This is a genomic window from Stenotrophomonas veracruzanensis, from assembly GCF_032911525.1.
GTDB classification, from domain to species: Bacteria; Pseudomonadota; Gammaproteobacteria; order Xanthomonadales; family Xanthomonadaceae; genus Stenotrophomonas; species Stenotrophomonas africana.
This window is the reverse complement of sequence record NZ_JAWJTI010000005.1, coordinates 1-178,842: the sequence shown is the minus strand read 5'-3', so window position 1 is coordinate 178,842 and position 178,842 is coordinate 1. Positions and strand designations below refer to the sequence as shown.

Below are 178,842 nucleotides of genomic sequence, written 5' to 3'. Positions count from 1 at the left end.
CCCCCCCCCCCCCCCCCCCCCCCCCCCCCCCCCGGCCCAATCACATGAACCGCATTCCGCGACCAAGCCACGAGGGGCTGCGCCGTTGGCTGGGAACTACGGCCACCAGCCACGCCCGAACCGGGCGAAATGATCGGCCGCCCGCTCGAACGGATTGCGCGCACTCACCCCGCCGCACAGCAGGTACACCGGCAGGTACAGCGGCCCCAGCACCATGTACTGGTACACGTGTGCGCGTTCGTGATCATCCAGCCGGATCAGCGGCTCCACGCCCCACCCGGCCTGGTGCGCATAGGTGCGGCAGGAGATGCCCAGGTCATGGCCGGTGTGCAGGATCACATTGCCCAGCGTGATCGCCCCACCCGGTCCCCACGGCCAGCGGTCGAACACCAGCGCACAGTCACGGCCGCTCCAGCGCACTGTTGCGCCGCTGAGCATGCCGGCCAGGCCGCCGATCACGCCGAGCAGGGAATTGGGTGACGTCCATGCCGCGCCCAGCATCTGCAGCGCACGCAGCCAGAGCGGCCATGGTCGAGCGGCGGTGTTCAATCCGCCTCGTTCGGCATCAGCAGCCACAGGATCAGGTAGACCAGGATGCCGGGGAAGGCCGCCGAACCGATCGAGACCAGCACGAACACGATCCGCACCAGCGTGGGGTTCCAGCCGAAGCGGTGGGCGATGCCGCCCATCACGCCGGCAATCATGCGGTCGTTCAATGAACGCGACAGCGTGCGCGGCGTGGTGTTCATGGCGGTTCTCCTGGCTACGGGAAAAAGCGGTCGAGCATGGTTCGACTCTACACCGCCCCCATGTCTACGGCGTGCGGTGACGCAGCGCCTGCAGGCGCGCACCAAACCAGGCGGCTGCGGTCTGTTCAGGCTGTCCCGGACACTGGATGCGATAGGGTTTGCCACTCATGCTGCTCTGGCTGGCGGCGCGCTCGATGAACTGCTCGGCGCTGTCCACCATGTCCTTCTTCAGCAGGTAGTCGTACTTGCGCTGCAGATGCGCGCGCGCATCACTGCCGTCGTACCAGCTGCCATTGCGCTGGAAGCGGCACTGGGAGCCGTCCAGGCTGGCGATCAGCTGGGCGATCTCGCGCTGCGCATCCGCACTGGGCGCGGCCTGGGCAAGTGGCGCTGCCAGCAGTGCCGCAAGAATCAACAAAGTCCGGTACATCATCACCCCCAAGTCAGTCGAGCATGGCTCGACTCTACAGGTCGCGCGCCTTCAGCCAGCCATCGATCGTGGCCGGCACTTCGCGCTGCGCGCGGCCGGACACGTAGATACCAATATGGCCACCGCGGAAACTGGACTCGGTGTAGTCGTCCGTGCCCAAACGCCCGCGCATCGCGCGCGAGGCATCCGGCGGCACAAGATGGTCCTGCTCGGCGTAGATGTTCAGCACCGGCAGGGTCACCTGCGACAGATCCACCGCCTCCTCGCCGATCCGCACCGTGCCGTTCATCAACCCGTTGCCCTGGTAGAACTGCTTGATGAAGTCGCGGAACGCCTCGCCCGCCAGATCCGGCGAATCAAAGATCCACTTCTCCATGCGCAGGAAATCCTCCAGCGCCGCCTTGTCATCAAGGATGTCGAGCAGGCCCACGTACTTCTGCACGTTCAGGCGGAACGGCTTGAGCATCAGGTAACTGGCATTCATCAGGTCAGCCGGGATGTTGCCCAGCGTGTCAACCAGCAGGTCGACGTCCACCTGCCGCGCCCAGTGCGAGAGCATGTTGTCGGCAGTCTGGAAATCGACAGGGGTGACCATGGTGATCAGCTTGCCCAGCTTCTGCCGGCGCAACGCGGCGTAGCACAGCGCGAACACGCCGCCCTGGCAGATGCCCAGCAGGTCGACCGGGCCGCCGCTGCGCGCGCGCAGCGCATCGACCGCGCCATCGATGTAGCGCAGCAGATAGTCCTCCAGGGTCTGGAAGCGCTCCGAGCGATCCGGGTAACCCCAGTCCAGCACGTAGACGTCCTGCCCCAGCGCCAGCAGCTTCTGCACCAGTGAGCGATCGGCCTGCAGGTCGACCATGTACGGCCGGTTGACCAGCGCGTAGACGATCAGCAACGGCGTGCGCCGGGTCGGTGCCTGTTCGCCGACGAAGCGGTACAGCACCACCTTGCCGTCGCGCCAGACTTCCTCGCGGGCGGTGACGCCATAGTCCACGTCTTCCACCTGCGGCAGCAGCTTCAGCCCTTCCATCAGCTTGCGCTGCATGGCCAGGGTTTCCTGCATCAGGTCATCGGCGTTGAAGCCCAGCGGTCCTTTCATCGGTCACGCGTCCGCGTGGAAGTACGGGGCGCTGCCTTTGGTGCAGCCCTTTTCGCAGGCGCCTTTTTCGCAACCGCCTTCTTTACCGGCGCGGCCTTCTTCGCGGCCTTGCGCGCGACCGGCTTCACCTTCGCCGGCGCCGGCTGTGCCACCGGATCGACGTTACCCGTACCGGCCATGGCCACCACCTGTGCCTGCAGGCGACGCAGGCTGCGCTCCAACTCGGCGATGCGGCGGTGCGCGGCATCCATCTCGCTGCGGGTCGGCAGGCCGATACGTTCACTCATCTGTTCCACCTCGCGCTGCAAGCCGGCGCGCAAGCGCATCTGTGCGTTGCCCAGCGCGGCATAGACCTGCTGGAACGGCTCGGACATGGCGACCTTGGCGTAGGCCTCCTCGGCCACTTCGATCCACAGGTCGAACATCGCGCGGGCGCTGGTCAACTGGCTACCGGGCTGCTCGTGCTCGGCGAGGCGCTGCTCGAACAGCGCGAAGGCCTCGTCCAGCGCCTGCTTGATCTGATCGACATAGGCGCGCGAATGCTGCTGGTACTCCTCCTGCGCCCGCAGCAGTGCCTGCCAGCGCGCCTGGTGCTCGCGGCCGGGGCCGAACGCCGGGCTCTGCAGCCACGGGCCGGCCTGCAGCTGGAACTGCTGCAGCCATGCAGCGAATTCGGGCACGGCCGCGCCGGCCTGGGTGCTGCCACGAGCGCCTTGCAGCATCCACTGCAGCATGCCGTCGCCCTGCCCCTGCACCGCCTCGCGCCAGGCCTGGGCCACATCGGCACTGCTGGCGTCGCGGCCGGCGAAACGCGCAGCGACCTCCTGCATGGTGCCGTACCAGCTACCCGCCTGTTCGCGGAAACGGCGCACCGCATCTTCCGGCGCGCCCTGCCCCTGTTCGGGCAGCAGTTGACCCCACCAATCGAACAGCCGCTTCCAGCTGCCGGGGTCGTCGCCAGCCGGCGCACCGGGCGTGGTCGCATGGCGCAGGGCATCGCCCCAGGCGCCGAAATACTGCCGGGCCAGTGTCTCGAAATCGCTGCTGCCGGCATCATGGGCCGAACTGGTCATCGCAGGCCTCCGCAGGGCTGGCTCATGGCTTGGGGATTCGCAGGGTCTTGCTGATCATCAGCGACCCGGACAGGGCGAACAACAGCACCATCGGATGCAGCTGCCACGGACCGATCTGCCACTGGCCGAACCAGATGTCCCGACCGATGGCGCCGGTGCCGGCAGCGATCGCCAGCACGATCACCAGCACCAGGCTGGTCGGGATTGGGGTGCCTTCGAAATACGTGACCTTGCCCTCGTCGCCGGCCAGTGCCTCGGCGGTGACGTTGTAGCGCGCCAGGCGGCTGACACCGCAGCAGACGAAGTAGCTCAGCACCAGCCAGTCCCAGCCGCCCTGCATGCCGCAGGCATACGCCAGCGCCGCCGGGGCCACGCCGAAGGAGATCACGTCTGACAGCGAATCCAGCTCGCGGCCCAGGGTGGAACTGGACTTGCGCCAGCGCGCGATGCGCCCGTCGAGGGCGTCGAAGATGAAGGCCAGCGGGATCAGTGCCATGCCGAACAGCAGGTAGCCACGCTCGCCGTCCTGCAGGAAGCGCATCGCGGCAAACACCGCACCGGTGCCGCAGAACGCATTGGCCAGGGTGAACCAGTCGGCCAGCTGGAATTCGCGCAGCATCGAGAAGTGACGTTTCATGGAGTCTCACGGAGCATCAAGGCCCACAGGTTACCGCGAGCGCCACCGCCGGCGACAGCGCCGACGGGACTGATTCTTCACCGCTCCCTCACCCACCCTCACCTGCGGTGAATTTTTCGCCACCCATCTTGACAGCCTAGGGGGGTGGCGCCTGTCGCGGCTTATCCACAAAGTTGCCCACGCGTAATCCACACCCCCTGTGGACAACCAGATCTCACCGACTGCGACGGTGGACATTTCCTCATCACCCTGGAGCGGGGTTTCCCTACTTCCCAAGCCACAAGGTCGGCGCTATGGTCACCGGCGGACCCGCCGCCGCCACGTCCGAAACTCTGCAACGGACGATGATGATGCTGGATGCTCCCACCCTGGCCGCACAGCTGCGACAGCCCCATGGCGAGGCCGCACTGGCGGTCGCCGACTCCATGAACCGCAGCAACGGCGCACTCAACCTGGCCGCGATCGGGCTGCTGGCCGTTGGCGCTGGCGAACGGATCCTGGAAGTCGGCCCGGGCAATGCGGCCTTCGCACCGCTGATGCTGCAGGCCGCCGGCAGCCACTATCTGGGCATCGAGCTGTCCACCGCCATGGTCGAGGCCGGCAACCAGCGGCTGGCAAGCGCCGGGTTGGCCGAGCGTGCGGCCATGCGACATGGCGACGCCCATGCGCTGCCGGTCGCCGATGCCGCGATGGATGCCGCGCTGGCGGTCAACACCCTGTACTTCTGGCCGAACCTGGCCCCGGTGCTGGACGAGCTGGCGCGGGTACTGCGCCGGGGTGGCCGCCTGTGCCTGGCCTTTGGTGATGCCAGCTTCATGCGCAGCCTGCCATTTGCCGCCGACTTCCAGCTGCATGAGCTGGACGCGGTGGAGCTTGCCCTGCGTGTGTCGGGCTTCCGCGTATCGGCCTGGCGCAGCCACCGGGAATCCACGGCCGGCAATGACGGCCAGACCCGCGAAAAGCACTTCCACCTGCTGCTGGCACATCGGCGCTGAAGTGGTAGAGCCGGCCGCTGGCCGGCTGCACCGGCCATTGCGGATTGCCGGCCAGCGGCCGGCACTACCCGGCCTGCACGCGGCGGCGCCAATGCGCGAAACAGAACACCTGCATCACCAGCATGGCCAGCAGCCCCAGCGGCCACGCCCACCACAGCCCGGCCAGACCGTGCCTGGATTGCAGCCACATCGCCAGCGGCAGCTCCAGCAGCAGTACCGCCGCCATGCCCAGCAGCGCTGGCAGCAATACCGTGCCACTGCCGCGCATCACTCCGACCAGTACCGCACTGCCTCCCATCGCCAGCACGCCCCACACCACCGTGCACAACTGCTGCGTGGCCAGTTCGCGCGCCTCTGCGGCCGCCAGGATCAGCCCGGTCAGCCAGGGCGCCAGCGCCACAACCAGCACCACCACCCCGCTCAATATCGCCAGTCCAAGCAGCACACCAGTGCGTGCGATGGCCGGCAGTCGTGCCCCACGCCCCGCACCCATCGCATGCGCCGCGAGGATGGTGGCGGTAATACCCAGCGACATCGCCGGCAGCTGCACCCAGCTCATCAACTGGTTGACCGCACCGTAGGCGGCCGTGGCGGTATATCCGTGGCGATTGATCCAGCCCAGCAACACGATTTCGGCAATGGCCAGGCTGAGCATCTGCAGCGAAGACGGTACGCCGATGCGCAGCATCGAACGGATGAGCGCTCCATCGAAGCGGATGGCTTGCAGCAACTCATGCCCCGGTGCCAGCGGGTGCCCCATCCGCTGCCACCGCCACATCAGCCAGGCCAGGGCCAGCAGCGAGGCGAGCGCCGCCGAGACTGCCGCACTGGCCGAGCCCAGCCGTGGCAGGCCGGCCCAGCCCAGGATCAGCAGCGGCGTGCACAGCAGGCCAACCACCGTGGCCAGCAGCAGCGCATGCAGCGGTGTCTTCGGGTCGCCCACCGCACGGCTCACCGCGGTGGCCAGCCACAGCAGGAAGAACGCCGGTGCCGCCAGCAGAAGAACACGGGCGTAGACGATGGATTCGCCGAGGATCTGCGCTGGCGTGCCCAGTGCCGCCAGCAGCTGTGGCGCGAAACCGCCGCCCACCGCCATCACCAGCACTGACAACAGCAGAATCAGTGCCACCGCACTGCCGGCCACCGCGCGAGCCTGTTGCGGCCGGCCCGCGCCCCAGGCCTGGCCTATCAGCACCATCGCGCCGGTCGCCAAGCCCATTACCAGGGCCAGCAGCAGGAAGAAGACAGGGAAGAACGCCGCGGCGGCGGCCACCGCCTGCGTACCCAGCAGATGGCCGAGGTAGATGTTGTCCAGCGTGCCTGCGGCCAACTGCAATGCGTTGGTCAGCAGCATCGGCAGCAGCAGAGTCAGATAGGTGCGCCAGAGGGGTGGCGCGACCGGGGGGATGGGATGTGCGGGGGTGTCCATGGGGTTCTCTGGGCAAGGCGCTGCCCTGCCCGGCGTTCCCGCCAGCAAAGCAAGCACAGGGGAGCGGGCGGTAGCCCGCGATCAGGTGGCGCCGCCGCTCAACGACGGCTCGATGGCTCAGCTGTCGGCGTGGCCCGAAGAATCATCGAAAGCCAGGCGCAGGGCGTGATCGCGCACATCCTCTGGCCAGCTGCGCAGCGCCATTTCCAGGCCCGCCCGGTCGTGCGCGAACAGGACACGGATCGCTTCCTCGAAACCCGGCAGGTCACCGGCGATGGTCTGCAGGAAGTGATAGGCACGCTCGCTGTGGCGGCGCTGCCGGTCCTTGTCCGCACCGGCACGGCTAGCCGCCTCCACCAGCCTGCGCAGAACCACGGAGGCTCCACCCGGCTGTTCTGCCAGCCATGCCCAGTGGCGCGGCAGCAACGTCACTTCGCGGGCGACCACGCCCAGCTTGGGGCGGCCGCGGCCGCGCGGGGCAACAGGTGCGTCTTCGCGAGCGATTCCGGCGTCCGCTTCCACGGCCGATGGAAACGCCTCCGCCACCCATGCCAGCAGTTCTGCGTCGCTGCCGCGCGTATCGAAATCACGGGTGCGGCCGGTAGCGTTGTCGAACACGAGCAGCGGACCGGCAGCGTTGCCGACGCGCAGCTGTTTCAGCGCCAGCGCAGCCACTTCCGGGGTACCGGAAGCGACCAGGCGATGGCCGTCGAAGCAACTGAAGGGAGGGAGTCGGGACGCAGGCATGGCACTGACATCAGAGGCGATGCGCAATATTGCCCGGGTAATTTAATCCCGTCAATATTGCCCGGGTATTAATCGACCAGAAGGGCGTGCCAACCAAGGTTGGCACCCACCCGAATAGTAGGCACCCACCAGATCCCCGGAGTCACAGCCGGCTGTAGGACCAGCTCACCATGCGGCCATCCTTGTACGGCATCACGCCGTGGAACGGGCGCGGATCGGCGTCGAACACCAGCGGCAGGAAGTTGCGGTCGCCCTCCCACATCGGCAGCGTGTCCAGCTTGTCCAGGTCCACCCACTCCAGCGTGCCTTCGTGGTTGCCACCATGTGGAGTGCCCTCGAATCCATCGATGACGAACACGAAGCCCAGCCAGTCTTCGCCGTGCTTGCCGAAACCCGGCCAGCTGATGGTGCCGCGCAGGCGCATGCTGGTGCAGTCGATGCCGGCTTCCTCGGCGATTTCGCGGCGCATGCCTGCCGCGACGTCTTCGGTCGGTTCGATCTTGCCGCCCAGCCCGTTGTACTTGCCCAGGTGGTGGTCACCGGGCCGGGTGTTGCGGTGGATCATCAGCACCTGGCGACGATCGGGCGACAGCACGTAGCCCAGGGTGGCGACGATCGGGGTATACGGCATGGGGCAGCATCCAGCGGCAGGTCAGCCGTGGATTATGGCCGATCAGCGCACCAGCGACAGGCGGCGCTCCGCAGCCGCACCGGCGCCATCGGGATCGCGGCGCAGGGTGGCCACACCGTGGCCGCGCTCGGCCAGATATTCCAGCCACTTGCCGAGGAAGGTATTCATCCGCATGCGGTGGCTGATCAGCTCCGCCGGCGGCGGGTACAGGCCCATGGTGTCCTGCCAGCGACGGCCCACGTAGCAGTGGGTGGTCTCGGCCTGGCGCGCGTCACGGTACAGGCGCACATAGGCTGACGGATCCGGCTCGCCGGTGACCGGGTCGGCCAGGTCGTAGGTCAGGCGCAGTTCCACCGTGTAGCGATGGCACTCGATCACGTCCAGGCGAACATCCAGGCCGTCGCCGATCGAGGAGATGTAGCTGCCCGCCACCAGTCCGGCCGGTTCGAACAGGCGCACCAGGTGGCGGTAGTTTTCCGCGTACAGGCCCATGAGCCAGCTCAACCGGCTCAGGCGGGGAATGCGTTCGGTGCGGGGCAAGGCTCGGGCCATGGGTCGATCCTACACGTTGGTGCTTCAACGTGGGGGCGGGATCACCCCGACCAAAGGGGCTCGGTATCGACCAACGGTCGATACCCACCGTGCAGGAGGGTCGATGCCCCCGCGCAGGAGGGTCATCGCCCCTGAGGTAGGCCACGACCGTTGGTCGTGGCGCACGGATCAATACAGCTCGCGCTGCAGCCCCAACGTGGCCAGCACCTTGCTGGAAATCTCCTCGATCGAGGTGTGGGTGGTGCTCAGGGTCGGAATCCGCTCCATCTGGAACATCACCTCGGCCGCGGCCACCTCCCGCTTGCAGGTGTCCAGGTTGGCGTAGCGCGAGTTCGGGCGGCGCTCCTGGCGGATCTGCTGCAGGCGGTCCGGGTCGATGGTCAGGCCGAACAGCTTGCGCCGGTAGGCACGCAGGCGCGGCGGCAGGCGGTCGCTTTCCAGATCCTCATCGGTCAGCGGGTAATTGGCCGCGCGCACCCCGTAATGCAGGGCCAGGTAGATGCAGGTGGGCGTTTTGCCGGCGCGCGAAACCGCTACCAGGATCACGTCGGCATCGTCGTAATTCACCGCGATGCCGTCGTCATGGGTCAGGGCGAAGTTCATCGCATTGATGCGGCGGTGGTAGGTGTCGAAGTCCACCATGCCGTGGGCCTGGCCAACCCGGGCAAGGCGCGGGCTGGCCAGTTCACGCTCCAGCGGCTCGATGAAAGGTGCGAACACGTCCAGCATCAGCGCCCCGCTGTCGGCCAGGATCAGGCTCAGGCTCTGGTCCACGCAGGAGTTCACCACGATCGGCCGGACCTGGTACCGCTCCCCCGCCGCCTGGATCCGAGCGCAGGCTTCACGCGCTTTTTCGGGGTCGTCGACAAACGACATGCGGTCGGTAATGAAGCTGAATCCGGAGAACTGGGTCAGCAGGCTATGCCCAATGGTTTCAGCGGTGATACCGGTTCCATCGGAAACGTAGAACACCGGACGGATGGTCGACATGCGCGCTTTTACCCCCTACGAAGCTTAAAAAGGCCGTCAGCACAAGCTTGTGCCGACGGTGCTCTGCCCGGCATCATATCGGCTTCTTCCTACGGACGCGGCCACTCAGCCCGCCTCGGGCGATGGCCAAACGGAGCATCGCGCTTGAACGAGAACATCCTGTGGTTGCACGAACTGCGTCTGGCCGATCTGGCCCGCGTAGGCGGCAAGAATTCGTCCCTGGGCGAGATGATCGGCAACTTGGCCGGTCTGGGCGTTTCGGTGCCGGGCGGTTATGCCACCACCGCTGAAGCCTTCAAGGACTTCATCGCGCACAACGAACTGTCCAAGCGCATCTTCGACAAGCTGGCCACGCTGGACGTCGAAGACGTCAACGCGCTGACCGCAGCGGGCAAGGAAATCCGCGGCTGGGTCATCGATGCTCCGCTGCAGCCGCAGTTGGACCAGGACATCCGCACTGCCTACGCAAAGCTGAGCGCCGAAAATGGTGGCGGCGACGTGGCCGTGGCCGTGCGTTCGTCGGCCACCGCCGAGGATCTGCCCGATGCCTCCTTCGCCGGCCAGCAGGAAACCTTCCTCAACGTCACCGGTGCCGACGATGTCGTGCACAAGGTCAAGGAAGTGTTCGCCTCGCTGTACAACGACCGCGCCATCGCCTACCGCGTGCACCACGGCTTCAAGCATGAGGACGTGTTCCTGTCCGCCGGCGTGCAGCTGATGGTGCGTTCGGGCGTCGGTTCCTCCGGCGTGCTGTTCACCCTGGACACCGAGTCCGGCTTCCGTGACGTGGTGTTCGTCACCTCGTCCTTCGGCCTGGGCGAAATGGTCGTGCAGGGCGCGGTCAACCCCGACGAGTACTACGTCTACAAGCCCACCCTGCAGGCCGGCAAGCCGGCGATCCTGCGCCGCTCGCTCGGCAGCAAAGCGATCCGCATGGTGTACTCGGATGTCCCGGGTGAGCGCGTCAGGATCGAAGATACCCCGGCCGAACTGCGCAACACCTTCTCGATCAGCGACGAGGACGTGCAGGAGCTGTCCAAGCAGGCGCTGGTCATCGAGAAGCACTACGGCCGCCCGATGGACATCGAGTGGGCCAAGGACGGTGTCAGCGGCAAGCTGTTCATCGTGCAGGCGCGCCCGGAAACGGTGAAGTCGCGCAGCCACGCCACCCAGATCGAGCGCTTCGCGCTGACCGAAAAGGGCGGCAACGTGCTGGCCGAAGGCCGTGCCGTCGGCGCCAAGATCGGCTCGGGTGTTGCCCGCGTGGTGAAGACGCTGGACGACATGAACCGCGTGCAGCCGGGCGACGTGCTGATCGCCGACATGACCGATCCCGATTGGGAGCCGGTGATGAAGCGCGCCTCGGCCATCGTCACCAACCGTGGCGGCCGTACCTGCCACGCCGCGATCATCGCGCGCGAGCTGGGCGTGCCGGCCGTGGTCGGTTCGGGCAACGCCACCAAGGTCATCGAAGATGGCCAGCTGGTCACCGTCAGCTGCGCGGAAGGCGATACCGGCTTCATCTACGAAGGCAAGCTCGGCTTCGAGCGCACCACCACTGATCTGGGCAACATGCCGCCGGCGCCGCTGAAGATCATGATGAACGTGGCCAACCCGGAACGTGCCTTCGACTTCGGCCAGCTGCCGAACGCCGGCATCGGCCTGGCCCGCCTGGAAATGATCATCGCCAGCCACATCGGCATCCACCCGAACGCGCTGCTGGAATACGACCGCCAGGACGCGGCGACCAGGAAGAAGATCGATGAGAAGATCGCCGGCTACGGTGATCCGGTCAGCTTCTACGTCGACCGACTGGCCGAAGGCATCGCCACCCTCACTGCTTCGGTCGCGCCGAATCCGGTGATCGTGCGCCTGTCGGATTTCAAGTCCAACGAGTACGCCAACCTGATCGGCGGCAGCAACTACGAGCCGCACGAAGAGAACCCGATGATCGGCTTCCGCGGCGCCAGCCGTTACGTCGACCCGAGCTTCTCGGCCGCCTTCGCGCTGGAGTGCAAGGCCGTGCTGCGCGTGCGCAACGAAATGGGCCTGGACAACCTGTGGGTCATGATTCCGTTCGTGCGCACCCTGGAAGAAGGCCGCAAGGTCGTCGAGGTGCTGGAACAGAATGGCCTGAAGCAGGGCGAGAACGGCCTGAAGATCATCATGATGTGCGAAGTGCCCTCCAACGCACTGCTCGCCGATGAGTTCCTGGAGATCTTCGACGGCTTCTCGATCGGCTCCAACGACCTGACCCAGCTGAGCCTGGGCCTGGACCGCGACTCGTCGATCGTCGCGCACCTGTTCGACGAGCGTAACCCGGCGGTGAAGAAGCTGCTGTCGATGGCGATCAAGGCAGCACGTGCCAAGGGCAAGTACGTTGGCATCTGCGGCCAGGGCCCGTCCGATCATCCGGATCTGGCCGAATGGCTGATGCAGGAAGGCATCGAGTCGGTGTCGCTGAACCCGGACACCGTGGTCGATACCTGGCTGCGCCTGGCCAAGCTGAAGGCCAACGGCTGATGCCATGATGGCCGCAGGCTGACGTCATGTTCATCGACGTCAGCTGATACTGCTGCTGCACGCAAGCCCCGCCTCTGCGGGGCTTGCTGTTTCTGGCGTCCGCACACGCCACGCGCACCTCGCGCCCGTCCCGCAGCAGCAAAGGAACTCCCGCATGATCGCCGCCGCAACGCCCGCCCCCGCCGCAACCCCTTGGCTCCATTCACTCGACTGGGAACGCCTGCTGGAAACCTATGGCGTACCGTTGCTGGCCGCGATCGTGGTGCTGCTTGTGGGCCTGTGGGTGGCACGACGCCTGTCCAACGCGATGCCGCGCGCTACGGCGCGCATGGGTGTGGACCCGATGCTCGGCAGCTTCCTGCGCAACGTGGTCTATGCCGCATCGCTGGTGATCGTGGTGGTGCTGGCCATTGGGACGCTGGGCGTGCAGATCACCCCGCTGCTGGCCGTGCTCGGCACCGCTGGCCTCGCTGTTGGCCTGGCATTGAAGGATTCGCTGTCCAACATCGCCTCGGGCGTGATGCTGGTGACGCTGCGACCGTTCCGCGTGGGCGATGTGGTCACCGTGGCCGGGCAGACCGGCACCGTGCGCGAAGTGCGCATCTTCCAGACCGTTCTGACCGGTGCCGACAACCAGCACACCACCATTCCGAACACGCTGATCACCGCCGCGCCGATCATCAACCTGACCGCCGAGCCGACGCGCCGCGTCGAACTGGTGATCGGCATCGGCTACGAGGACAACATCCAGCTGGCACGCGATACCGCGCTCGCACTGATGAAGGCCGACCCACGCGTGCTGCAGACGCCAGCACCGGACGTGGTGGTGTACGAGCTGGGTGCGCATGCAATCAACCTGGGCATCCGCTGCTACGTGAAGTCGGCCGACTGGTTCGGCACCAAGGTCACACTGCTGGAGCAGCTGAAGCTGGGCTATGACAAGGCGGGCATCAACATCCCGTACCCGCAGCAGGACATGCACCTGTACCTGCATGGCAAGGATGGTGGGGTGGTAGAAGCTGACGCGCTGGTACGCGACAAGCCCTGATCCATGCCGGTAGTGGCGACCAACGGTCGGCACCCACCCATCGGCGATACGACATTGAAATGCCGGCCAGCGGCCGGCACCCTGGTAGTGACGGCCGCTGGCCGGCAGCCTCCAGGATCAGGCCGCGACGCTCTCTTCCAGCGTCGGGTAATCGGTAAACCCAACCGCACCGCCGCCAAAGAACGTCGCCCGATCCGGCGGATTCAGTTCCGCCCCCTGGCGCAGGCGCTCCGGCAGGTCGGGGTTGGCGATGAAGGGGCGACCGAAGCCGATCAGGTCAGCCCAGCCTTCGGCCAGTGCCTGCTCGGCGCGCTCGGCGGTGTACTTGCCGGCGTAGATCAGCGTGCCCGGGTAGACCATGCGCAGCGCCTGCTTGAATGCCACCGGCATCGGTGGTGCATCGTCCCAGTCGGCCTCGGCGATGTGCAGGTAGCCCACCCCCATCTCACCGAGCAGGTGCGCTGCCGCCAGATAGGTCGCCTGCGGCGTATCGTCCACCGCACCCTGCAGCGTGGTCAGCGGCGCCAGGCGCACGCCCACGCGATCACCACCGGCTACCGCGACCACCGCCTGCACGACCTCGCGCAGGAAGCGCAGACGGTTCTGCAGCGAACCACCGTAACGATCGGTGCGCTGGTTGGCCTGTGAGTCGATGAACTGGTTGATCAGGTAGCCGTTGGCGCCGTGCAGTTCCACGCCATCAAATCCTGCGGCCAGCGCATTGCGCGCAGCCTGCGCGTAATCGGCGACGATGCCCGGAATCTCGTCCTCGCGCAGCGCGCGCGGCATCGAATGCTGGATCATCTCGCCCACACCGGCTTCGGGGCCCGCCCCAGTCGGGTCGACGAATACCTTCACGCCTTCGGCCAGCAATGCCGAGGCAGACACCGGGACCGCACCGCCCGGCTGCAATGCCACATGGGACACCCGGCCCACGTGCCAGAGCTGGGCATAGATGCGCCCACCGGCCGCGTGCACGGCATCGGTGACCCTACGCCAGCCCTGCACCTGCGCTTCGCTGTGGATGCCCGGGGTCCAGGCGTAGCCCTGCCCCTGCGGGCTGATCTGGGTGCCCTCACTGACGATCAGGCCGGCACCGGCGCGCTGGGCGTAGTACTCGGCCATCTGTGCAGTGGCGACATTGCCGGCAGCCGCACGCGAGCGGGTCATCGGCGGCATCACGATACGGTTGGGCAGCGTCAGCGCGCCCAGGCGGTGGGGGGTGAACAACATGGCGACAATCTCTTGCGGGGGGGAGTGTCGCAAAGGATGGGGATACCGGCCGCCACGCAACAGGCATGCACTGGCAAAACAATTGTTCCCCCAAGGCAAGGATCACCCGGTACAAGGGCTCATCCACGCGTGGCGTGGCGCTACTCCAGCCTTGGCTCGATCTTGGCCGCGCCATGCGCCACGCGGTCATAGCAGCTGCGCACCACGTCTTCCCCGTACTTGAGCTCCAGCCGACGCACGATGAAGTGGCCGCGCGCCATGTCCTGGTAGTAATCGGTGAACATGGTATTCAGTGTTGCACCCGCGGCCGCACCGACGATCGGCACCGCCTGCGCGGCGAATTTCTCGGTAACCACTACGCCGAAGCGCGCCGCTACCTTTTCCACCATCTTCGCCAGCAGCTTGCCAGCTTCCTTCGGCGCCACGCCCAGGGTCAGGTCGCGGCCGGTCACCACCCGCCCGGCCAGCTCGGCGGACAGGTGGCGCATCACGTCGGTGGTGAAGCCGCGGGCCAGGTAGTAGCCGGTCTCGCTGGCATCATCGCGCGGCGAGTTGCCGCCCAGCGCGAACACCTCCAGGCAGGCCTGGCGGGTGCTGAACTCGGACAGGTCGAAGCCCTCGCTGCGGGCCACGTCGGCCACCGCACGCATCATGATGGTGGTCGACACCGGCAGTTCGATGAACAAGGCTGCGAAACCAAACGCCCCGCCGACCGCGCCCGAGGTGGCCGCCGCCAGTTTGTGCCAGCGGGTGGACGCCCCCTTGCCGGGGGTGTTGTCCATGCTCCACAGCGCGGCCTGCGCCGATTTGCTCAGCGCTGCCTGCACCGCACCGTGGATGCGGTTGGAGACCGAGCTGGGCAGCGCCTTCACCGCGAACTCCAGCGGCGTGCCGACCAGATTAGCCATGCGCGCGGTCAGGGTCGGCGCTTCCAGCAGGGCCACCGCCCGCTGCAGGTCGGACCAGTCGCGGGCGTCGTGGGCAATGTCACGGGGGAGCAGGATGGGCTCATTCATGGCGCCGATCTTAGCGCCAGGGAGTTGAACGGTTCGTCGCGGGGCACGACAGAAGGGTCAGAGCCCTTGCCGCAGGAAAAGGATCCGACCCCGGCGCCTTGCCGGCCATCGGCCGGCACTACCGATCAAGGCGTCGAAAGCCCCGAAAGCGCGCCCATGAACTGGCGGTAATGGCGCAGCTCGGCGATCGAATCGTGCACATCGCTCAGTGCGGTGTGGTTGCTGTTCTTGCCGACGCCGGCAGCCACGGTCGGCGCCCAGCGCTTGGCCAGTTCCTTCACCGTGGACACGTCCAGGTTGCGGTAGTGGAAGTACTTCTCCAGACGCGGCATCTGGCGGTGCAGGAAGCGACGGTCCTGGCAGATCGAGTTGCCGCACATCGGCGACAGGCCAGCCGGGATCCACTGCGCCAGGAAGTTTACGGTCTGCGCCTCGGCCTGGGCCAGCGTGGTGGTGCTGTCCACCACGCGCTGCCACAGGCCCGAACGGCGGTGCTGGTTGCGGTTCCACTCGTCCATCGCTTCCAGCGTTTCCAGCGGGTGATGGATGGCGAATTCCGGGCCCTCGGCCAGCACATTGAGCTGGGCATCGGTCACCACCGTGGCGATCTCGATGATCGAATCGTTATCGGTATCCAACCCGGTCATTTCCAGATCGATCCAGATCAGTCGCTCGTTGGCCGCGCCGGTGTCCGCCATTGTGTCGCCTCGTTGCTGGGCAGGCGCGCGGCCTACCGGTAAGGGAAAGAGGCGCCCATCATACCCTTTCGCCCCTCAGCCCTCGCCGGCGTGGTCTTCCAGCAACAGCGGCGGCTTGCCACGCTTGGCGCGGAAATAATTGGTCAGGCGCGTACTGGCTTCCTTGGCCAGCACCCCGCCGTGAATCTCGACGCGGTGGTTGTGACGGGCGTCGCCAATGAGGTCGAACACGCTACCGCAGGCACCGGTCTTGGGGTCGCTGGCGCCGTAGACCAGGCGCGAGACACGTGCATGCACGATTGCCATTGCACACATCGCACATGGCTCCAGGGTCACATAGAGCGTGCTGCCAAGCAGGCGATGATTGGCCAGCAACTTTCCGCCGGCCCGCATGGCCACGATCTCGGCGTGTGCGCTGGGGTCGTGCGAGGCGATGTTGAGGTTCCAACCCTCGCCCAGCAGCTGCCCATCTGCCCCCACCAGCACGGCGCCCACCGGAATTTCGTCGAACTCGCGCTGCGCGCGCTCGGCCAGCGCCAGCGCGTGGCGCATCCAGCGTTCATCGGTGTCGTGCACCGGCACACCCAGGGCATCGGTCATGGCGGTTCTCGCGTGAGTACAGGGCCAGGATGGCCGCCGGGGCCGCATTGTACGCCCGCGGCCGTGCAGGCGCCGCTAGCGCGCGTCGAAGCGCTCGCGGGCGGCATCCAGCGCCGGGAAGTTGTGCTCGGCCCAACGATCCAGAGCGGACAGCGTGTCAACCAGTCCACGTGCGACATCGGTCAGCCGGTATTCCACATGCAATGGCTTGCTGCCCAGCTCACACCGCTCGACCAGGCCATTGCGCTCCAGCTGCCGCAGGGTCTGGGTCAACACCTTCTGCGAGATGCCTTCGATCTTCCGCAGCAGCGCACCGTTGCGTTGCGGGCCCTGCGCCAATGCCGGCAACAGCAGCATCACCCACTTGCCGGAGATCAGCGCCAGCGCATCGCGCGCCGAGCAGTCGGCGGCATAGACATCTCCGGGAAAGGCCATGGTTACCTCACGGTGCGTAATTGCCGGTGCACGCCGGCGCCGCGAGGATGGTCGCACACTCCTCGAACACCTCGCCCCATGCGCGCCCTGATCCTGCTTGCCCATCCCGAACCCCGCTCCTTCAACGCCCACTTGGCCGCGCAGGCCGCCGAGCAGCTGCGGCATGAGAACCTGCAGGTGGACGTGGCCGACCTGTATGCGGAAGGCTTCGATCCGCTGGAAGCGGTCTGGCACCATCCACGGCGCCTGCAGCCCGAACGCTTCGATGCCCAGCGCGAACAACGCTACAGCGCCGAACACGACCAGCTGCCCGCCGATGTGCAACGTCACCTGCACCTGCTGCGGGCTGCGGATCTGGTGATCCTGCAATTCCCACTGTGGTGGTTCACGGCGCCGGCCATCCTCAAGGGTTGGCTGGACCGCGTGATGGTCTATGGGCCGATGTACAACAGCCGTCAGCGCCACGAACATGGCGTGATGCAGGGCAAGCGTGCGTTGCTGAGCGTGACAACCGGTTCGTCGGCACGGGCGTGCGCGGTCGATGGCCGCGAAGGCGATACCCGGCTGTTGCTGTGGCCGTTGATGTACAGCCTGCGCTACGTCGGCTTCGAGGTGATGGAGCCGCATGTGGTGCACGGCGTGCGATCAGGGCTTGCGGCGGAACGCGTACAGGCCCACGACGAAGCGCTGGTTGCAGCCACCCTTTCCTACCGCGAGCGACTGACGCATTGGCGGCAGTGGCCGACCGTGCCCTTCAACGACAGCGGTGACTTCGAGGATGGCGTGGTCCTTCGCGCGCAAGCCACTGCCTACAGTCCCTTCATCCGCCATCGCAACGCGGGATGAACCCGCACCTGCAGGCGCGGCCGGAAATCTCCATACTGCGCATTCCTGTCAAGCACCTTGGTGAACATATGACCACCCTGCGCCCCTCGCGCGCCGACGACGGCGTCGCCCTTGTCGACCTCTGGCGCCGCGCCGTCGACGCCACCCACGACTTCCTCAGCACTGAGGACCGCCAGGCGATCGATGCCGAAGTCGCCGGTTTCCTGCCGCACGCGCCGTTGACCGTTGCTGTCGATGCGCAGGATCGGCCGCTGGGCTTCATGCTGATCGATGGCACGCACATGGAAGCACTGTTCATCGATCCGGACGTGCGTGGCACCGGGATTGGTCGCCAACTTCTGCAGCACGCACTGTCCCTGCATCCGCAGCTGAGCACCGACGTCAATGCACAGAACGCGCAGGCAGTGGGCTTCTACCTGCGCATGGGTTTCGTCGAAACCGGTCGCTCGCCGCTGGATTCGCAGGGACGTCCGTATCCGCTGATCCACCTCCGGTACAACGGCTGACATCCCTCGGTAGGAGCCACGTGCGGACGTGACGCCGTCAGTTCACTTGAACATATCGGCGGCTACCGCATTCCGAAGCCGCAACCCGAGCCCACCGTCTGGCGTGCGCCCTGATCTTCCGCATGCTCAGGCGGTGGCTTCGAAGGCCATGGAATAGCTCACCTCGCCCTGCGCCATCGGCGGCCGCAGGCACAGCGCCTGGAAGTACTCCGCCGGCACACCCGGCAGCACCAGGCCCGACTCGGCGCGGAAGCCGAAACGACCGTAATAGGCCGGCTCACCCAGCACCACGCAGCCATGCGCACCCTGCTGACGCAGTGCTTCGAGTGCGGCGCGCATCAGGACCGCACCGATGCCCTGCCCCTGCCACGCGGGCAATACCGAAATCGGACCCAGGCCGAACCAGCCCATGCTGCCATCGCTGATCGTCACCGGCGACACCGCCACATGGCCGATCACCTTGCCGTCCATCTCGGCCACCAGCGAAACGCTCAGCTCCCCACGGGCGCGCAGGGCGTCGACGATGAACTGCTCGGTATGGCTGCTGTGCGGGGCTTGGCGGAATGCAGCTTCTGTGAGCGCATGGATCGCGGCATGATCGGCAGCGGCTTCCGGGCGGATTGTGTAGCTCATGGTGGAAGACTTCAGCTGAGTGATGGTCGCGTGAATTGAGGATCAATGTCACAGAATGGCTGCAGAATATCGAACGCAGTGCGCAGTCGTTCCGATGCCGGCAGATCGGTTGTGCCGCAAGCGCTTCCGCGACATCGCCCAATCCTGAATGCGTCAAACTTTTGGCACTCATGCCCGCTATCGGGTGGCGCCGGGTTTCCTGAGCACTCCATAATCGGGAAACCTGTCACCAGGGAAGGATATATGGACATGGATGCACGATGCAGGAACACGCCTTGAGCACGACAACACCATTGCGCAGCGCACGATGCTGGCTGCCGGCGGCCCTGTTGTTGGCACTGGCGGCGTGCTCGCCTTACGCACAAGCAGAGCGCGATGTCGCCGCGGGTGGACGCGGCCTGGCCAAGCTCAATCACGCACCGAAGCAGGCCTATGAGCTGGTGCTGACACTGAGGGACGCGCCGGGGCCGTTCGCGATCGTTGAGGGCGTGGCCCAGTACGACGTCAGCAACTACGCAGATTGTGGTCGGATCCTGCCTGCGACGGGTACCGCGGGCCGCATCACCAGCCAGGAACCCGTCACGCTGCACCGGGTCGGCGAAAACGAATACCGCGGCACGTTCTACCTCGACCGCATGCAGGACGAGGACTACTACGGGCGTGGCGCCTGCCATTGGACGCTTACGGGTGTCGGTGCGATGTTGCGTGCTACGAACGGCGAGGCGGATACGCGATTCCTGACGTTCGTCGACAGGGAGCACATGGACGCGGGGAGCCCGTTGACGCGGTACTACCCACGCGCCGACTACCCCCGAATCGAAGAGATCACCGGATATGGTGCGAGCGGCGAGGAAGATCCTTCCAGCTATCGCGCCGATCTGCGCAATGCGCTGTTCTCAACCACCACCACTGTGCAGAAGCTTGTGCCATGAACTGCCAGTGTCACATTTACCTCTCCCCCCAAGGAGGCCGACATTGCGCCACAAGATGATCCCGTGCCTTGCTCTGCTTCTATTGACCGCCTGCCATCCGGAGACCGCCATGAACCAGGAACGTGCCGCTGCTGAAGCCGATGTCGCCCAGGGTGGGCGTGGCCTCGCCAAGCTCAACCCCAGCCCGCGCAAGGCGTATGAACTGGTGCTGCGCCTGAAGGACGCCCCCGGCGATTTCGCTGTGGTCGAAGGCGTGGCCCAGTACGACGTCACCAACGAAGACCAGTGCGGCCACATCGAGCCGGCCACCGGCACGGCTGCACGCATCACCAGCCAGGAGCCGGTGGAGCTGCGCAAGGTCGCTGATGGCGAGTACCGCGGCACGCTGTATGTGGATCGCATGCTGGATGAGGACTACTACGGTCGCGGTGTCTGCAAGTGGGAGTTCACCGGTGCAGGCGCGATGCTGAAGGCAACGGGCGCTGAAGAAGAGACCCGCTTCCTGACCTTCGTCAAGGCCGATCCACTGACCGACGGTAAGACCCACACGCTTTACTATCCGGACGCGGCCTATCCGCGCGCACCGCTTGCTGCCAACTACCCAGCCACCGGCAAGGCGGATCCGGCTGACTACGTTGCTGAACTTCAGGGCAAGTTGTTCACGATGAGTCTCAGCGCCAGCGAGGTCACCCAATGACCATCAGCACGCAGGATTATGCGGCGCTTTCCGACGATGCCTACAAGGATCGCGCTGTCGGTCGGAGGCGTCCGGGGGAAGAAGAGCTCGTCACGATCAATGGGCATGAATACAAGATTCTCGATCACGTCAATAATCGGCTCAATGGTTACCAAGGCACGGTTTATCAGCGAGCCGACACCAATGAGATCGTGGTCGCTCATCGCGGGACCGAGCAGATAGCTCGTGATGCCATTCTGACCGACGGCGGCATGGTCGTCGCCCGCACCAACGTGCAGGCCCCCGATGCCATCGCTTTGACCAAGAGCGCGCTGGACTACGCGAAGCAGGAAGCTGCATTTGGAGGCCGCGCACCCGAAGTCACCGTCACTGGCCATTCCCTCGGCGGCGCCCTGGCCCAGATCACCTCGCACCACTTCAACGTCAAGGGCGAGACCTTCAACGCCTATGGCGCGGTCAGCCTCAGCTACCGCATCCCGGAAGGCGGAAACACCATGATCAACCACGTCATGGCGTCCGATCCGGTCAGCGCTGCCTCGCCGCACTTTGGCCAGGTGCGCATCTACGCCAAGCCGGATGAGATCAAGACACTCGCCGCAAACGGCTTCAGCAATCACCCGATGCGCGTCCTTATCCCGGACAGCCCGCTCGTCGCAGCAGGCAGCTCCTTCGGCGCGCACAAGCTGGGCAATTTCCTCGGCGACGGCTCGGTGCTGCAACACCCGGAAACGCAGAAGCTGGCCAAAGACAACGCCAAGATGATCGAGGAGTACCGCGACGACGTAGAGTCACTGCGCCGTGGCGTTACCCGTGCAGCGCGCGGTATTCCCGGCGGCGCCATCGATCTGTACGACCACATCCGTGGCCCGCTGCAGCCCGGTGAGCCGGCACGCCGCGAGGCGGAGAAGAACGGCCATCACACCAGCATGCTGCGCATGGACGACGCCAACCATCTGGGCAACCCGCTGTTCAACGACGCGATCCGCGGCGTGCACGCACAGGACGTGCGGGTCGGTCGCGTGCCGGATGTGATGAGCACGCAGCTGGCGGGCAGCTTGGCGGCGGAGATGCACGCTGCAGGCGGCAAGCGCATCGACGACGTGGTCATGAATGCCGATGCCTCGCGCAGCTTCGCTGTGCAGGGCCAGGGTGGCGACCCCGCCCACCTTCGCGTGTCGGTGGATACGGCAGTGGCGATGAACACCCCACTGGAGCAGAGCAGCCAGCGCATCGACCAGCAGGCCGCCGGTCAGCGCGTTGCGCTGGAGCGCGACCAGCAACTGGAACAGCAACAGCATCAGACCCGCAGCATGCAGGCCTGATGACGGTGCGGGAGCCGGTCACCCCGGCTCCCGATTTACCTCGACACTCCAGCTCAGGGGCTGGAGGCTGCCATCGGCACGGATGTTCCGGCCGTCACGAACAGATCCGGTCCGGAATCCGGGAAGCCGCCACAAGCGCGATCCCCCGGCGCCACCGGGTCGCAGGGCCACTGGCTGCGCGATATCTTTTCGCGCAGCTCGAAGCGATTCCCGGTCCACACCACGAAGGCCAGGTGCTCACGGCTCCAATCACTGAACGCGCGTGGACCGCCCTTCTGGGCTGTCTCCGGATATTGCACGAACCAGCGCATGGCCGGGCCGTACTGCAGCTTGCTGTGATCCAGCGTGATCCTGCCTTCGCGAGCCAGCTGACGCGCACGATCGGCTTCCGTCAACGGTGGCATGGCCGGCATGACCTCGGCCGTTACCTCCCTCGGCGCGGCATCGCCGCGCACCTGGTATACGCGCTGAGCGATGTAAGCTTCGCGGCACTCACCGGCCGGCAGGCGCACCGGCTCCTGCACCTGCACTGTGGTCCCGGCCGCCGGATTGCTGCAGAGGAAAGGCGCCGAGACCAGATAGAACGTGCTTTCGGCGTCACGGCCCTCCAGCGAACGCACCCAGATATCCCCCATCCGCGCAATGAAGTCCGGACGCTGGCCAAAGCCCGGCACCGCCTTGAACCACACCTTCTGGCGCACCTCACGCTCGCGCCAGCTGCGCGGCAGGTGAATGTCCTGCTCGGGAAGTGCCACCAGCACGGCCGCCAGGTGCGCCGGCATCTGCCCCTCGCAGGCACCGATCAGCAGGTCGCCCTGGGCCGCCAGGCGACCGGCCAGATCCACCGGGCAGCGGGCGCCGAGCGCGCGCTCGGTGGCCTGTTCCGGCGGCAACGGCACGATGGCGAGTGCGGGAGGCGTCGGCGGATGGGGGGTGCCCACCACGGCGGGTGATTCGGGCGCCGCAGACGGCGCGGACGTGGGCGCTGCCGCTTGGGTCTGGGTTGGCTCGGATGCAGGGGCCGGTTCCTGCGCCGCAGCGGGTGCAGGAGAGCGCATCGCCGACGCCTGAGCCACCGGAGCCGGTGCATCCGGCACTCCGGCGGCATCAACCACCGTCGGTGCGGCCAACGCAGGCGCTGCTGCCAGCTCCTTCAACGGCGGAGCCTCCGGCAGCGGTGGTGGCGCGTCCTGGGCCTGCGCCAATAAGGCCGCCAGACTCAATGACAGGAGCCAGACCGGCGACGGGCTCGGCCGGACAGACGTGAAGCTGGCAACGGCGTGCCGGAACACTGGAAGTACGGTTCGCATGTGGTGTCCTTACGTTGGGTTTCCCTATCGGCGCCGATAAGCGCCACGCGTCGTGCGTCCAGCGCCTGCGGGCCTCCACCCCGCAAGCGCCCCCTTGAATCATATTGAGCGCGAGCGCTGCTCCTGCTCACGGGCAACCGAAGCTGCCTGATCCTGTTGCGAAACACTGGCCGCCACCTGCTGGCTGCTTTGCGCCAACGGCTGCTGGGCGGCCTGTTCCCTGTCTATGGACGCGCGCAGCATCGCCGGATCACCCAACGTGCCCTGCACTGCAAACAACGTGCGTCCGTCGTTGCCCGCCAGCAGATGGTCAATGCGCGACATCCCCGCCTTCTGTGCGCTCAGCGCCAGTGCGCCGGCCGCATTGTCCAGTTCCTGCGCACTGCGCAGCCCGCTCTGCGGCCCCATCTGCTGCAGGTGTTGGCGTGCGTCCTGGAACAGGACGTGTCCCGGCTCGCCCGGCTGCGACATGTCCCGTGCACCGGCCTGCTGCGCCGGCGCCCCGACTTCGCCCCTATCCAGCCGCGCCATCACGTCCGGCGTCAGCTTCTGCTGCCAGACCTCGAAGCGCTGCTGGCGGGCCTCGATGCCATTGAGTGCGCCATTGATCGCACGCGTGGCCTCGCGCACATCCTCGCGTGCCGCCTCCGGCACGCGTGTCTGCCATTGCCAGACCGCGATGCGGCCGGCGTGCTCGGGCTGCGCAGCCAGTTCCGGATGGTTCACAAGGTCCAGGTCCAGCGCCTTGCCGGCACGCTCGTAGTTCTCCTTGCCGACCAGCGGCAGATAGCCGCGGCCGTGATACTTCAGCGCGTCGCCCGGTGCGTCATTGCCCATCCGCCCGCCGTACATCAGCTCGGCCAGGTTCTCCGGGCGACCGCGCAACGCCTCTTGGCGGGCACTCTCCAGCGCACCATTGCCATTACGCCACGCGGCCTCGACCGGGATCTGCGAGATGCCCCGGGTGAAGTTGAAGCTCTCATTGAGCCGGCTCAGGCCACGCGACTCGTGCCCGGCCTGCGCCATGAAGTTGGCCAGTTCCCGGGACGAGGTGATGCCGGCCTCCGTGGCCTGTCGCAACAATTGCGACTCTCTATCCTGCGACACGGTCAAACTCCTGCTCGATCATCGTGGGGTCCTCCTGCCTCCTCACAGGCGCGGCACTCAAGGCAAGCTCACGTCGGCAACCACGGACGGGTCAAAGTCCTCAAACCGTACCCTGCCCAGCTCGGCCGCCGAGAAGTCACGGGTGTGGGTTGCCTCGGTCTCGGTGTCGACCACCCTGCGCTGCACGCCATGGACCCAACAGACCTGCTCGGACGGCGCGTAGCGGAACGTATAGGTGCTGCTCCATCGCTCGCGGCTGCCGCCGTTGGTGATCACGCTGAACGCGCCATCCTCGATCGTCACGTAGGCGAAGGGATCACCGGCAATGCCGCCGCGGGTAGAGCATGGCACCAGCTTGTCGTTGCGCGCCGCCAGCTGCCATCGGCCGGCAGCATCGCCCAGCAGCAACAACAGCACCCGGTTGGGACCGTGCTCGCCCGGCACCAGGCCATCGGGGGCGGGCTGATCGATCACCAGCAACTGGTCGTCGATGCCATTGCCGGTCAGATCACCGCGCACGGCTTCCAGCAGGTTCGCGCCGGACGGCACGAACGCCAACGCATTGTCCATGTTCGTGCCGCTCCCCTTCTGCATCCGCTGCCACTCCTTCAATCCCGTCTTGCCAGTACCCGTGCGCCGGCCGGGACACCGCACAATGCGCCGCAGGCCCTGGTGTCCGCCAGAGCGGATGATAGCCCCGGCCCTGCGGCGGTGGTGTTGTGGGTGTGCGTCACCCGCACCGCGGGTCGTCAGCGTCCTCATGGACGGAAAAGCTCCTGCGTTCGATGGCACCGATGCGCCGGAATTTTGACGCGCACGCAGCTTACTTCGAGGAGGCTTCAGTCGTCGAAGGGGGAACGGAGCGAAAAGCGGACTTGATCACATAAAAGCGGGATTGGCTCTGCTGACCTATCTGGAGCCTTATCAATACTTCCGGAAAACGGGCAAGGAGCATTCGGAATAGACGACGGCGCACTTTCCGCCTCCGGTATCCCGACAATGACCAATTGCATTTCCAGCGACGGTCTCTGCATCCACCGCCGTATCCAAGGAGCCCTGCCCCTTTCCTGAGGACGGCACAGCGAATGCAACGCATTGGTTGTAATAGGTGACCGAAGACTTGCAGTCCTTTGCACCCTCTGCCGCACACTTCTTGATCGCCACAGCCACCGCACGCAGCTCGCTGGACTCATTGGCTGCGGTGCCGACCAGATTTGACGTAGGCGACTCAGCCACGGCTCCCCATCTCGTCAACCACTCCCCCAACGGCTGAGCAGGAGCGGGAGCAGAGGGTGAAGCCGTTCCACCAACTGCACCGGGAATTGGTGCGCACCCGCTGACACCCTGCCCACCAATTGGGTAGAAACCAGACGGGCAGTTGCCTTCAGCCGCTAACGGCGAGGACCAGAACAAAACCACCATTGCCAGAATCCCAACAAAGTACCGCATCAGTCATCCAGGACGAGATTGAGAATGGTGGCAGCAGCTGTGTTCGCCCGGCTGCCGAGCAATTTACCTGAAGGTACTGACGGCGGCTTACCGACCTGCGCCAACATACGGCCCTCTAAAGCCACAGGCATCCGAGCGCTGCCTGGACACACCTTCAATACTTGCGGAAGACCGGCGCGGAACATTCCGAGTAAATAATCCTGCAATGCGCCCCGCCTGCTGCCTGACAGTCACGCATGGCCTGCTCCCCGGCGCTCTCCACCGTCCCCGAACTGGCGTACTGCGTACCGGTGGATGCCAGTTCCGAGGTGACAGCAGCCACACATTGATTCTGGTAGGTGAACTCGATTCTGCAACGTCCACCGTTCTTCTCGCAATTCGAAATCGCGGCCCTCTTCGCAGCACGCTCACTGGGTTCACCTACAGATGCGCCCCCCTCCGAACCGCTGGATGAGCCAGCGAGTGCGCCCCAGGTCTTAACCCACTCACCCAATGGTCTGGGCGGAGGAGTAGGAATCGTAGCGCTGCCCCCAGAACTGGCTCCTGGAATTGGCGCGCAGCCCTGTACTCCCTGCCCTCCAATCGGATACATACCGGGAGGGCAGTTCCCCTCCGCACTTGCGGATGAGAATGCTAGAGAGAACATTGCTGCGATGACCGCTTGCATCAACCGACCAGTCATGATCATACAGCCACGCCCGAACTCAATTTCCAGCCATCTGCGAACATGCATGAAGTCTCCCAGACGCCTCGGAACAACATCACAGCCATAGCAGATGCGGCCACAATTAACGCCACCTTCCGGTGCAGCATGAATAACTGCTGACAGCCCTCACGCAGAACTGGCGATCAGCGATACGCCCTGAACTCCGACATGCTGCAGGCCGAGTAGGCCACTTCACACGCTCCTCCATCATTCACAGAGGCGCATTCCTTCAACGCGAGCGATTGAGCTTCGTCAAGTGTTTCAGCGCTGGCAACGATTGAATTTCCGGCAGCCTTTCCGCCCGAGCGGGGCGACGGATCGGCGATTGCGGCGCATTGATCGTGATAGCTCAAACGAATCTCACACTTGCTCCCTCCTCGTCGGACACATCCGTCGATCGCCGCCGCTTCCGCAGCTCGCTTCGATTTCTGGGATACGGAAACACCGGTTGCCATCAAGCCACCAGTTGCTGGTTTTTTGTCCTCAGCGATGGCTCCCCAGCGCGTCTCCCATTTCCCGGCCGGAACCGGCGCAGAAGATCCAGTGGAGGGAGAGCTGCTTCCGCCAGGAATAGGCGCACACCCGCCGACGCCCTGCCCTCCAACAGGGTACTGCCCAGGGGGACATCTCCCCTCCGCCAGAGCGGAAAAAGGGGCTATCAGCAGCGCGGCCGCAAGAAAGAACTTGATCATAGTGTTTACTCCAATCCTTGAATCATGCGCTGAGCAAGCCTCAACTAACTTCCAGCAGCCTTGCCATGCGTACCAGGCCCAAGACTTCCGCTAGACCCGCCTTCACCTATAGACCTTCCACTGGTTGCATAGGTTACTGGTGGTGAAACATGCTTCTCCGCATTAGAAGTCTGAGGCGGCATGTAACTACCCGGCGGCTGGCCGTTTGAGCTGGGCGCCTGCGCTACCGGGCTACCACCTATCTGCGAATATGCCATGAAGGTCCCCAGGGTGCCCTGGAAGAACATCGCGGCCATTGGGGGCGCAGTCAGGATCAGCGTCGTCAGGATCAGGCCCATGCCGCCCTGCTGCAGCGCCATGCTGCTCATGCCCTCGGTCAGGTTCGACCCCAGCAGTGCACCCAGCGCGGACGCGCCCCAGAACGAAGCCGCCACGCGCGCCACCATTTCCATGGCAATGCCGGTCATCGCCGCCAGCACGGCCATCGAGAACATGGTGCCGATGCCATAGAACAACCATCGTTGGAACAGCGACTTTGTCTGCTCGAACAGCAGGCACAGGATAAACAGTGGTCCGAATCCGATGAACAGCGCCAGCGCAATCTGGTACAGCAGCAACATCGCGCCTGCGGTCACGGCGGGACCGCCCGTTCCCAGGCCGATGAACCACATCGCGCGGGTCTTGGCACTATCCAGAGCCACGTCGCCGGCCACATCCAGCACGCTTACCGACGTGAGTGCCAGCTGCATGTAGCCCAGGTTCTTGTCGATCAGCTCCGAGGCGGTCGACTTCTTGCCGGTCACGATGTAGGTGATCTGGTCCTGCACATCGCCGGTCAGGAAGTTCTGCAGCTTGGTTCCGAACATCGCCATCGACGTTGCGACGGTGACGATCAGGGCGGCGCGCGCCATGTTCGTCATCAGCGCAGCCATCGAGTCACGGCTCCGTCCGGTCACGATGCGGAAGCCCTGGATGAGCACCCACAGGGTCATCAGCACCAACGCCATCGTGCCGACCCAGGTCATCATCCGGCTCAGGATGCCGTTGCCGAAGTTGGTGATCTCGTCGCGCAGATAATCCAGGATCAGCCGGAAGAAGACGAAGTCGCCCACCGAGGCGAACAACGTGCCGTGCAACAGATCATTGAACACCATACCGTGCATCATTCCCTGACTCATCACATCACCCGCCCCGCATCGGGGCCCTGCTGGAGTGCGTTGCGCACGTGATTCACTTCGAAAGCGCGGCCTTCAGCGCGCCGGCCTTGATGACGCTGCCAATCGGATTGCGCTCGCCACGCAACGCACGCTCGGCCAGGTTCTTCTGCCGCCCCTGAAGGGCAAGAATCTGCTGATCGTAGACCTTGACGGTGGTTTCCCACTTCTTGAACGCCTTATCGAGTTCGACCGCGGTTGCCGTATTGTTGGAGATATCCTCCTGCAGCGCGCCTTCGTTCTTGAACGCGTTGCGGATCCGGCGCAGCTGCTGCAGCATCTGCTCCATCGCCGGCATGGACATCTGCACGACCTCGACGGTCTCGTTGTACTTCTTGTTCTCAAGCACCTGGATGTACGAGCAGATCGCTCGCTGCTGCGCGCCGATATCGCCGCCCGGGCTCATGTTCAGCACTGCCATCAGGCCGCTCATGCTGATCATGGAATCGCCACCGCACTTTTCTGCCACGTTCCAGTTTTCGGGAATCTTCGTCAGCGTGGGCGTCGGCGGCATCAGCGGCGAAGCAATGATCTGGGTCCAGTTCTGCAGCTTGGACAGCCAGTTGTCGATGGTCTTGGTGTACTGTTCGGCCGTCTGGCTCCAGCGCGCAGCCGTCTCGAAGTACTCCTTGCCGGCCTTCATCTCCTGCAGGAAGTTCATGACCCAGTTGAACGGGTCATAGACGGTCATCGCCTGCGCCGGGCTGGTGCCCGTGCTCACGGTCAGGCCCAGCGTCAGTACGGCTGCCATCAGGGGCGCCATGCGACGCCGGCGAATGGGCTTGCGTTGGGTTTCGGTCGTCATGGCAGTTTCCTTGTTCGTTTGAGTGGGCAGGTTCATGCCGTCTCCTCCTGATCCTGTTCGGCCCGCTTGCCCGAGCCCTTTCGATTCTTGTAGAACGCGTCCAGCCACTGATCCGGGGTCAACTCGTCCACCGTCACACGGTTGCGGACCGCTGCCGTCTGCAGCACGCGATGCATGATGTCGATGTTGTCGGTCGAGGCCGAGATCACCGACAGGATGTCGTCCATGCCGCGCAGGTTGAGCTGGCAGACGCTCGAGGCATGACCCTGCTTGACCAGGAAGCAGCGCGAGCGCTCGTCCAGCGCGGTAACCACCTTGAACTCGGCCTCGGTCAGCTTCAGGCCATCCATGTAGTCGCTCTTGCTGGCGTTCGGGTTCGGCAGCAGAATCAGCGTGGCGGTCTGTTCGATCAGCGCCGCGGAGATGTCGCTCTTCAGCGCATCTTCCGGGCTCTGCGTGGCGAAGATGCCCAGGCCGTTCTGCTTACGGATGGTCTTCTGCTTGTTCTTCGCGAACTCCTTCAGGCCACCCTCGCCGTCCAGGATCTTCCAGAACTCGTCCATCACGTAGATCAGCGGACGGCCGTCGATCAGCGACTCCAGGCGGTGCAGCAGGTAATTGATGACCGGCACGCGCACTTCAGGGTTGTCGATGATGTCGGTGTAATCGAACCCGATGATGTTGGCCTTGCTCAGGTCAACGGTATCGACCGGGTTGTCGAACACCCAGCCCAGCGAATTGCCCGAGGTCCAGCGGCGCATGCGCGCGTAGAGACCGTCATCGCCCATGTTGGGCAGGCTCTTCTGGAAGTTGGTCATGTTGCGCAGGTGCATCGGCGTATCGAGCATGCTCTCCACTGCGCGGTAGATGTCCTCTTCTTCACGGGCACTGTACTCGCGCTTGCCGGCCAGCACCTTGATCAGGTCGGCCAGGAACTGCACGTTCGACTCGTTGTTCTCGCACTGGAACGGGTTGAAGCCAGTCGGCGCACCGTTCTCCAGGGCCAGGTAGTTGCCGCCGCAGGCACGCACAAAGATCTCCGCACCACGATCCTTGTCGAAGAAGAAAATGGTCGGCGACGGCTCGTACTTCTGCACCTGGCTGAGCAGGAAGTTGATCAGCGCGGTCTTACCGGTACCGGACTTACCGATCACCATGGTGTTGGCGATCGCCTTCTCGCCCAGCGAATTCTCCGACGGATGGGTCGCGTGGAAGTTGAAGTAATACGGCTGGCCGTTGGTGGTCTGCAGCGTGGTGACGCAGTCGCCCCAGGGGTTGTTGTGCTGCTTGCCGGTAGCAAAGTTGTGCAGCGGTGACAGGCCCAGGAAATTCAGCGAGCTGACATTGGCCAGGCGCGTACGGTAGCGCCAGTTGCCCGGCAGCTGCGAATAGAAGGACGAGGTAACCGCCAGGTCTTCCTTGGTCGACACGAATCCGGCGTTGGACAGCTCGGCCCGGGTCGAGGCGACGTTCTGCGAGAGCTTGGCCTGCGTGTCGCCGTACACCGCCATGATGAAGTGGTACTCGCCCAGCACGAAGTTGCCGGACGACAACTGATCCATGGCCTGGTCCAGCTCGACGATCTGGCTGACCGCCTTGTCGCCGGAGGAGATCATCATGCCCTTGGTGCGGTCGAGCACCTTCAGCGCGTCCTGGCGCCCCATCGGGCTGAACGAATGGGTGATGACATACTCGTAGTCCAGGTACTTCAGGCCGTTGAGAATGCCCGGGTAGGTGCCCTCGGCATACTCCTTGATGTTGAGGATGGCACCGAAGTGGTTGGCGCCATTCGGGGTGTTGATGACAAAGTCGCCGGTCTTGGCCGAGAACATGTGCCGGCTGACCGGCAGGTAATCCTTGATCGGCGCCGGCAGCACCGGCACCGGCTCGTCGATGCGGTTGATCAGGTATCCGAACAACTCCAGCGTCTCGGAGAACACCACGCCATTCTTTGCCTCATACATGCCCAGGCGATACGGCGCGTAATCACGGATCACTGCCTCGACGTTGCCGGCCAGCTCCATCAGCTTCTCGATGGCCTGTTCCTGCTCGGCACGCAGGCGATCGACGTTCGCCGACTTCTCCACGAAGCGCTTACCCGATACCACCGGGCGATAGATCATGGTCAGGTACAGCTCGTTCTGCATGATGCGCTGCGAGGACAGCATGCCCATGTACTGATCGGAGACGTCCTGGTTGAAGCGCTGCCGGTAGGTGCTCTTGCCTTTCAACGTGCGACGGCGCCGAATATCGTGCACCCAGAAAGCCACGTTGACGAAGTCCGGAGCACGCAGCGTCTGCAGCAGGCGATTGAAGGTGTTGTGCCGATGTTCCAGTTCCCATTCCTCGCGGCCCACGAACGGCAACCCCTCCAGGTACCAGGTCAACAGGTAGTCACCGCCCGTGGTCTTGACCACGTTCGGGGCGACATGCGTCGACAGGGGAATGAACTCACTGATGGAGGTATCTGGGCTGAACATACGACTGCTTCCAAAGAGTTGCTGCCAGGGAACTTCGAGGTGGCCTGGCGGGCAGCACGCGCCCGCCAGGCCATTCCGGACCTCAATCCATTCGGGCCGGCTTGTTGCGGTAATGATTCGGGTTGAATACCCACATGCCGTCGTGCTGCTGCACGTTGCGCACCCGCAGCTTGAACATCAGGCGCAAGCCCATCAGACGAAAGATCATCTCGTCACGTTTGGCCATCTGCCGCATGATGAAGATTGCTACCGGAATGGTGAGCAGGAACCAGAAATTGGTGTAGACGCTCAGCAGCAGCAACCCACCTGCCACCATGAAGAATGGCAGGTAGGGAACGCCCAGGAACATTGCCGGGCGAGTGCAACCGCGGAAGACGACGTTCTTATGCACTGTAGTAGAGCACTGCCTGCTGGATCAGCATGCCGGTCTTGCCTTCGCAGGTGCCGTACTCGTCACCCAGCAGCATGCGGGCGATCTGGCCGGCGGCACCGATCAGGACGCCACCGATCAGGATCGGCGAGACCTCGCTGATGCGCTTGTGCGCGAAGGCAATCTGATAGCCGGCGAAGATGACCGCGATGGTGACGACGGCAATCGAGGCCATGTTCAGCAGGCCATTGATGTTGGAGAAGAAGCCGCAGACCTTGCCGTCGGTACCGCCGTAGTTGGTGGCGCCGTTGGTGGCGAACACCTGCGGGGCGAACAATGCGCCGACGAAGATCGTTGCCATCAGCAGGGTCTTCAGCGTGCGCTGGGCCTGGACGAGGTCGAGATTGGATCGCTTCATGGATTGATTTCCTTGTTGATGGACTAACACAACTGAATCGACCAGCCGGGGGACTGGCCGCACCACGACTTCGTCAGAACACGAAGGCCGCATCCCCTGCGGGAATCTGCTGCACCGGCGCGCCCTGCGCCGGCGCGTTGTACGAATCTGCGCTTTCCGCCACCGGTAGGTTGCGTTCGCTCCACGGACGCAGCATCACCGGGCCATTGTCGGTGCCGCCCGCGGCGCCAGGAAGCTGTTGCGGCATTGCCAAGTTGTTCTGGGACGGCAGGCGTTGGGCCATGCCCTGCGGGAACTGCGCCTGCTGCGGCTGTGCAGCCCCGCCCTGCTGACCTGCCTGCTGGGGCTGCATCATCCGGTCCACCGACCCCAGGACGACCTTGGACAGCGCCTGATCGGCAATATTCAGCAGACTGCCGCGCGCCATCGCACCGGTGGACGGGTACACCACGTACGCACGCGCTGGATCATCCGAAGGAACGTACACCGGTCCGTTCGACTGGGCGACAATGCGCGCCTGTGCCGGCGACGCCAGCTGCGGGTGATGCTCGACCTTTACCGCGCGCCGTTCGCCACGGCTGATCACGTCGATCGGCGTGACGCCGTTGCTGGCGACCTGCTGCCCACGGCGGATCGAGTCGTAGACCTTCTGCACATAGCCGTGACGGAAGCCGGTTTCGAAATTGCCCGAGTAGTAGCAGCTGAACGACTTTCCCCAATCGCCACCCGAGCGCTTGTAGCACTCGGCGAGGATGCGGGATCCGGCCTGCAGGTTCGGGCACTGCTGGAACGCTTTCTCGTACGAATCCAGCCCGTACTTGCCCAGGTTGTAGCGGTTGACCTGGGCCAGACCGATGGAGAAGTTGTAGCCCTTCTCTTCCAGCATGCGCACGGTGGCCAACGCCTCGTCCAGCGCCTTGGGCTGGCGCACCAGCGCTCCTCCCACCACGCCGATCGCGTAGGGATTGCGCGACGATTCGACATTGATGACGTGCTGCATCACGTCCATCGACACGGCCATCTCCGGGCACGCCATCATTTCCAGTCCTGGCAGCATCCTTCAGCCCTCCTGCCCCTGGGCGCGCCCAGGGTTGAAATCGATACCGGTGATGTAGCGGGAACCGGCATGTGCCTTGATGTGGACGACGATGTCGATGGTCATCATCAGCAGTCGCTTGATCACGTTGAACTCAAGCCCAGAGCCTTCGCTGGAGGCCTTGACCATCAGCGCCAGCTGGTCCCAGGTCTGCTCCGGGCTGCCGGCATGGCAACTCGTGATCGACCCCGGATGGCCCGATGCGCAGTTGCGGATGAAGTAGAACGCCTCGTCACCGCGCAGCTCGGCCAGGATGATGCGTTCGGGCTTCATGCGCAGGCACGCTTCCATGCAGCTCTTGGCGGTGACATTGCTTGCGCTCTGCCCACCCTTGGAGTACAGCAGATGCACCACGTTTGGTTGGGTCAGAAACAGTTCGCGCGCGTCCTCGATCGTGACCAGGCGTTCACTGTCCGGGATATGATTCACCAACGCTTTCATGAAGGTGGTCTTGCCGCTACCCGTCGCACCCGATACCACGATGTTCTTGCGGTACATCACCGCACGCCGGAAGAATTCGGCGTACTCACGCGAATGGCGCAGCTCCAGCAGCTCGCGATCGTGTTCGCTGATGCTGCCGTCGCTCTCCAGGATCTGGTTGAAGAATCCATCTTCGTGATACTGCGTGAGTGACTTGGTGTGCTTGGACGGCAGGCGGATGGTGATCGACACCTTGCCCGCGTCACACGCCGGTGGAATCACGAACTGGGCGCGCTGACCGGTGGGAAACGTGAGCGAGACCACCGGATCTGCATCGGTGATGCGCTGCCCGGTGTTGCTCTCGTTCACCACCGCGGTGCAGAACTGCCGGGCCCGCTCGAAAGTCAGGCCCGGCACGTCCACCCGCTGCCACCCTGCACGGGTTTCCAGGTACAGCTCGCCGGGACGGTTGATGCAGATTTCCGTCACTTCCGGCGAAGTCATGTACTCGGCGATGCCCAGCACTTCGTACTGATAGCGCAGGAAGTCGCTGGAGACGAGGGCGAGGGGTGACACTTCAGCGTCCATGGTCGTTCGTTGGGTTACCGGCGGGGATTCAACACGTTGGTGAAATCGACGTCCTTGGCAACGTAGACATTCACCACAGTGCCCTGGTTGATGGTGACGGTCGGCGGACGACGACTGCTGCCGAGTGCCTCATTGGCCAGGCGCTCCATGGTGCGCGCAGTAGCGCTTTCATACGGCGACTGGATGGTCATACCGTTGTTGGCCACGGTCGTGGTCTCCGGACCGTGCTCTGCAGCGGCATACTTGAACGCGTCGGCCAGCAGGCTGATCATCAAGGCAGAAGCGATACGGCTGCCCCAATGCGCGCTGTACTGACCGGGATGGCCCGCGCCGCCCAGACCATCGGTACCGGGGCTGGACATGGCCACGTCGATGCCATTCGGGGTGGTGATGCGATCCCAGATGACTTCCACACGCTTGCCCGTGGGACCACCGCCGTACGCGCCATAGATCTTGGAGCCCTTGGGCAGCAGCAGATTGCGGCCGTTGATCGAATACACCGGCTCCGTCAGCAGGCACGAGGTGTAACCGGCGATGTCGGTGATGATGCGGGTTTCCAGCACGCAGCGCAGGTAGGTGCCCCGCACCAGCAGTGCATCCGGACTGCGGATATAAGTGGCGCTGGAGACATCTTCCACATCCGGTCCACGGCGCACCTTCTGCGGCTGCGCTTGCGGATTGGCCGCCGCCTGCATGGCCGCGATCATCGCCTGGTTGTAGTCGGAGCCGCTCTGGCCGTTGGCGGCGCCGCCCGCCTCGCCCCCGCCCACGCCGGAGCCGCTGCCCATGCGACGGTCCATCAGCGTCGGTCCACGCTCATGATCCGCCTTGGCCTCGTTGCCCATCGGGAAGCCCGGCATTGGCACTTCCTGCTGCGGCGGAGGCGGCAGCATCGGGATCGGATCGGCAACCGCGATCGGCGGCGCCGGCTCGGGCGCCCCGACAACGCTCGGAAGCTGCGGCGTGGTGGCACGTGCTTCTTCCTGTGGTTTCTTCTGCTCGGCTGCGTCGTCCTGCCCCTTGCGGAAAAGCAGGAAACCCATTGCCATCAGCAGCAGGACGATCCCCCCCAGGAACAGCAAAGCTTTGCGGTTCAGGCGCTGCTCTTCTGCCGAGCGCAACTGCGGCGCGCCAGCATCCAGATCAGGCGCAGCCTGCTGGTCGTTGGCGTTGCCGAAGTACGGGTTGGACGGCGGCTCCTGGCCAGCGGCGCCCTGGGAATAGGGAGACGGGTTCGGGTCATTTCCCGGAGTGTTCTGCTGGCTCATTTCTTCACGTTCCTTCGCAGGCCGACGACGAAGTCGCCATGGCGGATGACCAGGTACGGGTACGTCCCGTGCACGATCAGCGTGTTGCCTTCAACCGTGGTGTTGACCACGAAGTCTTCACCGTATTCCGATTCACGCCCGAACACCGCCGGGAAGATGCCGGTCTTGTACTCGGGCGAGTTCGGCAGCCTCAGATAGGTGAAGCGACCATCGTCATAGGCGTTGACGGGAATCAACCACCCCATCTTCTTCGCCTTGCTGGTCGAATAGGAGTAGTTGAAGTTGTACTGGCGATCCTTGGCCAGTTCAGAGCTCAGCAGCGGTTTGGCTTCCTCTTCGACCGCTTCCTGGGCGACGCCGAACACGGTGTCGTTTGGATAGACGAAAGCGATCTTGTACTGCACGCCCGCGCGACGGGCCTGTTCCAGCTGACGCCAGTCGGTGGCCACCACCTTCAGTTCGAAGATGTAGGAATGGGTCTCCGTGCGCACCATCATGTTGGTGTCGACGTCAACATTCTTCGGCTTGAGATAGAACACGTTCTCGCGACGCGTCAGCTCCCAGCCATTGCTGAAGCCGGTGCTGTAGTCGAGGATCTTTTCGTTCGGACTCAGCTCGATCTGCGTGGTCAAGCCCAGGCCGGTGCGAACAGGATAAATGCGATCCTTTTCATACTCGTAATGGTCAACCGCCTGCGCCATCGCCGTTGCACAGAACAGCAACGACAACATCGACAGCAGCGCCAGCGCGCTTCCCCTGATATTTCGACTACTCATCGGTTGCTTGCTCCATCAGCAGTTCCGGTGGAATTGTTCTGCACCGGCCTCATGGCCGGCTGTCCGGGCATGGCCTGCCCCGGCATTGCTTGCCCCTGCACGGGCTGTCCCGGCACAGGCTGACCTGGCATCGGCTGGCCCGGGACCTGGCCGTTGGCCGGCACCGGTGCCGCGACTGGCTGGCCGGTGGCCGGGTCGATCATGGTGGCGGCGGCCGGATTGTTCGGGTCGTACACGCCCTGCGCCTGCTGCGCTGCCTGTTGTGCCGCCTGCTGGGCCTGCGCCTGCATGGCGCCGTCGTCGGGCACCGGAACGCCACGCGAGTAATCGTTGTCGACGCGGTACTCGGTGACCTGGAAGGCCAGCGGATTGAGGATACGGTCCTGCTCGGACAAGGCGAGATTCTGGTTGTACTCGAAGCGCATCGTCACCAGCTGGTTGTCCAGGTAGGTAGACGCACCGGTGCGCTTGTCCAGCAGGCTGCGCTGGATACGGACCGAAGCCCCCCGGAAGCTGCCGTTAGGCTCGGCCCCCAGCGGCGTGATGCTGAGGATCTTGACCCGGATCGCCTTCTCCCGGCCATACATCACGAATGGGTTCTGCGGGTTGTTGCCTGCATAGCGCTGACGCATCGACTGCGACACCGGGCCGTTGGACATCACGAACACCAGTTCCCAGTCGCGCAGGCCCATCACCGCCGAGTCGTACGATTCGCGCGCCAGCACGTACTGGGCGACATTGCTGCGATTGATCGCTTCATTGGTGGTGATCGTCTCGCCCTGGAAGGTGCCACTCAGGCGCGCGACGGTCGCGGTGCCGGTGTAGGCATCGGCCATCACCAGGAACGGCACCTTCTCCTTCAGCGGCAGCATGTAGTAATAGCCGCCCGCCAGGGCGAGCGACATCAGCAATGAGCCTGTAGCCACCCACCACGCACGACGCTCGCTGCGGCGTGCCATGTCGGCCACGGTGATCTCGTAGCTGACCGCCTTGGCGACCGACTGCTCGACCTTGGGACTATTGCCGGGATCCTTCTTGCGGAACATGGATTCTTCCGTACTGCTGAAACATCAATGGGCGTGGCACCCCTGCGACCGGCGCGGGGAGCGGCACGTTCGATGATTTCGATGTGGACTCAGGTGCCGCTGTTGGAATCAGCGCCCTGCGCCGACGCGGTGGGCGTCGAGCCAGCGCTCTGCACAACGATCTGGTTGCCAACAATGGAGACGGAGATGCCCTGTGCCGCATAGGCCGCCGTGAGATCGATCACGGCCTGCTGAGCGTTGGTGGTGTCGATGTTCGAGACCGCGCCGTACAGGGTGAAGTCCGAGCTGAGGCGGTAATCAAGCGTGCGTCCGGAATCCTTGGCCCAGCGCTCGAGCATGGCTTTGAGCGTGCCATCCATCGGCGAGGCTTGGTAGACGTAGCTGGAGTACAGCGGGATTTCGGTTGTCGCCGCCGCAAAGCGGTTGACCGGCTTCCAGCGGCCGCCGAAATCGGGAGCGGACTTGGTGGCACAACCTGCCACCATCAGCGCCGCGACTGCGGCGATGGACATTTTCGCGATAAACGCCTGATTCATACGGGCTTCACTTTGACGTACGAAAAAGCAGTCCCGAGCGTTGGCTCCCTGGTCGTCCGGCGCTGCATGGCGCACGCCGGAATCGGGGAGACGCGCTGGCATGCAGCACACCTGCCCCGGCTCCCCTGCAGCCCGAAAGCTGCCAACCAGGTCGCGGGGCCGCCAGACACTGTCGACGACACACCCGCACACCCTCACCAACGTCGAAACCATCCTTGTTTCCATGGCACAAACTCCTGGCCACCCTGCGCTACAACTTTTGCCATCCAACACACACTTCTGGATGACGAACACAGAGTTACACAACCACGCGTCAATTCCATGTCAGACAAGTCTGAAAATCTATGAACAGATGCCGAATTCTTGACTCAGCTCACGTTTTCACGTCGATGAATATGAATCTACGTCACAAATTTAGCGACGTGAATTAGACGTTAAGCATGGGGACGTCGACTTTTGGCAGCAGCCTCGAAGTGAAGTAGCGGTCCTTGTAATAGCGGATCTTGTCGCACTTCACTGGATGCGGTATGCCCTCGTACAGGAACACTTCCTTGTCCGGCCCCATTGCTTTCAGTTCCTGCGGCAGCATCAGCGCGCGCCGCTCTTCGGTGAAGCTGTGGGTCTTCTCGCGGGCGTGGGTGACGTTCTTCTTGCGGATGGTGGTGTAGCCCAGCATGTCCGAGTAGTCGTTGGCATCCTGCTGCTCCCGCGGCGCATACAGGATCTGCAGCGCGTGGTTGGTGATGATCGTGCGCGACACCTCCCGCCCGTAGGTGGCATCGAGCTGGGACATGCTCTGGATGATTGGCAGCAGGCGTATGTTGTAACCAGCCATGTAGGACACCGCCGAGGCAATGATCTCGACTTTGCCGATCGAGGTGAATTCGTCCATCAACAGCAGGCACTGGTACTTCAGGTCCGGGTTGGACTTGGGCAGTTCCTTGGTATTGAGGTTGATCAGCTGGCTGAAGAACAGGTTGATGATCAGCCGGCTCTCGGCCAGCTTGTTCGGCTGGATGCCGATGTAGATGGTCATCTTCTTCTTGCGGACGTCGGTCAGCAGGAAGTCGTTGCTGCTGGTGGCCTTGTCCAGCACCGGGTTGATCCAGGGATTGAGTGGTTCCTTGAAGGTGCCCAGGATCGAGGCGAAGGTCTCATCGGCCTGGGACAGCATGTTGGCGAACGCCGAACGCGCGTTGGCGCTGAGGAACGGCCGCTCCGACAAGGCCTTGAGGTACTTCTTCAACTCGGTGCCGTCACCCGATGACAACCGGTAGACAGCCCCCAGCGTGGGCGTGCCCGAGCCGCCCGGGAAACCGCTGCTGCGCTCGTCGTCCCAGTTCTCGAACAGATAGAGGGTGAAGGCCATGAACGCGTTGCGCGCCTGGCTGACCCAGAACTTCTGGTCCTCGGCACCATCCGGATACAGCATCGCGGCAATGCTCATCAGGTCCGAAACCCGGAACGCCGGGTCATCGGACACGTAACTGAGCGGGTTCCAGCGGTGCGTGCGCCGATCTTCTGCGAAGGGATTGAACAGGTAGATCTCCTGGCCCTGGCTGGCGCGCCAGCCGCTGGTCAGGTCGAAGTTCTCCTGCTTGATGTCCAGCACCACCAGTGACTCGCCGTACTCCAGCAGGTTCGGGATGACCACGCCCACGCCCTTGCCCGAGCGGGTAGGCGCGGCCAGGATCACGAACTGCTGGCCGTCCAGCCGCACCAGCTTGCCGCCATGGCTGCCGACCACGATGCTCTGGCCGGTCTTCTTGAACATACCGTGCTTGGACAGGTCGGCGCCGGTCGCAAAACGCGCGTCGCCATGCAGCGAGCGCTTGTCCTTCTTCAGCAGCAGCACCAGGCCGGTCACCACCAGTACCAGCAACGGCAGGCCGAAGCCCACGTAGCCGGCCCATTTGATCTTGCCCACGAAGGGCGCGACCTGTGGCTGGCCAATGGCGTGGTAGTACTGGTAGTACGTGTTCCAGGTGAACAGCTTGGTATCCAGGCCCAGGAACAACAGGGTCAGGTAGCCGGAAAACACGAAACCAAGCAGCAGGGTCGCCAGCGTGACGATGGCGATGAGCAGATACTTCTTACTGGGCAACACCCGAATCCTCCATGATGCGCACGAGGGCGCGACGGCCTAGCGGCGGCGCCAGCGCGACGCCTTCTTCCGCAGGTTGTTTTCGTTCTCCAGCCCAGGCTGTTCGCCCTCTTCACGCACCCGCTGCAACAGCAGTTGGCGCGCTTCGGCCAGTGATACCAGGTCGGTCAGACGATCCCCATCGTCGGCGACGACCGCATGGCCGACCACATCGCCCGGAGCGTACACCGGCTCGTAGGACACTGCTACCAGCTGATAGCGGCCGCGGGTTTCCAGCACATGCCTGAATTCCTGCATCGCATTCCTCCTTGTCGGGGCGACACTGCGTCCCCTGCCCCGCCATCATGCCCATCGCAGTGTCATCGGCGTATGCACAAGCGCTGCGGTTTTTGCGCGAAACTGTCCGCGGATATCCAAGGAGACTGCGATGGACTGGGTAGCACTTGCACGCACGCTGGCCACCGAGGCCCACACGGGCCAGATCGACAAGGCTGGCCAGCCTTACATCTGCCATGTGGCGCGGGTGGCGGCCGCAGTACGCGGCGACGATGACGCCGAAGTGGTGGCCTGGCTGCATGACGTAGCCGAAGACTGTCCGGCGTTTTCCGCACGGATCGAGGCATTTCCCGCACCGCTGCGCGAGGCGGTGCAACTGCTCAACCGCGACGCGGCCCCCGACGCGGACAGCTACTACGCGCGCATTGCCGCCCACCCGCTGGCACTGAAGGTGAAGCAGGCCGATCTGGATGACAACGCCGATCCGCAGCGCCTGGCGATGCTCGACGCGGCGACGGCCGGGCGCCTGCGCGGCAAGTATGCGCACGCCCGGGCGGCGCTGGGCATCTGAGCAGACCGCCCGATGGCGCGGTGGGCGAACGTGTCACCGATCAAACGCTGATTTACCCTGAGTGCTGCTGCCCTTGCTGCGGTGCAGCAGTACAATGGCCGGCTCCCCGCCCCCATCGCGCCCCGCATGAGCCCCAACTCTTCCCTGGCTGCGCGGCTGACGCCCCGTCAGCGCACCCTGATCATCCTTGCCCTGTCCCTGGGCGGCTTCGCCATCGGCACCAGCGAATTCGCCAGCATGGGCCTTATGCTGGAGATCAGCCGCGGCCTGTCGATCTCCGAAACCCAGGTCGGCCACCTGATCAGCGCCTACGCCATCGGCGTGGTGGTCGGCGCCCCGATCCTCGCCTTCGTCGGCGCCAGCTTCCCGCGCCGCAAGCTGCTGCTGGCACTGATGGGCTTTTATGCCGTCGGCAACCTGGCCAGCGCGCTGGCACCGAACTACGGCACGATGCTCATTGCGCGTTTCGTCGCCGGCCTGCCGCATGGCGCCTACTTCGGCGTGGCGATGCTGGTGGCCGCCGCGATCAGCCCGGCCGGCCAGCGCGGCCAGGCGATGTCGCGCGTGTTGCTGGGCCTGTCGATCGCGATCCTGGTCGGCAATCCGCTGACCACCTGGCTGGGCCAGCAGCTGAGCTGGCGTACCGCCTTCGCCCTGGTCAGCGTGCTGGCCATCGCCACCGTGGCGATGATCGCGCGCTTCCTGCTGCCGGATCCGGACGAAGTGCGCACCTCGCCGATGCGCGAACTGCGCGCCTTCAACACCACCCAGGTGTGGCTGGCGCTGGCGATCGGCGCCGTTGGCTTCGCCGGCATGTTCTGCGTGTTCACCTACCTGGCGCCGACCCTGGTGCAGGTCACCGGCGTGGCCGAATCCTGGATGCCGCTGGCAGTGGGCGTGTTCGGCATCGGCGCGATCATCGGCAACATCGCCGGTGGCTGGCTGGTCGACAAGTTCCACTTCAAGGCCGCTGCAGTGGTGCTGCTGTGGTCGATCGTGATGCTTCTGCTGTATCCGCTGGCCGCGCAATCGGTGTGGACCATCGGCCCGATGATCATCACCGTGGGCACGATGGGCGCGCTGGCGGCGGTACTGCAGACGCGCCTGATGGACGTGGCCGGCGAAGCGCAGACCCTGGCCGCCGCCTCCAACCATGCCGCCTTCAATACCGCCAATGCCCTCGGCCCGTGGCTGGGCGGCATGGCGATCAGTGCCGGCTTCAGCCCGGCCAGCACCGGCTATGTCGGTGCGGCCACCGCGATCGGCGGCCTGCTGCTGTGGTGCGTGGCGGTGATGCTGGACAAGAAGCGCAAGGCAGCCGGCGTGGGCAGCCACTGACCTTCGCGTCGGATCGTCAGCTGCCGCCCGCGCGGCGGCGGCGATCCGGCCGCAGCAACGCTGTGTCGCCGGCCGCCAGCGTCGGTCGCGCCAGCTCACCGCGCTTGACCCGCTCAAGCACCCGCCGCGAGTTGGCCGCGCAGTCGATGCCCTCCGGCCGTGCCTGGATGTCCTCGATCAGCGCCAGCAGGTGCTCCCGGCTCTGTGCCAGCCGCAACTGCAGCGCCTCGATGTCGGCCACCTTCTGCTGCAGCATCGTGATCAATGCGTCGTGCTGCCACTGGCCCATGTCCGGTGGCAGCAAGGCGCGTATCTCCTCCAGGCTGAAACCGGCACGCTGCGCACCGGTAATCAGTTCCAGCAGCAGCACCGCCTGCTCGGGGTAGTCACGGTAGCCGTTGGCCTGCCGCTGGGCCGCCAGCAACCCGGCCTCCTCGTAGAAGCGGATGCGCGACGCTGCCAGGCCCGTGCGGCTTGCCAGCTCACCGATCTTCATCTGCCTGAATCCTCGACATCGGAACCTGTTGACCTTCAATCAAACTTGAAGGTTAGCGTAGCGCCATTCCCCTGTCCTGGAGCTGTCCGATGTCGCTGTTCTCGCCCCTGGCACTGCCCTCCGGTGCCGTCATCCGCAACCGCATCGCCAAGGCGGCGATGGAAGAAAACATGGCCGACGCCGACCACGCCCCCTCCGAAGCGCTGCTTCAGTTGTACCAGCGCTGGGCCGATGGTGGCGCCGGACTGATCATCACCGGCAACGTGATGGTCGATGGGCGCGCCATGACCGGGCCGGGTGGCGTGGTACTGGAGGACGACCGCCACCTCGACCGCTTCACCGCCTGGGCGGACACTGCCCGCTCGCGGGGCGCGCAGATGTGGATGCAGATCAATCACCCGGGGCGGCAGATGCCGGCCGCACTCGGCCAGCCTGCGCTTGCGCCGTCAGCCGTCGCATTGCAGATGGGCGCGCTGTCCAAGCAGTTCGCACCGCCCAAGGCGATGACCGAGGACGACATCAACTCGGTGATCGCGCGCTTCATCCGCAGTGCCGAGCTGGCCGAGCGCGCGGGTTTCAGCGGGGTGGAGATCCATGCCGCGCACGGCTACCTGCTCAGCCAGTTCCTGTCGCCGCTGTCGAACCGCCGCGATGACCGCTGGGGTGGCAGCCTGCAGAACCGTGCGCGCCTGCTGCTGGAGATCGTGCAGGGTGTGCGCGCGGCCGTGGCGCCCACGTTCGTGGTGGCGGTGAAACTCAACTCCGCCGACTTCCAGCGCGGCGGTTTTTCGCCCGAGGACGCGCGCGCAGTGGTGCAGATGCTGGCGCCCCTCGGCGTGGATCTGGTCGAACTGTCCGGCGGCAGCTATGAAGCACCGGCCATGACCGGCGCCGCACGCGACGAACGCAGCGTGGCCCGCGAAGCGTACTTCCTCGAATTCGCACGCGAGATCGCTACGGTGGCAACGATGCCGCTGATGGTCACCGGTGGCATCCGCCGCCGCGAAGTGGCAGAGCAGGTGCTGGCCAGCGGCGTGGCCATGGTCGGCATCGCCACGGCGCTGGCGATCGAGCCGGATCTGCCGCAGCACTGGCAGCAGGGCCGTGACCCGGTGCCGACACTGCGCAACATCAACTGGCGCAGCAAGCCGCTGGCGGCCAGTGCGCACATGGCCGCAGTGAAGTATCAGCTGGGCCGGTTGAGCCGGCGCCGCCCCACCGCACCCACGGTCTCGCCGGTATGGGCACTGCTGCTGGCACAGGCGGCCGCGAAGTGTCGGACCCGCCGCTACCGACGCTGGATCGGCGCCCGCGCCATCGCACATTGAGCCGCGCGGTCTTCTCATCACCGCAGCGATGCTCCACCATCTGCAGGATCGGCGGCAGTTCCGCCGCCGGTCGCAGCATGGAGATGGAACCCACGTGGCAGCAGGATCGACCAGGAACCGCGAGAAGCTGCTCGATGACCTGCTCTCGCTTGGCCGCAACTGGGCACTGGCGATCGCCATCGCCGGTGCCGGGGCAGCGGTTCACTACAGCGAGTCGGTATACGAAGCAGGAATCTGGCGAGGTCTGCTGCCCACGCTCTGCTTTCTGGTCGCGATCATCTGGATCGTGCTCAGCATCATCCGCTTCGACCTGACCCTCCAGCAGCACTTCGAGCGCAAACGCACGCGCTGGCTCAGCCGCCTGCTCTATGTCGTGCTGCTCGGTACCGGCATCACCGCCGTGTTCTTCGTGACCGAACTGGCGTCCAGCAACCACATCGCAAGGATGTGCGACGCCGTGGCCAACGAACCGGCCAGCCGGATCCACCGGTCCGCCGAGTGCCAACGCCTGTACCAGCATCGGGCGGCCTACCGGCAACGGCTGGAATCGGCCGAGGGCGAGTTCGACTGAGGCCCGCACCGGCTGCGCATCGCGTGCGCGAAAAACACATGGCGTGGATATGCGGTCGGGCACAGTGGCTGCGCCTTCCTCGCAGCGAACGAACGCCGCCGACATGCACCACCCGCCCGCCCCTGCCCGTCACGATGCCATCGCCCTGCAGGCGGGCGTACTCGGCAGTGTGCTGGGCGTGACGCTGTTCAAGGCGATCGCACTGTCCGCACCGGCCAGTGGATCCTTGATCGTGATCGGGCTGTGGCTGCTGGCCTGCGCGCTGCTGGCTGCCTGGGCACTGGCCGCCTGCCTGGCCTGCCTGGCACTGAGCCGGCGCATATTCGTGCTGATGCTGGCGCTGAGCATGATCCTGTTGATCTGCGTCGCCTGAGGCAGCAGGCGCGGGACTATCGCGTATCTGTTATAGAATAACAAGTGCGATCGGACGGATTGTGCGTGCCCGGGTCACGGATTTGAATTCCATGGCCAGCCCGGCACCACCCGAGACCTCCCCATGACCCTGCAGCCCCTGCTTCGCGCCTCCCTCACCGCCGTTGCCCTGGCTTCGCTCAGCGCCTGTGCCACCTATGACGACAGCAACATGCACCAGGCCTGCCAGGAATCGCCGCACCTGAAGGACCTGCCGCGCGAAGTGGCTGCCCGCGAAAGCCGCTGCAACAAGAGCATGGAAGTGTGGTCGAGCGAGCGCAAGGGCAGCGACAGGCCGATCGACCTGAGCGGCAAGAAGAAGGATCTCTGAGCCGCCTGGCATCTTGATCGTTCCAATGCATGCGGATGACCCGTCCGTCACGATCGGGAAGGCAGGATAAGGTCTTCCCATCACGACGACTCTCCCGATGCCGGCCACTGGTCACCCTGTCATCCATGCCTTCGAAGCTGTGTTCGATCTGTCTGGCGGGGTCGAGCGCATTACGGCGCTCACTGTCATCTGCCGGCATTGCTCGGAAACCCGCTCGGCCAGCGAAGACAACCTGGTCCAGCTGCCGGGCGGTGCCTTGTTCCGCTGCGACGGATGCGGCAGTCATCAGGCGGTGAGCCATGCGCGGGTTGCCGATTGGCAGGTGAATTCGCTTCTGGGTGTCTGAGGCTGCAATACGACGGTGCCACGACGCAGGCCGTTGGCGCGGAGATGGCGATGCAGCCAGAGGACGCCGCGCGAGCACCTTCGTCCGCCGCGAAGGGCCGATCAAAGACAGGGCGCAGGACCTGTGCAGGGCGCAATGACATCACCTCGGCTAAGCTGCGTCACCTTTCTGCGCGCACGGCCATGCATCCCTTCCCCCTACCTGTCTCAGCACCTGATCAACTCGCCTACCGACTGCTGCAGGACAGCGACTGGGCCCGTTCGGCCGACGCCACCAACGCTCCGCCCGAACTTCGCGCTCTGCTGGCGATGATCCTGGATTCTCCGGAGCCGCTGTGGATCGCATGGGGCCGCGACAACAAGGCGTTCTTCTTCAACGACGCCTATCTTCCGATGCTGGGCGGCAAGCTGCACGGTGCCATGGGCAGCCGATTGGAAGACGTCTGGGCGGACGTCTGGGCCGACGTCGTGAATGCTGTCAACGATGTCTTCGGCGGCACAAGCCGCAGTTTCAAGAACATGCCGTTGATGATGGACCGTGATGGCACGTTGCGCGAGACATTCTGGACGTTCTCCTACTCGCCGCTGCGTGCCGGTTGCGGAGGCGTGGCCGGCATCATCTGCGTCGTCAGCGAGCAGACCGAACGGGTGATCGAGCGCGACCGGCATACTCGCCAGGTAGCAGCCATCACCGAGCAGGCACGCGAGGCCCACCTTGAACTGGTACGCGCCCGCGAACAGCTGCGGCAGTCGCAGAAGCTGGAGGCCATCGGCCAGCTGACCGGCGGCGTTGCCCACGACTTCAACAATCTGCTGCAGGTCATCACCGGTTCCGTGGACATGCTGCTGCATACCTGGCCGGCCGAAGATGCGCGCCTGCGCTATGTACAGGCCATCGAAACCGCCGCTGACCGCGCCACTCGCCTGACCGCCCAGCTTCTGGCGTTCTCGCGCCGACAAAGCCTGTCGCCGCAGGTGTTCGACCTCTGCGAGAGCGTACGCGCGCTTTCAGACATCATCACCACAGTGCTGGGAGCCCGCATCTCCGTTTCGGTGAACCTGCCTGACGCCCCGTTGCCGGTACTGCTGGACCGGACCCAACTCGACACCGCACTGATCAACATCGCAGTGAACGCGCGCGATGCCATCGACGGCCACGGCAAGGTGACGATCGATGTGGAACAGCTGACATCGGTGCCTTCCGTGCGGTTCGCGGCGCCGATGAAAGGCAATTTCGCTGCGATCAGCGTCAGCGACACCGGTGCCGGTATCGATCCGTCCATGGTGGACCGGATCTTTGAGCCCTTCTTCACCACCAAGGGAGTGGGCGCGGGCACCGGGCTTGGCCTCAGCCAGGTGTTCGGCTTCGTCAAGCAGTCCGAGGGCGAAGTGGACGTACAGAGTCAGGCCGGTGTCGGTACGCGCTTCACGCTGTATCTGCCGCTGGCACAGGCAAACGCCTCCATCGAGCTGCCGACCGCGCAACCGGGACTGCTGCATGGCCACGGATTGTGGGTGCTGGTCGTGGAAGACAACGTGGATGTGGCCGAGTTTGCAGTCGGGGCGCTGCGCGAGCTTGAATACAACGTCGTACTTGCGCGCAATGCCGACGAAGCACTGGCGGAGCTGGAGCGCGACGCTGCGCGTTTCCACGTGGTGTTCAGCGACGTGGTCATGCCTGGGACCAATGGGCTGGATCTGGCCCGCACCATCCGCAGCCGCCTGCCCGACCTCCCGATCATTCTCACCAGTGGCTACAGCGAATTGCTGGCCCGCGATCCAGGCCATGGTTTCACGCTGCTGCGCAAGCCCTATTCACTGAAGCAGCTGGCCTCTGTGATGACCGAGGCCAGCTGTCGCTCGCAGACGATGGTGACTGCGCTATAGCCGGCAGATCACCGCGTCGGACCGGTCCAGGAAGCAAGCGCTGAATCGAGGCCGGACATATCCCCTCCTATGCCGCAGGCCCAGGCCACGATGCCATCCGGGCGCACCAGCACCGCCCCCAGACCCGATGCCGCATCGCCAGTATCTGCGGCGCAGGCGATGGGAAGCTGCCAGCGTTGGCCATGCTGCGGCGACCAGGACGCCGGGGCGAAAACAAGCAGCGCCCCCTTCCCCGTTCTCAGCAGTTCGCCCAGGCGGCGACCATCGGCCACCCGGAAATCAGGCGCGCTCCTGCCGACCAGCGGGTGCTCTCCGCCAAGATCCAGCTGCTGCGAAACACCCCAGATCCGCTCGGCCAGATACGTGGCCCCATCGCGGGTGCCAGCCAGGTCGGCCATGATCGCTGCCAACGCGCGCGAACCGTCCCCGGGACGCATCAGCGCAACCTGTGCGCGCGACCAGTCCAGTACTTTGGTGGCCACTGGATGGCGCTCAGCCTGATAGCTGTCCAGCAGCGCCTCATCGGCCTTGCCCCGCGCCACGGCGGCCAGTTTCCAACCGAGGTTCATCGCATCGCCGATGCCGAGGTTCAGTCCCTGGCCGCCCAAAGGCGAATGCATGTGCGCGGCATCACCTGCCAACAGCACACGGCCGCTGCGATAGGCCGTCGCCTGGCGCGCAGCATCGGTCCATGTCGTGGCCAGGTGCAATGCAGTGATCGTTGCCTCGCGGCCAGACACCCGCCGCAGCAACGCTTGCGCGGTGTGCCGGTCCAGTGGCGTGCGATGGCCTGCGCCACCGTCGAAGTCGGCCAGCGCCAGCATGCCTGGCGGGTTGAAATTGCACATCCCGTGATCGGTGAACTGTCGGCCCGGTGTGAGTACACACCCATCTGCCAGTTCGACCAGCAGCGTGTAACCGGTGAACTCCGGCCCGGTTCCAGCAAAGAGGAAGCCCGATTGCTTGCGTACCGTGCTGCGGGCCCCATCACAACCGACCACCCAGCGGCCGTGGACCATGCCGGAGCCGGTGTGCACGGCAACCTGCGCCTCGTGCGCATCCACCGCCTTTACCGCACGCCCGCGTTCGACGCGCACGCCCAGCGCAATGGCACGTTCGACCAACACCGCTTCCAGGGCCTGCAGCTCCACCGCCATCTGGGTGCCCACCGGCGTCGGCAGGCGCCAGGTCCAGCGCGTCTGGTCCACATCGTCCAACGCAAATGGAATACCCGCAAAGTGCCCACCCAGCGCACGCGGCTGCGCCAGCCAATGGGCGGTGCCGGGCGGCGGCGCCCCCTTGTCAGGCTTGAGCACCTGTGTCGCGGCGACCGCGTCCAACAGGCCGCGCCGATCCAGCGCCTCCAGCGTGGGGGCGTTCAGGCCGCGCAGCCCGAATGGCAGGCGCTTCAACGGCGAACCGGCGGACTCGGCCTGTTCCAGCACCAGGACCGAGCACCCGGCCTGGGCCAGTTCGCAGGACAGGAACAAGCCAACCGGGCCGGCACCGGCAATGACGACGTCGTACAGCATGGGGATTCCTTGTGAGCGCCGGGTCGGCGCTCTGGCGGACCAAATGTTACACTCGGTGTACGTTTTCACATGTGAACCGCCCATGACCCCGCCACCAGGCCGTCGCGAACAACGCAAGGCCGAGACCCGACAAGCGATTTCGGACGTCGCCACCGAGCTGATCATCCGGCGTGGCTTCGAGGCCGTCTCCATGTCCGAGATCGCCGAAGCCGCAGGCGTCTCACGCAAGACGGTCTTCAACTACTTCGCCAGCAAGGAAGACCTGGTGTTCGACCGGGATGAGGAGGCGCGCACACTGCTTCGCGAGGGCATGATGGCGCGCAGCAGCCTGACCCCGCTGGCGGCCTTCCAGTCACTCGTGCGCGAGTTGCTGGAGGCTGGCCATCCGCTGCTGCGCATCAATGCCGGCGCTGCCGCCTTCTGGGGCACCGTGGCGGAGAGCCCGGTGCTGGTCGCGCACGCGCGACGGCTGCAGGCGCAGTTGACTGACGATCTGGCGGGATTGATGGCCCTCGCTGCCGGCCGGCCCGGACATGACGCCGAAGCGCGATTGGGCGCGGCCATGCTGCTGGCATCGATGGTGGCGGCCTATGAGAAAGGACTGGCGAGCCAGCTGCAGGGCGAGGACCCGCGCGAGGCCATGCTGCAGCTGATCGTGCGCGGTGCCACCGGGGTACTGGTGGCCCTGGCGGGCACCCCCTATACGGACCCCGGCGCGCGTCCATAGCGCATTCGGGGAATAGGCTTCGATGTATCGCAAATGCTAATCTTTCTCATTTGCAGAAACATACTCCCCTCCCAATGCCCCTCCCCACGCCCCTGCAACGCACCCTGTGCCTGGCACTGACCCTGCCCCTGGCAACCCTTGCCCATGCTGCCGAGCCCTCGGCTGCCGCACCCAAGGACCTGGACAAGGTCGAGGTCCGCGGACGTGCGCAAACCCTGTACCGGGTGGACGATGCCGCGGTCGGTACCCGCACGGATACACCGCTGGAGCTGGTCCCACAGTCGATCCAGGTCATCCCGCGCGAACTGATCGACGACCAGGCCGCGCGTCAGGTGACCGACCTCTATCGCAGCATCAGCGGTATCAGCTATTTCAGCTATGCCGGGGTGACCCTGCGCGGCTTCCGCCAGGAGAACGTGCTGTATGACGGTCTGCGTGGCGACCCGTATGCAGGATTTTCGGTGCCGCAGCTGTTCAACATCGAGCGCGTGGAAGTGCTGAAGGGGCCGGCCGGTGCGCTGTATGGCGGTGGTGATGCGGGCGGTGTCATCAACTACGTGACCCGCAAGCCGAAAGCCAGCGCCGAACGCCGCATCGAGGTCCAGCTGGGCAACAAGGACTTCCGTGCCGGATCGATCGAGGGTACCGGGCCGTTGAATGCCGCCGGCAGCGTACGCTATCGCGCCGGGCTCTATGCCGACAGTGAAAAGGGCGTGCGCTGGAACACCGACAGCGAAAGCGTGATCGGCGATGCCTCGCTGGCCTTTGACATTGGCCAGACCGGCGAACTGGTGCTGCAGTTCACCGACATCACCCAGAACCTTGGCGGCAACCGCCTGCGTGGCGTGCCGGTCAACGATGCAGGCACGTTCCTGACCGACCGCCGCTGGAACCACAACGAGGCCAGCGACTTCCTCGACATGCGCGCCAAAGTGGCGCTGGCGCAGTACCGTTTCGCGCCGAGCGACACTCTGGACCTGGACTTCGCCGCCCGCTGGTTCAGCAACAACGAACACCAGATGTACCACGAGCCGATGGGCCTGATCGATCGTGACCGCGATGGCGTGGCCGAGTGGATGACGCGCCAGCTGCGCAACCAGATACGCGACAACGAAGCATTCACTGCCAACGGCAATGCAGTCTGGCGGGTGACCACCGGCACGGTTGAGCACAAGGTGCTGTTCGGCGCCGATGTGTACCAGTTGGACGCGGATTTCACCGCACAGACCGCGAACAGCGCTGACCTTGCGCGTGGTGCCGGGCCGGTGCGCGGCATCGACCTGTTCAATCCCGTGTATGGCGCCAGTACCTGGCACGACTACAACCTGGCCGCCCTGCCCTGGCGCAGCACCTCAACCCGCAGCAGGCGCTATGGCGGTTACCTGCAGGACGAACTGGCACTGGGCACGCGCTGGCATGTGCTGGCCGGGCTGCGCTGGGATGGCTTCAAGGATGCGGATCGCATTAGTGGCAGCAGTGTGGATGGCAACGATCTCAGCTGGCGGCTGGGCAGCACGTTCACCGTACGCGAGGGCCTGAATGTCTACGCCAACGTCGCCAGTGGTTTCGTGCCGCAGAGCGCCGCCAACCAGAGCCCGGCCGCTGGCGGACCGTTCGATGCCGAGCGCAGCAAGCAGTGGGAAGTGGGCATGAAGTCGCTGCTGGCCGACCGTGTGACTTTGAACATGGCGGCCTACCGGATCGACCGAAGCAACATCGTGCAGGCCACCGGCGAGGTGATCGGTGGCGTGAACCAGCTGGCCGCGCTGGGCCTGGTGCGCAGCACCGGCATGGAGCTGGACCTTCTGGCCGATCTCACCGAGCGCTGGGTGCTGAACCTGACCTATGCCTACAACGATGCGCGGGTGAAGGACGCCGGCCCGAGTGGCATCACCAACGCCTCCGGCGACCGATTCGCCAACGCGCCGCGCAACACGCTGGGCGTGTGGACGCGTTATGACCTGCCGGCGATCAATTCCGCCATCGGCTTTGGCGCCGATCACGTCGGCGAGCGCGTCAGCCTGGATGGGCAGACGGTCAAGGCCTACACCGTATTCGACATGAGCTGGAAGACCACGTGGAGGCAATGGCAGTTCCAGGCCAACGTCAAGAACCTGTTCGACAAGGTGTACGCGGCCAGTGGCTTCATCGAACGCAACGGACATTTCCCGGGTGAGCCGCGGCGGGTGTATCTGCAGGCGGCGTACAGTTTCTGAGCCGTCGTTCCCTATCGCCAAGGGCGCGCTTGCAAGCCCGCTCTTGGCTGCACCCGGCATGATCAAATGACCCGTCCCATGGATGAGGCCTGATGCAATGACTCGGATCCGCACCCTACTGCAGCCCTCGTTGCCATGGGTGCTACTGCCCCTGCTCGCCGCCTGCCAGAACGAACAGGTCAGTGAGTTCCAGCCCGTGGACCGGCAAGCTGCACACACTTGCAGCAAGATGCCGTTGGGCCGCGGTCAGCGCCAGGCAGCAACCCGCAGCCGTCCGCTCCCACAGGCATTCGCCGGATTACCCTGGTGACACGCGCCCGTCCGGCGGCCGGTTTGAGCGCTGGCGATGCCAGATAGCAGGCCGCCCCAATTCAGGTATCCTTGCGCGCAGTCAGCCACGCCTTCATGCGACCGCTGAAGCACAGCATCGACGTTGCGGACGAAAACACGATTCACCATGGATGTTTCAACGTAATCACAGGGGAAAATGGATGAAGAAGTTCCTGTTCGCAGCGATCCTCGCTGCGTCGCTGGCGGGTTGCACCACCAATCCTCCGCTCAATTTCTCGGTTCCCAACGTCGGGGTCAGCAGCAAGAAGATCGACGGTGAGCTGAAGTCGCTGACCGTTACCCTGGCGCGCCCGGACGAGGCCAAGGGCAAGATTCCGGCGCAGGCCCAGCACGAAGTGCCGCAGATGTGGCAGAACGCACTGACCGAAGCGTTGAACAAGATGGCGGTCTTCCGTGACGACGCGCCGGTGAAGCTGAGCCTTTCGGTGAAGATCCTGGCCATCGACATTCCGAATTTCGGCGCCTCGATGACCACCAAGACGATCGCCCGGTATGAGCTGATCGATCGCGCCACCGGCAGCATCGTATACACCCAGGATGTCAGCGCCTCCGGCGAAGTACCGTTCAACTATGCCTTTGCCGGTGTCATCCGCGCTCGCGAGTCGATCAGCCGCTCGGCGCAGAACAACATCGCCCAGTTCCTGCAGGCGCTGGAGACCGTGGACATCACCAAGCCGATGTTCCCGAACAAGCAGGAAGCGCCGTGAAGCGCCTGCTGCTGGGCGCGTCAGTTGCCGCAATGCTGACGGCCTGCGCGCCCAACGTGCGAACCGACAGCTACTCCATCGGTTCGGTGGGACAGGTCAATCGGACTGTCGGCGGCACGGTCATCAGTGTTCGCCCGGTAAGTATCGACGGCAGCCAAGGTGGCGGTGCCGTCGCAGGCGCAGCTGCTGGCGGCGTCGCCGGCTCGACCATTGGCGGTAGCGATCAGGCGGCCGCCATTGGCGCCATCGGCGGCCTGGTTGTGGGCGCGATTGCCGGTGCCGCTTCCGAACGCGCACTTTCCAAGACCCAAGGTCTGGAGTACGTGGTGCAGACGGAGAACGGCAATCTGATGACGGTTGTGCAGGGTCCCGATCCGGTGTTCAGCACCGGCATGCGGGTCCTGGTGCTGTATGGATCGCCCTCGCGCATCATTGCAGATCCGCGCCAAGCGAAGACAACGCCGTAAGCCCCAACGATGCCCCTTCCGAGGGGCATCGTTGTATTGGACACCGAGGGGGAGATGGCAACTCCCCCCCTTGCCGGCATCGGTGCAAGCGGGACAGCAGCATCGAGCGGGGCCATCCAGGTGGAGGTGAAGCCGTTCCTGTTGCCCACCGCGATGGCGCTCCCTTCATCGCCATCCCTGCTGAAGACAACATGGTCACCCGGGCACATCTGCCCGGCCTTTCCGCAGCAGCCACTCCAGGAACTGGAGCCGCACCGGCAGGCTCTGAAGGCACGCCATGTTCACGCAATGTTCCTGTAATACGGTGCCGGCGCGTGCCGAACCACCCCGCCACGCCCCCTTCCTGCGCAAGCCCTGCCGATGCACATCCTGCTGATCGAAGACGAAGCCGAACTGGCCGCTACCCTGAAGTCCGCCCTGCAGCGCGAGCGCTACGTGGTGGACCTGGCCAATACCCTGGCCCTGGCCCGCGAAGCCGCCCTCTCCGGGTCGCATGATCTTGTGCTGCTGGACCGCACTCTGCCCGATGGTGACGGACTGGGACTGATTCCCGTGCTGCGAGGGCGCAACCCGGGTGTTCCGATCATCGTGCTCAGCGCGCTGGGACAGTTGCCGGACCGCATCACCGGCCTGGATGAGGGCGCCGACGACTACCTGGCCAAGCCCTTCGCACTGGAAGAGTTGTTCGCGCGGATCCGGGCGGCCGCGCGCCGGCCGAGTGGAATGCAGGTGGAGCCGATGAGCATCGGGCGGCTGCTGTTCGACCCCGCCTCGGGTGAAGCCAGCGTGGGTGGACAGCGGCTGGAACTTCCGCGCCGCGAGATCCGGGTGCTGGCCGCCCTCGCCCGCCGGCTGGGCCGCACGGTGCTGCGCGAGTCCATCGAAATGGCCGTGTATGGCTTCGATGACGGCATCCACTCCAACACGCTCGACTCGCATGTCTCACGCCTGAGGCGCAAGCTGGCTGACGCCGATGCCGGGGTGGAAATCCATGCCATCCGCGGCGTTGGCTATCTGATGCGGGAAACGAAGTAATGGTGCTTCGTCCCTCACTGAAGCGTCCGCTGATCGTCAAAACGCTGATCTACCAGCTGCTCGCGCTGCTGGTGGCATTCTTTGCCTTGCTGATGGTGCTGGTGCGTGTCGACAGCGGCGGCTACTTCACCATCCAGACCTTTGCCCCGGTGGCGGCAGAGGCCGTTCACCGCGACAGCAATGGCGAACTGTACGTGAAACGCACGCCGGAGCTGGCCGAGCTGCTGAAGATCGTCCCCGGCGCGTGGTTCATCGCCGAGGATGAAAGGGGTCACCATGTGACATTCGGCCATGTTCCACCCGCCTACGCATCGCTGATCGGTGCCCTCGACGGCATTCCCTATGGCGATCTGCGCGGACGCGGCCGCAGCGACGGCCTGGCCGTGGTTATACGCCAGCACAGCGGCCCGGCCGGCAAGTTGACCATCATGGCCCATGGCGAAACCGATTCGTTGACCTGGCAGATGGCGCTGGCCGCACACATCATCACTCTGCCGATCTTCCTGCTGCTGGGCCTGGCTACTCTCATCCTCACCCCGATCATCGTGCGTCGCGCCCTGGCCGGTGTGGAGCGCATCGCGCAGGAAGCCCGCAACATCTCCGCCAGCCGGCGCGGGATCCGCCTGACCGAGACCGCAGTACCGGTAGAGATCGCCCCCCTGGTGTCAGCGGTGAACGAAGCGCTTGACCGCCTGGACGAAGGGCACGAACGGCAGCGCCGCTTCATCGCCGCCGCCGCCCATGAGCTGCGTACGCCGATTGCGATCCTGCGGGTGAAGATCGATGCGGCCGGCGACGCCACATCGCGCAGCCTCGGCGTGGAGATCGCGCGACTGGCGACGCTGGCCGAGCAGCTTCTGGACCTGCATCGCATGGAAGCAGAGGGGCCGAAGGACTCTCTCAACCTGGCCCGCGTGGCCAAGCGGGTCGTCGCTGATCTCGCCCCCCTGTTGATCCAGTCCGACAAGACGGTTGCCGTGACGGTGGAACCAAACTTCCCGGTGCTGGGCGAGTCCGGCGCCATCGAACGGGTGCTCTCCAACCTGGTACTGAATGCCGCCGAGCATGGTGGACGCCACATCATCGTGCGCGTGCAGGGCAGTAGCCTTGAGGTGGAGGACGACGGGCCCGGCATTCCGGTCGACCAGCGCGAACGCGTGTTCGAACCCTTCCAGCGCCTGCGCCCCCGGCAGACAGGCGCCGGATTGGGTTTGAACCTGGTGCGGCAGGTGATAGACCGCCACGGCGGCCACGTCACGATACTGGATGCTCCCGGTGGTGGCGCCCTGATCCGCGTCGAGTTTCCCCAGCATCCAGGCGTCACCGGCGCGTCGACGCAGGAGCACTAAGCGCATCTCCTCTTCGTGGATGACTACCGGCTGTCCGCGCGCCGCGACCGCGGTTGAGGCGCAAGGTTGCGGCAATGTTCGCTGCCCAGCATGCAGATGAGTGGCACCCCTGCAGGTGCTGCGTCCGGATCTGACAGGAAGCCTGCATGTGACACAGGGAGCTTCTCCACCGCCCTCTTCCACACCTACCCCGCCTCCCCGGAGTGCGTCCAGCCTGACCGCCGCAGCATGGAACTGCCGCGCGCATGCGGGCCGCGGGCGTGGGCCGGCACACTGGCCGCACTGGCTGCGGATGATTCCCGAACGCGAACGAGCGGACGTCCTGATCCGCCTGTTCTCTGCGCTGTTCCTGCTGGTCCCAGGCATTGCGCTGGTGGCTTCAGCGTATCGACACGCGCACTCAACGGTCACCGCCGTGGTGCTGTTCGTCGTCGTGCATGCCGCGCTGCACATGCTGGCAGTGTGGCGGGGGGCTGCATTGCGCCCCGTTCCGCGGTGCCTGCGGACCCTGCATGTATATGCGGCCGCCGTGATGATTGCGACCACATTGCTGATCATCGCGATCAGTGCAGCTGCCGCGACACTGTCCGTTTCTGCATGTGCCGTGCTGCTGGCCGGCGCGATGTGCGAGCTTTCGAGCCTGCACACGGCGGCACAGCACCTGCGCCACATGCTGCTGGCGCTCGGCAGCATGCTCCAGTTCATCGCAATGGCGCTGCTCACGCCCGGCGTTGCCTACTGAAACACCTGCACCACCGCAAGGTTCACGCAATCCAGCGCACAGAGACTCGAAGGACATCCACGCCTGCCCTGCCGGCGTGCAATCCCATCTGTCGCGAGGACCCACGATGCCCTGTCTTTTCTGGATGCTGTGCCGATGAGCGCCGCACCGAGCCACCGCCGCCGCGTGCTGATCATTGCTGCCGCAGTCCTCTGCACAACGATGGCGCTCCTCGCGTGGCTCTGGCCCACACCAGCACCGCAACTGCAGGTGGCATCGGTCACCCGCGGCAACATTGAGCAGGTCGTGGAAGCCACCGGAACGCTGAAGCCCTCGCGGCTGGTAAGCGTGGGCGCGCAGGTCTCCGGCCGCATCGAGACTCTGTACGTGAAGTTGGGCGACAAGGTGAAGGCTGGCGATCCGATTGCCGATATCGATTCGCGCACCCAGCGCAACGCGTTGCTGAGTGCAGAGGCGGCACAGCGCACCGCGCGCGCGAACCGCGACGCGCTGGCCACCGACCTGCGCCAGTACCAGCTGACCCTTCAACGCCAACAGGCGCTGGTTTCGAGGCAACTGGTCGCACGCGCGGACTACGATGCGGCCAAGGCCAAGGTCGATACCACCCGTGAGCAGATCGCCGCACTCGATGGCGAGGTGGTGCAGCGGCAGACCGATGTTGATGTGGCACAGACCAACCTGGGCTACACCCGCATCACTGCGCCCACCGATGGCACCGTGCTGGCCGTGGTCGCTCGACAGGGACAGACGGTCAATGCGGTGCAGAGCGCACCGACCATCGTGATGCTCGGCAACCAGGACGTGATGACCGTCTACGCCGAGATCTCCGAGGCCGACGTGGTCCACACCGCACTGGGACAAGAAGCGTTCTTCACCATCCTCGGCGACAGCGACCGGCGCTACAGCAGCAGGTTGCGCGACATCGCACCGGCACCCGAGTCGATCACCAACGAGGATACCTCCAGCTTCGCACCCGCAGGCACTTCGGCAGGCGCCAACCGCACGGCCATGTACTACAACGGCCAGTTCGACGTGGACAACGCCGATGGCCGCCTGCGCAGCTACATGACCGCGCAGGTGCGCATCGTGCTGGGGCGTGCGAAGGACGTGATGATGATTCCCTCAGCCGCACTGGGCGCGCGTGCCGCCGATGGCAGCTACAGCGTGCAGGTCCGCGGCGCGGATGGCCAGCCTGCCCCGCGGCGCATCACCACCGGGCTGGACGACCAGATCAACGTTGAAGTGCGCAGTGGCCTGCAGCAGGGCGAGCAGGTGGTACTGGCCCAGACCGCCGATGCCGCCGCAGCAGCCGCACAACCATGACGGGCGCAGAGAAGGATGCACCACTGCTGCGTGTGCGCGGCATCCGCCGCGAATTTGCAGCCGGCGAACAGACCCTGGTCGTACTCGATGGCATCGATCTGGATATCCGTGCCGGTGAGCTGGTGGCCATCGTCGGCCAGTCCGGTTCGGGCAAGTCAACCCTGATGAACATTCTGGGCTGCCTGGATCGGCCCTCGGCCGGCGCGTATCAGATCGCCGGTCGCGAAACCGCACAGATGTCGCCCGATGAACTCGCCGAACTGCGCCGCGAGCACTTCGGCTTCATCTTCCAGCGCTACCACCTGCTGACCGATCTGACCGCACTGGGCAATGTGGAAGTGCCGGCAATCTATGCGGGAATGCCTGCCACCATGCGCCATGCCCGGGCGGGTGAGCTGTTGGCGCGGCTGGGCCTGGGCGAACGCATGCAACACCTGCCCGGCGAGCTGTCCGGCGGGCAGCAGCAACGCGTGTCGATCGCGCGCGCGCTGATGAACGGCGGGGCGGTGATCTTCGCAGATGAGCCCACCGGCGCATTGGACACCCAGTCCGGCAAGGAGGTGATGAAGATCCTGGGCGAACTACACGCCGAAGGCCATACGGTGGTGCTGGTCACCCATGACATGGCCGTGGCCGAGCATGCACAGCGCATCATCGAGATCCGCGATGGGCGTATCGTCGATGATCGCCCTACCGCTGCCGCGACAGCGGCCTCTGGCGTCACCGCAGCCACCCTGCAGGCGCGCAGCGAAGGCACCGGCTGGCAGGCTCTGCGCGACCGCTTCAGCGAAGCCTTCCGCATGGCCCTGCGCGCGATGAACGCGCACCGCATGCGCACCTTCCTGACCATGCTCGGCATCATCATCGGCATTGCCTCGGTGGTGTCGGTGGTAGCCCTGGGCACGGGCGCACGTCAGGCCATCCTGTCCAACATCGCTTCGCTGGGCACCACCACCATCGAGGTCTATCCGGGCTCCGGCTTTGGCGATGTGCACGCCGCACAGGTCGAGACCCTGACGCCCGGCGACAGCACCGCGCTGGCCGGGCAACCGTTCGTGGACAGCGCCACACCCGGCGTCGCCAGCAGCGGCACCGCGCAACGTGGCAACCGCTCGGCCAACGTGCAGATGCAGGGCGTGAGTGAGCAGTACTTCCGCGTGCACGGCCTGAAGCTGGGGCAAGGCCGCTTCTTTGGCCAGTCCGCCGTCGCCGGTTACCAGCAGGTGGTGGTGATCGACGCCAACACGCGCGCACGGTTCTTCGCCGCACAGGAAGACCCGATCGGCCAGACCCTGTTGCTTGGCAATGTCCCGGTGCGGGTGGTGGGCGTGGTGAAGAAGGAAGCCGGCGCCGTCGGCGATGCCTCGTTGCTGCAGGTCTGGGTGCCCTACACCACTGCCATGGCGCGCATGTTGGGGCAGAGCCATGTATCCAGCATCACCGTGCGCGTGTCCGACACCGTGGGCATGCAGGCCGCGGAAGCCTCCATCCGCCGGCTGCTGGAGCGCCGCCACGGGCGGCAGGACTTCTACATGAGCAACAACGCGCAGATCCGCACTTCAATCGAGCAGACCACCCGCATCCTCACGCTGATGATCAGCTCCATTGCCGCCATCGCGTTGGTGGTGGGCGGCATCGGGGTGATGAACATCATGCTGGTGTCGGTAACCGAGCGTACGCGTGAGATCGGCGTGCGCATGGCGGTGGGCGCGCGCCGCAGCGACATCCTGCAGCAGTTCCTGATCGAATCGGTCCTGGTCTGCCTGCTTGGTGGCGTGTTGGGAATCTGCGTGGCGCTTGCGCTGGGGGCAGTGCTGGCACTGGCCGACATCGGCTTTTCGCTGGTGTTCTCGACGACCTCGATTCTGGCAGCGTTCGCCTGCAGCAGCCTGATCGGCATTGGTTTCGGCTTCCTGCCAGCACGCCGTGCGGCTCAGCTGGACCCGGTGGAGGCGCTGGTGCGCTGAACGACGGCGTCCAGCGGAGAAGACTACAGGTTCGCGCAATGTCCGCGCGCTGTACTGGCACGAACAACACAGCCGCAAAGGAGCGGAGCGATGTTTCAGAAGACAGGACGTACAGCATTGCTGCTGGGTGCCGCACTGCAGCTGCTGGTACTGCTGCCCTATGCGGGCCAGGCGCACGCACAGAACCGGGATGGCTACCGCTCTGGCTGGGACCGAGGCTACCAGGACCGCCAGCGCGATGACTGGGAGCGCCGCGAGCGCGAGCGCGACCGGCGCGACGATGCCAAGGCCAAGCGCGTAGTAGTGGGCGTGGTGGGCGCGGCGGTGGTGGCCGGCGTGATCGCCGCCGCGGCCAAGCGCGAGCGTGAGATCCGCAAGCGCGCCGACTACTGCATGAACCGCTACGGCAACTACGACCGCCGCAGCGACACCTACCGAGGTTCGGATGGCTACAGCTATCCCTGCCGCTGACCTGCTCTGCATTCCGAAGGAACCGACCGCATGAACAAGACGCTACTCATCATCGCCCTGTGTACCGCACCGCTGATCGGCCACGCCGCCAGCAGCGACCCGAAGCTGGCCTATATCGACTCCAGCTTCGCCGTCATGGACAGCAACAGCGATGGTCACATCGACAAGTCCGAGTACGAGAGGTACCAGCAGGCACGCTTCAGCAGGCAGGCCGACTCCATCGACGCCGCGTTCAAGGAAATGGATGCCGACAAAGACGGAAAGATCAGCAGGAAGGAGGCCGCGGTGGTGCCGGAAATCGCGAAGTATTTCGCGGCGCTGGATACTGATGGCGATGGCTATCTGTCGCTGAAGGAAATGCAGCAAGCCATGGTGGCCGCGCAGACAGCAGACGCCCCGGCGAAGTAGCGTCCCGGTACCGGATGCGACGTCACATCGCTGTGGTAGGTGCCCACCTTGGTGGGCACGGTTCCATCACCACGCGCGAAGGCCAGAACGCCCAGCAAGGTGGGCATCTACCAGCTAGCGTGCGGCGCTCAGCGCACCTTGTACAACACTGCTGCACCTGGTCGTGGCTCAAACGAAGGAAACGTCTGCTGGGTAAGCACGGTGCCCTTCGCATCCCACACCAGCGTCTCCACCGGAACTCACCCTTACGCGTCATCCGGTCGATCTTCGCCACGACCACCGTCGCGGCAGCCGACACTTCCGGGTTCCAGCCAAACACGCCCAGGGGGCCGTGGAACACGGCGGGTGCAGAGCATCGAGGCGGCGGTCCGGGCACACGAGGCGGAGCTGCGGCAAGCCGGGACCCTAGCCCATGCGCATGGCCGCGGTGTCACGTGCCTGCACATCGATCTCCTGTTGCTGGCGCTGCGCGTGTGTCTGTTCACGATCCGCACCGACTGTCCGCATGGCCTGCAGTGACTGCTCGACCGGCGTCTGCACCGCCCTGTCCGTGGGCATGGATACCCGGAGATGCGCCGGATCATTCAACTCACCCCGCACCACAAACACGTTGCGGCCGGCCGGCTGATCGGCGGTCTGCGCGCTCAGCAGCACATGGTCGGCACGTTTGAGCTGGTTGTGGCGCGCCAATGCCATCACGCTCGCCACAAGGCGCTCGCTGTTCTCATCGTGGGTCCGTCCCGCGCCGGCATCGATCGCGGCCACGCCTTCGCGCACCTGCTGCATCAATGCGTACTCACGGTGGCCAGGACCAATGTCGGCCAGACGGGTCGGTGCCTGCGAGGGATCCGGCACTTCGTCCACGGCTGCGGTAAGCGGGCTGCGGGTAATGGTCCGGTACGGGTCGTCCGGGTGGAACTGGGTACGTTTTTCCTGCCGTTCCAGACGAACCTCGCGCGCGTCGTTGAGTTCGGCGATACGGGCCGGATCGGTGATCTCGCGCATCGACATGTGGCCGCCGCCCGCACTGATACTGGCCCACTTCCTGTCCGCTTCGAAGTACATCGCGTAGTAGCTGTTGCCACCGATGACATTCGGATCGACCGCCGAGCGGCCCTCCAGCGCCTGGGTGGCTTCCAGCACGCTCAACCGGGTCAGGTACTGGCCACCTTTCGTCCATCCCATCTGGCTGACGGCATCGACGCTGGTGTTGCCTACGCGTGGACCGCCCGCGTAGTCGTTGTTGAGCATGTTGGTCCAGATCTGTTCCAGCTTCGCGGGGCCGCTCTTCTGTTCAGCCGCCTGCAGCAACACGCGCGGCGTCCAGCAGTTGGGATCAAGTTCATGCCGTTCAAATGCCCGGTCGTGAGCCAGCATCACATCCTTGCCGGGAAGATTCAGTGCCAGGTCTGGACGGCGCTCGTTCATCCACTGCTGCCGCAACTCAAGATCTCTTTCGAGCAGGGTCTGCCCAAAGGACTCCCATTGCCGCTCCGTCAACTGTGCATTTGAAAACCGGGACCCCTCGTCCTGCTGGGTCTTCGCGTAGCGTTGTGCATACGCGTTCGCGACGCGTCCCGGCAGGCTGTCATTGCGTACAACACCCAGTGCCAGTGTCCCGTATCCATCGGCTCCCGGCAGTTGCGACAGGTAGTTCCAGTAAAGCTCGCGGTTGCCGTCTCTGGCATAGCTGCCAAGGACGCTCAGATCCCGTTCGGTCAATCCACTCATACCCTGCCCTTCTCTTCCTTGAATCACTGATCACTTGGACCGGGTGCGCGCGATGACGTCCCTGACGGCCTCTTCCATGCGCTTCCAGTCCTTCAGAAACGCTCTCTTGTAGTCCAGGCTGACGGACAGCTTGTTGTCGATGTCCACGAAGTAATGAACGCAGCCCGCTGCCACTTCCCCAGGCTCACTGATCACCTCGCGCCCCTCCAGCCGCACGCCGTCGCGTCGGAATTCCTCGCCGTCACATTTGATGAACGAGCTGATCCGGCCGTCGCCCTGACGTGCGATATACCAGTCTCTTTCGTAGGCGGGATTGCGCACAGGCGGCTTTCCGTACCGCGCCTCATACTTCTTCGCGTACACCACCATCTTCGCCTCATCGATTGCATAGGGCGTCAGGCCCAAGGTCTCCGGCTGTGCAACGCGTTGATCGAGACGGTCCCTGGGATCCTCCCTTTCCACAGAGCCCTCCTCCGTGATGGCTTCATTTGACGACAGCCTTGAAAGCAGTGTTTCAACGGGGACGCGATCGACGTAGTTGATCCGAATGGGAATCTCCTTCCGGAAATCATTCGTACGCGGATTCGCCCGGGCGCCCGGCGGCGTCGGCGTCATGTCCGGCCACTCGATGACCAGCGTCACGCCCTCGCCCGGCCACGGTGCGATCTGGCTGTCCAGGTAGTTGGCCGGGATGCGGAAAATGTTCGGCCCCAGCTTCACGTCCACGGGGGCATCGGTATAGGTGTGACCGTTGATCGTGCGACCCGTCTGCGTTGCGCCGGACATGGCGGGATTCCTTTCGAGTTCGGTGGACGGTGGCCGCGCACACGCGCTGGCACTCACTGCGATGGCAAGTGCAAGCGTCAGGCAACGGCTGGGGGACATCACGTGCATGGGCATTCCGTTGCAGGGTTCCGGCGCCACTATAGGGAACCGGGCGTCAACGGAACAGGAACCGCATCGCAACCCTTCATGGAACCAGGCGGCGCTCATGCGCTGCCTGCGGTGCTGCGGTTATTGCTTCGGCGCTCCACTCTAGGTCTCAGCCGTCGCTGTCCGTGCTCCCATGGCCGCGATAGGTTTCACCCCACTCGCGCATCGCCAGCAGCACCGGCACCAGCGTGCGGCCGAACTCGGAAAGCTCGTACTCCACCTTCGGCGGCACTTCCGGGTACACGTGGCGGATCACCACGCCATCGGCTTCCAGTTCACGCAGCTGGCTGGTGAGCATGGACTGGGTGGCATTGGGCACCCGCCGCGACAGTTCCATGAAACGCCGCTTGCCCGTCACCAGATGAAAGAGGATGACGGGCTTCCACACGCCCCCTATCACCGACAGCGTGACCTCCACGGCGCACCCGCTCTTGCCGTCCCAACGCTTGCTGCGCATGAATACTCCGGAAAACCATAGTACCTACGGAAAATCATCGTTCTTGTTGCGATAACGGTGCGAGCCTAGCATGGGCGCATCCACTGAACGTGAGCCCCCACCATGAGTTTCAAGGCACTGCTGACCCGCAAAACGAACGACGGCGTATCCACGGAACTGGTCGATTTCGATGATGCCAACCTGATGGACGGCGACGTGCTGGTGCAGGTCGAGTACTCCACACTCAACTACAAGGATGCGCTTGCCCTCACCGGCAAGAGTCCGGTCATCCGTAAGTTCCCGCTCATTCCCGGCATCGATCTGGCAGGCGTGGTGCTGGAATCCAGCACGCCCGACTTCAAGCCAGGCGACCGCGTTGTACTCAATGGCTGGGACCTGAGCATGGGCCACCATGGCGGCCTGGCACAGCGCGCCCGCGTGCGAGGCGAATGGCTCAACAGGATTCCCGGCAGCCTGACCACCCGCGATGCCATGGCCATCGGTACCGCCGGCTACACCGCCATGCTGTGCGTGCTGGCCCTGGAACATGCCGGTGTGACGCCCGACAACGGCGATGTGCTGGTGACCGGCGCCAACGGTGGCGTCGGTTCGATCGCGGTGGCAATCCTTTCAAAGCTGGGCTATCGCGTGGTGGCCGCTACCGGGCGCCTCGAACACGCCGAGTACCTGCACAGCCTGGGCGCGGCCGAGATCATCGATCGCGCACAGCTTTCAGAGCCGCGCGACCGGCCGGTGAGCGCCGAGCGCTGGGCCGGCGTGGTGGATGTGGCGGGTGGCCCTACCCTTGTCAACGCGATTGCCGAGACGAAATACCGCGGTGCCGTCGCTGCCTGTGGTCTGGCGCAGAGCGATGCACTGCACGGCTCGGTGCTGCCCTTCATCCTCCGCAATGTGACCCTTGCCGGCGTGGATTCGGTGAATGCGCCGCAGGACGTTCGCCAACGTGCGTGGGACCGGCTTGCCACCGACCTGGATGCGCAGAAGCTGGAAAGCACGGTGCAGTTGATCGGGCTTGCCGGCGTGCTGGACGTCTACGACCAGATCATTCCGGGCAAGGTGCGTGGGCGGATTGTTGTGGATGTGAATGCGTGACGACAGGCAGTCCCGCGGTGGCACGCTGGCGCCGCGGGGCCGATGCCGTGCTGTGCGTCAATGCAGCGCTATTCTGAAACTTCAATCGGCAGCTTGCATTCGCTGCGGAACTTCCCCGCTTTCCGGTCCAGTTCAGCACGTAGCTTCGGAATCTTCGCCAGCTTGCTGCGCATCGTCGCGATGGGCAGCACGCCCTTGGCGTAACTTTCCGTCACACCCAGAGCGTTAGGCGCACCGCGGATGTGCCACACCAGTTTTTCCAGGCCCGTACCGTAAGCCAGCAGCGTATCCAAAGACAGAAAAGCCCTTCCGCCGAGGTTTCCGTTTCGGAGGCGATTCCAGTCCATATTGCCTGTCAGGCTAGTGGAGTAGACCGAAAACTGCTTGTTCGGATCTTCCGACCGATACAGGTGTATCCAGGTGTGTCCGGGATCCTTCGGCTCCTGGCCGATTTCCTTGGCGTCAAAACGGAAACCCATGACCACTACGACCTCAGCCTCTGGAACAGCCTTCTGGCGCGTCGCGTCTTGTGGCCAGTAGTAATTCAGGGTCCAGCTGCTGGCCATGCCAGTGCCGAATGGCGTGCTGTTTGACGTCCATTCGTAGGTGTCGCGCGATGCCGTGGCACCCGTTGCTGCGTCCACCTCCCGGGACACACTCCATGTTCCGTCCGCTTCCTCAGTCCAGAAGCCACAGAACAGTGATGGGGTGGACGATTGCGCCGCCGCAGGCAGTGCTGCCAAAGACAGTACAACAGCCAGAAGGCAGTTGCGGCCAGATGTAGAGAACATTCCTGCAGGCATTGGATTCCTTCCCGGGGCGCCATCCACGGAGTAGTCGGAGCCATCCGCTACGGCATGGCGACAGCCTAACCCACTCCGACCACACGGCAACAGTCACGCGCCTGATCAAGCCCCCTTATCATGGGGCTGTAAGGGCACTTTACGCCCAGTGACGTACGCAAGGCAGTATCTGGATGTCTATGGAATGGCGCCCCTCGGGCTGGGGCCAGCGTGTGACCCGCTCGCCGGACTGGCGGCTGCGGCTGGATGGCGAGCATGTCGAGCTTCTGATTGAAGGCCGGCAGTACCGCCAACACATCGATGATGACCAGCGTGTGCGGATTCTTCCGGGCGTGTTCTGGGCCAGGGTTGCGCTGCAGAGCGAGGACGGCGAAACGCTGTCCGTGGACGGCCTGCCCAACGGCCAAGCTTCCCGCCTCGCGGCTGCTGTCCAGCAGGTGCTCTTCGCGCGCACCACACGCGGGCGCAAGGCGCTTTTCGAGGACATCCTGGAGCAGATCCAATCGTGGCTGGCCGAGGCCGACGCCCTCACTGACCGGGGCACCGCCGGCCGCCGCTGGATCACCCACGAACAGCAGCACATCCTGCTGGCCGGGCGCCCCACCCTGCCCTTGTCGCCCGCCGAGCTGGAACGGCTGTTCCTTGATGAGGATGTGCACGACGACCTGCACTCCCATAGCCATCGTGCCGCATTGGATGCCCTGCACGACTGGCAGCTGGATTGGCCCGCCGTATGGGGGGACGCCAATGCGACCATGGCGACGCGGGAGCTGGTGCTGGCCAAGGACTTCCTGGACCGGGTCGAGAGCAAGCCGCTGACCGAGGAACAGTCCCGCGCCGTCATCTGCTTCGACAACCGGGTCCAGGTCGTGGCCGCGGCCGGTTCCGGCAAGACCTCCACTATGGTCGCCAAGGCCGCTTATGCCATTGATCGGGGCTTTGTCGAACCCGAACGCATCGTGATGCTCGCCTTCAACAAGGACGCTGCCAAGGAGCTGGAGGAGCGCGCGCAGCGATCCTTCGATCGGCTCGGCATGGGCGACACCGTGGTTGAGTCGCGGACCTTCCACGCCCTGAGCCTGGCCATCATCGCCAAAGCCACGGGGCGCAAGCCCGATATCCCGGAATGGACCACTGACGCCACACTGGGCTTCAACAAGCTGGCCGAACTGGTGGACGACCTGAAGGACCGCTCGACCCACTTCCGCACCCAATGGGACATGTTCCGCCTGGTGTTCGGGCGCGACCTGCCGCCACTCGGTGCGGAAATGGAGGCCGACGGCTACGACCGCGATGGCACGCCCTACATCCGCGCCCTGCAGGGTGAGCGGGTGAAGAGCCTGGAAGAGTGCGTCATCGCTGACTGGCTGTTCTACAACGGCGTGGCGTACGACTACGAGCGGCGCTACGAATTCGATACGGCCACCGACACCCATCGCCAGTATCGCCCCGACTTCTATTACCCGGACGCCGGGCTGTATCACGAACACTTTGCGCTGGATGCCGATGGCCAGCCACCGGCGCACTTCGCCCATTACGCCGAAGGTATGCACTGGAAGCGCCAGCAGCACGCGGCACGCGGCACCGCCCTTGTCGAGACCACCTCGTTCGGTCTTCGCAGTGGACATGCCCTGCAGGATCTTGCGGAGAGGCTTGACGGGTCCGGTGTCGAACTCGACCCCAACCCCGACCGCGAGCTACCCGAGCAGGGCGCAAAGCCCATGCCGGACGCAGACCTGATCGGGCTGATGCGCACATTCATTGCCCACGCAAAGAGCAACTGCCTGACGCTGGATGACATGGCCGAGCGCCTGCGGCAGATGCCCGAAGATCAGTTCAAGGAACGGCATCGGCGCTTCCTGGAGATTGCCAGCCCTGTTTTCCAGGCTTGGGACAACGCACTGACTGACGAGCACGGCATCGATTTCGAAGACATGCTCAACATGGCGGCCGGACTGCTGGAACAGGGCCGCTATGAATCGCCCTACGAACTGGTGATGGCCGACGAGTTCCAGGACGCCTCGCGTGCCCGCGCCCGGCTCTGCCGCGCCTTGGTCAGTAAACCAGGGCGCTACCTGTTTGCGGTGGGCGATGACTGGCAGTCGATCAATCGCTTCGCCGGCGCCGACGTTTCAGTGATGACCGGATTCCGCGAATGGATGGGGCAAGGCCAGGTGCTGAAACTGGAGCAGACATTCCGCTGCCCGCAGGCACTCTGCGATGCGTCCAGCCGCTTCATCAGCCGGAATCCAGCGCAGATTGCCAAGACGGTTCGGTCTGCTGCACCGGCGATGGGCCCGGTGCTGCAGGCGTTCCAGATGCACCGGCGTGAGGAGGTGCAGGATGGCGTTCGCCAATACCTCGCCACATTGCATCAGCAGCTGCTGTCCGGTGCCGTTCCACAGGGCCGCAACGGGCGCGTGACGGTCTTTGTTCTGGGGCGTTACCGCGCGGATCGGGGTGCAGTGCCTTCGGATTGGAAGACGGCCTTCGGCAGCATGATGGACGTCGAGTTCCTCACGGTCCATCGGTCGAAGGGACGCGAGGCGGACTACGTTGTTCTGCCGGGCATGGTCAACCGCAGCTTTCCGAGCCTGCGCGCGGATGACCCGGTGCTTTCGCTGGCAATGCCGGACGGCGATACCTATCCGCTGAGCGAAGAACGGCGGTTGTTCTATGTCGCGCTGACGCGTGCGCGACGCTCGGTTGCGATGTTCACCCTGCAGGGCAAGCACTCGCCATTCCTGGATGAGCTGGTGGAGGAAGGTGTTGTGGAGGTGACCGGGATTTCAGGCGCGCCGATCCACGAAGAGCGCTGCCCGGTGTGCAAGGTGGGCGTGTTCGTGGACCGCAATGGGCCGCATGGGGCCTTCCGGTCGTGCTCCAGTTACCCGTCGTGCCATAACAAGCCGAAGGGTGGGCGTCGCGGGTAGCCGGGTCGGCGGCAGGCGGGTGTTGGGGTGCCGGTTGGATCGAAGCGCTATCGACGATCTTGGCAACGGCGCCACGCAGATGAAAGTCAGGATAGAACTTGGCCGCGCATCTGGGTTCGGCATAACGCTTGCCCTGCTCTTCAGCGGAACCCGGCTGCTAGACTTCGCACACTTTTGGATGGAACTCCCCATGGAACGGTGGTATCTGGCAACACTGCTAGCCTTGATCCTGCACCAGATCGACGCCGCCTTCTGGCATGAATGGGACATGTTCAGTGTCCCGGGCGGGATCCAAGGGTTCCTGGTCTTCAACCTGGCCGCTGTGGGCGCCCTGCTGCGCGGGTATCGCCAGGTCGCGCTGGCCAAGCCGTCCGCGCGAGCGTATGCCCGCCTATGCGGGTTAGTGGGTGCCGGCACTGCGGCAATCCACGTCGCATTTGCAATTGCTGGGCGTGAGGAATTCCATCTCCCTCTGTCCATCGCAGTCCTAGCAGCATGTCTCATCGCCGGCGCCGGCCTGCTGCTTAGCAGCCGGAAGCCGGCCACTGGTCAGTAGCCACGGCGGAGCTGGGCCTGCGCCGCCCCGACCCACGCCTTCATGGGATCCTTTGCCTTGGGCTTGGTCTCCCTCGGCGGTCGGCGCGGTTCCAGCGCCGCCTTGATCCGCTCGACCTCCTTCGCTCCGGCCTCGGCCAAGCGCCGAGCCTGTTGCTGCTGCTCGCGGGTCGGTGGCAGACCGGGCGGCGGCGGCGGCTGGATCGGGGTGCTGTCGGTCAGCCGGGCAACGGCCTCACGCAGAGGCAGCTCGGGATACAGCCTGGCGGCGCACCAGCGCCCGGCGTGACGCTTCGCCTGCCGGACGTTGGCAGCGCGCGCTTCCTTGGTGTGCCACATCTTCTGGCCTTCCATCCATAGCCGGATCCCAGGACCGCCATCAGGCGTGACGCTGGCCGTCTCGCGGCGTTGTGCTAGAGCGCCCAGCGCTCACCCGTCTGGACCCAGCCAGAGGAGGGAATCGGGGCGGTTCGGAAGCCTTGGTAGCCCTTCGAGGGAAGCATGGCCGGAAGGATACAGTTGGCCGCCTCAATCGCTGCGATTCGCTCAATAGTCGGCCTTAACTGCTCAGCCCCCCCCAAAAAATGCCCTTCCCAGCGGCCCTGTCGGCAATTCCCTACAGAGTCGTGAGCAATTTTCCTATTGCTAGCATCCAAGTCGGTTGAGACCTTCCGGTTGCCCTCCGGGCATTCATCAACTTGACAATGGAGTGATCATGAAGATCCAAAGTGTCTTGCTTGGTTTGGTCGTTGCTGCCGCTGGAGCGGCCGGTGCTGTAGGCGTAGTTCCCGCAGCTAACGCTGCCTCTTTCCACACGTCGTGCGTGCCTGCCGGCGGCGGCATGGCCCGATGCACGCAGACGTTCTGCCACGAGGGAACCTGCTGGGTGACCGACACCTGGACACAACCGATGCGTGAAGTCATCGAGTTCCAGTGACGTTCAGGCGCAGCTGCATTTGCCGCTGCGCTCTTCAACGAAGTGCTGCATCCAGCCCTACGACAATGCCACAGGGCTCAATTTGCCGACATGGAGGTTCCAGAGCGAGGACGATGTGCTGAACACGCGCGAGTGAACCTTCCATGCAGCCTAGTCGATGCGTGCAATTTCTACATATGGAGGTGTATCAGTGAAAGCAGTGAATTTGTTTCTACTGGCTTTGTCGCTCACAGCCATCAGCACCAGCGCAAGCGCTGCTCGCTACAAGGCGAGCAACTACATCTACTTTGACGCCAACGGCTCACCAATAGGGCAGACCGCCACATACTGCAATGGTGTGCAATGGTCGGGAGGCGACACGACGTCTTCCATTTTCCTAAAGATCACTACGGGATGCGGAGCCACCGAATTCTGCCCGCCTGAAGACGATCAGTGTCACGTAGGCGTAGACAACACTCTATCCATCATCCTGGCAGGCAACCCGCCCTTCACACGACAAGAAGCATGCACCCTCATCGGCTCCTTCCCGTGTCAATCGATGGCGCCAGAACTCCTATGGAACTACGGATGGACGCCCGTAAGAACCAAGTAACAGATTGACTGATGTGCGCTGCGGTCTACCCAAGGACCGCAGTGCACAGCTCGACCTTGATAGGCCAATGCACTCAGATGCTGCCAAGGTCCTTCACCACCGCCTGCCCCTGCTGAAGCAACCCGATCAGCAGGCGGCCACCTGCGAATTGCCGGCCCATCTTCTCGTTGAGGTAGTTCGCCTGAAGCCTCGCCGCAGCCAAGACGTCCTGCGACGCAAAACTGTCCGGGCGGCCTCTCAGTGGTTCACTTGGCGCAGCCAGCCCCCCCGGCTAGCGGTTGCACAATCGCGGGAACAGCACTGTCGCTCTTGGCGTAGGCCGTTGCCTCCATCCGCCCACGTTCCGGCGGCCAGCCGCCAAGCACAAGTTCTGTGCCCAAGCTCTGCTTCGGAAGGCCCGCGTCGACCGCAGCACGCTCATAGCTCGGCCATACCTTCTCGATCACAAGCCCCAGCTCCTTTGTCAGCTGCTCGAAGTCTGCCCGGAAGCTTGCCTGGAGGGCGAGCTCGTAGATGCGGAGAAAGAACTGAGTGGACCCGCGTGCCGCCAACACCCCGCTGTACTGCGGGATCAGCAGCATCTTTGCGCCGGACGAATGCGCTCCGGTGCGGGCGTCCTCCGCGAGAGTATCGACCGCGACCAGGAGCTGAGGGCGTAACAGAACGTTGAGGATGCTCATACCGGACTCGCCCATGGGCGCGGCTGAAAAACTGGAAGAGCTCCTATCGCTCGATCGAGTGCGCCAGATGACCGGCATTGGCACCACCTTCATCTACGGAGAGACCAAGGCTGGCCGCTTCCCGCGCTCTATCCGCATCGGTCGCCGCGCACTCTGGACGCAATCTGAGGTGCAAGGCTGGGTTCGGCAGCAAATCGCGCAGAATCGACCTTTGCAGGTGGATGGGTAGGCGGGCGGTTAGCAAAGGCTATAGAAACGAAAAAGCCCCTATTTCTAGGAGCTTTTTGCAAAGACTGGCGGAGAGAGTGGGATTCGAACCCACGGAAGGTTTAACCCTTCGCCGGTTTTCAAGACCGGTGCCTTAAACCGCTCGGCCATCTCTCCAATCGGGTCCCGGTCGCCCGGGCAGCGGCGTATTCTCGCACGTGAAGCGCATTTGCCCAAGACCACCCTTGCCCCCACCCTTCGCATCCGGCACGGTGGGGCCTTCACCGCAATCGGAACCCCCATGGCCCACCTCGACCTGGCCAACCTGCGCACCAGCCTGCTGGACGACACCCAGCTGGCCGCAGTGGCCCTGCACCGCACCTTCGCCGGCCACCTGCCGGTCAGCAGCGGGCAGCTGGTGGTCTGCGATCCGCTGGTCCAGGCCGAGGCGCCGGCGCTGGCCGACTACACCGCTCCGCTGGGTCGGCATCCGGTCGAGATCATCATGCACAGCGGCCGCCCGGCGCTAGCCGTGGTCTGGTTCAAGCCCCGCGAAGCCCTCACTGCGACCGCCCTGCACTGGCAGATGGCGCGCTGGACCGCGCAGGACCTGACCGGACTGGATGAGGACAGCTTCATCGGCTACCCGGTCGACGCCGGCATCGGCTGCTTCATGGATACCGACACCCAGCATGCACTGCTGGCCCTGATCGAACAGGCCGATGGCGACGAAGGCAGCGAGTGGTCGGATGCGCTGATCGACCATGACGGCCTGGATGAGGGCGCCGAATACCGCCCTTGGGGCGAGGACTCACCGCATGGCCTGGTCGTATTCACCAGCGGCTGGGGCGACGGCGTCTATCCGAGCTACTGGGCGCTGGATACCTCCGGCATTCCGGTCGCTCTGGTCACCGATTTCCTGTGCATCCAGGGCGGTGATGGGCGCGACGAGCGCGAGATCGCCGACCAGGCCTATCGCGACAGTCTTCCGCCCGAAGAAGCCGAAGCGTTGGCACGGCTGGTAGCGGCCGTGGAACGCGATGATGCGGAGGCGCTGCACACCCTGCTGAAGGATGCGCCGCAGCGCGCCAACCAGATCGAACCTGGCTGTGGCGGCACCGCGCTGTTCGAGGCGATCCGCCTGGACCGTCCGGAGGCGTTGCGGGTGCTGTTGCAGGGCGGCGCTTTACCGGCGATGCCCGAACGCCTGCACATGAGCAAGGTGACCAGCTATCTGGACTATGCGCGATTCCTGAAGAAGCCACGCAGCGCGGAGCTGATGACGGTGCTGGAAGTGCCCATCGTTGCAGCCGAACCGCCACCGGCCGCACCGCGACGCCGCAGCTTCTGGGACCGGCTGTTCGGCCGGAACTGATCGGCGCCGGAATACAGAAACGCCGGGCATCGCCCGGCGCTACCTTCCTGCATTCTCAGCCCGCATCCACCGCCAACGCGCCCAGCGCACTGGCCTTGATCCGCTCCTTGGCCTTTTCACAGGCGCCACCGCAATCCAGGCGCGAGGCCTCCAGCTGCGGCGGCAGGTGTTCGGCCAGGAAGTCGATGAACACGCGCACCGCCGGCAGCAGGCCGCGGCGCGAGGCGAACACGGCGTGGCACACGCCCTGCGGCAGCGACCAGTCGGGCAGCACCACTTCCAGCTCGCCGTTGCGCACAGCGTCGGCACAGACGGTTTCCGGCAGCATGGTGATGCCGAAACCGTCCTTCACCATGCTCTGCAGCAGCGGGAAGTCGAAGCCGGCCACGCGCGGCTGCAGGTCGACCCGGCGCACTTCGCCTTCCGGGCCATGCAGCTCCCAGCGCTGGCGCGCTTCGTCTTCGCTGATGCTGAGGGTGACGTGCTGGGTCAGCTCTTCCGGATCCTTCGGGCGGCCGGCGCGATCCAGGTACTTCGGGCTGGCCACCAGCAGTTCCTGCACCTGGCCGAAGCTGCGCATCACCAGACTGCCATCGTCATCCAGGCGCGAACGCACGCGCAGGGCCACGTCGTAGCCTTCGTTGATGATGTCCACGCGGCGGTTGCTGATGTTCAACTGCAGGCGCACCTTCGGGTACTGCTCAAGGAACTTGGGCAGCAGCTTGGGCAGCTGCATCTGCGCCAGTGACACCGGCACGCTGGCGCGCACCACGCCGCGCGGTTCCGCGCTGAGGCGGTCCACCACTTCGCGGGCGGCCTGGGCCTCGGCCAGCATCGTCTGCGCATGGCGGTGCACGCTGGTGCCGACGTCGGTCACGGCGAAACGACGGGTGGAGCGCTGCAGCAGGCGCACGCCCAGGTCGGTTTCCAGCTGGCTGATGCGGCGGCTCAGTCGCGACTTGGGAATACCCAGTGCACGCTCGGCGGCGGCGAACCCGCCGTGGTCGACCACCATCGCGAAGTAGTACAGATCATTCAGGTCATGCATGCCTGAGTTCCATATCTAGAACAATACGTGGCATTCAACCACCTTTATTCCGTCTTTGCAACAACCTATCGTTCTCTCCGTCGGCGGGGCACCCCGCCCCTTCCTCCCAGAACATAGGTGACTGCCATGAAGCTTCTGCATCTCGACGCCAGCGTGCTTGGCGACAACTCCGTGTCCCGCCAGCTGTCGGCCGCCGTGGTCGCCCGCTTCACCGGCCAGATCGACGGCCTGCAGGTCGATTATCGCGATCTTGACGCCAATCCGGTACCGCATCTGCGCAGCAGCTCGCTGGCCAAGACCGACGCCGCCGAGGCAACCGATGCCGAACAGGTGATGCAGCAGTTCCTTGAGGCCGACATCCTGGTGATAGGCGCACCGATGTACAACTTCAGCATCCCGTCCACGCTGAAGGCCTGGATCGACCGCGTGGCCGTGGCCGGCCGCACCTTCAAGTACACCGAGAACGGCCCGGTGGGCCTGGCCGGTGGCAAGCGGGTGATCATCGCCAGCAGCCGTGGCGGCATCTACACCGACTCGCCGGCCGACTTCCAGGAGCCGTTCCTGCGCCAGGTGTTCGCCTTCATGGGCATCAATGAGGTCGAGTTCGTGCGCGCCGAAGGCATCGCCTACTCGCCGCAGCACCGTGAAGACGCCATTGCCGGTGCGCTGGCTGCGCTGCCGTCGCACGAAGCGACCGAAGCCGCCGCTGCATAAGCGTTCCAGCGTTCGGCGCCCCTCTCTCCTCGTCTGGGCGCTGAACGCGGGCCGGGATCCCCTCCCCCATCCCGGCCCACCCTGGCGGCCCCGCTTTGCGGGGCCGTTTTTTTGTGTCTGGTCAGAGGGCCCCATCCACGCATGGCGTGGATCTGCCGCACGTGTGCGTGGATTCGCTGCCATGCACGGCGCTCACCAGAACGTTAGGCTGGGGCCATGAACTACATCGTGACCACTGCACACCGCAGCGAGTTTCCGCACCCGATCACCCTGCGCCGTGGTCAGGCACTGGTGGTGGGCGAACGTTATGAAGGCCCGGAGGGCTGGGACGACTGGTTCCTCTGCGAAGCCGGAGGGCAGCGGCCTGGATTCGTACCGGCGCCTGTGATCGGTCGGGATGCGCAGGGTGGCGCGTTTGCCACGGAGGATTACTGCGCGCGGGAACTGGATATGGATCCCGGGCAGCTGCTGCGCGGGCAGCGCACGCTCAATGGCTGGGCGTGGTGCGTGCCGGAGGCCGGCGACCCGGGATGAGTGCCGTTGGAGAAGTTGCGCGCTGTGGAATGATCACGGCGGTTCATCCACGCATGGCGTGGATTCGGTGCCATGCAAGCATGGCACCCACCAGAGCCGCAGCACCGCCCGATCAGGGAATCAGCCGATGGTTTCCAGGCCACCCATGTATGGGCGCAGGGCTTCCGGCACGGTGATGCTGCCGTCGGCGTTCTGGTAGTTCTCCATCACTGCGATCATCGCGCGGCCAACCGCCACGCCCGAGCCGTTCAGCGTGTGCGCCAGTTCCGGCTTGCCGGTGGCCGGGTTGCGCCAGCGGGCCTGCATGCGGCGGGCCTGGAAATCACCACAGTTCGAGCACGAGGAAATCTCGCGATAGGTCTCCTGCGACGGCAGCCAGACTTCCAGGTCGTAGGTCTTCACCGCCGAGAAGCCCATGTCGCCGGTGCACAGCAGCACCTTGCGGTACGGTAGGCCCAGCTTTTCCAGCACCACTTCAGCGCAACGGGTCATGCGCTGGTGTTCAGCATCGCTCTCTTCCGGGCGACAGATCGAGACCAGCTCGACCTTCTCGAACTGGTGCTGGCGGATCATGCCGCGCACGTCGCGACCGCCGCTGCCCGCTTCGGAACGGAAGCACAGCGAGTGGGCGGTCATGCGCAGCGGCAGGCGCTCAGCGTCGAGGATCTCGTCGCGGGCGATGTTGGTCAGCGAAATTTCCGAGGTCGAGATCAGATAACGCTTCTGCTCACCCAGTTGGGTGATGAACATGTCCTCTTCAAACTTGGGCAGCTGACCGGTGCCGTACAGGCTGTCGGCATTGACGATCACCGGCACGTTGGTCTCCTGGTACTCATGCTCCCCGCTGTGCAGGTCGAGCATGAACTGGGCCAGGGCACGATGCAGACGCGCGATCGGGCCGCGCAGCACAGTGAATCGCGAGCCGGACAGCTTGGCCGCGGTCTCGCCGTCGAGCCACTTGTTGCGGGCGCCCAGCTCAACGTGGTCGAGCACCTTGAAGTCGAACTGGCGCGGGGTACCCCAGCGCGCCTGCTCCACGTTGTCGTTCTCGTCGGCACCGGCCGGCACGTCATCGGCCGGAAGGTTCGGAATGCCCATCGAGATCGCTTCGATCTTCTCGCGCAGCTCATCCAGGGCCACTTCCGAGGCCTTCAGCTCGTCGGCGAAGGCAGCGACCTCGGCCATGATGGCCGAAACGTCTTCGCCCTTGGCCTTGGCCTGGCCGATGGCCTTGGAGCGGCTGTTGCGCAGGCTCTGCAGCTCCTGGGTCCGCACCTGGATGCGCTTGCGATCGGCCTCCAGGGACTCCAGGGCAGACACGTCGAGCTCGAAGCCGCGGCTGGTGCGCAGGCGTTCGGCGAGGTCGGCGGGCTGGTGGCGGAGCAGGGCTGGATCAAGCATGGCAGGTGTCGTGGTGGGTATCAGGAATGGGATTATCGCTTGTTATACGGATTTCTGCCGCCCGGTTCATTCTGGCCGTGGCAGAATCGAGCCATTCCGTACTGGTCCGGTCCATGTCTGCACCCCGCTCGTCGTCCGCCAAGTCGTTCACTGTGCATATCCCGCGCAACGCCCTGAAGATCGCCGGCATCGCCTTCGGCGTGGGCGTGTTGCTGTTCGTGCTGGTCTGGCTGACCGGCCGTGACAAGGAGTTCTTCCGCGCCGACCCGGCCGCACAGACCCCGCAGGAAACCGCCCAGGTCGAGCCCCTGCCGGAACCGTTGGCCGCTGCGGCCGGTTCCAGCGACATGCCGGACGCCAAGCCGGCACCGGTGGAGGAGGAAGCGCCGAAGCTGGTCGAAACCGCCCCGCCGCCGCCCGCCCCGATCGCCGAACCGGCCCCGGCCACCCCGGGCGCGGCGCCGGCCACGACCGGCAACAGCCAACCGATGCCGATTGCCGGTCAGTCGCCGCCACCGTCCTATCCCGCCGCTGCACTGCGCGCCGGTGAAACCGGCACCGTGGTGGTACGCGTGGATGTGGACGCCACCGGCTATCCCAACAACGCCACGGTGATCCAGCGAAGCGGTTCGCGCGAACTCGACCGTGCCGCCACCGACGCCGTGCGCCGCTGGCGTTTCACCCCGGCGCAGAGCAACGGCCAGGCCGTGCCCGGCAGCATTGAAGTGCCGTTCGACTTCAAGACGCAGTAACTGAACACTTCCCGGCAGGCAAACTGAACCCTGCCGGTGACGTTGACGCAACGCTGACACTTCCCGTCCATGGCTCGGGCAACACTGCCCACGTCGTCCATTGACGGAAGGAGTTTGCGATGACTGCCACCACCCACGAAGACCTTCATTCGCCGCAGCTGCAGCAGGATTCAAGCGTGCAGCACAAGCCCACGTCGCCCTGGATGTGGATCGCGCTGATCGTGGCGATGTTTGCAGCCGCCCTGCTGTGGCTGCGTCATTCCAACCAGGAAGATGTGGCGCCGGCGCCGGTCGGCGAGCGCATGTTGCCAGCCCCTGAGCAGGCCGCAGTGGCCGATGCAGCAGCGCCCGCAGCGCGCCAGACGGCGCCGGCTACCGCTTCGCGGAAGGCCGCACCGGTGGTGCGCAATCGTGAGGCCCGCCCGCTGGCCAGCAACCGCATGCCCACCTACCCCGCCGCCGCGCTGCGTAGTGGCGTGCAGGGCAGCGTGATCGCCAGCCTGAATGTCGATACCCGCGGCAACGTCGCCAATGCCGCGATCGTTTCGCGCAGCGGCGAGCGCAGCCGCGACCTGGATCGTGCGGTGCTGAACACCGTGCAGAACTGGAAGTTCCAGCCGGCGATGCACGAAGGCCGTGCCGTCGCCAGCGTGGTGCGGGTCCCGGTGGATTTCCGTACCGAGCAGCGTTGATCGCGGACGAGGGGTTCGTGATGTTTAGACGGAGGCTTCGGCCTCCGTCCTTTTATGCGGAAAGGCGTGCCAACCAAGGTTGGCACCTACCGGGTGAGGTGAGCGTGCCAACCAAGGTTGGCACCTACCGGCTGATGTGAGCGTGCCGACCAAGGTTGGCACCTGCCAGGCAGTGCGATCCGCCGGGCATGGCCCGGCGGTCGCGATGCTGATCAGGCCAGGTTGAACCCGGCGCTGCGCGCCAAGCCATCGAAATCCGGGAAGGATGTGGCGACGTTGGCGATGTCGTTGATGCGCACTTCGCCGTCACTGACCTGGCCGGCAATGGCGAACGCCATGGCAATGCGATGGTCACCGTGGCTTTCGATGGTGCCGCTGCCCAGGCGCACGCCGCCGTGCAGGGTGGCGCCGTCTTCGGTCTCGTCCACTTGCATGCCCAGCGCGCGCAGGCCGGTGGCCATCGCCGCAAGGCGGTCCGACTCCTTCACCCGCAGCTCGGCTGCACCGCTCACCACGGTCTGGCCTTCGGCCGCTGCTGCCGCAACGAACAGCGCCGGGAACTCATCGATCATGTCTGGCACCAGCTCTTCCGGAATGCGCGCGCCCTTCAACGGGGCGTAGCGCACCACCAGGTCCGCCACCGGTTCACCGCCCTGCTCAGCCGGATTCTCTTCGGTGATGTCCGCACCCATCAGCCGCAGCGCGTGCAGCAGGCCGGTGCGGCGCGGATTCAGGCCGACCTGCTTCAGGCGCAGCTCGGAGCCGGGAATGATGCTGGCAGCCACCAGATAGAACGCGGCAGACGAGAAGTCGGCCGGCACCATGATGTCCGTGGCGCGCAGGCGCTGGCCACCGCGCAGGCGCGCCTTGCCCGGCGAGAATTCGATGTCCACGCCGAACGCGGACAGCATGCGTTCGGTGTAGTCGCGGGTCGGGTGCGGTTCGACAACGCTGGTTTCGCCCTGTGCGTACAGGCCTGCCAGCAACACCGCCGACTTGATCTGCGCGCTGGCCACCGGCGAAGCGAAGTCGATGCCATGCAGCGTCTGGCCGCCATGCACGTGCAGCGGCGGCGTGCCGTCATCCTGGGTGTCGATCTTCGCGCCCATCTGCGACAGGGGGCCGGTGACACGGCGCATCGGGCGGCCGGACAGCGACTCATCGCCGATCAGCGTGCAGTCGAACGCCTGGCCTGCCAGCAGGCCGGCCAGCAGGCGCATGCCGGTGCCGGCGTTGCCGCAGTCCAGCGGCGCATCCGGGGCCTGCAGGCCGTCGATACCGACGCCGTGCACGATGCGCTGCGACGGGCTGGGCGTTTCGATGCGCACGCCCAGCTGGCTGAAGATGCGCGCGGTCGCGCGGGTGTCTTCGCCTTCCAGGAAGCCTTCGATATGCGAGGTGCCGTCGGCCAGCGCGGCGAACATCACCGAGCGGTGCGAGACCGACTTGTCGCCGGGAATGGTCAGGCTGCCCTGCAGCGGCTGGCCCTTGCGGGCGATCCAGTGTTGCGCGTTGCTCATCGTTCGATCATTCCGTAAACGCCGGCAGCGCCGGCGATGCATCAGGGGGCGGCGACCGAGGCCGCCGCAGCAGCACTCAGGGCACGGCCACCGGATAGGAACCCAGCACCTTGATCTGCGCCGAGTGCGCTTCCAGTTCGGCCAGCGCGGCCTGCATCGGCGCGTCGTCGATGTGGCCGGCCAGGTCGATGAAGAAGCCGTATTCCCACTTGCCGTGGTGCGACGGGCGCGACTCGATGCGGTTCATGCTGATGCCGTGGCGGGCGAACGGGCTGAGCACGTCGAACAGCGCACCGGGCTTGTCATGGATGAACACCAGCACCGACGTGCGATCGTGGCCGGAGGTCGGGAAGATGTTGCGGCCCACCACCAGGAAGCGGGTGGTGTTGTCGGCATCGTTCTGGATCGGCTTGGTGACCACCTTCTTCAGGCCGTACACATGGCCGGCGCTCTCACCGCCGATGGCCGCCGCATCATCGGCGTTGCGCGCACGGCGCGCACCTTCGGCATTGCTCGAGACCGGAATCTTCTCGGCCTTCGGCAGGTTGGCGCGCAGCCACGCCGAGGTCTGCATGAACGACTGCGGATGCGCGTAGATGCGCTCGATGTCCTCGATGCGGCCGCTGCGCGACATCAGGTACTGCTGTACGCGCAGTTCCACTTCGCCACAGATCTTCAGGTTGGAGGTCAGGAACATGTCCAGGGTGATCTGGATGGTGCCCTGCCCCGAATTTTCCACCGGTACCACGCCGAAATCGGCATTGCCTGCTTCCACTTCCTGGAACACTTCTTCGATGCTGGCCATCGGCAGGCCCAGCGCGGAGCGACCGAAGTGCTTGAGCACGGCCTGCTGGCTGAAGGTACCTTCCGGACCCAGGTAGCCGATTTTCAGCGGCTCCTGCTGGGCCAGACAGGCCGACATGATCTCGCGGTAGACGTGCACCAGCAGCTCATCGCTGAGCGGGCCTTCGTTGCGATCCACCACCATGCGCAGCACCTGCGCTTCGCGCTCGGGGCGGTAGTAGTCGACGGCGGCGGCGAGCTTGCCCTTGGCCTTGCCGACCTGATGGGCGAAGCGCGCGCGCTCGGCGATCAGGCCCTGGATGTCGCGGTCGATCTGGTCGATCTTCGAACGCACATCGGCCAGCGCCAGCGGCGCCTGGGTCGGTGCCGGGTTCGAGGCGGCCTTGGCCTTGCCCTTCGCCTTGGCGGGCGCGCTGTCCTTGGCCGGTTCGGCCTTCTTCGGCGCCTTCTTGCTGGATTTGCTGCTTGCCATCGGAATTCCTTGTTGCGGGGCCCGCACCCGACGGTGCGCGCCGTTCATTGCTCAGCCGTGACGCTGCTGGAAATCGGCCATGAAGGCGACCAGCGCCTCGGCCCCGGCCAGCGGCATGGCGTTGTACAGCGAGGCGCGGATGCCCCCGACCACCTTGTGCCCCTTCAGCGCCAGCAGGCCAGCGGCCTTGGCTTCGGCGACGAAGCGGGCGTCGAGTTCGGCATCGGGCAGGAAGAACGGAATGTTCATCCGCGAACGGGCCGCATGTGCGACCTCGTTGCGGTAGAAGCCGCCAGAGCAGTCGATGGCGCCGTAAACCAACGCGGCCTTTGCGGCGTTGCGCTTGGCGAACTCGGCCACGCCGCCTTCGGCCAGCATCCACTTGAACACCAGGCCAGCCAGGTACCAGTTCCAGGTCGGCGGGGTGTTGAGCATCGAATCGCGGGCGACGTGCGAGCGGTAATCGAAGATGTCCGCACGCGGCTGGCCACTGCGCTCGAGCAGGTCGCGGCGGATGATCATCACCGCGATGCCGACCGGGCCGAGGTTCTTCTGCGCGCCAGCATAGATCACGCCATAACGGCGCACGTCCAGCGGCTCGCTGGCGATGGACGAGCTGAAATCAGCGATCAGCGGAACGTTGCCGGTGTCGGGCACATCACGGAACTCGACGCCGTGGATGGTCTCGTTGGCGGTGATGTGCACGTAGGCGGCATCGGGTGACAGCCGCCAGTCGGCACGTGCCGGCATCTCGCGGTAGCCGTTGGCCTCGCTGCTGGCGGCGATGTTGACGTCGACGTAGACACCGGCCTGCTTGACCGCCGTCTTGCCCCAGTGGCCACTGACCACGTAATCGGCGCGCTGGCCCGGGGCGGCGAAGTTGAGCGGGATCAGGGCCTGCTGGGTGGTGGCACCACCGGACAGGAACAGCACCGCATAGTCTTCGGGGATATCGAGCAGGCGACGCAGGTCGGCCTCGGCCTCGGCGGCCACGGACATGAATTCCGCGCCGCGATGGCTCATTTCCACGATCGAGGCACCGGTACCGTGCCAGTCCAGCATTTCCGCCTGCGCCTGGCGCAGGACCGATTCCGGCAAGGTCGCAGGGCCGGCACTGAAGTTGAACGCGCGCGTCATGTCACACCTGTGGGGCAAGATCCCTAGTATGCCGCAGTGCACCAGCCTTGCGGCCTTGTGGCGCAAGGGAAATTTGGTTTCATTGGAATCCATTGGCCGCGCTCACAGCACCGGTAGCCGCCAACCTTGGTTGGCCTACGCCGTCAGGCGTCATGCGCACCCACGGAGCGTGCCGACCAAGGTCGGCACCTAGCAAAGCCGTGTGCTGCCAGGCGTCATGAGCCCTGATGGAGCGTGCCGACCAAGGTCGACACCTCCACAGGGCAGACCCAGCGGATTCAGATCAGCGCGCGCCGAACCAGAGCAGCAGGCTGAGCAGCGCGGCCAGCAGCAGCGCACTGACCAGCAGCCACGGCCAGCGCCGGACCTTGCGCGGCACGGCCGGCAGCACCGGCGCCTGCTCGGCGTCCTGGCTGGACTCGTCTTCATCCGGCAGCGGGCGTCGGCGTGGGTCATGCGGCACTTCCAGCACGAACCGGTGCTGGCCATCGAACACCACCTGGTCGCCCGCCTGCAGCCAGCAGTGGCGCACGGCCACGCCGTTGACCCGGGTGCCGTCGGCACTGCCCAGGTCACGCAGCAGCACGCGCTCGCCATGCACTTCCACACGGGCGTGCTGTTCGGCGAAGGCCGGTTCATTGATCTCGATGTCGGCGTCGCCGCCGCGACCGACCAAGCGGGTTCGCGACAGGGTGAAGCTGCGGCCATGGTGCAGGCCGCCGACGCCGCGCAGCAGGCGCTGCTGCTCATCGGAGCCGTCGTCGTTCTTCGGCGCAGGCGCCTGCAGCAGGCTCTCGACCTCGCCCTGCAGGACCATCTCCACGCCGTCCACGTACACCGCATCGCCCGCACGCAGCAGCGCCATGCGCCGCACCGGGCGGCCGTTCACGTGGATGCCGCGGATGCCGTTGCCGACCTGCAGCCAGAGACCGCGATCGTCCATGCAGAACTGCGCCAGCAGCAGGGCGCCGTTGCCAGCATCGCCGAGCCGCACACTGCCGTTGGCCTGGCGCACGATGCGTTGCACCCCGGGCCTCAGCGGCTGGTCGGGCTGTTGTTGTTGACTGAAGTGAACAAGCAGGTTCTGCACGCGGCGCAGCCTAGCAGGTTGGCCGCCAACGAAGAAGAACCCACGATGAGTGCTTGGCGCGGAGGCCCTCGATGCGCACAATGCTCGCCCTCATTGATCATCCCCGCCCTGCGCCAGGAGCCTGCATGTCCACCATCGATGTCCGCCACGCCCACGCCCTGCCCGACGCACAGGCGCGCGCCGCGATCGAACAGGTTGCCGCCAAGTTGTCCGAGCGCTTCGGCCTGAAGTCGTCGTGGACTGCCGACGTACTGAATTTCTCCGGCAGCGGCGTGGACGGTGCGATCGAACTGCAGCCGGGCGCCGTGCGCGTGACCGCCAAGCTGGGCTTCCTGCTGTCGGCGATGAAGGGCATGGTCGAAGGCGAGATCCAGCGCGTGCTGAAGGAAAAGCTGGGCTGAACCCCGGCGGCGGCCGTCACGGCCGTGCAACGCCAACGCGCGCTACTCTCGGGACAGGCCCAACTCCCACCGGAAGTGCGATGAACCACTACGAAAACGATGACCGCCGCAACGACGACGCCTCGTTCGGTGACCAGGCCGAGCGCTTCTCGCGCAAGCTGAGTGACTCGGCGCAGCAGGTCTGGCTGGCCGGCCTGGGCGCTCTTGGCCGTGCACAGGCTGAAGGCAGCCGCTTCTTTGATGGTCTGGTGAAGGAAGGCGAAGCCTGGGAGGCCCGCCGCCGTGAACGCCACGGCGAACAGGGCCCGGGCTGGCGCGACAACGTCGAGACCTCGCTGGACGAGGCCCGCGAAAAGGCCTCCGGCACCTGGACCAAGGTTGAGAAGGCCTTTGATGACCAGGTGCAGGGCGTGCTCAAGCGCCTGCACGTACCCACCGCCGACGAGGTAACTGCGCTGGAGGCCCGCATCGACGCCCTCCAGGCGCGCCTGGCCAAGCTGGAGAATCGCGACGCCTCGGGCACCGATGCACCTGCACCGGGCAGTCATCAGTCGCCAGGCAGCGTGCCCTGACCGGCCGTTGTTGCAATGCAATAAAATTTGATTGACAATCGCGAGCAACCCGCCAATCGCTTCGGCTGCCGTTTGTTCCCTCCCCTCACGGCTTCAGGATTGGCGGGTTTTTCGTGTCCGCCGTATACCGATCTGCGCGCTCCATCACGCTTCCTGTCAGGAACATCCTGACCCAGCCGGGCACCGCGACCTTTACACTGTCGCTCTCCGCTTTCGCCCCTTCCGCCCTACTCCTGCATGCTCCCCTGGATCCTGGCCCTGCTGTCGGCCCTGCTTACCTGTTCCCTGGCCGTTGTCTATCTGTGGTGGATCAAGCGGCGGCAGAGGGAGATGCAACTCGGCCTGCAGGCCTTGGCCGGCATGCACTGGCGCGAATTCTCGGTACTGGTCAAGCGCATGCTGCGCGAGCAGCGCGGCCTACGAGAGCTGAATGACCCGGGCGAGGAATCCCGTGAGCCGAGCAGCGATTTCCTGCTCAGTGACGGCCCCAACAGCTGGCTGGTGTCGTGCAAGCACGGCCTGGCGTACCGCATCGGCACCGCCGCAGTGAACGAACTGGGTGCGGCCGCGCGCCTGGCCGGCGCCAAGGGCGGCGTGCTGCTGACCGAAGGCCGGATGGAACGCGACGGCCGCAGCGCCGCCGAGAAGCAGGCGGTCGAGGTGCTGGACGGCCCGCGCCTGTGGCCGTTGCTGCAGCCCTATCTGCCGGCGGAAATCGAAACCCGTGTGCGCGCCAGCGCCCGCCATGAAGCCCTGCGCCGGATCGCCATTGCCGCTCTGGGTTCGGCCACGCTGGGCCTGCTGGTCGGCTTGGGCCTGCAAGGGCTGCATGTGCAGGACGCCCCGCCCGTTGCCGAGGTGGCGGTCGCCTCCGCGCCGGTCGCGCCTGCGGTTGAGATGGCGTCCGAACCGGCGCCGGCGCCCGCCAGCATGCCAACGGCCGCCGCGCCTGCACCGGCCACACCCTCCACCGACGCACGCAGCAACCCCAACCCGGATGCCGCCACCCTGGAGCGCTTCCAATCCGATCTGTCCCGCGCCTTGGCCGGCAAGCCCGGGATCGCCAGCGGCGTCTGGCTGACCCGGCAGACGCTGGCCATCAACCGCACCGGCGAGCTGGACGCGGTGTGGCCACAGGTCTGCGAGGAAGTGCTGCACTACCCCGCCCTGCGCAACGTACGCATCCAGCTCAACGCCCGCCCCGGCGTGGATGAGCCGGTGCGCTGGCGGCAGTGCGCTACGTATTGATGGGGCAGCATCCACGCATGGCGTGGATCTACTGAATCCCGATGCGCGACTCCTTGGTAGATCCACGCCACGCGTGGATGCCTTTGCAGAGTTGAGCCACGCGCGAACAGCAGCCGAGCATCGGCTCGGCTCCACGTGGCGCCTGCTCAGCCCAATGCCGCGAGATGGGCAATGTAACTGGAGCGCGATTCACCCGCCGCTCTGGCCTGCGCATCCAGCCTCGCCAGGATCCGGCGTGGCAGGCTGATATTGACCCGCTCGATGGTGTCGTCCAGCAGAGCTGGATCAATGCAGATGTACGCAAGAATCCAACGGATGTCCTTGGATGCCTCGGCGGCGATCTTCTGCGGCGCGGAAGGTGTCGGAATCGAGCGCCCCTCATCCAGGGCCGCGTCAATCCAGGCGAGCGCCGCCTCTTCCGCCGCAGTGAGCGCATCATCAAGCGTGTCGGCCGCCGAGAAGCACCCCGGCAGATCTGGAACGACCACACCCCACGCGGTGCGTTCATCGCCTGCCTCGATCAAGACTGGATATCGCATGGGCCCTCCTACGTCAGTCCCGCGAGCTTCCGCAACGCCTGCACGAGCGCCTTCCCCAGATCCTTCCTTGGGTGAGGAACGGTGATGATGTGAGGGTGCTGCGGGTGCACGAATACATGATGGGATCCGCGGATCCGGCGACAGATCCAACCTGCCGCTTCCAGTTCCCGGATGAGGTCCCTGCTCTTCATGCAGGGACGATACACATCGTACACACGCCCCGACGGAGTTCAAGGCGACAGCCGTTTCGGCCCAGTAGATCCACGCCCTGCGTGGATGGAATCCCTATCGCGCGCCCGGCGCGAAGCGCGCCACCAGGTCCCACGCATCACCGAGAAAGACCTGACGCACGCGGGTGATCGGCTGCTCACCGCGCCAGGTCAGGCGCTCGATCACCAGGCAGGCGGTGCCGGGCTTCACGTCCAGCAGCTTGGCGGTGGCAGGATCCGCGCCCCAGGCACTGATGCGGTGCTGGGCACGGGTCCACGATACGTTCTGCAGCAACCAGCTACCCGGCGCGGTGGTGCTGAAATCAACGTCCAGCACCTCGGGCACGCCCACCGGGCTGATCAGGCGATGCTCCAACGCCAGCGGGCGACCATCGGCCAGATGCAGGCAGCGCATCGCCAGCAGGTTTTCCTGGCCGGCCAGCTCGACTTCGCCGGCATTGCCGGCATCGGCAAGGCGCAGCTCGCGCTGCAGCAGACGATAGGCGTACTGATGGCCGCGCGAGCCGACCTCCATCGCGATATCGGGAATCTCCAGCGCCACCTGCTCCAGGTGCGGCGGCTGCCGCGCCACGAACGAACCTGCGCGGCGGCGACGCTCGATCATGCCGCTCTCGGCCAGTGCGGTCAGCACCTTGTTCACCGTCATCCGCGAGCAGCCGTACTGCTCCATCAGCTCGTGTTCGTACGGAATACGAAAGCCCGGCGCCCATTCTCCGCTGAGGATGCGGCTTTCCAGATCGCTGCGGATACGCTGGTTGAGCGTGGCGGACTTGCTGGCCTTCACGTAATGGGGTCTCCGTGGCGGGAGGCGATCAGCCCAGCACGCCCTTCAGCGCACCGGCGAAGGCGGTGGTGATCGCCTCGCGTTGCAGGTGGCGGCCCTCGGCCACGCATTGGCGGCCATGGCGCCAGACCGATCGCAGCGCGCCATTACGTGCGGCGAACACCCAGCTGTCAAGCCATGCGTCATCCTGCCGCGCCTGCAACGCGGGGTGCTCAGCATCCAGCTCGACCAGGTCGGCACTGGCCCCCACCTGCAGGCCGGCGGCCACGCCCAGGGCCTGTGCGCCCCCGTGCAGTGCGCCTTCAAACAGGAAGCGACCGGTGCTGCGGGTGGCATCCGGCGCCAGCACGTTGCGACCGCGCAGGGCCAGGCGCTGGCCATATTCGAGCAGGCGCAGTTCTTCGGCGGCATCGATCAGCACATTGGAATCGGAGCCGACACCGAAGCGCCCACCCTCGCGCGCAAACGCCTGCATCGGGAACAGACCGTCACCCAGGTTGGCTTCGGTGATCGGGCACAGGCCGGCCACCGCCCGGCTGGCCACAATGGCCGCGCGCTCGTCGTCGGTGATGTGGGTGGCATGCACCAGGCACCAGCGCGCATCGACCGGTGCATGGTCGTACAGCCACTGCACCGGACGCTGGCCGCTCCAGGCCAGGCAAGCCTCGACTTCGCGCACCTGCTCGGCGATATGGATATGCACCGGGCCGTCGGTCAGCGGCAGCAATGCACTCAATTCCTCGCCGGTGACTGCACGCAGGCTGTGCGGGGCAATGCCGAGTACCGCGTCGGGCAGCGCGGCCAGTGCCGGCTTGGCGGCGTCCAGCAACTGCGCGAAACCGTCCACGTCGTGGATCAGGCGTCGCTGCGCCGGATTCGGCGGCGCGCCGCCGAAATCGGCATGTGCATAGAACACTGGCAGCAGGGTCAGGCCGATACCGGTCTGGTCGGCCGCCGCCGCGATCCTCGCACTCATTTCGGCGCGGTTGGCATAGGCATGGCCATCGGCGTCGTGGTGCAGGTAGTGGAATTCGCCGACGCGGGTGAAGCCGCTTTCCAGCATTTCCATGTAGGCCTGGGCGGCGATGGCCTGCACCGCGTCCGGGCGCAGATGGGCCAGGAAGCGGTACATCAGCTCACGCCAGCTCCAGAAACTGTCGCCGTCGCCGCCGCCGATCTCGGTCAGGCCGGCCATGCCGTGCTGGAAGGCGTGGCTGTGCAGGTTGGGCAGGCCCGGCACCAGGATGCCGACGCGGGTGTCGCCGTGCTGGGCGCCCTGCCCCGTCTGGATCGCCGTGATGCGGCCGTTCTGCACCTGCAGGCGGACATCGCGGGCCCAGCCGTCGGCCAGCAGGGCGTGGGCGGCATGGAAACAGTGCGGGGAACGCGAATCGGACATGGCTGGACAACCCGAAATGGACACCTATATTGTATAGACATATAAGCACAGCCGCGTTGTGGATGCCATGCACGTCGATACCCTCTGGTCCAACGTTCACCTGATCACCCTCGATGGCGAAGGGCTGGGTGTCATCCGCGATGGCGTACTGGCCTGCGCTGACGGCCGCATCGTCCATGTCGGTCCAGCCGGCAGCGATGCCCAGCTGCAGCCAACCACCCGCATCGATGGCGAAGGCCGCTGGATTTCGCCCGGCCTGATCGACTGCCACACCCATCTGGTCTACGCCGGCAACCGCGCCAACGAGTTCGAGCAGCGCCTGCAGGGCGTCAGCTATGCCGACATCGCCCGTGCCGGCGGTGGCATCGTCTCCACCGTACGCGCCACCCGTGCTGCCACCCCGGAACAGCTGGCCCGTGAAAGCCGGCCGCGCCTGCTGGCGATGCGTGCCGAAGGCGTGACCACGATCGAGATCAAGTCCGGCTACGGCCTGACCCTGCCAGACGAACGCAAGCAGCTGCAGGTGGCGCGCGCGCTGGGCGAGGAATGCCGGGTCAACGTGGTGACCACCTTCCTCGGCGCGCACGCGATTCCGCCGGGCCGCGAAGCACAGGAGTACACCGACGAGGTGTGCAATGTGATGATCCCGGCCATCGCCGCCGAAGGCCTGGCCGAAGCGGTGGATGTGTTCTGCGAGAACATCGCCTTCTCGCCGGCGCAGGCGCGGCAGGTCTTCGAAGCGGCGCGCGCCAACGGGTTGGCGGTGAAGATCCATGCCGAGCAGCTGAGCAACCAGCATGGCGCCGAACTGGCCGCCAGCTTCGATGCACTCTCGGCCGACCATATCGAACATCTGGATGATGCCGGCATCGCCGCGATGGCGGCAGCCGGCACCGTCGCCGTGCTGCTGCCCGGCGCCTTCTACTTCACCCGCGATACCACCCTGCCGCCGATCGCCGCGCTGCGTGCGGCCGGCGTGCCACTGGCGCTGGCCACCGACAGCAACCCGGGCACCTCGCCACTGACCAGCCCGCTGCTGGCGATGAACATGGGCGCGACGCTGTTCCGCCTGACCGTGGACGAGTGCATCGCCGGCTTCACCCGTGAAGCGGCGCGCGCGCTGGGCCATGGCGAGCACATCGGGCGACTGGCCGTGGGCCTGGACTGCGACCTCGCGATCTGGGACATCGACGCGCCCGCCGACCTGGTCTATCGCATGGGATTCAACCCGCTGCACGCGCGCGTGGTGCGCGGACAGCCCGACCTGCCTGCCTCCTGGAGCAACACATGAGCAACACCCTGGTTCTTCGCCCCGGCCATGTCACTCTTGCCCAGTGGCGGCAGGTCTATCGCGGTGCGCCACTTGCACTGGACCCGGGCGCGCTGCCGGTAGTGCGCGCCAGTGCTGCTGCAGTCGCCGCGATCGTCGCCAAGGGCGCGCCGGTGTATGGCATCAACACCGGCTTCGGCAAGCTGGCCAGCGTGCGCATCGAGCGCGAAGATCTGGCTACCCTGCAGCGGAACATCGTGCTTTCGCATGCCGCCGGCGTGGGCGAGCCGATGCCGGCCAGCGTGGTGCGCCTGATGATGGCGCTGAAGCTGGTCAGCCTGGCGCAGGGTGCGTCGGGCATCCGCGAGGAAACCCTGCTGCTGCTCGAAGCGATGCTGGTCAAGGGCGTGCTGCCGGTGGTGCCCGCGCAGGGCTCGGTGGGTGCCTCGGGTGACCTGGCCCCGCTTTCGCACCTGGCCAGCGTGATGCTGGGCGTGGGCGAAGCCTTCATCGGCGGCGAGCGCCTGCCCGCAACCGACGCACTGGCACGTGCCGGCCTGCAGCCGATCGAACTGGGCGCGAAGGAAGGCCTGGCGCTGCTCAACGGCACCCAGTTCTCCACCGCCTATGCACTGGCCGGCCTGTTCGAGATCGAGACCGTGTTCCAGGCCGCACTGGTGACCGGCGCGCTGTCGGTGGAAGCAGCCAAGGGCTCGGACACGCCGTTCGACCCGCGCATCCACGCGATCCGCGGCCAGCGCGGGCAGATCGCCACCGCCGCCACCCTGCGCACGCTGATGCAGGGTTCGGACATCCGCGAGTCGCATCGCGACAACGACGTGCGCGTGCAGGATCCGTACTGCCTGCGCTGCCAGCCGCAGGTGATGGGCGCGGCGCTGGACATCCTGCGCCAGGCCGCGACCACACTGGAAATCGAAGCCAACGGCGTGTCCGACAATCCGCTGGTGTTCACCGATACCGGCGAGGCGCTGTCCGGTGGCAACTTCCACGCCGAGCCGGTCGCATTCGCCGCCGACATGCTGGCCATGGCGGTGTGCGAGATCGGTTCGATCAGCGAGCGCCGCCTGGCGATGCTGGTCGACCCGGCCCTGTCCGGCCTGCCGGCGTTCCTGACCCCGCGTCCGGGCCTGAATTCCGGCTTCATGATTCCACAGGTGACCGCGGCTGCGCTGGTTTCGGAAAACAAGCAGCGTGCCTACCCGGCCAGTGTTGATTCGATCCCGACCTCGGCCAACCAGGAAGACCACGTGTCGATGGCCGCGCACGGCGCGCGGCGCCTGATGCAGATGGCCGAGAACGCCGCCAACGTGATCGGCATCGAGCTGCTGGCCGCTGCGCAGGGCTGCGACTTCCATGCGCCGCTGCGCTCCAGTGCCGCGCTGGAATCCGTGCGCGCCACCCTGCGCGCGCAGGTGCCGACGCTGGAAGAAGACCGCTACTTCCACCCGGACATGGTGACCGCCACGAATCTTGTGCGCAGCGGTGCACTGGCGCAGGGCCTGGGAGAGCTGCTGCCGACCGTGGAACCGCAGGCATGAATGCCCATCCCGAATGGTTGACGGTGCACGAGGGCGACGCCCCGTTGATCGTCAGCTTCCCGCATACCGGCAGCGAACTGCCGCACGACCTGATCGGCGACTACCACTCGCCGTGGCTGGCCCGTCGCGATGCTGACTGGTGGGTGCACGAGCTGTACGACTTCGTGCGCGGCATGGGCGCCACCACGGTGCGCTCGGCGATCTCACGTTCGGTGATCGACCTCAACCGCGATCCCAGCGGCGTATCGCTGTATCCGGGCCAGAACACCACCGGCCTGTGCCCACTGACCACCTTCGACAACCAGCCGCTGTACCACGCCGGGCGCGAACCGGATGACGCGGAAATCGCACGTCGCCGCGACACGTATTTCCTGCCTTACCACGATGCGCTGGCTTCGCAGATCACGCGCCTGCGTGCACGCCACGGCACCGTGGTGGTGTACGACGCGCACTCGATCCGCTCGCATATTCCGCACTTGTTCGACGGCGAACTGCCGCAGTTCAACCTGGGCACCGCCGGTCCTTCGGGTGCGCCGGACACGTCCTGCGACAACGCCCTGAGCGATGTGGTTGAAAACCTGCTCAGGATCAGTGGCATGAGCCAGGTGCGCAATGGCCGCTTCAAGGGCGGCTGGATCACCCGCCACTACAGCAACATCGCCGGCGGCGTGCACAGCCTGCAGATGGAGCTGGCCTGCCGTGGCTACATGCACGAACCCCTGCCGGACCAGGTGGACGAACACAGCTGGCCCACCCCGCTCGACCCCGACCACGCCGCACCGCTGCGCCATACCTTGGCGCAGGTGCTCAACGCCTGCCTTGAATTCGCTACGAACCGGAGCGCCGCATGACCCGCAACGACCCGTCCCGCACCATCGCCGCGCCGACCGGCACCACGCTCAACGCCAAGAGCTGGCTGACTGAAGCGCCGTTGCGCATGCTGATGAACAACCTGCACCCGGACGTGGCCGAACGCCCGCAGGAACTGGTGGTGTACGGCGGCATCGGCCGCGCCGCACGCGACTGGGAAAGCTTCGATGCCATCGTCGAAACGCTCAAGCGCCTGGACGATGACCAGACCCTGCTGGTGCAGTCGGGCAAGCCGGTGGGCGTGTTCCGCACCCACGCCGATGCGCCGCGCGTGCTGATCGCCAATTCCAACCTGGTGCCGCGCTGGGCCAACTGGGACCACTTCAACGAGCTGGATAAGAAGGGCCTGGCCATGTACGGCCAGATGACCGCCGGCAGCTGGATCTACATTGGCGCGCAGGGCATCGTGCAGGGCACCTACGAGACCTTCGTGGAAATGGGCCGCCAGCACTTCGGTGGCAACCTGACCGGCAAGTGGCTGTTCACCGGCGGTCTGGGCGGCATGGGCGGCGCACAGCCGCTGGCTGCCGTGATGGCCGGCGCCTCCTGCCTGGCCGTCGAGTGCCGCAAGAGCAGCATCGACATGCGCCTGCGCACCGGTTACCTGGATACCTGGACCGACAATCTGGACGAAGCGCTGCACCTGATCGACGAGTCGTGCAAGGCCGGTACACCGACGTCGGTGGGCCTGCTCGGCAACGTCGCCGATGTGCTGGCTGAGTTGCTGGCGCGCGGCATCAAGCCGGACCTGCTGACCGACCAGACGTCCGCGCACGACCCGGTGAACGGCTACCTGCCGCAGGGCTGGACCGTCGAGCAGTGGGATGAGAAGCGCGTTTCCGCCCCCAAGGAAGTGGAGAAGGCCGCGCGCGCGTCGATGGCCAACCACATCCGCGCCATGCTCGGCTTCCACGCACTGGGCGTGCCGACCGTGGACTACGGCAACAACCTGCGGCAGATGGCGCTGGAGGAAGGCGTGGCCAATGCCTTCGACTTCCCCGGTTTCGTGCCGGCCTACATCCGCCCGTTGTTCTGCCGCGGCATCGGCCCGTTCCGCTGGGCCGCGCTGAGCGGCGATCCGGAAGACATCGCCAAGACCGATGCCAAGGTGAAGGAACTGATTCCGGACAACCCGCACCTGCACCGCTGGCTGGACATGGCCGCCGAGAAGATCAAGTTCCAGGGCCTGCCGGCGCGCATCTGCTGGGTCGGCCTGGGCGACCGCGATCGTCTGGGTCTGGCCTTCAACGAGATGGTCGCCAACGGCGAACTGAAGGCGCCGGTGGTGATCGGTCGCGACCACCTGGACAGCGGCAGCGTCGCTTCGCCGAACCGCGAAACCGAAGCGATGGCCGACGGCTCCGATGCGGTGTCCGACTGGCCGCTGCTGAACGCCCTGCTCAACACCGCCAGCGGCGCGACCTGGGTGTCGCTGCATCACGGTGGTGGCGTCGGCATGGGCTTCTCGCAGCACGCCGGCATGGTGATCGTCTGCGACGGCACCGAGGCAGCGGCCAAGCGGATTGGCCGCGTTCTGTGGAACGACCCGGCCACCGGCGTGATGCGCCATGCTGATGCGGGGTATGAGATCGCGGTGGAGTGTGCGAAGGAGAAGGGGCTGGATCTGCCGGGGATTCTGGGCTGATCGCAGGGGTGGCGGCCCCCCCCCCCCACTACCGCAAGGCACCTCTAGAGCCGAGCCATGCTCGGCTCAATGCTTCCGGGGTCACGACGCCTGACCGGAAGGCAGCCGAGCATGGGCTCGGCTCTGCATGCTTGACCCAGTGTCCGACGCTGACCAACATGCGCCATCACCGCTGATGGATCACCGCGATGTACCGCACGTTCGCTGACGCATTGCTCTGCACGCTATTGGTGATTCCGCCCGCTTCGGCGCGTGACGTCCCCGCCGCTCTCTCTACCCAGCTCGACACCCAGCTGCAGACCAACCGTGAACGTTACGGCATCGCCGGCCAGGCGGTACTGGTCGCACACAACGGCCAGGTGCTCTATCAGGGCGCCAGCGGTGAACGTGATCCCGCTACCCATGCACCGGTCACCGTCGATACCATCTTCGCCGCGCAGTCGATGGCCAAGCTGCTGACCAGCACGCTGGTGATGCAATTGGTGGATCAGGGCAAAGTAGATCTGGATGCACCAGCCAGCCGCTATGTGCCGGACCTGCCCACAGCATGGCAGGCGATCCACGTGCGCGATTTCCTCAACCACAGCTCAGGTATCGGTGAGTACTACGACCGCGTGAACAACCGCTGGGTGAGCAAGGGCTACCTCGGTGTAGCGCCTGACCTTGGCGCTGCACTGAAGGTGGCCGGCGCGACACCGATGCAGTTCGCCACCGGCAGCCGCGTGCAGTACACCCAGGCCAACTACCTGGTGCTGACCGCCTTGCTGGAAGCGCATTACCGCAAGCCCTACCCGGCCATCGCGCGCGAACGCATCCTGCAGCCGCTGAAGATGACCAGCACCTCATGGGGCGTTACCAGCGTGCCAGCCACGCGCGCGGCGGTGCCTTACATCGGCAAGGACGGCCAGCTGCAGCCGGCCAATGAAGATCCCTGGCCGGACTACGGTTGGGGCCATGCCGATCTGCAGACCACCGTGGGTGACATGAACCGTTTCCTGCAGGCGCTGGCGACTGGCAGGCTGCTGCGCACGGCGACCCTGGAAACACTCTGGCAGCCGCAGAAACTGGCCGGTGGCGGCAGCAATTTCTTCTCCACCGGCTGGGACACCACCCGAAGCGACGGCTACGCCCAGGTCGGTCACGATGGTGGCACCCGTGTACGTGCGCGATTGGCCTACAAGGGCACGCTGGCCAGCGGCTACTGGGTATTCGTGTACCTGACCAACGGCAGCGCCCGCAATGTCTGGTCCAGCACGCTGGTGGAGAGCGCGATGGCGGTGGCCGCGCCACAGGAGTTTCCGCACGCTGTGCTGTCCGAGCGGTTGATCGGCTACGCGCTGGATGACAGCGCCGATGCGAAACCGCTGATGCATAGCTGGCTGCGCGACAGCAATGGCGTTCCCACCGGCGAACTGGAACGCGCGATCAATGCCGATGGCTACGCCATCCGCGAAAGCCTGGGTGCACGCAAGGCACTGAAGGTGTTCGCGCTCAACGCCGAGCTGTATCCGGATTCGGCCAACGCGTGGGACAGCCTGGCCGAGTGCCATGCCGCGCTGGGTGAGAAGGAAGCGGCTGATCGGCTGTATGCGAAGGCCAAGGCGCTGGCGAAGCCCTCGCCATAAACCCTGCTGTAGAGCCGAGCCCATGCTCGGCTGCTTTTCGTGGCGATCGCAGAGAACCCGCGCTGCGCGCGATGGCCGAGCGTGGGCTCGGCTCTACAGGGCCACCACAGGTTGCCATACGCAGGTGGAGGGTGACGTGGGGGCCACCGACCTGTTAACTTTCGCGCCACTTTTGTGGTTTACAGCATTCCCGCATGTCGCTCTCGTCGTACCGTCCCACCCGATCACTGTTGTTCCTGGCCGTTTCCCTCGGCCTAGCTTCCACCGCCGCTGCGGCCCCGCAGGCCACCACGCTGGATGCCGTGCAGGTCACCGCTGCCACCGATGCCAGCGCTCAGGCGCGCGAGGCGTTGAAGCGGCTGCCCGGCGCCAGCAACGTCATCGACGTGGCCAAGGCCGACAGCCGACTGTCCAGCAGTGCCGATGTGCTGGCCTACCAGCCGGGCATCAGCGCGCAGTCTCCGGGCAACGAAGGCACCAAGATCTCGATCCGTGGCTCGGGCATCAACCGCGGTCCGGGCGCGCACGCCTCGGGCATCGCTGTGTCGATCGACGGTCTGCCACTGACCGGCCCGGGTGGCACACCCTACGAGCTGCTGGAACCGCTGTGGCTGTCGCGCGTCGAAGTGCTGCGCGGCGCCAACGGCTTCGAGCGCGGCGCGCTGGCGCTGGGCGGTGCCATCGACTACGTCAGCCGCAGCGGTCGTGATTCGGCGGGCGTGCAGCTGCACTACGAAGCCGGCAGTCGTGGCTACCAGAAGCACGGCATCAGCTGGGGCGGCGTCAGTGGTGATGTCGACTACTTCCTGGCCTACACCGATACCGAATTCGACGGTTACCAGCGTCATGCACGCGGCGACGGCAAGGGTGCGATGGCCAACATCGGCTGGCAGATCACCCCCGACCTGCAGACGCGTTTCTTCGTGCGCTATCGCGAAACGAATCATGAAACGCCCGGCCGCCTGACCCGCGATCAGATCCGCAACGATCCGCGTGCCGCGAACGCGGCCAACCTGGCCATCGATGCGCGTCGCCCGCAGCCGGGCAGCACCTGGGTGGGCAATGTCACCACGCTGCAGATCGATGAGGACTCCTCATTGCAGGCCGGGCTGGTCTATCACACGTACCCGATGGACTTGAACGAGAGCCTGTACCGGCAGCAGCTGGACTACGCCAACCTCAACGCCACGCTGGACTATCGCCGCCACCACCGGCTGTTCGGTCTGGACAGCGAGACCACGGTCGGCCTGCGCTTCACCCACGATCTGGACGCCGATGTGCGCGAGTCGCTGCGCTTTGCCAGCAACGGCTACGCTGCCGGCACGCGCACGCGTGACTTCCGCCACCACGGCACCGACAGCACGCTGCACGTCAGCAATACCCTCGCCTTCAATGAACGCCTGCGCATGCAGACCGGGCTGGCACTGATCAACACCCGCCGCGAGGTGCAGGTGACCTGGCCGAGCAGCGGCGGCCGCCTGCGCGACCATGACTGGGACTACGCGCCGCGACTGGGTTTCACCTGGCAGCACAGCGCGCAGACGCAGTGGTTCGGCAACCTCAGCCGGTCGGTGGAAGCGCCGCATCCGTGGTCGATGATCTGGGGCTCGAACCAGTACTTCGGGCCGGGCAATGGCCCGTCCACCGGCCGACAGCGCGCGCCGGTGCCGATGCAGAACCAGACAGCCACCACGCTGGAACTGGGTGCGCGCGGTGACGCGGCGCTGGGTCGCTGGGAACTGACCGGCTACTACGCGCACGTGAACCACGAACTGCTCAGCGTCGAACTGCAACCGGTGCCGAACCTGTTCATCGCCGAGAACAACGCCAGCCCCACCGTGCACCGCGGCATCGAAGCCGGATTGGACAGCACGCTGTGGCAGGCTGCACCGGGCCGTTTGTCGCTGCGCCAGGCGTACACCTTCAGCGATTTCCGCTACCGCCACGACGCGCGTTTCGGCAGCAACCGCCTGCCCGGCCTGCCGCGCCACGCGTACCAGGCCGAGCTGCGCTTCGATCATGCATCCGGCCTGTACGCCGCGCTCAATACCGAATACGCCTCGCGCATCGCCGTGGACTACGCCAACAGCTACTGGGCCGACAGCCATGTGATCTTCGGCAGCCGCATAGGCTACGACGCACCCGGTGGCCGCTGGCAGGCCTGGGCCGAGCTGCGCAACATCGGCAACCGCCACTACGCCGCCACGGTCACGCCGGGCTACGACGACGCCTGCAAGGATGTCGCGCGCTCGACCCCGGGCGAAGGCCGTGGCGTCTATGCGGGCGTGCGCTGGCGCTTTGACTGATTGCCACGGGCGGCGCCGGTGTGGCCCGGCGCCGTCGTTCCAGGGTCAGCCGATACGCCAGGCCGGCAGGCGTTCGCTGCGCTTCCAGATGGAAGGCGCGAACCCAATCAACGCCAGCGCCGCCAGCCACTTCGGTGAAGTATTGAGCAGTGTCGAGGTGAGCGAGCCATCGACAGGGGCGGCCATTTCCTGCCACGGGTTGTAGCCCAGGTAGACGACGCTGCCAGCCCACCACAGCAACGCCAGGCCGATGCCCACCAGCAGCAGGGCCAGCGTGCGGCAGGTCCAGCGCTGCGAGGTGGTACCCCACTCGCGGGACACCGCTACCAGCAGCCCCACCACCAGCAGCGACACCAGTGCAACCAGGCCGATATCGACCTTGTGCCCGATACGCTCATAGCTGCAGGCGCGGCATTGTGCCTCTTCCGCGGCAGTGGCGGCTTCGGCGCCATCGGCCTGCCCGGCTGCGGGCTGTGCCAGCGCTGCAAACGGCATCAATACTGCCAGCAGCGTCACCATGATCCAACGAAACAACGTCCTGTTGCGGTGTGTAGCGACATCCATGCGCTTTTCCTCATTCGTGGTGGTTGACAGCCGGCCACATACCTTGGCCTTGGCGCGGATCATAGCTCAGGGTAGGCCAGGAACGAAAAACCGAGCTCGGCCATCCACATGCGCCGCTACAGCCCGTGGAGCCTGGAAGCTCAAGAACCTGATACAGCATGCGGACATCCTTGCCGGGCACGCGTGGGCGGTGTTGCGCGGATTCTACCGCGGTCGGGGCCGCTGTCCAGACGCCGGGCCGAGGCCATCGATCATCAGCTGCGGTCGACGATCCGCACGATGCGACCATCCTCAAAAGCGAACTCGCTGTGTCCCTGCAGTGCCAGTTCCGTGCCCGCGCTGGGACCCTCGGGAATGTCCTGCGCGAACACGCCACGCCAGCCGATGCTGGCCAGCGCCACGCCATCCTTGAAGGTCAGCTCGAGCAACCGCTGCTCGCGCTCGCGGAACAACGGCGCCGATTGCCGTGCCAGTTCGCCGAAGGCATCGATGCCTTCGGTGACCATCGTCAGCTGGCTGCCGCTGTGGTTCTCGAAACGCACGTTATGCGCCAGCACCGCCAGCATGGCGTCGATGTCGAAGCGGTTGTAAGCCTGCAGGTAGTGCTCGATCAGGTAGCGGCAGTGCGGTTCGTCCATGGCGGCGTCCGGTCAGGGCCTGCGCCGAGTCTCCCGCGAGCGTGCCGCTGGATCAAGGAGGCGCGGTGGCCTTCAGCAACTGCGCGGCCACCTGGTCGAACGGAGCGATGTCCTGCAGTGCGCGGCTCATCGCCACCGCACCCTCCACGCTGGCAATCACCAGACTGGCCAGCCCGCCCGCGGCGGCCGGGTCGTGGCCGTCGGCGACGAACGCTGCGGCCAGATGGCCCTGCCAACGCACGAACACCTCCGCAGCGGCCGCCCGCGGTTGGCTGGGCACCGCCTCCACCAGTTCCTCCACGGCAGCAGCCAGCACCGGGCAGCCGGCACGGAACCCGGAGCGCAGCAAGCGCTCGCGCCACATCGCCAGGAACTGCTGCAGGCCCTGCACTGCGCCGCCGTTCAACAGCTCCACCAGCAGCGCCTCCACCTTGTCGCCAGCCATGTAGGTGGCGCGCGCCAGCAGCTCCTGCTTGCCGCCGGGAAAGTGATGGTAAGTGGATCCCAGCGGCGCCTCGGCCAGCTTGGTCACCTCACGGATGCTGGTGGCATTGAGGCCCACGCGTGCCAGCATCTGTGCCGCAGCATCAATCACGCGTTGAGGCGCATCAGAGGGTCGCGGGCTCACGGCCGGCTCCTTGCCAGGACAGTCGTCATAGATTAGCGTGCCGGCGATTCTATAACAGTCGTCATAATCATGAATCTCTGGTTCCGCCTGCTCCACCTGCTGCTGTGCAGTCTGTTCCGGCCAAAGCTGGAGGCCCCGTTCGGGGTCTCGCGCCTGCAGTTCCGGGTGCTGCCCAACGACCTGGACAGCAACCTGCACATGACCAACGGCCGCTACTGGAACATCTTCGATCTGGGCCGGCTGGACCTGATCCTGCGCATGGGCCTGGGCCGGGTGGCGCTGCGCGAGAAGTGGGCACCGATCGTCGGCGCCGGCACCATCCAGTTCCGCCGCGAGCTGAAGCCGTTCCAGCGCTTCACCCTGGAAACGCGCCTGGTGGGCTGGGTCGGCTCGCGCGGCATCATGGAGCAGCGCGTGCTGATCGGGTCAGAACAGAAGATCGCCACCCGTGCGCTGCTGGTCACCGGCATCTACGACCGTCGCGCACGTCAGTTCCTGGGCATGCCGAAGATGATGGAAGCGATCGGCGTGGTCGCCCCACCCTCGCCACCGCTCAGTGCGGCCGCCGAGGCGCTGCTGGCCGCCGATGCGGCATTGAAGCAGGACGATGCCTGAGGCACCTCAGCCTACCTTTGGCATGTTCTTGGTCACGCAATGGATGCCGCCACCGCCGCCGGCGATCGCATCGATGTCCACCTGTTCGATCACGCGACCGGGATACAGGTCTTCCAGCAGTTCACGGCAGTAGCCATCGGCTGCGTTGTCACCAAACTGCGGCGCGACCACCGCGCCGTTGATCGGCAGGTAGTTGATATAGCCCGTCGCCAGATCATCGTTGCCGCGGGTATGCACGTTGTCGCGCCCGTCCAGTGGCGGCGGCAGTGTGTGCACCTGCAGGCGGCGGCCATCGGCATCGGTGGCCCCGCGCAGAATGTCCAGATGCTCGCGGGTCAGATCGTAGTCGTAGGACTCCGAATCGTTGTCCAGGTTGGCGATCACCACGCCCGGGCGAACGAAGCGCGCATAGAAATCCACATGCGCGTCGGTGATGTCTTCGCCGGCAATGCCGGGCAGCCAGATCACCTTGCGCAGGCCGAGGTGGTGCTTCAGCTCGGCCTCGATATCCGCGCGCGACCCGTCTGGATTGCGGTTGCGGTTCACCCAGCAGCTTTCGGTGAGGATCGCGGTGCCATGGCCATCGACTTCGATGCCACCGCCCTCGCCCACCAGATCGCTTTCCAGCAGCGTTGCGCCGGTCACCTGCGCCAGCCACGGTGCCACGGCACCATCGTTGCGCGCGCTCTGCTTGCCGCCCCAGCCATTGAAGTTGAAGTCGACCAGGCCCAGTCCGCCCTGGCCATCGGTGACGAAGCAGCCGCCGTAATCGCGCACCCAGATGTCATCCAGCGGTACTTCGAGGAACTCGATGTTGTCGCGGCCGCAGCGGTCCTGCGCCTGCTTCCGCTGCGCCGGCCGGCACAGCACGCTGACGGGCTGGTGGCGGGCGATGGTGCGGGCCAGCCGGGCCACGGCGGTGTTCACCGCATCGGCCTGCGCGCCCCAGACCCGAGGCTGCGCGGCGAAGGCCAGGAAAACGCGTTCCTGCGGACCGTGCTCGTCCGGCATACGCCAGACACCCGCGCCCGGCCCCGCTGCGGAGACGCGAGCCGGCAGCCCCGCCAGGCCGAGGGCGGCCAGCCCGCCAAGGCCAGCGGCGCCTGCCAGTTGGGTGAGGAAATGACGACGGCTGCTCATGACGGGCTCCAGGGCCGGTGGGATGGAGGCCATGCTGCGCTTGCCGATCCATAAGAACAAACGATAGATTCAGCGATCAATTGAACAGATTTACTAATCCGAAATGCTCAAGCATTGGCCACCGCTGAACGCGCTGCGGGGTTTCGAAGCCGCCGCCCGCCTGGGCAGCTTCCACCGGGCGGCCGAGGAACTGCACCTGACCCAGTCGGCCATCAGCCAGCAGATCCGGGGCCTGGAAGCCTCGCTGCAGCAGCCGTTGTTTTTCCGGCAGGGCCGCAGCGTCACCCTTACCGACGCCGGCATCGACCTGCTGGAAACCACCCAGTCGCTGCTGCGGCAGCTGGCCAGTGGCATCCGCCGGCTCGATCAGTACCGCAAGCCAAATCAACTGATCGTCAACACCAGTCCAGCCTTTGCCCGGCATTGGCTGGTACCGCGCCTGGCCAGCTTCCACCGCCTGCATCCCGACGCCGACCTGTGGTTGCTGTCCAGCGAGGAGGCACCGGATATGACCACGCAGACGCTGGACGTGGCGGTACGCGATGACCTCGACTCACAGGCGCAGTGCCAGCATCGCGTGCTGCTGCAGGATCGCCTCTTTCCGGCCTGCCATCCAGCCCTGCTCGCCACGCCGGTGCACGAACGCCTGACCCTGCACGGCGAGCGCGAGATGGACTGGAGCCAGTGGCAGGTACAGGGTGGCGCCGATGTCGGCCAGCGCCGCGAGGGCATGAATTTCTCCGAGCCCGGCCAACTGCTGGATGCCGCGTGCGAGGGCCTGGGCATCGCGCTGGTCAGCGAGCTGCTGGCGGCACGCGCCTGCGAAAAGGGCCTGCTGCAGCCGCTGGATGAGGCACGCGTGCGCGGCCCGCGCTGGAGCTGGCTGGTGCATGAAGACAGCGCAGCCGATCCGCTGGTGATCAGCTTCTGTGAGTGGCTGCTGGCGAGCCTGCCCGCGGGAGCTACTTCTGCTGCAGCGCGCGCTTGACCGCCGCTTCGGCCAACGGCGCCATCACCGCATAGCCCTTTGCCGTTGGATGCACGCCGTCGTCGGCCAGCTGCGGATCCAGCCCTCCAGCGGCATTGGCCATCGGCGTGTAGTAGTCCAGATAGACCAGCTGCTGCGCATCGGCATAGCGCTTCAATGCCGAGTTCAATGCGCGCACCTTGGGCGCAGGTGCCGTGCCCGGCAGCCACGGGTAATCGCTGACCGGCAGCACCGATGCCAGCACCACGGCGATGCCATGTGCACGGGCCAGGTCCACCATCGCCTGCAGATTGTCTTCGATCATCGCCTGCGTGGACGGGCCGGTGTTGCCGGCGATGTCGTTGGTGCCGGCCAGGATCACCACCACCTGTGGCTCCAGTGCCAGCACGTCCTGCGGGAAGCGCACCAGCATCTGCGCCGTGGTCTGGCCGCTGATGCCACGGTTGAGCCAGCCCTTGCCGGGGAAGAATCCGGCACTGCCTTCCCTGCCCCAGCCTTCGGTGATCGAGTCACCGAAGAACACCACGCGCGGCTGGCCAGGCACCGCCGCAGGCAGTCGCGCATTGGCGTCTCGGTAACGCTGCAGTTCCGGCCAATCGGCCAGTCGCTGCTGCATGAAGCGAACCTCGTCGGGGCGCAGCTGGTCGATGGGCGTCTGCAGCAGCGGATTGACTGCGACAGTTTCTGCGGCAGCCAGCGGAGAAGCCAACGCGAGGCCCAGCGTCACGACGGTTGCAGCGGCAAGCTCAACAGGTCCACGCATGCGGGTACTCCTGAAATCATCTTCCGCAGTCTAACGCCATGCCCAGTGCTCAGCGTGCTGCCGTACGCGCCGCCACACCCGTGACTTTCGCCGGCATCCACATGCCCGGCGTCCAACCGCTGGCGGCCAGGATCGTCTTCGGGTTGTCCTGCTGGATCAGCGCACGCACCGCATCACGCTTGTCCTTGGCCTGCAGGTAATAGGCCTTGGCGATGCGGTAACCCACCCAGTACCCCAGGTCGTAAGGTTCCTGCGAGCCCGGCTTGTAGTTGTACAGCCACGGCGACAGATCGGTGCTGTCCAGATCCAGTGCGAAGGCACTTTCGATATGCACTTCCCGGCCACGGGTCCAGGCCGCGTGGCGACCGTTGCCGACGTTGCCGGAGATCAGCTCGGCGATGAACTCGGCGATGCCCTCGCCCAGCGATACACGGAGCACCGTCGCATGCGGGTCGCCCGGCTCGAAGTCGGTCAGGCCGGTCTGCTGGATATGCACGTACTCGTGCGCGATCACGTGGACGAAGCGATCCTGCACATTGGGATTCATGAAATCGGCTGCGCACAGCGCTTCCAGGCCGATGATCACACCGCTTTTCGAGGTCAGCCCGACCGGACGGCCACGGCCGACCGCGATGGTCACCGGCGGAAACGCGGCCTGCGGATAGATGGCCTGCAGGTTGGAAAACACCTGCGTCAGGCGTTGTTTCACCGCCGGCAGTTCGGCCAGGCAGCGTCGTCCCTGCGCATACAGTTCCGGCTGGTTGGCGATGGACTCGGCAATGCGCTCAGGGGTGACCCGGCGTGCCTTCGCCAGCTCGGCCAGGCCCGTCGAACCCTCGGCCATGTATCCCCGCAACTGCGCAACGCTGGGTTTACCGCCAGCGCTGTCGTAAAGCGCGTAGAAGCGACTGACATCCTCGGTGACGATCTGTGGCCCGGCCGGAACCGCTGCCGTGGCCACGCCTGCCGCCCCGGCACAGGCCAGGGCCAACAGGCCGCGCAGAATCATGGACATCGCTCCGTCCTTGGTGGAGTGCATGCGAAGCGCGCAATCTATCACTCCGCCCGGCCCACCGCAGCAGGCGGATGCGGGCGCCCCGGCGCTGTGCCAGACTCGCTTCGGCACCTGCCACGGAAGATGGAGCACCCCGCGATGATGATCGTTCCCGCCTACTGGGCCGAAGCCCGCCTGCAGGCCCGTTTCCGTGGCCGGCCGGTGGTGGTGCGCCGCTTCGGCTGGTCCGACGAGGGCCCTGCCGAGGCGCAGGTGCACGCCGACCGCCGCGCCAACGAAGCGCTCAATGCCATCCTCGCCGGACAGGCGCTGCCGCGCCGCGAAGTGCGCAGCAACTACGGCGTGGAGGGGGTGCCGATCCGCGAGCAGATCGTGCAGCGCGACGGCGACGTCGTCATTACCCGCAACAGCTATGGCGCGCTGTGCCTCAACAGCCCCGACGTGCTGTTCGCCGACATCGACCATGCGCAGCCGCCGGCTGGCTGCGTGATGCCTGCAGTCATCGCCGCAGCGCTGCTGTTCGCTGGTGCCATCGTCGGCACCCTGCTGTGGCACTGGCTGGTGGGACTGGTACTGGGCGTGGTGGCCGTTGTGCTGGTGAATGCCGCGATGCTGATGCAGCGCAAGCGGCGGCTGGCCGCCGCCGGTGGCGCCGAAGGTGTGGCGCTGCAGCGGATCGCGACCTTCAGCGAACAGCATCCCGACTGGCATCTGCGCGCCTACCGCACGCCAGCCGGACTGCGCGTGCTGGCCATGCATGCCACGTTCTCGCCCGAGGACGAGCAGCTGCAGGCGTTCTTCAAGGCACTCGGCACCGATACCCTGTACGCGCGCATGTGCCGGCTGCAGCACTGCTTCCGTGCGCGGCTGACACCGAAGCCGTGGCGCGTCGGACTGCGTTATCGCATCCGCCCGCCGGTGGCCGCCTGGTCAGCCGAACAGGCCAACAATCCGGATCGACTGGCCTGGATTGCCGAGTACGAAAAAAAGAGTGCCGGCTTCGCCGCGTGCGCCTATCTGCGCAGTTTCGGTGATACCTCCCGGGTGCATGCCAAGGCCGAGCATGTGCGCGATCTGCATGACCGGCTGTCGCACGCGCAGGATCGCCTACCGCTGGCGTGAGTGCAGCAGACGCTCAGTCAGCGCCCTGCACGAACGGCTGCCCTGCCAGGGTAGTGCCCAGCCGCACCGCGACCTGCTGCCCGCCCTTCTCGAAGGTTGTCGCGCACTGCTTTCCGCCCTTCTGGCATCCAACTTCCGGAAAGCCCTCAAGTGACTCGGGGGCGCCCTGTGCCGGACTCGCCTGCCAACCTGCCGCATCCAGCAGGCGCTTGGCCTTGGCATAGGGCATGCCGGCGACAATGCCCAATCGGGTCAGCTCAGCAGGAAACGACTGAGCATATGCCGTTGAAACCAGGGCCAACGACAACGTTGCAGCAAGGAGAATGGCTTTCATTGCACCGACCTGGAACGAGCGATCGGGTCCAGCCTAGATCATTTGCGCGGCGTGCGAATGTGCCGGTAACACGTCGTTACCGAGTCTCCACAGTTGATTGCAGAGCATCCACGGATGATCACTCTGCCGTTTCATTGCGCTGGGTTCCACAACGCAGCGCCTCCGAGGCAAGATCGCCGCGTAATCTGTTCTGAAACCAAGCGATCTTGAAGCGTTCGCGTGTGGGTTCTCCCGCAGGTAGCAGCCCCATCAATGCATCGCTCAACGCCGGACGCCACTCTTCCTGAGCACCTTCCAGATCCTGCTGATCGAAGTCCGCCGACGACAGGCGCTTCCATGGCAGCATCATCGTGTACTGGGAGGTGGAGACCAGGACGGTATCCGGGCGGCCCGGCCGGGATACGACCACGGTCATGATGGGGTAGTCATCGGTCCAGAGACCGTTGAAGTGTTTTGCAACGCGCTCCTGCAGACCCTGCCCGGCCAGAGCTTGCCGTGCCCAGGCCTGCTGCTGGGCAAACGAGCATGTGGCCGCCGGCATGCTGCGCAGCTCCGGATCCAGCTTCAGTATCGCTGGCCGGTCCAGCCGCGAAGTGATCAGATCCACCGTGACGTCCCTGGTCAACGGTGCTGCCTGCAGCGCGGCCTCGAACGCCGACAGCGCACCGATCGGCAGAAGCTCCGGCAAGCGCGGCTGGACGTCGGGCGCGTCAACCACCTGTACACGGGTGGTCAACCCATAGGCATCGCGCCGGATGACCCAGCGCTCAGATACAGAACCCCAGCCAGACCACTCGTACGTCACGTGCACGCTCATCCGTGGCTGGACCGCCATTGCCACGGGAGAAATCAACAACATGGCCAGCGCCAACATCCTTGCCTTCATGAGACTTTCCTATCTCTGTCGAACAGCAGCCGAACATGGCCCGGCTCCGCAGGATGCAGGAAGGCCGCCCGAAGGCGGCCTTGTGCAAAGCAGTCGAGCAAGCTCGACGCTACTTGGCGTTCTTCACGTAGGTGTCGAACCAGTTCAGCATTTCCGCCACCAGCTGCTCGTTGGACTCCAGCGCGGTGTACCAGTGCGGTTCGTTCGGCAGCATCACCAGGCGGGTGGTGCCGCCGTTACCGCGGATCGCCTGGTACAGCTTGCGCGACTGGAACGGCTCGGTGCCCGGGTTGGCATCGTCCTCGCCGTGGACCAGCAGCAGCGGCAGCTTGATCTTGTCGGCATAGAAGAACGGCGACGCCTTCACGTACACATCCTGCGCCTGCCACACCGAGCGGCGTTCGTTCTGGAAGCCGAACGGGGTAAAGGTCTTGTTGTAAGAACCGCTGGTCGCCACACCGGCCTTGAACAGCTTCGTGTGCGCGATCAGGTTGGCGGTCATCAGGCCACCATGGCTGTGACCGGTCACGCCGATGCGGTTGCGGTCGACCACGCCCATGTCCACCGCCTTGTCCACCGCTGCCTTGGCGTCGGCTTCCAGTTGCTCCAGGTAGGTGTCATAGGCGTTCTTCGGGTCGCCCACGATCGGGAACGACGCGTTGTCGATGATCGCGTAGCCGGCCAGCAGCATCAGGCGGTACGGCTGCAGACGGGTGAAGGTCTGCTGCGAACCGGACACCTGACCGGCCTGCGCGGCGTTGGCGAAGTCGGCCGGGTACGCATACAGGATCGCCGGCACACGCTGGCCTTCCTTGTAGCCCGGCGGCGTGTACAGGGTGAACGACAGGTCCACGCCGTCGGCACGCTTGTAGGTCACCAGCTGCTTCTTGATCTGGCGCACTTCCGGGGTCGGGTCGACCAGCTTGGTCAACGCGGTCGTGGTGGAGGCGAACTGTGCCTCGCCGGTCTTCGCGTCAGCCACCGCCTCACCCTGCTGGCGGACGAAGGCATTCGGCGGATCGATCACCGACTGGTGCCAGGTCAGGTAGCGGCCCGGCGTGCTGCTGAAACCGAGGAACTGCTCGTAGGCGTCGGCGCTGCTGCGGAACAGGCGCTCGCTCTTCAGCGTGCCCAGGTCCAGGCGGTCCAGGAACGGACGATCGCCCTGCGGCGAGGCACCACGGCCGCTGAGGAACACGTGGTTGCCGTCCTGGCGCACAACCTGCGCGCCATTCGGCAGGCGAGTGAAGACCAGGTTGCCGGGGTTGCCGTACAGCTCGTCGCTGGACATGTCCCACAGCAGGCGGCCTTCCTTCTTCGGCTGGTCCACATCGACGATGCGGGTCTGCATCCAGTGGCGGTTCTCGTCGTTCTCGAACTGGAACGCCACGGCTGGATCGGCGGTCCACGCGAAGCCTTCGAAGCGCTGCGCGGTGCGGGTGATTTCGGTCGGCTTGCCGTTGAACGGCGCCTTCAGCATCAGCACGCGATCACGATGCGGCACGCTCACCTTCCAGTCGCCCTTGTCCAGCGCTTCGGCATAGACCAGGGTGGCCGGATCAGTGGCACGCCAGTCGAAACCGCGCGGGCCTTCCGGCACGCCGTGCACCGGCACGCGGTCGGCCAGAGGCAGGCTGGCGATCGGCGTGCTACGGCCATTGCTGATGTCCAGCACGGCCACGTCGTTGGCGAAGCGCTGGTAGGTCACCGCATGCGAATACGGTGCTTTGATCGACTCGGTCAGTACATGCACGCCATCGGGTGCAGCGCTGACGTCGTTGAACAACGCCGGCTGCCCAACCGGACGCACGCTGCCGGCGGCAGTATCGACCACGGCCAGCTGCGAGGCACCGTAATAAGCGAACAGCTTCTCGTCATGCGCGCTGGTCAGCGTGTCGCGGGCTTCGTAGGTGCTGCTCTCGCCACTGCTGCCCAACGACTCCTGCGCATCCGGGCCGGTTGGCACACCGCCATTGGACGGCGCCGGGCCCTGGTTGGCTGGCACCAGCTTCACCAGCAGGCTCTGGCTGCCGCCCAGCCACTGCACGGTGTTGCCGAAGATCGGATTCAACTGCACGTTCGGAATCTGCTTCACCTGGCCGGTGGCCGCATCGCCCACCCACAGCTGCACGCTGGTATCGACCGCATTCTGGAAGGCGAAGTGGCTGCCATCGGCCGACCACAGCGCACCGGTGGCGCAGCCCTGCGGCAGGTTGACCTTGGTCTCCTTGCCACTGCCGATGTCGACCAGGGTGAAATCGGCCACGCAGGCCGGAATGCCGTAGCCGCCTGGGGTGTCATGGCGGCTGCGGTTCTTCGGCTCCAGGCGCACACCCGCCAGCTTCAGGTACGGCTGGGCAACGCGGCTGATCGACGGGTAGGTCTGCGCGGTGGTCAGCAGCAAGCGCTGGCCACCCGGGGCCACGTTCGGCGCCGGCGGCGGCGGCGCCTTCAGCACCTTGAGCAGGTGTTCCGGCGGCTTCGCGTAATCAGCGAAAGCCGGTCCAGCGGCCAGCAGGCCGACGGTGGCAACGGCAACAGCCGCCGCCAGAGAGGTTCGACGGATCAGCATCCTTATCCCCTGAGTGTGAATGGGTACCCGGCATCGGGCATGGACCCGAATCTAGCACCGCAGGGGTTGTCGTGAATGGGCCGGAAGGACTAGTGGCCGGATGGGGCAAAGTGGGACACGCCCGGAGAGGCCGGCGATAGGCCGGCATCTGCCAGGCGTGGTCTGTCATCACTGCTGGGCGTGCAGGTCCCAGGCGGTCAGGTAATCGGGGTCGACCACGATCATGCCGCTGTTGCGCATGCGGTATTCGCCTGGCTCGGCCCGCTGGTACTGGTCGAGCATGGGCGGCAGGTAGCGCTCGTGGCCATCGTCTTCGTCGGCCAGCACCACGCCTTCGTCGGCACTGATGCGCAGCACGGTGCCCGCGTACTGCTCCAGACCCTGCACCTGGCCGTCGCCACCATAGCGGGTGACACCCACCAGCACGACCTTTCCGATCATTTCCTCGGCCTTGGCATCGTCCAGTGGGGGCAGCATGGGATTGAATTCGTCGTTCATCGGAGCACCTCCAAAGCCTGTGGGGATAGCGTGGATTCGGCGGCCCACGTTGCCAGCGTCGACGGCAACGCAGGGATCTCTCTTGGGGCGCAAGTACCTGGATCGCAGGACCAACCGGGCAACGCCGGGGCGCGATGGGTGAACGGTGTGTGGGGCTGCGGGGGATGGCCATCTGCGCCGATGGCGTGACCGTGTCAGGTCAAGGTCAACACCACGCGTTGCGTTGCATACACGGTGAAGCGTGACAGCTGCACTGTAGCGGCATGAGGGCCTCCTGTTGAAGGTCACACGCGGGTGTGTTGCTCCGTTGGAACGAATGCTGCCACTCTGCGCGGAAGGAACAAGTGAAGATTGCAGGCGACCTGTAACAGGTGGTTCGCGCAGTACCCGTTCATTAAGCTGGCGCCCCACCCTGCTGCGGCACGCCTGCCACGGATGCCACGGATGCCACGGATGCCACGGATGCCACGCTAGAATGCGCCATGCGCACCGTACATGCCCTCCGCTACATCACCCCTTTACGGGAAGGTGGCTCCCTGCCGGCCGTGGTCGAGACCGACGACGACGGCATGGCCGTGCTGAAGTTCCGTGGCGCCGGCCAGGGCCCGAAGGCGCTGATCGCCGAGCTGATCGCCGGCGAAATGGCGCGCACGCTGGGCCTGCCGATTCCGGAAATCCTGTTCGTCGAGCTGGACCGCGAGTTCGCCCGCACCGAGCCCGACCCGGAGATCCAGGAGCTGATCCGCGCCAGCGAGGGCCTGAACCTGGGCCTGGACTACCTGCCCGGCGCGATCAACTACGACCCGGCAGCGATGCCGGTGGATGCCGACCTGGCCTCGCGCATCGCCTGGTTCGATGCGTTCACCAGCAATGTCGATCGCACCACGCGCAATCCCAACCTGATGGTGTGGCATCGGAAGCTGTATCTGATCGATCACGGCGCGGCGATGTACTTCCATCACGACTGGGCCAACGCCGGCGATGCCTGCGAGAAGCCCTTCGTGCTGATCCGCGACCATGTGCTGCTGTCGTTCGCCAGCCGCATCGCCGAGGTGGATGCCGAGCTGGCCGCCCGCCTGACCGATGCCGAGATCGAGCGGATCGTCGGCCTGGTGCCGGACAGCTGGCTGGTCAACGAGCCGGCATTCGACAGCCCGCAGGCCTATCGCCAGGGCTACATCGACTATCTCAAGCATCGCCTGAAAGTGCGTGCGGTGTTCGTGCAGGAGGCCATCCGTGCCCACGCTGCACACGTATGACTACGCGGTCATCCGCGTGGTACCGCGGGTGGAACGCGAGGAATTCATCAACGTCGGGGTGATCGTCTCCTGCCCCGGCGCACGCCATCTGGAAGCGGCCATCGAGATTGATCCGGCACGCCTGCACGCGTTCGCGCCAGCGCTGGACCAGGACGCGTTGCAGCCGTGGCTGGATGCGATCGTGGCCATCTGCCGCGGCGATGCCAGCGCCGGGCCGATCGCGCAGCTGCCGGCGCGCGCGCGCTTCCATTTCCTCACCGCCAAGCGCAGCTCGGTCGTGCAGATGTCGAGCACGCATGTCGGCCGCACCGCCGATCCTGCGGGCGTGGTGGAACACCTGATGACGAAGATGGTGCGCGTGCCGGAATGACAAGGCTACGCCCGCCGCATCGGCGCTAGGGACTCAGCCGAAATACCTCAACCGTCACATTGAATGCCTCGATGCGATGCCATTCGCTCCGCGCGTGGGGCAGGGATTCCACGCCCATGCCGATCTGGTACCTCACCGCGTCCGGACCTTCGCGCCAGTAATAGGGTTCACCGCTGCTCCAACCGCAGCAGACGTAACGCAACGCAGGCAGGCCGAACGTTGCATGCAGGAAGGCTTCGACCTTCGCTGCCCCGGCACCCGCAACCCGATAGTGGGCTTCCATCGGCTTGATGTAGGACGCATCGTCCTGGCTGCAGCCGATGTATTCCAGTCCTTCGGGTTTGCGTCCCATTGCCTGCAGGAAGTCCTGGCAGACCGTGTCAGGTCGGGCCAGGCCGTCGGCACGGCCATGCGCCTCCCACTCCGCCAGCGCCTGTGCTGGACTTTCGGCAGCCAGCAAACCGGTGGCGAACAGCAATGCAGGCAGTACCGGCAGCATGAAGCGCGCGAGACGTTCCGGCCATGGAGGCGACATGAGGGTGCGATCCTTCGCGGTTGATGGAAACCATGCTAACCGATGGTCGCGCTATCGCCGTGCCATGGTCTGTTCGTTGAACCACGCCACGCAGAAGTCGAGGAAGCTGCGCAGCTTGGGTGTCAGCTGGCGATCGCGCGGATACACCAGGTTGATCCAGGTCGACACCGGCACGTACGCCGGCAGCACTTCCACCAGTTCACCACGCGCCAATGCTCCGGCCAGCATTTCGTGCGGTTGCAGGATCAGCCCCAGCCCTCCGATGGCGGCGGTCAGCAGCGGCTCGGCCTGATTGACCATGAAGCGGCTGGACACCGGCACGGTCAGCACGCTGCCATCGGTGTCGCGGAAACTCCAGCGCGTGCGGATGATCGAATGTGCGAATCCCAGGCACTCGTGTCGGCTCAGATCGGTCGGATGGGTAATGGCCGGACGTGCAGCGAGATAGCCCGGCGACGCACACAGCGCCAGCGGATACGGCCCCAACCGTCGCGCCACCAACCCGCTGTCGGCCAGATCGCCGGTGCGGAACACCAGATCAAAGCCGTCTTCAACGATATCCACCAGGCTGTTGGACAGGTTCAGATCGACCTGCACGTCCGGGTACTGCTGCAGGTAGGCCACCACGGCTGGTCCCAGTCCATGCACGCCGAAGGTGACCGGTGCGCTGATGCGCAGGCGCCCCATCGGCCGTCCACGCGCCACTTCGGCCAGCTGCTCGGCCCCCTCCACTTCTTCCAGGATCACTCGCGCACGGGCCAGGTAGGCCTGGCCGAAGTCGGTCAGGCTCTGCTTGCGCGTGGTGCGGTTGAGCAGGCGCACGCCCAGATGGTGTTCCAGCGACTGCACGTGTTTGCCGACCAGCTGCGGCGACAGGTCCAGCGCATCGGCAGCCGCTGCGAAGGAGCCGACCTCGGCCACTTTGACGAACGTACGCAGGGGAGCGATCAGGTCCATTGCAAACAATTGTTTTTCAATGAAACACCAGATTACCCCTTATTCTGGATGCAGGCCACGCGCACAGTAGCCCTCACCTTTCCGCCGGACCCTGCGCCGGCCTTGTCCAGGAGCCCCCATGAGCCAGGTTGTCCGCATCCACGAATACGGCAATGCCGATGTACTGCGCATCGACGACATCGACGTTCCCGCCCCCGCCGCCGACGAGGTCCAGATCCGGGTCAAGGCCATCGGCCTGAACCGCGCCGAGGTGATGTTCCGCAACGGCGCCTATCTGCAGGAGGCGCAGTTCCCCAGCCGGCTGGGCTACGAAGCGGCCGGCGTGGTCGAAGCCCTCGGCAGCGCGGTGAGCGGATTCGCCGCGGGCGATGCGGTCAGCGTGGTACCGCCGCTGGATATCGCCCGCTGGGGCACCTACGGCGAACTGGCCAACGTGCCGGCACGACTGGTGGTCAAGCACCCGCAGGCACTGGACTTTGAAACGGCCGCCGCGGTGTGGATGCAGTACGTCACCGCCTGGGGTGCGCTGCTGGAGCAGGCGCACCTGTCCGCCGGGGATTTCGTCATCATCACCGCTGCCAGCAGCAGCGTCGGCCTGGCCGCGATCCAGATCGCCAACGCGGTGGGCGCCACGCCGATCGCGGTAACGCGTGGCCCAGGCAAGCGCCAGGCCCTGCTCGATGCCGGTGCCGCCCATGTCATCGCCACCCAGGAACAGGATCTGGGGGCCGAAGTCGCGCGCATCACCGGCGGCGCCGGTGCCCGCGTGGTGTTCGATCCGATCGGTGGCCCGCAGTTCGTGCCGCTGACCGAGGTGATGGCGCGTGGCGGCATCCTGCTGGAGTACGGCGCGCTGAGCAGCGAACCCACGCCGTTCCCGCTGTTCAACGTGCTGGGCAAGTCGCTCACGCTGAAGGGCTACCTGTATTCGGAAATCGTCTCCGACGATGCCGCGCTGGCACGTGCCAAGGCGTTCATCGTCGATGGCCTGGACAAGGGCACGCTGGCACCGAAGATCGCCAGGGTGTTCCCGTTCGCGCAGATCCAGGACGCACACCGTTACCTGGAATCGAACGAGCAGATCGGCAAGGTGGTGGTGACGCTGTAATCCCCCGGCGGCAGCGACAGGCCCACAACGGGCGCGTCGCTGCCGCAGGCTCAGGCCATTGAAGGCCCGCGGCTCTCATGCTGGCGGCTGTCGAGGGCGAGCTGGTGCTCGCGCTGCCGGTTGTCACCGGCCAGATCATTCACGGTCTGCTCCATCGAGCGCGCGGGCTGCGCCGTATCCACGCTGGCGCGCTCACCTGGAATCAACCCGGCAACCCACAGGCGATCTCCGGCCATCATCACCCGGTCGACGCGCCCGGCATCGTCGATGCCATTGCGCTTGGATTCCAGCACCGCCTGCATCACGTGCTCGTCGCCGATGCTGCCAGGCGCGCCCTGGCGGATGCGCTCGAACAGCGCGGCATCTCTGGGTGACAGCGATTCCACACCACTGCGCTGCGGCGCGGGTTCCGGTGGCGCCGGACCAGCGACCGGCGGATTCGCCGCCGCCTGCTGCCGCGCCTGCACCTGCTCCGGCTGGAACTCCGCCCGTGTATAGGGCGGACGCTGCGGCGGCCAGTTCTCCGCGCGATCGAACTCGGTGGTCGGCGCATGCTCGCGAGCGACGGCGGCATCGTTCAACTGCCGGCGCGCATCCGCGTCGATGATGCCGCCCGGGCGCAGTGGCAGGCCGTAGTCCTGCTGGAAGGTGCGCATGGCTGCCTGCATGCCGGCATCAAACGTGCGCGCCTCGCGCTCGGCACGTGGGTTCGGTTCGGTCAGGTACCCCAACGCCTCCAGCTGGCGGCGCATCTCGAACACCGGCTCGCCCTTCTCACCGGGGCCCAGGTTGCCGTCGGCCAGCGGCCCGGTCAGGTCGGTCACCGTACGGCGCTTGAAGTCCGGATCGACCGCCAGCGTGTCGCTGCGCATGCGCTCCAGCAGCGCATCGTCGATGCGGCCATTGGCGGGACTGATGCCCCGCTCGGTCTGGAAGCGGCGCACGGCCTGCTCGGTGGAGACGCCAAAATCACCGTCGGGCTTGATCGCTGCATTGGCGTTGTTGCGGATGTCCAACCGCTGCAGGTACTGCTGCGCTTCCAGCACCTGCTGGTTGGCGTCACCCCGGTGCAGGTCCAACGCCCCGGCGGGCGCCTGGAGGGTTGGCACCGGCATCTGGAAGCCTGGCTGCTGCACACGCTGGACCAGGCCAGCGACCTGGGATTCCCATCCGGTGGCCAGCGTGGCGATGGCGTCCGGATAGGGACTGCCGTTGATCAGCTCACCGCCATTGACCGAGGCCCGCGCCTGCCGGTAGTCGGCATGGTTGGCGTTGACGTTGTCGGACAACCGCGCACCGAACATGCCATCGCGCATCCCCACCACCAGCACCTTGGTGGCGATTTCCGCCTGGGCAGCCCGTTCCGGATGCTCGACCAGCTCGCGGCCCATGCCCAGTGCCTCGCCCAGCCGCTCGTAGTTGTTGACGTGGGTAAGGTGGGCAAAGCCCCGGCCGAAATATTCCTCGCCGCCGAAGTAGCGCAGATCCACCGCCTGCTTCCTGCCCCAGTCTTCCTCGGGCGCGGCGAAATCACGCGATTCGTGCTGCGCCGTGGCCAGCACGTAGGCAATCTGCCGATGGTCGGTAATGCCGTTGTCGATGCAGGTGCGCACGATCATCTCGACCGACTGGTCCCGGGTCAGGCCGAAGCCCACCCCACCTTTTCCATAGCCTTCGCTCATCCTTCAGCTCTCCAGTTCCGGAACGCATCCGTTCGTCAGGGGACGGCCTACTTCAGCAGGTCCGATTCGGTAGGGGCCTCGCCCCTGCAGGTGTCATAGCGGCGCTGCAGCAGCGTGCGCGGCTCGGTTCCGCGCAGCTGGATGACCTTGTCCTCGCGCTCGCACGGGCTGACCTTCGCACGCAGCACGAACCGCCCATTGTCGATATGGTCGATGTCACGCCCACCGATGGCCGCTTCCAATGCCTTGGCACGCACATAGCGGTTGCCCTTGGCGTCGAACAGGTAGAACGCATGCACCGGTACGTTGTAGACACCGTTGTTGTCCTGCCACACCTGCAGGTCCGGCACGCCATCGCCATTGAAATCCGAAGCGGCCAGCAGCACGGCGGCCGCCCCCTGGGCATCGGCACCAGCGCGGGTCAGGCGCGGCTGCACGCCCGTGACCGCCACGTTGCGCCCACCACGGGTCACGCTCATGCTGCGCACCCGGCAGGTCGTCACGTTGTCGGTGCCACTGCAATCGGCCACCTGGAAAACCACCTGCAGTGCAGGCGTGATCCTGCCCTCGCCGGGCCGCAGGATGATCCTGCCCTGTTTGTCGGGCGCGGCATCGGCGGTATGCACAGCGGCCTGCGCGGGCGCCGGGGCCGCCTTGGCTTCCGCCACCAGCGCCGCCACAGCACCGCCCTGCAACTGACGGGCACGCAGCAGGGTCATGTGCGTGCGGCACTGCTGTGCATCCAGCTGGGCAACGGCCGTGCCACCTTCCGGGCAGCGGCTGTCGCGCTGGCGCAGCCATTGCCGCTGCAGGTCGCGCAGCACCTGCTGGTCACTGGCCGTCAGCGCGGAGCGCGCCGCGCTGTAGGCGGCGTTGAGCGCATCGTCGTGCACCTTGAATTCAGCGTCGGCACAACGACGCTGGGCGTCCAGCGCGTTGCCCGCGGCCGCCATGCAGGGCGCATGGGCGGGGCTCAGATAGCGCGCATCGCCGGCGATCAGTTCGGCACCGCTGGGCACCTTGCGTACGGCGGGCTGGGGTGACGCCTGCGCGCTTGCCCCCAGGCACGGGCCAAGCAGAAGCAGTCCTGCCAGCAACCGGGTGACACGCCCCGGCAGGCGTTCAGAATTCAGCATGCGATTCCTTCCCTGGGGGCTTTGACCGGCCCCGTCCTGTTCCGATGATGGATGCTGCCCGCTCGCCAGCGCAACTTCAGCGACAACGGTCACAGCCCCCCATGCCGTGTTCAGGCCGGCAGCCGCTATTTCGGCAGGGCGAAGGCCATCACGTAATCGCCGTTCGGGGTTTCCATGAAATGGTGGCCGCCAGCCATGATCACCACGTATTGGCGCCCGCCCTGCGCGTATACCATCGGCGTGGCCTGGCCGCCGGCAGGCAACGTGGCGTGCCACAGCTCCTTGCCGGTCTTCAGGTCGATGGCACGCAGCAGGTCATCGGTCGCGGCGGCGATGAAGATCAGTCCGCTGGCAGTCACCACCGAGCCGCCGTTGTTCGGCGTGCCGATCTCGATCGGCAGGCCGGAGCGGATGCCGAACGGTCCGTTGCCGCGCGCACTGCCGAACGGACGGTCCCACAGCAACTTACCGGTGCGCAGGTCGATGGCACGGATACCGCCATAGGGAGGCTGCTTGCACAGCAGACCGGTGAACGGCAGCCGCCAGCCAGCGTTGACCTGGATGCCATACGGCGTGCCCACCTGCGGGTCGCCCGCGCCTTCGGCACCGCCCTTGTCGAACCGGATCTTCTCGCGTGGCAGCCAGCCCAGCCGGTCAGCCTCGGCACGTGGCACCAGCCGGTTGTAGTTGGGCATGTCGTTGTAGTTGGCCACGATCACGCCGCGGCGCGTATCGATGGACACGCTGCCCCAGTCCGAGCCACCGTTGTAGCCGGGGTACTCGATGGAATGGCGCTCGCTGCTCGGCGGCGTGTAGAACCCTTCGTAGTACGCCTTGCGGAACTGGATGCGGCAGACCAGCTGGTCGATCGGGGTGATGCCCCACATGTCACGCTCGGTCAGGTCATATTCGCGACGCAGCGTGTGGTACAGCGAGAACAGCTGGGTGGGAGAACGCTGCTCGGGTTCGACGCCGCCGACCGGTACCTTGCGCTCTTCGGCGGCGGTCAGGAGCTGGCCGTTGCGGCGATCAAGGATGTACATGTCGCCCTGCTTGGTCGGCAGCAGGATCGCCGGCACCTTGCCCGCCGCCGTCGGGTAGTCGATCAGGCTGGCCTGCGACCCCAGGTCGTAGTCCCACACATCCTTGCGCACTGCCTGGAAATGCCAGACCGGCTTGCCGGTGGCCACGTCGATCGCCACCAGCGATGTCGCGTAGCGGTTCTGGTTCTCCGTGCGCGAGCCACTCCAGTAATCGCCCGCGGCATTGCCCAGCGGCAGGTAGACCAGGCCCAGCGCCTCATCACCGGTGGCCGTGGTCCACATGTTGGGCGTGCCCCGCGTGTAGGTCTGCTCGCGCGGTGGCAGACCGCTGCGCTCGGGCTGGTCCATGTCCCACGCCCAGCGCAGCTTGCCGGTGATCGCGTCGTAGGCCTGGATCACGCCTGAGGGCGCATCGCGGCGCTGCCCGTCCAGCACCTGATGACCGGTCACGATCACGCCGCGCACGATGGCCGGCGGCGAGTTGATCGACACGTAACCCGGTGGCACCTCGCCCATGCCCAGGGTGATGTCGACCTGGCCGTTGTTGCCGAAGTTGGCGCAGGGGCGGCCGCTGTCCGCGTCCACCGCGATGATGCGACCGTCCAGCGTGCCTTCAATGATGCGCGCCCAGCACGTTGGACGACTGCCCGGCGCAGCGCTGCGGGTGACGCTGGGCGGCGGTTCCGGCAGCGCCAGATCAGCGGCGACATCGGCCAGTGCCGCGTCGGCAAGGGTCGGCATGCTGGGCTGCTCGTAATAGCTCACACCACGACAGGCAGCGGTATAGGGAATCGAAGCATCCTTTACCTTTGGATCGAACCGCCACAGTTCCTTGCCGCTGGCAGCATCAAGCGCGATCAGGCGGTTGCGTGCGGTGCACAGGTACAGGCGGTCGCCGATCTTCAGCGGCGTGGTTTCGGCGCCCCAGCGCTTCTTCGGCATATCGCCGGTACGGAACTGCCAGGCCGGCTGCAGCGTGGCCACATTGGCCGGGGTGATCTGCTGCAGCGGCGAATAGCGGGTACCCGCATTGCTGCGGCCCCACGCCGGCCAGTCGCCCTCGGCGGGCTGGTCAGCCGGCTGCAGGCCCGTGGTATCGCGCGTAGGTTCCAGTCCGGCGCTGATCGCGCCTTCCGGGAACGGCTGATGCCCATCCACTTCACCATGCGGCGCGAAAGCCAGGCCGAAGGCGGCCACGAACACCAGCATCAGCACGCCCGCCACGCTGCGCGACAAGCGCTTGGAGACCGGCTCGTGCAGGGTGGGCGCCAGCAAGGCCAGCGCGATGCCCAGCGCGGTCACCAGGCCCAGCCGCGGCACCCAGCGCCAGTAGTCGCTGCCCGACTCCCACCAGGTCCACAGCAGCGTACCGGTGAACACCAGCGCATACAGCAATGCACCGCTGCGGCGGTTGCCGAACAACAGGATTCCGCTGGCCAGCAGGCCGAGCCCGGCGATGGCGTAGTACGCCGAGCCGCCAAGGCTGAGCAGCCACGCACCGAGCCCGCCGATGACCAGGCCGAGCACGACCAGCAGCAGCGACAGCACGGTGACAAGGGGGTGCCGGGAGGCGCGAACGGGAGCAGGAGCGGACTGCGGCGTGGCAGACATCGTCGATCTCCGGGGGCAGCATGCGCCGTTATCCCACCGCCTGCGTGAAGCGCGCGCGTATGTGTGGCATCCGGATACGACGACGCCGGCACAAAGCCGGCGTCGTCGGGTACCTCAGGCTCGCGGCAGGATCACTCCTGCGCGGCGTCCTCGCTGCTGGCAGCAGCCGGTGCGCCGTCGGTCGTGGCCGGAGCGGCGGCAGCCACCTCGTCCTCGTCCTCGTCGATCGAGGCATCCATGCGCTCCACCGCCTGCAGCTTCTCGTCCTTGGACAGGCGGATCAGGGTCACGCCCTGGGTGTTGCGGCCGACGCGGCTGATTTCCGAGCCACGCGTACGCACCAGGGTGCCACCATCGGAGATCAGCAGGACTTCGTCGCTGGAGCCCATCAGCACCGCGGCGACCAGCTTGCCATTGCGCTCGGTGGTCTGGATGCCGATCACACCCTGCGTGCCACGGCCCTTGCGCGGGTAGTCCGGCAGCGGGGTGCGCTTGCCGTAGCCGTTCTCGGTCGCGGTCAGGATGTACTGCACACTGGCGTCGTCGGCGCCGTCGATCACCGCATCGCCCGTGGCGGCGGCTTCCTCGACACCATTGTCGTCCTCGTTCTCGTCCTCGATGCCACCGGCACTTTCGGCCACGATCAGGCTGACCACTTCCTCGCCGGCCGGCATCTTGATGCCACGCACGCCGGTGGCGGTACGGCCCATCGAGCGGACCTTGTCCTCACCGAAGCGCACGGTCTTGCCGTTGGAGGCGAACAGCAGGATGTCACGCTGGCCGTCGGTCAGGCCAACGCCGACCAGAGCATCGCCCTCGTCCAGGTTGATCGCGATCTTGCCGCGCGCCAGACGGAAGGCGAACTCGCCCAGCGGGGTCTTCTTGACCGTACCGTTCTTCGTGGCGAAGAACACGAACTGGCCATCGGCGTACTCGCGCACCGGCAGCACGGCCTGCACGCGCTCGCCGGGTTCCAGCGGGATCCAGTTGATGATCGGACGGCCGCGGGCGTTGGAGCCAGCCTCGGGCAGCTGGTAGACCGGCAGCCAGAACACCTTGCCCGAACTGGTGAAGGTCAGCAGCGTGTCGTGCGTGTTGACCAGCCACAGCTGTTCGATGAAATCCTCTTCCTTGGTGGACGCTGCGCTGCGGCCACGGCCACCACGGCGCTGGGCGCGGTACACGCTCACCGGCTGGCGCTTCACGTAGCCGGCATGCGACACGGTGACCACCACGTCTTCCGGCGCGATCAGGTCGAGGATGTCCAGGTCTTCTTCGCTGTGGCGGATTTCGGTACGACGTTCGTCGCCGAACTCGGCCCTGACACTGATCAGCTCTTCACGGATCACCTGCAGCAGGCGATCGGGATCTTCCAGGATGTGGATCAGCCCGGCGATCACTTCCAGCAGCTGCTTGTATTCCTCGGTCAGGCGGTCCTGCTCCAGCCCGGTCAGGCGGTGCAGGCGCATTTCCAGGATCTGGGTGGCCTGGATCTCGGTCAGCTGGTAGCCGCCTTCGATCAGGCCCACGCCCTTGGGCAGGTCATCCGGACGCGAGGCTTCGGCACCGGCAGCGCCCAGCATCGAACCGACCAGGCCCGGCTCCCACAGGCGCGCGAGCATGCGCTCGCGGGCTTCGGTGGGGTTCGGCGAGGTCTTGATCAGCTCGATCATCTCGTCGATGTTGGCCAGCGCGACGGTCAGGCCTTCCAGCACGTGGGCACGGGCACGCGCCTTGCGCAGCTCGAATACCGTACGGCGGGTGACCACTTCGCGGCGGTGGCGGACGAACGACTCCAGCATCTGCTTGAGGTTCATCAACTGCGGGCGGCCATCGACCAGCGCCACCATGTTGATGCCGAACACCGATTCCATCTGCGTCTGCTGGTACAGGTTGTTCAGCACAACCTCGGCAGATTCACCGCGCTTGATTTCGATGTAGATGCGCATGCCGTCCTTGTCGGACTCATCGCGCAGCTCGCTGATGCCTTCGATCTTCTTTTCCTTGACCAGCTCGGCGATCTTCTCGATCAGACGCGCCTTGTTCACCTGGTAAGGAATTTCGGTGACGATGATCGACTCACGGCCGTTGTCGGCCACTTCGATATCGGCCTTGGCACGGATGCGCACACGGCCGCGGCCGGTGCGGTAGCCGGCAACGATGCCGGCGGTGCCATTGATGATGCCGGCAGTCGGGAAATCCGGACCCGGGATGTACTCCATCAGGCCGTCGACATCGATTTCCGGATTGTCGATCAGCGCGATGCAGGCGTTGATCGATTCGGTCAGGTTGTGCGGCGGGATGTTGGTCGCCATGCCCACCGCGATACCGGCCGAACCATTGACCAGCAGGTTCGGGAACCGGGTCGGCATGACCGTCGGCTCCAGTTCCTTTTCGTCGTAGTTGGGCTGGAAATCGACGGTTTCCTTGTCGATGTCCGCCATCAGCTCATGCGCCAGGCGCGACATGCGCGCCTCGGTGTATCGCATCGCCGCAGCGGAGTCACCGTCGACCGAACCGAAGTTACCCTGGCCATCGACCAGCATGTAGCGCAGCGAGAACGGCTGTGCCAGACGCACCAGCGTGTCGTACACCGACTGATCGCCATGCGGGTGGTACTTACCGATGACGTCACCGACGATACGCGCCGACTTGAAGTAGGGCTTGTTGCTGTGCGCGTTCAACTCGTTCATCGCGAACAGCACGCGGCGATGCACCGGCTTGAGGCCGTCGCGCGCATCCGGGAGCGCGCGGCCCACGATCACGCTCATGGCGTAATCGAGATAGCTCTTGCGCATCTCGTCTTCCAGGTTGACCTGGATGATTTCCTTGGCGGTTTCTGCCATTCGGGTTCCGTTGTCTGGTAGCGGTCCAGTCCGGCGCAGCCCTCTGCGGGAGGGGGTCGCGCCGGAACCTCGATTCAACCTGTGGATACTACCACAACAGGCCGTTTTCCGCCTCCCTTTACGGGGATTTTACCGGCACAAATCAGGAACTTAGGGCCCCATGCCGCCCCTGTAGAGCCGAGCCCATGCTCGGCTGCGGCGGATTCACTGGCTGAGCCGAGCGTGGGCTCGGCTCCACAGACATCCGCGACCCTGCCCGCCTCAGCCGCCGAAGGCGGCACGCATGTTGTCAGCGGTCGGGTTCAGGATCACCCCGCGCTCGGTCACGATGGCATCGATCAGTTCACCCGGGGTGACGTCGAACACCGGGTTCCAGGCGGCAATGCCTTCGGCCACGGTGCGGGTCCCGCCCACGCCATACAGCTCGCCCGGGTCGCGCTGCTCGATCTCGATCTGGCTGCCGTCCACGGTGTCCATGTCCACGGTCGAGGACGGCGCCACCACCATGAACCTGACCCCGTGGTGGCGGGCGGCGATGGCCAGCTGGTAGGTGCCGATCTTGTTGGCGGTATCGCCATTGGCGCAGATGCGGTCTGCACCGACGATCACCCACTGCACCGCGCCGGTCTTCATCAGGTGCGAGGCGGCCGAGTCGGCAATCAGGGTGGCGTCGATGCCATCCTGCTGCAGCTCCCACACGGTCAGGCGCGCGCCTTGCAGCCACGGCCGGGTCTCGCCGGCGAACACGCGGGCGATGCGGTGCTGGGCCATGCCGGCACGGATCACGCCCAGTGCGGTGCCGAAGCCTGCGGTGGCCAGCGAGCCGGTGTTGCAGTGGGTCAGCACGCCGCTGCCGGCGTCGATCAGGCCCGCGCCCAGCGCGCCCATGTGGCGGTTGGCGGCCAGGTCTTCCTCCGCGATGGCCTGCGCCTCCGCTTCCAGCAGAGCCTTCCAGTCGGCGCCGGCGGCGTTCAGGCAGCGACGCATGCGCGCCAGCGCCCAGGCCAGGTTGACGGCGGTCGGGCGCGACGCGTTCAGGCGCTGCAGCGCCGGTTCCAGCTGCTGCAGCGCGTGCGCACCGTCTGCGGCCTGCACGTCACGTGCGGCCAGCACCACGCCCCAGGCCGCGGCAATGCCAATCGCCGGTGCACCACGCACGGTCAACGCGTGGATGGCGGCGGCAACCTCGTCACTGTCATGGCAGACCACATGCTCGACCACGAACGGCAGCTTGCGCTGGTCCAGCAGTTGCAGGGCATCGCCGGTCCACAGGATCGGGCGGATATGGTCGTAACGGGCGTAGTCGATGTCGGAGGCAGTGTTCATGGGCCCATTGTAGGGCCACGCCCCGCGCGGTTGGAGCCTGCCCGGGCTCAATTCACCGAGAATTCGGCGCGGCAGCCGCCGTCCACCCAGATCCCGTTGCGGTTCCAGCCCCAGGTGTTGCCTTCCTCGCACGGGGTGCTGGACAACTGTTCGGTGACGACGGCGCCGACCGAAATGCTCGCGCCACAGAAGCGGCGCTTCTTCGACTTCGACTCGCAGGTCAGACGGCGTGGCACGTCAACAAAACGGCCGTCCTCGTCAGCCACTTCGAAATCCCCCTGGCAGCCGCGGCTGGTCCACACTTCGTTACGCTTGTAGCCCCAGCCCTGCCCTTCCCGGCACGGCAACGCCGACAGTTGGCGCAGCAGGCGTACCGGCGCCCCATCCAGGCGCACCGGACAGCTCTGCGGACGACCGTTGGATTCGCAGCGCACCACGCGGCGAACCAGGCGTTTGCCTTCATTCGCTGCCGGAATGGCCCCCGCGGCGCGGCGCGCGCGGAACTCGGCGCGGCAACCCAGGGTGACCCAGACACCACTGCGGTCGGTGCCCCACTCGCTGCCACGGATGCAGCTGCTGTTGGAGAGCTGGCGGACAAGGTCGATGCCATTGCTGACATCGATATCGCAATGCACCCAGCCCATGTCGCGCGATTCGCAGGTCACCACTTCGCCGTCATACCCCACCTGCTGGGCAGACGCCGACGACGGCAGCCAGGCACCCCACAACGCAATGGAGTAGACCGGAGCCGCGACGACCGCAAACCACTTGACCAATGCCTTCCCCAACAGGAGTGGACGAATTCCGATGCGAGTGTCCCGCATCTGCCGTGATAAGAGCATCATCCTGCTTACCGAAGCAAGCGCGGAAATGCGGCAATCCGTTCAGTCTTCGATATTCAGAAAACCCTGAAGATCAGGCGTGGGCGAAGTCATAGGCCAGCACGTCGGCGATGCGTGGCGTGCGGTTCATCGCCATCAGCAGCCGATCGACACCCACCGCCACACCCGCGCACGCCGGCATTGATGGGAGTGCGGCCAGCAGTGCCTCGTCCAGCGCCGGCTGCACCTGGCCGCGTTCGTGCCGGCGCTGCAGGTCACGCTGGAAGCGCGTGCGCTGCTCCTGCGCATCGTTCAGTTCGTGATAGCCGTTGGCCAGTTCCACCGCACCCAGATACAGCTCAAAACGCTCGGCCAGCGGCGGCGTGCCGGCGCGGATGCGGGCCAGCGCCGCCTGGCTGGCCGGCCAATCGTGGACCACGGTCATCACCGTGTCATCGAAGTGCGGCTGGATGTGATGGGTCATCAGCAGGTCCAGCCAGTCGTCGCGGGTCAGCCCTACCGGGTCGATGTGCACGTCGCCGAGCGCGGCGCGCAGCGCGGCTTCGTCAGCCTCGAACGGGTCCACGCCCACATGCTGCTGGAACAGTTCGCGGTAGCTCAGCACGCGCAGGGTCGCACTGCGTCCGACCAGGGCCAGTGCCTGACCGACCAGCTCGGCGGTCTCCTGCACCAACCGGTGGTGGTCCCAGCCGACCCGGTACCACTCCAGCATGGTGAATTCCGGGTTGTGGCGACCACCCGCTTCGCCGTTGCGGAAGACCCGGCCCAGCTCGTAGCAGTCGCCCACACCTGCCGCCAGCAATCGCTTGAGCGGGTACTCCGGCGAGGTGCGCAGCCAACGGCGACGGCCACCGGCATCGACATGCCCGGTGAAATCGGTATGGAAGCTGTCGATATTGGGCTCGGTGTTGCCTGCAACCGACAGGATGGGTGTTTCCACCTCCAGCACTTCGCGCTCGGCGAAGAAGCGGCGCACCAGCGCATTGAGCGCAGCGCGCTGCTGCAGCGCGTGCAGCAGGGCCTCACTCACAGGATGCCCTCCGGGCGCGGGTGGTCCAGCGGCAGGGTCAGCAGATCGCGGGTGTCATCGATGTATCCGCTGGCCAGGTACAGGCGACGGGCGAGCTCGTTGTGGTGGTTCACTTCCAGGCGCAGGCGGCTGACGCCACGGCCACGCGCGCGCTGTTCGCAGATGGCCAGCGCCTGCTTGCCGCGGCCACGACCGCGCGCACGATGGCTCAGGTACAGCTCGTCCAGCAGCATGAAGTGGCCGCCCTGCTCCAGGCTGAAGCCCATCGCGATCACTGCGTAACCAACCACCTCGCCCGCCTCGTCCAGCCACAACAGCACTTCGCCGTTGCGAGGGTCGGCCAGCAGTGCATCCACGCCGCGACGCACGCGCGCGTCATCGAAGTCGATCTTGTCTTCGGCATAGAACTCGCGCATCAACGCGATCAACTGCTCTTCGTCGGCGCGGGTGGCCAAGCGGAAATCCAGCGGGGCGGTCTGCATCGGTATTCCTTTGTGTTTCATGCCGGGCGCGAGGCACCGGCGGGGTCATCATTCGTGTTCGGCAAGGTAGGCCAGCAGGCGGTCTTCGTCCCACACGGGCACACCCAGCGATTGCGCCTTGTCCAGCTTGGAGCCGGCCTCGGTACCGGCCACCACGAAACTGGTCTTCTTCGAAACGCTGCCGGAGACCTTGGCACCCAGCGCTTCCAGGCGCTCCTTGGCGGCATCGCGGGTGAGCTGGGCCAGGGTGCCGGTCAGCACCACGGTCTGCCCATCCAGCGGGCCGGCCACGATCTCGGCCAGCGCCGGCGCCATCGCCAGGATCCGCTGCATCGCCTTTTCGGCCGCCAGCAGCATCGCGCCATGGCCTTCGGCGTCCAGCCACGCAGCCAGACCGCGTGCGATGTCATCGGGCAGGCCTGCGTTGACGAACTGGCCATGCTCGGCGTCGAGCACGGCCTGCGCGCCAGGCAACGCAGCCACCAGCTTCTCCGCACGCAGGCGGGTGATGCCGGGGATTTCCGACTCGACCAGCAGCTGCGCCAGATCCAGCCCTTCGCGCAGCTTGGCACTGGGCGCATGCACATCACTGATGCGCACCTGGCCGACCTGCAGCAGGTCATCGATGGCCTGCTGGTTGCCCTGCTGCTCGAAGAAGTGGCCGAGCGAGCGCGCTACTTCGCCACCGATGTCCGGCACACGCTTGAACAACGGCCACGGCAGGTGGCGGATCAGCTCCAGGTCACCGAACCACTGCGCCAGCGCCTTGGCCGTGCTTTCGCCCACATGCTCGATGCCGAGCGCGAACAGCAAACGCTCCAGCGTGGCGGCACGACTGGCGTCGATCGCCGCGATCAGGTTGTCGGCCCACTTGGTGGCGATCTTCTTCGTGTTCCATTCGAAGCTGGCGGGCTGCACCAGCGCCTGCGCGCGCCAGCCCGGATCGTTGCCGTCCAGCTTCAGCACCGCATTGAGCACCGCACCACTGCCTTCGGCCGGCAAATGCAGCTTCAGCGCAGCAGCCAGTGCGGAAGGGTCCTCGGCATCCAGCACAAGCTTCAGGTGCAGCAGCTGGTCACGGTTGAGCCGGTACAGGTCGGCCACACTCTTGACGATGCTGGCGTCGACCAGGGTTTCGATGTACTTGTCGCCGAGGCCATCGATATCCATCGCACGACGCGAAGCGAAATGGGCAATGGCCTCCTTGCGCTGCGCAGGGCAGGACAGCTCACCCGAACAGCGCCATGCGGCGGCACCTTCCTCGCGCACGATTTCCGAGCCGCACACCGGGCAACGCGTCGGCATCTGCCACGGCGTGGTGCCCTGCGGGCGGCGATCGAGGATGACGCTGACCACTTCCGGAATCACATCGCCGGCCCGGCGCACGATCACGCTGTCGCCCACCCGCACATCCAAGCGTGCGATCTGATCGGCGTTGTGCAGGGTGGCATTGGACACGATCACGCCGGCCACAGCCACCGGCGCCAGTCGCGCGACCGGCGTGGCGGCACCGGTGCGGCCGATCTGGATCTCGATGGCCTCCACCGTGGTGCTCTGTTCCTGCGCCGGGAACTTGTGCGCGATGGCCCAGCGCGGCGCACGCGAGACGAAGCCCATCGCCTGCTGGCCCGCGCGGTCATCGAGCTTGTAGACCACGCCATCGATATCGAACGGCAGGCCATCGCGGCGCTCACCGATATCGCGGTAGTAACCCAGCAGGCCGTCGGTGCCTTCCACCACCTTGCACAGCTCACTGACCGGGAAGCCCCAGGCACCGAGCTGGGCCAGGGTGCCCGAATGGGTGTCCGGCAGCTCGCCGCCCTGCACTTCGCCAGTGCCGTAGGCGAAGAAACTCAGCCTGCGCTGCGCACTGATCTTCGGGTCGAGCTGGCGCAGCGAACCGGCCGCAGCGTTGCGCGGATTGGCCAGCACCTTGCCGCCCTGCAGGCGCGCACGTTCGTTGTAGGCCTCGAAGTCGGCACGGGCCATGTAGACCTCGCCGCGCACCTCCAGCACATCCGGCCAGTCCCTGCCGTGCAGACGCTTGGGAATGTCACCGATCTCGCGCAGGTTGGCGGTCACGTCCTCGCCGGTACTGCCATCGCCACGGGTCGCGCCGAGCACGAAATGACCATCCTCATAGCGCAGGCTGATCGCCAGGCCGTCCATCTTCGGCTCGGCCGAAAACTGCAGGCTGCGACGGCCCAGGCGCTCATCGATGCGGCGCACGAAATCGGCCACTTCTTCATCGCTGAAGGCATTGGACAGCGACAACATCGGTACCGCGTGGCGCACCTCCGGGAAGCGGCCGGAGGGGCGCGCACCGACCTGCTGGGTCGGGCTGTCGGCACGGGCCAGTTCCGGGTGTTCGCGCTCCAGTGCTTCCAGCTCGCGGACCATCCGGTCGTAGTCGACGTCGGGGATCTCCGGCGCGTCCAGCTCGTGGTAGGCGCGGTTGGCCTGGGCGATCTGCCGGCGAAGGTCTTCGGCGCGTTCGGCGGGGCTGGGGCTCATCGGGATCCGGTGGTTCTGGGATGGCCGGGGATTCTACCGCGCCCGGCTGTCAGGCCCGGTAACGGCCCTGCCTTTTGTGGAGTCGAGCCATACTCGACTGGCGCTTCGCTTTGGCAGGCGCCAAGCACTTCCCCGCTCCAGCAGGTACCAACCTTCTTCCCAGCTCCGATAGGTGCAAACCTTGGTTGGCACGTCTGTGGTCGAGCACGGCTCGACGCTGCAAAAGCAGCTTGCCGCCCATCCCCACCAGCGCTAGCGTGCGACGGTCTGCCCTTCGGAATCCTGCCCGTGACCCTGCCTGCTTCCCGTCGACGCTTCCTGCAACTGGCCGGTGCCGGCCTCGCTGTCGCCGGCAGCGGGCTGCCGCAGCTCGGCCATGCCCAACCCGCGACAGCCGCCGCCCCTGCCGAAGGCGCGGTGCTGCTGAATTTCAACGAATGTCCCTACGGCCCCTCGCCCGCGGCCCAACAGGCGGCACGCGACAGCATCGCCGGTTGCGGCCGCTACCGTTTCGCACTGGCCGGTCAGGTGCGCGACGCCTTCATCGAACAGGCGCGCATCCCGGCCGATCATGTGCGGCTCTATCCGGGTTCCAGCGAACCGCTGAACCGTGCCGCCGTGCTATGGACCGGCCCGCAGGCGGGACTGGTAGTCGCCGACCCGACCTTCGAGACGCTGGGCGAGGTCGCCACCGCCCACGGTGCGCACGTGCAGAAAGTGCCGCTGCGCGACAACGGCGCACATGACCTGCGTGCGATGGTCGCCGCCGCACACGCACGCCCGACCGGACTGCTGTATGTGTGCAACCCGAACAACCCCACCGGTTCGATCAGCCCGCCGGATGAGCTCGCCTGGCTGCTGGCCCACAAACCCGCATCCACCCGCGTGCTGTTGGACGAGGCCTACCTGCAGTACAGCGAACAGCCGAGCCTGATCGCACAAGTGGCGCAGCGCGATGACCTGATCGTGTTGCGTACGTTCTCCAAGCTGTATGGCATGGCCGGCCTGCGCCTAGGCGTGGCGGCCGCGCATCCCGACCGCCTTCGCGAACTGGCCAGCCTGGGCGACAACCCACTGCCGGTGCCGGCGCTGGCCGCTGCACTGGCCAGCCTGCGCGATCCGCAGTTGATTCCGCAGCGCCGCCTGCAGAATGCCAAGGTGCGGCAAGCCACCATCGCGTGGCTGGGCAAGCGTGGTTTCAGCTGCGTGCCGTCGGAAGCGAACTGCTTCGTGGTGGATGTGCAGCGCGACGGTGCCGCCTTTGCCAAGGCGATGGCAGACAATGGCGTGATCATCGGCCGCAGCTGGCCGATCTGGCCACAGCGCGTGCGCGTGACCGTCGGCACCGAAGAGGAGATGGCCGCGTTCCGCCATGCGTTCGCGAAGGCGGCCGGCGTACCGGCCTGACCCTGTTGGTGGGGGCGAACCTTGGTTCGCCCCATCCACGCATGGCGTGGATCTACTGTTGTGGGTGCCGACCGTTGGTCGGCACACCGAAAAAAGCATTTACCAGCGCGGGGTCTTGGTCAGCGGCGGAGCCTGGTGCTGACGGTCGTAGGCGCGCAGCTCGTCACGGATGTGCGCGATGCGCTGGCGGCCCAGGGCGTTGCGGCTGTCATCCAGCACCACGCCATCCAGCAGCTCGGCCATACGCTGCACGGTCGGCAGCATCTTCTCCCACGCGTCCAGCGCGGTCAGCGGCGCCGGCAGGGTCAGGAAGAAGGCGATGGCCGGAGTCTCCATGGCGCGGATGTTGGCCATGTCGAAGCTGCCCGGCTTCATGATGCTGGCCATCGAGAAGATCGGGCCGCGCTCGGGGTGGCCTTCCACCAACCGGTGGAACACGTTCATGTGACCGAACACCAGTCCGGTCTTTTCCGCCGCCACCACGATGTCCTCACCACGCAGCTGCTCGCCGGCGCGGGCGGCCACGAACAACGAGACGATCTTGTCGAAATCCTGGGTGGCGCGCTTGCCGAGGTCGCTGGCGCCCGGGTCGGTTTCACCCAGGCCGAGTTCGGCCTGCTCGCCTTCCGTACCCATACCCGGTTCGACGCGGCCATCGGCCACGGTGACGCCGTCTTCGCCCAGCACCGGCTCGCGGCGCTCGCCGCTGGTCGGTTCCGCGCCTTCCACGCGGCGCCCCTGGGGCTTCTTTTTCGGACGGCCAAACAGGAAGATCGCGGCGATCAACAGCAGGCCGGCGGCCAGGATGCCGATGCGCAACAGTGCCGTGTCGGACATTCGATAGGTTCTCCGGCTAGTTCATTCAGGTAACTAGGATGGCACGTCAGGCCGCGCCCGCCAATCGCGCGGCTTCTTCCAGGTCTACGCTGACCAGACGGCTGACGCCCGGCTCGCGCATGGTCACGCCCGACAGCTGGTGCGCGGCCTCCATCGTCGCCTTGTTGTGGCTGACGAACAGGAACTGCACCTTTTCGCTCATTTCCTTGACCATGTTGGCCAGGCGGCCGACGTTGGCTTCATCCAGCGGCGCGTCCACCTCGTCCAGCAGGCAGAACGGCGCGGGATTGAGCTGGAAGATGGCGAACACCAGCGCCACCGCGGTCATCGCCTTCTCGCCGCCGGACAGCAGCGAGATGCTGGACACGCGCTTGCCCGGAGGACGCGCCATGATGGTCACACCGGTGTCGAGCAGGTCTTCACCGGTCAGTTCCAGGTAGGCGTGGCCGCCACCGAACAGGCGCGGGTACAACGCCTGCACGCCAGCGTTGACACGATCAAAGGTGTCCTTGAAACGACCGCGGGTCTCGCGGTCGATCTTGCGGATGGCGTCTTCCAGGGTTTCCAGCGCGGTGGTCAGGTCGGTGTGCTGCGAATCCAGGTAATCCGAGCGCTGCGAAGCCTCGCCGTATTCGTGGATGGCGGCCAGGTTGACCGGCTCCAGCCGGCGCATGCGGCCGTCGATCTGGTGAACGGCCTGCTCCCAGTCGCCCAGGCGGGCATCCTCGGGCAATGCGTTGAGCACGTCCTGCAGCACGAAGCCGGCCTTCTCCACCGCCGCCTGCAGGGTCTCCGCGCTGAGCACCAGCGCCTGCTGGTCCAGCTTGCGCTGCGAAATGCGCTCGCGCTGGGCCAGCGCCTGCTCGTCACGCTGGTGGCGGGTCTGTTCGTAGTTGCGCAGCTCGGCGTCGATGCCGTCCAGCAGCGTGCGCGCCTCGGTCAGCACGCGATCCGCGCGCACGCGCTCTTCCAGCGCGTTCTGGTGCTCGGCCTGCAGCGATTCGACCGGCGAATCGCCTTCATCCAGCTGCGAATGCAGTTCGCCCAGGCGCGAATCCAGCTGCCCGCGCTGGGTGCCCATGCGCTCCAATGCCTGGCTCAACGAGGCGAGCTGCGCCCGCTGTGATTCCAGGGTCAGCGCCAGCGAGTGCGAGCGCTCACGCACCGCGCGTGCAGCATCGCGCGCCAGGTCGCGGGCCTCGGTCAGCTGGCGGCGCTCGCCCTCCAGTCGCTGCCGGGTCGATTCCAGGTCGCCCATGCTGCTGACCGCGTTCTCCAACCGTGAGCGCGCTTCACGCGCCTGCTCGTTGTTGGCTTCCAGCGTTTCCTGCAACTGCTTCAGCTCACCTTCGATGCGGTCGATACGCGTGCGCGCCGCTTCCACCTTGCCCTGCTGGCCCTGCAACTGGCCCGCCAGTTCAGAGACCGCACGATGGGCCTGGTACAGCGCACGCTGCGCGTCTTCGCGCTGCTGCTCGGCGGCCTGCAGCTGCTCACGGAAACCACTCAGCTGTTCTTCCAGCTCGGCCTCGCGGTCCTGCAGCTGCTCGATCTGCTCACGCAGTTCATTGATCTCACGCTCGCGCAGCAGCGCGCCCTGCTGGGCTGCACCGGAGCGCGATACGCGCAGCCAACCCTGGCCCAGGCGCTCGCCGCTCTGGGTGATGATTGAATCGCCTTCCGGAAGGCTGCCCTGCAACGCCTTCGCTTCGGAAAGGTCCTTTGCTGCATGCAGGTGTGCCAGCAGGCGACGGATCGCTGCCGGGCCACGTACGCGGGCGGCCAGCGAGGTCGGTGCGACCTTCAGGTCCGCGCCATCGTTGGCAACCAGCGCGATGTGGCCCTCGCCCAGTTCGCCGAGGGCATCGACCAGGCTGGCCGGATCATCAACCAGCACGCCTTCGATCAACTGGCCGAGCGCGCTTTCCACGGCATTTTCCCAGCCGGCATCAACGTCCAGGCGTTCGCCGACACGCGCTGCCGAATCCAATCCACGCGCCTTCAGCCAGGCCACGGCCGCACCCTGCTCCTGGCCCAGCGCGGCCTGCTGCAGGGTTTCCAGCGAGGCCAGGCGGCCACGCAGGCCGTTGGCCTGCTTGCGCAGTTCGGCCAGTTCGTTCTGGCCATTGCGCTGCTGTTCCTGCACCGCCGCCACGCCCTGCTTGCGCAGTTCGACGTCTTCGCTCAATTCATCCAGCGCGGTCTTCTGCGTGTCGTGCTGCAGGTGCAGCTGCTCGAACGTTTCTTCCAGCGCATCCACGTCCAAGCCGGCGCGCTCGGCGGCCAGGGCTTCACGACGCCGGTCGGCGTCAAGGATCTGCTTGTCCAGATAGTCCACGCGCGTGCGCTCGACATCGCCGGCGCGCGAGGCCTCCGAACTCTGCGAGGTGTGCTGTTCCCAGCGCTGCTGCCAGCTGCCCAGCCGGTCCTCGGCCTCGCGCAGGCTTTCCTGCTTGATCTCGTTCTCTTCCTGCAGCTCCTCCAGCTGCGGGGTGGCAGCCTCCACCGCCTCGCGCAGCACCCTCAGCTTGGCCTCGTCGCCGCTGATGTGCTGGCCCAGTTCGGCCAGCGCCTGCTGCGTTTCATCGCGCGCCTTGTGCAGGCGCTGCGACAGCTCACGCTGGTGCTGGATCTGCTGCTCCAGGCGGGCCAGCGTGCTGCCGACCTGGTAGACCGCAGCCTGCGCGGTGTTGAGCGCGTCGGCGGCCTCTTCGCGCCGCGCACGCGAGGTCTCGATGCGGGCCTCGGCATCACGCTGGTCGGCGATCAGCTGCTGCAGCTTGGTCTCTTCCTGCGACAGGCCTTCGCGCAGCTTCGACAGGCGTCCGTCGAGACCACGGAATTCCAGCGCCTTCCACTCGGCATCCTTGACCCGGCGCTCTTCCTGCAGGGCCTGGTACTGCTCGGCCTGCTTGGCCTGGCGCTTGAGGTGTTCGAGCTGCTTGCTGATCTCGTCGCGCAGGTCGCCCAGCCGGTCCAGGTTCTCGCGAGTGTGGCGGATGCGGGTCTCGGTTTCCTTGCGGCGCTCCTTGTACTTGGAGATGCCCGCCGCCTCTTCCAGGTACACGCGCAGGTCTTCCGGGCGCGCTTCGATGATCTGGCTGATCATGCCCTGCTCGATGATCGAGTAGCTGCGCGGGCCCAGGCCGGTGCCGAGGAACAGATCGGTGATGTCGCGGCGGCGGCACTTGGTGCCGTTGAGGTAATAGTTGCTGGTGCCGTCGCGGCTGACCGTGCGCTTGACCGAGATTTCGTTGAACGAGGCGTACTCGCCGGAGATCGTGTGGTCGGAGTTGTCGAAGATCAGCTCGACCGTGGCCTGCGAGACCGGCTTGCGGGCATTGGACCCGGAGAAAATCACGTCGGTCAGCGAGTCGCCACGCAGGCGGCTGGCCGAACTCTCGCCCATGACCCAGCGCACGGCGTCGATGATGTTCGACTTGCCGCAGCCATTGGGCCCCACCACGCCGGTCATGTTGGTCGGCAGGTGCAGGGTGGTCGGATCGACGAACGACTTGAAGCCGGACAGCTTGATCGTGGAAAGACGCATAGGGGTTCCGGACTGGGGCCGGCAAGCGGCCTGCGTTTACCCTCCAAGTCATTGATCCTGTTGGGATCGATGCCCGTGGAACGGGTGTGACGCCCTGAGTATACCGATGTGGCCGTGTTCTACGAATGGGCGTGGAACATTGTCCAGCCCCACCCCGCCGGCCGAGCGCGGCCCGACACCACGAAACGGAGCCATAAAACAAAACGGGCACCCTTGCGGGCGCCCGTTCTGCGGTGATTCCAGGCCTTTCGGCGTGGGATCAGGCTTCGGCGACGACGACGACCTTGACGGTGGTCTCGACGTCGGCGTGCAGGTGGATCAGCACGTCGTATTCGCCGATGTTGCGGAAGGCGCCTTCGCCCAGGATGACTTCGCTCTTGCTGACCGGCAGGCCGGCAGCGGTGAAGGCATCGGCGATTTCACGGGCGCCGACCGAGCCGTACAGCTTGCCTTCGGTCGAAGCGTTGGCCGGGATGGTCACGCTCGCGCCTTCCAGCTTGGCCTTGCGGGCGTCAGCGTCGGCGTGGATGGCCTGGGCCTTGGCTTCGTACTCGGCGCGCTTGGCTTCGAACTCGGCCTTGTTGCTCTCGGTGGCCGGAACGGCCTTGCCCTGCGGCACGAGGAAGTTACGGCCGTAGCCCGGCTTCACGTCGACCAGGTCGCCCAGGTTGCCGAGGTTGGTGACTTTCTGCAGGAGGATCAGCTGCATGGTATTGCTCCAGATGAGTTATTCGTTAGCGAGGCGATGCCCCGCAACAAAGGCTGTCCGAATAGCTGGCACAGCGGGGGCGGCACCGGGCCGCCCCGCCGGGCATCAGACGTCGTGGTTGTCGGTGTACGGGATCAGGGCCAGGAAGCGAGCGCGCTTGACGGCGGTCGCCAGCTGGCGCTGGTACTTCGACTTGGTACCGGTGACGCGGCTCGGCACGATCTTGCCGTTCTCGGTCAGGTACTGGCGCAGGGTGTTGAGATCCTTGTAGTCGATCTCCTTCACACCTTCAGCCGTGAACTTGCAGAACTTGCGGCGACGGAAGAACTTGGACATGGGAAGGCTCCTTAGGCGGCGGAAGCGGCGTCGTCGCCGGCTTCGTTGTCAGCGGTGGTGGTGGACTCGCCTTCTTCGTCGTCACGACGACGGCGCTCACCGCGCTCCGGCTTGTCACCCTTCTCGTCCTTGCTCTTCATGATCAGCGACTGCTCGGTGTCAGCCTCGTCACGCTTGATGACCAGGTTGCGCAGCACGGCGTCGTTGAAGCGGAAGCTTTCGGTCAGCTCGTTCAGCACGGCCTGGTCGGCTTCGATGTTCAGCAGCACGTAGTGGGCCTTCACCAGGTTCTGGATCGGGTACGCCAGCTGGCGGCGGCCCCAGTCTTCCAGACGGTGGATGGTGCCGTTGCCGTTCTCGACCAGCGACTTGTAGCGCTCGATCATGGCCGGGACCTGCTCGCTCTGGTCCGGGTGGACCATGAACACGATTTCGTAATGACGACTCATGTTTTTTTCTACCTTTCGGATGTGGCCTTGCGGCCGGACAGCCCCCCGCCGTTGATACCGCGGTGGGGCAAGGATCCCCGCCAGGAAGGCAGGAAGCCGCGCATTATGGCGCAGATGGGGTGACCGGGCAACCGGGGTGCCCTGGAGCTCCTGAACCGGGATGCCCTTCACCCGTGCCGACCAAGGTCGGCAACTACCCAGGCGGCCCTCAGGCCTTGTCGGCGTCGGTGGTGAAGCTCTCGCCGCAGCCACACTCGGCGGTGGCATTCGGGTTGCTGAACGTGAACGTCTCGCTCAGGCCGTGCTTGCCGAAGTCGATCACGGTGCCGTCCACCAGCGCCAGGCTCTTGGCATCGACGTAGATCTTCACGCCGTCCTGGTCGAACACGGTATCGCCCTCGCGCTCGTCGCGGGCCAGGTCGGTGATGTGACCCCAGCCCGAGCAACCGGTCTTGGTCACGCCGAAACGCAGGCCCAGCGCGCCGGGGGTCTGGGCGACAAAGCGCTGCACGCGCTCGAAGGCAATGGGGGTCAGGCTGACGGCCATGGGGCTACTCCAGAGGTACGGGGACATTATAAGGAGCCGTTGCCGCGAAAAATGCCTCGCAAGCAGAACGCTGCAACCGGTAAACTCCCGTGTTCACAGATCGAGTCGATCAGCAGAGGATTCAAGTCATGACGGTGGTCAGCGTTGAACATGCGCTTGCCGGGAAGATCCCGGAAGGCGGCGAAGTCACGGTACGCGGATGGGTGCGCACGGTGCGCGGTTCAGCGAATCTGGCTTTCGTGAATGTGAGCGACGGCTCCTGCTTCGCCCCGATCCAGGTCGTGGCCGGCGACAGCCTGGCCAACTTCGACGAGATCAAGCGCCTGACCAGCGGCTGTTCGGTCATCGCCACCGGCACCCTGGTGAAGTCGCAGGGCAAGGGCCAGTCGTTCGAGATCCAGGCCAGCACGCTGGAGGTGGTCGGCTGGGTCGAGGACCCGCTGACCTACCCGATCCAGCCCAAGCCGATGTCGCCGGAATTCCTGCGCGAAGTGGCCCACCTGCGCCCGCGCACCAACCTGTTCGGCGCGGTCACCCGCATCCGCAACTGCCTGGCCCAGGCCGTGCACCGTTTCTTCCACGAGAACGGCTTCAACTGGATCAGCACCCCGATCATCACCACCTCCGACGCCGAAGGCGCCGGCCAGATGTTCCGCGTGTCCACCCTGGACATGGTGAACCTGCCGCGTGACGAGAAGGGCGCGATCGATTTCAGCCGCGACTTCTTCGGCAAGGAAACCTTCCTGACCGTGTCCGGCCAGCTGAACGTCGAGGCCTACTGCCTGGCGCTGAGCAAGGTCTACACCTTCGGCCCGACCTTCCGCGCCGAGAACAGCCACACCACCCGCCATCTGGCGGAGTTCTGGATGATCGAGCCGGAAATCGCCTTCGCCGACCTGGCCGAAGACGCGCGCCTGGCCGAAGAGTTCCTGAAGTACCTGTTCCGCGCGGTGCTGAACGAGCGCAGCGACGACCTGGCCTTCATCGCCGAGCGCGTGGACAAGAACGCGATCACCAAGCTGGAAGATTTCATCAACGCGCCGTTCGAGCGCATCGACTACACCGATGCGGTCAGCCTGCTGCAGAAGTCCGGCAAGAAGTTCGACTTCCCGGTCGAATGGGGCCTGGACCTGCAGACCGAGCACGAGCGCTGGCTGACCGAGGAACACGTCGGCCGCCCGGTGGTGGTGACCAACTATCCGGAACACATCAAGGCCTTCTACATGCGCCTGAACGACGACGGCAAGACCGTGGCCGCGATGGACGTGCTGGCCCCGGGCATCGGCGAGATCATCGGCGGCAGCCAGCGCGAAGAGCGCCTGGACGTGCTGGATGCGCGCATGGCCCAGTTCGGCCTGGATCGTGAGCACTACAGCTGGTACCGCGACTTCCGCCGCTATGGTTCGGTGCCGCACGCGGGCTTCGGCCTGGGCTTCGAACGCCTGGTGGTCTATGTCTGCGGCCTGTCCAACATCCGCGATGCGATCCCCTACCCGCGCGCCCCGGGCAGCGCGGACTTCTAAGCCCCACACGATCACGGAGGTACCGCTCCCATGACCCTGTTCTTCGCCCTCTGTTTCGTCGGCGTTGCAGTGGCCGGGTTCAGTGCCTTCGTGATCTTCTGGCCGCTGACCCTGGTGCACGTGCGCGACCGCCACCCGGCGCTCGCCGAGCGCTTCGGCAGCGGCGCCTTCCTCAAGCCCGATGCCCTGGCCTGGCTGCTGCGCCGCGACTATCGCCAGCAGCCCGACCGCTCGCTGTCCGGGCTGGCGACGCCGGCCTGGGTATCGCTGCTGACCCTGCTGGCCGGACTGGGCATGGCCGCCCTGCTCTGGCTGGCCTCGCTCTGGTAACACATCCATGAATGACATCACCGCCTCGCGCGACAGCTGGTGGCTGGCCAGCCTCGGCAACACCCTGATCTGGGCGCGCCTGCGCGTGCGCCCGGCCGGCACCGCCGAAGTGCTCGACAGCGATGGCAACACGCTGAGCTATGACAGCGAAGACACTGCCCGTTCGCAGTTGTTCGACGCCGAGTTCGTCGAGTACGACGGCCTGGACGAGGAGGACGCGCTGGTGCGCGGCTTCAGCCTGCACGAAGTGCAGCCGCCGCAGGCCGACAGCGACGAGGGCCTGCGTGGCCGCATGATCCAGTCGCTGGGCGGGCGCGCCTGACCCCTGCATGTTCACCCCGCGCGCCTTCGCCGAGACCGACCTGCTCTGGCTGGACCGCCTGCTGGCGCGCGACCCGTTCGTCACGGTGCTCACCGTCGGCAGCGATGGCCTGCCGGAGCTGACCCGGATGCCAGTGCTGTACCGGCGTGACGGCGACCAGATCGAACTGCGCGGCCACTGGGCCCGCGCCAACCCGCAGTCGCGCCACAGCGGCGCGGCCAAGGTACTGGTCGATGGCCCACACGGCTACGTCTCGGCCAGCTGGTATCCGGACAAGGAACCCGCCGCGCGGGTACCCACCTGGAACTACGCCGCTGCCGAGCTGCGTGGCCAGCTGCAGACCTTCGACGACGCTGATGCGCTGGCCGAACTGGTTGGCGCGATCAGCGACCGCTTCGAGGCCAGCGTCGGCCAGGCCTGGCAGTTCGATGCCACGCGTGCCGAACACGGCCCGGAGCTGCGCGCCATCGTCGGCTTCCGGTTCCAGGTCGAGCAGGTGCAACTGAAGCTCAAACTGAGCCAGAACCATCCCGACGCCAACCAGCGCGCGGTGATCGCCGAACTGGAACAGCTGGGCACACCCTCTTCCATCGAGTTGGCGCAGTGGATGCGCTGGCACCGCGAACAGGCCGCCCGCAGCGACTGAACGCCCAAGATTCCCGCAACGACGCAGCCGGATGGCTGCGGCGCGCCCCCACCCGACGCCAGGGACCCTTACATGAAAGACATCCACAAACTGCTGCAGAACAACCGCGACTGGGCCGACCGCATCGAAAAGGAAGACCCCGAGTTCTTCCACCAGCTGGCCAAGCAGCAGCACCCGGAATACCTGTGGATCGGCTGTTCCGACTCGCGCGTTCCGGCCAACCAGATCATCGGCATGGCGCCGGGCGAAGTATTCGTGCACCGCAACGTGGCCAACGTAGTCGCCCACACCGACCTGAACTGCCTGAGCGTGGTGCAGTACGCGGTGGACCAGCTGAAGGTGAAGCACATCCTGATCGTCGGCCACTACGGTTGCGGCGGCGTGCATGCCTGCCTGCACAACACCCGCGTCGGCCTGGCCGACAACTGGCTGCGCCACGTCGGCGACGTAATGCAGAAGCACACCGGCATCCTCGATGCGATCGACACCGATGAGCTCAAGCACGCGCGCCTGTGCGAACTGAACGTGATCGAGCAGGTTGCCAACCTGTGCCGCTCCACCATCGTGCAGGACGCCTGGGCCCGCGGCCAGAAGCTGATGGTGCACGGCTGGGTCTACAGCCTGAAGGACGGACGCGTGCGCGAGATGGGCATCGACGTCGGTTCGCAGGAAGAGCTGCAGCCCGCCTATGAAAAGGCCCTGTCCTACGTTCCGCGCAAGGGCAAGCGCGACTGATTCCCTACGGAAGACCACCATGCTCGCTTCGCCGATCAACCTGCACGCCTGGATCGAAGAACACCGCCACCTGCTGAAGCCGCCGGTGGGCAACAAGATGATCGACAATGGCGACTTCATCGTAATGGTGGTGGGCGGGCCGAATTCGCGCACCGACTATCACTACGACGAAGGTCCGGAGTGGTTCTACCAGCTCGAAGGCGAGATGGTGCTGAAGGTGCAGGAAGACGGCGCGGTGCGCGACATTCCGATCCGTGCCGGTGAGATCTTCCTGCTGCCGGCGAAGGTGCCGCACTCGCCGCGGCGCCCGCCCGGCGGTATCGGTCTGGTGGTCGAGCGCAAGCGCCTGCCGCATGAGATGGACGGAGTGATCTGGCATTGCGAACGCTGCAACCACAAGCTGCACGAAGAGTATTTCGCGCTGCTGAACATCGAGACCGATCTGCCGAAGGTGTTCGCGCGCTACCACGCCAGCCTGGAGCTGCGTACCTGCAGCCAGTGCGGGCACGTGGATCCGCTGCCGACGCCGGCGGCGGGCTGAGCCCCGAACGGTAGTCGCCCACCTTGGTGGGCGCTTGCTCGCTCCCGCCCTGGTAGATGCCCGGCGCTTGCTCGCTCCCGCTCTGGTAGATGCCCACCTTGGTGGGCACTTTCTTGTACGTGCGCCAACCAAGGTGGGCGACTACCGGATCACACGGCGCTGGTGCCGGTCCGGCTGCTACCGGGCCATGCCCCAGACGCTACACTGGCGGTCCCGTTGCAGCCTGTTGCCCGACCATGTCCGACCTGCTCAGCCGCACCCACGCCATTGCCCTGGACGCCGCCGATCCGCTGCGCCCGCTGCGCAATGAATTCCTGATTCCGCGCCACGGTGGTGGCGAGCAGACCTACTTCGTCGGCAACTCGCTGGGCCTGCAGCCGCGTGGCGCGCAGGCGGCCGTGCAGGAAGTGATGAAGCAGTGGGGCGAGCTGGCGGTGGAAGGCCACTTCACCGGCCCCACGCAGTGGCTGTCCTACCACCGCCTGGTGAGCGCGCAGCTGGCCCGCGTGGTCGGTGCGCTGCCCAGCGAAGTGGTGGCGATGAACACGCTGAGCGTGAACCTGCACCTGATGATGGTCAGCTTCTACCGGCCCACGGCCGAGCGCCCGGTGATCCTGATGGAAGCCGGCGCATTCCCGACCGACCGCCATGCGGTGGAGGCGCAGATCCGCTTCCATGGTTTCGACCCGGCCGAGTGCCTGGTGGAAGTGCAGCCGGACGAGGTCAACGGCACGATATCGCTGGCAGCGATCGAACGCGCCATCGCCGAACACGGCCCGCGCCTGGCGCTGGTGCTGTGGCCAGGCGTGCAGTACCGCACCGGCCAGGCCTTCGACCTCGATGTGATCACCCGTGCCGCCCGCCTGCAGGGCGCACGCATCGGCTTCGACCTGGCGCACTCGGTCGGCAACCTGCCGCTGCGCCTGCATGACATCGCACCCGATTTTGCCGTGTGGTGCCATTACAAGTACCTCAACAGCGGCCCGGGCGCAGTGGCTGGCGCCTTCGTGCACGAGCGCCACCACCGCGATACCACCCTGCCGCGCTTTGCTGGGTGGTGGGGCCATGAGGAAGCCACACGCTTCCAGATGGCACCGCAGTTCACCCCAGCCATCGGCGCCGAAGGCTGGCAGCTGAGCAACCCGCCGATCCTCGGCCTGGCGCCGCTGCGGGCCTCGTTGGACCTGTTCGAGCGCGCCGGCATGGAGGCGCTGCGCAGCAAGTCACTGGCGCTGACCGGCATGCTCGAAGCGCTGGTGCGCGCGCGCCTGTCCAGCGTGCTGGACATCATCACCCCGGCCGAGCCGCAGCGCCGCGGCTGCCAGTTGTCGCTGCGCGTGATCGGTGGCCGCGAACGTGGCCGCGCACTGTTCGAACACCTGCGCGGCATCGGCGTGCTCGGCGACTGGCGCGAGCCCGACGTGATCCGCATCTCGCCCACGCCGCTCTACAACCGCTACCTGGACGTGCATCACTTCGTCGAGGAAGTGGAAGCCTGGGCCGGCCTCTAAGCCGGCCTCTCCCCTACTGCTGGACAGTTCGTTGATCGCACACGCTTCCCGCTCGTTGAGCATTATCGGTGCCGGCCTCGCCGGGTCCCTGCTGGCCATCCTGCTGTCACGCCAGGGCTGGCGCATCACCCTGTACGAACGCCGCGGCGATCCGCGCGTGGCCGACTACGAGAGCGGACGCTCGATCAACCTGGCGCTGGCCGAGCGTGGGCGCAACGCGCTGCGCCAGGCCGGTGTGGAAGACGAGGTCATGGCGCGCGCGGTGATGATGCGCGGCCGCATGGTGCACCCACGCGACGGCGAACCGCAGCTGCAGCGCTATGGCCGTGATGACAGCGAAGTTATCTGGTCGATCCACCGCAGCGACCTGAACACCACGCTGCTGGAACTGGCCGAACAGGCCGGCGCCACCGTGCACTTCCATCGCCGCCTGCATACCGTCGATTTCGATGCCGGCTACGCGCGCTTCATCGATGACCGCGACGACAGCCCGCACGACATCCACTTCGACACCCTGATCGGTGCCGACGGCGCGGGCTCGGCACTGCGTGCGGCGATGAACCGCCGTGCACCGCTGGGTGAGGACATTGCCTTCCTCGACCATTCCTACAAGGAGCTGGAGATCCCGCCGGCCGCCGATGGCAGCTTCCGCATCGAGCGCAATGCGTTGCACATCTGGCCGCGTGGCCACTACATGTGCATCGCCCTGCCCAACCACGAAGGCACCTTCACCGTCACCCTGTTCCTGCCCAACCAGGGCGATCCCAGCTTCGCCACGATCAATACCGGCGCGCAGGCCGAGGCGCTGTTCGCGCGCGAGTTCGCCGACACCCTGCCGCTGATCCCGAACCTGCGCGCGGACTGGGAACAGCACCCGCCAGGCCTGCTCGGAACACTCACCCTGGAACGCTGGCACCAGCAGGGCCGTGCCGTGCTGATCGGCGACGCCGCGCATGCGATGGTGCCGTTCCACGGCCAGGGCATGAACTGCGCGTTCGAGGACTGCGTTGCGCTGGCCCGCCACCTGATGGAGGCCGATGATCTGGAAGGTGCGTTCGCCGCGTTCGAAGCCGAGCGCAAGCCGAACGCACGTGCCATCCAGCAGATGGCGCTGGAGAACTACCTGGAGATGCGCGACCGCGTCGCCGATCCCGCATTCCTGCTGCAGCGCGAACTGGAGCAGGAACTGCAGCGGCGCTGGCCGACCCGCTTCGTGCCGCACTACACGATGGTCACCTTCCTGCACACGCCGTACGCCGAGGCGCTGCGCCGCACCGAACTGCAACGCGACATGCTGGTGGCCGCCACCACCGGCCATGATTCACTGGACAACATCGACTGGGCCGCGCTGGAAGCGCAGATCCACGCGCAGCTGCCGGTCCTGGAGGGCGCGCACTGATGGCTGACAGCTTCCTGTTCTACGATCTGGAAACCTTCGGCCAGGACCCGCGGCGCACGCGCATCTCGCAGTTCGCCGCCATCCGCACCGACGCCGATCTCAATGAAATCGACACCCCGGTCAGCTTCTTCGTGCGCCCGGCCGATGACCTGCTGCCCTCGCCGATGGCCACCCTGGTTACCGGCATCACCCCGCAGCAGGCAATGGCCGAGGGCATCAGCGAGGCCGAGGCCTTCGACCGCATCAACGAGCAGCTGTCGCGCCCCGGCACCTGCGCGCTGGGCTACAACACGCTGCGCTTCGACGATGAGTTCGTCCGCTACGGGCTGTTCCGCAACTTCCACGACCCGTACGAACGCGAGTGGCGCAACGGCAATTCGCGCTGGGACCTGCTGGACATGCTGCGGCTGATGCGCGCGATGCGCCCGGACGGCATCCAGTGGCCGCTGCGCGAGGATGGCGCCACCTCGTTCAAGCTTGAGCACCTGGCCGAGGCCAACCACGTGCGCGAAGGCGATGCGCACGAAGCACTGTCCGACGTGCGCGCCACCATCGGCATGGCGCGGCTGTTCAAGCAGTCGCAACCACGCCTGTGGGACTACGCCCTGAAGCTGCGCGACAAGCGCTTCGTCGGCGGCCTGCTGGACGTGGCCGCGATGAAGCCGGTGCTGCACATTTCCATGCGCTACCCGGCCAGCCGCCTGTGCGCGGCACCGGTGCTGCCGTTGGCCGTGCACCCGACCATCAACAACCGGGTGATCGTGTTCGACCTGGAAGGCGAGATCGACGACCTGCTGGAACTGCCGGCCGAGGTGATCGCACAGCGCCTGTACATGCGCGCCAGCGAGCTGCCCGAAGGCGCGGCACGGGTACCTCTGAAGGAAGTGCATCTGAACAAGGTGCCGGCGCTGATCGCCTGGAACCACCTGCGCGCCGATGACCACGCGCGCCTCGGCCTGGATGTGGCTGCGATCGAAGCCAAGGTGGAACGCCTGCGCGCGTTCGCCCCGCAGCTGGCCGAAAAAGCCCGGCAGGTCTACAACCAGCCCCGCGCCGCCACCGTGGCCGACGTCGATGCCTCGCTGTACGACGGCTTCCTAGGCAACGGTGACAAGCCGCTGCTTGCGCTTGCACGCACCACTGCGCCCGAGCAGCTGGCCGCGCTGGAAGGTCGCTTCCGCGACCCGCGCCTGCCGGAGCTGCTGTTCCGCTACCGCGCGCGCAATCATCCCGACAGCCTCGCGCCGCCTGAACGCCAGCGCTGGCAGGATTACCGCCGCCAGCGCCTGCTCGGAGACGGCGGCCTGGGCGAACTCAACCTGCCCCAGTACCAGCAGCAGCTGGATGCACTGGCCGCCGAAGCGCCCGATGACACCCGGCGCCAGGCCCTGCTGCAATCGCTGCGCGACTGGGGCCAGCACCTGCAGGAGACGCTGTGAGCACTTATTTCTCGGACGCCAGCTTCAAGTTCCTGCGCAGCCTTGCGCGGCACAACGACAAGGCCTGGTTCAACGATCACCGCCAGCAGTATGAAGACCATGTCCGGCAGCCATTCCTGCGCCTGCTGGGTGACCTGCAGCCGGCGCTGGCCGAGATCAGCGAGCACTTCCGCGCCGATACCCGCGGCGTCGGCGGCTCGCTGTTCCGCATCCATCGCGACGCGCGCTTCTCCAACGACAAATCCCCGTACAAGACCTGGCAGGGTGCACGCCTGTTCCATGAGCGCCGCCGCGAAGTGGCCGCGCCCTCGTTCTACGTGCATCTGCAGCCGGGCGAGAGCTTCGTCGGCGCCGGCCTGTGGCATCCAGAACCCGAGACGCAGCGCCGCGTGCGCCACTTCATTCTCGACAACCCCGGCAGCTGGAAGGCCGCTGCGCATGCCCCGGCGCTGCGCAAGCGCTTCGATTTCGAGGAGAGCGAGAAGCTGGTACGGCCGCCGCGCGGCTTTCCGGCAGACTTCGAGTTCATTGACGACCTCAAGCACCGCAACTGGGTGATGTGGCGCTCGCTGGACGACGCCACCATGACCGGCCCACGCCTGCTGTCCACGCTGGGCAAGGACCTGGCGGGGCTCGGCCCGTTCGTTGACTACCTGTGCGCGGCGCTGGACCTGGAGTTCTGAGCCGCATCACCTGCCGTTCACCACTGGCTGCCTTACTTGCGGCAGTCTGGACAGCATGAAGAAGCTCACTGCACTGGCTGTGCTGCTCGTCCTGGCCTTGGCTGCGTGGTGGTTCGGCGGCCCGTACATGACCGTGCACGGCCTGTCCAAGGCCATCGAAGAACGTGACACGGCGCGACTGCAACGCTATGTCGATTTCCCTCGCGTGCGCAGCAGCCTGCGCGCGCAGCTCAACGACTATCTGGTCCGCCAGGCCGGCCCGGATGTAGCGGCCAGCCCGTTCGGCGCCCTGCTCTACGGGCTGGGCGACCAGCTCGGTGGTGCGGCGGTGGAGACGATGGTGACCCCGACCGGCATCGGCGCGATGCTGCAGGGCCACGTGCTGTGGAAGCGCGGCCACAATGAACTGCAGGGCGGTGATGCCTTCGGCGCGACCGAGCCGGCACGGCCATTGAAGAACGCCGAGCATCACTTCGAAGCGCTGGACCGCTTCGTGATCGACGTCGATCGCGGCCCCGACCAGCCGCCGATGAAGGTGGTGCTGGAACCGCAGGGCCTGCGCTGGAAGGTGGTGGACCTGCAGTTGGGGATGTCGGGCAGCCCGTGACGGGTCATGCCCTTCGACGGCGCTGCTTTCGGTAGGTGCCCACCTTGGTGGGCATGGATCCAGGACGGCGCCAACCAAGGTTGGCAACTATCAGGCCCTACCCCTCGTTGGCGACACCATGCGGCACATGGCCGGCGGCCACATGCTCGCGGGCGCTGTCGATGTTGTGCTGCGAATCATCGAAGAAGATGTCGGCGCCGAACGCCTGCAGGAACGGTCCCTTGTGGCGGCCACCGAGGAACAGCGCTTCGTCCAGGCGCACGCCCCACTCACGCAGGGTGCGGATCACCCGCTCATGCGCCGGCGCCGAACGCGCGGTGACCAGCGCGGTGCGGATCGGTGCACTCTCGCCGGCCGGGAACACTTCCTGCAGCGTGTGCAGCGCCGACAGGAAGCCGCGGAACGGGCCGCCGCTGAGGGGTTCGCGGGCACGCTCGCGTTCATGGCGGCCAAACGCTTCCACGCCCTGCTCGCGCGAAATGCGCTCACTCTCGTCGCCGAAGATCACCGCGTCACCGTCAAAGGCGATGCGCAGCTGGCCGGCCGGGCGACCGGTATCGATCTGGTCGGCCGCTGCCGCAGCGGTCTCGCCCGGCGGCTTGGGCAGGATGGTCGCCGCCGCGATGCCATGGCGCAGCGCGCTGCGCACCGATTCCGGGTTGGCCGACAGGAACAGGTCAGTGCCGAACGGCTTCACGTACGGCCAGGTCGGCTCGCCGGCGGTGAACGTCGCACGGATGATGCCCAGGCCGTAATGCTGGATCGAGTTGAAGATGCGCAGGCCGGTATCGGCCGAGTTGCGCGACAGCAGGATCACCTCGACCCGCGGGTTCTCCGGGCTGGCGCCCTGGTTCAGCGCCAGCAGCTTGCGCACCACCGGGAAGGCCACGCCGGGGCCGAGGATGTCGTCCTCATGCTGGCGCTGGAATTCGGCATAGGCCGCCACGCCATCGCTCTCGAACAGCGCGTGGCTTTCCTCGAGGTCGAACAGCGCGCGCGAGGTCACCGCAACGGTCAGCAAACGGGGGGAGTTGTCGCCCATCGGTGGGGGTCCTTCAAGCGGTCGGCGGGGCCGGCCGCCTATTGTCCTCAAAAAACGAACTGTTCGCTCAGGATCCGGTCTTCCAGGTTGTGTTCCGGGTCGAACAGCAGGGTCACGCGGCGGTCCTTCGACTCGCGGATGGTCACTTCGACCACGTCGCGGGTCTCGTGCGAATCAGCGGTCACGCTGATCGGGCGCTTGTAGGGATCGAGCACGCGGAAGCGCACTTCGGTGTCGGCCTTGAGGATCGCCCCGCGCCAGCGTCGCGGCCGATACGGGGCCAGCGGCGTCAGCGCGATGGTATGCGAGCCCAGCGGCAGCACCGGGCCGTGCGCGGAATAGTTGTACGCGGTACTGCCAGCCGGGGTGGCGACCAGCACGCCGTCACCGATCAGTTCGGCCACGCGTTCCTGGCCGTTCAGATCGATGCCGATATGCGCGGCCTGACGGGTCTGGCGCAACAGCGAGACGTCGTTGTAGGCCAGCGAGCCGGTACTGGTGCCCGATTCGGTCAGTGCCACCATCTCCAGCGGACGCAGGTTGGCCGGTTCAGCACGGGCGATGCGCGCCTGCACGTCATCGTCGCCGCGGTACTGGTTCATCAGGAAACCGACCGTGCCCAGCTTCATGCCGAACACCGGCTTGCCCAGGTGCCCATGCCGGTGCAGGGTCTGCAGCATGAAACCATCGCCGCCCAGTGGGCACAGTACATCGGCCTGCTCGGGCGTGTAGTCGCCATAGCGCGACACCATGGCCGCGCGGGCCATCTGCGCGGGCTCGGTGGTGCTGGCCAGGAAAGCGATGCGGGGGGTGTCGCTCATCGGTGGATCCGGGTGGGTTTGATGGAGAGCATAACCGAGCGCCGGGAGTTGGACCCCGTGGGGCGGATGACCGGCATATCCGCCGGGACACGCCGTAAACCCATCCCTGGGGGCTCGATCGCGCCATCCATGGCGCTCACGGTCCCGGCGGATATGCCGGTCATCCACCTGGCAGGTTCACGGCCGGCGTCGGGTCAGGTGGTCGCAAAGATCAAGGGCAGAAACAGAACGGCCCCGCTTTCGCGGGGCCGTTCCGGTTCACGCATGCCAGGCGTGGCCCGGCACTACATCACTTACGCGCCGTGTGCCGCCAGCTGGCCCAGGCGCTGGACTGCGACCGAAACGGTCGGGTAGTCCAGGGTCTTCTGCTCGGCCAGTTCGGCCAGCATCGCCAGGGTGAAGCGCAGGCTGTTGTCGTCACGGCCCATCCAGGCTGCGACCTTGGCCTCCGCGCTGCTGCCCTTGGTGCCCAGCACCTGGCCGGCCAGGTTGCGGTGGTTGGCCGCCAGCTCGTCGCGCAGCACGCCACGTGCCACGGCGTGCCAACGACCGTTGACTTCCAGCGCATCGACCTGCTCGAACAGCCACGGCAGCTGCAGGGCATCGCCCAGGCGGAAGTGGACCTTGGACACGTCCACCGGCTTCAGCTTGCGGGTGCGGGCCAGTTCGATGATGTCGAACGCCGGCTCCAGGAAGTGCAGTTCGGCCAGCTGCTGCGCCAGCGCGGACGGCAGGCCCTTTTCCTTCCACTCGGCCACCAGGGCTTCGTAGGTCGGACGCTGCGAATCCGGCAGCACACCCGAGGCAACGCGGATGTCGTTGAACGGGCCCTGGTAGCGGTTGACCGCTTCGGTGATGCCCGGCATCGCGCCCGGGCGCGACAGCAGCCAGCGCACGAACGAACGCTGCAGCTTCCAGATCACTTCCAGTGCGTCGATCTGCACCGACTCCGGCACCTTGCCGTCGAGGGCATCGATCTGCGCCCACAGCGCGCGCGCATCCAGCGTTTCGCGGCTGATGGTGTAGGCCTTGGCGACCTCGGCGATGGAACGGCCGGTGTCTTCCTGCATGCGCATCAGGAAGGTGGCGCCCATGCGGTTGATGGTCTGGTTGGTCACGGCCGTGGCGATGATTTCGCGCTTCAGGCGGTGACGCTCCATCGCGTCGGCGTACTTCTTCTGCAGCGGGGTCGGGAAGTAGCGCTGCAGCTCCTTGGACAGGTACGGATCTTCCGGGATGTCCGAATCCAGCAGCTGGGCGAACGCCACCAGCTTGGAATAGGACAGCAGTACCGACAGTTCCGGACGGGTCAGGCCCTGGCCGCGCGCCTTGCGCTGGGACAGCTCGGCGTCGGACGGCAGGAACTCGATCTGGCGATCGAGCAGGCCCTGCTGTTCCAGGGTACGGATGAAGTGCTGCTTGGAACCCAGGCGCTTGACCGCCATCCGCTCCATCAGGCTCAGCGCCTGGTTCTGGCGGTAGTTGTCATTGAGCACCAGCTCGGCGACTTCATCGGTCATCGAGGCCAGCAGCTTGTTGCGCTGCTCGACGGTCAGCTTCTTGGCCCGCACCACATCGTTGAGCAGGATCTTGATGTTGACTTCGTGGTCGGAGGTGTCGACACCGGCCGAGTTGTCGATGAAGTCGGTGTTGAGCAGCACGCCGGCCTGGGCGGCTTCGATGCGGCCCAGCTGGGTCATGCCCAGGTTGCCGCCCTCGCCCACCACCTTGCAGCGCAGCTCGCCACCGTTCACGCGCAGCGCGTTGTTGGCGCGGTCGCCGACATCGCTGTGCTGCTCGCTGGCGGCCTTCACGTAGGTACCGATGCCGCCGTTCCACAGCAGGTCGACCGGTGCCTTCAGGATCGCGCTCATCAGATCGTTCGGCGACAGCGCCTTGACGTTGTCATCCAGGCCCAGCGCTTCACGCACCTGCGGGGTGATCTCGATCGACTTCAGGCTGCGCGGGTACACGCCGCCGCCCTTGCTGATCAACTTGGCGTCGTAGTCCGCCCAGCTCGAACGCGGCACGGTGAACAGGCGCTCACGTTCGACGAACGTGGTGGCCGCATCCGGGTTCGGGTCCAGGAAGATGTGGCGGTGGTCGAAGGCAGCGACCAGGCGGATGTGGCGCGACAGCAGCATGCCGTTGCCGAACACGTCGCCGGACATGTCGCCGACGCCGACCGCTGTGAAGTCCTGGGTCTGGCTGTCACGGCCCAGCGCACGGAAGTGGCGCTTGACCGACTCCCACGCACCACGTGCGGTGATGCCCATGCCCTTGTGGTCGTAACCCACCGAACCACCGGAGGCGAATGCATCGCCCATCCAGAAGCCGTGCGCGATGGCCAGGCCGTTGGCGATGTCGGAGAAGGTCGCGGTGCCCTTGTCGGCCGCAACCACCAGGTACGGATCGTCCATGTCGTGGCGCACGACATCCACCGGCGGCACGATCTTGTTGTTGACGATGTTGTCGGTGATGTCCAGCAGGCCCTGGATGAACAGCTTGTAGCAGGCCACGCCGTTGGCGAAGATCGCGTCGCGGTCACCGTTCACCGGCGGGGTCTTGGCGAAGAAGCCGCCCTTCGCGCCGACCGGCACGATCACGGTGTTCTTGACCATCTGTGCCTTGACCAGGCCCAGCACTTCGGTACGGAAGTCTTCGCGACGATCCGACCAGCGCAGGCCACCACGGGCGACCGCGCCGAAGCGCAGGTGGGTACCTTCCACGCGTGGGCCGTAGACGAAGATTTCGCGGTACGGGCGCGGCTTCGGCAGGTCCGGCACCAGCGCCGAATCGAACTTGAAGCTGATGACATGGCCGTGCTGGCCGTTGGCATCGGTCTGGTAGTAGCTGGTACGCAGGGTCGCGTCGATCACGCCCATGAACGAGCGCAGGATGCGGTCCTCGTCCAGGCTGGACACGCGGTCCATCAGCTTCAGCAGCGCATCGCGCGCGGCCTGCATCTGCGCGTCGCGGTCACCCTTGCGGGCGTCGACCACGGTCTTGAGCACCTTCAGGGTGGCGTCGTCGCCAGCAGCCAGCACATCGAAGTGGGCCTTCAGCTGGGCCTGGCCGGCGGCGATGTCGTCCTTGCTCTCGTGGCCGGTAGCCGGATCGAAGCGCGCCTCGAACAGCTCGACCAGCAGGCGGGCCAGCAGCGGGTAGCGCGCGAAGGTGCCTTCCACGTAGGCCTGCGAGAACGGCACGCCGGTCTGCAGCAGGTACTTGCAGTAGCCGCGCAGCATGGCGACCTGGCGCCAGTGCAGGCCGGCAGCCAGCACCAGGCGGTTGAAGCCGTCGTTCTCGGCATCGCCATGCCAGACGCGGGCAAAGGTCTCGCCGAAGGCTTCATCGACGCTGGCGGCATCGATCGCGCCGGCGGTCGATTCGACCTCGAAGTCCTGCACGTACACCGGGGCGTTGTCGACCGACAGGCGGTACGGACGCTCGGCGATCACGCGCAGGCCCATGTTTTCCATCATCGGCAACGCGTCCGACAGCGGAATGTCGTCCAGCTGGCGGTACAGCTTCAGGCGCAGGCCATCACCGCTTTCGCGCGGCACGGCCTGCAGGCTCAGGCGCAGGTCGTCCGGGCCGGTCAGGGCGTCGAGCTGGCTGACATCGTTGGCGGCAACGGCGGTGCTGTTGTCTTCGATGTAGCCGGCCGGCAATGCCTTGCCGATACGGGCGGCGATGCGCAGGCCTTCGGTTTCGCCATGGCGGGCCACCAGCGCTTCACGCAGGTCGTCCTGCCAGTTGCGCAGCACCTGGGCCAGCTTCTGCTCCAGTTCGGCGGTATCGACGTCGAGCATTTCACCCGGCTTCGGGCGCACGATCAGGTGCACCTGGGCCAGCGGCGATTCGCCCAGCACCACCGAGCTGTCGACGTACTCGCCGTGCAGCGCGTCTTTCAGCATCGCTTCGATGCGCAGGCGCACGTCGGTGTTGAAGCGCTCGCGCGGCAGGTAGACCAGCGCGGAGATGAAACGGCTGTACTTGTCGCGACGCAGGAACAGGCGGCTTCGCACACGCTCCTGCAGGCCCAGCACGCCCATCGCGGTACGCAACAGTTCGTCCTCGCTGGACTGGAACAGTTCTTCGCGCGGCAGGGTTTCCAGGATGTGGCGCAGGGCCTTGCCGCTGTGGCTGGCCGGGGCCAGGCCCGACTGCTTCATCACGTGCTCGTGGCGCTGGCGCACCAGCGGGATTTCCCACGGGCGACGGTTGTAGGCGCTGGAGGTGAACAGGCCGAGGAAGCGCTGCTCGCCGATGATCTTGCCCTTGGCGTCGAATTCCAGCACGCCGATGTAGTCCATGTAGCCGGCGCGGTGCACGCGCGAACGGGCATTGGTCTTGGTCAGGATCAGCGCGTCCTTCAGACCGGACGTCGCGTTCAGGCCCTGCGCGGCCAGCGTCTTGACCGGACGGGCGGCGGACTTGTCCTTGCCGCGCATCAGGCCCAGGCCGGTGTCGTTCAGCGGCGCCAGCACTTCTTCCTTGCCCTGCTTCTCCACGCGGTACTCGCGGTAGCCGAAGAAGGTGAAGTGGTTGTCGGCGGCCCAGCGCAGGAATTCCTGTGCTTCCTTGCGCGAGGCTGCGTCGACCGGCAGCTGGCGGCTGCCCAGGTCGTCGGCCAGTGCCAGCGCCTTGTCCTTCATCGGCTGCCAGTCGCGCACGATCGCACGCACTTCGTCCAACGCCTTGTTGATGGCCTGCTCGATGGCCGCCATGGCTTCGGCCGGCTGGCGGTCGATTTCCAGCAGCATCACCGACTCGGCATCACCCTCGCCGACCTTGACCAGCTTGCCGGCCTTGTCGCGGGTGAAGCGCAGCACCGGATGGCCCAGCACGTGGACACCCACGCCCTGTTCGGCCAGCGACATGGTGACGGTGTCGACCAGGAACGGCATGTCGTCGTTGACGATCTGCAGCACGGTGTGCGGCGATTCCCAACCGTTGGCCTTCGCGGTCGGATTGAACACGCGGACGTTGGCCTTGCCGGCCTTGCGGGCACGGGCGAATTCCAGCGTCTCAGCCGCGAGAGCGGCCCACTCTTCAGCGCTGTGATGCGGAAACTCGTCCGACTCCATGCGCTTGTAGAAGTCAGTGGCGAAGGCCACCGCTTCGGCCTGTGCGGCCGCGGGGTAACGCTTGCGCAATGCCGTGTACACCGGCTCCAGGGAGAAACCAGCGGTAACTGCGACCTCCGCTTCTGCTGGTTTGGTCTTGTTTTTCACGGTCTTGGCTGCGGTTTTTTGCGGTTTCATGGCAGAGCGATGCGCTTGCTCAGTTGGGAAAATGAAATTGTAGCCCTACCGCATGAAAAGGCCTTGCTGCAGGACGGAATAAGTAGATTCGGGTTTGCTGCGGTTTAGACGCCTATTCAGTTCGCACCGGTATGGTGCTGGCGCCCGCTTCAGCACTGCCGACAGGATCGGCAAAGCGTGTTACCGGAAGACACACGCGGCGACCCGGATTCGATTCCACAATCCTGAACTGGACGGTATAGTCCACCGCGTGAACCCGGCCTACCTCCCCGTTGCCCTCGACGCACGCGATGAGCGCGTGTTCGATGCCGTGCGCGAGCTGCTGGCCCAGCAGGGCATGCAGATGAGCATGGACGCGGTGGCCCAGCACGCCGGCTGCTCCAAGCAGACCCTGTACTCGCGCTATGGCAGCAAGCAGGACCTGCTGCGGCGGGTGATGCAGCGCCATGTCGGCCACGCCACCGGCGCCATGGTTCGTGCACTCCGCAGTGACGACCTGCGTGCCAGCCTGCTCCAGTTCGCCATCGACTTCCTGGAGCATTTCAACCAACCGCACGTGGGCCAGGCCTGTCGGCTGATCGCCGCCGATGCGTCCCAGTTTCCCGAAGAGGCGCGTACGCTGTACCGGCATGGCGCCGGCGCGCTGACGCTTCATCTTGCTGAATGGATTGAAACCGTTTGCATGCAAGGCCAGCTCCGGCATGACGACCCGCACTTCATGGCCGAACTGCTGCTGAGCATGATCGCCGGTCAGGATTTCGACAAACAGCGCTTCCATACCCCCCATCGTGATGACGCGCTGCTGCGTCGGCGCTGGGCAGAGTTCTCCGTCGACAGCTTCCTGCGCGCGTTCGCGCCACAGCCGTCGGCGGCCCCGTCTACAAACCAACCCCGGAGTTCCTCCTGATGATCGCCCCACTCCGCACCCTTGCCTTGACGTGCGCCGTTGCTGTCGCTCTGGCTGCCTGCAAGAAGCCGGAACAGCAGACGCCCCCGCCGCCGGAGGTGGGCGTGATCGACGCCAAGCCGCAGACCCTGCCGCTGCAGCGTGAGCTGGTCGGCCGCCTGTCGCCGTTCCGCAGCGCCGACGTGCGCGCGCGTGTGCCGGGCGTGCTGCTCAAGCGCGTCTACCAGGAGGGCTCGCAGGTCAAGCAGGGCCAGACCCTGTTCCTGATCGACCCGGCGCCGCTGCGTGCCTCGCTCAATGCCTCCGAGGCCCAGCTGGCCTCGGCCCGCGCAACCTACGCCAACGCCAAGGTCGCGGCCGACCGCGCGCGTTCGCTGGCCCCGCAGCAGTTCGTCTCCAAGTCCGACCTGGACAACGCCGAATCGGCCGAGCGCACCGCGCTGGCTGCGGTCAAGCAGGCCGAAGCGGCAGTGACCTCCTCGCGCATCAACCTGGGCTACACCGAAGTGACGGCGCCGATCAGCGGCGTGGCCAACAAGCAGCAGGTTACCGAGGGTGCGCTGGTCGGCCAGGGCGATGTGACCCTGCTGACCACCGTCGACCAGCTCGACCCGCTGTACGTCAACTTCTCGCTGAGCGTGGATGAGCTGACCCAGCTGCGCGCCCAGCAGGCCAAGGGTGCGCTGGCGCTGTCCGGCGATGGCAAGGCCACGGTCAACGTCAAGCTGGCCGACGGCACCACCTACAGTGAACCGGGCACGCTGGACTTCTCCTCCACCACGGTCGACCCGGCCACCGGCGCGGTGTCGCTGCGTGCGCTGCTGCCGAACCCGCAGCAGATCCTGCTGCCGGGCGCCTTCGTCAGCTTCCAGGCCAACCTGGGCGAGCGCAACAACGCCTACCTGGTGCCGCAGCAGGCCCTGCTGCGCGATACCACCGGCGGTTACGTGATGGTGGTCGGTGCAGACGGCAAGGTCGTGCGCAAGAACGTCAAGACCGATGGCGCGCAGAACGGCAACTGGCTGGTCAGCGACGGCCTGGCCGCCGGTGACAAGGTGATCGTGGCCGGCGTGCAGAAGGTCAAGGAAGGTGCACCGGCGGTGGCCAAGCCGTGGACCCCGGGGCAGGACGCCAACGGCAAGCCTGCTGCGGGCGGCGCCGCTCCTGCGGGCGCGGCACCGGCCGCAGGCAAGGCACCGGCCGACGCGGCCAAGCCCGAGCAGGCCGATGCGGCCAAGCCGGCCGCCACCGATTCGAACAAGCAGTAACGGGAACCTTCCGTCATGCCTAAATTTTTCATCGAACATCCAGTCTTCGCCTGGGTGGTTGCGATCCTGATCTCGCTCAGCGGCGTGATCGCGATCCTCAACCTGGGCGTGGAGTCCTATCCCAACATCGCCCCGCCGCAGGTCACCGTCTCGGCGACCTACCCGGGCGCCAGCGCGGATACCACCGAAAAATCGGTCACCCAGGTGATCGAGCAGCAGCTGACCGGTATCGATCACCTGTTGTACTTCAGCTCTTCGTCCGCCTCCAACGGCCGCGCGCAGATCACCCTGACCTTCGAAACCGGTACCGATCCGGACATCGCGCAGGTGCAGGTGCAGAACAAGGTGTCGCTGGCCACGCCACGCCTGCCTTCGGAAGTGACCCAGCAGGGTGTGGTGGTGGCCAAGGCCAACGCCGGCTTCCTGATGGTGATCGCGCTGCAGTCCGATACGCCGGCCATCAACCGTGACGCCCTGAACGACATCGTCGGTTCACGCGTGCTCGACCAGGTCTCGCGCATCCCCGGCGTCGGCAGCACCCAGCAGTTCGGTTCCGAGTACGCCATGAACATCTGGCTGAACCCGGAAAAGATGCAGGGTTATGGCCTGTCGGCCAGCCAGGTGCTGGCCGCGGTACGTGCGCAGAACGTGCAGTTCGCCGCCGGTGCGCTGGGTTCGGACCCGTCGCCGGAAGGCCAGCACTTCACCGCCACGGTCTCGGCTGAAGGCCGCTTCAGCTCGCCGCAGGAATTCGAGAACATCATCCTGCGCGCCAACGCTGACGGCTCGCGCGTGCTGCTGAAGGACATCGCCCGCGTTGCATTCGGTGCCAACAACTACGGCTTCGACACCCAGTACAACGGCAAGCCGACAGGTGCCTTCGCCATCCAGCTGCTGCCGGGCGCCAACGCCCTGAACGTGGCCGATGCGGTGCGCGGCAAGATGGACGAGCTGCAGCCCAGCTTCCCGTCCGGCGTGACCTGGTTCTCGCCGTACGACAGCACCACCTTCGTCAAGATCTCGATCCAGGAAGTGGTCAAGACACTGTTCGAAGCAGTGTTCCTGGTGTTCCTGGTGATGCTGATCTTCCTGCAGAACTTCCGCGCCACCCTCATCCCGACCCTGGTCATCCCGGTGGCCCTGCTCGGCACCTTCCTGGGCATGTGGATGATCGGCTTCACGATCAACCAGCTGACCCTGTTCGCGATGGTGCTGGCGATCGGCATCGTGGTCGATGACGCGATCGTGGTGATCGAGAACGTCGAACGCATCATGACCGAGGAAGGCCTGGCGCCGAAGCCGGCCACGCAGAAGGCGATGACCCAGATCACCGGCGCGGTGGTGGCGATCACCGTCGTGCTGGCGGCGGTGTTCATCCCGTCCGCCCTGCAGGGCGGCGCCGCCGGTGAGATCTACAAGCAGTTCGCCCTGACCATCGCCATCTCGATGGCGTTCTCGGCGTTCCTGGCGCTGGGCTTCACCCCGGCGCTGTGCGCGACCTTCCTCAAGCCGACGCACAACGACAACCCGAACATCGTCTACCGCACCTTCAACAAGTACTACGACAAGATCAGCCACACCTACGTGGGCCATATCACCTCGGCGGTGCGCCATGCGCCGCGCTGGATGATCCTGTTCGTGGTGCTGACCGCACTGTGCGGCTTCCTGTTCACCCGCATGCCGGGCAGCTTCCTGCCGGAAGAAGACCAGGGCTATGCGCTGGCGATCGTGCAGCTGCCGCCGGGCTCGACCAAGGGCCAGACCAACGAAGTGTTCGGCCAGATGCGCGGCATCCTGGAAAAGCAGGATGGCTATGAGGGCATGCTGCAGGTGGCCGGCTTCAGCTTCGTCGGTTCCGGCGAGAACGTCGGCATGGGCTTCATCCGCCTGAAGCCGTGGGAGGAACGCAAGTTCACCGCGCCCGAGTTCATCCAGAACATGAACGGCGCGTTCTATGGCATCAAGGAAGCGCAGATCTTCGTGGTCAACCTGCCCACCGTGCAGGGCCTCGGCCAGTTCGGCGGCTTCGACATGTGGCTGCAGGACCGTAGCGGTGCCGGTTACGAGCAGCTGACCCAGGCCCGCAACATCCTGCTCGGCCAGGCCGCACAGAAGCCGGACCACCTGGTTGGCGTGCGCCCGAACGGCCTGGAAAATGCCCCGCAGCTGCAACTGCACGTGGACCGCGTGCAGGCGCAGTCGATGGGCATGTCGGTGTCGGACGTGTACAGCACCATCCAGCTGATGCTGGCCCCGGTGTACGTCAACGACTTCTTCTACGAAGGCCGCATCAAGCGCGTGACCATGCAGGCCGATGGTCCGTACCGCACCGGCCAGGAATCGCTGAAGAGCTTCTACAGCCCGTCCAGCCTGACCAAGAACGCCGATGGCACCAATTCGATGATCCCGCTGAACACGGTGGTCAAGTCCGAATGGGTGTCGGCACCGCCGTCGCTGAGCCGCTACAACGGCTACTCGGCGATCAACATCGTCGGCTCGCAGGCCCCGGGTACCAGCTCGGGCGAGGCGATGCAGACCATGGAGAGCATCGTCAACGACGACCTGCCGGCCGGCTTCGGCTACGACTGGTCGGGCATGTCCTACCAGGAAATCCTGGCCGGCAACGCCGCGACGCTGCTGCTGGTGCTGTCCATCGTGGTGGTGTTCCTGTGCCTGGCCGCCCTGTATGAGAGCTGGTCGATCCCGGTCGCGGTGCTGTTGGTGGTACCACTGGGTGTGCTCGGCGCCCTCGGCCTTTCGATGCTGCGCGGCCTGCCCAACGATCTGTTCTTCAAGATCGGTCTGATCACCGTGATCGGCCTGGCAGCGAAGAACGCGATCCTGATCGTGGAGTTCGCGGTAGAGCAACGTGCAGCAGGCAAGAACCTGCGCGACGCCACCATCGAGGCGGCCCGTCTGCGCTTCCGCCCGATCCTGATGACGTCGTTCGCGTTCATCATGGGCGTGATCCCGATGGCGATCTCCACCGGTGCCGGCGCCAACTCCCGCCATGCCATCGGTACCGGCGTGATCGGCGGCATGCTGTTCGCGACCCTGCTCGGCCTGCTGATGATCCCGGTGTTCTTCGTGGTCGTGCGCCGCATGCTGGGCGACAAGCTGGATGAACCGTCCAAGGAGTTCATGGAACGCCAGCGCGACGCAGATGCTGCACACCGTCCGGATCGTTGATCCAGCGGTGAACTGAAACGAGAAAGGCCCCGGAGCGATCCGGGGCCTTTTTTGCAGGTTTCCGTAGAGCCGAGCCCACGCTCGGCTGCTTTTGCTTCCTGTAGAGCCGAGCCCATGCTCGGCTGCTTTTACCCGAGCCGAGCATGGGCTCGGCTCTACAGAAAGCGCAGGCCACGGCGCATCCACGCATGGCGTGGATCTACTGGCCGCGAAAGCCGAGCATGGGCTCGGCTCTACGGCAAGCTCCAACCCCTCAGCGCAACAGCGCGACCGCCACGCACACCACTACGAGTACCAGCGCAGCCCATTGCATCGGCACAAAGAAGAAATGATGGGGTGCGGCCTCGCCCTTCTGCCGGGGCGCACGGTTGAACCACAGGCCCAGCATTACGTTTACCGCCGCGCCAATGCCTGCACCCAACAGAACCTGCGTCAGCGGAGTGTTGCCCCTGGGGCCTTCATGCGGGAAGAAGTACGCCAGCAGCAGGATGGCTGCAATCGGCGTCACCAGCGTCATGAATCCCCAACCACGATAGATCATCATTGCAGACCGCGTAATAAACGATCTGTATTGGAACAGATCGGCTATCGCCCGGCCAAGAAGACCGTGTAGATCCACGCATGGCGTGGATCTACCGGCCGCGCCGCCGTTGCAGCGGCGCGGCCGGTCGAACTCAACGCAGCCCGGTCTCGTTGCGGGCGATCACCAGGCGCTGGATTTCCGAAGTACCCTCGTAGATCTCGGTGATCTTGGCATCACGGAAGTAGCGCTCCAGCGGCATTTCCTTGGAGTACCCCATGCCACCGTGGATCTGCACGGCCTGGTGGGTGATCCACATCGCCGCTTCCGAAGCGGTCAGCTTGGCCACGGCCGCTTCCGTGCTGAAACGCTTGCCCTGGCCCTTCACCCACGCCGCGCGCAGGGTCAGCAGCAGCGCTGCATCCAGCTTGCACTTCATGTCGGCAATCTTGGCCTGGGTCATCTGGAAGGTGCCGATGGCCGCGCCGAATGCCTTGCGCTCCTTCACGTATTCCAGGGTCGCTTCATAGGCGGCGCGGGCGATGCCGATGGCCTGCGAGGCGATACCGATGCGGCCAGCATCGAGCACGCTCATGGCGATCTTGAAGCCCTCGCCTTCCTGGCCCAGCACGTCTTCGGCCTGCGCCACGTAATCGTTGAACTCGATCTCGCAGGTGGCCGAGGCACGGATGCCCAGCTTCGGTTCGGTCTTGCCGCGACCGAAGCCCGCCTTGTCGGTATCGATGAGGAAGGCGGTGATGCCGCGCGCGCCCTTGTCCGGCTCGCTCATCGCGAACAGCACGATGTACTTGGCCACCGGGCCGGAGGTGATCCAGCTCTTCTTGCCGTTGATGATGAAGGTGCCGTCGGCCTGCTTCACGGCGCGGCAGCGCATGGCCGTGGCGTCCGAACCGGACTGCGGCTCGGTCAGCGCAAACGCGCCGATGGCCTCGCCCTCGGCGATGGCACGCACGTACTTCTGCTTCTGTTCCTCGGTACCGTGGGTGAGGATGCCATTGCAGAACAGCGAGTTGTTGACCGACATGATGGTCGAGTGGGCAGCGTCGGCGGCAGCGACCTCCACCATCGCCAGCACGTACGCAACCGGGTCCATGCCCGCGCCACCGTATTCGGTCGGCACTTCGATGCCCATCAGGCCGTTCTCGCCCAGCAGGCGTATGTTGTCCAGCGGGAACTCGCCGGTGCGGTCATGGTGCTCCGCGCTCGGGGCGATCTTTTCCTGCGCGATGCGCCGCGCAACGTCCTGCAACATCAACTGCTCTTCAGTAAAGCTGAAATCCACAACACCCTCCCGGGTACATGATGTTATGGGCCGCGCACGGCGCGCCCAGGTGCCCCGATTGTACCGGGGCCCGGGGAATTCCGTACGCCAGCGACTTGACCGCGGCAGGCGCTCTCGGCGAATATATCTCTATATCGCGATAGGTAGATATTTATGGATCTTGAAGACTGGTCGACACGCCTGAAGGTGTTCGCCGATGCGACCCGCGTGCGCCTGCTGGCGCTGCTGGAGCAGGAGGAACTGACCGTGGCCGAACTGTCAGCGATCACCCGCCTGGCACAGCCGCGCGTCTCCACCCACCTGGCGCGCCTGAAGGAAGCCGGCCTGGTTCGCGACCGCCGTGCCGGCGTGTCGGCCTATTACCGCTTCGACGAGGCCCAGCTGGACCCGGCGCAGCGTGCATTGTGGCATGCCCTGAGCAACGGAAGCGACGACCCGCTGCTGCGGCAGGACGCCGAACGTGTTGCCGCCGTCCTGGCCCACCGCGCCTCCGACCAGAACTGGGCCGACAGCGTGGCCGGCGACATGGAGCGCCACTACTCCCCTGGCCGTACCTGGGAAGCGCTGGCGCGTACCGCGCTGCCGCTGCTGGAAACCGGCGACGTGCTGGACATCGCCTCCGGCGACGGCGTGCTGGCCGAACTCGTCGCCCCGCATGCCAAGCGCTACATCTGCATCGATACCAGCGCGCGCGTGGTTGCCGCCGCCAGCGAGCGCCTGCGCCGCCTGCCCAATGTGGAAGTGCGCGAGGGCGACATGCATGCGCTGCCGTTCAAGGACGGCAGCTTCGACCTGGTGGTGCTGATGCACGCGCTGACCTACGCCAGCAAGCCGGCGCAGGCGGTAACCGAAGCCGCGCGCGTGCTGCGCCAGGGCGGGCGCCTGCTGCTGTGCAGCCTGGCCCGCCATGAGCACAAGGCGGCAGTGGAGGCCTACGGCCACGTCAACCTCGGCTTCAGCGACAAGGAGCTGCGCAGGTTCGTCGACAAGGCCGGCCTGCAGGTATCAAGCCTGGAGACGGTTACCCGCGAGAAGCGCCCGCCGCACTTTGAAGTGATTTCGCTGATCGCCAACAAGCCCTGAGCCCGAGAACGCCATGTCCGCCCTGCCCTGGTTGCATCCTGATCGTGTCAATGCCCTGCTCGACGCCCTGCGCCAGCGGATCCTGATCATCGACGGCGCGATGGGGACGATGATCCAGCGCCATGGGCTGCAGGAAGACGATTACCGAGGCGAGCGCTTCGCCGATGGTTACGACCACGCCCATGGCCCCGGCTGCGACCACGGCACACCGGAAGGTCACGATCTCAAAGGCAACAACGATCTGCTGCTGTTGACCCGGCCGCAGGTCATTGCCGACATCCATACCGCCTATCTCGAAGCCGGTGCGGATCTGGTCGAGACCAACACCTTCAACGCCACCTCGGTCAGTCAGGCCGACTACCACCTCGAACACCTGGTCTATGAGCTGAACAAGGCGGGCGCTGCGGTAGCTCGTGCCTGCTGCGATGCCGCCACTGCGAGCACGCCGGACAAACCGCGCTTCGTCATCGGCGTGCTTGGCCCGACCAGCCGCACGGCCTCGATCAGCCCCGACGTCAATGACCCCGGCTTCCGCAACACCAGCTTCGACGAACTGCGCGACACCTACCGCGAAGCCATCGACGGCCTGATCGACGGCGGTGCCGACACGATCATGGTCGAAACCATCTTCGACACGCTCAATGCCAAGGCCGCGCTGTATGCCATTGAAGAAGCCTTCGACGCACGCGGGGCGCGGCTGCCGATCATGATTTCCGGCACCATCACCGATGCCTCCGGTCGCACCCTGTCCGGACAGACCGCCGAGGCCTTCCATGCGTCACTGGCACATGCGCGCCCGCTGTCCATCGGGCTGAACTGCGCATTGGGCGCGGAAGCGATGCGCCCGCACGTGGAAACCCTCTCGCAGGTGTCGGACTGTCATGTCAGTGCGCATCCCAACGCGGGCCTGCCCAATGCCTTTGGCGAGTACGACGAGACGCCCGAAGAAATGGCCACCACCCTGCGAGGTTTCGCCGAGGATGGCCTGTTGAACCTGGTCGGCGGCTGCTGCGGCTCCACGCCCGACCATATCCGCGCGATCGCCCAGGCCGTGGCCGGGCTGCCGCCGCGCGCCCTGCCCGGTTCCCAGGAGCAGCAGGCCGCATGAGCACCTCGCCCTACACCCGCCTGTCCGGCCTGGAGCCGCTGGTCATCACCCCGGACCTGTTGTTCATCAACGTCGGCGAACGCACCAACGTCACCGGCAGCGCGCAGTTCCGCAAACTGATCAAGGAAGGCCGCTACGAAGAAGCGGTGGACGTGGCCCGCCAGCAGGTCGCCAGCGGCGCGCAGATCCTCGACGTCAACATGGACGAGGGCCTGATCGATTCGGAAGCGGCGATGACCCGCTACCTCAACCTGATCATGTCCGAACCGGACATCGCCCGCATCCCGGTGATGGTCGACTCCTCCAAGTGGAGCGTGATCGAGGCCGGCCTGAAGTGCCTGCAGGGCAAGAGCGTCGTCAACTCGATCTCGCTGAAGGAAGGCGAGGCGCTGTTCCGCGAACACGCGCGCAAGGTCCTGCGCTATGGCGCCGCCGCGGTGGTCATGGCCTTCGATGAAGCCGGGCAGGCCGATACCTGCGCGCGCAAGGTCGAGATCTGCACCCGCGCCTACCGCATCCTTGTCGACGAGATCGGTTTCCCGCCGCAGGACATCATCTTCGACCCGAACATCTTCGCCGTCGCGACCGGTATCGAAGAGCACGACAACTATGCAGTGGATTTCATCGAAGCCACCCGCATCATCAAGCAGACGCTGCCGCACTGCCATGTCTCCGGTGGCGTCTCCAACGTCTCGTTCTCGTTCCGTGGCAACGAAACGGTGCGCCAGGCCATCCACTCGGTGTTCCTGTACCACGCCATCGCCGCCGGCATGGACATGGGTATCGTCAACGCCGGCGCGATGCCGATCTACGACGAACTGGAACCGGAACTGCGGGAGCGCGTGGAGGATGTGATCCTCAACCGACGCAGCGATGCCACCGAGCGCCTGCTGGAAATCGCCGAGCGTTACAAGGGCAGGAAAGGCGCGGCGAAGACCGAAGACCTGGCCTGGCGCGAGAAGCCGGTGGCGCAGCGCCTGGCGCATGCACTGGTGCACGGCCTGGATGCCTTCGTGGAAGAAGACACCGAACTGGCCCGGCAGGCCTCCAGCCGCCCGCTGGACGTGATCGAAGGCCCGTTGATGGATGGCATGAACGTGGTCGGCGACCTGTTCGGCGCCGGCAAGATGTTCCTGCCACAGGTGGTCAAGTCCGCGCGGGTGATGAAGAAGGCCGTGGCCTACCTCCTGCCATACATCGAGGCGGAGAAGGCACGCAGCGGCGACACCGCCAAGAGCAACGGCAAGATCATCATGGCCACGGTGAAGGGCGATGTGCATGACATCGGCAAGAACATCGTCGGCGTGGTCCTGGCCTGCAACAACTTCGAGGTCGTCGATCTTGGCGTGATGGTGCCGGCGCAGAAAATCCTCGATGCCGCCCGCGAACACAACGCCGACCTGATCGGCCTGTCCGGACTGATCACTCCCTCGCTGGAGGAGATGAGCCACGTCGCCCGCGAGATGCAGCGCCAGGGCTTCGAGCTGCCGCTGCTGATCGGTGGCGCCACTACCTCGCGTGCGCATACCGCGCTGAAGATCGACCCGCATTACAAAGCGCCCACGGTGTGGGTGAAGGATGCCTCGCGCGCGGTCGGTGTGGCCCAGTCGCTGATCTCGCGTGACCTGCGCGATGCCTTCGTGGCCGCCAACGAAGCCGACTATGCCGAGATCCGCGCCCGCCACCGAAACCGTGGCGACGCCAAGCGCTTGGTCACGCTGGAACATGCACGCGGGCAGAAATTCCAGGGGGGATGGGACAGCTACACGCCGCCGGAACCGAACCAGCCCGGCCTGCACGTATTCGACGACTACCCGCTGGCCGAACTGGTCGACTACATCGACTGGACGCCGTTCTTCCAGGCCTGGGAACTGGCCGGCAAGTTCCCGGCCATCCTCACCGACGAGATCGTCGGCACCCAGGCCAGCGATCTGTACAAGGATGCCCGCGCGATGCTCGAGCGCATCGTCGGCGAGAAATGGCTGACCGCCAAGGCCGTGTTCGGCCTGTGGCCGGCCAACAGCGTCGGCGACGACGTGCGCGTGCAGCACCCGCAGGGCGAGACCACCCTGCACTTCCTGCGCCAGCAGGTGGACAAGCCGGCCGAGCGCCCGGACTTCTGCCTGGCCGATTTCATCGCGCCGGCCGACAGCGGCAAGCAGGACTGGATCGGCGCCTTTGCCGTCACTGCCGGTATCGGCATCGACGCGCATGTGGCGCGCTTCGAAGCCGACCACGACGACTACAACGCGATCCTGCTGAAGGCACTGGCCGACCGCCTCGCCGAAGCGCTGGCCGAACGCCTGCACCAGCGCGTGCGGACCGACTTCTGGGGCCATGAGCAGGCCGAGACGCTGGACAACGAAGCCCTGATCGACGAGCAGTACCGCGGCATCCGTCCGGCCCCCGGTTATCCGGCCTGTCCGGAGCACAGCGAGAAGCGCCGGCTGTTCGACCTGCTGCAGGCCGAAGCCAACGCAGGCATGGAGCTGACCGAGAGTTTCGCGATGCTGCCCACGGCCGCGGTGTCGGGCTACTACTTCAGTCATCCGCAGAGCCAGTACTTCGTGGTGGGACGACTCAGCCGCGAACAGGTCAGCGACTACGCCCGCCGCAAAGGCGTGGACCGCGCCCAGGCCGAGCGCTGGCTGGCCTCCAACCTGGACTACGATCCCGAATGACACAGAAAGGGGACGGAGGGGATCAAGTCGTTTTGGGCACAAACGACTTGATCCCCTCCGTCCCCTTTTTGCTTCATCATTCCGCGATGACCGTTCCCGTTGCCCGTCTTTCCAGCTTCTACCTGTTCTATTACGCGGCGCTGGGCGCGTTCACTCCGTACTGGAGCCTGTTTTTGACCGCGCGCGGCATGAGCGTGACCGCCATCAGCGTGATGATGGGCCTGTGGTATGCCACCCGCGTGATCGCGCCCAGTACATGGACTTCGCTGGCGGCGGCATCGCCACGACCGATCCGCCTGCTGCGCATCGGTTGCGTCCTGACCCTGGTCAGCTTCGCAGCGTTCCTGCTTCCCTTGCCGCAGCCGTGGATGTATCCGGCGATGGTGGTGTTCTGCTTCTTCTACAACGCGGTGATGCCGCAGTTCGAGTCGATCACCCTCACCCACCTGGGCAGTGACAGCCATCGCTACGGATTGATCCGGGTCTGGGGCTCGCTCGGATTCATCGCCGTCGTGACCCTGTTCGGGTGGCTGATCGAGGGCGACGGCACCACCAGCCACGCCGGGCTGCTGCCGTGGATGATGCTGCCACTGTTCGCGCTGATGGTGGTGTCCGCCTTCAGCAACAACTACGCACGCGGCGTCGGCAAGGCTGAAGGCGATGCCAGCGGATTCTGGCAGATCGTGCGGCGGCCACCGGTGCTGGCGTTCTTCCTCGCCGCCTTCATGGAACAGCTCTCGTTCGGGCCGTACTACACGTTCTTCTCGGTCTACATGGACCATCACGGCTACCGCACGTCCACGCTCGGCCTGCTGTGGACCGTCGGCGTGGTGTTCGAGGTCGGCGTGTTCTTCACCATCGGCCGCTTCTTCCGCCGCTACGACGCCAGCTGGATGCTGTTGATCGCACTGGTGAGCTCCTGCCTGCGCTGGGCCGTCACCGCCCTGTTCCCGCAGAACCTGCCAGTGATGCTGGTCGCGCAGAGCGCGCATGCACTGGGATTCGCCGCCTTCTTCGCAGCGGCAATGCAGATGCTGGCGACCTACTTCCCGGGCCGCCTCAATGGCCATGGCCAAGGCCTGCTGTACGGCTTCTCGTCCGGAGTCGGCGGCGTGCTGGGCGCGCTCATTGCCGGCCAGCTGTGGAAGATCGATGACGGCCGCACGGCCTTCCTTGCCGGCAGCGGCTTCGCGTTGGTCGGCGCCGTGCTGTGCTTCTTCGCGCTGAGCCTGCCGCTGATCCGCGCACGCCGCAGCAGCATGCATGCCCCGTAACGAAAACGCCGGGCAGTGCCCGGCGTTTCGATCATCCTGCTGGCCTGATTACCAGACCAGGTCGTCCGGCACCTGGTACTGCGGGTCGGCGTAGGGATCTTCCTCGGCCGGCGCATTCGGATCGACCTTCAGCGCCACCGATGCGGCGAACACCGCCTCGGACTGTGCCAGCACCTCGGCAGTCACCAGCAGGTAACGGCCATTGAGCTGGACCACGCCCAGCTCACCGGCATTGAGCGCGGTCAGCTGTTCGGCCGTCACGTAGATGCGCTTGATCTTGCCGCCATACGGGAAGTGGCGGGCAATGTCCGCCGCTTCGGCATTGAGGCTCTTGTCCTTCAGCAGTTCTTCCAGCTTGGCCTTCGCCTCGCGACGCACGCGCGCCTCTTCCTGCTTCAGGCGCTCGGTCTCGATGCGCTCCTCCTTCTCCCGCTGCGCACGGATGGCATAGGCCTTGGCCAGATCCATCTCTTCGGCGCTGCGCGGCTTGCGCGGGCCCTGCTGGCCCTGGCCACGCTGGCCACCGGGCTTGCCCGGACCACCATGGCCCTGCCCACGGCGCTCGCCGGGCTTGTGCTCGCCCTTGCCTGCGCCCTGCGGCTTTCCATTGTCATTGCCATTGCCACCCTTGCCCTGCGGGCGGCCGTCACGGCGGGGGCCATCATTCTTGCGCTCGGGCTTGGGCGCCGGCTTGAAGCCCAGGCCCATCAGCTGGTCGCGGAGGGTATCGCTCATAGGATTCGGATCAGTAGTGCGGCGGCGGCGGTTCGCTCGCCGGATCGGAAGAATTCAGTGCGTTGCGGACCTTGCCCAGGTCTTCCAGCAGCACGCGCAGCACGTCGGCGTTGCGCATGCCCTGCATGCGGGCGTCGGCCAACGCATCGCTCAGCTCGGCCAGCGCCTGCTCCTGGAAGGATACGCGCATTTCCAGCTCGACCAGGCGCGCTTCCAACGCCTGCTCGCGTTCGGACGGTAGATCAGACATGCAGCGAGCGCCCCCGGCCGATGCCGTAGTAGGCCAGGCCTGCGGCTTCCACTTCGGCCGGCTCGTACAGGTTGCGCCCGTCGAACACCGCCGCATCCTTCAGCTGCTCACGCAGCTTCTGGAAATCGGGGCTGCGGAACTGCTTCCACTCGGTAACCACCACCAGCGCGTCCGCACCCTGCAGTGCTTCATCGGCACTGTTGCAGAACACCAGGTCATCGCGCTCACCGAAGATGCGCTGCGATTCGTGCATCGCTTCCGGATCGTAGGCACGCACCGTCGCACCAGCTTCCCACAGCTGCGCCAGCAGGCGGCGGCTGGAGGCCTCGCGCATGTCGTCGGTGTTCGGCTTGAACGCCAGGCCCCACACGGCAAAGGTCTTGCCGCGCACGCCTTCGTCTTCGCCCTTGTCGTAATGGCGCTGGATGAGGGCGAACAGATGGCCCTTCTGCGCGTCATTGACCGCTTCCACCGCGTTCAGCAGCTTCGGCTCGAGGCCATACTGCTGGGCGGTGCGGGCCAGCGCCTGCACGTCCTTGGGGAAGCACGAGCCGCCGTAGCCGGCGCCGGGATAGATGAAGTGCCAGCCGATGCGCGGGTCCGAACCGATGCCCTGGCGGACCTGCTCGACGTCGGCACCGACGCGTTCGGCAATGTTGGCGATTTCATTCATGAACGAAATCTTGGTCGCCAGCATCGCATTGGCCGCGTACTTGGTCAGCTCCGCCGAACGCACGTCCATTTCCACCACACGGTCATGGTTGCGGTTGAACGGCGCATACAGGCGGCGCATCACCGCCACCGACTCTTCATTGGCCGCACCGATGATGATGCGGTCCGGCCGCATGCAGTCCGCAACCGCATCGCCTTCCTTCAGGAATTCCGGGTTGGACACCACGTCAAACGCGATGTCCGCGCCACGCGTGGCCAGCTCTTCGGCAATGGCGGCACGCACCTTGTCGGCGGTGCCGACCGGCACCGTCGACTTGTTCACTACCACGGTCGGCACGCTCATGTGCCGACCGATGGTACGGGCAACGGCAAGCACGTATTGAAGATCGGCACTGCCATCCTCGTCCGGCGGCGTGCCGACGGCGATGAACACCACCTGGCCATGATCGATGGCGGCCGCGGCATCGGTGGTGAACGCCAGCCGCGTTGCGGCATGGTTGGCCTTCACCATCGGCTCCAGGCCGGGTTCATAGATCGGGATGATGCCCTGGTTGAGGCCATCCACCTTGGCCTGGTCGATATCGACACAGACCACCTGATGACCAACATCGGCCAGGCAGGTACCGGTCACCAGTCCAACGTAACCGGTACCAAAAATCGCAACGCGCATATCCGTATTCGCTCCTGGATGACTTACGGCAGAACGCCCAGCAGCTCGACGTCGAACGTCAGGGTCGCGTTCGGGCCGATCGGGCCACCCGGGGTGCCGTTTTCGCCATAGGCCAGGTTGCCGGGGATCCAGAAGCGGTACTTCGAACCGACCGGCATCAGCGCGACGCCTTCGGTCCAGCCCTTGATCACCTGGTCCAGACCGAACTCGGCCGGCTGACGACCATAGGAGCTGTCGAACACGGTGCCGTTGAGCAGCTTGCCTTCGTAGTTCACGCGCACCTTGCTGCTCGGCAGCGGACGCTCGCCGCTGCCCGGGCGGATGATCTGGTACTGCAGGCCCGACGCGGTGGTCACCACGCCCGGCTGGGTCTTGTTCTTGGCCATGAACGCATTGCCTTCCTCACGGTTGGTCTGCGCGGCGGCGGCAGCCTTGGCCTGCATTTCAGCCTGCTTGCTGCCCATGAAGGCCTGAATGGTGGCGGTCGCGTCAGCTTCCGTCATCTTCGGCTGGCCCTTGCTCAGGCCGGTGCTGATCGCGTCAAACAGCGAGGCGACGTCGATGTCGTCCTTCAACTGCGCCAGCGACGGACCCACCGAGTACGAACCAATCATCTGCGACACCTTGACGCGGTCCACCTTCGCCGGCTGCGAGCCCGGTGCCACGCCCGGCACCTGCTGGCCGCTGCGGGCCATCACGACCTGGCGCAGCGCGGCATCGGTGGCCTTGGCCTGTTCCTGGGTGATCTGCGGCTGCAGGCCTTCGAACGAGCGCTCGACGGCGGTGCGCAGGGCGGCAACGTCGATCTCATCGGCGATCGGGGTGAACGACTTGGCCACGTCCAGGCCGATGGCGTAGCCGAGCTTCTGCTTGGGGGAATTCAAGGTTGCGGTCTCCTTGGCGGCTGCGGGGGCAGCCGGTTGTTGCGACAGAGCGACACCCGAAGTGCCCATCGCCAGAATCAGAACCGACGCCGCGGCGCCGCGCATTCCCATCTTCATTCGCTGCATTCCTGGAAGTGTCTGGGCGCCGACGTCGGCGCGAAAAGGAACATTGTCGCACGCATGCCGTCGATGTCGAGGCATGCGTGCCGGATATCAATGCGTGGCCGCTGCGGCCAGCGCCTTGTCGATGGCCGCGGTCAGCTGCGGATCGTCCGGCGTCACCTTGCTGGCGAACTGGGCGATGACCTTGCCATCGCGGCCGACCAGGTACTTGTGGAAGTTCCAGCCCGGCGCCACGCCGGTGGCCGCGGTCAGGCGCTGGTACAGCGGCGTAGCCTCCGCGCCGATCACATGCACCTTCTCGAACATCGGGAACTTGACGCCGTAGGTCAGGGTGCAGAAGTCCTGGATCTGCTTCTCATCACCCGGTTCCTGGCCCTTGAAGTCGTTGGACGGGAAGCCCAGCACCGCGAAACCCCGGCCGGCATAGCGCTTCTGCAGCGCCTCCAGCCCCTCGTACTGCGGGGTGTAGCCGCATTTGCTGGCGGTGTTGACCACCAGCAGCACCTGACCGTGGTAGCGCTGCTGCAGGTTGACCTGCTGCTTGCTGGCCAGCGGCCGGTAGTCCAGGTCGAGCAGATCGGCGGCCAGCGCACTGGTGGAACCGGCGATGCCGGCCACCAACAAGGCCAGCAGGGACAGACCGCGCAGGCGGCGCGGGGAAACGGTCGACAGGGGCATCAGGAGTGGTCCGCGGTAGCCATTCACAAGGCCCGGCCACTGCCGGCCGGGAATCGGCCGAACTATAGCACCGGGCTCCGGCGCCCTTGATGGCATCGGCCCAGCAGGGCTTTGCGCGGCGTGGCGAATGCGCTGCACGGGCGCGATCGGCGGTGCCGGGATGACATAGCATGGACATCACTGAATGGAAGGTGGGTGCGGATTGCCCGCTGCGACAGCTCTATTTCTCTTCTAAATCAATTGAATAAAGGGATATTTCAGCAATCTGACTGCCCCCTGCCATCAGTTGGGGACGGCAGGGGTTGCACGTAGGCGTGCCGGTGTTATAGTTGCATACAACACCAGTCACCTGAGACAGGGGGAAGCCATGAACGTCCGGATCCGTCGCAACCTCACCGCACCCGCGGCCGCTGCTGTTTCGACCCTGATCGTGCTGGCCTGGTTGGCCGCGCCCAGCCTCCCCGACTCCGCTGACAGTGCGCAGGACGCGACCGCCTCTCCGGCAGGGAACGCCAACCCCTCCTCCCCCCCTCCCCCGCGTCGGCTGCACAGCTCCCTGTCCATGCCGTATTTCTCGTTCGCCCAGCCGCTGACCCCACGGAGCTGAATATGAGCGACATCCAGTGGAGCGACGGCGCTCCCATCTACCGTCAGTTGAAGGAGCGCGTGATCGCCATGATGCTCGACGGAATCCTCAAGCCGGGCGATGCCCTGCCTTCGGTGCGCCAGGTGGCCGCCGACTATCAACTCAACCCCATCACCGTTTCGCGCGCTTACCAGGAACTGGCCGACGAAGGCCTGGTCGAGAAGCGCCGCGGCCTGGGCATGTTCATGACCGAGCAGGCGGCCACGCAGCTGCGCAGCAGCGAGCGCGACCGTTTCCTCAACGAAGAATGGCCGGCCGTGCTGGAGCGCATCCAGCGCCTGGGCCTGAGCCTTGATGAATTGCTGCCCCAGGGGAAAGTCTGATGAATAGCACTGCAAGCGAATCGGTCATCACCGCCCGCGGCCTGCGCAAGGCCTACAAGACCACCGTCGCCCTCGACAACGCCAGCTTCAGCATTCCGAGTGGGCGCATCGTCGGCCTGATCGGCCCCAACGGCGCCGGCAAGACCACCGCATTGAAGGCCATCCTTGGCCTGACCTCGGTGGAAGGCGACCTGAACGTGCTCGGCCGCGACCCACGGCTGCATCGCGACGAACTGATGAAGGACATCTGCTTCATCGCCGACGTCGCCGTGCTGCCGCGCTGGCTGAAGGTCCGCGAAGCGATCGATTTCGTCGCCGGCGTCCACCCGCGCTTCGACCGCGCCCGTTGTGAGCGCTTCCTGGCCAACACCAAGTTGCAGCCGAAGCAGCGTGTACGCGAACTGTCCAAGGGCATGATCGTGCAGCTGCACCTGGCGCTGGTGATGGCCATCGATGCCCGCGTCCTGGTGCTTGACGAGCCCACCCTGGGCCTGGACATCCTCTATCGCAAGGAGTTCTACCAGCGCCTGCTGGAAGACTACTTCGACGAACAGAAGACCATCATCGTCACCACCCACCAGGTGGAAGAGATCGAGCACATCCTCAGCGATGTGATGTTCATCCGTGATGGCCGCATCGTGCTCGATGCGGAAATGGACGAGGTCGGCCAGCGTTACACCGAGCTGCTGGTCAATGCCGACCAGCTCGAAACGGCCCGCGCGTTGAAGCCGATCGACGAGCGCAGCCTGGCGTTCGGCAAGACCGTGATGCTGTTCGATGGCGTGCCGCGCACCCAGCTCTCCACCCTCGGCGAGACCCGCAGCCCGGGCCTGGCCGACCTGTTCGTCGCCATCATGAAGGGGACCTACGCATGAATGCCGTCAACCACCCCGTCAGCCCGTTGGGTACCCTGCGCTGGCTGCTCAAGCGCGAGTACTGGGAGAACCGCGGCGGTTTCCTGTATGCCCCGCTGATCGCCGGCCTGATCTCGCTGGTGATGAGCACCGTGGGCATCGCCTTCGGCCTGTTCGCGCTGAACCGCGCAGCGCGCAACGGCGCCCTGCATGTCGATGGCGAAAGCGTGAACGTCAATGGCCTGGACCTGGCACTGCTCACCCGCAACATCAACGGCAAGGATCTGGCCGATCTCGGCAATGGCCTGGACCTGACCCTGGTGCTCAGCTCGGCGTGGCCGTTCCTGGTACTGGCCTTCGTCGTGTTCTTCTACTGCCTGGGCGCCCTGTACGACGATCGCCGCGACCGCAGCATCCTGTTCTGGAAGTCGTTGCCGCTGTCGGATACCCAGACCGTGCTGTCCAAGGTGATCAGCGCACTGATCGTGGCACCGTTGATCGCGGTCATCGCCGGCATCATCACCATGTTCGGCTTCATGTTGATCATCAGTGTCGTCGCGCTGATGCACGGCGGCAGCCCGATGGCGCTGATCTGGGGTCCGGCCAGCCCGTTGACCCTGGCCGCAGGCCATCTGGCCTGGATTCCGGTCTATGCCCTGTGGGCGCTGCCCACCGCCGGCTGGCTGCTGCTGTGCTCGGCCTGGGCCAAGAGCAAGCCGTTCCTGTGGGCGGTGATGCTGCCGCTGTTTGCCGGTGTCATCGTCAGCACCACCAAGATCATGCCGCTGTTCGGCCTGACCACCGGCTGGTTCTGGCAGAACATCGTCGGCCGCCTGCTGCTGGGCGGTGTCCCTGGCATGGACCTGCTGTATCGGCTCAGCGCCGGTGAAGGTTCGCGCCGCGACCTGGACTCGGTGGTCAGCCTGATGTCCCCGGCTTCACAGTTGAAGTCGCTGGCGATGCCGGAACTGTGGATCGGTGCGGCCGTCGGTGCAGTGTTCATCTTCCTTGCCATCCGCCTGCGCAAGCGCGCCGGCGAGATCTGATCCCATCCATCCGGAGGCACCACCCATGCGTTCCCTGCTCGCCTGTTCCGCGTTGTTGCTGTTGCCGTTGTCGGCGCTGGCCGCCGATGCTCCGAACTGCAAGTTCACTGCCGCCCGCGCGCTGAAGCTGGACGTGGCCGGTGCCAGAACGGTGGTGTTCGAGGTCAATCAGCATGACCTGAAGGTGGTCGCCAGCGCCGGCGGCGGTCAGCTGGAAGGGCGCGCCTGTGCCTCCAGCCAGGAATGGCTGGACCAGCTGGTACTGGACCAGCGCAAGGTGGGCGACAAGCTGGTGGTGAGCCTGCGCCGCGACGGCCGCCAAAGCGGCATCAGCCTGGGCAACAGCTATGCCTGGCTGGATATCCGCGGCAGCGTGCCGGACAACCTGCCGCTGCAGTTCAAGGTCGGCTCGGGCGATGCCAGCGTGGAAAACGCACAGTCGCTCAGCGTGGACGTCGGCTCCGGTGACGCCGTGGCCCGCGGTACCCGCGGCAGCATCCACGCTGCAGTGGGTTCCGGCGACCTCAACATCGATGGCGGCAGCTCCCTGAACCTGCTGTCGCTGGGTTCCGGCGATGTCACCGTACGCAACATCAGCGGCGACGCCAGCACCGGTACCGTCGGCTCCGGTGACCTGAAGATCACCGATGTGCGTGGCAACGCGCGGCTGGATACCGTGGGCTCCGGTGATATCGAGTTCAAGCGGGTGAAGGGCAGCGTCGAGGTGGGCGTGGTCGGCTCCGGCGGCATCGACCTGGCCGACATCGGCGGCAATGTGCACGTCCGCAGCCACGGCTCGGGCGACATCCAGGTCGACGGCGTTGGCGGCAGCCTGACCGTCGACCACAGCGGCAGCGGTGACGTCGATCATCGCAATGTCAGCGGCAAGGTCACCCTGCCGCGCAGCAAGTAATCCACTTCCAGACACCTCCAGGGGACCACCATGAACCTGTTGCGCCTGTTGCCCGCTGTGCTGCTGTCCCTGCCGCTGATCGCCTGCGGCGGCACCTCGTCCTCGTCCGACAAGACCGTTGGCAAGAGCGTCTCCGAAGCCACCAGTGGCGTCGGCCAGACCGTCAAGGAAGCCATGGACGATGCCCGCAAGGACATCGCCCAGGGCAACATCAAGATCTCGGCCGACAAGCAGCCACGCGCGGAAATCAGCCCGGATGGCCGCCTGCTGATCGCGGGAAAGGAGGTCACCGTCAACGACACCCAGCGCCGCCACCTGCAGGAGTACCGTGGCCACGTGGTCGCCATCGCGATGGATGGCATGGACGTCGGCCTGGCCGGCGCCAAGCTGGGAGCCAACGCGGCCGGTGAAGCACTGAAGGGCATCTTCAGCGGCGACAGCGAAGGTGTCGAGAAGCGCATCAACGCCGAAGCCGCGAAGATCGAGGCCCAGGCCAAGCGCATCTGTGAACGCCTGCCGGCGATGCTGGCCAGCCAGCAGGCACTGGCGCGCGAGCTGCCGGCCTTCAAGCCGTACGCAACGATGGACCAGAGCGACGTGGACGACTGCGGCAAGAACAACTCGGTCACGTTCTCCAAGTGAGACACATCGACGCACCGGACCGGCAGCGGCCTTCCGTTGCCGGTCGCACTGCGTTGGCGGGCTTACAATGGGGCCCCCGGACGTGCACGAACCGAATGTCATGAAGAAGCTGTTTCTGCTGCTGGTCGCCCTGCTCTGCCTCGGCCTGGTCGGCTGTGACCAGGAGTACCGCAACCACCGCGCCGAGCGCGGCAAGCCCAAGATTTCCGTCAGCGAAGGCATGGTCACCGTGCGTCGCCCGCCGGCACCGAACATCATCATCCTCGCCGACGGCACGATGAAGATGGACGAGATCCAGATTCCGCTGGACGACGCACAGAAGCAGATGCTGCAGACCATGTTCGGCAAACTGCAGGTCCTGCGCCAGAACACCCTGGTGGCCGCCCCGGCCGATCCCAACATGCAGCCGGTGAAGATCCAGCCACCGGAGGGCATGGAAGTGATTCCGGCGGATCTGATCCAGCGCATCCCGGAGTTCAAGGATTACACCGACACCTTCGGCAACATCGTCGCCGACCGTCGCTGAAGAAAAACGCCGCCCAAGGGCGGCGTTTCCTTTTGTAGAGCCGAGCCCATGCTCGACTCCGGAACAACAGTCGAGCGTGGCTCGACTCTACAACCGGCAGATCAACCGCCACCACCGCCGCCGGCGTGGATGCCACCAGCGGTCAGCGCGGCCGGGTCCAGCAGGCGCCGCAGCTCGGCTTCGGCCAACCCGCTGTCCTCCAGTGCCACGTCCAGCACCGGGCGCTGTTCCTTGTAGGCACGCTTGGCAATCGCCGCAGCCTTCTCATAGCCGATGATCGGGTTCAACGCGGTGACCAGGATCGGATTACGCGCCAGTGCCTCGGCCACGCGGTCCTCACGCACCTTCAACCCGGCGATCGCGCTGTCCGCCAGCAGTGTGGACACGTTGGCGAGCAGGCCGATGCCATCGAGCAGGTTCACGGCGATCAGCGGCAATGTGACGTTGAGCTGGAAATTACCGGTCTGGCCGGCCACGGTAATCGCGGTGTGGTGGCCGATCACCTGCGCACAGGCCATCACGGTCGCTTCCGGAATCACCGGATTGACCTTGCCCGGCATGATCGAGCTGCCCGGCTGCAGCGCCGGCAGTTCGATCTCGCCCAGCCCGGCCAGCGGCCCGGCGTTCATCCAGCGAAGATCATTGGCGATCTTGATCAGCGCCACCGCCAGTGCATTGAGCTGACCCGACAGCTCCACTGCATCGTCCTGCGCGGCCAGGCCTTCGAACTTGTTCTCGGCGCTGTCGAACTTGAAGCCGGTCTGCTGCTTCAGCGCCTTGGCCACCTGTGCACCAAAGCGCGGATCGGCATTGATGCCGGTGCCGATGGCGGTGCCGCCCAGCGGCAGGCGGCGCACGCGCTTGAGGCTGTCTTCGATGCGCTCCTGGGCCGAGGCCAACTGTGCAGACCACGCGCCGAACTCCTGCTCGAAGGTGAGCGGCATCGCGTCCATCAGGTGGGTACGGCCGGTCTTGACCACCTTGCGCAGGCTGCGGCCCTTCTTGTCCAGGGTCCTGCGCAGGTGCACCAGCGCCGGCAGCAGCTGCTCATGCGTCGCCAACACTGCCGACACGCGCAGCGCAGTTGGAATCACGTCGTTGGAGCTCTGCCCCTGGTTGACGTGGTCATTGGGGTGCACGGGGGTCTTGCCCGCCTTGCCGGCACGGTTGGCCAGCGTGGCGATGACCTCATTGGCATTCATGTTCGACGACGTGCCAGAACCGGTCTGGTAGACATCGATCGGGAAGTGCGCATCCCAGTTGCCGGCGGCCACTTCGGCGGCAGCGGTCTGGATGGCCTTGGCCACGGTCTTCGGCAGGTGGCCCAGCTCTGCGTTTACGCCGGCGGCAGCGCCCTTGACCAGGCCCAGGGCACGGATGAAACCGCGCGGCATGCGCTGGCCCGACACTGGGAAATTCTGCACGGCACGCTGGGTCTGGGCGCCCCACAGGGCGTCCGCAGGCACCTGCAGCTCGCCCATGCTGTCGTGTTCGATTCTGAAACCCTTGCTTGCAGCTTTGCTCATTGCATCAACTCCGCACTACTTCAGTTGGGGAAAGGGAAGCGGCGGCTGGCAGGGTGTCGCTTCCCGGGCTGGCGGCTGCGCCAACGATACTCCCTTGCCCGCAGCGTGGGATGACGAGGGCGGGCCAGATCGTTCCGTCTGCACGGCCGTTGTGCACGCGCAAGGGTAGTGCCGGCCGCTGGCCGGCAATCCATGGAAGCGTAGGCCGGGCGTGGTTGCCGGCCAGCGGCCGGCACTACCTGACCGGCACGTCGTAGAATATGGCCCCCGCCGCTCGCCCCAGCCCTGCCGACATGTCCGATTCCGCCCTGCTCGCCCTGTCCCCACTCGATGGCCGCTATGCCGGCAAGGTCGACGCCCTGCGCCCGATCTTCTCCGAATACGGCCTGATCAAGGCCCGCATCACGGTCGAGGTGGAATGGCTGCTGGCCCTGGCCGCCGAGCCGGGCATCGTCGAACTGGCCCCGTTCTCCGACGCTGCCATCGCCCGCCTGCGCGCGCTGGCCGCCAGCTTCAGCCCGGCCCAGGCCGCGCGCGTGAAGGAGATCGAGCGCACCACCAACCATGACGTCAAGGCGGTGGAGTACTTCATCAAGGAACAGCTGAAGGACGACGCCGAGCTGGCCCCGGCGCTGGAATTCGTGCATTTCGCCTGCACCAGCGAAGACATCAACAACCTCAGCTACGGCCTGATGCTGGAACAGGCCCGCCGCGAGGTGCTGCTGCCGACCCTGGACGGCATCGCCAACAGCCTGCGCAGCCTGGCCCACGCCCAGGCCGGCCAGCCGATGCTGTCGCGCACCCACGGCCAGACCGCCTCGCCGACCACCCTGGGCAAGGAGCTGGCCAACGTGGTCGCCCGCCTGGAGCGCCAGCGCAGGCAGATCGCCGCGGTCGAACTGACCGGCAAGATCAACGGCGCGGTGGGCAACTACAACGCCCACATCGCCAGCTACCCGGACGTGGACTGGCCGGCCTTCGCCGAGCGCTTCGTGAGCGGCCTGGGCCTGGTGTTCAACCCGTACACCACGCAGATCGAGCCGCACGACAACATCGCCGAGATCGGCGATGCCGCACGCCGTGCCAACATCATCCTGATCGACCTGGCCCGTGACATCTGGGGCTACGTTTCGCTGGGCTACTTCAAGCAGCGCCTGAAGGAAGGCGAAGTTGGTTCGTCGACGATGCCGCACAAGGTCAACCCGATCGATTTCGAGAATGCGGAAGGCAACTTCGGCATCGCCAATGCGCTGTTCGAACACTTCAGCGCGAAGCTGCCGATCAGCCGCTGGCAGCGTGACCTGACCGATTCCACCGTGCTGCGTGCGCTGGGCACCGCGTTCGGCCACAGCCAGGTGGCGCTGGATTCGCTGGCCAAGGGCCTGGGCAAGCTGGAAGTGAACCCGCAGCGCCTGGACGCCGATCTGGACGCGGCCTGGGAAGTGCTGGCCGAGGCCGTGCAGACGGTGATGCGTCGCCACGGCCTGCCGAATCCGTACGAGCAGTTGAAGGCGCTGACCCGTGGCCAGGGCATCACCGCCGAGTCGATGCGTGCGTTCGTGCAGGGGCTGGAGCTGCCGGCGGATGCGAAGCAGCGTCTGCTGGAGATGACCCCGGGCAGCTACACCGGCCTGGCCGAGTCGCTGGCGAAGAAGATCTAAGGGGTTTCCTTTGCGGCGGCGGCCGCGGGCGCTGCCTGCGGCAGGCAACGGCAACGGCAACAGCAACATCAACGTCAAAAGCGGCTCTGGGTTATTGCCTCGCTTGGCGGGGCGGGTTGGGTTCGCGGGGGACGCCGTGAACCCATCCCTGGGGGCTTGGCCGCGGCATCCATGCCGCGGACACCCC

General features: G+C 65.7%; 170 protein-coding genes, 1 tRNA gene and 2 pseudogenes. 79 read left to right on the top strand and 94 right to left on the bottom strand.

Going from position 1 to position 178,842, the window contains the following annotated elements; all coding sequences use genetic code 11:
• Positions 1 to 96 precede the first annotated feature (96 nt).
• The 6 genes from R1H25_RS06650 to R1H25_RS06625 all read right to left on the bottom strand — a co-directional run bounded on the left by R1H25_RS06650 (position 97) and on the right by R1H25_RS06625 (position 3,991).
• Positions 97 to 549, bottom strand: coding sequence for a hypothetical protein (locus R1H25_RS06650; RefSeq protein ID WP_317223104.1), 453 nt, complete (start codon positions 547 to 549; stop codon positions 97 to 99).
• Positions 546 to 749: a PspC domain-containing protein gene (locus R1H25_RS06645; RefSeq protein ID WP_010484929.1), complete on the bottom strand. Its 204-nt coding sequence runs from the start codon at positions 747 to 749 to the stop codon at positions 546 to 548. Before R1H25_RS06645 ends, R1H25_RS06650 begins: the two co-directional genes overlap by 4 nt.
• A gap of 64 nt (positions 750 to 813) precedes the next feature.
• On the bottom strand, positions 814 to 1,182 hold the full coding sequence (locus R1H25_RS06640) for a YfeK family protein (RefSeq protein ID WP_317223103.1): 369 nt from the start codon (positions 1,180 to 1,182) through the stop codon (positions 814 to 816).
• 31 nt (positions 1,183 to 1,213) lie between these two features.
• Positions 1,214 to 2,281 (bottom strand): class III poly(R)-hydroxyalkanoic acid synthase subunit PhaC, encoded by a 1,068-nt coding sequence (gene phaC / locus R1H25_RS06635; RefSeq protein ID WP_313123666.1) that lies wholly within the window; start codon positions 2,279 to 2,281, stop codon positions 1,214 to 1,216.
• Positions 2,278 to 3,354, bottom strand: a complete 1,077-nt coding sequence (phaE, locus tag R1H25_RS06630) for a class III poly(R)-hydroxyalkanoic acid synthase subunit PhaE (protein ID WP_317223102.1) — start codon at positions 3,352 to 3,354, stop codon at positions 2,278 to 2,280. Before phaE ends, phaC begins: the two co-directional genes overlap by 4 nt.
• Before the next feature lie 22 nt (positions 3,355 to 3,376).
• Positions 3,377 to 3,991 carry a phosphatidylcholine/phosphatidylserine synthase gene (locus R1H25_RS06625; RefSeq protein WP_049444631.1) on the bottom strand — a complete coding sequence of 205 codons (615 nt, stop codon included), beginning with the start codon at positions 3,989 to 3,991 and terminating at the stop codon, positions 3,377 to 3,379.
• A 344-nt stretch (positions 3,992 to 4,335) separates the two neighbouring features.
• On the opposite strand from R1H25_RS06625, the gene R1H25_RS06620 reads away from it, so the two are divergent.
• The gene (locus R1H25_RS06620) at positions 4,336 to 4,986 is read left to right on the top strand and encodes a class I SAM-dependent methyltransferase (protein ID WP_317223101.1); all 651 of its coding nucleotides are present in this window, start codon (positions 4,336 to 4,338) and stop codon (positions 4,984 to 4,986) included.
• Between the two features lie 64 nt (positions 4,987 to 5,050).
• On the opposite strand, the gene R1H25_RS06615 is transcribed toward R1H25_RS06620, so the two are convergent.
• The 5 genes from R1H25_RS06615 to R1H25_RS06595 form a co-directional block, all read right to left on the bottom strand.
• On the bottom strand, positions 5,051 to 6,415 hold the full coding sequence (locus R1H25_RS06615; protein ID WP_317223100.1) for an MATE family efflux transporter: 1,365 nt from the start codon (positions 6,413 to 6,415) through the stop codon (positions 5,051 to 5,053).
• Between the two features lie 117 nt (positions 6,416 to 6,532).
• Entirely contained in the window at positions 6,533 to 7,162 is a 630-nt protein-coding gene (locus R1H25_RS06610) for a DUF2239 family protein (RefSeq protein ID WP_317223099.1), read from the bottom strand.
• A gap of 142 nt (positions 7,163 to 7,304) precedes the next feature.
• Entirely contained in the window at positions 7,305 to 7,793 is a 489-nt protein-coding gene (locus R1H25_RS06605; protein ID WP_317223098.1) for an 8-oxo-dGTP diphosphatase, read from the bottom strand.
• Between the two features lie 42 nt (positions 7,794 to 7,835).
• Positions 7,836 to 8,345 carry a DUF1249 domain-containing protein gene (locus R1H25_RS06600; protein WP_049444638.1) on the bottom strand — a complete coding sequence of 170 codons (510 nt, stop codon included), beginning with the start codon at positions 8,343 to 8,345 and terminating at the stop codon, positions 7,836 to 7,838.
• Between the two features lie 168 nt (positions 8,346 to 8,513).
• Positions 8,514 to 9,335 (bottom strand): pyruvate, water dikinase regulatory protein, encoded by an 822-nt coding sequence (locus tag R1H25_RS06595; protein WP_049444639.1) that lies wholly within the window; start codon positions 9,333 to 9,335, stop codon positions 8,514 to 8,516.
• A gap of 144 nt (positions 9,336 to 9,479) precedes the next feature.
• Here R1H25_RS06595 and ppsA point away from each other — a divergent pair, with 144 nt between their 5' ends.
• On the top strand, positions 9,480 to 11,858 hold the full coding sequence (ppsA, locus tag R1H25_RS06590; protein WP_317223097.1) for a phosphoenolpyruvate synthase: 2,379 nt from the start codon (positions 9,480 to 9,482) through the stop codon (positions 11,856 to 11,858).
• 154 nt (positions 11,859 to 12,012) lie between these two features.
• Positions 12,013 to 12,906, top strand: a complete 894-nt coding sequence (locus R1H25_RS06585; RefSeq protein ID WP_049444642.1) for a mechanosensitive ion channel family protein — start codon at positions 12,013 to 12,015, stop codon at positions 12,904 to 12,906.
• Positions 12,907 to 13,023: 117 nt separating this feature from the next.
• On the opposite strand, the gene R1H25_RS06580 is transcribed toward R1H25_RS06585, so the two are convergent.
• From R1H25_RS06580 to R1H25_RS06560, 5 genes are all read right to left on the bottom strand, one after another.
• Positions 13,024 to 14,139, bottom strand: a complete 1,116-nt coding sequence (locus R1H25_RS06580; RefSeq protein ID WP_317223096.1) for an alkene reductase — start codon at positions 14,137 to 14,139, stop codon at positions 13,024 to 13,026.
• Between the two features lie 140 nt (positions 14,140 to 14,279).
• Positions 14,280 to 15,155, bottom strand: a complete 876-nt coding sequence (locus tag R1H25_RS06575; protein WP_317223095.1) for an EcsC family protein — start codon at positions 15,153 to 15,155, stop codon at positions 14,280 to 14,282.
• 125 nt (positions 15,156 to 15,280) lie between these two features.
• The gene (gene orn, locus R1H25_RS06570; RefSeq protein WP_043402905.1) at positions 15,281 to 15,853 is read right to left on the bottom strand and encodes an oligoribonuclease; all 573 of its coding nucleotides are present in this window, start codon (positions 15,851 to 15,853) and stop codon (positions 15,281 to 15,283) included.
• A gap of 75 nt (positions 15,854 to 15,928) precedes the next feature.
• Positions 15,929 to 16,453, bottom strand: a complete 525-nt coding sequence (gene tadA / locus R1H25_RS06565; protein WP_057501871.1) for a tRNA adenosine(34) deaminase TadA — start codon at positions 16,451 to 16,453, stop codon at positions 15,929 to 15,931.
• A gap of 75 nt (positions 16,454 to 16,528) precedes the next feature.
• Entirely contained in the window at positions 16,529 to 16,888 is a 360-nt protein-coding gene (locus tag R1H25_RS06560; protein WP_317223094.1) for a helix-turn-helix domain-containing protein, read from the bottom strand.
• 78 nt (positions 16,889 to 16,966) lie between these two features.
• On the opposite strand from R1H25_RS06560, the gene R1H25_RS06555 reads away from it, so the two are divergent.
• Positions 16,967 to 17,734 (top strand): NAD(P)H-dependent oxidoreductase, encoded by a 768-nt coding sequence (locus R1H25_RS06555; RefSeq protein WP_317223093.1) that lies wholly within the window; start codon positions 16,967 to 16,969, stop codon positions 17,732 to 17,734.
• Positions 17,735 to 17,802: 68 nt separating this feature from the next.
• Positions 17,803 to 18,240 (top strand): acetyltransferase, encoded by a 438-nt coding sequence (locus R1H25_RS06550; protein ID WP_317223092.1) that lies wholly within the window; start codon positions 17,803 to 17,805, stop codon positions 18,238 to 18,240.
• 126 nt (positions 18,241 to 18,366) lie between these two features.
• Here the strand turns inward: R1H25_RS06550 and R1H25_RS06545 are convergent, their stop codons facing one another.
• Complete coding sequence (locus tag R1H25_RS06545; protein WP_317223091.1) at positions 18,367 to 18,873, bottom strand: N-acetyltransferase; 507 nt, start codon at positions 18,871 to 18,873, stop codon at positions 18,367 to 18,369.
• A gap of 260 nt (positions 18,874 to 19,133) precedes the next feature.
• Here R1H25_RS06545 and R1H25_RS06540 point away from each other — a divergent pair, with 260 nt between their 5' ends.
• From R1H25_RS06540 to R1H25_RS06530, 3 genes are read left to right on the top strand one after another with little or no spacing between them, the layout of a single operon-like run.
• Complete coding sequence (locus R1H25_RS06540) at positions 19,134 to 19,805, top strand: hypothetical protein (RefSeq protein WP_317223090.1); 672 nt, start codon at positions 19,134 to 19,136, stop codon at positions 19,803 to 19,805.
• 43 nt (positions 19,806 to 19,848) lie between these two features.
• A complete protein-coding gene (locus tag R1H25_RS06535; protein ID WP_088479787.1) occupies positions 19,849 to 20,502 on the top strand; it encodes a hypothetical protein in 654 nt (217 codons plus the stop codon).
• Positions 20,499 to 21,824, top strand: a complete 1,326-nt coding sequence (locus R1H25_RS06530; protein ID WP_317223089.1) for an XVIPCD domain-containing protein — start codon at positions 20,499 to 20,501, stop codon at positions 21,822 to 21,824. The genes R1H25_RS06535 and R1H25_RS06530 overlap by 4 nt, the downstream gene beginning before the upstream one ends.
• 53 nt (positions 21,825 to 21,877) lie before the next feature.
• On the opposite strand, the gene R1H25_RS06525 is transcribed toward R1H25_RS06530, so the two are convergent.
• The 19 genes from R1H25_RS06525 to R1H25_RS06445 form a co-directional block, all read right to left on the bottom strand.
• A complete protein-coding gene (locus R1H25_RS06525; RefSeq protein WP_317223088.1) occupies positions 21,878 to 22,768 on the bottom strand; it encodes a hypothetical protein in 891 nt (296 codons plus the stop codon).
• A gap of 465 nt (positions 22,769 to 23,233) precedes the next feature.
• Positions 23,234 to 24,241, bottom strand: coding sequence for an XVIPCD domain-containing protein (locus R1H25_RS06520; protein ID WP_154349303.1), 1,008 nt, complete (start codon positions 24,239 to 24,241; stop codon positions 23,234 to 23,236).
• A 57-nt stretch (positions 24,242 to 24,298) separates the two neighbouring features.
• Entirely contained in the window at positions 24,299 to 24,835 is a 537-nt protein-coding gene (locus R1H25_RS06515) for a hypothetical protein (protein ID WP_049455020.1), read from the bottom strand.
• Between the two features lie 330 nt (positions 24,836 to 25,165).
• Complete coding sequence (locus R1H25_RS20375; RefSeq protein WP_373695552.1) at positions 25,166 to 25,663, bottom strand: DUF4189 domain-containing protein; 498 nt, start codon at positions 25,661 to 25,663, stop codon at positions 25,166 to 25,168.
• Positions 25,664 to 25,844: 181 nt separating this feature from the next.
• Positions 25,845 to 26,282 (bottom strand): DUF4189 domain-containing protein, encoded by a 438-nt coding sequence (locus R1H25_RS20370; protein WP_224328281.1) that lies wholly within the window; start codon positions 26,280 to 26,282, stop codon positions 25,845 to 25,847.
• Positions 26,283 to 26,539: 257 nt separating this feature from the next.
• Positions 26,540 to 27,088 (bottom strand): DUF4189 domain-containing protein, encoded by a 549-nt coding sequence (locus tag R1H25_RS06510; RefSeq protein ID WP_088479783.1) that lies wholly within the window; start codon positions 27,086 to 27,088, stop codon positions 26,540 to 26,542.
• A 44-nt stretch (positions 27,089 to 27,132) separates the two neighbouring features.
• Complete coding sequence (locus R1H25_RS06505) at positions 27,133 to 28,242, bottom strand: type IV secretion system protein (RefSeq protein WP_226053539.1); 1,110 nt, start codon at positions 28,240 to 28,242, stop codon at positions 27,133 to 27,135.
• A gap of 76 nt (positions 28,243 to 28,318) precedes the next feature.
• Entirely contained in the window at positions 28,319 to 29,143 is an 825-nt protein-coding gene (locus tag R1H25_RS06500; RefSeq protein WP_224328282.1) for a hypothetical protein, read from the bottom strand.
• A complete protein-coding gene (locus tag R1H25_RS06495; protein WP_049455396.1) occupies positions 29,140 to 31,587 on the bottom strand; it encodes a VirB4 family type IV secretion/conjugal transfer ATPase in 2,448 nt (815 codons plus the stop codon). The genes R1H25_RS06500 and R1H25_RS06495 overlap by 4 nt, the downstream gene beginning before the upstream one ends.
• A gap of 82 nt (positions 31,588 to 31,669) precedes the next feature.
• Entirely contained in the window at positions 31,670 to 31,978 is a 309-nt protein-coding gene (locus tag R1H25_RS06490) for a type IV secretion system protein VirB3 (RefSeq protein WP_080392955.1), read from the bottom strand.
• Complete coding sequence (locus tag R1H25_RS06485) at positions 31,971 to 32,375, bottom strand: TrbC/VirB2 family protein (RefSeq protein ID WP_053443246.1); 405 nt, start codon at positions 32,373 to 32,375, stop codon at positions 31,971 to 31,973. Before R1H25_RS06485 ends, R1H25_RS06490 begins: the two co-directional genes overlap by 8 nt.
• Before the next feature lie 73 nt (positions 32,376 to 32,448).
• Positions 32,449 to 33,432, bottom strand: a complete 984-nt coding sequence (locus R1H25_RS20365) for a lytic transglycosylase domain-containing protein (protein WP_373695551.1) — start codon at positions 33,430 to 33,432, stop codon at positions 32,449 to 32,451.
• 3 nt (positions 33,433 to 33,435) lie between these two features.
• Positions 33,436 to 34,479, bottom strand: a complete 1,044-nt coding sequence (gene virB11, locus R1H25_RS06475) for a P-type DNA transfer ATPase VirB11 (RefSeq protein ID WP_088479781.1) — start codon at positions 34,477 to 34,479, stop codon at positions 33,436 to 33,438.
• A 14-nt stretch (positions 34,480 to 34,493) separates the two neighbouring features.
• The gene (locus tag R1H25_RS06470) at positions 34,494 to 35,747 is read right to left on the bottom strand and encodes a TrbI/VirB10 family protein (protein ID WP_100442801.1); all 1,254 of its coding nucleotides are present in this window, start codon (positions 35,745 to 35,747) and stop codon (positions 34,494 to 34,496) included.
• Complete coding sequence (locus tag R1H25_RS06465; protein WP_057499284.1) at positions 35,744 to 36,523, bottom strand: TrbG/VirB9 family P-type conjugative transfer protein; 780 nt, start codon at positions 36,521 to 36,523, stop codon at positions 35,744 to 35,746. Before R1H25_RS06465 ends, R1H25_RS06470 begins: the two co-directional genes overlap by 4 nt.
• The gene (locus R1H25_RS06460) at positions 36,520 to 37,569 is read right to left on the bottom strand and encodes a VirB8/TrbF family protein (protein WP_317223087.1); all 1,050 of its coding nucleotides are present in this window, start codon (positions 37,567 to 37,569) and stop codon (positions 36,520 to 36,522) included. The genes R1H25_RS06465 and R1H25_RS06460 overlap by 4 nt, the downstream gene beginning before the upstream one ends.
• Positions 37,570 to 37,658: 89 nt before the next feature.
• Positions 37,659 to 38,105, bottom strand: coding sequence for a hypothetical protein (locus tag R1H25_RS06455; RefSeq protein WP_012480646.1), 447 nt, complete (start codon positions 38,103 to 38,105; stop codon positions 37,659 to 37,661).
• Positions 38,106 to 38,532: 427 nt separating this feature from the next.
• Positions 38,533 to 40,212, bottom strand: a complete 1,680-nt coding sequence (locus R1H25_RS06450; protein WP_049448499.1) for a type IV secretory system conjugative DNA transfer family protein — start codon at positions 40,210 to 40,212, stop codon at positions 38,533 to 38,535.
• A gap of 36 nt (positions 40,213 to 40,248) precedes the next feature.
• On the bottom strand, positions 40,249 to 40,506 hold the full coding sequence (locus R1H25_RS06445; protein WP_317223086.1) for a hypothetical protein: 258 nt from the start codon (positions 40,504 to 40,506) through the stop codon (positions 40,249 to 40,251).
• 130 nt (positions 40,507 to 40,636) lie between these two features.
• On the opposite strand from R1H25_RS06445, the gene R1H25_RS06440 reads away from it, so the two are divergent.
• Together R1H25_RS06440 and R1H25_RS06435 are read left to right on the top strand one after the other, a co-directional pair.
• On the top strand, positions 40,637 to 41,056 hold the full coding sequence (locus R1H25_RS06440; RefSeq protein WP_317223085.1) for a phosphohydrolase: 420 nt from the start codon (positions 40,637 to 40,639) through the stop codon (positions 41,054 to 41,056).
• Between the two features lie 126 nt (positions 41,057 to 41,182).
• Positions 41,183 to 42,394 (top strand): MFS transporter, encoded by a 1,212-nt coding sequence (locus tag R1H25_RS06435; RefSeq protein WP_049448503.1) that lies wholly within the window; start codon positions 41,183 to 41,185, stop codon positions 42,392 to 42,394.
• A 16-nt stretch (positions 42,395 to 42,410) separates the two neighbouring features.
• On the opposite strand, the gene R1H25_RS06430 is transcribed toward R1H25_RS06435, so the two are convergent.
• The gene (locus R1H25_RS06430; protein ID WP_049448505.1) at positions 42,411 to 42,890 is read right to left on the bottom strand and encodes a MerR family transcriptional regulator; all 480 of its coding nucleotides are present in this window, start codon (positions 42,888 to 42,890) and stop codon (positions 42,411 to 42,413) included.
• A gap of 89 nt (positions 42,891 to 42,979) precedes the next feature.
• Between R1H25_RS06430 and R1H25_RS06425 the strand changes: the two genes are divergently transcribed.
• From R1H25_RS06425 to R1H25_RS06400, 6 genes are all read left to right on the top strand, one after another.
• Positions 42,980 to 44,218: an NADH:flavin oxidoreductase/NADH oxidase family protein gene (locus R1H25_RS06425; RefSeq protein WP_317223084.1), complete on the top strand. Its 1,239-nt coding sequence runs from the start codon at positions 42,980 to 42,982 to the stop codon at positions 44,216 to 44,218.
• Positions 44,219 to 44,312: 94 nt separating this feature from the next.
• The gene (locus R1H25_RS06420) at positions 44,313 to 44,789 is read left to right on the top strand and encodes a hypothetical protein (protein WP_057500642.1); all 477 of its coding nucleotides are present in this window, start codon (positions 44,313 to 44,315) and stop codon (positions 44,787 to 44,789) included.
• A gap of 103 nt (positions 44,790 to 44,892) precedes the next feature.
• On the top strand, positions 44,893 to 45,162 hold the full coding sequence (locus tag R1H25_RS06415) for a hypothetical protein (protein WP_049448508.1): 270 nt from the start codon (positions 44,893 to 44,895) through the stop codon (positions 45,160 to 45,162).
• A gap of 123 nt (positions 45,163 to 45,285) precedes the next feature.
• A complete protein-coding gene (locus R1H25_RS06410; RefSeq protein ID WP_057500569.1) occupies positions 45,286 to 45,531 on the top strand; it encodes a hypothetical protein in 246 nt (81 codons plus the stop codon).
• A 97-nt stretch (positions 45,532 to 45,628) separates the two neighbouring features.
• Entirely contained in the window at positions 45,629 to 45,877 is a 249-nt protein-coding gene (locus R1H25_RS06405; RefSeq protein WP_005410137.1) for a hypothetical protein, read from the top strand.
• A gap of 182 nt (positions 45,878 to 46,059) precedes the next feature.
• Positions 46,060 to 47,763, top strand: a complete 1,704-nt coding sequence (locus R1H25_RS06400) for an ATP-binding protein (protein WP_317223109.1) — start codon at positions 46,060 to 46,062, stop codon at positions 47,761 to 47,763.
• 8 nt (positions 47,764 to 47,771) lie between these two features.
• Here the strand turns inward: R1H25_RS06400 and R1H25_RS06395 are convergent, their stop codons facing one another.
• Entirely contained in the window at positions 47,772 to 49,295 is a 1,524-nt protein-coding gene (locus R1H25_RS06395) for an FAD-dependent monooxygenase (RefSeq protein ID WP_317223083.1), read from the bottom strand.
• Between the two features lie 82 nt (positions 49,296 to 49,377).
• On the opposite strand from R1H25_RS06395, the gene R1H25_RS06390 reads away from it, so the two are divergent.
• The 11 genes from R1H25_RS06390 to R1H25_RS06340 all read left to right on the top strand — a co-directional run bounded on the left by R1H25_RS06390 (position 49,378) and on the right by R1H25_RS06340 (position 61,058).
• Positions 49,378 to 50,022: a TetR/AcrR family transcriptional regulator gene (locus R1H25_RS06390; protein ID WP_049448517.1), complete on the top strand. Its 645-nt coding sequence runs from the start codon at positions 49,378 to 49,380 to the stop codon at positions 50,020 to 50,022.
• 74 nt (positions 50,023 to 50,096) lie between these two features.
• The gene (locus tag R1H25_RS06385) at positions 50,097 to 52,238 is read left to right on the top strand and encodes a TonB-dependent receptor (RefSeq protein WP_317223082.1); all 2,142 of its coding nucleotides are present in this window, start codon (positions 50,097 to 50,099) and stop codon (positions 52,236 to 52,238) included.
• A gap of 491 nt (positions 52,239 to 52,729) precedes the next feature.
• Complete coding sequence (locus R1H25_RS06380; RefSeq protein WP_049458660.1) at positions 52,730 to 53,296, top strand: UDP-N-acetylglucosamine acyltransferase; 567 nt, start codon at positions 52,730 to 52,732, stop codon at positions 53,294 to 53,296.
• Positions 53,293 to 53,763, top strand: coding sequence for a hypothetical protein (locus tag R1H25_RS06375; RefSeq protein ID WP_057500574.1), 471 nt, complete (start codon positions 53,293 to 53,295; stop codon positions 53,761 to 53,763). The genes R1H25_RS06380 and R1H25_RS06375 overlap by 4 nt, the downstream gene beginning before the upstream one ends.
• A 360-nt stretch (positions 53,764 to 54,123) precedes the next feature.
• Entirely contained in the window at positions 54,124 to 54,798 is a 675-nt protein-coding gene (locus R1H25_RS06370; protein ID WP_088026383.1) for a response regulator transcription factor, read from the top strand.
• Positions 54,798 to 56,147, top strand: coding sequence for a HAMP domain-containing sensor histidine kinase (locus R1H25_RS06365; RefSeq protein ID WP_317223081.1), 1,350 nt, complete (start codon positions 54,798 to 54,800; stop codon positions 56,145 to 56,147). The genes R1H25_RS06370 and R1H25_RS06365 overlap by 1 nt, the downstream gene beginning before the upstream one ends.
• Positions 56,148 to 56,439: 292 nt before the next feature.
• Entirely contained in the window at positions 56,440 to 56,889 is a 450-nt protein-coding gene (locus R1H25_RS06360; RefSeq protein WP_317223080.1) for a hypothetical protein, read from the top strand.
• A gap of 135 nt (positions 56,890 to 57,024) precedes the next feature.
• Entirely contained in the window at positions 57,025 to 58,212 is a 1,188-nt protein-coding gene (locus R1H25_RS06355) for an efflux RND transporter periplasmic adaptor subunit (RefSeq protein WP_317223079.1), read from the top strand.
• Positions 58,209 to 60,179, top strand: coding sequence for a MacB family efflux pump subunit (locus R1H25_RS06350; protein WP_317223078.1), 1,971 nt, complete (start codon positions 58,209 to 58,211; stop codon positions 60,177 to 60,179). The genes R1H25_RS06355 and R1H25_RS06350 overlap by 4 nt, the downstream gene beginning before the upstream one ends.
• Before the next feature lie 90 nt (positions 60,180 to 60,269).
• On the top strand, positions 60,270 to 60,650 hold the full coding sequence (locus tag R1H25_RS06345) for a hypothetical protein (protein ID WP_317223077.1): 381 nt from the start codon (positions 60,270 to 60,272) through the stop codon (positions 60,648 to 60,650).
• A 30-nt stretch (positions 60,651 to 60,680) separates the two neighbouring features.
• Positions 60,681 to 61,058 (top strand): EF-hand domain-containing protein, encoded by a 378-nt coding sequence (locus R1H25_RS06340; RefSeq protein ID WP_317223076.1) that lies wholly within the window; start codon positions 60,681 to 60,683, stop codon positions 61,056 to 61,058.
• Positions 61,059 to 61,186: 128 nt separating this feature from the next.
• On the opposite strand, the pseudogene R1H25_RS06335 reads toward R1H25_RS06340, so the two are convergent.
• From R1H25_RS06335 to R1H25_RS06320, 4 genes and pseudogenes are all read right to left on the bottom strand, one after another.
• Positions 61,187 to 61,439: pseudogene (locus R1H25_RS06335) on the bottom strand (hypothetical protein); the annotation flags it as partial.
• Between the two features lie 24 nt (positions 61,440 to 61,463).
• A complete protein-coding gene (locus R1H25_RS06330; RefSeq protein WP_317223075.1) occupies positions 61,464 to 62,789 on the bottom strand; it encodes an XVIPCD domain-containing protein in 1,326 nt (441 codons plus the stop codon).
• A gap of 30 nt (positions 62,790 to 62,819) precedes the next feature.
• Positions 62,820 to 63,683, bottom strand: coding sequence for a hypothetical protein (locus R1H25_RS06325; RefSeq protein ID WP_099590075.1), 864 nt, complete (start codon positions 63,681 to 63,683; stop codon positions 62,820 to 62,822).
• Between the two features lie 148 nt (positions 63,684 to 63,831).
• A complete protein-coding gene (locus R1H25_RS06320) occupies positions 63,832 to 64,179 on the bottom strand; it encodes a helix-turn-helix domain-containing protein (RefSeq protein WP_317223074.1) in 348 nt (115 codons plus the stop codon).
• 102 nt (positions 64,180 to 64,281) lie between these two features.
• Between R1H25_RS06320 and R1H25_RS06315 the strand changes: the two genes are divergently transcribed.
• Positions 64,282 to 65,271, top strand: a complete 990-nt coding sequence (locus tag R1H25_RS06315) for an MDR family oxidoreductase (protein ID WP_317223073.1) — start codon at positions 64,282 to 64,284, stop codon at positions 65,269 to 65,271.
• Between the two features lie 68 nt (positions 65,272 to 65,339).
• Here the strand turns inward: R1H25_RS06315 and R1H25_RS06310 are convergent, their stop codons facing one another.
• Complete coding sequence (locus tag R1H25_RS06310; protein ID WP_229301048.1) at positions 65,340 to 66,074, bottom strand: hypothetical protein; 735 nt, start codon at positions 66,072 to 66,074, stop codon at positions 65,340 to 65,342.
• 179 nt (positions 66,075 to 66,253) lie between these two features.
• On the opposite strand from R1H25_RS06310, the gene R1H25_RS06305 reads away from it, so the two are divergent.
• Together R1H25_RS06305 and R1H25_RS06300 are read left to right on the top strand one after the other, a co-directional pair.
• Positions 66,254 to 69,007 carry a UvrD-helicase domain-containing protein gene (locus tag R1H25_RS06305; RefSeq protein ID WP_317223108.1) on the top strand — a complete coding sequence of 918 codons (2,754 nt, stop codon included), beginning with the start codon at positions 66,254 to 66,256 and terminating at the stop codon, positions 69,005 to 69,007.
• Between the two features lie 190 nt (positions 69,008 to 69,197).
• Positions 69,198 to 69,563: a DUF6713 family protein gene (locus R1H25_RS06300; protein ID WP_057500581.1), complete on the top strand. Its 366-nt coding sequence runs from the start codon at positions 69,198 to 69,200 to the stop codon at positions 69,561 to 69,563.
• Here R1H25_RS06300 and R1H25_RS06295 read toward each other — a convergent pair.
• A pseudogene (locus tag R1H25_RS06295) lies at positions 69,557 to 70,065 on the bottom strand (hypothetical protein). The gene R1H25_RS06300 and the pseudogene R1H25_RS06295 sit on opposite strands and share 7 nt — an antisense overlap.
• Before the next feature lie 212 nt (positions 70,066 to 70,277).
• On the opposite strand from R1H25_RS06295, the gene R1H25_RS06290 reads away from it, so the two are divergent.
• Entirely contained in the window at positions 70,278 to 70,499 is a 222-nt protein-coding gene (locus R1H25_RS06290) for a hypothetical protein (protein ID WP_129550508.1), read from the top strand.
• 837 nt (positions 70,500 to 71,336) lie between these two features.
• Here the strand turns inward: R1H25_RS06290 and R1H25_RS06285 are convergent.
• Positions 71,337 to 71,771: a hypothetical protein gene (locus tag R1H25_RS06285; protein ID WP_317223071.1), complete on the bottom strand. Its 435-nt coding sequence runs from the start codon at positions 71,769 to 71,771 to the stop codon at positions 71,337 to 71,339.
• A 13-nt stretch (positions 71,772 to 71,784) separates the two neighbouring features.
• Here R1H25_RS06285 and R1H25_RS06280 point away from each other — a divergent pair, with 13 nt between their 5' ends.
• A complete protein-coding gene (locus tag R1H25_RS06280; RefSeq protein WP_317223070.1) occupies positions 71,785 to 72,000 on the top strand; it encodes an AlpA family phage regulatory protein in 216 nt (71 codons plus the stop codon).
• 65 nt (positions 72,001 to 72,065) lie between these two features.
• On the opposite strand, the gene R1H25_RS06275 is transcribed toward R1H25_RS06280, so the two are convergent.
• Positions 72,066 to 72,155, bottom strand: a tRNA-Ser gene (locus R1H25_RS06275).
• Between the two features lie 124 nt (positions 72,156 to 72,279).
• Between R1H25_RS06275 and R1H25_RS06270 the strand changes: the two genes are divergently transcribed.
• A complete protein-coding gene (locus R1H25_RS06270) occupies positions 72,280 to 73,353 on the top strand; it encodes a DUF4241 domain-containing protein (RefSeq protein ID WP_317223069.1) in 1,074 nt (357 codons plus the stop codon).
• Positions 73,354 to 73,408: 55 nt separating this feature from the next.
• On the opposite strand, the gene R1H25_RS06265 is transcribed toward R1H25_RS06270, so the two are convergent.
• The gene (locus R1H25_RS06265) at positions 73,409 to 74,401 is read right to left on the bottom strand and encodes a LysR family transcriptional regulator (RefSeq protein ID WP_005410175.1); all 993 of its coding nucleotides are present in this window, start codon (positions 74,399 to 74,401) and stop codon (positions 73,409 to 73,411) included.
• A 126-nt stretch (positions 74,402 to 74,527) separates the two neighbouring features.
• On the opposite strand from R1H25_RS06265, the gene R1H25_RS06260 reads away from it, so the two are divergent.
• Both R1H25_RS06260 and R1H25_RS06255 read left to right on the top strand, forming a co-directional pair.
• Positions 74,528 to 75,115 carry an NAD(P)H-dependent oxidoreductase gene (locus tag R1H25_RS06260; RefSeq protein ID WP_317223068.1) on the top strand — a complete coding sequence of 196 codons (588 nt, stop codon included), beginning with the start codon at positions 74,528 to 74,530 and terminating at the stop codon, positions 75,113 to 75,115.
• Positions 75,116 to 75,331: 216 nt separating this feature from the next.
• Positions 75,332 to 75,649 (top strand): ligand-binding protein SH3, encoded by a 318-nt coding sequence (locus R1H25_RS06255; protein ID WP_317223067.1) that lies wholly within the window; start codon positions 75,332 to 75,334, stop codon positions 75,647 to 75,649.
• Positions 75,650 to 75,769: 120 nt separating this feature from the next.
• Here R1H25_RS06255 and serS read toward each other — a convergent pair whose 3' ends face one another.
• On the bottom strand, positions 75,770 to 77,050 hold the full coding sequence (serS, locus tag R1H25_RS06250; RefSeq protein WP_317223066.1) for a serine--tRNA ligase: 1,281 nt from the start codon (positions 77,048 to 77,050) through the stop codon (positions 75,770 to 75,772).
• 113 nt (positions 77,051 to 77,163) lie between these two features.
• On the opposite strand from serS, the gene R1H25_RS06245 reads away from it, so the two are divergent.
• Both R1H25_RS06245 and R1H25_RS06240 read left to right on the top strand, forming a co-directional pair.
• Positions 77,164 to 77,802, top strand: coding sequence for an energy transducer TonB (locus tag R1H25_RS06245; protein WP_049448545.1), 639 nt, complete (start codon positions 77,164 to 77,166; stop codon positions 77,800 to 77,802).
• 119 nt (positions 77,803 to 77,921) lie between these two features.
• Entirely contained in the window at positions 77,922 to 78,494 is a 573-nt protein-coding gene (locus R1H25_RS06240) for an energy transducer TonB (protein WP_049448547.1), read from the top strand.
• A 212-nt stretch (positions 78,495 to 78,706) separates the two neighbouring features.
• Here the strand turns inward: R1H25_RS06240 and aroA are convergent, their stop codons facing one another.
• The 4 genes from aroA to R1H25_RS06220 all read right to left on the bottom strand — a co-directional run bounded on the left by aroA (position 78,707) and on the right by R1H25_RS06220 (position 83,517).
• Positions 78,707 to 80,014, bottom strand: a complete 1,308-nt coding sequence (gene aroA / locus R1H25_RS06235) for a 3-phosphoshikimate 1-carboxyvinyltransferase (protein WP_317223065.1) — start codon at positions 80,012 to 80,014, stop codon at positions 78,707 to 78,709.
• 76 nt (positions 80,015 to 80,090) lie between these two features.
• Complete coding sequence (gene pheA / locus R1H25_RS06230) at positions 80,091 to 81,290, bottom strand: prephenate dehydratase (RefSeq protein ID WP_317223064.1); 1,200 nt, start codon at positions 81,288 to 81,290, stop codon at positions 80,091 to 80,093.
• Positions 81,291 to 81,341: 51 nt separating this feature from the next.
• Positions 81,342 to 82,427, bottom strand: coding sequence for a 3-phosphoserine/phosphohydroxythreonine transaminase (gene serC, locus R1H25_RS06225; RefSeq protein WP_317223063.1), 1,086 nt, complete (start codon positions 82,425 to 82,427; stop codon positions 81,342 to 81,344).
• A 283-nt stretch (positions 82,428 to 82,710) separates the two neighbouring features.
• On the bottom strand, positions 82,711 to 83,517 hold the full coding sequence (locus R1H25_RS06220) for an FHA domain-containing protein (RefSeq protein ID WP_295557478.1): 807 nt from the start codon (positions 83,515 to 83,517) through the stop codon (positions 82,711 to 82,713).
• Between the two features lie 125 nt (positions 83,518 to 83,642).
• On the opposite strand from R1H25_RS06220, the gene R1H25_RS06215 reads away from it, so the two are divergent.
• From R1H25_RS06215 to R1H25_RS06205, 3 genes are all read left to right on the top strand, one after another.
• The gene (locus R1H25_RS06215) at positions 83,643 to 83,918 is read left to right on the top strand and encodes a polyhydroxyalkanoic acid system family protein (protein ID WP_005417302.1); all 276 of its coding nucleotides are present in this window, start codon (positions 83,643 to 83,645) and stop codon (positions 83,916 to 83,918) included.
• An 80-nt stretch (positions 83,919 to 83,998) separates the two neighbouring features.
• Complete coding sequence (locus R1H25_RS06210; protein WP_317223062.1) at positions 83,999 to 84,490, top strand: phasin family protein; 492 nt, start codon at positions 83,999 to 84,001, stop codon at positions 84,488 to 84,490.
• Positions 84,491 to 84,727: 237 nt separating this feature from the next.
• Positions 84,728 to 85,738 (top strand): restriction endonuclease, encoded by a 1,011-nt coding sequence (locus R1H25_RS06205; RefSeq protein ID WP_317223061.1) that lies wholly within the window; start codon positions 84,728 to 84,730, stop codon positions 85,736 to 85,738.
• Positions 85,739 to 85,884: 146 nt separating this feature from the next.
• On the opposite strand, the gene R1H25_RS06200 is transcribed toward R1H25_RS06205, so the two are convergent.
• The 4 genes from R1H25_RS06200 to R1H25_RS06185 form a co-directional block, all read right to left on the bottom strand.
• Entirely contained in the window at positions 85,885 to 86,277 is a 393-nt protein-coding gene (locus tag R1H25_RS06200; protein WP_134951390.1) for a type II toxin-antitoxin system HicB family antitoxin, read from the bottom strand.
• Between the two features lie 8 nt (positions 86,278 to 86,285).
• Positions 86,286 to 86,468 (bottom strand): type II toxin-antitoxin system HicA family toxin, encoded by a 183-nt coding sequence (locus R1H25_RS06195; RefSeq protein ID WP_317223060.1) that lies wholly within the window; start codon positions 86,466 to 86,468, stop codon positions 86,286 to 86,288.
• A gap of 94 nt (positions 86,469 to 86,562) precedes the next feature.
• Positions 86,563 to 87,291: a histidine utilization repressor gene (hutC, locus tag R1H25_RS06190; RefSeq protein ID WP_088481130.1), complete on the bottom strand. Its 729-nt coding sequence runs from the start codon at positions 87,289 to 87,291 to the stop codon at positions 86,563 to 86,565.
• Positions 87,292 to 87,319: 28 nt separating this feature from the next.
• Positions 87,320 to 88,690, bottom strand: coding sequence for a formimidoylglutamate deiminase (locus R1H25_RS06185; protein WP_317223059.1), 1,371 nt, complete (start codon positions 88,688 to 88,690; stop codon positions 87,320 to 87,322).
• Between the two features lie 67 nt (positions 88,691 to 88,757).
• Here R1H25_RS06185 and hutI point away from each other — a divergent pair, with 67 nt between their 5' ends.
• From hutI to R1H25_RS06155, 6 genes are all read left to right on the top strand, one after another.
• A complete protein-coding gene (gene hutI, locus R1H25_RS06180; protein ID WP_317223058.1) occupies positions 88,758 to 89,981 on the top strand; it encodes an imidazolonepropionase in 1,224 nt (407 codons plus the stop codon).
• Positions 89,978 to 91,519 carry a histidine ammonia-lyase gene (gene hutH / locus R1H25_RS06175; protein ID WP_317223057.1) on the top strand — a complete coding sequence of 514 codons (1,542 nt, stop codon included), beginning with the start codon at positions 89,978 to 89,980 and terminating at the stop codon, positions 91,517 to 91,519. The genes hutI and hutH overlap by 4 nt, the downstream gene beginning before the upstream one ends.
• Entirely contained in the window at positions 91,516 to 92,370 is an 855-nt protein-coding gene (gene hutG / locus R1H25_RS06170; RefSeq protein ID WP_049448567.1) for an N-formylglutamate deformylase, read from the top strand. The genes hutH and hutG overlap by 4 nt, the downstream gene beginning before the upstream one ends.
• Positions 92,367 to 94,034, top strand: a complete 1,668-nt coding sequence (gene hutU / locus R1H25_RS06165) for a urocanate hydratase (protein ID WP_317223056.1) — start codon at positions 92,367 to 92,369, stop codon at positions 94,032 to 94,034. The genes hutG and hutU overlap by 4 nt, the downstream gene beginning before the upstream one ends.
• A 188-nt stretch (positions 94,035 to 94,222) precedes the next feature.
• Complete coding sequence (locus tag R1H25_RS06160; RefSeq protein WP_317223055.1) at positions 94,223 to 95,659, top strand: serine hydrolase domain-containing protein; 1,437 nt, start codon at positions 94,223 to 94,225, stop codon at positions 95,657 to 95,659.
• A 194-nt stretch (positions 95,660 to 95,853) separates the two neighbouring features.
• Positions 95,854 to 97,965, top strand: a complete 2,112-nt coding sequence (locus tag R1H25_RS06155) for a TonB-dependent receptor domain-containing protein (protein ID WP_317223054.1) — start codon at positions 95,854 to 95,856, stop codon at positions 97,963 to 97,965.
• Positions 97,966 to 98,010: 45 nt separating this feature from the next.
• Here the strand turns inward: R1H25_RS06155 and R1H25_RS06150 are convergent, their stop codons facing one another.
• From R1H25_RS06150 to R1H25_RS06140, 3 genes are all read right to left on the bottom strand, one after another.
• Positions 98,011 to 98,529, bottom strand: a complete 519-nt coding sequence (locus R1H25_RS06150; RefSeq protein ID WP_049445690.1) for a hypothetical protein — start codon at positions 98,527 to 98,529, stop codon at positions 98,011 to 98,013.
• A 254-nt stretch (positions 98,530 to 98,783) separates the two neighbouring features.
• Entirely contained in the window at positions 98,784 to 99,167 is a 384-nt protein-coding gene (locus tag R1H25_RS06145) for a nuclear transport factor 2 family protein (RefSeq protein ID WP_317223053.1), read from the bottom strand.
• Between the two features lie 52 nt (positions 99,168 to 99,219).
• On the bottom strand, positions 99,220 to 99,795 hold the full coding sequence (locus R1H25_RS06140) for a TetR/AcrR family transcriptional regulator (RefSeq protein WP_317223052.1): 576 nt from the start codon (positions 99,793 to 99,795) through the stop codon (positions 99,220 to 99,222).
• A 69-nt stretch (positions 99,796 to 99,864) separates the two neighbouring features.
• Between R1H25_RS06140 and R1H25_RS06135 the strand changes: the two genes are divergently transcribed.
• Complete coding sequence (locus tag R1H25_RS06135; RefSeq protein WP_317223051.1) at positions 99,865 to 100,410, top strand: thioesterase family protein; 546 nt, start codon at positions 99,865 to 99,867, stop codon at positions 100,408 to 100,410.
• 6 nt (positions 100,411 to 100,416) lie between these two features.
• Here the strand turns inward: R1H25_RS06135 and R1H25_RS06130 are convergent, their stop codons facing one another.
• Positions 100,417 to 101,550 carry an agmatine deiminase family protein gene (locus R1H25_RS06130; RefSeq protein WP_317223050.1) on the bottom strand — a complete coding sequence of 378 codons (1,134 nt, stop codon included), beginning with the start codon at positions 101,548 to 101,550 and terminating at the stop codon, positions 100,417 to 100,419.
• Positions 101,551 to 101,653: 103 nt separating this feature from the next.
• Here R1H25_RS06130 and R1H25_RS06125 point away from each other — a divergent pair, with 103 nt between their 5' ends.
• Positions 101,654 to 102,538, top strand: coding sequence for a LysR family transcriptional regulator (locus tag R1H25_RS06125; RefSeq protein ID WP_317223049.1), 885 nt, complete (start codon positions 101,654 to 101,656; stop codon positions 102,536 to 102,538).
• On the opposite strand, the gene R1H25_RS06120 is transcribed toward R1H25_RS06125, so the two are convergent.
• Together R1H25_RS06120 and R1H25_RS06115 are read right to left on the bottom strand one after the other, a co-directional pair.
• On the bottom strand, positions 102,513 to 103,301 hold the full coding sequence (locus R1H25_RS06120; RefSeq protein ID WP_317223048.1) for an SGNH/GDSL hydrolase family protein: 789 nt from the start codon (positions 103,299 to 103,301) through the stop codon (positions 102,513 to 102,515). The two genes, R1H25_RS06125 and R1H25_RS06120, sit on opposite strands and share 26 nt — an antisense overlap.
• 49 nt (positions 103,302 to 103,350) lie before the next feature.
• Complete coding sequence (locus tag R1H25_RS06115) at positions 103,351 to 104,316, bottom strand: DUF2268 domain-containing putative Zn-dependent protease (protein WP_317223047.1); 966 nt, start codon at positions 104,314 to 104,316, stop codon at positions 103,351 to 103,353.
• Between the two features lie 138 nt (positions 104,317 to 104,454).
• Between R1H25_RS06115 and R1H25_RS06110 the strand changes: the two genes are divergently transcribed.
• Positions 104,455 to 105,438: a hypothetical protein gene (locus R1H25_RS06110; protein WP_317223046.1), complete on the top strand. Its 984-nt coding sequence runs from the start codon at positions 104,455 to 104,457 to the stop codon at positions 105,436 to 105,438.
• 13 nt (positions 105,439 to 105,451) lie between these two features.
• Here R1H25_RS06110 and R1H25_RS06105 read toward each other — a convergent pair whose 3' ends face one another.
• The 4 genes from R1H25_RS06105 to R1H25_RS06090 form a co-directional block, all read right to left on the bottom strand.
• Positions 105,452 to 105,772: a hypothetical protein gene (locus tag R1H25_RS06105; RefSeq protein ID WP_049445591.1), complete on the bottom strand. Its 321-nt coding sequence runs from the start codon at positions 105,770 to 105,772 to the stop codon at positions 105,452 to 105,454.
• 118 nt (positions 105,773 to 105,890) lie between these two features.
• Positions 105,891 to 106,646: a hypothetical protein gene (locus R1H25_RS06100; RefSeq protein WP_317223045.1), complete on the bottom strand. Its 756-nt coding sequence runs from the start codon at positions 106,644 to 106,646 to the stop codon at positions 105,891 to 105,893.
• Between the two features lie 121 nt (positions 106,647 to 106,767).
• Entirely contained in the window at positions 106,768 to 109,230 is a 2,463-nt protein-coding gene (locus R1H25_RS06095) for a prolyl oligopeptidase family serine peptidase (protein ID WP_317223044.1), read from the bottom strand.
• 168 nt (positions 109,231 to 109,398) lie between these two features.
• The gene (locus R1H25_RS06090; protein WP_049443219.1) at positions 109,399 to 109,728 is read right to left on the bottom strand and encodes a hypothetical protein; all 330 of its coding nucleotides are present in this window, start codon (positions 109,726 to 109,728) and stop codon (positions 109,399 to 109,401) included.
• 482 nt (positions 109,729 to 110,210) lie between these two features.
• Between R1H25_RS06090 and R1H25_RS06085 the strand changes: the two genes are divergently transcribed.
• Both R1H25_RS06085 and R1H25_RS06080 read left to right on the top strand, forming a co-directional pair.
• Complete coding sequence (locus R1H25_RS06085) at positions 110,211 to 110,987, top strand: HipA family kinase (protein ID WP_317223043.1); 777 nt, start codon at positions 110,211 to 110,213, stop codon at positions 110,985 to 110,987.
• Positions 110,965 to 111,357, top strand: a complete 393-nt coding sequence (locus tag R1H25_RS06080) for a DUF3037 domain-containing protein (protein ID WP_005417377.1) — start codon at positions 110,965 to 110,967, stop codon at positions 111,355 to 111,357. Before R1H25_RS06085 ends, R1H25_RS06080 begins: the two co-directional genes overlap by 23 nt.
• 25 nt (positions 111,358 to 111,382) lie before the next feature.
• Here the strand turns inward: R1H25_RS06080 and R1H25_RS06075 are convergent, their stop codons facing one another.
• Entirely contained in the window at positions 111,383 to 111,892 is a 510-nt protein-coding gene (locus R1H25_RS06075; RefSeq protein WP_317223042.1) for a DUF4952 domain-containing protein, read from the bottom strand.
• Between the two features lie 51 nt (positions 111,893 to 111,943).
• The gene (locus tag R1H25_RS06070; RefSeq protein ID WP_317223041.1) at positions 111,944 to 112,849 is read right to left on the bottom strand and encodes a LysR family transcriptional regulator; all 906 of its coding nucleotides are present in this window, start codon (positions 112,847 to 112,849) and stop codon (positions 111,944 to 111,946) included.
• Positions 112,850 to 112,967: 118 nt separating this feature from the next.
• Here R1H25_RS06070 and R1H25_RS06065 point away from each other — a divergent pair, with 118 nt between their 5' ends.
• Positions 112,968 to 113,957, top strand: a complete 990-nt coding sequence (locus R1H25_RS06065) for a zinc-dependent alcohol dehydrogenase family protein (RefSeq protein WP_317223040.1) — start codon at positions 112,968 to 112,970, stop codon at positions 113,955 to 113,957.
• A gap of 50 nt (positions 113,958 to 114,007) precedes the next feature.
• On the opposite strand, the gene R1H25_RS06060 is transcribed toward R1H25_RS06065, so the two are convergent.
• From R1H25_RS06060 to ligA, 9 genes are all read right to left on the bottom strand, one after another.
• Complete coding sequence (locus tag R1H25_RS06060; protein ID WP_317223039.1) at positions 114,008 to 115,639, bottom strand: peptidoglycan-binding protein; 1,632 nt, start codon at positions 115,637 to 115,639, stop codon at positions 114,008 to 114,010.
• A 47-nt stretch (positions 115,640 to 115,686) separates the two neighbouring features.
• Positions 115,687 to 116,775 carry a lysozyme inhibitor LprI family protein gene (locus tag R1H25_RS06055; protein WP_317223038.1) on the bottom strand — a complete coding sequence of 363 codons (1,089 nt, stop codon included), beginning with the start codon at positions 116,773 to 116,775 and terminating at the stop codon, positions 115,687 to 115,689.
• Positions 116,776 to 116,900: 125 nt separating this feature from the next.
• On the bottom strand, positions 116,901 to 119,429 hold the full coding sequence (locus R1H25_RS06050) for a membrane-bound PQQ-dependent dehydrogenase, glucose/quinate/shikimate family (RefSeq protein WP_317223037.1): 2,529 nt from the start codon (positions 119,427 to 119,429) through the stop codon (positions 116,901 to 116,903).
• Positions 119,430 to 119,560: 131 nt separating this feature from the next.
• Positions 119,561 to 122,275: a DNA gyrase subunit A gene (gyrA, locus tag R1H25_RS06045; RefSeq protein WP_049445608.1), complete on the bottom strand. Its 2,715-nt coding sequence runs from the start codon at positions 122,273 to 122,275 to the stop codon at positions 119,561 to 119,563.
• 261 nt (positions 122,276 to 122,536) lie between these two features.
• Positions 122,537 to 123,601 (bottom strand): S-methyl-5-thioribose-1-phosphate isomerase, encoded by a 1,065-nt coding sequence (gene mtnA, locus R1H25_RS06040; RefSeq protein ID WP_049445610.1) that lies wholly within the window; start codon positions 123,599 to 123,601, stop codon positions 122,537 to 122,539.
• 47 nt (positions 123,602 to 123,648) lie between these two features.
• Positions 123,649 to 124,377, bottom strand: a complete 729-nt coding sequence (locus R1H25_RS06035; RefSeq protein ID WP_107379842.1) for a DUF3011 domain-containing protein — start codon at positions 124,375 to 124,377, stop codon at positions 123,649 to 123,651.
• A gap of 139 nt (positions 124,378 to 124,516) precedes the next feature.
• On the bottom strand, positions 124,517 to 125,473 hold the full coding sequence (gene epmA, locus R1H25_RS06030) for an EF-P lysine aminoacylase EpmA (RefSeq protein WP_317223036.1): 957 nt from the start codon (positions 125,471 to 125,473) through the stop codon (positions 124,517 to 124,519).
• Positions 125,470 to 125,955, bottom strand: coding sequence for a GNAT family N-acetyltransferase (locus R1H25_RS06025; RefSeq protein WP_049445614.1), 486 nt, complete (start codon positions 125,953 to 125,955; stop codon positions 125,470 to 125,472). Before R1H25_RS06025 ends, epmA begins: the two co-directional genes overlap by 4 nt.
• 48 nt (positions 125,956 to 126,003) lie before the next feature.
• Positions 126,004 to 128,475, bottom strand: a complete 2,472-nt coding sequence (gene ligA / locus R1H25_RS06020) for an NAD-dependent DNA ligase LigA (protein WP_317223107.1) — start codon at positions 128,473 to 128,475, stop codon at positions 126,004 to 126,006.
• 282 nt (positions 128,476 to 128,757) lie between these two features.
• Between ligA and R1H25_RS06015 the strand changes: the two genes are divergently transcribed.
• Positions 128,758 to 129,876 (top strand): pyridoxal phosphate-dependent aminotransferase, encoded by a 1,119-nt coding sequence (locus R1H25_RS06015; RefSeq protein ID WP_317223035.1) that lies wholly within the window; start codon positions 128,758 to 128,760, stop codon positions 129,874 to 129,876.
• Between the two features lie 99 nt (positions 129,877 to 129,975).
• On the opposite strand, the gene zipA is transcribed toward R1H25_RS06015, so the two are convergent.
• The 6 genes from zipA to R1H25_RS05985 all read right to left on the bottom strand — a co-directional run bounded on the left by zipA (position 129,976) and on the right by R1H25_RS05985 (position 136,304).
• A complete protein-coding gene (gene zipA, locus R1H25_RS06010; protein WP_088026490.1) occupies positions 129,976 to 130,713 on the bottom strand; it encodes a cell division protein ZipA in 738 nt (245 codons plus the stop codon).
• A gap of 46 nt (positions 130,714 to 130,759) precedes the next feature.
• Positions 130,760 to 134,263, bottom strand: a complete 3,504-nt coding sequence (gene smc, locus R1H25_RS06005) for a chromosome segregation protein SMC (protein WP_317223034.1) — start codon at positions 134,261 to 134,263, stop codon at positions 130,760 to 130,762.
• A 259-nt stretch (positions 134,264 to 134,522) separates the two neighbouring features.
• Positions 134,523 to 134,972 carry a 50S ribosomal protein L9 gene (gene rplI, locus R1H25_RS06000; protein WP_049408589.1) on the bottom strand — a complete coding sequence of 150 codons (450 nt, stop codon included), beginning with the start codon at positions 134,970 to 134,972 and terminating at the stop codon, positions 134,523 to 134,525.
• Positions 134,973 to 135,077: 105 nt separating this feature from the next.
• Positions 135,078 to 135,308 carry a 30S ribosomal protein S18 gene (gene rpsR / locus R1H25_RS05995; RefSeq protein WP_002804494.1) on the bottom strand — a complete coding sequence of 77 codons (231 nt, stop codon included), beginning with the start codon at positions 135,306 to 135,308 and terminating at the stop codon, positions 135,078 to 135,080.
• 11 nt (positions 135,309 to 135,319) lie between these two features.
• Positions 135,320 to 135,757 carry a 30S ribosomal protein S6 gene (gene rpsF / locus R1H25_RS05990; RefSeq protein WP_049445625.1) on the bottom strand — a complete coding sequence of 146 codons (438 nt, stop codon included), beginning with the start codon at positions 135,755 to 135,757 and terminating at the stop codon, positions 135,320 to 135,322.
• A 208-nt stretch (positions 135,758 to 135,965) separates the two neighbouring features.
• Positions 135,966 to 136,304 (bottom strand): iron-sulfur cluster assembly accessory protein, encoded by a 339-nt coding sequence (locus R1H25_RS05985; RefSeq protein ID WP_006376495.1) that lies wholly within the window; start codon positions 136,302 to 136,304, stop codon positions 135,966 to 135,968.
• A 128-nt stretch (positions 136,305 to 136,432) separates the two neighbouring features.
• Between R1H25_RS05985 and asnS the strand changes: the two genes are divergently transcribed.
• The 11 genes from asnS (at position 136,433) to R1H25_RS05930 (ending at position 146,040) form a co-directional block, all read left to right on the top strand.
• Positions 136,433 to 137,827 (top strand): asparagine--tRNA ligase, encoded by a 1,395-nt coding sequence (asnS, locus tag R1H25_RS05980; RefSeq protein ID WP_317223033.1) that lies wholly within the window; start codon positions 136,433 to 136,435, stop codon positions 137,825 to 137,827.
• A 30-nt stretch (positions 137,828 to 137,857) separates the two neighbouring features.
• Positions 137,858 to 138,157, top strand: a complete 300-nt coding sequence (locus tag R1H25_RS05975; RefSeq protein ID WP_005417403.1) for a hypothetical protein — start codon at positions 137,858 to 137,860, stop codon at positions 138,155 to 138,157.
• Positions 138,158 to 138,164: 7 nt separating this feature from the next.
• Positions 138,165 to 138,479 carry a hypothetical protein gene (locus R1H25_RS05970; RefSeq protein ID WP_006453002.1) on the top strand — a complete coding sequence of 105 codons (315 nt, stop codon included), beginning with the start codon at positions 138,165 to 138,167 and terminating at the stop codon, positions 138,477 to 138,479.
• 7 nt (positions 138,480 to 138,486) lie between these two features.
• Positions 138,487 to 139,125 (top strand): FMN-binding negative transcriptional regulator, encoded by a 639-nt coding sequence (locus tag R1H25_RS05965; RefSeq protein WP_049445630.1) that lies wholly within the window; start codon positions 138,487 to 138,489, stop codon positions 139,123 to 139,125.
• Positions 139,126 to 139,197: 72 nt separating this feature from the next.
• Positions 139,198 to 139,860 (top strand): carbonate dehydratase, encoded by a 663-nt coding sequence (gene can / locus R1H25_RS05960; RefSeq protein ID WP_049445632.1) that lies wholly within the window; start codon positions 139,198 to 139,200, stop codon positions 139,858 to 139,860.
• Positions 139,861 to 139,879: 19 nt separating this feature from the next.
• Positions 139,880 to 140,401: a 3-hydroxyanthranilate 3,4-dioxygenase gene (locus tag R1H25_RS05955; protein ID WP_049445634.1), complete on the top strand. Its 522-nt coding sequence runs from the start codon at positions 139,880 to 139,882 to the stop codon at positions 140,399 to 140,401.
• 236 nt (positions 140,402 to 140,637) lie between these two features.
• On the top strand, positions 140,638 to 141,912 hold the full coding sequence (kynU, locus tag R1H25_RS05950; RefSeq protein WP_317223032.1) for a kynureninase: 1,275 nt from the start codon (positions 140,638 to 140,640) through the stop codon (positions 141,910 to 141,912).
• A 31-nt stretch (positions 141,913 to 141,943) separates the two neighbouring features.
• A complete protein-coding gene (locus R1H25_RS05945; protein ID WP_317223031.1) occupies positions 141,944 to 143,311 on the top strand; it encodes an NAD(P)/FAD-dependent oxidoreductase in 1,368 nt (455 codons plus the stop codon).
• Entirely contained in the window at positions 143,311 to 144,750 is a 1,440-nt protein-coding gene (gene sbcB, locus R1H25_RS05940; protein WP_317223030.1) for an exodeoxyribonuclease I, read from the top strand. Before R1H25_RS05945 ends, sbcB begins: the two co-directional genes overlap by 1 nt.
• Positions 144,747 to 145,433, top strand: coding sequence for a DUF2461 domain-containing protein (locus tag R1H25_RS05935; RefSeq protein ID WP_088479863.1), 687 nt, complete (start codon positions 144,747 to 144,749; stop codon positions 145,431 to 145,433). Before sbcB ends, R1H25_RS05935 begins: the two co-directional genes overlap by 4 nt.
• 55 nt (positions 145,434 to 145,488) lie before the next feature.
• Positions 145,489 to 146,040, top strand: coding sequence for a DUF2939 domain-containing protein (locus R1H25_RS05930; protein WP_317223029.1), 552 nt, complete (start codon positions 145,489 to 145,491; stop codon positions 146,038 to 146,040).
• Between the two features lie 97 nt (positions 146,041 to 146,137).
• Here the strand turns inward: R1H25_RS05930 and R1H25_RS05925 are convergent, their stop codons facing one another.
• From R1H25_RS05925 to R1H25_RS05915, 3 genes are all read right to left on the bottom strand, one after another.
• Positions 146,138 to 147,082: a 5'-nucleotidase gene (locus tag R1H25_RS05925; protein WP_005410242.1), complete on the bottom strand. Its 945-nt coding sequence runs from the start codon at positions 147,080 to 147,082 to the stop codon at positions 146,138 to 146,140.
• 47 nt (positions 147,083 to 147,129) lie between these two features.
• Positions 147,130 to 147,903 (bottom strand): NAD kinase, encoded by a 774-nt coding sequence (locus R1H25_RS05920; RefSeq protein ID WP_049445646.1) that lies wholly within the window; start codon positions 147,901 to 147,903, stop codon positions 147,130 to 147,132.
• Positions 147,904 to 148,196: 293 nt separating this feature from the next.
• The gene (locus R1H25_RS05915; protein ID WP_088479865.1) at positions 148,197 to 153,173 is read right to left on the bottom strand and encodes an NAD-glutamate dehydrogenase domain-containing protein; all 4,977 of its coding nucleotides are present in this window, start codon (positions 153,171 to 153,173) and stop codon (positions 148,197 to 148,199) included.
• A 250-nt stretch (positions 153,174 to 153,423) separates the two neighbouring features.
• Between R1H25_RS05915 and R1H25_RS05910 the strand changes: the two genes are divergently transcribed.
• Genes R1H25_RS05910 through R1H25_RS05900 form a run of 3 tightly spaced genes read left to right on the top strand, consistent with a single transcriptional unit; the run spans position 153,424 to position 158,537 of the window.
• Complete coding sequence (locus tag R1H25_RS05910) at positions 153,424 to 154,080, top strand: TetR/AcrR family transcriptional regulator (protein ID WP_317223106.1); 657 nt, start codon at positions 153,424 to 153,426, stop codon at positions 154,078 to 154,080.
• Positions 154,080 to 155,348, top strand: coding sequence for an efflux RND transporter periplasmic adaptor subunit (locus tag R1H25_RS05905; RefSeq protein ID WP_317223028.1), 1,269 nt, complete (start codon positions 154,080 to 154,082; stop codon positions 155,346 to 155,348). Before R1H25_RS05910 ends, R1H25_RS05905 begins: the two co-directional genes overlap by 1 nt.
• A 15-nt stretch (positions 155,349 to 155,363) precedes the next feature.
• Positions 155,364 to 158,537 (top strand): multidrug efflux RND transporter permease subunit, encoded by a 3,174-nt coding sequence (locus tag R1H25_RS05900; RefSeq protein ID WP_107379849.1) that lies wholly within the window; start codon positions 155,364 to 155,366, stop codon positions 158,535 to 158,537.
• A gap of 253 nt (positions 158,538 to 158,790) precedes the next feature.
• Here R1H25_RS05900 and R1H25_RS05895 read toward each other — a convergent pair whose 3' ends face one another.
• The gene (locus tag R1H25_RS05895) at positions 158,791 to 159,078 is read right to left on the bottom strand and encodes a hypothetical protein (RefSeq protein ID WP_317223105.1); all 288 of its coding nucleotides are present in this window, start codon (positions 159,076 to 159,078) and stop codon (positions 158,791 to 158,793) included.
• Between the two features lie 133 nt (positions 159,079 to 159,211).
• A complete protein-coding gene (locus R1H25_RS05890; protein WP_043402932.1) occupies positions 159,212 to 160,360 on the bottom strand; it encodes an acyl-CoA dehydrogenase family protein in 1,149 nt (382 codons plus the stop codon).
• 153 nt (positions 160,361 to 160,513) lie between these two features.
• On the opposite strand from R1H25_RS05890, the gene R1H25_RS05885 reads away from it, so the two are divergent.
• From R1H25_RS05885 to R1H25_RS05870, 4 genes are all read left to right on the top strand, one after another.
• Positions 160,514 to 161,443: a metalloregulator ArsR/SmtB family transcription factor gene (locus R1H25_RS05885; RefSeq protein WP_317223027.1), complete on the top strand. Its 930-nt coding sequence runs from the start codon at positions 160,514 to 160,516 to the stop codon at positions 161,441 to 161,443.
• Between the two features lie 13 nt (positions 161,444 to 161,456).
• Entirely contained in the window at positions 161,457 to 162,551 is a 1,095-nt protein-coding gene (locus tag R1H25_RS05880) for a homocysteine S-methyltransferase family protein (RefSeq protein WP_099590089.1), read from the top strand.
• On the top strand, positions 162,548 to 165,232 hold the full coding sequence (gene metH, locus R1H25_RS05875) for a methionine synthase (protein ID WP_317223026.1): 2,685 nt from the start codon (positions 162,548 to 162,550) through the stop codon (positions 165,230 to 165,232). The genes R1H25_RS05880 and metH overlap by 4 nt, the downstream gene beginning before the upstream one ends.
• A gap of 86 nt (positions 165,233 to 165,318) precedes the next feature.
• Positions 165,319 to 166,506 carry an MFS transporter gene (locus R1H25_RS05870; RefSeq protein WP_317223025.1) on the top strand — a complete coding sequence of 396 codons (1,188 nt, stop codon included), beginning with the start codon at positions 165,319 to 165,321 and terminating at the stop codon, positions 166,504 to 166,506.
• Between the two features lie 48 nt (positions 166,507 to 166,554).
• Here R1H25_RS05870 and R1H25_RS05865 read toward each other — a convergent pair whose 3' ends face one another.
• From R1H25_RS05865 to R1H25_RS05845, 5 genes are all read right to left on the bottom strand, one after another.
• Positions 166,555 to 167,241, bottom strand: coding sequence for a DUF2058 family protein (locus R1H25_RS05865; protein WP_317223024.1), 687 nt, complete (start codon positions 167,239 to 167,241; stop codon positions 166,555 to 166,557).
• Between the two features lie 10 nt (positions 167,242 to 167,251).
• Positions 167,252 to 167,491 (bottom strand): SlyX family protein, encoded by a 240-nt coding sequence (locus R1H25_RS05860; RefSeq protein WP_049445667.1) that lies wholly within the window; start codon positions 167,489 to 167,491, stop codon positions 167,252 to 167,254.
• Positions 167,484 to 168,833 carry a UDP-glucose/GDP-mannose dehydrogenase family protein gene (locus R1H25_RS05855; protein WP_049445668.1) on the bottom strand — a complete coding sequence of 450 codons (1,350 nt, stop codon included), beginning with the start codon at positions 168,831 to 168,833 and terminating at the stop codon, positions 167,484 to 167,486. Before R1H25_RS05855 ends, R1H25_RS05860 begins: the two co-directional genes overlap by 8 nt.
• A 23-nt stretch (positions 168,834 to 168,856) precedes the next feature.
• Entirely contained in the window at positions 168,857 to 169,834 is a 978-nt protein-coding gene (locus R1H25_RS05850) for an FKBP-type peptidyl-prolyl cis-trans isomerase (protein ID WP_295557337.1), read from the bottom strand.
• Between the two features lie 96 nt (positions 169,835 to 169,930).
• On the bottom strand, positions 169,931 to 170,518 hold the full coding sequence (locus R1H25_RS05845; RefSeq protein ID WP_049445672.1) for a glutathione peroxidase: 588 nt from the start codon (positions 170,516 to 170,518) through the stop codon (positions 169,931 to 169,933).
• Positions 170,519 to 170,885: 367 nt separating this feature from the next.
• Between R1H25_RS05845 and R1H25_RS05840 the strand changes: the two genes are divergently transcribed.
• The 7 genes from R1H25_RS05840 to R1H25_RS05810 all read left to right on the top strand — a co-directional run bounded on the left by R1H25_RS05840 (position 170,886) and on the right by R1H25_RS05810 (position 175,468).
• Positions 170,886 to 171,125: a hypothetical protein gene (locus R1H25_RS05840; protein WP_317223023.1), complete on the top strand. Its 240-nt coding sequence runs from the start codon at positions 170,886 to 170,888 to the stop codon at positions 171,123 to 171,125.
• 2 nt (positions 171,126 to 171,127) lie between these two features.
• On the top strand, positions 171,128 to 171,487 hold the full coding sequence (locus R1H25_RS05835; protein ID WP_006453095.1) for a GntR family transcriptional regulator: 360 nt from the start codon (positions 171,128 to 171,130) through the stop codon (positions 171,485 to 171,487).
• Positions 171,487 to 172,362, top strand: coding sequence for an ABC transporter ATP-binding protein (locus R1H25_RS05830; protein WP_317223022.1), 876 nt, complete (start codon positions 171,487 to 171,489; stop codon positions 172,360 to 172,362). The genes R1H25_RS05835 and R1H25_RS05830 overlap by 1 nt, the downstream gene beginning before the upstream one ends.
• Positions 172,359 to 173,387: an ABC-2 transporter permease gene (locus R1H25_RS05825; protein ID WP_049445678.1), complete on the top strand. Its 1,029-nt coding sequence runs from the start codon at positions 172,359 to 172,361 to the stop codon at positions 173,385 to 173,387. The genes R1H25_RS05830 and R1H25_RS05825 overlap by 4 nt, the downstream gene beginning before the upstream one ends.
• Before the next feature lie 25 nt (positions 173,388 to 173,412).
• The gene (locus R1H25_RS05820) at positions 173,413 to 174,300 is read left to right on the top strand and encodes a DUF4097 family beta strand repeat-containing protein (protein WP_317223021.1); all 888 of its coding nucleotides are present in this window, start codon (positions 173,413 to 173,415) and stop codon (positions 174,298 to 174,300) included.
• Between the two features lie 30 nt (positions 174,301 to 174,330).
• Entirely contained in the window at positions 174,331 to 174,942 is a 612-nt protein-coding gene (locus R1H25_RS05815; protein ID WP_049445682.1) for a DUF2884 family protein, read from the top strand.
• Positions 174,943 to 175,042: 100 nt separating this feature from the next.
• On the top strand, positions 175,043 to 175,468 hold the full coding sequence (locus R1H25_RS05810; RefSeq protein WP_317223020.1) for a hypothetical protein: 426 nt from the start codon (positions 175,043 to 175,045) through the stop codon (positions 175,466 to 175,468).
• 101 nt (positions 175,469 to 175,569) lie between these two features.
• Here the strand turns inward: R1H25_RS05810 and R1H25_RS05805 are convergent, their stop codons facing one another.
• A complete protein-coding gene (locus R1H25_RS05805) occupies positions 175,570 to 176,994 on the bottom strand; it encodes an aspartate ammonia-lyase (RefSeq protein WP_049445687.1) in 1,425 nt (474 codons plus the stop codon).
• A gap of 293 nt (positions 176,995 to 177,287) precedes the next feature.
• Here R1H25_RS05805 and purB point away from each other — a divergent pair, with 293 nt between their 5' ends.
• Complete coding sequence (gene purB / locus R1H25_RS05800) at positions 177,288 to 178,655, top strand: adenylosuccinate lyase (protein WP_099590082.1); 1,368 nt, start codon at positions 177,288 to 177,290, stop codon at positions 178,653 to 178,655.
• The last annotated feature ends 187 nt before the right edge of the window (positions 178,656 to 178,842 follow it).

Bases quoted from the DNA above. Each gene is read 5' to 3' on its own strand.
- R1H25_RS06515 (WP_049455020.1), bottom strand. From the start codon at position 24,835: ATGCAGAAGGGGAGCGGCACGAACATGGACAATGCGTTGGCGTTCGTG.
- R1H25_RS06460 (WP_317223087.1), bottom strand. From the start codon at position 37,569: ATGTTCCGCAAGAAGGATCCCGGCAATAGTCCCAAGGTCGAGCAGTCG.
- R1H25_RS06145 (WP_317223053.1), bottom strand. From the start codon at position 99,167: ATGGACGAACCGCACTGCCGCTACCTGATCGAGCACTACCTGCAGGCT.
- metH (WP_317223026.1), top strand. From the start codon at position 162,548: ATGAGCACCTCGCCCTACACCCGCCTGTCCGGCCTGGAGCCGCTGGTC.
- R1H25_RS06580 (WP_317223096.1), bottom strand. From the start codon at position 14,139: ATGTTGTTCACCCCCCACCGCCTGGGCGCGCTGACGCTGCCCAACCGT.
- R1H25_RS05975 (WP_005417403.1), top strand. From the start codon at position 137,858: ATGACCCTGTTCTTCGCCCTCTGTTTCGTCGGCGTTGCAGTGGCCGGG.
- R1H25_RS06425 (WP_317223084.1), top strand. From the start codon at position 42,980: ATGTCGCTGTTCTCGCCCCTGGCACTGCCCTCCGGTGCCGTCATCCGC.
- R1H25_RS06440 (WP_317223085.1), top strand. From the start codon at position 40,637: ATGGACTGGGTAGCACTTGCACGCACGCTGGCCACCGAGGCCCACACG.
- R1H25_RS06355 (WP_317223079.1), top strand. From the start codon at position 57,025: ATGAGCGCCGCACCGAGCCACCGCCGCCGCGTGCTGATCATTGCTGCC.
- R1H25_RS05870 (WP_317223025.1), top strand. From the start codon at position 165,319: ATGACCGTTCCCGTTGCCCGTCTTTCCAGCTTCTACCTGTTCTATTAC.
- R1H25_RS05825 (WP_049445678.1), top strand. From the start codon at position 172,359: ATGAATGCCGTCAACCACCCCGTCAGCCCGTTGGGTACCCTGCGCTGG.
- R1H25_RS05885 (WP_317223027.1), top strand. From the start codon at position 160,514: ATGGATCTTGAAGACTGGTCGACACGCCTGAAGGTGTTCGCCGATGCG.
- smc (WP_317223034.1), bottom strand. From the start codon at position 134,263: ATGCGTCTTTCCACGATCAAGCTGTCCGGCTTCAAGTCGTTCGTCGAT.
- R1H25_RS06340 (WP_317223076.1), top strand. From the start codon at position 60,681: ATGAACAAGACGCTACTCATCATCGCCCTGTGTACCGCACCGCTGATC.
- R1H25_RS06625 (WP_049444631.1), bottom strand. From the start codon at position 3,991: ATGAAACGTCACTTCTCGATGCTGCGCGAATTCCAGCTGGCCGACTGG.
- R1H25_RS06265 (WP_005410175.1), bottom strand. From the start codon at position 74,401: ATGCATGACCTGAATGATCTGTACTACTTCGCGATGGTGGTCGACCAC.
- R1H25_RS06405 (WP_005410137.1), top strand. From the start codon at position 45,629: ATGCCGGCCACTGGTCACCCTGTCATCCATGCCTTCGAAGCTGTGTTC.
- R1H25_RS06240 (WP_049448547.1), top strand. From the start codon at position 77,922: ATGACTGCCACCACCCACGAAGACCTTCATTCGCCGCAGCTGCAGCAG.
- aroA (WP_317223065.1), bottom strand. From the start codon at position 80,014: ATGAGCAACGCGCAACACTGGATCGCCCGCAAGGGCCAGCCGCTGCAG.
- R1H25_RS06510 (WP_088479783.1), bottom strand. From the start codon at position 27,088: ATGATCAAGTTCTTTCTTGCGGCCGCGCTGCTGATAGCCCCTTTTTCC.
- R1H25_RS06260 (WP_317223068.1), top strand. From the start codon at position 74,528: ATGAAGCTTCTGCATCTCGACGCCAGCGTGCTTGGCGACAACTCCGTG.
- kynU (WP_317223032.1), top strand. From the start codon at position 140,638: ATGTCCGACCTGCTCAGCCGCACCCACGCCATTGCCCTGGACGCCGCC.
- R1H25_RS06345 (WP_317223077.1), top strand. From the start codon at position 60,270: ATGTTTCAGAAGACAGGACGTACAGCATTGCTGCTGGGTGCCGCACTG.
- R1H25_RS06585 (WP_049444642.1), top strand. From the start codon at position 12,013: ATGATCGCCGCCGCAACGCCCGCCCCCGCCGCAACCCCTTGGCTCCAT.
- R1H25_RS05920 (WP_049445646.1), bottom strand. From the start codon at position 147,903: ATGAGCGACACCCCCCGCATCGCTTTCCTGGCCAGCACCACCGAGCCC.
- R1H25_RS05820 (WP_317223021.1), top strand. From the start codon at position 173,413: ATGCGTTCCCTGCTCGCCTGTTCCGCGTTGTTGCTGTTGCCGTTGTCG.
- tadA (WP_057501871.1), bottom strand. From the start codon at position 16,453: ATGACCGATGCCCTGGGTGTGCCGGTGCACGACACCGATGAACGCTGG.
- R1H25_RS06485 (WP_053443246.1), bottom strand. From the start codon at position 32,375: ATGAAGCGATCCAATCTCGACCTCGTCCAGGCCCAGCGCACGCTGAAG.
- R1H25_RS06065 (WP_317223040.1), top strand. From the start codon at position 112,968: ATGAGCCAGGTTGTCCGCATCCACGAATACGGCAATGCCGATGTACTG.
- R1H25_RS06470 (WP_100442801.1), bottom strand. From the start codon at position 35,747: ATGAGCCAGCAGAACACTCCGGGAAATGACCCGAACCCGTCTCCCTAT.
- R1H25_RS06465 (WP_057499284.1), bottom strand. From the start codon at position 36,523: ATGAGTAGTCGAAATATCAGGGGAAGCGCGCTGGCGCTGCTGTCGATG.
- zipA (WP_088026490.1), bottom strand. From the start codon at position 130,713: ATGTCCGACACGGCACTGTTGCGCATCGGCATCCTGGCCGCCGGCCTG.
- R1H25_RS06255 (WP_317223067.1), top strand. From the start codon at position 75,332: ATGAACTACATCGTGACCACTGCACACCGCAGCGAGTTTCCGCACCCG.
- R1H25_RS06540 (WP_317223090.1), top strand. From the start codon at position 19,134: ATGCAGGAACACGCCTTGAGCACGACAACACCATTGCGCAGCGCACGA.
- R1H25_RS06350 (WP_317223078.1), top strand. From the start codon at position 58,209: ATGACGGGCGCAGAGAAGGATGCACCACTGCTGCGTGTGCGCGGCATC.
- R1H25_RS06200 (WP_134951390.1), bottom strand. From the start codon at position 86,277: ATGCGATATCCAGTCTTGATCGAGGCAGGCGATGAACGCACCGCGTGG.
- purB (WP_099590082.1), top strand. From the start codon at position 177,288: ATGTCCGATTCCGCCCTGCTCGCCCTGTCCCCACTCGATGGCCGCTAT.
- R1H25_RS20365 (WP_373695551.1), bottom strand. From the start codon at position 33,432: ATGCTGCCAGGACTGGAAATGATGGCGTGCCCGGAGATGGCCGTGTCG.
- R1H25_RS06445 (WP_317223086.1), bottom strand. From the start codon at position 40,506: ATGCAGGAATTCAGGCATGTGCTGGAAACCCGCGGCCGCTATCAGCTG.
- R1H25_RS06060 (WP_317223039.1), bottom strand. From the start codon at position 115,639: ATGAGCGAAGGCTATGGAAAAGGTGGGGTGGGCTTCGGCCTGACCCGG.
- R1H25_RS05880 (WP_099590089.1), top strand. From the start codon at position 161,457: ATGTCCGCCCTGCCCTGGTTGCATCCTGATCGTGTCAATGCCCTGCTC.
- R1H25_RS06605 (WP_317223098.1), bottom strand. From the start codon at position 7,793: ATGCCGTATACCCCGATCGTCGCCACCCTGGGCTACGTGCTGTCGCCC.
- R1H25_RS05915 (WP_088479865.1), bottom strand. From the start codon at position 153,173: ATGAAACCGCAAAAAACCGCAGCCAAGACCGTGAAAAACAAGACCAAA.
- R1H25_RS06305 (WP_317223108.1), top strand. From the start codon at position 66,254: ATGGAATGGCGCCCCTCGGGCTGGGGCCAGCGTGTGACCCGCTCGCCG.
- can (WP_049445632.1), top strand. From the start codon at position 139,198: ATGAAAGACATCCACAAACTGCTGCAGAACAACCGCGACTGGGCCGAC.
- R1H25_RS06290 (WP_129550508.1), top strand. From the start codon at position 70,278: ATGAAGATCCAAAGTGTCTTGCTTGGTTTGGTCGTTGCTGCCGCTGGA.
- R1H25_RS06215 (WP_005417302.1), top strand. From the start codon at position 83,643: ATGTCCACCATCGATGTCCGCCACGCCCACGCCCTGCCCGACGCACAG.
- hutI (WP_317223058.1), top strand. From the start codon at position 88,758: ATGCACGTCGATACCCTCTGGTCCAACGTTCACCTGATCACCCTCGAT.
- R1H25_RS06500 (WP_224328282.1), bottom strand. From the start codon at position 29,143: ATGAACCTGCCCACTCAAACGAACAAGGAAACTGCCATGACGACCGAA.
- R1H25_RS06205 (WP_317223061.1), top strand. From the start codon at position 84,728: ATGCTCCCCTGGATCCTGGCCCTGCTGTCGGCCCTGCTTACCTGTTCC.
- hutH (WP_317223057.1), top strand. From the start codon at position 89,978: ATGAGCAACACCCTGGTTCTTCGCCCCGGCCATGTCACTCTTGCCCAG.
- R1H25_RS06325 (WP_099590075.1), bottom strand. From the start codon at position 63,683: ATGCACGTGATGTCCCCCAGCCGTTGCCTGACGCTTGCACTTGCCATC.
- R1H25_RS06365 (WP_317223081.1), top strand. From the start codon at position 54,798: ATGGTGCTTCGTCCCTCACTGAAGCGTCCGCTGATCGTCAAAACGCTG.
- R1H25_RS05835 (WP_006453095.1), top strand. From the start codon at position 171,128: ATGAGCGACATCCAGTGGAGCGACGGCGCTCCCATCTACCGTCAGTTG.
- R1H25_RS06320 (WP_317223074.1), bottom strand. From the start codon at position 64,179: ATGCGCAGCAAGCGTTGGGACGGCAAGAGCGGGTGCGCCGTGGAGGTC.
- hutU (WP_317223056.1), top strand. From the start codon at position 92,367: ATGACCCGCAACGACCCGTCCCGCACCATCGCCGCGCCGACCGGCACC.
- R1H25_RS06130 (WP_317223050.1), bottom strand. From the start codon at position 101,550: ATGAGCAGCCGTCGTCATTTCCTCACCCAACTGGCAGGCGCCGCTGGC.
- R1H25_RS06360 (WP_317223080.1), top strand. From the start codon at position 56,440: ATGATTCCCGAACGCGAACGAGCGGACGTCCTGATCCGCCTGTTCTCT.
- R1H25_RS06390 (WP_049448517.1), top strand. From the start codon at position 49,378: ATGACCCCGCCACCAGGCCGTCGCGAACAACGCAAGGCCGAGACCCGA.
- phaE (WP_317223102.1), bottom strand. From the start codon at position 3,354: ATGACCAGTTCGGCCCATGATGCCGGCAGCAGCGATTTCGAGACACTG.
- R1H25_RS06155 (WP_317223054.1), top strand. From the start codon at position 95,854: ATGTCGCTCTCGTCGTACCGTCCCACCCGATCACTGTTGTTCCTGGCC.
- R1H25_RS06600 (WP_049444638.1), bottom strand. From the start codon at position 8,345: ATGGCCCGAGCCTTGCCCCGCACCGAACGCATTCCCCGCCTGAGCCGG.
- R1H25_RS06555 (WP_317223093.1), top strand. From the start codon at position 16,967: ATGCGCGCCCTGATCCTGCTTGCCCATCCCGAACCCCGCTCCTTCAAC.
- sbcB (WP_317223030.1), top strand. From the start codon at position 143,311: ATGGCTGACAGCTTCCTGTTCTACGATCTGGAAACCTTCGGCCAGGAC.
- R1H25_RS06620 (WP_317223101.1), top strand. From the start codon at position 4,336: ATGATGATGCTGGATGCTCCCACCCTGGCCGCACAGCTGCGACAGCCC.
- R1H25_RS06455 (WP_012480646.1), bottom strand. From the start codon at position 38,105: ATGAATCAGGCGTTTATCGCGAAAATGTCCATCGCCGCAGTCGCGGCG.
- R1H25_RS05850 (WP_295557337.1), bottom strand. From the start codon at position 169,834: ATGAAGATGGGAATGCGCGGCGCCGCGGCGTCGGTTCTGATTCTGGCG.
- rplI (WP_049408589.1), bottom strand. From the start codon at position 134,972: ATGCAGCTGATCCTCCTGCAGAAAGTCACCAACCTCGGCAACCTGGGC.
- R1H25_RS06150 (WP_049445690.1), bottom strand. From the start codon at position 98,529: ATGGATGTCGCTACACACCGCAACAGGACGTTGTTTCGTTGGATCATG.
- R1H25_RS06370 (WP_088026383.1), top strand. From the start codon at position 54,124: ATGCACATCCTGCTGATCGAAGACGAAGCCGAACTGGCCGCTACCCTG.
- asnS (WP_317223033.1), top strand. From the start codon at position 136,433: ATGACGGTGGTCAGCGTTGAACATGCGCTTGCCGGGAAGATCCCGGAA.
- R1H25_RS06285 (WP_317223071.1), bottom strand. From the start codon at position 71,771: ATGAGCATCCTCAACGTTCTGTTACGCCCTCAGCTCCTGGTCGCGGTC.
- R1H25_RS06075 (WP_317223042.1), bottom strand. From the start codon at position 111,892: ATGTCGCCTCCATGGCCGGAACGTCTCGCGCGCTTCATGCTGCCGGTA.
- mtnA (WP_049445610.1), bottom strand. From the start codon at position 123,601: ATGAACACTGCCTCCGACATCGACTACGCCCGTTACGACCATATCCGC.
- R1H25_RS06195 (WP_317223060.1), bottom strand. From the start codon at position 86,468: ATGAAGAGCAGGGACCTCATCCGGGAACTGGAAGCGGCAGGTTGGATC.
- R1H25_RS05830 (WP_317223022.1), top strand. From the start codon at position 171,487: ATGAATAGCACTGCAAGCGAATCGGTCATCACCGCCCGCGGCCTGCGC.
- gyrA (WP_049445608.1), bottom strand. From the start codon at position 122,275: ATGGCAGAAACCGCCAAGGAAATCATCCAGGTCAACCTGGAAGACGAG.
- R1H25_RS06055 (WP_317223038.1), bottom strand. From the start codon at position 116,775: ATGCTGAATTCTGAACGCCTGCCGGGGCGTGTCACCCGGTTGCTGGCA.
- R1H25_RS05865 (WP_317223024.1), bottom strand. From the start codon at position 167,241: ATGAGCGATACCCTCCGCGACCAGCTGATGGGCCTGGGCTTCAAGCCG.
- R1H25_RS05905 (WP_317223028.1), top strand. From the start codon at position 154,080: ATGATCGCCCCACTCCGCACCCTTGCCTTGACGTGCGCCGTTGCTGTC.
- R1H25_RS05985 (WP_006376495.1), bottom strand. From the start codon at position 136,304: ATGGCCGTCAGCCTGACCCCCATTGCCTTCGAGCGCGTGCAGCGCTTT.
- R1H25_RS20370 (WP_224328281.1), bottom strand. From the start codon at position 26,282: ATGTATCCGATTGGAGGGCAGGGAGTACAGGGCTGCGCGCCAATTCCA.
- R1H25_RS06595 (WP_049444639.1), bottom strand. From the start codon at position 9,335: ATGTCGACCATCCGTCCGGTGTTCTACGTTTCCGATGGAACCGGTATC.
- R1H25_RS06400 (WP_317223109.1), top strand. From the start codon at position 46,060: ATGCATCCCTTCCCCCTACCTGTCTCAGCACCTGATCAACTCGCCTAC.
- R1H25_RS06615 (WP_317223100.1), bottom strand. From the start codon at position 6,415: ATGGACACCCCCGCACATCCCATCCCCCCGGTCGCGCCACCCCTCTGG.
- R1H25_RS05965 (WP_049445630.1), top strand. From the start codon at position 138,487: ATGTTCACCCCGCGCGCCTTCGCCGAGACCGACCTGCTCTGGCTGGAC.
- R1H25_RS05895 (WP_317223105.1), bottom strand. From the start codon at position 159,078: ATGATCTATCGTGGTTGGGGATTCATGACGCTGGTGACGCCGATTGCA.
- R1H25_RS05860 (WP_049445667.1), bottom strand. From the start codon at position 167,491: ATGTCTGATCTACCGTCCGAACGCGAGCAGGCGTTGGAAGCGCGCCTG.
- R1H25_RS06430 (WP_049448505.1), bottom strand. From the start codon at position 42,890: ATGAAGATCGGTGAGCTGGCAAGCCGCACGGGCCTGGCAGCGTCGCGC.
- orn (WP_043402905.1), bottom strand. From the start codon at position 15,853: ATGGCGGACACCGGCGCGGCCAACGAGCGACTGATCTGGATCGATCTG.
- serS (WP_317223066.1), bottom strand. From the start codon at position 77,050: ATGCTTGATCCAGCCCTGCTCCGCCACCAGCCCGCCGACCTCGCCGAA.
- R1H25_RS06645 (WP_010484929.1), bottom strand. From the start codon at position 749: ATGAACACCACGCCGCGCACGCTGTCGCGTTCATTGAACGACCGCATG.
- R1H25_RS06330 (WP_317223075.1), bottom strand. From the start codon at position 62,789: ATGAGTGGATTGACCGAACGGGATCTGAGCGTCCTTGGCAGCTATGCC.
- R1H25_RS05840 (WP_317223023.1), top strand. From the start codon at position 170,886: ATGAACGTCCGGATCCGTCGCAACCTCACCGCACCCGCGGCCGCTGCT.
- hutG (WP_049448567.1), top strand. From the start codon at position 91,516: ATGAATGCCCATCCCGAATGGTTGACGGTGCACGAGGGCGACGCCCCG.
- R1H25_RS06085 (WP_317223043.1), top strand. From the start codon at position 110,211: ATGCGCACCGTACATGCCCTCCGCTACATCACCCCTTTACGGGAAGGT.
- R1H25_RS06385 (WP_317223082.1), top strand. From the start codon at position 50,097: ATGCCCCTCCCCACGCCCCTGCAACGCACCCTGTGCCTGGCACTGACC.
- R1H25_RS06415 (WP_049448508.1), top strand. From the start codon at position 44,893: ATGCACCACCCGCCCGCCCCTGCCCGTCACGATGCCATCGCCCTGCAG.
- R1H25_RS06575 (WP_317223095.1), bottom strand. From the start codon at position 15,155: ATGAATGAGCCCATCCTGCTCCCCCGTGACATTGCCCACGACGCCCGC.
- R1H25_RS06610 (WP_317223099.1), bottom strand. From the start codon at position 7,162: ATGCCTGCGTCCCGACTCCCTCCCTTCAGTTGCTTCGACGGCCATCGC.
- R1H25_RS06505 (WP_226053539.1), bottom strand. From the start codon at position 28,242: ATGGTGTTCAATGATCTGTTGCACGGCACGTTGTTCGCCTCGGTGGGC.
- R1H25_RS05955 (WP_049445634.1), top strand. From the start codon at position 139,880: ATGCTCGCTTCGCCGATCAACCTGCACGCCTGGATCGAAGAACACCGC.
- R1H25_RS05855 (WP_049445668.1), bottom strand. From the start codon at position 168,833: ATGCGCGTTGCGATTTTTGGTACCGGTTACGTTGGACTGGTGACCGGT.
- R1H25_RS06280 (WP_317223070.1), top strand. From the start codon at position 71,785: ATGGGCGCGGCTGAAAAACTGGAAGAGCTCCTATCGCTCGATCGAGTG.
- pheA (WP_317223064.1), bottom strand. From the start codon at position 81,290: ATGGCAAGCAGCAAATCCAGCAAGAAGGCGCCGAAGAAGGCCGAACCG.
- phaC (WP_313123666.1), bottom strand. From the start codon at position 2,281: ATGAAAGGACCGCTGGGCTTCAACGCCGATGACCTGATGCAGGAAACC.
- R1H25_RS06495 (WP_049455396.1), bottom strand. From the start codon at position 31,587: ATGTTCAGCCCAGATACCTCCATCAGTGAGTTCATTCCCCTGTCGACG.
- R1H25_RS06395 (WP_317223083.1), bottom strand. From the start codon at position 49,295: ATGCTGTACGACGTCGTCATTGCCGGTGCCGGCCCGGTTGGCTTGTTC.
- R1H25_RS05900 (WP_107379849.1), top strand. From the start codon at position 155,364: ATGCCTAAATTTTTCATCGAACATCCAGTCTTCGCCTGGGTGGTTGCG.
- rpsR (WP_002804494.1), bottom strand. From the start codon at position 135,308: ATGTCCAAGTTCTTCCGTCGCCGCAAGTTCTGCAAGTTCACGGCTGAA.
- R1H25_RS06095 (WP_317223044.1), bottom strand. From the start codon at position 109,230: ATGCTGATCCGTCGAACCTCTCTGGCGGCGGCTGTTGCCGTTGCCACC.
- rpsF (WP_049445625.1), bottom strand. From the start codon at position 135,757: ATGAGTCGTCATTACGAAATCGTGTTCATGGTCCACCCGGACCAGAGC.
- R1H25_RS05805 (WP_049445687.1), bottom strand. From the start codon at position 176,994: ATGAGCAAAGCTGCAAGCAAGGGTTTCAGAATCGAACACGACAGCATG.
- R1H25_RS20375 (WP_373695552.1), bottom strand. From the start codon at position 25,663: ATGGTGGTTTTGTTCTGGTCCTCGCCGTTAGCGGCTGAAGGCAACTGC.
- R1H25_RS05970 (WP_006453002.1), top strand. From the start codon at position 138,165: ATGAATGACATCACCGCCTCGCGCGACAGCTGGTGGCTGGCCAGCCTC.
- R1H25_RS06185 (WP_317223059.1), bottom strand. From the start codon at position 88,690: ATGTCCGATTCGCGTTCCCCGCACTGTTTCCATGCCGCCCACGCCCTG.
- R1H25_RS06025 (WP_049445614.1), bottom strand. From the start codon at position 125,955: ATGCAGACCGCCCCGCTGGATTTCCGCTTGGCCACCCGCGCCGACGAA.
- R1H25_RS06210 (WP_317223062.1), top strand. From the start codon at position 83,999: ATGAACCACTACGAAAACGATGACCGCCGCAACGACGACGCCTCGTTC.
- R1H25_RS05930 (WP_317223029.1), top strand. From the start codon at position 145,489: ATGAAGAAGCTCACTGCACTGGCTGTGCTGCTCGTCCTGGCCTTGGCT.
- R1H25_RS06560 (WP_317223094.1), bottom strand. From the start codon at position 16,888: ATGGCCTTTCCCGGAGATGTCTATGCCGCCGACTGCTCGGCGCGCGAT.
- R1H25_RS06380 (WP_049458660.1), top strand. From the start codon at position 52,730: ATGAAGAAGTTCCTGTTCGCAGCGATCCTCGCTGCGTCGCTGGCGGGT.
- R1H25_RS06245 (WP_049448545.1), top strand. From the start codon at position 77,164: ATGTCTGCACCCCGCTCGTCGTCCGCCAAGTCGTTCACTGTGCATATC.
- R1H25_RS06300 (WP_057500581.1), top strand. From the start codon at position 69,198: ATGGAACGGTGGTATCTGGCAACACTGCTAGCCTTGATCCTGCACCAG.
- R1H25_RS06550 (WP_317223092.1), top strand. From the start codon at position 17,803: ATGACCACCCTGCGCCCCTCGCGCGCCGACGACGGCGTCGCCCTTGTC.
- virB11 (WP_088479781.1), bottom strand. From the start codon at position 34,479: ATGGACGCTGAAGTGTCACCCCTCGCCCTCGTCTCCAGCGACTTCCTG.
- R1H25_RS06100 (WP_317223045.1), bottom strand. From the start codon at position 106,646: ATGTTGGCGCTGGCCATGTTGTTGATTTCTCCCGTGGCAATGGCGGTC.
- R1H25_RS06110 (WP_317223046.1), top strand. From the start codon at position 104,455: ATGATGATCGTTCCCGCCTACTGGGCCGAAGCCCGCCTGCAGGCCCGT.
- serC (WP_317223063.1), bottom strand. From the start codon at position 82,427: ATGACGCGCGCGTTCAACTTCAGTGCCGGCCCTGCGACCTTGCCGGAA.
- R1H25_RS06160 (WP_317223055.1), top strand. From the start codon at position 94,223: ATGTACCGCACGTTCGCTGACGCATTGCTCTGCACGCTATTGGTGATT.
- R1H25_RS06410 (WP_057500569.1), top strand. From the start codon at position 45,286: ATGACCCTGCAGCCCCTGCTTCGCGCCTCCCTCACCGCCGTTGCCCTG.
- R1H25_RS06115 (WP_317223047.1), bottom strand. From the start codon at position 104,316: ATGTCCATGATTCTGCGCGGCCTGTTGGCCCTGGCCTGTGCCGGGGCG.
- R1H25_RS06530 (WP_317223089.1), top strand. From the start codon at position 20,499: ATGACCATCAGCACGCAGGATTATGCGGCGCTTTCCGACGATGCCTAC.
- R1H25_RS06090 (WP_049443219.1), bottom strand. From the start codon at position 109,728: ATGAACGACGAATTCAATCCCATGCTGCCCCCACTGGACGATGCCAAG.
- R1H25_RS05925 (WP_005410242.1), bottom strand. From the start codon at position 147,082: ATGGGCGACAACTCCCCCCGTTTGCTGACCGTTGCGGTGACCTCGCGC.
- R1H25_RS06125 (WP_317223049.1), top strand. From the start codon at position 101,654: ATGCTCAAGCATTGGCCACCGCTGAACGCGCTGCGGGGTTTCGAAGCC.
- R1H25_RS06050 (WP_317223037.1), bottom strand. From the start codon at position 119,429: ATGTCTGCCACGCCGCAGTCCGCTCCTGCTCCCGTTCGCGCCTCCCGG.
- R1H25_RS06105 (WP_049445591.1), bottom strand. From the start codon at position 105,772: ATGAAAGCCATTCTCCTTGCTGCAACGTTGTCGTTGGCCCTGGTTTCA.
- R1H25_RS05815 (WP_049445682.1), top strand. From the start codon at position 174,331: ATGAACCTGTTGCGCCTGTTGCCCGCTGTGCTGCTGTCCCTGCCGCTG.
- R1H25_RS05845 (WP_049445672.1), bottom strand. From the start codon at position 170,518: ATGCCCCTGTCGACCGTTTCCCCGCGCCGCCTGCGCGGTCTGTCCCTG.
- R1H25_RS06070 (WP_317223041.1), bottom strand. From the start codon at position 112,849: ATGGACCTGATCGCTCCCCTGCGTACGTTCGTCAAAGTGGCCGAGGTC.
- R1H25_RS06270 (WP_317223069.1), top strand. From the start codon at position 72,280: ATGGCCCACCTCGACCTGGCCAACCTGCGCACCAGCCTGCTGGACGAC.
- R1H25_RS06545 (WP_317223091.1), bottom strand. From the start codon at position 18,873: ATGAGCTACACAATCCGCCCGGAAGCCGCTGCCGATCATGCCGCGATC.
- R1H25_RS05810 (WP_317223020.1), top strand. From the start codon at position 175,043: ATGAAGAAGCTGTTTCTGCTGCTGGTCGCCCTGCTCTGCCTCGGCCTG.
- R1H25_RS06310 (WP_229301048.1), bottom strand. From the start codon at position 66,074: ATGCCTGCAGGAATGTTCTCTACATCTGGCCGCAACTGCCTTCTGGCT.
- R1H25_RS06120 (WP_317223048.1), bottom strand. From the start codon at position 103,301: ATGCGTGGACCTGTTGAGCTTGCCGCTGCAACCGTCGTGACGCTGGGC.
- R1H25_RS06640 (WP_317223103.1), bottom strand. From the start codon at position 1,182: ATGATGTACCGGACTTTGTTGATTCTTGCGGCACTGCTGGCAGCGCCA.
- R1H25_RS06435 (WP_049448503.1), top strand. From the start codon at position 41,183: ATGAGCCCCAACTCTTCCCTGGCTGCGCGGCTGACGCCCCGTCAGCGC.
- R1H25_RS06315 (WP_317223073.1), top strand. From the start codon at position 64,282: ATGAGTTTCAAGGCACTGCTGACCCGCAAAACGAACGACGGCGTATCC.
- R1H25_RS06135 (WP_317223051.1), top strand. From the start codon at position 99,865: ATGAATCTCTGGTTCCGCCTGCTCCACCTGCTGCTGTGCAGTCTGTTC.